The 225,925-nt window shown below is 72.2% G+C and carries 201 protein-coding genes, 5 tRNA genes, 2 pseudogenes and 4 riboswitches (2 of these 212 only partly in view); of the genes and pseudogenes, 67 read left to right on the top strand and 141 right to left on the bottom strand.

Features of this window, described 5'->3' with window-relative positions; all coding sequences use genetic code 11:
• Nucleotides 1-520, bottom strand: partial view of a hypothetical protein gene (locus tag ACF073_RS25310; protein WP_392073614.1) — the 5' portion only. Its footprint begins 14 nt before the window's first position; the window shows 520 of its 534 coding nt (coding positions 1-520); it begins with the start codon at nucleotides 518-520; its stop codon lies off the left edge, out of view.
• Between the two features lie 290 nt (nucleotides 521-810).
• Here ACF073_RS25310 and ACF073_RS25305 point away from each other — a divergent pair, with 290 nt between their 5' ends.
• The 6 genes from ACF073_RS25305 (at nucleotide 811) to ACF073_RS25280 (ending at nucleotide 8,823) form a co-directional block, all read left to right on the top strand.
• Nucleotides 811-1,614, top strand: a complete 804-nt coding sequence (locus ACF073_RS25305) for a helix-turn-helix transcriptional regulator (RefSeq protein ID WP_392073612.1) — start codon at nucleotides 811-813, stop codon at nucleotides 1,612-1,614.
• A gap of 179 nt (nucleotides 1,615-1,793) precedes the next feature.
• The gene (locus tag ACF073_RS25300; RefSeq protein WP_392073610.1) at nucleotides 1,794-3,056 is read left to right on the top strand and encodes an aminotransferase class I/II-fold pyridoxal phosphate-dependent enzyme; all 1,263 of its coding nucleotides are present in this window, start codon (nucleotides 1,794-1,796) and stop codon (nucleotides 3,054-3,056) included.
• Nucleotides 3,049-4,305 (top strand): MFS transporter, encoded by a 1,257-nt coding sequence (locus tag ACF073_RS25295; RefSeq protein WP_392073608.1) that lies wholly within the window; start codon nucleotides 3,049-3,051, stop codon nucleotides 4,303-4,305. Before ACF073_RS25300 ends, ACF073_RS25295 begins: the two co-directional genes overlap by 8 nt.
• A gap of 1 nt (nucleotide 4,306) precedes the next feature.
• Nucleotides 4,307-5,911 (top strand): carboxyl transferase domain-containing protein, encoded by a 1,605-nt coding sequence (locus ACF073_RS25290; RefSeq protein WP_392073606.1) that lies wholly within the window; start codon nucleotides 4,307-4,309, stop codon nucleotides 5,909-5,911.
• 9 nt (nucleotides 5,912-5,920) lie between these two features.
• The gene (locus ACF073_RS25285; RefSeq protein ID WP_392073604.1) at nucleotides 5,921-7,906 is read left to right on the top strand and encodes a biotin carboxylase N-terminal domain-containing protein; all 1,986 of its coding nucleotides are present in this window, start codon (nucleotides 5,921-5,923) and stop codon (nucleotides 7,904-7,906) included.
• A 56-nt stretch (nucleotides 7,907-7,962) separates the two neighbouring features.
• Nucleotides 7,963-8,823 (top strand): 3-hydroxybutyryl-CoA dehydrogenase, encoded by an 861-nt coding sequence (locus tag ACF073_RS25280; RefSeq protein WP_392073602.1) that lies wholly within the window; start codon nucleotides 7,963-7,965, stop codon nucleotides 8,821-8,823.
• Between the two features lie 101 nt (nucleotides 8,824-8,924).
• Here the strand turns inward: ACF073_RS25280 and ACF073_RS25275 are convergent, their stop codons facing one another.
• Nucleotides 8,925-9,230 (bottom strand): hypothetical protein, encoded by a 306-nt coding sequence (locus ACF073_RS25275; RefSeq protein ID WP_392073600.1) that lies wholly within the window; start codon nucleotides 9,228-9,230, stop codon nucleotides 8,925-8,927.
• 162 nt (nucleotides 9,231-9,392) lie between these two features.
• The gene (locus tag ACF073_RS25270) at nucleotides 9,393-10,820 is read right to left on the bottom strand and encodes a phytoene desaturase family protein (protein ID WP_392073598.1); all 1,428 of its coding nucleotides are present in this window, start codon (nucleotides 10,818-10,820) and stop codon (nucleotides 9,393-9,395) included.
• A gap of 70 nt (nucleotides 10,821-10,890) precedes the next feature.
• On the opposite strand from ACF073_RS25270, the gene ACF073_RS25265 reads away from it, so the two are divergent.
• Nucleotides 10,891-11,658: a LuxR C-terminal-related transcriptional regulator gene (locus tag ACF073_RS25265; RefSeq protein ID WP_392073596.1), complete on the top strand. Its 768-nt coding sequence runs from the start codon at nucleotides 10,891-10,893 to the stop codon at nucleotides 11,656-11,658.
• A 103-nt stretch (nucleotides 11,659-11,761) separates the two neighbouring features.
• Here the strand turns inward: ACF073_RS25265 and ACF073_RS25260 are convergent, their stop codons facing one another.
• Nucleotides 11,762-12,409: a superoxide dismutase gene (locus ACF073_RS25260; protein WP_392073594.1), complete on the bottom strand. Its 648-nt coding sequence runs from the start codon at nucleotides 12,407-12,409 to the stop codon at nucleotides 11,762-11,764.
• A 191-nt stretch (nucleotides 12,410-12,600) separates the two neighbouring features.
• Complete coding sequence (cobN, locus tag ACF073_RS25255; RefSeq protein WP_392073593.1) at nucleotides 12,601-16,230, bottom strand: cobaltochelatase subunit CobN; 3,630 nt, start codon at nucleotides 16,228-16,230, stop codon at nucleotides 12,601-12,603.
• 86 nt (nucleotides 16,231-16,316) lie between these two features.
• Nucleotides 16,317-16,392: riboswitch (cobalamin riboswitch) on the bottom strand.
• 113 nt (nucleotides 16,393-16,505) lie between these two features.
• Here cobN and ACF073_RS25250 point away from each other — a divergent pair.
• Genes ACF073_RS25250 through ACF073_RS25240 form a run of 3 tightly spaced genes read left to right on the top strand, consistent with a single transcriptional unit; the run spans nucleotide 16,506 to nucleotide 19,929 of the window.
• Nucleotides 16,506-17,777, top strand: coding sequence for a cobalamin biosynthesis protein CobG (locus ACF073_RS25250; RefSeq protein ID WP_392073591.1), 1,272 nt, complete (start codon nucleotides 16,506-16,508; stop codon nucleotides 17,775-17,777).
• Nucleotides 17,774-18,445: a precorrin-8X methylmutase gene (locus ACF073_RS25245; protein ID WP_392073590.1), complete on the top strand. Its 672-nt coding sequence runs from the start codon at nucleotides 17,774-17,776 to the stop codon at nucleotides 18,443-18,445. The genes ACF073_RS25250 and ACF073_RS25245 overlap by 4 nt, the downstream gene beginning before the upstream one ends.
• Entirely contained in the window at nucleotides 18,442-19,929 is a 1,488-nt protein-coding gene (locus ACF073_RS25240) for a precorrin-2 C(20)-methyltransferase (protein ID WP_392073588.1), read from the top strand. Before ACF073_RS25245 ends, ACF073_RS25240 begins: the two co-directional genes overlap by 4 nt.
• 17 nt (nucleotides 19,930-19,946) lie before the next feature.
• Here the strand turns inward: ACF073_RS25240 and ACF073_RS25235 are convergent, their stop codons facing one another.
• Complete coding sequence (locus tag ACF073_RS25235; protein ID WP_392073587.1) at nucleotides 19,947-20,708, bottom strand: cobalt-precorrin-6A reductase; 762 nt, start codon at nucleotides 20,706-20,708, stop codon at nucleotides 19,947-19,949.
• Nucleotides 20,709-20,749: 41 nt separating this feature from the next.
• Between ACF073_RS25235 and ACF073_RS25230 the strand changes: the two genes are divergently transcribed.
• A complete protein-coding gene (locus tag ACF073_RS25230) occupies nucleotides 20,750-21,901 on the top strand; it encodes a cobalt-precorrin-5B (C(1))-methyltransferase (protein WP_392073585.1) in 1,152 nt (383 codons plus the stop codon).
• Nucleotides 21,902-21,920: 19 nt separating this feature from the next.
• Here the strand turns inward: ACF073_RS25230 and ACF073_RS25225 are convergent, their stop codons facing one another.
• The 5 genes from ACF073_RS25225 to cbiE form a co-directional block, all read right to left on the bottom strand.
• Complete coding sequence (locus ACF073_RS25225; RefSeq protein ID WP_392073583.1) at nucleotides 21,921-22,910, bottom strand: ABC transporter substrate-binding protein; 990 nt, start codon at nucleotides 22,908-22,910, stop codon at nucleotides 21,921-21,923.
• Nucleotides 22,911-22,919: 9 nt separating this feature from the next.
• A complete protein-coding gene (locus ACF073_RS25220; RefSeq protein ID WP_392073581.1) occupies nucleotides 22,920-23,687 on the bottom strand; it encodes an ABC transporter ATP-binding protein in 768 nt (255 codons plus the stop codon).
• Nucleotides 23,688-23,689: 2 nt separating this feature from the next.
• Nucleotides 23,690-24,745: a FecCD family ABC transporter permease gene (locus ACF073_RS25215; RefSeq protein WP_392073579.1), complete on the bottom strand. Its 1,056-nt coding sequence runs from the start codon at nucleotides 24,743-24,745 to the stop codon at nucleotides 23,690-23,692.
• A 108-nt stretch (nucleotides 24,746-24,853) separates the two neighbouring features.
• Nucleotides 24,854-24,989, bottom strand: a riboswitch (cobalamin riboswitch).
• Nucleotides 24,990-25,005: 16 nt separating this feature from the next.
• Entirely contained in the window at nucleotides 25,006-25,755 is a 750-nt protein-coding gene (gene cobM / locus ACF073_RS25210) for a precorrin-4 C(11)-methyltransferase (protein WP_392073578.1), read from the bottom strand.
• Nucleotides 25,752-27,014 (bottom strand): precorrin-6y C5,15-methyltransferase (decarboxylating) subunit CbiE, encoded by a 1,263-nt coding sequence (gene cbiE / locus ACF073_RS25205; protein ID WP_392073576.1) that lies wholly within the window; start codon nucleotides 27,012-27,014, stop codon nucleotides 25,752-25,754. The genes cobM and cbiE overlap by 4 nt, the downstream gene beginning before the upstream one ends.
• Nucleotides 27,015-27,159: 145 nt before the next feature.
• Between cbiE and tsaD the strand changes: the two genes are divergently transcribed.
• Together tsaD and ACF073_RS25195 are read left to right on the top strand one after the other, a co-directional pair.
• Nucleotides 27,160-28,224 (top strand): tRNA (adenosine(37)-N6)-threonylcarbamoyltransferase complex transferase subunit TsaD, encoded by a 1,065-nt coding sequence (gene tsaD / locus ACF073_RS25200; protein ID WP_392073574.1) that lies wholly within the window; start codon nucleotides 27,160-27,162, stop codon nucleotides 28,222-28,224.
• A gap of 125 nt (nucleotides 28,225-28,349) precedes the next feature.
• Nucleotides 28,350-28,709 carry an antibiotic biosynthesis monooxygenase family protein gene (locus tag ACF073_RS25195; RefSeq protein WP_392073572.1) on the top strand — a complete coding sequence of 120 codons (360 nt, stop codon included), beginning with the start codon at nucleotides 28,350-28,352 and terminating at the stop codon, nucleotides 28,707-28,709.
• 16 nt (nucleotides 28,710-28,725) lie between these two features.
• Here ACF073_RS25195 and ACF073_RS25190 read toward each other — a convergent pair whose 3' ends face one another.
• Nucleotides 28,726-29,919, bottom strand: a complete 1,194-nt coding sequence (locus tag ACF073_RS25190) for an extracellular solute-binding protein (RefSeq protein ID WP_392073570.1) — start codon at nucleotides 29,917-29,919, stop codon at nucleotides 28,726-28,728.
• Between the two features lie 166 nt (nucleotides 29,920-30,085).
• Nucleotides 30,086-31,534 (bottom strand): gamma-aminobutyraldehyde dehydrogenase, encoded by a 1,449-nt coding sequence (locus ACF073_RS25185; RefSeq protein ID WP_392073568.1) that lies wholly within the window; start codon nucleotides 31,532-31,534, stop codon nucleotides 30,086-30,088.
• A gap of 171 nt (nucleotides 31,535-31,705) precedes the next feature.
• Between ACF073_RS25185 and ACF073_RS25180 the strand changes: the two genes are divergently transcribed.
• The 6 genes from ACF073_RS25180 (at nucleotide 31,706) to ACF073_RS25155 (ending at nucleotide 37,396) form a co-directional block, all read left to right on the top strand.
• Nucleotides 31,706-32,224, top strand: a complete 519-nt coding sequence (locus tag ACF073_RS25180; RefSeq protein ID WP_392073565.1) for an Lrp/AsnC family transcriptional regulator — start codon at nucleotides 31,706-31,708, stop codon at nucleotides 32,222-32,224.
• Nucleotides 32,209-33,591 (top strand): aspartate aminotransferase family protein, encoded by a 1,383-nt coding sequence (locus ACF073_RS25175; protein ID WP_392073564.1) that lies wholly within the window; start codon nucleotides 32,209-32,211, stop codon nucleotides 33,589-33,591. Before ACF073_RS25180 ends, ACF073_RS25175 begins: the two co-directional genes overlap by 16 nt.
• A 193-nt stretch (nucleotides 33,592-33,784) precedes the next feature.
• Complete coding sequence (locus tag ACF073_RS25170; RefSeq protein WP_392073562.1) at nucleotides 33,785-34,525, top strand: ABC transporter ATP-binding protein; 741 nt, start codon at nucleotides 33,785-33,787, stop codon at nucleotides 34,523-34,525.
• Entirely contained in the window at nucleotides 34,507-35,919 is a 1,413-nt protein-coding gene (locus ACF073_RS25165; RefSeq protein WP_392073560.1) for a hypothetical protein, read from the top strand. The genes ACF073_RS25170 and ACF073_RS25165 overlap by 19 nt, the downstream gene beginning before the upstream one ends.
• A gap of 122 nt (nucleotides 35,920-36,041) precedes the next feature.
• The gene (locus ACF073_RS25160; protein ID WP_392073558.1) at nucleotides 36,042-36,449 is read left to right on the top strand and encodes a VOC family protein; all 408 of its coding nucleotides are present in this window, start codon (nucleotides 36,042-36,044) and stop codon (nucleotides 36,447-36,449) included.
• A gap of 254 nt (nucleotides 36,450-36,703) precedes the next feature.
• Nucleotides 36,704-37,396, top strand: a complete 693-nt coding sequence (locus ACF073_RS25155) for an LAETG motif-containing sortase-dependent surface protein (protein ID WP_392073556.1) — start codon at nucleotides 36,704-36,706, stop codon at nucleotides 37,394-37,396.
• Between the two features lie 113 nt (nucleotides 37,397-37,509).
• On the opposite strand, the gene ACF073_RS25150 is transcribed toward ACF073_RS25155, so the two are convergent.
• From ACF073_RS25150 to rlmN, 4 genes are all read right to left on the bottom strand, one after another.
• Nucleotides 37,510-38,529 carry an ABC transporter ATP-binding protein gene (locus ACF073_RS25150; RefSeq protein WP_392073554.1) on the bottom strand — a complete coding sequence of 340 codons (1,020 nt, stop codon included), beginning with the start codon at nucleotides 38,527-38,529 and terminating at the stop codon, nucleotides 37,510-37,512.
• Nucleotides 38,529-40,130: an ABC transporter permease gene (locus tag ACF073_RS25145; protein WP_392073718.1), complete on the bottom strand. Its 1,602-nt coding sequence runs from the start codon at nucleotides 40,128-40,130 to the stop codon at nucleotides 38,529-38,531. The genes ACF073_RS25150 and ACF073_RS25145 overlap by 1 nt, the downstream gene beginning before the upstream one ends.
• Before the next feature lie 47 nt (nucleotides 40,131-40,177).
• Nucleotides 40,178-41,257 carry a thiamine ABC transporter substrate binding subunit gene (locus ACF073_RS25140; RefSeq protein WP_392073552.1) on the bottom strand — a complete coding sequence of 360 codons (1,080 nt, stop codon included), beginning with the start codon at nucleotides 41,255-41,257 and terminating at the stop codon, nucleotides 40,178-40,180.
• An 81-nt stretch (nucleotides 41,258-41,338) separates the two neighbouring features.
• A riboswitch (TPP riboswitch) is annotated at nucleotides 41,339-41,446 on the bottom strand.
• Nucleotides 41,447-41,469: 23 nt separating this feature from the next.
• Nucleotides 41,470-42,576 (bottom strand): 23S rRNA (adenine(2503)-C(2))-methyltransferase RlmN, encoded by a 1,107-nt coding sequence (rlmN, locus tag ACF073_RS25135; protein WP_392073551.1) that lies wholly within the window; start codon nucleotides 42,574-42,576, stop codon nucleotides 41,470-41,472.
• 177 nt (nucleotides 42,577-42,753) lie between these two features.
• Between rlmN and ACF073_RS25130 the strand changes: the two genes are divergently transcribed.
• Nucleotides 42,754-43,062: a hypothetical protein gene (locus ACF073_RS25130; protein WP_392073549.1), complete on the top strand. Its 309-nt coding sequence runs from the start codon at nucleotides 42,754-42,756 to the stop codon at nucleotides 43,060-43,062.
• A gap of 80 nt (nucleotides 43,063-43,142) precedes the next feature.
• On the opposite strand, the gene ACF073_RS25125 is transcribed toward ACF073_RS25130, so the two are convergent.
• The 7 genes from ACF073_RS25125 to rpsB form a co-directional block, all read right to left on the bottom strand.
• Entirely contained in the window at nucleotides 43,143-43,355 is a 213-nt protein-coding gene (locus tag ACF073_RS25125; RefSeq protein WP_392073547.1) for a hypothetical protein, read from the bottom strand.
• A 116-nt stretch (nucleotides 43,356-43,471) separates the two neighbouring features.
• Entirely contained in the window at nucleotides 43,472-44,752 is a 1,281-nt protein-coding gene (locus ACF073_RS25120; RefSeq protein WP_392073545.1) for a cytochrome P450, read from the bottom strand.
• 210 nt (nucleotides 44,753-44,962) lie between these two features.
• Nucleotides 44,963-46,096, bottom strand: coding sequence for a phosphatidate cytidylyltransferase (locus ACF073_RS25115; RefSeq protein ID WP_392073543.1), 1,134 nt, complete (start codon nucleotides 46,094-46,096; stop codon nucleotides 44,963-44,965).
• Nucleotides 46,096-46,653: a ribosome recycling factor gene (frr, locus tag ACF073_RS25110; protein ID WP_392073541.1), complete on the bottom strand. Its 558-nt coding sequence runs from the start codon at nucleotides 46,651-46,653 to the stop codon at nucleotides 46,096-46,098. Before frr ends, ACF073_RS25115 begins: the two co-directional genes overlap by 1 nt.
• Nucleotides 46,654-46,828: 175 nt before the next feature.
• Nucleotides 46,829-47,587, bottom strand: coding sequence for a UMP kinase (pyrH, locus tag ACF073_RS25105; RefSeq protein ID WP_392073539.1), 759 nt, complete (start codon nucleotides 47,585-47,587; stop codon nucleotides 46,829-46,831).
• 213 nt (nucleotides 47,588-47,800) lie between these two features.
• Nucleotides 47,801-48,637 (bottom strand): translation elongation factor Ts, encoded by an 837-nt coding sequence (tsf, locus tag ACF073_RS25100; RefSeq protein WP_392073537.1) that lies wholly within the window; start codon nucleotides 48,635-48,637, stop codon nucleotides 47,801-47,803.
• Between the two features lie 152 nt (nucleotides 48,638-48,789).
• A complete protein-coding gene (gene rpsB, locus ACF073_RS25095) occupies nucleotides 48,790-49,701 on the bottom strand; it encodes a 30S ribosomal protein S2 (RefSeq protein ID WP_392073534.1) in 912 nt (303 codons plus the stop codon).
• 271 nt (nucleotides 49,702-49,972) lie between these two features.
• Here rpsB and ACF073_RS25090 point away from each other — a divergent pair, with 271 nt between their 5' ends.
• Entirely contained in the window at nucleotides 49,973-50,554 is a 582-nt protein-coding gene (locus ACF073_RS25090) for a murein hydrolase activator EnvC family protein (protein ID WP_392073532.1), read from the top strand.
• A 143-nt stretch (nucleotides 50,555-50,697) separates the two neighbouring features.
• On the opposite strand, the gene ACF073_RS25085 is transcribed toward ACF073_RS25090, so the two are convergent.
• From ACF073_RS25085 to ACF073_RS25005, 17 genes are all read right to left on the bottom strand, one after another.
• Nucleotides 50,698-51,255, bottom strand: a complete 558-nt coding sequence (locus ACF073_RS25085; protein ID WP_392073717.1) for a TetR/AcrR family transcriptional regulator — start codon at nucleotides 51,253-51,255, stop codon at nucleotides 50,698-50,700.
• A 64-nt stretch (nucleotides 51,256-51,319) separates the two neighbouring features.
• Nucleotides 51,320-52,162: an RNA polymerase sigma factor WhiG gene (gene whiG / locus ACF073_RS25080; protein ID WP_392073530.1), complete on the bottom strand. Its 843-nt coding sequence runs from the start codon at nucleotides 52,160-52,162 to the stop codon at nucleotides 51,320-51,322.
• Between the two features lie 321 nt (nucleotides 52,163-52,483).
• On the bottom strand, nucleotides 52,484-53,644 hold the full coding sequence (gene dprA, locus ACF073_RS25075; RefSeq protein WP_392073529.1) for a DNA-processing protein DprA: 1,161 nt from the start codon (nucleotides 53,642-53,644) through the stop codon (nucleotides 52,484-52,486).
• Entirely contained in the window at nucleotides 53,641-55,266 is a 1,626-nt protein-coding gene (locus ACF073_RS25070) for a YifB family Mg chelatase-like AAA ATPase (protein ID WP_392073527.1), read from the bottom strand. Before ACF073_RS25070 ends, dprA begins: the two co-directional genes overlap by 4 nt.
• Nucleotides 55,267-55,659 carry a YraN family protein gene (locus ACF073_RS25065; protein WP_392073525.1) on the bottom strand — a complete coding sequence of 131 codons (393 nt, stop codon included), beginning with the start codon at nucleotides 55,657-55,659 and terminating at the stop codon, nucleotides 55,267-55,269.
• Nucleotides 55,660-55,755: 96 nt separating this feature from the next.
• Entirely contained in the window at nucleotides 55,756-56,064 is a 309-nt protein-coding gene (locus ACF073_RS25060) for a DUF2469 domain-containing protein (RefSeq protein ID WP_014675276.1), read from the bottom strand.
• A 56-nt stretch (nucleotides 56,065-56,120) separates the two neighbouring features.
• Nucleotides 56,121-56,651, bottom strand: a complete 531-nt coding sequence (locus tag ACF073_RS25055) for an NUDIX hydrolase (protein WP_392073523.1) — start codon at nucleotides 56,649-56,651, stop codon at nucleotides 56,121-56,123.
• On the bottom strand, nucleotides 56,641-57,423 hold the full coding sequence (gene lepB / locus ACF073_RS25050; protein ID WP_392073521.1) for a signal peptidase I: 783 nt from the start codon (nucleotides 57,421-57,423) through the stop codon (nucleotides 56,641-56,643). The genes ACF073_RS25055 and lepB (ACF073_RS25050) overlap by 11 nt, the downstream gene beginning before the upstream one ends.
• 189 nt (nucleotides 57,424-57,612) lie before the next feature.
• Nucleotides 57,613-58,623, bottom strand: a complete 1,011-nt coding sequence (gene lepB / locus ACF073_RS25045; RefSeq protein WP_392073519.1) for a signal peptidase I — start codon at nucleotides 58,621-58,623, stop codon at nucleotides 57,613-57,615.
• Nucleotides 58,511-59,602 (bottom strand): signal peptidase I, encoded by a 1,092-nt coding sequence (lepB, locus tag ACF073_RS25040; protein WP_392073517.1) that lies wholly within the window; start codon nucleotides 59,600-59,602, stop codon nucleotides 58,511-58,513. The genes lepB (ACF073_RS25045) and lepB (ACF073_RS25040) overlap by 113 nt, the downstream gene beginning before the upstream one ends.
• Nucleotides 59,595-60,293, bottom strand: a complete 699-nt coding sequence (gene lepB / locus ACF073_RS25035) for a signal peptidase I (protein ID WP_392073515.1) — start codon at nucleotides 60,291-60,293, stop codon at nucleotides 59,595-59,597. The genes lepB (ACF073_RS25040) and lepB (ACF073_RS25035) overlap by 8 nt, the downstream gene beginning before the upstream one ends.
• Before the next feature lie 45 nt (nucleotides 60,294-60,338).
• Complete coding sequence (rplS, locus tag ACF073_RS25030) at nucleotides 60,339-60,689, bottom strand: 50S ribosomal protein L19 (RefSeq protein WP_392073513.1); 351 nt, start codon at nucleotides 60,687-60,689, stop codon at nucleotides 60,339-60,341.
• Nucleotides 60,690-60,823: 134 nt separating this feature from the next.
• On the bottom strand, nucleotides 60,824-61,657 hold the full coding sequence (gene trmD, locus ACF073_RS25025) for a tRNA (guanosine(37)-N1)-methyltransferase TrmD (RefSeq protein WP_392073512.1): 834 nt from the start codon (nucleotides 61,655-61,657) through the stop codon (nucleotides 60,824-60,826).
• A complete protein-coding gene (gene rimM, locus ACF073_RS25020) occupies nucleotides 61,654-62,235 on the bottom strand; it encodes a ribosome maturation factor RimM (protein ID WP_392073510.1) in 582 nt (193 codons plus the stop codon). The genes trmD and rimM overlap by 4 nt, the downstream gene beginning before the upstream one ends.
• A gap of 82 nt (nucleotides 62,236-62,317) precedes the next feature.
• Nucleotides 62,318-62,557: an RNA-binding protein gene (locus ACF073_RS25015; RefSeq protein WP_005479813.1), complete on the bottom strand. Its 240-nt coding sequence runs from the start codon at nucleotides 62,555-62,557 to the stop codon at nucleotides 62,318-62,320.
• A 5-nt stretch (nucleotides 62,558-62,562) separates the two neighbouring features.
• Nucleotides 62,563-62,982 (bottom strand): 30S ribosomal protein S16, encoded by a 420-nt coding sequence (gene rpsP / locus ACF073_RS25010; protein ID WP_388389265.1) that lies wholly within the window; start codon nucleotides 62,980-62,982, stop codon nucleotides 62,563-62,565.
• Between the two features lie 286 nt (nucleotides 62,983-63,268).
• Nucleotides 63,269-63,871 (bottom strand): hypothetical protein, encoded by a 603-nt coding sequence (locus ACF073_RS25005; protein ID WP_392073508.1) that lies wholly within the window; start codon nucleotides 63,869-63,871, stop codon nucleotides 63,269-63,271.
• Between the two features lie 520 nt (nucleotides 63,872-64,391).
• On the opposite strand from ACF073_RS25005, the gene ACF073_RS25000 reads away from it, so the two are divergent.
• The gene (locus ACF073_RS25000) at nucleotides 64,392-65,285 is read left to right on the top strand and encodes a class I SAM-dependent methyltransferase (RefSeq protein WP_392073507.1); all 894 of its coding nucleotides are present in this window, start codon (nucleotides 64,392-64,394) and stop codon (nucleotides 65,283-65,285) included.
• Here the strand turns inward: ACF073_RS25000 and ftsH are convergent.
• The 6 genes from ftsH to ACF073_RS24970 form a co-directional block, all read right to left on the bottom strand.
• Entirely contained in the window at nucleotides 65,282-67,222 is a 1,941-nt protein-coding gene (ftsH, locus tag ACF073_RS24995; RefSeq protein ID WP_392073504.1) for an ATP-dependent zinc metalloprotease FtsH, read from the bottom strand. The two genes, ACF073_RS25000 and ftsH, sit on opposite strands and share 4 nt — an antisense overlap.
• A gap of 89 nt (nucleotides 67,223-67,311) precedes the next feature.
• On the bottom strand, nucleotides 67,312-68,865 hold the full coding sequence (gene ffh, locus ACF073_RS24990; RefSeq protein WP_392073502.1) for a signal recognition particle protein: 1,554 nt from the start codon (nucleotides 68,863-68,865) through the stop codon (nucleotides 67,312-67,314).
• 160 nt (nucleotides 68,866-69,025) lie between these two features.
• The gene (locus ACF073_RS24985; protein ID WP_392073500.1) at nucleotides 69,026-71,479 is read right to left on the bottom strand and encodes a [protein-PII] uridylyltransferase; all 2,454 of its coding nucleotides are present in this window, start codon (nucleotides 71,477-71,479) and stop codon (nucleotides 69,026-69,028) included.
• Between the two features lie 43 nt (nucleotides 71,480-71,522).
• Nucleotides 71,523-71,861, bottom strand: coding sequence for a P-II family nitrogen regulator (locus tag ACF073_RS24980; protein WP_392073498.1), 339 nt, complete (start codon nucleotides 71,859-71,861; stop codon nucleotides 71,523-71,525).
• On the bottom strand, nucleotides 71,858-73,198 hold the full coding sequence (locus tag ACF073_RS24975; RefSeq protein ID WP_392073496.1) for an ammonium transporter: 1,341 nt from the start codon (nucleotides 73,196-73,198) through the stop codon (nucleotides 71,858-71,860). The genes ACF073_RS24980 and ACF073_RS24975 overlap by 4 nt, the downstream gene beginning before the upstream one ends.
• Nucleotides 73,199-73,551: 353 nt before the next feature.
• Nucleotides 73,552-75,033, bottom strand: a complete 1,482-nt coding sequence (locus ACF073_RS24970; protein WP_392073494.1) for a hypothetical protein — start codon at nucleotides 75,031-75,033, stop codon at nucleotides 73,552-73,554.
• A 456-nt stretch (nucleotides 75,034-75,489) separates the two neighbouring features.
• Between ACF073_RS24970 and ACF073_RS24965 the strand changes: the two genes are divergently transcribed.
• Nucleotides 75,490-76,146 (top strand): bifunctional DNA primase/polymerase, encoded by a 657-nt coding sequence (locus ACF073_RS24965; RefSeq protein WP_392073492.1) that lies wholly within the window; start codon nucleotides 75,490-75,492, stop codon nucleotides 76,144-76,146.
• Between the two features lie 116 nt (nucleotides 76,147-76,262).
• Here ACF073_RS24965 and ftsY read toward each other — a convergent pair whose 3' ends face one another.
• A complete protein-coding gene (ftsY, locus tag ACF073_RS24960; protein ID WP_392073491.1) occupies nucleotides 76,263-77,474 on the bottom strand; it encodes a signal recognition particle-docking protein FtsY in 1,212 nt (403 codons plus the stop codon).
• A 179-nt stretch (nucleotides 77,475-77,653) separates the two neighbouring features.
• Here ftsY and ACF073_RS24955 point away from each other — a divergent pair, with 179 nt between their 5' ends.
• Both ACF073_RS24955 and ACF073_RS24950 read left to right on the top strand, forming a co-directional pair.
• Nucleotides 77,654-79,102, top strand: a complete 1,449-nt coding sequence (locus ACF073_RS24955; RefSeq protein ID WP_392073488.1) for a cytosine permease — start codon at nucleotides 77,654-77,656, stop codon at nucleotides 79,100-79,102.
• A 55-nt stretch (nucleotides 79,103-79,157) separates the two neighbouring features.
• Entirely contained in the window at nucleotides 79,158-80,129 is a 972-nt protein-coding gene (locus ACF073_RS24950) for an LLM class flavin-dependent oxidoreductase (RefSeq protein WP_392073486.1), read from the top strand.
• A 174-nt stretch (nucleotides 80,130-80,303) separates the two neighbouring features.
• Here the strand turns inward: ACF073_RS24950 and ACF073_RS24945 are convergent, their stop codons facing one another.
• From ACF073_RS24945 to ACF073_RS24930, 4 genes are all read right to left on the bottom strand, one after another.
• Nucleotides 80,304-81,722, bottom strand: a complete 1,419-nt coding sequence (locus tag ACF073_RS24945; protein ID WP_392073484.1) for a sugar porter family MFS transporter — start codon at nucleotides 81,720-81,722, stop codon at nucleotides 80,304-80,306.
• Between the two features lie 239 nt (nucleotides 81,723-81,961).
• On the bottom strand, nucleotides 81,962-85,558 hold the full coding sequence (gene smc / locus ACF073_RS24940) for a chromosome segregation protein SMC (RefSeq protein WP_392073482.1): 3,597 nt from the start codon (nucleotides 85,556-85,558) through the stop codon (nucleotides 81,962-81,964).
• A 261-nt stretch (nucleotides 85,559-85,819) separates the two neighbouring features.
• Nucleotides 85,820-86,023, bottom strand: a complete 204-nt coding sequence (locus tag ACF073_RS24935; RefSeq protein WP_023546484.1) for a hypothetical protein — start codon at nucleotides 86,021-86,023, stop codon at nucleotides 85,820-85,822.
• 380 nt (nucleotides 86,024-86,403) lie between these two features.
• Nucleotides 86,404-86,685: an acylphosphatase gene (locus ACF073_RS24930; RefSeq protein WP_392073480.1), complete on the bottom strand. Its 282-nt coding sequence runs from the start codon at nucleotides 86,683-86,685 to the stop codon at nucleotides 86,404-86,406.
• Nucleotides 86,686-86,882: 197 nt separating this feature from the next.
• Here ACF073_RS24930 and ACF073_RS24925 point away from each other — a divergent pair, with 197 nt between their 5' ends.
• Nucleotides 86,883-88,226, top strand: a complete 1,344-nt coding sequence (locus tag ACF073_RS24925; protein WP_392073478.1) for a CAP domain-containing protein — start codon at nucleotides 86,883-86,885, stop codon at nucleotides 88,224-88,226.
• A gap of 9 nt (nucleotides 88,227-88,235) precedes the next feature.
• Here the strand turns inward: ACF073_RS24925 and ACF073_RS24920 are convergent, their stop codons facing one another.
• Nucleotides 88,236-88,820 carry a flavodoxin family protein gene (locus ACF073_RS24920; RefSeq protein WP_392073476.1) on the bottom strand — a complete coding sequence of 195 codons (585 nt, stop codon included), beginning with the start codon at nucleotides 88,818-88,820 and terminating at the stop codon, nucleotides 88,236-88,238.
• A 146-nt stretch (nucleotides 88,821-88,966) separates the two neighbouring features.
• On the opposite strand from ACF073_RS24920, the gene ACF073_RS24915 reads away from it, so the two are divergent.
• The gene (locus ACF073_RS24915) at nucleotides 88,967-89,362 is read left to right on the top strand and encodes a winged helix-turn-helix transcriptional regulator (protein WP_392073474.1); all 396 of its coding nucleotides are present in this window, start codon (nucleotides 88,967-88,969) and stop codon (nucleotides 89,360-89,362) included.
• On the opposite strand, the gene mutM is transcribed toward ACF073_RS24915, so the two are convergent.
• The 8 genes from mutM to ACF073_RS24875 form a co-directional block, all read right to left on the bottom strand.
• The gene (gene mutM / locus ACF073_RS24910; RefSeq protein WP_392073472.1) at nucleotides 89,335-90,195 is read right to left on the bottom strand and encodes a bifunctional DNA-formamidopyrimidine glycosylase/DNA-(apurinic or apyrimidinic site) lyase; all 861 of its coding nucleotides are present in this window, start codon (nucleotides 90,193-90,195) and stop codon (nucleotides 89,335-89,337) included. The genes ACF073_RS24915 and mutM overlap by 28 nt on opposite strands.
• Nucleotides 90,196-90,277: 82 nt before the next feature.
• The gene (gene rnc, locus ACF073_RS24905) at nucleotides 90,278-91,075 is read right to left on the bottom strand and encodes a ribonuclease III (RefSeq protein WP_392073470.1); all 798 of its coding nucleotides are present in this window, start codon (nucleotides 91,073-91,075) and stop codon (nucleotides 90,278-90,280) included.
• A gap of 7 nt (nucleotides 91,076-91,082) precedes the next feature.
• Entirely contained in the window at nucleotides 91,083-91,256 is a 174-nt protein-coding gene (gene rpmF, locus ACF073_RS24900; protein ID WP_003951102.1) for a 50S ribosomal protein L32, read from the bottom strand.
• Nucleotides 91,257-91,258: 2 nt separating this feature from the next.
• Nucleotides 91,259-91,912 (bottom strand): YceD family protein, encoded by a 654-nt coding sequence (locus ACF073_RS24895; protein ID WP_392073468.1) that lies wholly within the window; start codon nucleotides 91,910-91,912, stop codon nucleotides 91,259-91,261.
• Between the two features lie 131 nt (nucleotides 91,913-92,043).
• Complete coding sequence (locus ACF073_RS24890) at nucleotides 92,044-93,156, bottom strand: cell division initiation protein (protein ID WP_392073466.1); 1,113 nt, start codon at nucleotides 93,154-93,156, stop codon at nucleotides 92,044-92,046.
• 57 nt (nucleotides 93,157-93,213) lie between these two features.
• Complete coding sequence (gene coaD, locus ACF073_RS24885) at nucleotides 93,214-93,693, bottom strand: pantetheine-phosphate adenylyltransferase (RefSeq protein WP_392073716.1); 480 nt, start codon at nucleotides 93,691-93,693, stop codon at nucleotides 93,214-93,216.
• A gap of 26 nt (nucleotides 93,694-93,719) precedes the next feature.
• A complete protein-coding gene (rsmD, locus tag ACF073_RS24880; RefSeq protein ID WP_392073464.1) occupies nucleotides 93,720-94,307 on the bottom strand; it encodes a 16S rRNA (guanine(966)-N(2))-methyltransferase RsmD in 588 nt (195 codons plus the stop codon).
• Nucleotides 94,308-94,441: 134 nt separating this feature from the next.
• A complete protein-coding gene (locus tag ACF073_RS24875) occupies nucleotides 94,442-97,684 on the bottom strand; it encodes a helicase-related protein (RefSeq protein WP_392073462.1) in 3,243 nt (1,080 codons plus the stop codon).
• 198 nt (nucleotides 97,685-97,882) lie between these two features.
• On the opposite strand from ACF073_RS24875, the gene ACF073_RS24870 reads away from it, so the two are divergent.
• Nucleotides 97,883-99,721, top strand: a complete 1,839-nt coding sequence (locus ACF073_RS24870) for an HSP90 family protein (RefSeq protein ID WP_392073460.1) — start codon at nucleotides 97,883-97,885, stop codon at nucleotides 99,719-99,721.
• Nucleotides 99,718-102,774 (top strand): tetratricopeptide repeat protein, encoded by a 3,057-nt coding sequence (locus ACF073_RS24865; protein ID WP_392073458.1) that lies wholly within the window; start codon nucleotides 99,718-99,720, stop codon nucleotides 102,772-102,774. The genes ACF073_RS24870 and ACF073_RS24865 overlap by 4 nt, the downstream gene beginning before the upstream one ends.
• Before the next feature lies 1 nt (nucleotide 102,775).
• Here the strand turns inward: ACF073_RS24865 and ACF073_RS24860 are convergent, their stop codons facing one another.
• Nucleotides 102,776-104,452, bottom strand: coding sequence for a DAK2 domain-containing protein (locus tag ACF073_RS24860; RefSeq protein ID WP_392073456.1), 1,677 nt, complete (start codon nucleotides 104,450-104,452; stop codon nucleotides 102,776-102,778).
• A gap of 258 nt (nucleotides 104,453-104,710) precedes the next feature.
• Here ACF073_RS24860 and rpmB point away from each other — a divergent pair, with 258 nt between their 5' ends.
• The gene (gene rpmB, locus ACF073_RS24855; RefSeq protein ID WP_004924906.1) at nucleotides 104,711-104,896 is read left to right on the top strand and encodes a 50S ribosomal protein L28; all 186 of its coding nucleotides are present in this window, start codon (nucleotides 104,711-104,713) and stop codon (nucleotides 104,894-104,896) included.
• Between the two features lie 155 nt (nucleotides 104,897-105,051).
• Here the strand turns inward: rpmB and thiD are convergent, their stop codons facing one another.
• Both thiD and ACF073_RS24845 read right to left on the bottom strand, forming a co-directional pair.
• Complete coding sequence (thiD, locus tag ACF073_RS24850) at nucleotides 105,052-105,870, bottom strand: bifunctional hydroxymethylpyrimidine kinase/phosphomethylpyrimidine kinase (RefSeq protein WP_392073454.1); 819 nt, start codon at nucleotides 105,868-105,870, stop codon at nucleotides 105,052-105,054.
• Nucleotides 105,867-106,832 carry a thiamine-phosphate kinase gene (locus ACF073_RS24845; RefSeq protein ID WP_392073452.1) on the bottom strand — a complete coding sequence of 322 codons (966 nt, stop codon included), beginning with the start codon at nucleotides 106,830-106,832 and terminating at the stop codon, nucleotides 105,867-105,869. Before ACF073_RS24845 ends, thiD begins: the two co-directional genes overlap by 4 nt.
• A gap of 69 nt (nucleotides 106,833-106,901) precedes the next feature.
• Here ACF073_RS24845 and ACF073_RS24840 point away from each other — a divergent pair, with 69 nt between their 5' ends.
• The 3 genes from ACF073_RS24840 to ACF073_RS24830 are packed head-to-tail and all read left to right on the top strand — an operon-like array spanning nucleotide 106,902 to nucleotide 107,894.
• The gene (locus ACF073_RS24840) at nucleotides 106,902-107,093 is read left to right on the top strand and encodes a hypothetical protein (protein ID WP_392073450.1); all 192 of its coding nucleotides are present in this window, start codon (nucleotides 106,902-106,904) and stop codon (nucleotides 107,091-107,093) included.
• Between the two features lie 25 nt (nucleotides 107,094-107,118).
• Nucleotides 107,119-107,352: an Lrp/AsnC family transcriptional regulator gene (locus ACF073_RS24835; RefSeq protein WP_030649166.1), complete on the top strand. Its 234-nt coding sequence runs from the start codon at nucleotides 107,119-107,121 to the stop codon at nucleotides 107,350-107,352.
• Nucleotides 107,353-107,372: 20 nt separating this feature from the next.
• Nucleotides 107,373-107,894, top strand: coding sequence for a DUF3515 domain-containing protein (locus ACF073_RS24830; protein WP_392073448.1), 522 nt, complete (start codon nucleotides 107,373-107,375; stop codon nucleotides 107,892-107,894).
• Nucleotides 107,895-107,906: 12 nt separating this feature from the next.
• Here the strand turns inward: ACF073_RS24830 and ACF073_RS24825 are convergent, their stop codons facing one another.
• From ACF073_RS24825 to ACF073_RS24815, 3 genes are all read right to left on the bottom strand, one after another.
• Entirely contained in the window at nucleotides 107,907-109,064 is a 1,158-nt protein-coding gene (locus tag ACF073_RS24825) for a D-alanine--D-alanine ligase family protein (protein ID WP_392073446.1), read from the bottom strand.
• 259 nt (nucleotides 109,065-109,323) lie between these two features.
• On the bottom strand, nucleotides 109,324-110,334 hold the full coding sequence (locus tag ACF073_RS24820; protein WP_392073444.1) for an NAD(P)H-dependent glycerol-3-phosphate dehydrogenase: 1,011 nt from the start codon (nucleotides 110,332-110,334) through the stop codon (nucleotides 109,324-109,326).
• A complete protein-coding gene (locus ACF073_RS24815) occupies nucleotides 110,331-111,101 on the bottom strand; it encodes a lysophospholipid acyltransferase family protein (RefSeq protein WP_392073442.1) in 771 nt (256 codons plus the stop codon). The genes ACF073_RS24820 and ACF073_RS24815 overlap by 4 nt, the downstream gene beginning before the upstream one ends.
• A 153-nt stretch (nucleotides 111,102-111,254) precedes the next feature.
• Between ACF073_RS24815 and cofC the strand changes: the two genes are divergently transcribed.
• Together cofC and ACF073_RS24805 are read left to right on the top strand one after the other, a co-directional pair.
• Entirely contained in the window at nucleotides 111,255-111,893 is a 639-nt protein-coding gene (gene cofC, locus ACF073_RS24810; protein ID WP_392073440.1) for a 2-phospho-L-lactate guanylyltransferase, read from the top strand.
• Between the two features lie 80 nt (nucleotides 111,894-111,973).
• The gene (locus ACF073_RS24805) at nucleotides 111,974-112,177 is read left to right on the top strand and encodes a hypothetical protein (protein WP_392073438.1); all 204 of its coding nucleotides are present in this window, start codon (nucleotides 111,974-111,976) and stop codon (nucleotides 112,175-112,177) included.
• Nucleotides 112,178-112,247: 70 nt separating this feature from the next.
• Here the strand turns inward: ACF073_RS24805 and ACF073_RS24800 are convergent, their stop codons facing one another.
• The 4 genes from ACF073_RS24800 to leuC all read right to left on the bottom strand — a co-directional run bounded on the left by ACF073_RS24800 (nucleotide 112,248) and on the right by leuC (nucleotide 115,566).
• Nucleotides 112,248-112,901, bottom strand: coding sequence for an HU family DNA-binding protein (locus tag ACF073_RS24800; RefSeq protein ID WP_392073436.1), 654 nt, complete (start codon nucleotides 112,899-112,901; stop codon nucleotides 112,248-112,250).
• 136 nt (nucleotides 112,902-113,037) lie between these two features.
• Nucleotides 113,038-113,268 carry a hypothetical protein gene (locus ACF073_RS24795; protein WP_392073434.1) on the bottom strand — a complete coding sequence of 77 codons (231 nt, stop codon included), beginning with the start codon at nucleotides 113,266-113,268 and terminating at the stop codon, nucleotides 113,038-113,040.
• A gap of 274 nt (nucleotides 113,269-113,542) precedes the next feature.
• Nucleotides 113,543-114,136, bottom strand: a complete 594-nt coding sequence (gene leuD / locus ACF073_RS24790) for a 3-isopropylmalate dehydratase small subunit (protein WP_392073432.1) — start codon at nucleotides 114,134-114,136, stop codon at nucleotides 113,543-113,545.
• Nucleotides 114,137-114,141: 5 nt separating this feature from the next.
• On the bottom strand, nucleotides 114,142-115,566 hold the full coding sequence (gene leuC / locus ACF073_RS24785; RefSeq protein ID WP_392073430.1) for a 3-isopropylmalate dehydratase large subunit: 1,425 nt from the start codon (nucleotides 115,564-115,566) through the stop codon (nucleotides 114,142-114,144).
• A gap of 208 nt (nucleotides 115,567-115,774) precedes the next feature.
• On the opposite strand from leuC, the gene ndgR reads away from it, so the two are divergent.
• Entirely contained in the window at nucleotides 115,775-116,491 is a 717-nt protein-coding gene (gene ndgR, locus ACF073_RS24780; RefSeq protein WP_020270051.1) for an IclR family transcriptional regulator NdgR, read from the top strand.
• A gap of 124 nt (nucleotides 116,492-116,615) precedes the next feature.
• Here ndgR and ACF073_RS24775 read toward each other — a convergent pair whose 3' ends face one another.
• Nucleotides 116,616-117,101 (bottom strand): DUF4188 domain-containing protein, encoded by a 486-nt coding sequence (locus ACF073_RS24775; RefSeq protein WP_392073427.1) that lies wholly within the window; start codon nucleotides 117,099-117,101, stop codon nucleotides 116,616-116,618.
• A 105-nt stretch (nucleotides 117,102-117,206) separates the two neighbouring features.
• Here ACF073_RS24775 and ACF073_RS24770 point away from each other — a divergent pair, with 105 nt between their 5' ends.
• Nucleotides 117,207-117,854: a MerR family transcriptional regulator gene (locus tag ACF073_RS24770; protein ID WP_392073425.1), complete on the top strand. Its 648-nt coding sequence runs from the start codon at nucleotides 117,207-117,209 to the stop codon at nucleotides 117,852-117,854.
• A gap of 64 nt (nucleotides 117,855-117,918) precedes the next feature.
• Here ACF073_RS24770 and ACF073_RS24765 read toward each other — a convergent pair.
• The 9 genes from ACF073_RS24765 to ACF073_RS24725 form a co-directional block, all read right to left on the bottom strand.
• Nucleotides 117,919-117,991: transfer RNA gene (locus ACF073_RS24765), tRNA-Glu, on the bottom strand.
• 28 nt (nucleotides 117,992-118,019) lie between these two features.
• Nucleotides 118,020-118,091, bottom strand: a tRNA-Gln gene (locus tag ACF073_RS24760).
• A gap of 20 nt (nucleotides 118,092-118,111) precedes the next feature.
• Nucleotides 118,112-118,184: transfer RNA gene (locus tag ACF073_RS24755), tRNA-Glu, on the bottom strand.
• A 29-nt stretch (nucleotides 118,185-118,213) separates the two neighbouring features.
• Nucleotides 118,214-118,286, bottom strand: a tRNA-Glu gene (locus tag ACF073_RS24750).
• 21 nt (nucleotides 118,287-118,307) lie between these two features.
• A tRNA-Gln gene (locus ACF073_RS24745) sits at nucleotides 118,308-118,379 on the bottom strand.
• Between the two features lie 90 nt (nucleotides 118,380-118,469).
• Nucleotides 118,470-119,201 carry an HAD family hydrolase gene (locus tag ACF073_RS24740; RefSeq protein WP_392073423.1) on the bottom strand — a complete coding sequence of 244 codons (732 nt, stop codon included), beginning with the start codon at nucleotides 119,199-119,201 and terminating at the stop codon, nucleotides 118,470-118,472.
• A gap of 118 nt (nucleotides 119,202-119,319) precedes the next feature.
• Nucleotides 119,320-120,804, bottom strand: coding sequence for a glutamate--tRNA ligase (gene gltX / locus ACF073_RS24735; protein WP_392073421.1), 1,485 nt, complete (start codon nucleotides 120,802-120,804; stop codon nucleotides 119,320-119,322).
• Nucleotides 120,797-121,582, bottom strand: coding sequence for a fumarylacetoacetate hydrolase family protein (locus tag ACF073_RS24730; protein ID WP_392073419.1), 786 nt, complete (start codon nucleotides 121,580-121,582; stop codon nucleotides 120,797-120,799). The genes gltX and ACF073_RS24730 overlap by 8 nt, the downstream gene beginning before the upstream one ends.
• Nucleotides 121,583-121,904: 322 nt before the next feature.
• A complete protein-coding gene (locus tag ACF073_RS24725; RefSeq protein WP_392073417.1) occupies nucleotides 121,905-122,099 on the bottom strand; it encodes a hypothetical protein in 195 nt (64 codons plus the stop codon).
• Between the two features lie 568 nt (nucleotides 122,100-122,667).
• Here ACF073_RS24725 and ACF073_RS24720 point away from each other — a divergent pair.
• The 8 genes from ACF073_RS24720 (at nucleotide 122,668) to ACF073_RS24685 (ending at nucleotide 133,296) form a co-directional block, all read left to right on the top strand.
• Nucleotides 122,668-126,519 carry a nitrate- and nitrite sensing domain-containing protein gene (locus ACF073_RS24720; protein ID WP_392073415.1) on the top strand — a complete coding sequence of 1,284 codons (3,852 nt, stop codon included), beginning with the start codon at nucleotides 122,668-122,670 and terminating at the stop codon, nucleotides 126,517-126,519.
• Between the two features lie 9 nt (nucleotides 126,520-126,528).
• Complete coding sequence (locus ACF073_RS24715; protein WP_003993189.1) at nucleotides 126,529-126,942, top strand: roadblock/LC7 domain-containing protein; 414 nt, start codon at nucleotides 126,529-126,531, stop codon at nucleotides 126,940-126,942.
• Between the two features lie 110 nt (nucleotides 126,943-127,052).
• Nucleotides 127,053-127,451, top strand: coding sequence for a DUF742 domain-containing protein (locus ACF073_RS24710; protein WP_009190816.1), 399 nt, complete (start codon nucleotides 127,053-127,055; stop codon nucleotides 127,449-127,451).
• Complete coding sequence (locus tag ACF073_RS24705; protein WP_392073412.1) at nucleotides 127,432-128,007, top strand: ATP/GTP-binding protein; 576 nt, start codon at nucleotides 127,432-127,434, stop codon at nucleotides 128,005-128,007. Before ACF073_RS24710 ends, ACF073_RS24705 begins: the two co-directional genes overlap by 20 nt.
• A 390-nt stretch (nucleotides 128,008-128,397) precedes the next feature.
• Complete coding sequence (locus tag ACF073_RS24700; protein ID WP_392073410.1) at nucleotides 128,398-131,652, top strand: nitrate- and nitrite sensing domain-containing protein; 3,255 nt, start codon at nucleotides 128,398-128,400, stop codon at nucleotides 131,650-131,652.
• Nucleotides 131,653-131,662: 10 nt separating this feature from the next.
• Entirely contained in the window at nucleotides 131,663-132,076 is a 414-nt protein-coding gene (locus tag ACF073_RS24695; protein WP_005479603.1) for a roadblock/LC7 domain-containing protein, read from the top strand.
• A gap of 94 nt (nucleotides 132,077-132,170) precedes the next feature.
• Nucleotides 132,171-132,734 carry a DUF742 domain-containing protein gene (locus tag ACF073_RS24690; protein ID WP_392073408.1) on the top strand — a complete coding sequence of 188 codons (564 nt, stop codon included), beginning with the start codon at nucleotides 132,171-132,173 and terminating at the stop codon, nucleotides 132,732-132,734.
• Nucleotides 132,715-133,296 carry an ATP/GTP-binding protein gene (locus ACF073_RS24685; protein ID WP_392073405.1) on the top strand — a complete coding sequence of 194 codons (582 nt, stop codon included), beginning with the start codon at nucleotides 132,715-132,717 and terminating at the stop codon, nucleotides 133,294-133,296. Before ACF073_RS24690 ends, ACF073_RS24685 begins: the two co-directional genes overlap by 20 nt.
• 133 nt (nucleotides 133,297-133,429) lie before the next feature.
• Here the strand turns inward: ACF073_RS24685 and ACF073_RS24680 are convergent, their stop codons facing one another.
• The 4 genes from ACF073_RS24680 to ACF073_RS24665 all read right to left on the bottom strand — a co-directional run bounded on the left by ACF073_RS24680 (nucleotide 133,430) and on the right by ACF073_RS24665 (nucleotide 138,268).
• A complete protein-coding gene (locus tag ACF073_RS24680) occupies nucleotides 133,430-133,627 on the bottom strand; it encodes an acyl-CoA carboxylase subunit epsilon (protein WP_392073403.1) in 198 nt (65 codons plus the stop codon).
• Nucleotides 133,628-133,684: 57 nt separating this feature from the next.
• Nucleotides 133,685-135,280, bottom strand: coding sequence for an acyl-CoA carboxylase subunit beta (locus tag ACF073_RS24675; protein WP_392073401.1), 1,596 nt, complete (start codon nucleotides 135,278-135,280; stop codon nucleotides 133,685-133,687).
• A gap of 154 nt (nucleotides 135,281-135,434) precedes the next feature.
• A complete protein-coding gene (locus ACF073_RS24670) occupies nucleotides 135,435-137,735 on the bottom strand; it encodes a polysaccharide lyase 8 family protein (protein ID WP_392073715.1) in 2,301 nt (766 codons plus the stop codon).
• Between the two features lie 35 nt (nucleotides 137,736-137,770).
• Nucleotides 137,771-138,268: a hypothetical protein gene (locus ACF073_RS24665; protein ID WP_392073399.1), complete on the bottom strand. Its 498-nt coding sequence runs from the start codon at nucleotides 138,266-138,268 to the stop codon at nucleotides 137,771-137,773.
• Nucleotides 138,269-138,489: 221 nt separating this feature from the next.
• Here ACF073_RS24665 and ACF073_RS24660 point away from each other — a divergent pair, with 221 nt between their 5' ends.
• Both ACF073_RS24660 and ACF073_RS24655 read left to right on the top strand, forming a co-directional pair.
• On the top strand, nucleotides 138,490-139,095 hold the full coding sequence (locus tag ACF073_RS24660) for a YceI family protein (protein WP_392073397.1): 606 nt from the start codon (nucleotides 138,490-138,492) through the stop codon (nucleotides 139,093-139,095).
• Between the two features lie 238 nt (nucleotides 139,096-139,333).
• A complete protein-coding gene (locus ACF073_RS24655) occupies nucleotides 139,334-139,555 on the top strand; it encodes a hypothetical protein (protein WP_392073395.1) in 222 nt (73 codons plus the stop codon).
• Between the two features lie 25 nt (nucleotides 139,556-139,580).
• On the opposite strand, the gene ACF073_RS24650 is transcribed toward ACF073_RS24655, so the two are convergent.
• The 3 genes and pseudogenes from ACF073_RS24650 to ACF073_RS24640 form a co-directional block, all read right to left on the bottom strand.
• Nucleotides 139,581-140,939: a hypothetical protein gene (locus ACF073_RS24650; RefSeq protein WP_392073393.1), complete on the bottom strand. Its 1,359-nt coding sequence runs from the start codon at nucleotides 140,937-140,939 to the stop codon at nucleotides 139,581-139,583.
• A 54-nt stretch (nucleotides 140,940-140,993) separates the two neighbouring features.
• Nucleotides 140,994-142,949 (bottom strand): annotated as a pseudogene (locus ACF073_RS24645) (glycoside hydrolase family 3 protein); the annotation flags it as partial.
• A 138-nt stretch (nucleotides 142,950-143,087) separates the two neighbouring features.
• Nucleotides 143,088-144,005, bottom strand: a pseudogene (locus tag ACF073_RS24640) (carbohydrate binding domain-containing protein); the annotation flags it as partial.
• 124 nt (nucleotides 144,006-144,129) lie between these two features.
• On the opposite strand from ACF073_RS24640, the gene ACF073_RS24635 reads away from it, so the two are divergent.
• Complete coding sequence (locus ACF073_RS24635; protein ID WP_392073391.1) at nucleotides 144,130-145,995, top strand: ricin-type beta-trefoil lectin domain protein; 1,866 nt, start codon at nucleotides 144,130-144,132, stop codon at nucleotides 145,993-145,995.
• A gap of 106 nt (nucleotides 145,996-146,101) precedes the next feature.
• Nucleotides 146,102-146,704 (top strand): GPP34 family phosphoprotein, encoded by a 603-nt coding sequence (locus ACF073_RS24630; RefSeq protein WP_392073389.1) that lies wholly within the window; start codon nucleotides 146,102-146,104, stop codon nucleotides 146,702-146,704.
• Between the two features lie 3 nt (nucleotides 146,705-146,707).
• Here the strand turns inward: ACF073_RS24630 and ACF073_RS24625 are convergent, their stop codons facing one another.
• From ACF073_RS24625 to ureA, 7 genes are all read right to left on the bottom strand, one after another.
• Nucleotides 146,708-147,133 carry a VOC family protein gene (locus ACF073_RS24625; protein WP_392073387.1) on the bottom strand — a complete coding sequence of 142 codons (426 nt, stop codon included), beginning with the start codon at nucleotides 147,131-147,133 and terminating at the stop codon, nucleotides 146,708-146,710.
• A gap of 13 nt (nucleotides 147,134-147,146) precedes the next feature.
• Entirely contained in the window at nucleotides 147,147-148,757 is a 1,611-nt protein-coding gene (gene cimA, locus ACF073_RS24620; RefSeq protein ID WP_392073385.1) for a citramalate synthase, read from the bottom strand.
• Nucleotides 148,758-149,044: 287 nt separating this feature from the next.
• Entirely contained in the window at nucleotides 149,045-150,355 is a 1,311-nt protein-coding gene (locus ACF073_RS24615; protein ID WP_392073383.1) for an MFS transporter, read from the bottom strand.
• A 74-nt stretch (nucleotides 150,356-150,429) separates the two neighbouring features.
• Entirely contained in the window at nucleotides 150,430-151,035 is a 606-nt protein-coding gene (locus ACF073_RS24610; protein ID WP_392073381.1) for a TetR/AcrR family transcriptional regulator, read from the bottom strand.
• An 18-nt stretch (nucleotides 151,036-151,053) separates the two neighbouring features.
• Nucleotides 151,054-152,094, bottom strand: a complete 1,041-nt coding sequence (locus ACF073_RS24605) for an agmatine/peptidylarginine deiminase (protein ID WP_392073380.1) — start codon at nucleotides 152,092-152,094, stop codon at nucleotides 151,054-151,056.
• Between the two features lie 11 nt (nucleotides 152,095-152,105).
• On the bottom strand, nucleotides 152,106-153,830 hold the full coding sequence (locus ACF073_RS24600) for an urease subunit alpha (RefSeq protein WP_392073378.1): 1,725 nt from the start codon (nucleotides 153,828-153,830) through the stop codon (nucleotides 152,106-152,108).
• Nucleotides 153,827-154,528 carry an urease subunit gamma gene (ureA, locus tag ACF073_RS24595; RefSeq protein ID WP_392073376.1) on the bottom strand — a complete coding sequence of 234 codons (702 nt, stop codon included), beginning with the start codon at nucleotides 154,526-154,528 and terminating at the stop codon, nucleotides 153,827-153,829. Before ureA ends, ACF073_RS24600 begins: the two co-directional genes overlap by 4 nt.
• Before the next feature lie 145 nt (nucleotides 154,529-154,673).
• Here ureA and ACF073_RS24590 point away from each other — a divergent pair, with 145 nt between their 5' ends.
• Nucleotides 154,674-156,104 (top strand): cytosine permease, encoded by a 1,431-nt coding sequence (locus tag ACF073_RS24590; RefSeq protein ID WP_392073375.1) that lies wholly within the window; start codon nucleotides 154,674-154,676, stop codon nucleotides 156,102-156,104.
• A 28-nt stretch (nucleotides 156,105-156,132) separates the two neighbouring features.
• On the opposite strand, the gene ACF073_RS24585 is transcribed toward ACF073_RS24590, so the two are convergent.
• Nucleotides 156,133-157,221: a branched-chain amino acid aminotransferase gene (locus tag ACF073_RS24585; RefSeq protein WP_392073373.1), complete on the bottom strand. Its 1,089-nt coding sequence runs from the start codon at nucleotides 157,219-157,221 to the stop codon at nucleotides 156,133-156,135.
• A gap of 240 nt (nucleotides 157,222-157,461) precedes the next feature.
• Nucleotides 157,462-158,505, bottom strand: a complete 1,044-nt coding sequence (locus tag ACF073_RS24580; RefSeq protein ID WP_392073371.1) for a 3-isopropylmalate dehydrogenase — start codon at nucleotides 158,503-158,505, stop codon at nucleotides 157,462-157,464.
• 143 nt (nucleotides 158,506-158,648) lie between these two features.
• Between ACF073_RS24580 and ACF073_RS24575 the strand changes: the two genes are divergently transcribed.
• Nucleotides 158,649-160,220, top strand: a complete 1,572-nt coding sequence (locus ACF073_RS24575) for a purple acid phosphatase family protein (protein WP_392073369.1) — start codon at nucleotides 158,649-158,651, stop codon at nucleotides 160,218-160,220.
• A gap of 87 nt (nucleotides 160,221-160,307) precedes the next feature.
• On the opposite strand, the gene ACF073_RS24570 is transcribed toward ACF073_RS24575, so the two are convergent.
• The 4 genes from ACF073_RS24570 to ACF073_RS24555 all read right to left on the bottom strand — a co-directional run bounded on the left by ACF073_RS24570 (nucleotide 160,308) and on the right by ACF073_RS24555 (nucleotide 164,120).
• Nucleotides 160,308-160,439, bottom strand: a complete 132-nt coding sequence (locus ACF073_RS24570) for a hypothetical protein (RefSeq protein WP_392073368.1) — start codon at nucleotides 160,437-160,439, stop codon at nucleotides 160,308-160,310.
• Between the two features lie 315 nt (nucleotides 160,440-160,754).
• Nucleotides 160,755-161,348, bottom strand: a complete 594-nt coding sequence (locus tag ACF073_RS24565; RefSeq protein ID WP_392073714.1) for a GNAT family N-acetyltransferase — start codon at nucleotides 161,346-161,348, stop codon at nucleotides 160,755-160,757.
• A gap of 98 nt (nucleotides 161,349-161,446) precedes the next feature.
• Nucleotides 161,447-163,078: an L-glutamate gamma-semialdehyde dehydrogenase gene (gene pruA, locus ACF073_RS24560; RefSeq protein WP_392073366.1), complete on the bottom strand. Its 1,632-nt coding sequence runs from the start codon at nucleotides 163,076-163,078 to the stop codon at nucleotides 161,447-161,449.
• 61 nt (nucleotides 163,079-163,139) lie between these two features.
• A complete protein-coding gene (locus ACF073_RS24555) occupies nucleotides 163,140-164,120 on the bottom strand; it encodes a proline dehydrogenase family protein (protein ID WP_392073364.1) in 981 nt (326 codons plus the stop codon).
• Nucleotides 164,121-164,285: 165 nt separating this feature from the next.
• Between ACF073_RS24555 and ACF073_RS24550 the strand changes: the two genes are divergently transcribed.
• Nucleotides 164,286-165,497, top strand: a complete 1,212-nt coding sequence (locus tag ACF073_RS24550) for a PucR family transcriptional regulator (protein WP_392073362.1) — start codon at nucleotides 164,286-164,288, stop codon at nucleotides 165,495-165,497.
• Between the two features lie 31 nt (nucleotides 165,498-165,528).
• On the opposite strand, the gene ACF073_RS24545 is transcribed toward ACF073_RS24550, so the two are convergent.
• Nucleotides 165,529-166,113 (bottom strand): TetR/AcrR family transcriptional regulator, encoded by a 585-nt coding sequence (locus ACF073_RS24545; protein WP_392073360.1) that lies wholly within the window; start codon nucleotides 166,111-166,113, stop codon nucleotides 165,529-165,531.
• A gap of 97 nt (nucleotides 166,114-166,210) precedes the next feature.
• On the opposite strand from ACF073_RS24545, the gene ACF073_RS24540 reads away from it, so the two are divergent.
• Complete coding sequence (locus tag ACF073_RS24540; RefSeq protein WP_392073358.1) at nucleotides 166,211-167,752, top strand: MFS transporter; 1,542 nt, start codon at nucleotides 166,211-166,213, stop codon at nucleotides 167,750-167,752.
• A 67-nt stretch (nucleotides 167,753-167,819) separates the two neighbouring features.
• Here ACF073_RS24540 and serA read toward each other — a convergent pair whose 3' ends face one another.
• The 6 genes from serA to ACF073_RS24510 all read right to left on the bottom strand — a co-directional run bounded on the left by serA (nucleotide 167,820) and on the right by ACF073_RS24510 (nucleotide 177,935).
• On the bottom strand, nucleotides 167,820-169,409 hold the full coding sequence (gene serA / locus ACF073_RS24535; protein ID WP_392073356.1) for a phosphoglycerate dehydrogenase: 1,590 nt from the start codon (nucleotides 169,407-169,409) through the stop codon (nucleotides 167,820-167,822).
• 250 nt (nucleotides 169,410-169,659) lie between these two features.
• On the bottom strand, nucleotides 169,660-170,658 hold the full coding sequence (gene ilvC / locus ACF073_RS24530) for a ketol-acid reductoisomerase (protein WP_392073354.1): 999 nt from the start codon (nucleotides 170,656-170,658) through the stop codon (nucleotides 169,660-169,662).
• 116 nt (nucleotides 170,659-170,774) lie between these two features.
• Nucleotides 170,775-171,299: an acetolactate synthase small subunit gene (gene ilvN, locus ACF073_RS24525; RefSeq protein ID WP_392073352.1), complete on the bottom strand. Its 525-nt coding sequence runs from the start codon at nucleotides 171,297-171,299 to the stop codon at nucleotides 170,775-170,777.
• Between the two features lie 20 nt (nucleotides 171,300-171,319).
• Nucleotides 171,320-173,167: an acetolactate synthase large subunit gene (locus ACF073_RS24520; RefSeq protein WP_392073350.1), complete on the bottom strand. Its 1,848-nt coding sequence runs from the start codon at nucleotides 173,165-173,167 to the stop codon at nucleotides 171,320-171,322.
• A gap of 353 nt (nucleotides 173,168-173,520) precedes the next feature.
• A complete protein-coding gene (locus tag ACF073_RS24515) occupies nucleotides 173,521-176,541 on the bottom strand; it encodes a putative bifunctional diguanylate cyclase/phosphodiesterase (RefSeq protein ID WP_392073349.1) in 3,021 nt (1,006 codons plus the stop codon).
• A 416-nt stretch (nucleotides 176,542-176,957) separates the two neighbouring features.
• Nucleotides 176,958-177,935, bottom strand: coding sequence for a 2-hydroxyacid dehydrogenase (locus tag ACF073_RS24510; protein ID WP_392073347.1), 978 nt, complete (start codon nucleotides 177,933-177,935; stop codon nucleotides 176,958-176,960).
• Between the two features lie 75 nt (nucleotides 177,936-178,010).
• Here ACF073_RS24510 and ACF073_RS24505 point away from each other — a divergent pair, with 75 nt between their 5' ends.
• Together ACF073_RS24505 and ACF073_RS24500 are read left to right on the top strand one after the other, a co-directional pair.
• A complete protein-coding gene (locus ACF073_RS24505) occupies nucleotides 178,011-179,009 on the top strand; it encodes an aldo/keto reductase (protein WP_392073345.1) in 999 nt (332 codons plus the stop codon).
• Between the two features lie 98 nt (nucleotides 179,010-179,107).
• Nucleotides 179,108-180,265 (top strand): PQQ-dependent sugar dehydrogenase, encoded by a 1,158-nt coding sequence (locus ACF073_RS24500; protein WP_392073343.1) that lies wholly within the window; start codon nucleotides 179,108-179,110, stop codon nucleotides 180,263-180,265.
• A gap of 27 nt (nucleotides 180,266-180,292) precedes the next feature.
• Here ACF073_RS24500 and ACF073_RS24495 read toward each other — a convergent pair whose 3' ends face one another.
• The 12 genes from ACF073_RS24495 to ACF073_RS24440 all read right to left on the bottom strand — a co-directional run bounded on the left by ACF073_RS24495 (nucleotide 180,293) and on the right by ACF073_RS24440 (nucleotide 190,660).
• Nucleotides 180,293-180,577 (bottom strand): DUF6191 domain-containing protein, encoded by a 285-nt coding sequence (locus ACF073_RS24495; RefSeq protein WP_392073341.1) that lies wholly within the window; start codon nucleotides 180,575-180,577, stop codon nucleotides 180,293-180,295.
• Between the two features lie 37 nt (nucleotides 180,578-180,614).
• Nucleotides 180,615-183,653: an AAA family ATPase gene (locus ACF073_RS24490; protein WP_392073340.1), complete on the bottom strand. Its 3,039-nt coding sequence runs from the start codon at nucleotides 183,651-183,653 to the stop codon at nucleotides 180,615-180,617.
• A 197-nt stretch (nucleotides 183,654-183,850) separates the two neighbouring features.
• Entirely contained in the window at nucleotides 183,851-184,042 is a 192-nt protein-coding gene (locus ACF073_RS24485; protein ID WP_392073338.1) for a hypothetical protein, read from the bottom strand.
• Between the two features lie 194 nt (nucleotides 184,043-184,236).
• Nucleotides 184,237-184,863 (bottom strand): hypothetical protein, encoded by a 627-nt coding sequence (locus ACF073_RS24480; protein ID WP_392073336.1) that lies wholly within the window; start codon nucleotides 184,861-184,863, stop codon nucleotides 184,237-184,239.
• 35 nt (nucleotides 184,864-184,898) lie between these two features.
• Nucleotides 184,899-185,474, bottom strand: coding sequence for a GNAT family N-acetyltransferase (locus ACF073_RS24475; RefSeq protein ID WP_392073334.1), 576 nt, complete (start codon nucleotides 185,472-185,474; stop codon nucleotides 184,899-184,901).
• A gap of 92 nt (nucleotides 185,475-185,566) precedes the next feature.
• Nucleotides 185,567-185,926 carry a hypothetical protein gene (locus tag ACF073_RS24470; RefSeq protein ID WP_392073332.1) on the bottom strand — a complete coding sequence of 120 codons (360 nt, stop codon included), beginning with the start codon at nucleotides 185,924-185,926 and terminating at the stop codon, nucleotides 185,567-185,569.
• 121 nt (nucleotides 185,927-186,047) lie between these two features.
• Entirely contained in the window at nucleotides 186,048-187,562 is a 1,515-nt protein-coding gene (gene gatB / locus ACF073_RS24465) for an Asp-tRNA(Asn)/Glu-tRNA(Gln) amidotransferase subunit GatB (RefSeq protein ID WP_392073330.1), read from the bottom strand.
• Nucleotides 187,563-187,578: 16 nt separating this feature from the next.
• Complete coding sequence (locus ACF073_RS24460) at nucleotides 187,579-187,821, bottom strand: hypothetical protein (RefSeq protein ID WP_392073328.1); 243 nt, start codon at nucleotides 187,819-187,821, stop codon at nucleotides 187,579-187,581.
• Nucleotides 187,818-189,317, bottom strand: coding sequence for an Asp-tRNA(Asn)/Glu-tRNA(Gln) amidotransferase subunit GatA (gene gatA / locus ACF073_RS24455; protein ID WP_392073325.1), 1,500 nt, complete (start codon nucleotides 189,315-189,317; stop codon nucleotides 187,818-187,820). Before gatA ends, ACF073_RS24460 begins: the two co-directional genes overlap by 4 nt.
• Before the next feature lie 5 nt (nucleotides 189,318-189,322).
• Entirely contained in the window at nucleotides 189,323-189,619 is a 297-nt protein-coding gene (gatC, locus tag ACF073_RS24450; RefSeq protein ID WP_004925108.1) for an Asp-tRNA(Asn)/Glu-tRNA(Gln) amidotransferase subunit GatC, read from the bottom strand.
• A gap of 93 nt (nucleotides 189,620-189,712) precedes the next feature.
• On the bottom strand, nucleotides 189,713-190,207 hold the full coding sequence (locus ACF073_RS24445) for a cupin domain-containing protein (protein WP_392073322.1): 495 nt from the start codon (nucleotides 190,205-190,207) through the stop codon (nucleotides 189,713-189,715).
• A gap of 81 nt (nucleotides 190,208-190,288) precedes the next feature.
• Nucleotides 190,289-190,660, bottom strand: a complete 372-nt coding sequence (locus tag ACF073_RS24440) for a DUF4267 domain-containing protein (RefSeq protein ID WP_392073320.1) — start codon at nucleotides 190,658-190,660, stop codon at nucleotides 190,289-190,291.
• An 86-nt stretch (nucleotides 190,661-190,746) separates the two neighbouring features.
• Here ACF073_RS24440 and ACF073_RS24435 point away from each other — a divergent pair, with 86 nt between their 5' ends.
• Nucleotides 190,747-191,325, top strand: coding sequence for a TetR/AcrR family transcriptional regulator (locus ACF073_RS24435; protein WP_392073318.1), 579 nt, complete (start codon nucleotides 190,747-190,749; stop codon nucleotides 191,323-191,325).
• 681 nt (nucleotides 191,326-192,006) lie between these two features.
• Here ACF073_RS24435 and ACF073_RS24430 read toward each other — a convergent pair.
• The 5 genes from ACF073_RS24430 to ACF073_RS24410 all read right to left on the bottom strand — a co-directional run bounded on the left by ACF073_RS24430 (nucleotide 192,007) and on the right by ACF073_RS24410 (nucleotide 199,265).
• Complete coding sequence (locus ACF073_RS24430) at nucleotides 192,007-194,235, bottom strand: putative bifunctional diguanylate cyclase/phosphodiesterase (RefSeq protein ID WP_392073316.1); 2,229 nt, start codon at nucleotides 194,233-194,235, stop codon at nucleotides 192,007-192,009.
• 258 nt (nucleotides 194,236-194,493) lie between these two features.
• Nucleotides 194,494-196,692 carry an NAD-dependent DNA ligase LigA gene (gene ligA / locus ACF073_RS24425; protein ID WP_392073314.1) on the bottom strand — a complete coding sequence of 733 codons (2,199 nt, stop codon included), beginning with the start codon at nucleotides 196,690-196,692 and terminating at the stop codon, nucleotides 194,494-194,496.
• A gap of 15 nt (nucleotides 196,693-196,707) precedes the next feature.
• Nucleotides 196,708-197,715: a methionine synthase gene (locus ACF073_RS24420; RefSeq protein ID WP_392073312.1), complete on the bottom strand. Its 1,008-nt coding sequence runs from the start codon at nucleotides 197,713-197,715 to the stop codon at nucleotides 196,708-196,710.
• A 304-nt stretch (nucleotides 197,716-198,019) separates the two neighbouring features.
• Nucleotides 198,020-198,718, bottom strand: coding sequence for an SDR family oxidoreductase (locus tag ACF073_RS24415; RefSeq protein ID WP_392073310.1), 699 nt, complete (start codon nucleotides 198,716-198,718; stop codon nucleotides 198,020-198,022).
• A gap of 7 nt (nucleotides 198,719-198,725) precedes the next feature.
• Nucleotides 198,726-199,265 (bottom strand): TIGR00730 family Rossman fold protein, encoded by a 540-nt coding sequence (locus ACF073_RS24410; protein ID WP_392073307.1) that lies wholly within the window; start codon nucleotides 199,263-199,265, stop codon nucleotides 198,726-198,728.
• 64 nt (nucleotides 199,266-199,329) lie between these two features.
• Between ACF073_RS24410 and ACF073_RS24405 the strand changes: the two genes are divergently transcribed.
• Nucleotides 199,330-199,653 carry a DUF427 domain-containing protein gene (locus ACF073_RS24405; RefSeq protein WP_392073305.1) on the top strand — a complete coding sequence of 108 codons (324 nt, stop codon included), beginning with the start codon at nucleotides 199,330-199,332 and terminating at the stop codon, nucleotides 199,651-199,653.
• 70 nt (nucleotides 199,654-199,723) lie between these two features.
• Nucleotides 199,724-200,506 (top strand): alpha/beta fold hydrolase, encoded by a 783-nt coding sequence (locus tag ACF073_RS24400; RefSeq protein ID WP_392073303.1) that lies wholly within the window; start codon nucleotides 199,724-199,726, stop codon nucleotides 200,504-200,506.
• A gap of 262 nt (nucleotides 200,507-200,768) precedes the next feature.
• On the opposite strand, the gene mnmA is transcribed toward ACF073_RS24400, so the two are convergent.
• A complete protein-coding gene (mnmA, locus tag ACF073_RS24395; protein WP_392073301.1) occupies nucleotides 200,769-201,899 on the bottom strand; it encodes a tRNA 2-thiouridine(34) synthase MnmA in 1,131 nt (376 codons plus the stop codon).
• 60 nt (nucleotides 201,900-201,959) lie between these two features.
• On the opposite strand from mnmA, the gene ACF073_RS24390 reads away from it, so the two are divergent.
• Entirely contained in the window at nucleotides 201,960-202,646 is a 687-nt protein-coding gene (locus ACF073_RS24390; protein WP_392073299.1) for an N-acetylmuramoyl-L-alanine amidase, read from the top strand.
• Here the strand turns inward: ACF073_RS24390 and ACF073_RS24385 are convergent.
• The 3 genes from ACF073_RS24385 to ACF073_RS24375 all read right to left on the bottom strand — a co-directional run bounded on the left by ACF073_RS24385 (nucleotide 202,643) and on the right by ACF073_RS24375 (nucleotide 204,590).
• Nucleotides 202,643-203,812 carry a cysteine desulfurase family protein gene (locus tag ACF073_RS24385; protein ID WP_392073297.1) on the bottom strand — a complete coding sequence of 390 codons (1,170 nt, stop codon included), beginning with the start codon at nucleotides 203,810-203,812 and terminating at the stop codon, nucleotides 202,643-202,645. The two genes, ACF073_RS24390 and ACF073_RS24385, sit on opposite strands and share 4 nt — an antisense overlap.
• A 300-nt stretch (nucleotides 203,813-204,112) precedes the next feature.
• Nucleotides 204,113-204,394, bottom strand: coding sequence for a DUF4190 domain-containing protein (locus ACF073_RS24380; protein WP_392073296.1), 282 nt, complete (start codon nucleotides 204,392-204,394; stop codon nucleotides 204,113-204,115).
• A 31-nt stretch (nucleotides 204,395-204,425) separates the two neighbouring features.
• Nucleotides 204,426-204,590 (bottom strand): hypothetical protein, encoded by a 165-nt coding sequence (locus ACF073_RS24375; protein WP_392073293.1) that lies wholly within the window; start codon nucleotides 204,588-204,590, stop codon nucleotides 204,426-204,428.
• Nucleotides 204,591-204,735: 145 nt separating this feature from the next.
• Between ACF073_RS24375 and ACF073_RS24370 the strand changes: the two genes are divergently transcribed.
• Nucleotides 204,736-205,362 carry a TetR family transcriptional regulator gene (locus ACF073_RS24370; protein WP_392073291.1) on the top strand — a complete coding sequence of 209 codons (627 nt, stop codon included), beginning with the start codon at nucleotides 204,736-204,738 and terminating at the stop codon, nucleotides 205,360-205,362.
• A 129-nt stretch (nucleotides 205,363-205,491) separates the two neighbouring features.
• On the opposite strand, the gene ACF073_RS24365 is transcribed toward ACF073_RS24370, so the two are convergent.
• Nucleotides 205,492-206,469 carry a helix-turn-helix transcriptional regulator gene (locus tag ACF073_RS24365; RefSeq protein WP_392073289.1) on the bottom strand — a complete coding sequence of 326 codons (978 nt, stop codon included), beginning with the start codon at nucleotides 206,467-206,469 and terminating at the stop codon, nucleotides 205,492-205,494.
• Nucleotides 206,470-206,598: 129 nt separating this feature from the next.
• Here ACF073_RS24365 and ACF073_RS24360 point away from each other — a divergent pair, with 129 nt between their 5' ends.
• Entirely contained in the window at nucleotides 206,599-207,189 is a 591-nt protein-coding gene (locus tag ACF073_RS24360) for a TIGR03086 family metal-binding protein (RefSeq protein WP_392073287.1), read from the top strand.
• Here ACF073_RS24360 and ACF073_RS24355 read toward each other — a convergent pair.
• On the bottom strand, nucleotides 207,176-208,039 hold the full coding sequence (locus ACF073_RS24355; RefSeq protein ID WP_392073285.1) for a thioesterase family protein: 864 nt from the start codon (nucleotides 208,037-208,039) through the stop codon (nucleotides 207,176-207,178). The genes ACF073_RS24360 and ACF073_RS24355 overlap by 14 nt on opposite strands.
• A 153-nt stretch (nucleotides 208,040-208,192) precedes the next feature.
• Between ACF073_RS24355 and ACF073_RS24350 the strand changes: the two genes are divergently transcribed.
• Nucleotides 208,193-209,440, top strand: coding sequence for an alpha/beta hydrolase (locus ACF073_RS24350; protein WP_392073283.1), 1,248 nt, complete (start codon nucleotides 208,193-208,195; stop codon nucleotides 209,438-209,440).
• Here ACF073_RS24350 and ACF073_RS24345 read toward each other — a convergent pair.
• The 7 genes from ACF073_RS24345 to ACF073_RS24315 all read right to left on the bottom strand — a co-directional run bounded on the left by ACF073_RS24345 (nucleotide 209,349) and on the right by ACF073_RS24315 (nucleotide 218,186).
• Nucleotides 209,349-210,008 (bottom strand): trimeric intracellular cation channel family protein, encoded by a 660-nt coding sequence (locus tag ACF073_RS24345; RefSeq protein WP_392073281.1) that lies wholly within the window; start codon nucleotides 210,006-210,008, stop codon nucleotides 209,349-209,351. The genes ACF073_RS24350 and ACF073_RS24345 overlap by 92 nt on opposite strands.
• A 47-nt stretch (nucleotides 210,009-210,055) precedes the next feature.
• Nucleotides 210,056-211,447, bottom strand: coding sequence for a M1 family metallopeptidase (locus tag ACF073_RS24340; RefSeq protein WP_392073279.1), 1,392 nt, complete (start codon nucleotides 211,445-211,447; stop codon nucleotides 210,056-210,058).
• Between the two features lie 101 nt (nucleotides 211,448-211,548).
• Nucleotides 211,549-213,102 (bottom strand): ABC transporter ATP-binding protein, encoded by a 1,554-nt coding sequence (locus ACF073_RS24335; RefSeq protein WP_392073277.1) that lies wholly within the window; start codon nucleotides 213,100-213,102, stop codon nucleotides 211,549-211,551.
• A 14-nt stretch (nucleotides 213,103-213,116) separates the two neighbouring features.
• Nucleotides 213,117-214,214, bottom strand: coding sequence for an ABC transporter ATP-binding protein (locus ACF073_RS24330; protein WP_392073275.1), 1,098 nt, complete (start codon nucleotides 214,212-214,214; stop codon nucleotides 213,117-213,119).
• Entirely contained in the window at nucleotides 214,211-215,209 is a 999-nt protein-coding gene (locus tag ACF073_RS24325) for an ABC transporter permease (protein ID WP_392073273.1), read from the bottom strand. Before ACF073_RS24325 ends, ACF073_RS24330 begins: the two co-directional genes overlap by 4 nt.
• 108 nt (nucleotides 215,210-215,317) lie before the next feature.
• The gene (locus ACF073_RS24320; RefSeq protein ID WP_392073272.1) at nucleotides 215,318-217,108 is read right to left on the bottom strand and encodes an ABC transporter substrate-binding protein; all 1,791 of its coding nucleotides are present in this window, start codon (nucleotides 217,106-217,108) and stop codon (nucleotides 215,318-215,320) included.
• Nucleotides 217,109-217,178: 70 nt separating this feature from the next.
• Complete coding sequence (locus tag ACF073_RS24315; RefSeq protein ID WP_392073270.1) at nucleotides 217,179-218,186, bottom strand: ABC transporter permease; 1,008 nt, start codon at nucleotides 218,184-218,186, stop codon at nucleotides 217,179-217,181.
• 574 nt (nucleotides 218,187-218,760) lie between these two features.
• Here ACF073_RS24315 and ACF073_RS24310 point away from each other — a divergent pair.
• Nucleotides 218,761-219,324, top strand: a complete 564-nt coding sequence (locus ACF073_RS24310) for a hypothetical protein (RefSeq protein WP_392073269.1) — start codon at nucleotides 218,761-218,763, stop codon at nucleotides 219,322-219,324.
• A 108-nt stretch (nucleotides 219,325-219,432) separates the two neighbouring features.
• On the opposite strand, the gene ACF073_RS24305 is transcribed toward ACF073_RS24310, so the two are convergent.
• From ACF073_RS24305 to ACF073_RS24295, 3 genes are all read right to left on the bottom strand, one after another.
• Entirely contained in the window at nucleotides 219,433-220,218 is a 786-nt protein-coding gene (locus ACF073_RS24305) for an enhanced serine sensitivity protein SseB C-terminal domain-containing protein (protein WP_392073267.1), read from the bottom strand.
• Between the two features lie 152 nt (nucleotides 220,219-220,370).
• Nucleotides 220,371-221,162: an enhanced serine sensitivity protein SseB gene (locus ACF073_RS24300; RefSeq protein WP_392073266.1), complete on the bottom strand. Its 792-nt coding sequence runs from the start codon at nucleotides 221,160-221,162 to the stop codon at nucleotides 220,371-220,373.
• A gap of 67 nt (nucleotides 221,163-221,229) precedes the next feature.
• Nucleotides 221,230-221,895, bottom strand: coding sequence for an AAA family ATPase (locus ACF073_RS24295; RefSeq protein WP_392073713.1), 666 nt, complete (start codon nucleotides 221,893-221,895; stop codon nucleotides 221,230-221,232).
• A 178-nt stretch (nucleotides 221,896-222,073) separates the two neighbouring features.
• A riboswitch (glycine riboswitch) is annotated at nucleotides 222,074-222,179 on the top strand.
• 190 nt (nucleotides 222,180-222,369) lie between these two features.
• Here ACF073_RS24295 and gcvT point away from each other — a divergent pair.
• From gcvT to ACF073_RS24275, 4 genes are all read left to right on the top strand, one after another.
• Entirely contained in the window at nucleotides 222,370-223,488 is a 1,119-nt protein-coding gene (gene gcvT, locus ACF073_RS24290; protein WP_392073264.1) for a glycine cleavage system aminomethyltransferase GcvT, read from the top strand.
• 139 nt (nucleotides 223,489-223,627) lie between these two features.
• Nucleotides 223,628-224,005 (top strand): glycine cleavage system protein GcvH, encoded by a 378-nt coding sequence (gcvH, locus tag ACF073_RS24285; RefSeq protein ID WP_392073262.1) that lies wholly within the window; start codon nucleotides 223,628-223,630, stop codon nucleotides 224,003-224,005.
• A 13-nt stretch (nucleotides 224,006-224,018) separates the two neighbouring features.
• Nucleotides 224,019-225,284 (top strand): serine hydroxymethyltransferase, encoded by a 1,266-nt coding sequence (gene glyA, locus ACF073_RS24280; protein ID WP_392073261.1) that lies wholly within the window; start codon nucleotides 224,019-224,021, stop codon nucleotides 225,282-225,284.
• 102 nt (nucleotides 225,285-225,386) lie between these two features.
• Nucleotides 225,387-225,925 carry the 5' end (the start) of an L-serine ammonia-lyase gene (locus tag ACF073_RS24275; RefSeq protein ID WP_392073259.1) on the top strand. The gene runs 829 nt beyond the window's last position, so only the first 539 of its 1,368 coding nucleotides appear in the window; the start codon lies at nucleotides 225,387-225,389; its stop codon lies off the right edge, out of view.

The raw sequence follows: 225,925 nt of genomic DNA, 5'->3' as shown, positions 1-225,925 counted from the left end.
GGACGGCGGCCGGGGGCGCGGGCGGCGTGCCGAGCGCCTCCAGCCGCTTGATCTTCCGGCGTACGACGTAGAGGGGGATGACACCGAAGATCCCGAACGACATGTCGATCAGGCTCCACCAGAAGGGGATCCCGCGGACGGGTCCGCAGAAGAGGGCGAGCGGGATGATCCCGGCGCAGGCGATCATGCCGAACTCGATGACCCAGATGTTGCGGACGGGGTCGCGGTACGGGCCGTAGAACGCGACCGCGATGACGAGGTGGGCGAAGGCCAGCCAGTCGGTGCCGTACAGCACGAACGGGTACTCGGCGTCGACGGTGTCCAGCCCCTGCCGTACCCGTGCGATCCAGTCCGTCAGCCCCGGCAGGTGCTCCGGCACGGACAGGGACCGCAGCACGTCCTCGGTCCAGCGCAGTTCGTGCACCAGGGGCAAGGCGGTGGCCCCGCTGAGTACGAGGCACACCACGAACAGGACCAGCCAGACGCGAATGCCCTTGAGCAGGGCGGCTCTGTCGCTCATGGCAGGAGCGTACGCCGTGAATTGAACATGTTCAAAACCGGTTCCCGGACGGAGTCCTCCGCAGGTGGGGGCGGTGCGGGGCGGGCGGCGGGCGGGCGGCTCCGCCGCCGCAGGATGGCGCAAAATCATTCCTACTCGCCGGTTACTCTTATGCGGGGGACCTGACCAGCGGTGACCGATTCGCGTCCGCACCTGACACGGTGCCGGCGATGCCGTTGCGTGGCACCCCACGCCGGCCGCTCCCGAGAGAGCCACGGCACGACGCAGAAGTCAGAGCAGAGGCCCCTTTTATGCAGCGCGACAACTCCTCGGACCGGACCGGCGGACACCTGCCGGACGAGACGGTGGGACTCGCGGTGCTGCTGCGGGCCTGGCGGGCCCGGGCGGGCCGCAACCTGGGCCTCGGCAAGCCGCTGCCGCAGACCGAGGTCGCCGCGGCGGTCGGCATGAGCGAGCGCTGGTACCGCGATCTGGAACGCGGCACCCTGCCCCGGCTGGACGCCCGCACCCTGACCGCCCTCGCGGACGCGCTGCGGCTGTGCGCCGACGAACGGGCCACCCTCTTCCTCTACGCCGCGGGCGGCGAGCCCTTCCCCGCCGTGTCACCCGGCGACGGCATCGATCTGGCCCCGCTGCACCGGCTGCTCGACCTGCAGCCCGCCCAGCCCGCCTATCTCACCGACAACGCCTGGAACGTCCTCGGCCACAACGCGGCGATGGCCGAGTGGTTCCCGTGGGTGCGGGTCCCCGGCGCCAATCTGATCCGCTGGGGGCTGACCGACCCCGAGGCGCGGGAGCAGCTGGGCGACTGGCCGCGGCACGGGCGCGCGTACCTCGCGATGCTGCGCTACGCCCTGGCCCAGTACCCGGCGCACCCCGAACTCGCCGGCATCCTGCGCACCGCACTCGCCGACCCCGAGTGCCGCCGGATCTGGGACGAGGGTCCGGTCATCATCGCCAACCGGGACGGGCACACCTTCCGCCTGGCCATCCCCCGCTTCGCTCCGCGCACCGTCGACGTCGTCGCCCAGGTGCTGCATCCCGTCGGCTATCCGGGACTCCGGCTCACTTTCCTCGGTCTCCAGGACGGCTGAGCCCCCGGTCCCGCGCCCCGGCCCTCAGTCTCGCCGACGGCGGCGGCGTTTTTCAACAGCCGCCGACCGGCAAATATTTTCCGGTCCGGTGACCGGCAATTTTCTGCCGGTTCCTTTGTGGACCGACCGGCAGAACATTGCCGGTTGCACCCGTTGACATTCGCTACGACGAGTTGCGAATGTCTGTGCTCGTCGGGCCCGTTGGGGCCATCAGCGCTTCGGGAGCGACCTTGCACGCCTTCATGAACATCAAAAAAACAATCGGGATAAGCAACGACTTCTGGAACGTGACCGCCGCTTCCGGAATGGCCGGAATCGTGGCCGGAAACCTGGGTGCCGGCCGCTACGCAACCCGCGCCGACGGTCATGAGTTCCTCAATATGTCGTCGTACTCGTACCTCGGGCTCGACTCCCACCCCGCGCTGATCCGCGCGGCGGCCGACGCCGTCACCGAGAACGCCTCGCTGAACACCTCGGTCTCCCGGATGCGCGTGCACTTCGGAATCCTCCGGGACGCCGAGGACGCGCTCTCGGACCTGTTCCGGGTGGAAGCGGTCACGCTCGCCTCCTGTGCCGCCGCGGCCTGGTCCGCGCTGCCCCTGCTGGCCTCCGGCGCCTTCACCGGCGATGTGCCGCCGCTCATGGTGTTCGACAAGCACGCGCACTTCTGCCTGAACGCGATGAAGCCCAGCGTCGCCGACGAGGCCGAGGTCAGGACCATCCCGCACAACGACATCGACGCCCTGGAAGAGCTGTGCCGCACGCATCCGAACGTCGCCTACGTGGCCGACGGCGTGTACAGCACGGGTGGTCAGGCGCCGGTGCGCGAACTCCTGCGGCTCCAGGAGAAGTACGGGCTCTTCCTGTTCTTCGACGAGGCGCACGGGGTGTCGACCCGCGGTGACCAGGGGCGCGGGGTCGTGCTCGACGCCATGGGCGAGATCAACGACCGCACGCTGATCATCACCTCGCTGAACAAGGGCTTCGGGGCGTCCGGCGGCGCGATCTTCCTGGGGCCGCAGGGCTCCCGGCACCGCCGTGACCTCGCCCTGCGCTACGGCGGCCCGCTGACCTGGTCGCAGCGGATCAACACGGCCGGGCTCGGGGCGATCACCGCCTCCGCCGAGCTGCACCGCTCGCCCGAGCTGAAGGAGCTGCAGCGGCGGCTGCAGGAGAACATCGACTGGTTCGACGCCCTGGTGCCCACCGCGCAGAGCGGCGACGGACTGCCGATCCGCTTCATCGACATCGGCTCGGAGGAGAAGACGGTCCGCATCGGCCGCACCCTCCTTTCCGAGGGGTACTACACCTCCGCGCTGTTCTTCCCGGTCATCGCCCGTGGAAAGGCAGGACTGCGCATCATGCTGCGCGCCGACATGACGAAGACCGACATCGAGCACTTCGGCCGTCTGGTCAATGATCTGCGGAGCCAGAATGACTGAGATCTCGGCCGCCCAGGAAAAGCGGACGACCGGCGACGAGAGCGCCGGGAACCAGGTGGACCGGCGCATCATGGCACTCTCCTGCCTGCTGGTCTTCATGGCCCAGATGGCGACCACCATCTATCTGCCCTCGCTGCCGGTCGTGGCGCACGATTTCGGAATGTCCCGCAGTTATGCGGCGCTTTCCATTTCGGTTTTCGTGGTCGGTGCGGCGGCTCCGGTGGTCCTGTGGGGCGTGGCGGCGGACCGGTACGGCCGCCGGGGGCCGCTGCTGGCCTCGCTGGCGCTGTTCGTGCTCACCAGCGCGGCGATCGCGCTGGTCCGCTCCCCCGAAGCGCTGCTGGTGCTGCGGGCGCTGCAGGGCATCGGCGCCGGCGGCGCGGCGATCATCGCGCGCATCATGGTGCGCGACCGGTGGAGCGGCGACGAGCTGGCCAAGCGCCTGTCGGTGCTGTCGATCGCGTTCATCACGGCGATGGGCGGCGGTCAGTTCCTCGGCGGTCTGATCGGCCGCTACGCGCACTGGGAGGCCGGCTTCGCGGTCCTCGCCGCGGTCGGCGCGGTCGCCGCGCTGCTCACCTTCACCGTGCCGTGCGAGTCGAGCCGTGCCGTGCAGCGCCCGTCCGAGGTGCTGCGGATCTGCCTCGCCATCAGCAGGCAGCCCGCGTTCCTGCTGCCGGCGCTGGCCGGCGGTGCCGGGTTCGCCACGATCGTGGTGCTCCAGGAGGTCAGCCCGTTCGTCTTCCAGCAGCACTTCGGGCTCGCCACCGACGAGTACGGCAGCCTGGGGCTGCTGCTCGGCGCCGCCTACTTCGTCGGCGCGATGACCGTCAACCGGCTGGTGGCGCGGACGGGTTCGGGCCGGCTGATGACCGCCGGATCGGTCGTGATGACCGCGGCCGGCGTGCTGATGATCGTGCTGTGGTCGGTGCCCGGACTGCCGGACACCGGCGCCCTGGTGGCCTTCGTCGCGCTGTACTGCGTGACCACCTTCGGCCAGTCCGTGCTGTTCCCGAACAGCATGGCCACCGCCGTCAGCAGCCAGCACGGGCACGGCGCGTACGCCGTCTCCCTGTGCGGCTTCATCCAGCAGTCGATGGCGGGCGTGGCCGCCTCCACCGCCGCGCTGCTCCACGCCGACCTCGCCTGGGCCACGGTCGCCGCGGCGCTGGGCGCCGCCGCCTGGGTGATGACCCGCATCGCCGTCCGCCCCGCGGCACCCACGGCCGTCGCCACGGAAGGGAAGTGACATGGCGGTTCTGCGTTCGAACATCAGCCCCTCCAGTGAGGTGTTCCGCCGGAACAGCGAGGCCTACGACGGTCTGCGCGAGCGGATCGCCGAGGCCCGCGCGGCGGCCACGGCCGGCGGCGGTGCCGCGGCGCGGGCCAAGCACGCGGCACGCGGCAAGCTGACCGCCCGCGAGCGGGTGAGCCGGCTGCTCGACCCGGGGACGCCGTTCCTGGAGCTGGGCCAGCTCGCCGCGCACGAGGTGTACGAGCAGGCGGTGCCGTCCGCCGGCATCATCACCGGTGTCGGCATCGTGGAGGGCCGGCCGACGGTGGTGTTCGCCAACGACGCGACCGTGAAGGGCGGCACCTACTACCCGCTGACCGTGCGCAAGCACCTGCGGGCCCAGCAGGTCGCCCGGGAGAACGGGCTGCCCTGCATCTACCTGGTCGACTCGGGCGGCGTCTTCCTGCCGATGCAGGAGGACATCTTCCCGGACGAGAACCACTTCGGCCGGATCTTCCGCAACATCGCGGAGATGTCCGCGATGGGCCTGCCGCAGATCGCGGCCGTGATGGGCTCGTGCACCGCCGGCGGCGCGTACATCCCGGCGATGTGCGACGAGACGGTGATCGTGCGGGGCAACGGGTCGATCTTCCTGGGCGGTCCGCAGCTGGTGCGGGCGGCGACCGGAGTGATCGTCGACACCGAGACCCTCGGCGGGGCCGATCTGCACACCGCGACCAGCGGGGTCGCCGACCATCTCGCCCTCGACGACGAGCACGCGCTCACCCTGGTCCGGGAGATCGCCGCCCGGCACGGCAGGGACGTCCCGGCCGCGCCGCCCGAGACGCCGGTGCCGCCGCTGTACGACCCGGCCGAGCTGCCCGGCATCATCAGCGCCAACCCGCGCGAGCCGATCCCGGCCCGGGAGATCCTCGCCCGGCTGCTGGACGGCAGCGAGTTCACCGAGTACCGCGCCCGGTTCGGGACGACGATCGTGTGCGGCACCGGCCGGATCGGCGGCTATCCGGTGGGCGTGCTGATCAACGACGGCGTGCTGTTCTCCGAGAGCGCGCAGAAGTCCGCGAACTTCATCGAGCTGTGCTCGCAGCGCGGCATCCCGCTGCTGTTCCTGCACAACATCAACGGCTTCATGGTCGGCGCCGAGTACGAGGCCGGCGGCATCGCCAAGCACGGCGCGAAGATGGTGAACGCCGCCTCCTGCGCCGCCGTACCGAAGTTCTCCGTGCTGATCGGCGGCAGCTACGGCGCGGGCAACCTCGCCATGTGCGGGCGTTCCATCGGCCCGCAGCTGATGGCGATGTGGCCCAACGCCAAGACGTCGGTGGTCGGCGGCGAGCAGGCCGCGACCGTCATGGCGCTGATCAAGAACGAGCAGCTGGCCAAGGAGGGCCGCGCGCTCACCCCGGACGAGGAAGAGGCGTTCAAGAAGCCGATCCGGGACAACTACGACCGCGAGGGCCAGCCCCTCTACGTCGCCGCCCGGCTGTGGGTGGACGCTCTGGTCGACCCGGTCGACACCCGTGAATGGCTGACGCTGAGCCTCGCCCTGGCCGCGGCAGCACCGCAACGAGAGACGCGCTTCGGCGTGTTCAGGATGTGATGACCCGCCATGGTGAAACGACTTCTGATCGCCAACCGGGGTGAGATCGCCCGCCGGATCGCCCGCACCTGCCGTCGCCTCGGCGTCGAGTACGTCGCCGTGCACTCCGAGGCGGACGGCGCCGCCGCCCACCTGGAGGGCGCCTTCGACCAGGTGCTGCTCGGCCCCTCCCCCGCGGCGGACAGCTATCTGCGCGTCGACGCCCTGGTCGACGCGGCCCTGCGGACCGGCTGCGACGCCGTCCACCCGGGATACGGATTCCTTTCGGAGAACGCGGAGTTCGCCGCGGCGGTCGCCGAGGCGGGCCTGGTCTTCGTCGGGCCCGGCGCCGACACCATCGCGGCCATGGGCGACAAGGCCACCGCGAAGCGGCTGATGGCCGAGGCGGGCGTGCCGGTGCTGCCGGGTTCGGCGGACGCCACCGAGTCGGCGGACGAGATCCGGACGCACGCGGCCCGCGTCGGCTACCCGGTCATCCTCAAGCCGGTCGCCGGAGGCGGCGGCAAGGGCATGCGGGTCATCGAGCGGGAGGACGAGCTGGTCCCCGCCGTCGAGGCCGCGGTCCGGCTGGCCCGCGCGAACTTCGGCGACGGCCGGCTGCTGGTCGAGCGGTATCTGCGCCGCCCGCGGCACATCGAGGTCCAGGTCTTCGGCGACACCCGCGGCCAGGTGCTGCACCTCTTCGAGCGGGAGTGCTCGCTCCAGCGCCGGCACCAGAAGATCGTGGAGGAGGCGCCGGCCGTCCAGCTCCCGGCGGACGTCCGCAAGGCCCTGCTGTCGGCGGCCGTACGGGGCGCGCGGGCCATCGGGTACGTCGGCGCGGGCACCTTCGAGTTCATCCTGGACGGCTCCGGCGAGTTCTTCTTCCTCGAGGTCAACACCCGGCTCCAGGTGGAGCATCCGGTCACCGAGGCCGTCACGGGCCTCGACCTGGTCGAGTGGCAGCTGCGGGTCGCGGCGGGCGAGGAACTCCCGCTGTCGCAGGACGAGATCACCGCGTCCGGTCACGCCGTCGAGGTCCGGGTGTACGCCGAGGACCCGGACGCCGGCTTCCGCCCCGCCCCCGGCCGGGTGCTGGACGCCCGGTGGCCCGCCGGTCTCCGGGTGGACGCGGCCTTCGACAGCGCGGGCGACGTCCCGGTCTTCTACGACCCGATGATCGCCAAGATCGTCGCGCACGGTCCGGACCGCCCCGCGGCCCTGGCCCGGCTGCGGCACGCCGTGCGCGACACCGCCGTCCTCGGCCTCACCACCAACCTGGGGTTCCTGGCCGACCTGCTGGACGACACCCGGGTGAGCGCCGGGCTGCTCGACACCCATCTGGTGGACGAGTTCACCGCCCGCGACGCCGAGCGCCCCCGCGACACGGAGGTCATCGCGGCGGCCTGCGCCGCCGCGATGACCCTGCCCGCCCGTCCCGCCGGAACGACGGCGGAGTCGCCGTGGAGCGGCTCCCTCGGCGCCCTCGACCGTCATCTGCTCGACCCGCAGGCCCCGTTGGGCCGGGTCGCGTGCCGGGTCGGCAGCCGACCGCTGGAGGCGGCGCTGCTCTCCCGGCGGGCCGGCGCGCTCACGGTCGCCGTGGCCGGCGAGCGGTTCGGCGTCACCTGCGCACCGGACGGAGCGCTGGTGCGCGGCAGGGCGGGCGAGACCCGGTGGGCGGGCCTGCGCCGGGCCGACGGCTGCGAACTGGTCGTGGACGGCCGCCGGGTCACCGTGACCCTGGCCGTCTCCGGCGAGGACGACGGCGCGTCCGGCAGCGACGCGGTCACCTCGCCGATGCCCGGCACGGTGGTCCAGCTCCCCGTCTCGGTGGGCGACCTGGTCCGGCAGGGCGACACGGTGGCGATCGTCGAGGCGATGAAGATGGAGAACCGGATCCTCGCCCCGGCCGCCGGTGTGGTGGCCGAGGTCCGCTGCGCCCTGGCCGAGATCGTCTCGGCGGACCAGGTCCTGGTCGTCATCGGCCCCGAAGAGAGCGGGCAGGACGGCTGAGCCTCCTGCCCGCACCCCCGCACGATCAACGCACACACAGAGGGAAGCACAGAACAATGACCCCCATCCGCCGTGTCGGAGTCGTCGGCTCGGGTGCCATGGGCGCCGGAATCGCCGAGGTGAGCGCTCTGGCCGGCATGGACGTGCTGGTCGCGGTCTCCCGCGAGTCCTCGCTGACCGCCGGCCGCGCCCGCGTCCTCGCCTCGCTCGACCGCGCCGTCGCCAAGGGCCGGCTCGGCGAGGCCGACCGGGACGCGGCCATGGCCCGCCTCCGCTTCACCCTGGACCTGGGCGAACTCGCCGACCGCCAGCTGGTGGTGGAGGCGGTGCGCGAGGAGGAGACGCTCAAGCTCGACCTGTTCGCCACCCTGGACAAGGTGGTCGAGGACCCGGACGCGATCCTGGCCTCCAACACCTCGTCGATCCCGGTCATGAAGCTGGCGGGTGCCACCGGCCGCCCGGCCCAGGTGATCGGCACCCACTTCTTCAACCCGGTGCCGGCCATGGCCCTGGTGGAGCTGGTCGGTTCGCTGCACACCTCCGAGGAGACCCTGGAGCGGGCCGAGACCTGGGTCGCGCAGACACTGGGCAAGCAGCCGATCCGGGCCAAGGACCGGGCCGGCTTCGTGGTCAACGCGCTGCTGGTGCCGTATCTGCTCGCGGCCGTCCGCATGCTGGAGACGGGCTTCGCCACGGCCGAGGACATCGACCGGGGCATGGTCCTCGGCTGCTCCCACCCGATGGGCCCGCTGCGGCTGACCGACATGGTGGGCCTCGACATCGTGGCGGCGGTGGCCGACGCGCTGTACGCGGAGTTCAAGGAGCCCCTGTACGCGGCTCCGCCCCTGCTCTCCCGCATGGTCGAGGGCGGTCTGCTGGGCCGCAAGACGGGCCGGGGCTTCTACTCGTACGCGTGAGCGCGCCCGGGGCCGCGGCGCCGGCGTCCGGACACGCGTGTGGCGCTGCCCGTCCCTGGAACGGGACGGACAGCGCCACTGTCACACGGCCGGCCGAAGACTCAGCCGGGGAACGGCTTGCTGGCCTCGTCCTCGGCCTTGATGCAGGCGTTGAGCCTCTTCTGGATGGCGTTCGCGTCGCTGAGCGCCTTCCTGGCGGCGGCGTCCTCGCCCAGCTGGCGCAGCTTGGCGGCCTTGTTCTTGAGGTTGGCTATCTGCTGGCGCATCTCATTCTTGTTGCACGTGACGGTGGCCTTGGAGACCACGCCGTGGCCGGCCGCCGGGGCGGCGTGCGCGGGCACCGACGTGATGAGGAAGGCACCGGCGACGGCCGCGGAGACGGCCAGGGCGGACATGCGCTTGTTCATGAGCTGGTTCCCCCAGTTAGGGCTTGAGCAGGTCGGAGTCGATCTTACAAGCCCCTGAACCGGCCAATGAACAGCCCCTGTTGGCGGATTCGCGATCCACCGGACCGAAGCGTTCTCCCGGCCGACGCGTACCCCCGGCCGACGCGTTCCCCGAGCCGCCCGTCACCGGTCCGGAGCGATGCCGAGGTGGCGCAGTGCGGCGGCGGCCGCTCCGGCGCCGCACATGCCGTGCGCCCCGGGGCCCGGCGGGGTGGCGGCGGAGCAGCCGAAGACCCCGGGCAGTGCCGTGGAGTAGGGGTCGAGGGCGAGGCGCGGGCCGAGCAGGAGCCGGCCGGCGGTCTTCGCCCCGGTCAGGATGTCGCCGCCGGCGAAGTTGGCGTTGCCGGCGGCGAAGGCGGCCGGTGAGGTGGTGCGCAGGCCGACGATCCGCTCCCGGGCGCCGGGGGCGAAGCGTTCGATCTGGCCGAGGATGGCCTCGGTGGCGTCGCCCGGGTATCCGAGGGGGACGTGGGCGTAGGTCCAGACGGGGTGGACGTCGCCGGCGGACCGGGTGGGGTCGGCCAGGTACTGCTGGCCGACGAGGACGAAGGGGCGCTCCGGCATGCGTCCCGCGTTGATGTCCCGCTCCGCACGGGCGATCTCGGTGAGCGTGCCGCCCAGGTGCACGGTGCCGGCCCGCCGGGCCTGCTCGTTCGTCCACGGCACGCCCCCTTCGACGGCCAGGTCGAGTTTGAAGGCGGCGGGGCCGCGGCGGAAGCGCCGGTAGGCGGTGCGCACGCGGGCGGGCAGCCGGTCCTGGTAGACGCGGGCGATCTGCGCGGGGTCGAGGTCGAGCAGGGTGACGTCGGCGGGCGGGATCTGCGTGTGGTGGGTGATGCGGACGCCGGTGTGGATCCGGCCTCCGTGGGCGCGCAGGGCGTGTTCGAGGCTGCGGGCGATGGCCTGCGAGCCGCCTTCGGCGACGGCCCATCCGGCGGCGTGGCCCGCGGTGAGGATGCCCAGTCCGATGGCCGAGCCGAGCGGGTCGGACAGCGGGCGGTAGGAGTGCGCCGCGACGCCGGCCCACAGGGCACGGGCCCGCGGGGTGGCGAAGCAGCGGGCGAGGAGGGCGGCCGGGAGCGCGGCGGGCAGGCCGAAGCGCGCCAGCAGCAGGGGGTGTTCGGGGACGCGCAGCAGGGGGCCCAGCACGTCGTGGCGGAGCGCGTCCCACTGCCGTACCGAGGGCTCCAGCAGGCGCCGGTAGCGGGTGCCGTCGGCGCCGAGCCCGCGGGCGGTCTCCCGGACGGAGCGCAGCAGCACGCCCGCCGTGCCGTCGTCCAGGGGATGGACGCAGTCGATGTCCGGCAGCCGCCAGCGCAGACCGTGGTGTTCGAGGTCCAGCGCCTGGTGTGCCGGGGAGGTGACGGCCAGGGGGTGGACGGCCGAGCAGTGGTCGTGCAGCAGGCCGGGCAGGATCGCCTCCTGGCTGCGGGTGCCGCCGCCGGCCTCGTCGGCGGCCTCCAGGACGGTGACGTCCAGGCCGGCGCGGGCCAGGAGGGCGGCGGCGGTGAGCCCGTTGGGTCCGGCGCCGACGACGATCGCGGTGGTCATGAGGCGGTGGGCCGGGGCCGGTCGATCAGCATGCCCGCACTGTGGCACATCCGCCTGCGGGAGCCGCGTCGTGGCCCTCGCCGCGAGTGCGCGGACCCCGCCGGCCCTCGGTCCGCAGGAGGGGCTGTCAGGGGACGAGGACGCGCCGGATCGGGTCGCCGGTCCTGTGCTCCAGCCGGTGGACCGCCTCGGCGGCCTCGGCCGGCGGGAGACGGCCGCTGATGGACGGGGACAGGTCGAGGCGGCCGGCGGAGGCCGGCCGGATCAGCTGCTCGACGTGCTCGGGTGCGCCGCGCGGTGGGGCATGCTGTCGGGGCAGCTGCGGGGCCGCAGCGTCCTCGGCCTCTTCCACCCCCGCACGCCCACGCGGCTCCATCCGATCGCGGAGGCCGTCCGGCCGCGCCGCAGGTCGCGCTGTCCGGTCGAGGTGACCAGGCGGGCCGCGTGCGGCGCCGAGCGGTACGGCGAGAGGGACGTCGACCCGGTCAGTGACACCCCGCAGGCACCGCCGGCGCTGATGCTGCCGCTGCGGGTGCTGGGCGAGCACCCGGACACCCCCGCAGGGGACGCCGCCGGGCAGCGGCGGGTGAGCGGACCCGAGGCCCGCGTCCTCGCCCTGGCGGCGGCCGGTGACACCACGGCGCGGATCGCCACGTCGGTCGGCCTGACCGCGGACGGGGTCAGCTACCACCTGGCCCGGCTGGCCGGGCGCCGGGGAGTGCGCGGCAGGACGGCCCTGGTGGCCCGGGCGTACTCCCTGGGGCGTGCTCGCCGCGGGCACCTGGCCGCCGGCGGCGGCCGGGCCCCGGGACGCCGGGCCCCAGCGGCGGGGGGGTGACGCGCAAGGGCTCCCGGCGGTGGTCGACCGCGGGAGCCCTCCGGGTGCCTGTCGTGACCGAGGTGAAGACGGTCACGAGCAGGGCGGCTGTGCGACTACGGAGTCACGGGCGGAGCAGCAGGCTGTCGCCGCGCTCCTTGGCGGCGGCGTAGCGCTTGGCCACGTCCTGCCAGTTGACGACGGCCCACATCGCGTCGATGAAGTCCACCTTCTGGTTCTTGTACTGAAGGTAGAAGGCGTGCTCCCAGGCGTCGAAGACCAGGATCGGGGTGGAGCCCTGGCCGACGTTGCCCTGGTGGTCGTAGACCTGCTCCACGATCAGCCGGCCGCTCAGCGGCTCGTAGGCGAGGACGCCCCAGCCGGAGCCCTGGGTGGTGGCCGCGGCCTTGGTCAGCTGGGCCTTGAAGCCGGCGAAGGTGCCGAAGGACTCGGTGATCGCGTCGGCCAGGTCACCGACGCCGTCGGCGGCCAGCGGCTCGCCGCCGCCGTCCTTCGGGCCGGTCATGTTCTGCCAGTAGATGGAGTGCAGGATGTGCCCGGAGAGGTGGAAGGCCAGGTTCTTCTCCAGGCCGTTGATCGAGCCCCACGACTCCTTGTCCCGCGCCTCGGCCAGCTGCTCGACCGTGTCGTTCGCACCCTTCACATATGCGGCGTGGTGCTTGTCGTGGTGCAGCTCGATGATCTCGGGGCTGATCACCGGCGCGAGCGCCGAGTAGTCGTACGGAAGCTCCGGGAGCGTGTAAAGCGCCATGTCCAACGTCCTCCGACGTTATTGCGAGTTGTATGCAGCTGCACGCTAACAGCAAGAAAGCTACCTTGCGATCAGGCGTTGGACCTAGGACCTTCCTCCCATGTCGCCCCCGCGGGCGCCCGAGGTGAGGGCCCGTCATGACAGCGGGGCGCCGCCACGGATGTGACGGCGCCCCGCGGGTACGGGAGGGGTCAGTCCTCGCCCTCCAGGTTGCCCTCGGTCTCCAGGTACACCTGCCGCAGCTCCGCAAGCACCGCCGGATCCGGCTTCTCCCACATCCCCCGCGACTCCGCCTCCAGCAGCCGCTCGGCGATGCCGTGCAGGGCCCAGGGGTTGGCCTGCTGGAGGAACTCGCGGTTGGCCGGGTCCAGGACGTAGGCCTCGGTGAGCTTGTCGTACATCCAGTCGGCGATCACCCCGGTCGTGGCGTCGTAGCCGAACAGGTAGTCGACGGTGGCGGCGAGTTCGAAGGCGCCCTTGTAGCCGTGGCGGCGCATCGCCTCGATCCACTTCGGGTTGACGACCCGGGCGCGGAAGACCCGGGAGGTCTCCTCGACGAGGGTGCGGGTGCGGACCGTCTCCGGGCGGGTGGAGTCGCCGATGTACGCCTCGGGCGCGGTGCCGCGCAGCGCGCGGACGGTGGCCACCATGCCGCCGTGGTACTGGAAGTAGTCGTCGGAGTCGGCGATGTCGTGCTCGCGGGTGTCGGTGTTCTTCGCCGCGACCGCGATCCGCTTGTACGCCGTCTCCATCTCCTCGCGGGCCGGGCGGCCGTCGAGTTCACGGCCGTAGGCGTAGCCGCCCCAGACCGTGTACACCTCGGCGAGGTCCGCGTCGGTGCGCCAGTCGCGGGAGTCGATGAGCTGGAGCAGGCCGGCGCCGTAGGTCCCGGGGCGGGAGCCGAAGATGCGGGTGGTGGCGCGGCGCTCGTCGCCGTGGGCCGCCAGGTCCGCCCGCACATGGGTGCGGACGTGGTTGGCCTCGGCCGGCTCGTCCAGCGAGGCGGCCAGGCGTACGGCGTCGTCCAGCAGCCCGATGGTGTGCGGGAAGGCGTCGCGGAAGAAGCCGGAGATGCGCAGGGTGACGTCGATGCGCGGGCGGCCCAGTTCCTCGTAGGAAATGGCTTCCAGGCCGGTGACCCGGCGGGAGGCGTCGTCCCAGACCGGGCGGACGCCGAGGAGGGCGAGGGCCTCGGCGACGTCGTCGCCCGCCGTGCGCATGGCGCTGGTGCCCCACAGGGAGAGGCCGACGGAGGTGGGCCACTCGCCGTTGTCGGTGCGGTAGCGCTCCAGCAGGGAGTCCGCGAGGGCCTGGCCCGTCTCCCAGGCCAGGCGGGAGGGCACGGCCTTGGGGTCGACGGAGTAGAAGTTGCGGCCGGTCGGCAGGACGTTGACCAGGCCGCGCAGCGGGGATCCGGAGGGTCCGGCGGGGACGAACCCGCCGGCCAGGGCGTGGACCGTGTGATCGATCTCGGCCGTGGTGGCCGCCAGCCGCGGCACCACCTCGCGGGCGGCGAACTCCAGGACGGCGGCGACCTGTTCACCGTGTCCTGCGGGTACCGCGGCCGGGTCCCAGCCGGCGTCCTCCATCGCCTGGACCAGGGCGCGGGCCTGTTCCTCGGCGGCGTCGGCCGTCGTACGGGTCGCGGCGGACTCGTCCAGGCCGAGGGCCTCGCGCAGCCCCGGCAGGGCCTGCGTGCCGCCCCAGATCTGGCGGGCGCGGAGGATGGCGAGGACGAGGTTGACGCGGTCGGCGCCGGCGGGCGGGTTGCCGAGGACGTGCAGACCGTCGCGGATCTGGGCGTCCTTGACCTCGCACAGCCAGCCGTCGACGTGCAGGAGGAAGTCGTCGAAGCCGTCGTCGTCGGGGCGGTCCGCCATGCCGAGGTCGTGGTCCAGCTTCGCCGCCTGGATCAGGGTCCAGATCTGGGCGCGGATGGCGGGCAGCTTGGCCGGGTCCATGGAGGAGATCTGCGCGTACTCGTCGAGGAGTTGCTCCAGGCGCGCGATGTCGCCGTAGGAGTCGGCGCGGGCCATGGGCGGGACGAGGTGGTCGACGAGGGTGGCGTGGACGCGGCGCTTGGCCTGGGTGCCCTCGCCGGGGTCGTTGACCAGGAAGGGGTAGACCAGCGGGAGGTCGCCGAGCGCGGCGTCGGGGCCGCAGGCGGCGGACAGTCCGGCGTTCTTGCCGGGCAGCCATTCGAGGTTGCCGTGCTTGCCGAGGTGGATCATGGCGTCGGCGCCGAAGCCGCCGTCGGACTCGGCCGCGGCGATCCAGCGGTAGGCGGCCAGGTAGTGGTGGGAGGGCGGCAGGTCCGGGTCGTGGTAGATGGCGATCGGGTTCTCGCCGAAGCCGCGCGGGGGCTGGATGAGGATCAGCAGATGGCCGAAGCGCAGGGCCGCGAGGACGATGTCGCCCTCCGGGTTCCGGCTGCGGTCGACGAACATCTCGCCCGGCGCCGGGCCCCAGTGCTCCTCCACCGAGGTGCGCAGCTCCTCGGGGAGCGTGGCGAACCAGCGGCGGTAGTCGGCCGCCGGGATGCGCACCGGGTTGCGGGCCAGCTGCTCCTCGGTGAGCCAGTCCTGGTCGTGTCCGCCCGCCTCGATGAGCGCGCGGATCAGTTCGTCGCCGTCGCCCGACACCAGCCCGGGGATGTCGGCGTCGCCGAAGTCGTAGCCCTCGGCCTTCAGCCGCCTGAGCAGCGCGACGGCGCTCGCGGGGGTGTCGAGGCCGACGGCGTTGCCGATGCGGGAGTGCTTGGTGGGGTAGGCGGACAGGACGAGGGCGACGCGCTTGTCGGCGGGCGTGATGTGGCGCAGCCGTGCGTGCCGTACGGCGATCCCGGCGACGCGGGCCGCGCGCTCGGGGTCGGCGACATAGGCGGGCAGGCCGTCGGCGTCGATCTCCTTGAAGGAGAACGGCACCGTGATCAGCCGGCCGTCGAACTCGGGGACCGCGATCTGGCTGGCCGCGTCCAGCGGGGAGACGCCCTCGTCGTTCTCGGCCCAGACGGTACGGGAGCCGGTCAGGCACAGGGCCTGGAGGATGGGGACGTCGAGGCCGGTCAGCGCGCCCGCATCCCAGGACTCGTCGTCGCCGCCCGCCGACGCGTCGGCGGGCCTGCTGCCGCCGGCCGCCAGCACGGTGGTGACGATGGCGTCCGCCGCCCGCAGTTCCTCGATCAGCTCGGGCTCGGGCGCGCGCAGCGAGGCGACGTACAGCGGCAGCGCCGTGGCCCCCGCTTCCTCGACGGCGTCGCACAGGGCGTGGACGAAGGCCGTGTTGCCGCTCATGTGGTGGGCGCGGTAGTAGAGCACGGCGACGGTCGGGCCGCCGCCGGCCGGCCGCCCGGGGCGCTCCAGCGGTCCCCAGGTCGGGGCGGACGCGGGCGCGTCGAAGCCGTGCCCGGTGAGCAGGACCGTGTCCGAGAGGAACCGGGCGAGCTGCTCCAGGTTGGCGGGGCCGCCGTGGGCGAGGTAGGCGTGGGCCTCGGCGGCGATGCCGACCGGGACCGTGGAGGCGGCCATCAGCTGGGCGTCGGGGGCCTGTTCGCCGGTCAGCACGACCAGCGGACGCCCGTCGGCCAGCAGCAGGTCGATGCCGTCCTGCCAGGCCTTCAGGCCGCCCAGGAGGCGTACGACGACCAGGCCGACCCCGTCGAGGAGGGCCGGCAGGTCGTCCAGGACCAGACGGGCGGGGTTGGCGAAACGGTAGCCGACGGGACCGCCGGCCGCGCGGGCGCTGAGCAGATCGGTGTCGGACGTCGACAGGAGCAGGATCTCTTGGACGTGCGGGGCTCGCTCCCCGGACGGAGTGGACATGCGGCGCCTGGCCTTCCTCGGGGTCCGCGCCCCGGGCAGTGGAGTTGGGGGTCTCCCCCTCGGGCGAAGCCGATCGCGGGGGAAGGGAGTTCCTGGCTCAACCGGCCTGGGGTGGCGGGTTTCACAGTGGCGGGACCGCGCCGGACTCGCACCGGCTTCCTCCCCTGTCGCCGTCGTGGCGGTTCGCGGACCAGATGATCCACTGCCGAGCATAGTAAGGGCGCTCGGCGAACGGGGAGCCTCCGGTGCTGGTGAGGGTAGGTATGCTCACGGCCATGCCCATGGCAGCCGAACCTCCGTCGCCCCAGGCCGTACCGGCCGTACGGGAGCGCGGTGACGCCTGCCCCGGTGCCCTTCGGCTGCACGCGGCGGACGACGGGGCGCTGGCCCGGGTACGGCTTCCCGGCGGCGTCCTGACCACCGGCCAGGCGCGGGCCCTCGGGCAGGCGGCCCGGCGGCTGGGCGACGGCGACATCCATCTGACGTCACGCGGCAACGCGCAGCTGCGCGGCCTCGCGGACGGGTGCGGCGCCGAGCTGGCGGCCGAGCTGGACGCCGCCGGTCTGCTGCCCTCGTGGGAGCACGAGCGGGTGCGCAACATCGTCGCCTCGCCGCTGTCCGGGCTGGACGGCGGCGGCCTGCGGGACGTGCGGCCCTGGCTGACGGCCCTGGACGCCGCGTTGTGCGCGAGCGGGGCCGCCCGGGGACTTTCGGGGCGGTTCCTGTTCGCGCTGGACGACGGGCGCGGTGACGTGGCCGGCCTCGGCGCGGACGTCGCGGTGCGCGCGGTCGGGGACGGCGGCGCGTGGCTCGCCCCCGGCTCGGTCCTGGTGGCCGCCGACGACGCGCCCCGCGCGGCGCTGCTGGCCGCCGAGACCTTCCTCGGGGCCGCGCGGTCGCACGCGGCACGGGTCTGGCGGGTGTCCGAACTCCCGCTGCCCGCAGCGGAGCTGAGCCGCCTGGTCCGCGCCCGCCTGACGGCCGAGGGCATCGGGCACGAGGAACGTCCCGGACCGGCCGGCGTGACCGGCGGCCCGCTGCCGGGAGCCGCCGGCGACGCGCTGTCCGTGCACGTGCCGCTCGGGCGGCTCTCGGCGGGCCAGTGGACGGAGCTGACCGAGGTCGCCGGCACCGAGCTGCGGCTGACCCCGTGGCGCGGCGTCGTCGTCCCCGTCGCGGGCACGGCCGCCTCCCGGACCGCCGGGTCGCTGGCGCGGCTCGCGGCGGCCGGCCTGGTCACCGACCCCGCCTCCCCGTGGCCGCGCGTGGGCGCCTGCGTCGGCCGGCCCGGCTGCGCCAAGGCGCACGCCGACGTACGGGCGGACGCGGCCCGTACGCTCGACGCGGTCGGCCGCCACGGCCCCGCCCTCTACTGGTCGGGCTGTGAACGGCGCTGCGGGCACCCGAGCGGCGACCACGTCGAGGTGGTCGCCGCACCCGGAGGCGGCTACCGTCTGTCGGCCACGACGGCCGGCACCGGCCCGCCGACCGCGTCAGCGGACGACCTCCGCCGGATACGCGCCGCCCTGGCGGACATCACCCCATGAGCCGCAAGACGACCGAGAGCGACGAGAAGAGCACCGTGACCACCCACGTCTACGAGAAGGACGGCGCGGCGATATACCGCCAGTCCTTCGCCACCATCCGCGACGAGGCGGACCTCGCGGGTCTGCCCGCCGATGTCAGCCAGGTCGCGGTGCGCATGATCCACGCCTGCGGAATGGTCGACCTGGTCCAGGACCTGGCCTACACGCCGGCGGTGGTGTCCCGGGCCCGTGCGGCGCTGCGCGCCGGCGCACCGATCCTCTGCGATGTGCAGATGGTGGCCAGCGGCGTCACCCGCAAGCGGCTGCCCGCCGGCAACGACGTGCTCTGCACCCTGTCCGACCCGGCCGTCCCCGGCCTCGCGGCCGAGCTCGGCACCACGCGCAGCGCCGCGGCGCTGGAGCTGTGGCGCGACCGGCTGGAGGGCGCCGTCGTCGCGGTGGGCAACGCCCCTACCGCTCTGTTCCGCCTGCTGGAGATGATCGAGGAGGGTGCGCCCCGGCCCGCCGCCGTCATCGGCGTGCCGGTCGGTTTCGTGGGCGCGGCCGAGTCCAAGGACGCGCTGGCCGCGCATCCCCTCGGCCTTGAGTACCTGGTGGTGCGGGGCCGCCGCGGTGGCAGCGCCATCGCCGCCGCCGCGCTCAACGCGATCGCGAGCGAGGAAGAGTGAGCGGCAAGCTGTACGGGGTGGGCCTCGGGCCCGGTGACCCCTCCCTGATGACCCTGCGCGCGGTCGAGGCCATCGCCGAGGCGGACGTCGTCGCGTACCACAGCGCCCGGCACGGGCGTTCCATCGCCCGCTCGATCGCGGCGAAGCACCTGCGCGCCGACCACATCGAGGAACCGCTGGTCTATCCGGTCACCACGGAGACCACCGACCACCCGGGCGGCTACCAGGGCGCGATGGAGGAGTTCTACACGGCGGCGGCGGCCCGGCTCGCCGCCCATCTCGACGCCGGCCGGACGGTGGCCGTGCTCGCCGAGGGCGATCCGCTCTTCTACGGCTCCTACATGCACATGCACAAGCGGCTCGCCCACCGCTACGACACCGAGGTCGTCCCCGGGGTCACCTCGGTGTCCGCCGCCGCCGCCCGGCTCGGCGCCCCGCTCGCCGAGGGCGAGGAGGTCCTGACCATCCTGCCGGGCACCCTGCCCGAGGAGGAGCTGACCGCGCGGCTGGCCGCCACGGACGCCGCGGTGGTGATGAAGCTCGGGCGCACCTTCCCGAAGGTGCGCCGTGCGCTGGAGCGCGCGGGACGGCTGGACGAGGCCCGGTACGTGGAGCGGGCCACCATGGGCGGCGAGCGCGTGGCCGAACTGGCCGACGTGGACCCGGAATCGGTGCCGTACTTCGCGGTGGCCGTGCTGCCGAGCCAGGTGGACGCCGGGCGGCCCGTGCGGGAGCGCGGCGAGGTCGTCGTGGTCGGGACCGGGCCGGCCGGTCCGCTGTGGCTGACGCCCGAGTCGCGCGGGGCGCTGGCCGCCGCCGACGACCTGGTCGGCTACACCACCTACCTCGACCGGGTTCCCCGGCGGCCGGGCCAGGAGCGGCACGGCTCGGACAACCGGGTGGAGGCCGAGCGCGCCGAGTTCGCCCTGCAACTGGCCCGGCGGGGACGCCGGGTGGCCGTGGTCTCCGGCGGCGACCCGGGGGTCTTCGCGATGGCCACGGCCGTCCTGGAGGCGGCCTCGCACGAGGAGTACCGGGACGTGCCGGTGCGGGTGCTGCCGGGGGTGACCGCCGCCAACGCCGCGGCGGCGCGGGCCGGCGCTCCGCTCGGCCACGACTACGCGACGCTCTCCCTGTCCGACCGGCTCAAGCCGTGGGAGGTCATCGCGGAGCGGCTGCGCGCGGCCGCCGCCGCCGACCTGGTGCTCGCCCTGTACAACCCCGGCTCGCACAGCCGCACCTGGCAGGTGGGCAAGGCACGGGAGCTGCTGCTCGAACACCGGGAGCCCGGGACGCCGGTGGTGGTCGCGCGGGACGTCGGCGGCCCGGGTGAGCGGGTGCGGATCGTGCGCCTCGGCGAGCTGGACCCGGCCGAGGTCGACATGCGCACGATCCTGCTGGTCGGTTCCTCGCAGACGCGGGTGGTGCGGCGGGGCGACGGCGAGGAGATCGCCTGGACGCCGCGCCGCTATCCGGAGGCGTGAGGCGGGCCCGGTTCCGGTCAGTACCCCGGGACCGGGCCCCGTCCGAGGCGTTCGCGGACCCACCGGGCCGCGCTTTCGGGATCCGCCGCTACGGGCAGGCCCTCGGGGGCGGGGGGCCTGCGGACCACGACGACGGGCAGCCCGGCCTCGCGGGCTGCGGCCAGTTTCGGCGCGGTGGCCGCCCCGCCGCTGTCCTTGGTGACGACGACGTCGACGCGGTGGCGCCGCAGCAGCGCCCGCTCCCCGTCGAGGGTGAAGGGCCCGCGGTCGAGCAGTACCTCCATGCGGGCGGGGTGCGGCGGCTCGGGCGCGTCCACGGACCGTACGAGGAACCACAGGTCGTCCAGGGCCGCGAAGGCGGCGAGGCCCATGCGGCCGGTGGTGAGGAAGACGCGCCGGCCGAGGGCGGGCAGGGCGCCGGCCGCCTCTTCGAGCGAGCCCGCCTCGTGCCAGCGGTCGCCCGCCACCGGGACCCAGCCGGGCCTGCGCAGGGCGAGCAGGGGAACATGACTGTCGGCGGCGGCCTGTGCGGCGTTGAAGCTGATCCTTCCGGCGAAGGGGTGGGTGGCGTCGACGACCGCGCCGACCCGGTGCTCGCGCAGCCATGCCGCGAGTCCCGCCGCCCCGCCGAAGCCGCCGACGCGCGTCTCGCCCGCCGGCAGCCGGGGGCTGGCGACCCGTCCGGCGAGGGAGCTGGTCAGGCGCAGCCCGGGGGTGGGGTGGAGCAGTTCGGCGAGCCGGCGGGCCTCCGTGGTGCCGCCGAGGATCAGCAGGTGCATGGGAGTCCGGTCCGTTCATGAGGGGCAGTGAGGTTCGAGGCATGGGTGAGGCGAGCGGTGCCGGCGGGGCGGGAGGCGCTGACCGGGCGAAGGGCGGTCGCGGCGCCCAGCTGGAGCACACGGGACTGCGGCACGGCTGGACCACCGGCGCCTGCGCGACCGCGGCCACGACGGCCGCGTACACCGCCCTGCTGACCGGTGAGTTCCCCGACCCGGTGACGATCAGGCTACCCAAGGGGCGGACGCCGTCGTTCGCGCTGGCCGCCGAGGAGCTGACCGGCGGGGTCGCGATGGCGGGGATCGTGAAGGACGCGGGCGACGACCCGGACGTCACGCACGGCGCGCTGGTCCGGGCCACCGTCCGGCGGCTGCCCGCGGGAAGCGGCGTCGTCTTCCGGGCGGGGCCCGGCGTGGGGACCGTGACCCGGCCGGGGCTGCCGCTGCCCGTCGGCGCGGCGGCCGTCAATCCGGTCCCCCGGCGGATGATGAGCGAGCACGTCGCCGAGGTCGCCGCACGCCACGGCGACGGCGGCGATGTGGAGATCACCGTCTCCGTCGACCACGGCGCGGAGATCGCCCGCTCCACCTGGAACCCGCGGCTCGGCATCCTCGGCGGGCTGTCGATCCTCGGCACCACCGGCATCGTGGTGCCGTACTCCTGCTCGGCCTGGATCGACTCGATCCGGCGCGGCGTGGACGTCGCCCGGGCGGCCGGCCGGACCCATGTGGCGGGGTGCACCGGTTCGACGTCGGAGAAGACGGTCGTCGCGGAGTACGGCCTGCCCGAGGACGCCCTGCTCGACATGGGCGACTTCGCGGGCGCGGTGCTGAAGTACATTCGCCGGCATCCGGTGGACCGTCTCACGATCTGCGGCGGCTTCGCCAAGCTGTCCAAGCTCGCCGCCGGCCATCTGGACCTGCACTCGGGCCGCTCCCAGGTCGACAAGGGGTTCCTCGCGGGACTGGCCCGGCAGGGCGGGGCCGACGAGGCGCTCGCCGCCGAGGTGGCCGCCGCCAACACGGGCCTGGCCGCGCTCCAGCTGTGCCAGGCCGCCGGGGTGCCGCTCGGCGACCTGGTGGCGCGGGCCGCGCGCGACGCGGCACTGGCCGTCCTGCGCGGCGCACCGGTCGCCGTGGACGTCGTCTGCGTCGACCGGGCGGGCGCGGTGGTGGGGCGCAGCGCGGTCCGGTAGGCGGGCGGTCACCGGACTCCTACCGGACCGTGCGCAGGTAGGCGCCGAGCCGGGCGATCGCCGACGGGTTGCGGGGGCTCTCGACCAGGTCGGCGTAGTCCAGGGTGACGATCCGCCGGTGCTTGACGGCGGAGACGTCGCGCAGCGGGGCGTAGGAGAGGAGGAACTTCTTCTTCTGCTCGGCGCCGACGTCTCCGTAGTCGCAGATGACGATGACGTCGGGGTCGCGTTCGACGACGGTCTCCCAGCCGGTCGTGGTCCAGGAGTCCGCCACGTCGTGCATGACGTTGACGCCGCCGGCCTCGGTGATGATCTGCTCCGGTGCGGCGTAGCGGCCGGAGGTGAAGGGCGTGTCCTGGCCGCTGTCGTAGAGGAAGACCGAGGGGCGGTCGGCGCCCCGTGGGGCCTTGGCCCGCACCTCCGCGATGCGCTTCTTGAAGCCGTCGATCAGCGCGGCGGCCCTCTTCTCGACGCCGAACAGCTTGCCGAGGTTGGTGAGATCGGCGTACAGGGCGTCCAGCGGCGGCATGATGCCGCGCGCGGACTCCGTCCGGCCGTTGCGGCAGGACTCGGTGAGGACGTACGAGGGGATGCCGAGCTTCTTCAGCGCGTCGGGGGTGAAGCCGCCGTCCTCACGGAAGCCGTAGTTCCAGCCGGCGAAGACGAGGTCGGCGTCGGCTTCGAGGACGTTCTCCTTGGTGAGCTGGTCCTTGGACAGCCACTTCACCTTGTCGTAGCCGTCCTTCCAGGGCACGGCGCCGAGGTCTCCCTTGTCGTCGGGCATGGCGAACCCGGCCATGCGGTCCTCCAGGCCGAGCGCGAACATCAGCTCGGTGATGCCGACGTCGTTGGTGACGACCCGCTCGGGGACCTTGTCGTACGTCACCTCGCGACCGCAGTTGGTGAGGGTGACCGCGGGGGAGGCGGCGTCCGGGGACGACTCCACCGTGGCACCGCAACCGGTGGCGGTCGCGGCGAGGCATACGGCGGCGGCGAGCAGCTTGCGCATGGGGGTCCTTCAGACGGTGGGCGGGAGCAGGTCGAACAGGAGCTGGAAGGCACCGGTCTCGGGGTGCCGTACGGGATGGGCGCGGATCCCGAACACCTCGGCCAGCAGCGCGGGTCCGAGGACCTCGTGGGGCGGCCCCGAGGCGACGATCCGGCCGCCGGCGATGACGTACAGGACGTCGCAGTGGGCGGCGGCGAGGTTGAGGTCGTGGAGCGCGGCCAGCACGGTCAGACCGCTGCCGCGGACCAGGGACAGGACGGTCAGCTGGTGCGCGACGTCGAGGTGGTTGGTGGGTTCGTCGAGGACCAGGACCCGGGGCCGCTGGGCCAGGGCCCGGGCGATCAGGGCCCGCTGCTTCTCGCCGCCGGACAGGCTGAGGAAGCCGCGGTCGGCGAGGTGGGTGACGCCGGTGCGGCTCATGGCCTCGGCGCAGATCTCGCGGTCGGCGGCGGCCGTGCGGTCGCGGTGCGGCAGCCGTCCCATGGCGACCACCTCGGCGACCGTGAAGTCGAACTCGGCCGCCGACTCCTGCGGCAGCGCGGCCAGGACGCGCGCGGCGGCCCGCGGGTCCATGGCGTGCAGATCGTCGCCGTCGAGGCGTACGGTTCCGCCGGCCGGCCGCAGGGCCCGGTACACGGAGCGCAGCAGGGTCGACTTGCCGCTGCCGTTGGGGCCGACGAGTCCGACGAACGCCCCGCTGTCCGCGGTGAGCCGGACGTCGTCGACGAGCCGTGCGCCGGCCGCCTCGATCGTGACGTGGTCGATGTCGAGTCGCATGCTCAGCGCCCTCCGAAGGCGTAGCCGCCGCGTCGCATCAGCAGCAGGAAGGCGGGCACCCCGACCACCGCGGTGATCACACCGACCGGCAGCTCGGCCGGGGCGAGCAGCAGCCGGGACAGCACGTCCGCCCAGACCAGCAGCACGGCTCCGGCGAGCGGGGCGACGGCCAGCACCCGCCGGTGGTCGGCGCCGACGAGCATCCGCACGACGTGCGGCACCATCAGTCCGACGAACCCGATGGCCCCGCTGACCGCGACCACGGTCCCGGTCACGGCCGCGGTGACGAGGAACAGCTCCCGGCGCAGCCGCGAGGGCCGCACCCCGAGCGCGGCCGAGGTCTCGTCGCCCATGGCGAGCGCGTTGAGGGATTCGGCCCGCCACCGCAGCCAGGCCCATCCGGCCAGCACGACGGCCGCGGCGAGCGGCACCCGGGACCAGGTCGCGCCGCCCAGGCTGCCCAGCAGCCACATCATCGCCGACCGGGCCGCCTCGCCCCGGGCCGCGCCGAACACCATGACCGTGGTGAGCGCCTCGAAGCCGTACGCCAGTGCCGTACCGGTCAGGATCAGCCGCAGCGGGGTCAGTCCGTGCGGCGAGCGTGCCACGGCGTAGACGAGCGCCATGGCCGCGAGTGCCGAGGCGAACGCCGAGGCCGACAGCGCCCACACCCCGAGTCCCGCGAACGCGCCGAGGAGGATGACGGCGTTGGCGCCCACCGCCGCGCCCGAGGAGATGCCGAGGACGAACGGGTCGGCCAGCGCGTTGCGGACCATCGCCTGCACGGCCACCCCGACGGCCGAGAGCCCGGCGCCGACGACGGCGGCGAGCAGCACCCGCGGCAGCCGGATCTCCCAGACGATGGTGTAGCCGGCCGCGTCCCGGGCGGGCAGCGTCGCGCCGGTGAGCCCCGCCCACAGGAAGCGCAGCACCTGCGCCCCGCCGATCCCGGCGGCCCCGAGCCCGACACCGCACACGAGGGAGAACAGGAGCAGCAGCCCGAGGGCCAGGCTGAGCGGCAGCACGGGTATCCGGCTGGGGGCCGTACTTCGGCGCACGGGAGGGGCCGTCCTTCACACGGGCCGCCTGCTGGACGTCGAGGAGGAGACAGCCCGTACGTCCGTGCCGGCTGCCCGGTCCCTTCTCGCAGTCCACGGCGAGCAGTCAACGGGTCGATGGACCTCCGCGGGCGATCGGGCTCGCGCGGCGACCGTCGGAGCGGTCGCCGTGCACACCGTTGCGGGTCAGCGCCGGACTCTCACCGGACTTCCCCCACGGGAGGCGAGGGGAGCCTAACAAACGGCCCCTGGCGTCCTGTTCAGCAGATGTGCCGCTCCCGCTCCGGCGAGTACAGGTGGCTGTCGCGGAACTGCTCGGCGCCGAGCGTGCGCCCGACCATGATCACCGCGGTGCGCAGCACGCCCGCCTCCTTCACCTTCTGCGCGATCTCGTCCAGCGTGCCGCGGATGATCAGCTCCTGGGGGCGGGAGGCGTAGGCGACGACAGCGGCGGGGCAGTCGGCGCCGTAGTGCGGCAGCAGTTCCTCGGCCACGCGGTCCGCGTAGCGGGCGGCCAGGTGCAGCACGAGCAGCGCGCCGCTGCGGCCGAGGGTGGCCAGGTCCTCGCCCTCGGGCATGGCGGTGGCGCGGTGGGCGACACGGGTGAGGATGACCGTCTGGCCGACGGTCGGCACCGTCAGTTCGCGCTTCAGGGCGGCGGCAGCGGCGGCGAAGGCGGGCACGCCGGGGACGACCTCGTAGGGCACCCCGGCGGCGTCGAGGCGGCGCATCTGCTCGGCGACCGCGCTGAACACGGAGGGGTCCCCGGAGTGCAGCCGGGCCACGTCGTGGCCCTCCTCGTGGGCGCGGACCAGCTCGGCGGTGATCTCGTCCAGGTCGAGCTGGGCGGTGTCCACCAGGCGGGCGTCCGGCGGGCACGAGTCGAGCAGTTCACGCGGGACGAGGCTGCCCGCGTACAGACAGACCCGGCAGGCGGCCAGCGTCCGGGCGCCGCGCACCGTGATCAGGTCGGCGGCGCCGGGGCCGGCGCCGATGAAGTACACGGTCATCTGTCTGCTCCAGGAAGGGGGGTGACGGGCTTGCGGACGGCCCACTGGGTGACCGGCATGGCCTGCCGCCAGCCGGTGAAGCCGCCCACGGGGACGGCGTGCGACACCGCGAGCCGCACCAGCTCGCCGCCGTGCCTGCGGTAGGCGCCGGCGAGCAGCGCCTCGGACTCCAGCGTGACGGTGTTGGCGACCAGCCGCCCGCCCGGGGGCAGCGCCGCCCAGCAGGTGTCGAGGAGAGCGGGGGCGGTGAGTCCGCCGCCGACGAACACGGCGTCGGGCGTGGGGAGTCCGGCCAGGGCGGCGGGGGCGGCACCGGTGACGACCCGCAGTCCGGGCACCCCGAGCCGTTCCGCGTTGCGCAGGATGCGCTCGGCCCGCACCGGGTCGCGTTCGACGGTGACGGCCCGGCACGCGGGGTGGGTGCGCAGCCACTCGACGGCGATCGAGCCGGACCCGCCGCCGATGTCCCACAGCAGTTCACCGGGTGCGGGGGCGAGCGCGCCGAGGGTGGCGGCGCGGATGTGCCTCTTGGTGAGCTGCCCGTCGTGCTCGTACGCCTCGTCCGGCAGCCCCGGTACGGCGCCCAGGCGCAGGGTGTCCGGTGCCCGGCGGCACACGACGGCGACGACGTTGAGCGGGTCGCCGGGCGGCTGCGTCCGCTCCCAGTCGTCGGCGGTGGTCTCCGTGCCCGTCCGTTCCCGGTCGCCGCCGAGCTGCTCCAGGACCCGCATCCGGCTCGGCCCGAAGCCGCGGTCCCGGAGGAGGGCGGCGATCTGTGCGGGCGTGCCGGCGTCGGCGCTGAGGACGAGCAGGCGCCGGCCTTCGTGCAGGGCGGCGGCGAGCCGGGCGGCGGGCCGGCCGACGAGCGTGACGACCTCGACGTCCTCCAGCGGCCAGCCGAGCCGGGCGGCGGCGTAGGACACGGACGACGGGTGGGGCAGGACGCGCGGCTCGGCGCCTTCCTCGGCCAGGGCGCGTCCGATGCCGTAGAACATCGGGTCGCCGCTGGCCAGCACGGCGACGCGGCGGCCGGCGTGCTCCGCGAGCAGCCGGGGGACGGCGGGGCGCAGGGGCGAGGGCCAGGCGACGCGCTCGCCGGCGCATTCGGGCGGCAGCAGGTCCAGTTGGCGCGGGCCGCCGATGAGGATCTCGGCCCGGCGCAGCGCGGCGCGGGACGGCTCGGGGAGCCCCGGCCAGCCGTCGGCCCCGATCCCGACGACGGTGACGGTGGACGGCGGGCCTGGTCGGGCGGGGGTCACTGCTGGATACCTCGGAGTGCGACGGGGACGGCAGAGGGCGCACTCTACTGGGCGCGCGCCCACCCGGCGGAGTCCGGGTTCACATCAACAGCGATCTTATTGCACACTGTTTGCAACAACATACTTCACGCAGAACGGGGCGGGCATGGGCTCTCCGATCGTGCTCGGAATCGAGTCGTCGTGCGACGAGACCGGGGCGGGGCTGGTGCGGGACGGGCGCCTGCTCGGCCACGCCGTGGCGTCGAGCATGGACGAGCACGCCCGCTACGGCGGAGTGGTGCCGGAGATCGCCTCCCGCGCCCATCTGCACGCCCTGCGCCCGGTGGTCGGGCGGGCACTGGACCAGGCGGGGCTGCGGCTCTCCGACATCGGCGCGGTCGCCGTCACCACGGGCCCCGGCCTGTCCGGCGCGCTGCAGGTGGGCCTCGCGGGCGCGAAGGGGATCGCCTACGCGCTGGGCGTTCCGCTCCACGGCGTCCACCACCTGGCCGGGCATGTCGCCGCCGACACCCTGGAGCACGGCCCGCTGCCCGATCCCTGCATGGTGCTGATCGTCTCCGGCGGCCACACCTCGCTGCTGCTCGTCCGCGACCTGGCCCGGGATCCGATCGCGCACCTCGGGGACACCCTCGACGACGCGGCCGGCGAGTGCTTCGACAAGGTCGCACGGGTCTTCGGGCTGCCCTACCCGGGCGGTCCGGCCATCGACCGGGCGGCGCGCGCGGGGGATCCGCGCGCCGTCCCCTTCCCCCGCCCGCTGCCGGGCTCGTACGACTTCTCCTTCTCGGGGCTGAAGACGGCCGCCGCCCGCTGGGCCGAAGGGCATGCCGGACGCGAGCTGCCGGTGGCCGACGGGGCGGCCTCGCTCCAGGAGGCCGTCGCCGACGTCCTGACCCGCAAGGCGGTGGCCGCCTGCGCCGAGCACGGGGTGGGCACGCTGGTCGTCGTCGGCGGAGTCGCCGCGAACTCGCGGGTGCGGTCGCTGGCCGAGGAGCGCTGCCGGGCGGCCGGCATCACCCTGCGCGTCCCGCCGCTCAGGCTGTGCACGGACAACGGCGCGATGATCGCGGCGGTCGGCGACCTTTTGGTACGGGCCGGAGCCGAGCCGGCACCGCTGAACGTGTCGATCGACCCGTCGGCCCCACTGGAGTACGCGACCCTGCACCCGGTCGCGGCCCGGGCACCGGCGACCGGAGCGGCAGCGGCCTGACCACCCGGCCGCCCCCTCCCGCTCCCCTCCGCCGGACGGGCCGCCTCCGATCGGACCGCCCCCGATCGGGCGAAAGAACGGCCTCCGGCGACAACCCCAGCCGGGGTAAGGGGAGAAATAACCCCATGACTGTTACCGTTCAGGTCGACACGACCCGCCCCGTGGTCACGCTCATCAATGTCTTCACGGTCTCCCCCGACCGCCAGGACGAGCTGATCGAGCTGCTCGTGCGCGCCACGGAGGAGACGATGAGGCACCAGCCCGGCTTCGTCCACGCCAACTTCCACGCCTCCCTCGACGGCGAACGCGTGATCAACTACGCGCAGTGGGAGACGGAGGAGCACTACCGGGCGATGCTCGCCAACCCCGAGGCCCGCGTCCACATGGTGCAGGCGGGAGAGATCGCGACGGACGTCCAGCCCCGCCTCTTCGAGGTCCGCTCGGCCCACCACCCCTCGCCCCAGGAAGCGACCACGCGCCGCTGAGCGCCGCGCCCGGAACTCACAGGCCCACGATCTTGTTCCACCGCCGGGCGAACTCCGTGCGTTCCGCGGCGGTGATGTCCCGGGCGATGGCCAGCCGGCGGCGCATGCCGGGGTCCGGGAAGATCAGGGGGTTGTCGGCGAGGGCCGCGGTCTCCCTGTCCTTGGCGTCGGCGAGGATCTCGCGGGCCGCCGGGACCGGGCAGACGTAGTTGACCCAGGTGGCGAGCTTCGCGGCGACGGCCGGGTCGTAGTAGTAGTCGATCAGCCGTTCGGCGTTCGCCTTGTGCCGGGCCCGGTCGGGGATCATCAGCGAGTCCGACCACAGCTCGGCGCCCTCCTCGGGGACGACGAAGTGGATGTCGGGATTGTCCGCCTGGAGCTGGATGACATCGCCCGAGTACGCCTGGCAGGCCAGGACATCCCCGCTGACCAGGTCCTTCGTGTAGTCGTTGCCGGTGAAGCGGCGGATCTGGCCCCGGTGCACCTGCCGCTCCACCTCGTCGCAGACCTGGTGGAAGTCGTCGGCGGTCCAGCGGGTGACGTCCACGCCGTTGCCCTGCATGAGCAGCGCGAAGGACTCGTCGAGGCCGGACAGCAGGGTCACCCGGCCCTTGAGGTCGCGCGCCCAGAGATCCTTCACATGCCGTATCTCGCGGCCGAGCTTGCGGCGGTCGTAGGCGATGCCGGTGATGCCGGACTGCCAGGGCACGGTGGACAGCCGGCCCTTGTCGAAGGCGGGCGAGCGCAGCAGCGGGTCGAGGTACTTCGCGACGTTCGGCTGCCGGGCGCGGTCCATCTTCTGCACCCAGCCGAGGCGGACGTACCGCGCGCACATCCAGTCGCTGATGACGATCAGATCGCGGCCGGTGGACTGGTGGTTCATCAGCGCCGGGCTGATCTTGCCGAAGAACTCGTCGTTGTCGTTGATCTCCTCCACGTAGTCGACGGAGATCCCGGTGCGCTTCTCGAACCCGTCCAGCGTGGGCCGCTTGTTCGGGTTGTCGTCGTCGGTGTCGATGTAGAGGGGCCAGTTCGCCCAGGTCAGCTTCTTGTCGGCAGCGGAGTCGTCGACGGCCGCCCGGTCGCCGGCCTCGACGTAGGCGGCGGGCACCCCGCAGCCGGCCAGGGCGCCGAACGCGGCGGTGCCGCCGAGGGCGCGCAGCAGAGAACGACGGGACAACGCGGTCGTACGAGAAGGTGTCTGGGCCACACCTGAAGCATGCCGCGCGGCCGGGCGCGGGGACAATCGACGCTGCGTCGAGCGGGCCGCCGCCTGCCCGACACCTTGTCGACACCGCCCCGCGGGCCGGGCGCCGCACGACGACGGCCCCGGACGGGGAGGTGTCCCGTCCGGGGCCGCTCGGGCGTCCTGGCGCTCAGCCGTCCAGCGACGTCATCACGTGCTTGATGCGGGTGTAGTCCTCGAAGCCGTACCCCGACAGGTCCTTGCCGTAGCCGGACTTCTTGAAGCCGCCGTGCGGCATCTCGGCGACCAGCGGGATGTGGGTGTTGATCCACACGCAGCCGAAGTCGAGCTTCTTGGACATGCGCATCGCGCGGGCGTGGTCCTTGGTCCACACCGAGGAGGCCAGCGCGTAGTCGACGCCGTTGGCCCACTCGACGGCCTGGGCCTCGTCCGAGAAGGACTGGACGGTGATGACCGGGCCGAAGACCTCGTTCTGGACGATCTCGTCGTCCTGCTTCAGGCCGGAGACGACGGTCGGGGCGTAGAAGTAGCCCTTGTCGCCGACCCGCTGGCCGCCCGCCTCGACCTTGGCGTGCGCCGGGAGGCGGTCGATGAAGCCGGAGACCTGCTTGAGCTGGTTCGGGTTGTTCAGCGGGCCGAACAGGACGTCCTCGTCGTCCGGCTGGCCGGTCTTGGTCTCGGCGGCGGCCTTGGCGAGCGCGGCGACGAACTCGTCGTGGATGCCCTCCTGGACGAGGACGCGGGTCGCGGCCGTACAGTCCTGGCCGGCGTTGAAGAAGCCCGCGACGGAGATGTCCTCGACGGCCTTGGCGATGTCGGTGTCCTCGAAGACGACGACCGGGGCCTTGCCGCCCAGCTCCAGGTGGACCCGCTTGAGGTCCTTGGCGGCGGACTCGGCGACGGACATGCCCGCGCGCACGGAGCCGGTGATGGAGGCCATCGCCGGGGTCTCGTGCTCGACCATCGCGCGGCCGGTGTCACGGTCGCCGCAGATGACGTTGAAGACGCCCTTGGGCAGCACCGAGCCGATGATGTCGGCGATCAGGACGGTGGAGGCGGGGGTGGTGTCCGACGGCTTCAGGACGACCGTGTTGCCCGCGGCGATGGCCGGGGCGAACTTCCATACGGCCATCATCATCGGGTAGTTCCACGGCGCGACCTGCGCGCAGACGCCGACCGGCTCACGGCGGACGATCGAGGTCATCCCGTCCATGTACTCGCCGGCCGAGCGGCCCTCCAGCATCCGGGCCGCACCCGCGAAGAAGCGGATCTGGTCGACCATCGGCGGGATCTCCTCGGAGCGGGTGAGCCCGATCGGCTTGCCCGTGTTCTCCACCTCGGCCGCGATCAGCTCCTCGGCGCGCTCCTCGAACGCGTCGGCGATCTTCAGGAGGGCCTTCTGCCGCTCGGCGGGCGTCGTGTCGCGCCAGGCCGGGAAGGCCGCCGCGGCGGCCGCCATGGCGGCGTCCACGTCCGCCTGTCCGGACAGCGGCGCGGTCGCGTACGCCTCACCCGTGGCGGGGTTGACCACCTCGGTGGTCCGTCCGTCGGCGGCGTCACGGAACTCACCGTCGATGTAGTTGCGGAGTGTGCGCAGCCCACGCAGCTCGGTGCTCACTGCCGGCCTCCTGAATCTGGTTCTGACTGTCCAATCACTGAGACACCCACCCTAGTCGCCATACCCGCGTTTTCAACACCCCCACCCCCGCCACATCTGCGAAATCCGTAGAGCCCGGTCCCTCAGACAACGAATTTCATCGCTTGGGCCTTGCGAAACTGTCGAGACGTCGTGCACAGTGAAGTCGTGGCCAGTCGAAGCGCAGACCAGAGGGACTCGTCCCGCGAGTCCAGGAACGGCACCCCCCAGCTGGATGCCGTCTCCCTCGCCATCATTCAGCAGCTGCAGGAGGACGGCCGGCGGCCGTACGCCGCGATCGGCAAGGCCGTGGGCCTGTCCGAGGCGGCCGTGCGCCAGCGCGTCCAGAAGCTGCTGGACCAGGGCGTGATGCAGATCGTCGCCGTCACGGACCCGCTCACCGTGGGCTTCCGCCGGCAGGCGATGGTCGGGATCAACGTCGAAGGCGACGTCGAGTCGATCGCGGACGTGCTGACCGACATGTCGGAAGTCGAGTACGTGGTGATGACCGCGGGCTCGTTCGACATCCTCGCGGAGATCGTCTGCGAGGACGACGACCACCTGCTGGACGTCATCAACAAACGCATCCGGGCGCTGCCCGGGGTGCGCTCCACCGAGAGCTTCGTCTACATGAAGCTGAAGAAGCAGACCTACATGTGGGGAACCCGATAACCGTGAGTTCAAAGGACCTCAGCAAGACCGCGTACGACCACCTGTGGATGCACTTCACCCGCATGTCCTCGTACGAGAACTCCCCCGTCCCGACGATCGTCCGGGGTGAGGGCACCTACATCTACGACGACAAGGGCAAGCGCTACCTGGACGGTCTCGCGGGTCTGTTCGTGGTCCAGGCCGGTCACGGCCGCACGGAGCTGGCCGAGGCCGCCTTCAAGCAGGCCCAGGAGCTGGCCTTCTTCCCGGTGTGGTCGTACGCGCACCCCAAGGCCGTCGAGCTGGCCGAGCGCCTGGCCCACCACGCCCCGGGCGACCTGAACAAGGTCTTCTTCACCACCGGCGGCGGCGAGGCCGTGGAGACCGCCTGGAAGCTCGCCAAGCAGTACTTCAAGCTCCAGGGCAAGCCGACCAAGTACAAGGTCATCTCCCGCGCGGTCGCCTACCACGGCACCCCGCAGGGCGCCCTGTCCATCACCGGCCTGCCGGCCCTGAAGGCCCCCTTCGAGCCGCTGGTCCCCGGCGCGCACAAGGTGCCGAACACCAACATCTACCGCGCGCCGCTCTTCGGCGACGACCCGGAGGCCTTCGGCCGCTGGGCCGCCGACCAGATCGAGCAGCAGATCCTCTTCGAGGGCCCGGAGACGGTCGCCGCGGTCTTCCTGGAGCCCGTGCAGAACGCCGGCGGCTGCTTCCCGCCCCCGCCCGGCTACTTCCAGCGGGTCCGCGAGATCTGCGACCAGTACGACGTGCTGCTCGTGTCGGACGAGGTCATCTGCGCCTTCGGCCGCCTCGGCACGATGTTCGCCTGCGACAAGTTCGGCTACGTCCCGGACATGATCACCTGCGCCAAGGGCATGACCTCGGGCTACTCCCCGATCGGCGCCTGCATCGTCTCCGACAAGCTCGCCGAGCCGTTCTACAAGGGCGACAACACCTTCCTGCACGGCTACACCTTCGGCGGCCACCCCGTGTCGGCCGCGGTGGGCCTCGCCAACCTCGACCTGTTCGAGCGCGAGAACATCAACCAGCACGTGCTGGACAACGAGGGCGCCTTCCTGCAGACCCTGCAGAAGCTGCACGACCTGCCGATCGTCGGCGACGTCCGCGGCAACGGCTTCTTCTACGGCATCGAGCTGGTCAAGGACAAGGCGACGAAGGAGTCCTTCAACGACGAGGAGACCGAGCGCGTCCTGTACGGCTTCCTCTCCAAGGCGCTCTTCGAGAACGGCCTGTACTGCCGTGCCGACGACCGCGGCGACCCGGTCATCCAGCTCGCCCCGCCGCTGATCTCCAACCAGGAGACCTTCGACGAGATCGAGCAGATCCTGCGCGCGACCCTGACGGAGGCGTGGACGAAGCTCTGAGCTGCGTACCTCTGATCAGCTGATCAACACCGGCCCCGGTGCCGCCCGTTCGAGTGAGAACGGCGGTCCGGGGCCGTGTGCTGTCCGGCCTCCCGGTAACGGCTGCCTAGCGTTCCAGTGACCGATCGGCCCAGCCTTCGTTCCCTCGGACGAGGGATCAGGCACGGGACAAACGGAACCGAGGTGTACGCCTATGGAGGCCCCGCCGGACAACGACGTGCTCTGGGCACGCTCCCTGCACTTCAGGCACCGCGACGGCTCCCCCGGACTCACCGGGGTCTCGCTCGGCGTACGGGAGGGCGAGATCCTCGCCGTCACCGGCCCCCGCGGCAGCGGCAAGACGACCCTGCTGCGCTGCCTGTCCGGTCTGGTGCCGGTGCGAGGCGGCGAGGTCTGGTTCAACAGCTCGCCCGTGCACACCCTGGGCCCGATGGCCCGCGAGCGGCTGCGCCGGGACCGCTTCGGCTGGATCGACCCCGAGCCGTTCCTCGTCCCCGAGCTGAACGTCTGGGAGAACGCCGCGCTCCCGCTGATGCTGCGCGGCACCGGCCGCCGCCGGGCCAAGGCGGCGGCGCTGGAGTGGCTGGAGCGCCTCGACGTCGGCGACAAGGCCCGCAGCCGGCCGCGCGAGCTGCTGCACGCCGAGCGCCAGCGCGTCGCCATCGCCCGCGCGCTCGCCCCCGGACCCTCGGTCCTCTTCGCCGACGAGCCCACCGCCCCGCTGCACCGTGCCGACCGCACCCATGTACTGCGCACCCTGGTCTCGGCCGCCCGCTCGCACGGCATCACGGTCGTCCTCGCCACGCACGACCCCGACACCGCCGCCCTCGCCGACCGCACGGTGTCCCTGCTGGACGGGCGACGCGTGCACACCGTGCAGCTGCCGGACGCCCCCGACACGGAGGGCCGGGCCGCGTGCTCAGTCTCCGTCTGACCGGCGCCGCACGGCCGGCCGTCCAGCTGCGCCGGCTGCTGGTCGCCGCGGCCTCGGCGGGCACCGGCTTCCTGCTCCTGGCCTGCCTCGGCCACGCCCTGCACCACCCGGACGACGCGCGCGGCGCCGCGCTGCGCCTGGCCTGGTGCGCCGTGCCGCTCGCCGCCACGGTGTACTTCGCGCTCGCGGTCGCCCGCACCGACCCCGGCACCCGGCCGCGCACCGGACTGTCCGCCGTGGGCCTCGGCCCGGCCCGTCTCATGGCCTTCTCGGCCCTGACGACCGCCCTGTCCTGCACCCTCGGATCGCTGCTCGCCCTGCTGGTCTTCCTGCACCTGCGCGGCGATCTGCGCGGCCTGCCGTTCGACGGCGCGGCGGCGGACTTCCTGGCGGCGGACCACTCACTCCCCGTACCGGCGGCCCTGACCCTGCTGGCCGTGCTCCCGGCGACGACGACCACGGCGGTGGCGCTGGCGCTGCGCCCCAGGGACCCCCGCCCGGCCCGCCCGGGCCCCCGCAGGTTCGGCCGCTTCGGCGCGAACGGCAGCGCGCCGGCCCGGGACTCGTTCGGCGCCTACGGCCGCTTCGGCGCCCGCGTCGGCCGCCGCCCGGCGCCGGGGGCCGACGACGGCGGGCAGCCCGCGCCCGGACCCGGAGACGCTCCCGCCGCTGAGGCCGCACAGGCCGCTCCCGCCGCGCAGGCCGCAGAGGCCGCGCAGGCCGGCCCGGACGGCGAGACGGCCGCGCCCGGTACGACGACCGGTCCCGAGCCCGCCACCACGGACGCCGAATGGACCTACGTGGACCCCGTGCCGTCCGCCGGCGCCCCCGTCGGTCTCCCCTGGGGCATCGCCCTCCTCACCGCCGGCCTGGCCGTGCAGGCGTACGCGGGCCGCCCCGCCCCCACGCCCTGGCTCGCCGTGCTCCTCGGCTGGTTCCTCACCGGCACCGGCCTGGTCCTGGCCTCCCCCGGCCTCACCCACCTCTGCGGCCGGATCATCCAGTCCAGCCGCCCCGGCGCGCTCCGGCTGCTCGCCGGTCGGGTCCTGATGACGGAGGCCGCCCGGATCGGCCGCCCCCTCGGCGTGGTCTGCGCGGTGGCCGCCGCCGGGTACGCCGTGACCGCCCTGTACGACGGGCCGTACGCCGGCCTCGGCCCGCTGTCCGCCCTCGGCGCGCTCGTCGTCGGCGGCTGCACGGTCGCGACCCTCCTCACCTCCGCCGTGGAGGCCCGCCAGTGCCGGGCCGGCACCACCGCCGCGCTGCTCCGCCTGGGCGCCCCGGCCGCCATGCTGCGGGTGGCCGCCGCCCTCCGCACCATCGCCCTGCTCGCCCTGTTCGGCCCGCTCGTCCTGGCGCTCGCCGCGCTGTCGGCCCTGTCCCTGGGCCGCTGACCGTCCGGCCGCGCGCGAGGTCGCCGGTCGCCGGCGCCCCGGTCACCGATGAGTCCGGAGCGGACCGCCGGTCTACCCCCCGAACGCGACGAACGCGCACGACCCCGACCGGGAGAGGCCCCATGTACCAGCAGATGATCTTCGTGAACCTGCCCGTGAACGACCTCGACGCCTCGAAGAAGTTCTTCACGGAGCTGGGCTACACGATCAACCCGCAGTTCAGCGACGAGAACGCGGCCTCCGTGGTGATCAGCGACACCATCGTCGCGATGCTGCTGACCAAGCCGTTCTACGCCACCTTCACCCAGAAGGAGATCGCGGACGCGACGGCCGTCAGCGAGGTGCTGATCTGTCTGAGCGCCGAGAGCCGCCAGAAGGTGGACGAGCTGGTCGACAACGCCATCGCGGCCGGCGGCACGGCGAGCGGCCGGACCCAGGACCACGGCTTCATGTACGGCCGCGCCTTCGACGACCTCGACGGCCACACCTGGGAGGTCATGTGGATGGACCCGGCGGCCGTCCAGGGCTGAACCGCCCGGCCCGCACCAAGTCCGCCCCGTATCGCCCTCGTTGACCGGAACGAGCGGCATCAGAGGCATTCAAACGTCCGGGTGGTTAATAAGCGGGCAAAGTCAACGCTCGTTGACGGCATATGCGTTGACACTGCTTATGGAGCGCTTATAAACCTGTGAGCCTCCCGGGGGTGCTGGGGCCTCACCTCATCCTCGCCCCAACTCCTCCGCAACCCCCCGCAATTGCACTCTGTAAAGGACAAACGTTGTCCATGACTCGCCGTAGCGTACGCCGTTCCGTACGCATCCTGGGTGTGGCCTCCGGGTCGACGGCGCTGGTGCTGGGCCTGGCAGGCTCCGCTCTCGCGTGCAACATCAAGGACTTCTCCGCAGAAGCCAAGTGCGACGGCGACAAGGGCGTCATCGTCGTCACCGACACCGACGCCTCCGCCGTCCAGGCCACCGTCACCGTCTTCCTCAAGGGCGTCGGCGGCATCGAGACCAAGGTCGGCGAGCAGCCGGTCACGGGGTCGAAGGAGGGCGCCCGGATCACCTTCGCCGAGGACTGGAAGCCGAACGCCACCTACCGGGTGCACGTCAAGGCCGAGCGGGCCGTCGACGAGGACATACAGCCCGATCTGGTGACCCCCTCCACCGCCTGCAAGACCGAGAGCCAGACCCCGACGCCGCCGGCCTCCACGACGCCGTCGTCCTCCCCGTCGGAATCCGCCCCGGCCGAGTCGGCGACCCCGACCCCGGCGCCGTCCGCCTCCGAGTCCAGCACCGCCCCCGCGGACACCTCGGGCAACGCGCCCTCCCCGGCCGCCGGTGACTCGAACCTCGCCGAGACCGGTGCGAACTCCAACACCGGCCTGATCGCCGGCCTGGCGGCCGCCCTGGTCGTCGTCGGCGGCGGCGCGGTCTGGTTCGGCATGCGCCGCCGCGGAGCGAGCCGCGACAGCTGACACCGGGCCGCCGCACCGCTCACGGCGCCCCACTCGCGTACCCCCCGCGGCCCGTCCCCCTATCCCCAGGGAACGGGCCGCGGTGGTGTGCCGGTGCCGCGTCCGGGCCCGGATCAGTCGAGGACGACGGTCTCGGCCGCGTCGAACTCCACGCCGGCCAGGGCACCGGGCTCCGGCGTGTCGCGCAGCGCGCAGGCCGCTTCGATCCGCGGCCCGTCCACCGGCTGAAGGTGCACGGAGACATGGGTGCCCTTGAAGGTGCGGGCGGTCACCGTGCAGGCCAGCCCCTGGTCGGCCGGCACCAGCCGCACCCCGGCGGGGCGGACGAGGACGGTACGGCCGCCCTGCGGCGAGCCGTCGGGCACCGGCAGCTTGCCCCACGGGCTGTCCGCGACCGTGCCCGCGACCGTCGCCGGCACCACGTTCTCGAAGCCGAGGAAGCGGGCCACGAACGCGTCGGCGGGCCGCTGCCACACCTCGATCGGCGTCCCGGACTGCGCGATCCGCCCGTCCCGCATCACCACCACCCGGTCGGCCAGCGCGAACGCCTCGCCCTGGTCGTGGGTCACGGCGAGCACGGTCGTGCCCAACCGGCCGAACAGCTCCCGCAGTTCGACCACGAGCCGCTCCCGCAGCGAGCGGTCGAGCTGGCCGAGCGGTTCGTCCAGCATGAGCAGCCGGGGGCGGGGCGCCAGCGCCCGGGCGAGGGCCACGCGCTGCTGCTCGCCGCCGGACAGCGCGGCGACCGCCCGCCGGGCGGCACCCGGCAACCCGACCAGCTCCAGCAACTGGCCCACCTCGGCGTCCCGTTCGCCCTTGGTGACGCCGTGCATCCGCAGCCCGAACGCCACGTTCGCGCCGACGTCCCGCTGCGGGAACAGCTGGTGGTCCTGGAACATCAGCCCGACGCCCCGCTTGTGCGCGGGCACGCCCCGCTGGTCGCGCCCGCCGAGCAGCACCCGCCCGGAGTCCAGCGGCTGCAGACCGGCGACGGCCCGCAGCAGCGTCGACTTGCCGCTGCCGCTGGGGCCGAGCACACACACCACCTCGTGCTCGGCGACATCGAGACCGACCGCGTCGAGCACGGCCCGCCCGCCGAACCGCACGGTCGCGGCATCCAGGCTCAGCAGCATCAGAACTCCCCCGTCCGGTCGGTCCGCAGCCGCTCGAGGATCAGCAGCGCGGCGGCGCACACCACCATCAGAATCGTCGAAAGGGCCATCGCCTGGCCGTAGTTGAGATCGCCGGGGCGGCTGAGCAGCCGGGCCACGGCGACCGGGAGCGTGGGGTTGTCGGGCCGGGCGATGAACACCGTCGCCCCGAACTCGCCCAGCGACACGGCGAACGCGAACCCGGCGGCGACCAGCAGCGCCCGCCGCACCATCGGCAGATCGACCTCCCGCCACACCCGCCAGGGCGAGGCCCCGAGCACGGCGGCGGCCTCCCTGAGGCGGACGTCCACCGCGCGCAGCACGGGCAGCATCGTCCGGACGACGAAGGGGGCGCCGACCAGCGCCTGGGCGAGCGGCACCAGGATCCACGACTGGCGCAGGTCCAGCGGCGGCTTGTCGAGCGCGATGAGGAAGCCGAAGCCGACGGTCACGGCGGAGACGCCGAGCGGCAGCATCAGCAGCGCGTCGAAGCCCCGTACCAGCCGTCCCGCGTCCCGGCGGGCCAGCGCGGCGGCGGCGAGAGCGCCGATCACCACGGCGATGGCGGTCGCGGCGGCAGCGTACTCCAGCGAGGTCCACACCGCCTGCACGGGCGCCACCAGGAACGTACCGCCGTCCGCGTCGGCCAGCGCCCGGTAGTAGCCGAAGCCGGGCGCGTCGAGCGAGCGCCGCACGAGCACGGCGAGCGGCAGGACCAGGAGCAGCGCGATGGTGCCGAGGACCCCGGCGAGCAGCGCCCGCTGCCCGGCCCCGCGCGGCCGGCGGGCGGTGCCGGAGGCGTCCACCAGCCGCAGGGCGCTCTCCCGGCGCCGTACCGTCCAGGCGTGCACGGCCAGGATCGCGCCGACCGCGGCGAACTGGACGAGGGTGAGGACGGCCGCCGTGGACAGGTCGAAGATCTCGGAGGTCTGCCGGTAGATCTCCACTTCGAGGGTGGAGAAGGCGGGGCCGCCGAGGATCTGCACCACACCGAAGGAGGTGAAGGTGAACAGGAACACCATCAGGGCGGCGGCGGCCACGGCGGGCCCGAGCGCGGGCAGCGTGACCTTCCGCCACGCGCCCAGCGGGGAGGCGCCCAGCATCCGGGCGGCCTCCTCCTGCCGGGGGTCGAGCTGGGCCCACAGCCCGCCGACGGTCCGTACGACGACGGCGTAGTTGAAGAAGACATGGGCGAGCAGGATCGCCCACACCGTGGTGTCGAGCCGTACCCCCCACAGCTCGTCCAGGAGGCCGTGGTGTCCGACCAGCGCCAGGAAGGCGCTGCCGGCCACCACGGTCGGCAGCACGAAGGGAACCGTGACGACGGCCCGCAGCACCTGCTTGCCCGGGAAGTCGAGGCGGGCGAAGACATAGGCGGCGGGCAGCGCGAGCAGCAGGGTGAGCGCGGTGGAGGCGAGCGCCTGCCAGGTGGTGAACCACAGCACGTGCCGGATGTCCGGCTGCGCGAGGACGTCCGCGATCCGCCCGAACCGCCAGACGCCGTCGGCCTTCAGTCCGCGGACGACGATCGCGGCCACCGGCCAGGCGAAGAACAGCGCGAAGAACGCGACCGGCAGGGCCATCAGCCCGAGCCGGGCCGCGTTCCCGCGCCGGTCCCGCTCACGGCCCGTCACTTCAGTACGAGCGACGTCCACGTCTTGACCCACTGGTCGCGGTTGGCGGCGATCTTGCCGGGCGCCATGGTCTCGGGGTGCTCGGCGGCCGGCCCGTACGCGGTGAACTCGGCGGGCACCTTCGCGCCCCCCACCACCGGGTAGACGTACATGTTCAGCGGCATGTCCTCCTGGAACTCCTTGGAGACCAGGAAGTCGACGAACGCCTTGGCGCCCTCGGGGTTGCCGGCGTTGCTCAGCACCCCGGCGAACTCGGTCTGCCGGAAGCAGGTGCCGCTCACCACACCCGTCGGGGCGGTGCTCGGCCGCTTCTTGGCGTAGATCACCTCAGCGGGCGGCGAGGAGGCGTACGACACCACGAGCGGCCGGTCGCCGCCCGCCTTCCTGCCCCCGGAGGAGCCGGAGAACTCCTGGGAGTAGGCCTGCTCCCAGCCGTCGACGACCTTGACGCCGTTGGCCTTGAGCTTCTTCCAGTACTCCGGCCAGCCCTTGTCGCCGTAGCTCGCGGCGCTGCCGAGCAGTAAGCCGAGCCCCGGCGAGGAGGTGGCCGCGTTCTCGGTGACGAGGAGGTTCTTGTACGCGGGATCGGCCAGGTCGGCGAAGGACCGCGGCGGGGCCAGCTTGTGCTCGCTGAAGTAGGCCTTGTCGTAGTTGACGCAGATGTCGCCGTAGTCGACGGGCGTGACCCGGTGCTCGGCCTTGTCGAGCTGGTAGGCGGCGCCGACCGTGTCGAGGCCCTTGGCCGTGTACGGCTGGAAGAGGCCGTTGTCGAGGGCCCGGGACAGCAGGGTGTTGTCGACGCCGAAGAAGACGTCGCCCTGCGGGTGGTCCTTGGTCAGGATCGCCTTGTTGACGGCCTGCCCGGCGTCGCCGTCCTCGAGGACCCTGACCCGGTACCCGGAGCGCTTCTCGAAGTCCTTGAGCACGTTCTTCGAGACGGCCCACGAGTTGTGGCTGACCAGCGTCACGGTCTTGGAGTCGGACGACGCCGTGCCGCCCGAGCCGCACCCGGTCAGGGCGGGCAGCGCGATCAGGCCGAGCCCGACCGCCGCGGCCGTGAGGGTCTTGTTGTGCACTGGATGTCCTCCTGGGGGTTGGCCAGGAAGAGACGCGGCCCTGCCCGGCTCCGCGGGGCGGAGCCGGGCAGGGCGCAACAGCTTGAGTGATGACCGAACTTCCTACCCAGAATGACCTGGGCGAGGTTCAGAGGGTCTGCGGCCCGGTTGCCGCACTCTCAGCGCTGTGGCGCTCCCCTGTCGGAATATGAAGTTGTGTGGACCCGGCCAGGTTACCGCTCGGTGGCCGCGAGCTGACCGCAGGCTCCGTCGATCTCCTGCCCACGGGTGTCCCGTACGGTGACGGGCACCCCGTGCGCGGCGATGGCCTCGACGAACGCCTTCTCGTCCTCGGGCCGCGACGCGGTCCACTTCGAACCCGGCGTCGGGTTCAGCGGGATCAGGTTGACGTGCACGGGCCTGCCCTTGAGCAGCCGGCCGAGCCGGTCGCCGCGCCAGGCCTGGTCGTTGATGTCCCGGATCAGGGCGTACTCGATGGACAGCCGGCGCCCGCTCTTCTCCGCGTACTCGAACCCGGCGTCCAGCACCTCACGCACCTTCCAGCGCGTGTTGACGGGGACGAGGGTGTCGCGCAGCTCGTCGTCGGGGGCGTGCAGGGAGATCGCGAGCCGGCACTTGAAGCCCTCGTCGGCGAACCGGTGGATGGCCGGCACCAGCCCGACGGTCGACACGGTGATCCCGCGCTGCGAGAGCCCGAGGCCGTCGGGGGCCGGGTCGGTGAGCGCGCGGATGGCACCGACGACCCGCTTGTAGTTGGCGAGCGGCTCGCCCATGCCCATGAACACGATGTTGGACAGCCGCGCCGGGCCGCCGGGCACCTCCCCGTCCCGGAGCGCCCGCATCCCGTCCACGATCTGGTGGACGATCTCGGCGGTGGACAGGTTGCGGTCCAGGCCCGCCTGGCCGGTGGCGCAGAACGGGCAGTTCATGCCGCATCCGGCCTGCGAGCTGATGCACATGGTGACCCGGTCCGGGTACCGCATCAGCACCGACTCGACCAGCGTCCCGTCGAACAGCCGCCACAGCGTCTTGCGCGTGGTGCCCTGGTCGGTGGACAGATGCCGGACGACGGTCATCAGCTCGGGGAACAGCGCTTCCCGGAGCTTGGCGCGCGAACCGGCGGGGATGTCGGTCCACTGCTCCGGGTCGTGCGTGTACCGCGCGAAGTAGTGCTGCGCGAGCTGCTTGGCACGGAACGGCTTCTCACCGGTCTCGGCCACAGCGTCCTTGCGCTCGGCGGGCGTGAGATCGGCGAGATGCCGCGGCGGCTTCTTGGCTCCGCGCGGGGCGACGAATGTGAGTTCTCCGGGCTTAGGCATGGCGCTACCAGTGTCGCAGATCCACTTGGGTGACCCGGGGCCGTCGGCCGCTGGGGTGACCGGCGACACCCGGAGGCCGCCCTGGCCCGTCCGAGCCCGCTCGGCCCGGCTGGCACGGGGATGCGCCGCGTAGCAGCCTGGAGACAGGGAACATCCGCCGCATGACAGCCCGAGGAGATGGCCGTGACTTCTGCTGGCTACGACACCACGTCGGACACCGCGTTCTTCGCCGAGATCACGGACGTGTTCAGGAAGCACCCTGAGGCGGCCGGGAAATACGCCCTCGCGAGTCTCGCCGTGGAGCGCGAGCTGGACGTCGACTACGCCCGGCAGTACGGAGTCTCCCGGATCGAGGGCGGCCGGGTCATCACCGAGTTCCATGACCGGGACAGCGATCGGCCGGTGATCCGGGCCCGGCTCTGCGTCAAGTACGAGCTGCGGGGACAAGAGCTGAAGTGCGTGCACTGGATGGAAGCCGAGGAGTGACCGCCACCGCCGGCGGCGACCGCGTGGACGTCCGCCAGCGGCACGGGGCGTTTGCCAGGGGCCCCTGGCGGCAGCCGTGCTCAGTCGTCCGCGGTGCCGCTCCTGCCCAGGCTCCGGCTTCGCTTCTTGCCTGAGTCGCGCACCAGCTCGCCCAGTACGAGCGTCACGGCCGCGACGACACGGGCCCAGCGCGGCCCGCCGCGGTCCGCCCAGACCACGCAGACGCATCCGCCGACGACGAGCGCCAGAACCCCGAGCAGTAGAAAGATCATGTTCCCCACCTGTGCGGTCATGCCGGAAGCCGTGGTCCCGGACGACTTGGTCGTTCCCGCAGACGTCCCACACGCGCGCATGGTTCCGGCACCACCGTCACCACGTCACCGCGTCAACACGTCACCACGTCACCACGTCACCACGTCACCGGCAGAGCCGTCGGTCCGCGGATCAGGCCCCGGCGCTGGAACTCGACCTCCTCCGGTCGCACGGCCAGCCGGATGCCGGGGAACCGGGCGAGCACGGAGCCGATCACGACCTCGGCCTCCATCCGGGCCATCACCGCGGCCAGGCAGTGGTGCGGGCCGTGGCCGAAGGCCAGGTGGGGGCCGTTGCTCCGGTCGAAGTCCAGGGCGTCGGGGTCGGGGAAGACGCCGGGGTCGCGGTTGGCGGCGACGTAGGAGTTGTAGACCACGTCCCCGGCCCGGACCAGCCGTCCGCCGACCTCGACGTCCTCGGTGGCGATCCGGGGGATGCCGACGCCGTTGCGGTGCGGGACGTAGCGGAACAGTTCCTCCACGGCCCGCGGCAGCAGCTCCGGCTCCCGGCGCAGCCGGTCCAGGTGCCCGGGATGCGTGAGCAGCGCGTACATCATCGAACCGCTGTTGTTACGGACCGCGTGGCCGCCGCTGACCTGTACGGCGATGGCGAGGGAGACCGCCTCGTCGTCGGTGATCTCTCCCGTGGCGGTGGCCCGCGCCAGCACCCCGGCCAGGTCTTCGCGGGGCTGCTCGCGACGGCTCCGCAGCAGCTCGGCGATCCGGGTACGGGTGGCACGGGCGGCCTCCCTCGCACGGTCCTCGGACGCGGCGCCCGCGGACAGCAGGGCCTCGCCCGTCGCCGCCCAGCGGTGCCAGTCCTTCTCGTCCACGCCGAGGAAGTCGCGGATCAGGGCGATCGGGAAGGGGCCGTGCAGATGCTCCATCAGGTCGGCCGGGGCACCGGCGCGTGCCATCCCGTCGAGCAGCTCGGCGGCCCTGTGCTCCGCGAGCGGACGCAGCCGCGCCATGCTGCGCCCGGTGAACGCGCGGGCGACGACCCGGCGCAGCAGGGTGTGCCGGGGCGGGTCGATGTACTGCAGGCCGGCCGTCTGCGAGGCCACCGGTACCGGGCGCATGGTGGTGACCGCGCGGCCGGCGACCCGTTCCCGGGAGAAGCGCGGATCGGAGGTGACGAAGCGGACGTCCTCGTACCGGGTGACCAGCCAGGCGTGTCCCTCGCCGTACGGCAGCCGGATCCGGGTCACCGGCTCGTCGCGCAGCAGCTCGTCCAGGAACGGGTCGGGGTCGAGCGCGGGGAGATCGTCGACGGGCCAGAACCGCACCGGCGGGGGCGGCGGGGCGGCGGCCGGACCGACGGGTGCCGGGCCGGGGGCGGGGTCGAGGGGTGCGGGGCCGGGGGCCGGGTCGAGGGGCATCGGGCACTCTCCCTGCGGGCGACGCCGGGCGGCAAGGACACCGTCCTCAGGGCGGGTCCGCCCTCACAGGGAGTCTGCCGCGCGGCGCCCCCGGCCGCCGATTCCTGCTGCGGCATCCGGGTGCGCGGGGCGTGGGGCCGGGCCCGTGCACGACGACGGGCCCCCGCCCTGTGCTCAGGACGGGGGCCCGGAAAGCCGTGACCGCGCGGCTCACGCGGAGCCGACGAACACCACCATCAGCAGCCAGACCACGGGTGCCGTGGGAAGCAGCGAGTCCAGGCGGTCCATGATGCCGCCGTGCCCGGGAAGCAAGGTGCCCATGTCCTTGATGCCCAGGTCCCGCTTGATCATGGATTCCCCGAGGTCGCCCAGCGTGGCGCTGGCCGCGACCGCGAGGCCCAGCAGCAGACCCTGCCACCAGCTGCCCTCGTCGATCAGGAACTGCATGCACAGCGCGCCCGAGACCATCGCGAACAGCACCGCGCCCAGCAGGCCCTCACGGGTCTTGCCGGGGCTGATGCGCGGAGCGAGCTTGTGCTTGCCGAACCGCCAGCCGACCGCGTAGGCGCCGGTGTCGCTGACCACCGTCAGCAGCAGGAAGGTCAGGACGCGCCAGGAGCCGTCCTCCGCGGTGAGCATCAGCGCGACGAACGTGGCCAGGAAGGGCACGTAGAACGCGGCGAAGACACCGGCCGTGACGTCCTTGAGGTAGCCCTCGGGTGGTTCCGTCATCCGCCAGACCAGGACGGCCAGCGCGGTGAGGGCCATGGCGACCCACGCGCCCTCGGCGCCGCGCACATAGCCGGCGACGACCATGGCCGCACCGCCGACCGCGAGCGGCACCAGCGGCGCCTTGATGCCCTTGCGCTCCTGGAGCCTGCTGGTCAGCTCCCACAGACCGACGACGACGGCGACCGCGATGACGCCGACGAAGACGGCCTTGACGATGAACAGGGACGCGACGATCACCACACCGAGCCCGACCCCGACGCCTATGGCCGCGCTCAGGTCACGGCCCGCGCTCTTCTTCTGCGGCGCTGGCGCCGGCTGCGGGGCGTCGGGCATGGGCTCCGGGTTCTGGGTCTCGGCCGGGAGGTGCCCGGTCTGGAACGTCTCGTCTCGGAACAAGGGGCCGCTCGGCCGGGCGGCCCCCCGATCGTCGTCCTGGTCTCCGCCGAACGCGGGTCCGTCGGGCACGATGGGCATGGGGCGAGTCTGCTGCGCCTCAGGCGCATCGTACGCGGGACCCGCCGGGGCAGCCCCCTGGACAGGCCCACCCGCGGTGGGCCCCCAGTACCCGGCCTGCCCCGCAGACGGCGGCGCCCCCCAGGAAGAGTCGCTCATCAGACTTCGAGCAGCTCCGCTTCCTTGTGCTTCAGGAGCTCGTCCACCTGGGCGACGTACTTCGACGTGAGGTCGTCCAGCTCCTTCTCGGCACGGCGGCCCTCGTCCTCACCGATCTCGCCGTCCTTGATCAGCTTGTCGATGGTGTCCTTGGCCTTGCGGCGCACGGAACGGATCGAGACCTTCGAGTCCTCGCCCTTGCCCTTGGCGACCTTGATGTACTCGCGGCGGCGCTCCTCGGTCAGCTCGGGGAACACCACACGGATGATGTTGCCGTCGTTGCTCGGGTTGACGCCCAGGTCGGAGTCGCGGATCGCCTGCTCGATGTTGCGCAGCGCGCTCTTGTCGAACGGGGTCACCACCGCCATGCGCGGTTCCGGCACGGAGAACGAGGCCAGCTGGTTGATCGGCGTCAGGGCACCGTAGTAGTCGGCCACGATCTTGTTGAACATCGCCGGGTGCGCACGGCCGGTGCGGATCGCGGCGAAGTCCTCCTTGGCGACCACGACGGCCTTCTCCATCTTCTCCTCGGCCTCGAGGAGGGTCTCTTCGATCACCACTTGCTCCTGCGTGTCTTGAGTAAGGCCCGGCTCCGGTTCCACGTCGGGGCGGCGGCCGGCTGCGTCGCGTCTTCTTCCTGCACGGTTCCCGACCGGCAGGACATTGTCCATCCCCCGGCCGGGGTCCGGCCTCCTCACGGGGCCGGGCGGCACCTGCCGGGTTGATGCCGGGTCAGTCCCGGCTGCCCTGCTCGCCCACCAGCGTGCCGATCTTCTCACCCTTGACGGCGCGGGCGATATTGCCCTCCGCGAGAAGCTCGAAGACAAGGATGGGGAGCTTGTTGTCACGGCACAGCGTGATGGCGGTGGCGTCGGCGACCTTGAGGTCACGGGTGATGACCTCGCCGTAGCCGAGCGCGTCGAACTTGACGGCGTCGGGGTTGGTCTTGGGGTCGGAGTCGTAGACCCCGTCCACGCCGTTCTTGCCCATGAGCAGCGCCTCGGCGTCGATCTCCAGGGCGCGCTGGGCGGCGGTGGTGTCGGTGGAGAAGTACGGCATGCCCATACCGGCGCCGAAGATGACCACACGGCCCTTCTCCAGGTGGCGCACGGCACGCAGCGGGATGTACGGCTCGGCGACCTGGCCCATGGTGATGGCGGTCTGCACGCGGGACTGGATGCCCTCCTTCTCCAGGAAGTCCTGGAGGGCGAGGCAGTTCATCACGGTGCCGAGCATGCCCATGTAGTCGGAGCGGGCGCGGTCCATGCCGCGCTGCTGGAGTTCGGCGCCGCGGAAGAAGTTGCCGCCGCCGATGACGACCGCGATCTGCGCGCCGTCACGCACGACGGCCGCGATCTCGCGGGCGATCTTGTGCACCACGTCGGGGTCGACGCCCAGGCCCCCGCCACCGGAGAAGGCCTCTCCGGACAGCTTCAGCAGAAACCGGCCGCGTACTTTGCCGTCGTCGCTCTTCTGGGCCTTGGTGGTCATGGGGGATCCCGCCTCTTTCACGTGTTGCACATACGAAGAAGGCCATTGCCGATGGGGTCGCTTTTCGCTCCCATACGCGGCAATGGCCTCCTCGTCAGATCTGCTGTCGTCCGCCTCACGCCGGGGTGTGGCGCTCTACCGGACGACTGCTGTCGACCCTATCGGGAATTCCCGGGGGATTTCTCCGTGGGTCGTGCGTCGATCGGTACGGACTCAGATGCCGACCTTGATGCGCGAGAAGCGCTTCAGGGTGACACCGGCCTCGTCCAGAACCTTCTGGACCGACTTCTTGTTGTCGAGCGCGTACGGCTGGCCGAGCAGCGTGGCGTCCTTGAAGAAGCCGTTCAGACGACCCTCGACGATCTTGGCGATCGCGGCCTCGGGCTTGCCCTCGGCGCGGGTGGTCTCCTCGGCGACACGGCGCTCGGTCTCGACGACCTCGGCCGGCACCTCGTCCTTGGAGAGGTACTTCGGCGCGAAGGCGGCGATGTGCTGCGCGATGCCCTTGGCGACCTCGGCGTTCGGCTTGTCCAGCTCGACGAGGACACCGATCTGCGGGGGCAGGTCGGGCATCGTGCGGTGCATGTACGCGGTGACGTAGCCGTCGGAGAACTGCGCGAAGCGGTCCAGGACGATCTTCTCACCGAGGTTGGCGTTGGCCTCGTCCACGAACGCCTGGACGGTCTTGCCGGCCTCGATCTCGGAGGCGAGCAGGGCCTCGATGTCGGCCGGGTTCGTCTTGGCGACGTGCTCGGCGATGGCCTGGGCCACGGCCTGGAACTTCTCGCCCTTGGCGACGAAGTCCGTCTCGCACTTCAGCTCGACCAGGACACCGGAGGAGTTGTCGTCGGCGATGATGGAGACCACGGCGCCGTTCTCGGCGGAGCGGCCCTCGCGCTTGGCGACGCCCTTCTGGCCCTTGATGCGCAGCGCCTCGACGGCCTTGTCGACGTTGCCCTCGGCCTCGTCCAGGGCCTTCTTGCAGTCCATCATGCCGGCGCCCGTGAGCTCACGGAGCTTCTTGACGTCGGCGGCGGTGTAGTTCGCCATGAGTCTGTGAGTCTTTCTCGAAGTCTGGAAGATCTTCAGATCCGCACGGTGTGCGCTTCCACATGTAGTCGCGGACCGCGCACTCCGTGCCGACCTACGGGTGAACAGCGGGGGCGGACTTCATGTCGCCGCCCCCGCCGTCAACGCTGACGTCAGGCCTGCTCGCCCTCGGCGGCCTTCTCGCCCTCGGCCTCGGCGGCCGGAGCGGCCTCAGCCTCGGCGGCCGGAGCAGCCTCGGCCTCGGCGGCGGCCGGAGCGGCCTCGGCCTCGGCGGCCGGAGCCTCGTCCTTCTTCTCACCCTCGAGCAGGTCGCGCTCCCACTCGGCGAGCGGCTCGGCGGCGGCCTTCTCGCCCTTGTCACCGGTGGCGACGCGCGAGCGGGAGATGAGGCCCTCGGCGACGGCGTCGGCGATCACGCGGGTGAGCAGGGTGACGGAGCGGATCGCGTCGTCGTTGCCCGGGATCTTGTAGTCGACCTCGTCGGGGTCGCAGTTGGTGTCGAGGATGGCGACGACCGGGATGTTGAGCTTCCGGGCCTCGCCGACCGCGATGTGCTCCTTCTTGGTGTCCACGATCCAGACGGCGCTGGGCACCTTCTGCATCTCGCGGATACCACCGAGGGTCTTCTCCAGCTTGGCCTTCTCGCGCGAGAGCACGAGAAGCTCCTTCTTGGTAAGACCGGAGGCGGCGACGTCCTCGAAGTCGATCTGCTCGAGCTCCTTGAGGCGCTGCAGACGCTTGTAGACGGTCGAGAAGTTGGTGAGCATGCCGCCCAGCCAGCGCTGGTTGACGTAGGGCATGCCGACGCGGGTGGCCTGCTCGGCGATGGCCTCCTGCGCCTGCTTCTTCGTGCCGACGAACATGACCGTGCCGCCGTGGGCGACGGTCTCCTTGACGAACTCGTAGGCGCGGTCGATGTACGACAGCGACTGGAGCAGGTCGATGATGTAGATGCCGTTGCGCTCGGTGAAGATGAAGCGCTTCATCTTCGGGTTCCAGCGACGGGTCTGGTGACCGAAGTGGACGCCGCTCTCCAGCAGCTCCCGCATCGTGACGACGGCCATGGCCGTTCTCCTTGGTGTTCTCGGTTGTGCCGCGTCCGCCGGACGGCGGTCGCGCCTGACGCCCACGCGCGCCGTGCCGCAAAGGACCGAGAGGCGCTTGGTACGAACCGTTGCCGGGCCTCGTACCGGGGCGTGCGAAGTCGACCCGGTGACCCAGATCGCCAGAAGAAGTGTACGGGACCGCCGAGGCAGCGGGTGACGCCACTGTCCACAACCGGTCAGTAGTCCACAGGTCCGGCCATGACCGGCGGGGGTGCGGGACGGTGTGGGCATGCGACGAGCGATGCGCTGTGCGACGGGGTGGGCGGTGTGGGCGGCGGCTGTGCCGCCGGGTCTGGCGTTGATCGCGCTCACGCCTCTGGCCTGGGCGGACACTCCGCCCCCGGCTCCCCCACCGGCCTCTCGGGCTCCGGTTCCGGCCGTCGCCCGCACCTGGCCGGTCGGGGTGCGCCCGCCGGTGCTGCGGGGCTGGGAACCACCCGCGACGGCGTACGGTCCCGGCCACCGCGGCGTGGATCTGGCGGCGTCCGCCGGCTCCCCGGTGCGCGCGGTGGCCCCGGGCCGGGTGCTGTTCGCGGGCCGGGTCGCGGGACGGGGCGTGGTGTCGGTGACCCTGACGGGCACGGACCTGCGCACCACGTACGAGCCGGTGCGCACGACCGTGCGCGAGGGCGACGAGGTGACCGCGGGCGAGGTCCTGGGAGCGGTGGAACCGGCGGTCTCCCACTGCGCCCCGGCGACCTGTTTGCACTGGGGCCTGCGGCGGGACAGGACCTATCTGAACCCCCTGTCCCTGCTCCCCCGCCGGCTCCTGCACCGCGGCCCGTCCCGCCTGCTGCCGCTGCCGGGGTAGGACACGGCGGGCCGCCACAAACTGCCCGCACCAACCTGCCGGCTACGGGCTACGGGCTACGGGCTACGGGCTACGGGCTACGGGCTACGGGCTACGGGCTACGGGCTACGGGCTACGGGAAGGCGTACCCGCCCCGGCCGGGCTCAGCCCCGCACACCGCGCAGCGCCATGGAAACAGCGGCGTCGGTGATGGCCGTCGGATCCTCCGCCGCCCCCAGCTCGATCCTCCGTACCGCCGCGTCCACGACCCCTTGCAGCAGCATGGCGGCCAGCCGGGGCTGTGCGTGCCCCATCTCCGCCAGCGCCTCGGCGATCATCGCGACCAGGCCCCCGTGCGCGGCCCGGATCTTCTCCCGCGCCCCGGCGTCCAGCTCACTCGCGGAGATGGCCACGACCGCCCGGTGCCGCCGGTCCCCCACCAGGGCCAGCTGCCGGCGCACGTAGGCCTCGACCTTGCCCTCGGCCGAGCCGGCACGCTCCATGGCCGCCTCGACCTCCGCGGCCCACACCGGGAAGTCGGCCTCGCACAGCTCCTCGACCACGGCGGCCCGGGAGCGGAAGTACTCGTAGACGGACGAGCGCGCAAGGCCCGTCCGCTCGGCCAGCGCGGGGAAGGTCAGCGCCTCCGTCCCGCCCTCGGACAGCAGGGACCGAGCCGCGTCCAGCAGGGCGGCTCGCTGCATCGACCGGTGTTCGGCCACGGAGGCCGCTCGAATCCTTGGCACGTCGTCCACTGTACGGACACGCCGCCCGCGAGGGGAGGACTCAGCGCCCGAAGCCGGCCAGCTTGGCCCGGAGCTGCAGCACCGACTTGGTGTGGATCTGGCTGACCCGGCTCTCGGTGACGCCGAGCACATTGCCGATCTCGGCGAGGGTGAGTCCCTCGTAGTAGTAGAGGGTGACGACGGTCTTCTCCCGCTCGGGCAGCGTGTTGATCGCCCGCGCCAGGAACCTCCGCAGCTCCCGGTCCTCGGCCACCTCCACCGGGTTGTCGGCGGCGGTGTCCTCCAGCGTGTCCATCAGGCTGAGCCGGTCCCCGCCCTCGCCGCCGACGTGCAGCAGCTCCTCCAGGGCTACCACGTTGGCCAGCGACAACTGGCTGAACACGGCATGGAGTTCATCGACCTCCATGCCCAGTTCGGCGGCGACCTCGCCCTCCGTCGGCGTCCGCCGCAGCCGCGCCTCCAGGGTGGCGTAGGCGCGCTCGACGTTGCGCGCCTTCTGCCGGACCGAGCGGGGGATCCAGTCCAGCGCCCGCAGCTCGTCGATCATCGCGCCGCGGATGCGGGTGATCGCGTACGTCTCGAACTTGATCTCCCGGTCGATGTCGAACTTCTCGATCGCGTCGATCAGCCCGAACACCCCCGAGGAGACGAAGTCGGCCTGCTCCACGTTGGGCGGCAGCCCGACGCTGACCCTGCCCGCCACGTACTTCACCAGCGGCGAGTAGTGCAGGATCAGCTGCTCCCGCAGCCGGTCGTCCCCCGTCGCCTTGTACGACCGCCACAGCTCGTCGAGCGTCGAGGGGGCGGGCGGTCGCACGCTGCCGCCGTCGCGGGCGGCTGGGGGGATCGCCGCCCGGTCGGACCCGGAGGTGTGCTGGGGCATTCGTCGCCTTGTGCCGTTCTGCCGTGAAGTGCTGTGAAGTGCTGTGCCGTGGGAGGGAGTGGGGTTCCTGCGCCGAAGTGGGCTGACTGGGTGAGGGGCTGGTCCGGTGTCGGGTGGGCGTGGTCTGCGTCACCACCTTTGTGAGCGTAGCGTGACTGAGGAGTCGCGGTGTGCGAACAGGACCGCTCCACCCCTGCGCGGGGCGCCCGCGCAGGGCGTGCGATCGCGTTCCGCGCCTCGCTCTGCGTGACGACGCCGAACGCCAACTCCGGGAAACGCCAAGGGCGTCGGGCGTTCCCCCGGACGGCCGAACACGGTCGGTCAACGAGGCGGGCGACCGCCCCGGACCGAGATCACCGCCTGGCGTGTCAACTTCCAGCCATCGCCGTGTCGTTCGACGTAACCAAGTGCTCGGAGTTCGTACAGTCTCGCGATCGCCTCGTCCCGGCTGGTGCGGGCGCCGCGCGCGATCTCCTCGACGGGAGCCGCGCGACCGGCGGGAAGGGCGGCGAGCACACAGCGGGCGGCCGGTTCCAGCAGGTCACGCGGGAGAACCGGACCGCGTCGCGGCGGCGCGAGGTCACCCATGTCGCCCACGAGTTCGACGACCTCCGCGGCATCGGTGACCAGGGTGGCCTCATCGCGCAGCAGTTCGTGCACACCGGCGGAGAGCGCGCTGGTGACCGGGCCGGGCACGCCCATGGTGAACCGGCCCAGGCGCTGTGCGGCCCGGGCGGTGGCCAGCGAACCGCTGCGGCGGGCGGCTTCCACGACGACGGTTCCCCTGGTCAGGGCCGCGATCACCCGGTTGCGGAGGATGAATCTGCTGGGTGTCGGGTGGTCCCCGGGCGGCAACTCGCCCACCACCAGGCCCTGTTCCGCGATCCGGCCGATCAGCGCGGCGTGCCCGCGGGGGTAGGGCTGGTCGACGCCGCAGGCCAGGACGGCGACGGTGGCGCCGCGAGCGGCGAGGGCGCCCCGGTGGGCGGCGCCGTCGATGCCGTAGGCGCCGCCCGAGACGACGACCCAGCCCCGCTCGGCGAGGCCGGCGGCGAGGGTGGCGGCCACATGGGTGCCGTACTCGGTGCAGGCGCGGGCGCCGACCACGGCCACCGACCGCAGCGCCCACATCCGCAGACCGGGCCGGCCCCGCACCCACAGCCCGAGGGGCCGGGCATCCCCGAGATCGTCGAGCTGCCGGGGCCACTCGCCGTCGCCGGGGGCGACGAACCGCGCCCCAGCGGCCCGGGCCAGCGCGAGATCCCGCTCCGGCTCGGCCCGCTCGGCGCGCGCCACGAGCCCAGCCCACCGGGTCCCGCTCACCCCCGGCAGCCTGTCCCCGCCGTCCCGCAGCCGCCACACCACCTCCCTGACCCCGAACTCCCGCACCCACCGGCCGCCGACCTCGTCCCCGGGCTCGATCACCCGCCCGAGGAAGACCCGGCCGAGCGGCCCGTCGCCGGGGACCCCCGCTCCGGTCATGTCAGCGCCCCGATGGCCATCGGGACGCCCCGGGGGACGCCGGTGCGCAGGTGCAGCGCCAGGGCGACGTCGGTCGCGTCCGGGCGGTCGTGCCCGACGAGGTCGGCGACGGTCCAGGCGACGCGCAGGACCCGGTCGATCCCGCGGGCGGTGAGCACGCCCCGCTCCAGACTGCGTTCGGCCTCGTCCATGGCCCCGGCAGCCGCCTGGTACCGGCTCCGCAGTTCCCGGCCCGGGACCTCGCTGTTGGTGCGCCACGGGGTGCCGGCGAGGCGGGCCGCCGCCCGCTCCCGGGCCTGCCGCACCCGCTGGGCCACGGTCGCCGTGGACTCGCCGCGGGCGCCGGGCTCGGTGAGCTGGGTCCGGGTGACCGGATCGACCTCGACCCGCAGGTCCACCCGGTCCAGCAGCGGACCGGACAGCCGGGACTGGTAGCGGCGGATCACCGACGGCGGGCACTCGCACAGCGAGTCGCGGAGCGAGAAGCGCCCGCAGGGGCAGGGATTGGCGGCCAGGACCATCAGGAACCGCGCCGGGAACCGGACCACGCCCGCGCTGCGCGCGATCACCACGTGCCCCGACTCCAGCGGCTGGCGCAGGGCGTCCAGGGTCTGGCTGCGGAATTCGGGGGCCTCGTCAAGGAACAGCACACCGCGATGGGCGAGGGACACCGCGCCGGGCCTGGCGACGCCGGGGCCGCCGCCGACCAGTGACTGCATCGTGGCGGAGTGGTGCGGGGCGCAGTAGGGAGCGATGTCGATGAGCGGCTTGCCGGGGGGCAGCAGCCCGGCGACCGAGTGCACCGCCGTGACTTCCAGCGACTCCTCCCGGGTGAGCCGGGGAAGGACGGCGGGAAGGCGCTCGGCGAGCATGGTCTTGCCCGCCCCGGGCGGCCCCTCCAGGAAGACGTGGTGTCCCCCGGCGGCGGCCACCTCCACGGCCGTGCGGGCGGAGGTCTGCCCCACCACGTCCGCCAGGTCGTGATCGTGGTCGTGCTGGGCGGCACCGAGGCTGTGCATGCCGGTGGCGGCACCCGTGCCCGGCACCCGCAGGCCCGCCAGGAGCGGATCGGGCCTGCCCTGCTCGTCCGGCGCCTCGTCGGGGACGGGCTCGTCGGTCAGGACGGCGATGAGCTGCCGCAGACTGCGGACACCGAGCACGGACACGCCCGGGACCAGCGAGGCCTCGGCGGCGGCGCACTCGGGAACGACCACCTGCTCGTACCCCGCGTCGGCCGCGGCGAGCACGGCCGGGAGGATGCCCCGCACCGGTCGCACCCGGCCGTCGAGGCCCAGCTCCCCGATCATGACGATGTCGGCGAGGACCCGGGGGTCGATCCGCTCGGCGGCGCCGAGCACCGCGCAGGCGACGGCCAGGTCGAAACCCGAGCCGGCCTTGGGGACCGAGGCCGGGCTGAGTCCGACGGTGAGCTTCTTCTGCGGCCATGCGCCGCCCGAGTTCACCACCGCCGCCCGCACCCGGTCCCGGCTCTCCGTCAGGCTCTTGTCCGGGAGACCGACCAGGGCGAAGGCCGCGACGCCGGGTTCGAGGTCGGCCTGGACCTCCACGACCACGCCCTCGACGCCGACCAGGGCCACCGAGCACGTACGGGCGAAGCCCATTCAGGCCACCCCCCGCGCGTGCTCGACGGACGCGGCGCCCCGGCGGGGCAGGACGACGCCGATCAGGTCGATGCGGACGCCGCCCGGCGGTGCTCCTCCATGGGCCTGGACCCAGTGTTCGGCCAGCAGGCGGAGCCTGGCCGCCTTCTCGGGTGTCACCGCGGCCATCGGGTGCTCGTAGCCGCCGCCCCGGCGGGTCTTCACCTCGCAGACGACGAGCGCGTCACCGTCGCGCGCCACGATGTCGATCTCGCCCGACCGCCCGCTGCGCCAGTTGCGCTCCAGGATCGTCATCCCGGTCTCGACGAGCCGCCGCGCGGCCAGGTCCTCGCCGTATTTGCCGATCGCTTCTCGTGCGTTCATGTCGGCACCACCTCCGGCGCCAACCGTCACGCACCCCGTCCCCGGATGGTGATCTCGGTGGACTACCGGGCGGTTGTGGAAAACTCCGTCACCCGGCAGGGGGACGCCGCACGAAGCCGCAGGTCATCAGCCCCCCGGCAGCTCCAGATCACTCTTGTTCAGCTCTTCGATGTTCACGTCCTTGAATGTCAGCACGCGAACCTGCTTGACGAAGCGAGCCGGCCGGTACATGTCCCAGACCCAGGCGTCGGCCATCGTCACCTCGAAGAACACCTCACCCTGAACCGAGTGCACCTGCATCTCGTAGTCATTGGTGAGGTAGAAACGCCGCTCGGTCTCGATCACGTATTTGAACAGACCGACGACATCTCGGTACTCCCGGTAGAGCTTCAGCTCCATCTCGGTCTCGTACTTTTCGAGGTCCTCGGCGCTCATGGCATGTTCCCCTTCAGCCGTGCGATCCCCCCATTGTGCGCCAGTCCCGGTGGCCCTCAGACGATTTCCGTGTCGAGGGTCAGGGGCGTGGCCGGGGGACCTTCGACGAGCAGCGTGCGCAGCAGCTCGGCGAGTCTGGTCGGATACACCGTCTCATGTGCCCGGGTCAGTTCCTGACACGTCCACCAGCGCGCTCCGGCGACGCTGCGCCGCTCCAGCTCGGTCAGTGCCGTCGCGGCGGTGGCCGTCTGGCTCGTACGGGCCAGGTAGTACCACTCGTCCTGGTCCCAGCGGCGCCCCGCGAACGGGAACGAGCACCGCCGCCGCCAGAGCACGGGCCCCAGCTCGACCTCGGTGATGCCGGTCTCCTCCGCGAGTTCCCGCAGCGCGGCCTCCGCGCGTGTCTCGGTGCCCTCGAGACCGCCGCCGGGCGTGAACCACCAGTCGTCGGCCGGGTCGTCCGGCTCATGGCCGTGCAGGAGCAGGATGCGGTCCTCGGGGTCGAGGAGGACCACCCGGGCCACCTTGCGCGGGCTCTCCCCGCCCGCGTACGACTCCTCGGCCGGCCTCGTGGTGTCAGCGGGCACCGGCCGCCTCCGGACGGGCCGTACGGGCGCGGGAGCGGCTCAGCCGTCCCGCGATCGGTCCGTAGGCGCCGCCGCCGAGGACCAGCACCGCGCCGGCCACGGCCAGCAGCTCGATCGTGGGCAGCGGACCCGGCCGGGACAGGCCACCGAGCGTCTCGAAGCCGGTGGGGCGCTTGAGCATGCCGCCCCAGGGCCAGACGACGGCGTCCACGCGGGCGGAGACCGCGGAGCGGGAGACGGTGCCCTGCGCCGCGTCCGTGAGGTGGGCGGTCGAGTCCAGGGAGCCCTGGCGCTCGTCGCCCAGGAGGAAGAGCCGGCCCTCGGGGACGTTCACCGTGCCGAAGTCCTTGATCTCGGCCAGGCTGCCCTTGGGCAGGTACGGCTCGTCGATCTGCTTGCCGTTGACGGTCAGTTTGCCGTCGGTGCAGCAGGAGACGGTGTCGCCGCCCACGGCGACCACGCGCTTGACCACCTTGGCGTTGGTGACCCAGGTCTTGTCCTCGAAGACGACCACGTCACCGCGCCGCACCTCGTCACCGTCGACCCGCTGGGCCAGCACCCGGTCGCCGGCGTCGATGGTGGGCGTCATGGAGCTGGTGGGCACGGTGTACGGCCGGTAGACCACCGCTCCCCACGCGAATCCGCCGAGGAACAGCACCAGACCCAGCGCCACGGCCGCACCGGACAGCCGCTGCCCGAGCCGGCCGCCGGCCTGTGCCGTACCGGTGCCGCCGCTCTGCGGGGCCGTACGCGTCATGCTCTCGCCACCCATGGACCCGCACCCTACCCGGCGGTCCGGAACGGGGGCAGCCCCTCTTTCCGGCAGGCTCGGGCAGGGCCGGCAGGCTCAGGCAGGGGCGGGCAGCGGCGTACGGCCGCCGCCGGGGCCGTCCTCGACGGACACCCGGCGGTCCGGGGAGAGCGCGTACGTCCGGCGGGCCGGGAGAGAACCGGCCGGGGACTACCTGGGTCCGGCGGTCGTGGTCCCGGCGGCCTCGGACGCCGGGCGGTCCGTGCGCCTGCGGCGCCACAGCGCCACCGGCAGCACCGCGGCGACGGCCAGGCCCTGCGGGGCCACGGTCAGGGACGCGGCGGCCGAGGACTGCTGGTCGAGGCCGGGCTGGTCGAAGGTGTCCGGGACCGGCAGGGTGCCCCAGCGGTTGATCGGCCAGGCCTTGACGATCGCGCGGCCGACGACCTTGTCCACGGGGACCATGCCGTGGTTCTTGTCGGACTGGTTGTAGCGGGAGTCACGGGAGTTCTGGCGGTGGTCGCCCATCACCCAGATGAAGCCCTCGGGGATCTTCACCTTGAACTGTCCGCCCTGGTCGTCCACGCTGCACGGCGTGTTGCCGGGGTAGACGTACGGCTCGTTCAGCGCCTTGCCGTTGACCCGGACCGGGCCGCTGTTCTTGCACTCGACGGTGTCGCCGCCGACGCCGATCACCCGCTTGATGAGGTCCTTCTCCTCCGCCGACGGCATCAGACCGATCCAGCTGAGGACCTTCTGGACCGCGTTCGGGGTCGGAGTCGGCTCGCCCGCCAGCCAGTTGTCCGGGTCATGGAAGACGACGACCTCGCCGCGCTCGGGCTCGGAGCCGAACCAGGGGGTGAGCTTGTCGACCAGGACCCGGTCACCCTGCTGCAGGGTGTTCTGCATCGAGTCGGACGGGATCGAGAACGCCTGCACCAGGAAGGTCTTGATCAGCAGCGCCAGGACCAGCGCGATGCCGATCAGGATCGGCAGCTCCTTCCAGAAGGAGCGCGGCTTCTTCGGCTGCCCCGCCGCCTCGCCCGCGCCCGCACCGGCGGTGCGGGGCCGCTGCTCGCCCTCCGGTGCGCCCTCGTCGCCCGCCGCGTCATTCCCTGAGGTCATGGCGCCGTCCGGTCCTGGAACGTCCGGCTCCACGGGGTGCCCGCGGTGCTCCTCGCCGTCGTGTCCCGACCGTGCGCCAACCGCCACATCCCCCACGCCAACTCCTCACTCTGTGCCGCCGCCCGCTCCGCACACGGCGCAGGCCCACCACTCCCATAACGAGCGGGAGTTCCGCAGGGCTCGGGAGCCGGGTGATTCCGTTCTGATTCTCGGAGGCAACCCTATGCGACCGCTGGGGAGCAGCGGTCGTCCCCGACACCGAGTCGGTGACGCTTGCAAAGGTTTTAGGTTCTTCCAGCCGGGTCCAGTGGCCGAGCGGCCAGCCGATGACCATGGCCCGGCCGACCACCGAGTCCTCGGAGACCGTGCCGCCGTAGGGCGTGTCCTGGTGGGCGCGGGAGTCCGCCGAGTTGTCCCGGTGGTCGCCCATCACCCACAGCCGGCCCTTGGGCACCGTGATGTCGAACGGGGTGGAGGAGGGATGGTTGCCGGGATAGAGGTAGTCGCCTTCGGTGAGCGGTACGCCGTTCACCGTGACCCGGCCCTGCGCGTCACAGCACCTGACGTGGTCGCCACCGACCCCGATGACCCGCTTGATCAGGTCCTTCTCGTTGTCGGACGGCAGCAGCCCGATGAAGGTCATGCCTTCCTTGAACTGCTTGACGACGACGGGGTCGTTCTTCTTGGCGGTCTGCTCGTCCTGGAGCCAGCCGCCCGGGTCGTGGAAGACGACGACGTCCCCGCGCTGCGGCTTGGAGCCGAACCACGGGGTGAACTTGTCGACCAGGACCCGGTCGCCGATCCGGATCGTCTGTTCCATGGAGCCGGACGGGATCACGAACGCCTGGACGAGGAACGTCTTCAGGACGAGCGCTATCAGGACGGCGACACCCACCAGGAGCGGGATCTCACGGACCGCGGAGCGTCTGCGCTTGCGCTTGACCTTGCGCTGGAGCTTGCGGCGTTCCGCGCGCGTGCGACCGCCGCCCGGCGCGGAGGTGCGGCGGGACCCGGTGGGCAGCAGATCGTCCGCGGGGCTGCTGGGCACCCCGCGCGGCTTGCCGCGGTTACCCATGGGCGCCTCCCGCCGGGGCGGGCACGCGCGCGTAGGCGGACGGCCGGGTCAGATGCGTCCAGTGGCGGTACGGCCACACGATCCAGTCGGCCCGGCCGATGACGTCGCCGATCGGGATCATGCCGCCGCCGGGCGAGCCGAGATGGTCGCGGGAGTCGCTGGAGTCGCCCCGGTGGTCACCGAGGACGAACAGGCGGCCGGAGGGCACGACGACGTCGAAGGGCACGCTGGAAGCACTGTCCCCGGGGTAGAGGAACGCCGTCTCGTCGACGGACCGGCCGTTCACCTCGATCCTGCCCTTCTTGTCACAGCACACCACATGGTCTCCGCCCACACCGACCACCCGTTTGATGTAGTCGGCGTCCCCGAAATACCCGGTGCCGTCGAACACAACCACGTCGCCGCGGTCCGGCCGGGCACCGAAACGGTACGCCAACTTATTTACGAGAACGCGGTCGCCGATCCTCAAACCCCGCTCCATGGATCCGCTGGGAATCTGGAACGGCTGCACCACGACCGTGTTGAGGAGCAGCAGGAAGGCAAGACCGGTGAAGAGCGCGAGGGTGATCCGGCCGCCCGGGAGCCAGTCGGCGACCCGGGCCGCCAACGCGAAACGCGACCGGCCCTCCGCACCCGGAGTTCCGGGCTGGGAGGAGCGGTCGCGTTCCGTCGACTGTGCTTCGGTGTCCATCGGGGCCAGATGCTATCCGGCCCCGCTGTGACTCCGGGAAAGCGCTCAGTTCTCGCGCTTCTCCTTGATCTTCGCGGCCTTGCCGCGCAGCTCACGGAGGTAGTACAGCTTGGCGCGGCGCACGGCACCACGGGTGACCAGCTCGATCTTCTCGACGATCGGGGTGTGCACCGGGAAGGTGCGCTCGACGCCGACGGAGAACGAGACCTTGCGGACCGTGAAGGTCTCGCGGACACCGGAGCCCTGGCGGCGGATCACGACGCCCTTGAACTGCTGCACACGGGAGCGGTTGCCCTCGATGACGCGGACGTGCACGTTGACGGTGTCACCCGGGCGGAAGGCCGGGATGTCGGTGCGCAGCGACGCGGAGTCGACGGTGTCGAGCAGGTGAGACATTTCGTCTGCTTTCCTCGCTGATGCCACAGGTCATCAACGGAAACTAGGGGTTCCAAGAGGTCTGCCGCGCGGGTCGGGCGGCGTCGTGTCCCCCTGTGGCAGGGGCGCACGCCGGACGGACGCACAACAGCGACCTATTCTTCCACGGCCCCGGCCCGGCGCCAAAATCGGCCGTACCGCTCGCCCTCCGGGTCCGGTTCCCAGCCGAGGATGGAGAGCATCTCGCGGTCCTTCTTGTCGAAGGCCCTGGGGTCGCAGTGCTCGATCAGGTCGGGCCGGTGGGCCGTGGTGCGGGTGAGGGCCTCGTCGCGGCGCCAGCGGGCGATCTTGCCGTGGTGGCCGCTGAGCAGCACCTCGGGGATGTCCCGGCCGCGCCAGACGGGCGGCTTGGTGTAGACGGGGCCTTCGAGGAGGCTGGCCATCGCGCCGGGCGCGAAGGAGTCGTCGCGGTGGGACTCCGCGTTGCCGAGGACACCGGGCAGCAGCCGGGCCACGGCCTCCGTGACGACGAGTACGGCCGCCTCGCCGCCGGCCAGGACGTAGTCGCCGATGGAGACCTCGTAGACCGGCATCCGGGTCGCGTACTCGTCCGTCACGCGCCGGTCGATGCCCTCGTAGCGGCCCGGTGTGAAGATCAGCCAGGGGCGCTCGGACAGCTCGACGGCCAGCTCCTGGGTGAAGGGGCGGCCGCTGGGCGTGGGGACGACCAGGGCGGGGGCCTGGGCGCCGCTCTCGTAGCCGTCGGCGAGGACCGTGTCCAGGGCGTCGCCCCAGGGGTCGGTCTTCATGACCATGCCGGGGCCGCCGCCGTAGGGCGTGTCGTCCACCGTGTTGTGCCGGTCGTACGTCCACGCGCGCAGGTCGTGCACCTGGACGTCGAGCTGCCCGCGCGCGCGGGCCTTGCCGACGAGGGAGACGTTCAGCGGGTCCAGGTACTCGGGGAAGATCGTGACGACGTCGAGCCTCATGCGCGGTCGTCCCCGGAGTCGTCCCCGGCCGCGTCGGCGGAGTCGTCCCTGGACGAGGCGGTCTCGGCGCGGTCGTCGATCAGGCCGGGCGGCGGGGTGATGACCGCCCGCTGCTCCTCCAGGTCGATCTCGGCGACGATCTCCTCGACGAACGGGATCATCACCTCGCTGCCGTCCGGGCGCTCCACGATGAACAGGTCCTGCGAGGGCAGATGCGAGATCTCGGTGATCCGGCCGACCTCCGTGCCGTCCGCGGTGACCACGTCGAGGTCCATCAGCTGGTGGTCGTAGTACTCGTCCTCGCCCTCGGGGAGTTCCTCGGGGTCGATCTCGGCGATCAGCAGGGTGTTGCGCAGGGCCTCGGCGCCGGTGCGGTCGACGACGCCCTCGAAGCGCAGGAGCAGGCGGCCGCTGTGGACGCGGCCGGTGGCGATGGTGAGCGGCCCGGCGGTGGCCGGCTCGGTGGCCAGGACGGCGCCCGGCGCGAGCCGCAGCTCGGGCTCGTCGGTACGTACCTCGACGGTGACCTCGCCCTTGATGCCGTGGGCGCGGCCGATCCGCGCGACTACCAGCTGCACGTGTACAGATCTCCTGTCATACGACTGCGGGCCGGGGACGGCCCAGTGGCCCTCCCCGGCCCGAGCCGGTTGCGATGAAGCGTCAGCGGACGTGGTCCACGTCGACGAGGTCGACGCGGACACCGCGACCGCCGATGGCGCCCACGACGGTACGCAGGGCACGCGCGGTGCGGCCGTTGCGGCCGATCACCTTGCCGAGGTCGTCGGGGTGGACCCGGACCTCCAGCACACGCCCGCGGCGCAGATCACGCGAGGCGACCTGCACATCGTCAGGGTTGTCGACGATGCCCTTCACGAGGTGCTCAAGCGCCTCTTCGAGCATGCTGCTCAGGCCTCGGTCGACTCGGACTCAGCCGCGGCCTCGTCCTTCTTCTCAGCCTTCTTCTTCTGGGTGATGGCCTCACCCTTGCCCTCGTCGTCACCGCCGAGAGCCTCGAACGACGGGCGGGTCGACTTCGGCTCGGCGACGAGCAGCGGCGCCGGGGCGGGCTCGCCCTTGAACTTCTGCCAGTCGCCGGTCTTCTTCAGGATGGCGAGAACGGGCTCGGTCGGCTGCGCGCCGACACCCAGCCAGTACGCCACACGCTCGGCGTCCACCTCCATGACCGACGGGTTGTAGGTCGGGTGGTACTTGCCGATCTCCTCGATGGCCCGGCCGTCACGGCGGGTACGGGAGTCGGCGACGACGATGCGGTAGTGAGGCGAACGGATCTTGCCCAGACGCTTCAGCTTGATCTTGACTGCCACGGGAGTGGATTCTCCTGGATCTGACGGTGTTGGGCACGGCGAGCTGCCGCGTGGGGTTGCGGTACCCGAGATGCCCGATGGACGCGTCAGCCGGAGGAGAGAGGGGTCCTGTGCGGCTGTCGAGTACAGCTAGCCATTCTGCCATACGCTCCGGACCGCTTCCGTACGGGCCGCCCGGGCATGCCTGCGCGGCACCCGGCGTGGAGGTGAGGTCACGTCGGGTGCGTCGCCCGGTGCGGTGGAGCGGCCGTCCGCGCCGGCCGCGGCTGCCACGAGCAGCCGCGGCCTAGCTCGCCACCGCCCCCACGACCTCCGGGATGCGGAACGGCTTGCCGCAGCCGCCGCACACGATGGGGGCCTGGGCCAGCACCGACGGCACCACCCGGACGTTGCGGCCGCAGTCGCACACCGCCTTGACCCGGACGCCGCCACCGGAGGAACCGTGCCGGGCGGCCGGACCGCGGAAGGTGCGGGAGGTGTCGGCCGAGGTGGCGGCCGTGTGCGCCTTCAGCGCGCGCTGCAGCCGTTCGATCGTCGGGCGGTAGCGCCGCTTCGCCTCGGCGTTCAGCGTGACCAGCGAGAAGCCGCTGCTCGGGTGCGGTTCGTCGGGGTGGTCGAGGCCCAGTTCCTCGGCGATCGCGAGGAAGCGGCGGTTGTGGTAGCGACCGGCCCGGGAGGTGTCCCGGATGCCGCGGGAGGCGGCGATGCCGTGGACTGCCTCATGGAGCAGTCGCTCGAAGGAGAGTTCGTGACCGCACGCGGACGACGACTCCCCGATCAGGGATTCTGGCGCGGCAAGGTCCGGCAGCTCGGGGTGGTACCGCTGAATGTCGGCCCACGCCTGCGCCAGCTCTGCGGCGAGAACAGGTGGTGTCTGTGTCGTGCTCACGTAATGACAACGAGCGGGGGTGCCGCTGTGTTCCTATTCCGGGGCATCCCAAATAATTTGCACGTACCAGTCAGTTGCCACTGATGCGTCCTGACGAGGGCGGGTGCGCAGATCTGCGGAGAAGCGTCACAGTTCTCAACAAGCTGGTGCGTAGTCCGCACTACGGCATGGCCAGGAGCCCGGACGCGACGGTGGCCGACCGCCGCGCAAGAGGGGTTTCGGCCGCTCTCGGCCCGTGGCCCTCACTCCGCTCAGCGTCGCCGGCGCTCGTGACGTTACCGCGCGTCATCCCGCCCCCTGTCACCGGCCCGTCCCCGGGAGCGGACACCGTACGGTCATCCAGATTGCCGGGATGTGAAATCTCGCCACACCCGCGTCCGGGCACCAAGCCGGGGTCCACGACCCCTGGACGGCACCGCGAGCCGGGAGTTACGTGGCATACGTGGGAAGTGCGCGCGCACGGCACGGGGGCCACAACCGGGCGCAGCGGCGAACCGTCGGCGGATTGGGGCGCATACCTATGACACCTACGCTCGTGCGACAGCACGTGTCTCACGCGGACTCCGCACCCCGCGTGGACCCGAGCGCACGCGCGCGTGACTGGTCCGAGATCCAGGAGCGGATGCTCGTACCGCTCTACGAGGCCGTGTACGACCGGCTCGAAGTGGGCCCCGCCACCCGGCTGCTCGGCCTGCGCTGCGGTTCCGGGCTCGCCCTGCTGATGGCGGCTGCCAGAGGAGCCGCGGTCACCGGTGTCGACTCGGTCCCCGAGCGGCTCGCCCTGGCCCGCGAGCGCCTGCTCCCGGGCAAGCCGTCCGGCGGCGCCCACGGCAGCGGCCGGCCCGGCACCCACGCGCGCACGGCGGCGAGACTCGTCGACGGCTCGCCGGCGGACGCGGCCGACGCGGCCGGCGCGGAGACGGACCCGTACACCCTGGTGACCGTCTTCGAGCCGATCGGCGGCCTCGCCGGTGACTCCGAGGGGCTCGGCGAACTGCTCGCCGGGGCGCTGCCGTCGGCCGCGCGCGGGGCCGCGGTGGTGCTGGCCGGCTGGGGGCCGCCGGAGCGCTGCGCCACCTCCTCGGTGCTGCGGGTGGCCGGCAAGCTCGCCGATCCGCTGCGCGGCGGGCGCGGCTGGCGGCCGGCCCGGCGCGACGACCTGGAGGAGGTCGCCGGACGGGCCGGGCTGAAACCGGACGGCTCGGGCCGGGTCGCCTGCCCGTTCGGGTACGCCGGCCCGGACAGCGCCGTACGGGGGCTGCTGTCGACCGGCCTGTTCGACGCGGCGATCGCGGCGACCGACGCCAAGCAGGTCGACAAGGAGCTGACGGAGGCCCTGCACCCGTACCGGCGGCCGGACGGCACCGTGTGGATGCCCAACGTCTTCCGCTATCTCGTGGCGCGCGTGCCCTAGACGTCGGCGTCCTTGGCCAGGCGGGTGATCCCGGCGATCCGGTAGGCGTCCGCCTCCTCCAGCGTCTCCCGCTCCAGCAGGGCCCGCGCGAGCGCGTCCAGCTGCCCCCGGTGGTCGCGGAGTTTGCGGCACGCCTCCTCGTAGCACTCGTCCACGATCCGCCGCATCTCGGCGTCGATGACATCGAGGGTCTGCGGGGCGGCGGCGAGGCCGTAGGCCTGCTGGGCGTCGTTCGGGAGCGCGGAGAGCCGGCCGACCTGCTCGCTCATGCCCCAGCGCGACACCATGCCGCGCGCGATGTTGGTGACCTGCTCCAGGTCGCTCTCGGAGCCGGTGGTGATCACGTCGTAGACCACGTGCTCGGCCGCCATCCCGCCCAGCGCGCCGATGATCCGGCCGCGCAGGTACTCCTCGGTGTACGCGTACTTGTCCGCGTCCGGCGTCGACAGGGTGACCCCCAGGGCCCGGCCGCGCGGCACGATCGTGATCTTGCGGACCGGGTCGGCGCCGGGCTGGAGCATGCCCAGCAGGGCGTGCCCGCTCTCGTGGTACGCGGTGCGCCGGCGCTCCTCCTCCGGCATCACCAGCGGGCGCTCCGCACCGAGCTGGACCTTCTCCAGCGCGTCGGACAGGTCGGAGCGGGTGACCTGCCGCTGCTGCCGCTTGACCGCCAGCAGCGCGGCCTCGTTGGCGAGGTTCGCCAGATCCGCGCCGGTCATGCCCGGGGTCGTACGGGCCACCTGCGCGAGATCGACGTCGTCGGCGAGCGGGATGTCCCGGGTGTGGATCTCCAGGATGGCCTCGCGCCCGTCGCGGTCCGGCGGCGACACCTGGACCACCCGGTCGAAGCGGCCGGGGCGGGTGAGGGCGGGGTCGAGGATGTCGGCGCGGTTGGTCGCCGCGATCACGATGACGCCCTCGGAGCCCGAGAAGCCGTCCATCTCGGTGAGGATCTGGTTCAGCGTCTGCTCGCGCTCGTCGTGCCCGCCGGCCGAGGCGCCGCCTCCGCGTGCCCGCCCGATGGTGTCGATCTCGTCGATGAAGATGATCGACGGCGCGACCTTGCGGGCCTCGGCGAACAGCTCCCGCACCCGGGAGGCGCCGACGCCCACGATCATCTCGATGAACTCGGAGGCCGAGGCGGAGAAGAACGGCACCCCCGCCTCCCCGGCCACCGCCCGCGCCAGCAGCGTCTTTCCGGTGCCGGGCGGTCCCGCGAGCAGCACACCGCGCGGCATCTTGGCGCCCATGCGGCGATAGGCGTCGGGATTCTTCAGGAAGTCGACGACATCGTTCAGCTCGCCCTCGACCTCGTCGATGCCCGCCACGTCGGCGAACGTGGTGCGCTTCTCCCCCGGCACCAGCTCCACCGGTTTCGGCGGCGCCTTGCGGCCGAGCATGCCGCCCGCGCCGCCGAGCCCCGCGCTCATCCGGCGCGCGATGAACACCCACACGGCGATCAGCAGCAGCATCGGGGCCAGTGAGATCAGCAGATTGGCGAGAAAGCTGCGGTGCTGGACGACCGGCTCGGCCGTCACGGTGACCTTGTTCTTGGTCAGGCTCGCCCACAGGTCGTCGGCGGCGAAGGACGGCCGCTCGGTGTTGAACTTGGTGTACTCGCCGCCGCCGTCCGGGTTCTTCCGCTCCTTCTTGAGCTGGCCCTGGATGGAGTCGCCCTTGGCGTAGATCTTGTCGACGTTGCCGTCGCCCACCTGCTTGCTGAACTCGGTGTACGAGATCGTCGGCTCGTTCGCCTGGTCGAAATAGGACAGCACCAGGTTCGCGATCAGGTACACGATCAGCGCGGTGAGGACCAGCCGCCACCAGCCGCCCCGCATCCCGCGCCCGCCGGACGGCTGCTGCGGCGGCTCCTCCGGGGCGCCCTCGGTCCGCCAGGGCTGGTCCGGCGACTTGCGCGGCGGCGCGGGGTTGGTCATATCGGGACGGTACGACAACGGTCCCGTCCCGGCACGCGCAGAGGCGCCCTTCCCGGCGGAAGGACGCCCCGACGACCGTACGGGCCCGGTCAGCCCATGAACTTCTTGAACTCGTCCGGCAGCTCGAAGTCCTCGCCGCCCTGCTGGCCCGGCAGGCCGAAGGCGCCGCCGTTCTGCCCGGCGGCCTCCCGGCGCTGCGCCTCCTCCAGCTCCTGCTGCTTGCGCTTCATCGGGTTGCCGGAGCGCTGCTTGCCCTTGGCCTTCTTCGGCTGCTTCTTGGTGCGGCCGGGGCCGCCGCCCATGCCCGGGATCCCCGGCATGCCCGGCATACCGCCGCCCTGGGCCATCCGGGACATCATCTTGCGGGCGTCGAAGAACCGCTCGACCAGGTTCTTCACGGCGCTGACCTCGACACCCGAACCCTTGGCGATACGGGCGCGGCGGGAGCCGTTGATGATCGTCGGGTCCTGGCGCTCGCCCGGCGTCATCGACTTGATGATCGCGGCGGTGCGGTCGACGTCCCGCTCGTCCAGGTTCTGGATCTGGTCCTTGATCTGCCCCATGCCCGGGAGCATGCCGAGCAGCTTGGAGATGGAGCCCATCTTGCGGACCTGCTCCATCTGGGACAGGAAGTCGTCGAGCGTGAAGTCCTGGCCCTTCTTGGACGCCAGCTTCGAGGCCATCTTGGCGGCCTCTTCCTGGCTGAAGGTCTTCTCCGCCTGCTCGATCAGGGTGAGCAGGTCACCCATGTCGAGGATGCGGGAGGCCATCCGGTCCGGGTGGAACGCGTCGAAGTCGTCCAGCTTCTCGCCGTTCGACGCGAACATGATCGGCTTGCCGGTGATCTGCCGGATGGAGAGCGCGGCACCACCGCGGGCGTCACCGTCGAGCTTGGACAGGACCACGCCGTCGAAGCCGACGCCGTCGCGGAAGGCCTCGGCGGTGTTGACCGCGTCCTGGCCGATCATCGCGTCGACGACGAACAGGATCTCGTCCGGCGAGACCGCGTCCCGGATGTCCGCGGCCTGCTGCATCATCTCGGCGTCGATACCGAGGCGGCCGGCGGTGTCCACGATCACGATGTCGTGGACCTTGGACTTCGCGAACTCGATGGAGTCCTTGGCGACCTTCACCGGGTCGCCGACGCCGTTGCCCGGCTCCGGGGCGTACACGGCGACGCCGGCGCGGTCGGCGACGACGCTCAGCTGGTTCACCGCGTTCGGGCGCTGGAGGTCGCAGGCGACCAGCAGCGGGGAGTGGCCCTGCTCCCGCAGCCAGTGGCCGAGCTTGCCCGCGAGGGTGGTCTTACCGGCACCCTGGAGACCGGCCAGCATGATCACGGTGGGCGGCTGCTTGGCGAACCGCAGGCGCCGGGTCTCGCCGCCGAGGATGGTGACCAGTTCCTCGTTGACGATCTTGAGGACCTGCTGGGCGGGGTTCAGCGCCTTGGAGACCTCGGCACCGAGGGCGCGCTCCTTGAGGTTCTTGATGAAGGCGCGGACCACCGGCAGGGCCACGTCGGCTTCGAGGAGCGCGATGCGGATCTCGCGCGCCGTGGCGTCGATGTCCGCTTCACTCAGCCGGCCCTTCCCGCGGAGGTTTTTGAAAGTCGCGCTGAGGCGGTCGGAGAGAGTATCGAACACGGCGGCTTCGGTCCTCGGAGTCGGGGGCGGTCTGAGCGTCTTCCAGGGTATCTGGCCCGACAAGGGGACGGCCCCCGCCCGCCGTATTCGGCGAGCGGGGGCCTTCCCCGGCCGCTGCGGGGAGCCCGCCCGCACGACCGACGGACACCTGCGCGAGAGGTCACGCCCGCAGCGCTTCCTCCAGCGCCCCCGCCAACGACGCCGCGTCCTCGCCCGGCAGGGGCGCCCCCGCACCCGTCGTGACGTAGAACGCGTCCACCGCGTTGGAGCCGAGCGTGCTCACATGCATGCTCCGCACCCGTACGGCCGCCTTCTCCAGGGCCATCCCGATCCGGTACAGCAGCCCGGGCGCGTCCTGGGCCCGGACCTCGATGACCGTGGCGTGCCGGGAGGCGGCCGGGGCGACCGTCACCCGGGGCGGCGGGGCGGTCCAGCCGCGGCGACGGGGGTAGGCCGCGTCGCGTTCGGCGAGCCGTCCGGCGATGTCCAGGGAGCCGTCCAGGGCGCGCACGAGGTCGGCGCGCAGCCGGGTCGCCTGCGGCAGGGAGCCGTACTCGGCCGCGACCCGCCAGTTGAGCAGGAGGACCGTGCCGTCGCCGCCCACGCCGTCCGGCAGCCGCAGGGCGCGCAGTTCCGCCGTGCGGACGGTGAGGCGGTGCACGGCGAGGACCCCGGCGACCGCGGGGAGCACGGTGGGCTGGTCGGGCACGGCGATGAGCAGCTCGACGCCCAGGGGTTCCGGGTCGCCTGAGCGGTCCTCGTCCGGCACCGGTTCGGTCTGGGCGCGCAGGGCGAGGACCGGGCCGCCGGTGCGGACGGCCTCGACGGAGAGGCGCTCCTGCTCGGCGGTGGGCGCGGCGGGCTCGGGTTCGTCGGGGACGTCTCCGGCGAGGACCGCGGAGACCCGGCGTACCAGGTCGGCGACGAGGGAGCCGCGCCAGGAGGACCAGGCGGCCGGGCCGGTCGCGAGGGCGTCCGCCTCCGTGAGGGCGTGCAGCAGTTCCAGGGTGCCCTGGGTGCCGACCGCGTCGGCGACCGAGCGGACGGTGGCGGGGTCGTCCAGGTCGCGGCGGGTGGCCGTCTCGACGAGCAGCAGGTGGTGGCGGACCAGCAGGGACAGGACGGCGACGTCGGCCCGGTCGAAGCCGATCCGGGCCGCGACGTCCCTCGCGATGATCTCGCCGGCCACCGAGTGGTCGCCCGGCCAGCCCTTGCCGATGTCGTGCAGCAGGGCGCCGACCAGGAGCAGATCGGGGCGGCTGACGCGGCGGGTCAGCTCGGAGGCGCGTACGGCGGTCTCGATCAGATGCCGGTCGACCGTCCAGATGTGGACCGCGTTGCGCTGCGGGCGGCAGCGGACCCGTTCCCAGTCGGGGAGCAGCCGGGTGATCAGGCGCTCGGCCTCCAGGGCCTCCCAGACCTCGACCGTCGGGCGGCCGGAGCCGAGCAGTGTGACCAGTTGCTCGCGGGCCTCGGCGGGCCAGGGGGTGGGCAGGGGGCGCGCGGTGGCGGCCATGCGCCGGACGGCGTGCAGGGAGAGCGGGAGGCCGGCCTGTGCGGCGGCGGCCGCGGCGCGCAGCGGGAGCACGGGGTCGCGTTCGGGGCGTGCGGCGCGGGCCAGCACCACCTCGCCGTCCTGCTCGACCACGCCCTCGGCGAGCGGGGAGCGCTCGGCGCCGGGCTTGCCGCCACCGATCATGGCGCGCAGCCGGGTGCGCACGGCCCGCGAGCGCAGCACGCGCCCCACTTCCCGCCAGGTGACATCGCTGGCGTAGGCGATCACCCGCGCCGCTTCGTACACCTGCCGCAGCAGGGCGTCGGCGTCGAGCAGCCCCAGTTCGGCGGCCACCTGGTCCTGCTCCTGCAGGGCGAGCCGGTCGGTGGCGCGGCCGGTGGACAGGTGGAGGGCGTCGCGTACGTCGAGGAGCCGGCGGCGGGCGTCGTCCAGGCCCTCGCGCGGGGCGTCGGCGAGCCAGGAGGCGGCGACGGCGCGCAGGGCGGTGGCGTCCCGGAGGCCGCCCCGGGCCTCCTTGAGGTCGGGCTCCAGGAGGTACTGCAGCTCGCCCTGGCGGGCGCCGCGCTCGGCGCACAGCTCGCGGAGTTCCGGCAGGCGGGCGGGGGCCTGGTTGCGCCAGTCGGCGAGGGCGGCGGTGCGCAGGCCGGCGCTGAGGCCGGCGTCGCCGGCGAGATGGCGGGCGTCCAGCAGGCCGAGGTGCACCTTCAGGTCGTCGCCGGCCGTCTTGCGGGCCTCCGCGGGGGTGCGGACGGAGTGGTCGAGGGAGAGGCCGAGGTCCCAGACGGGGTACCAGAGCCGGTCGGCGAGGGCGGCGACCGCAGCGGGGTCCAGGCCGTCGTGCAGCAGGACGAGGTCGAGGTCGCTGCGCGGGGAGAGTTCCCCGCGGCCGTAGCCGCCGACGGCGACGAGCGAGACGCCGGGCAGCGTGCCGGCCGCCGCGGTGAAGAGCCGGGCGAGCCAGTCGTCGGTCAGTCCGGCCAGCGCGGAACGGCGCGGCGGCCCGGACCGCGCCCCCTCGGTGAGGAGGCGCAGCCGGGCCGCCGCGTAGCCGCCGGACCCCGGGTCTTCCGTCTCTTCGCGCACATCCGTACCCGTCACCCAGCGACTCCTGTTCTCGTTCCCCCGACCGGATTCCCCCGTGTCAGAGCGCGTCGGGCCCGCGTTCGCCGGTGCGCACCCGTACCGCCGCCTCGACCGGCAGCGACCAGACCTTGCCGTCCCCGATCTTGCCGGTGCGGGCGGCCTTGACGATGACCTCGATCAGCGCCTCGGCGTCCTCGTCCTCCGCCAGCACCTCGATGCGGATCTTGGGGACGAGGTCGACGGTGTACTCGGCACCGCGGTAGACCTCGGTGTGGCCCCGCTGCCTGCCGTAGCCGCTGGCCTCGGTGACCGTGAGCCCGTGGACGCCGAAGGCCTGGAGGGCCTCCTTGATCTCGTCGAGCCGGTGGGGCTTCACGACGGCGGTGATGAGCTTCATGCGTCCACCTTCTTGTTCTGCGCTGCGGCCAGGGCCGAGGCGGCCACGGACCCGGTGACCCCGCCGCCGGCACCGCTGAAGTCGTACGCGGTCTCGGCGTGCTCGGCCTGGTCGATGCCGGAGACCTCCTCGTCCTCGGTGACCCGCATGCCCAGGGTCTTGTCGAGCAGGAAGGCGAGGACGGCGGAGACGACCAGGGAGTAGGCGAGGACCGCGAAGACTCCGGCGCACTGCTTCCACAGCTGGTCGAAGGAGTGGTCGCCGTAGAAGACGCCGGTGGCGGCGGACTGGCCCTTGCCGGTGGCGAAGAAGCCGATGAGCAGGGAGCCGATGATGCCGCCGACCATGTGGACGCCGACGACGTCGAGGGAGTCGTCGAAGCCGAACCTGAACTTCAGGCCGACGGCCGCGGCGCAGGCGACACCGGCGACGGCGCCGACGGCGATCGCGCCGAGCGGGGAGACCGCGCCGCCGGACGGGGTGATGGCGACGAGACCGGCGACCGCGCCGGAGGCGGCGCCGAGGGTGGTGAACGCGCCGTGCCTGATCTTCTCGTAGGCGAGCCAGGCCAGCATGGCGGCGGCGGTGGCGACCTGCGTGTTGACGAACATCAGCGCGCCCACGCCGTCGTCGTTGCCGAGCCAGGAGCCGGCGTTGAAGCCGAACCAGCCGAACCAGAGCAGACCGGCGCCGAGCATGACCAGCGGGAGGCTGTGCGGGCGCATCGGGTCCCGCTTGAAGCCGACGCGCTTGCCGATGACGAGGATGACACCGAGCGCTGCCGCACCGGCGTTGATGTGGACCGCCGTACCGCCCGCGAAGTCGATCACGCCGAGCTTGTAGGCCCACCCGTCGGCGCCCCAGACCCAGTGCGCGACCGGTACGTAGACGATCGTGACCCACAGGGCGACGAAGAGCGCCCAAGCCGAGAACTTGACCCGGTCCGCGAGCGCGCCGCTTATCAGGGCCGGGGTGATGATCGCGAACATCAGCTGGAAGACCATGAAGACGAAGACCGGGATGGTGTAGCCGTCCCAGAGTTCCGTCAGGCCGATGTTGCTGAGGCCGATCCAGTCGGCGTTCCAGCCGAGCAGGCTGTTGCCCGTGCCGAAGGCGAGGGAGAAGCCGTAGATCACCCACAGGATGGTGACGATCCCGAGGCTGATGAAGCTCATCATCAGCATGTTCAGGGTGCTCTTGACGCGGACCATGCCTCCGTAGAAGAAGGCCAGGCCCGGGGTCATGAGCATCACCAGGGCAGAACAGATCAGCATGAAGCCTGTATTGGCGGACGACAGCTTGGGTGCGTCCGCCGCAAGCATGATGGCTGGTGCCATCGGCGTCTCCTCGTCGGTTGGTACGGCCCCGTGCGGGCGGTGCCTGAGCGATCCGGTCGATGTGAGGGGTGGGCCGGTTATGCGCCATGAGACTGGCGCAGCGCGGTTTCGGCGGAAGCCCCTCGTTGTTTCGCCGGGGTGACGAAGGCGCCCTGTGTGTTACGCGTCGATGAAGTGCGAGATGTCCGGCCGCGCGATCGTTATCGTGGCGCAACCTTCTCCTGCGCGTCCCCGTAGGGACACCGCGCGGACACGGACCGGCCGCGACCGGCCTTCCGATGACCTGGCATGGGGGAGCCGAGTCGGGCAGTTCGGGAGGACCGGCCGCGGCCGGGGCATGGGGTGCTCGCGGGTCAGACCGCCTCGGCGGCCTCCGGCAGGTCGATGGCGAGCTGGTCGCTGAGGTCGATCACGGCGGCGAGGTCGCCGAAGTCGCGCACGGCCGTGTCGACCGTCTTTCGGATACGAGTGTTCACACGTTCGGAGCGGACCTTCTTGGCGATCCCCATGGCCTGAGTGGCGTACTCGGTGCTGTGCTCGGGCTCGCGCTGGAGCAGATGCACGGTGGCCATGCCGATCAGATTGAGCGCGTACGACCGCTGGTGCTCGGAGTCCTTGGCGAACAGTTCCACCGCCCGCTGCATGAGCGGCTCGGCGAGGGAGGCGTAGGTGGGGCTGCGCCCGGCGACGTAGGCGAGGTCCCGGAAGGAGTGGGAGTTCTCGCCGTACAGCTCGGCCTCGGAGAAGAAGCGGATCCAGTCCGGGTCCGGCTCGTCCCACTCGTCGGCGTCGGCGAAGGTGTCCTCGGCCATGCGGACCGCGCGCTTGGTCTTGCCCGGCTGGCCCATGTTGGCGTAGGCCCTGGCCTCCATCGCATACAGCATGGCCTGGGTGCGCGGGCTCGCGCAGTCGCGGCTGCCGTACTGGGCGAGGTGGATCAGCTCCAGGGCGTCCTCGGGCCGGCCGAGGTGGATCATCTGGCGGCTCATGCTGGAGAGGATGTAGGAGCCGAGCGGCTTGTCCCCGGCCTCCTTGGCCGCGTGCAGGGCGAGCACGAAGTACTTCTGCGCGGTGGGCTGGAGGCCGACGTCGTACGACATCCAGCCGGCCAGCTCGGCCAGCTCGGCGGCGACCTGGAAGAGCTTGCGGGTGGTGGCCGCCGGCTGGGGTTCCTGGAGCAGGTCGGTGACCTCGTGCAGCTGCCCGACGACCGCCTTGCGGCGCAGGCCGCCGCCGCACTGGGCGTCCCACTGGCGGAACATCTGCGTGGTGGACTCCAGCAGGTCGAGCTCGGGCTTGGAGAGCCGGCCCGGCCTGCGCGGGTCGAGGAGCGCGGGTTCGGGCTCGGGCGGGACCGGGGCGGTGGGCGTGGGCACGAGCCAGCGCTGCATGGGCTCGATGAGGGAGGGACCGGCGGACAGGGCGAGCGAGGTGCCGAGGAAGCCGCGCCGGGCGAGCATCAGATCGCTGCGGGAGAACTCGCCGAGCAGGGCGACGGTCTGCGGGCCCGTCCACGGCAGGTCGACACCGGAGGCGGCCGGCGACTGGCGGGCGGCGCGCAGGCCGAGATCCTCGATGGAGACCACACAGCCGAAGCGCTCGGAGAACAGCTCCGAGAGGATCCGCGGGATCGGCTCGCGCGGGTTCTCCCCGTCCAGCCAGCGGCGCACCCGCGAGGTGTCGGTGGAGATGTGGTTGGTGCCTAACTGGCGTGCCCGGCGGTTCACCTGGCGGGCCAGCTCGCCCTTGGACCAGCCGCTGCGCACGAACCATGAACCGAGCAGCTCGTTGGGGCGCTTGTCAGCGTTCGCCCCGCCACCGCCGTTGCCGCTCACTGGAACGCCCCCATCCCTGAGACCACTTGCCGCCTGATGCGCCAAGCCCTATCAGAATGCCGGTAAATACGGGCTCCCGTCCTCTGGTTCTCACCCTTCGAACGAGTTGACGACTTGCCTCCGGCATACCCACGAGTGCTGTGCCCCCGGGACTCGCACACTCACAGTAATCCTACGATCACCCGTCCAGCCACGGGGATCCCTGAAACGCCACCATTCGCCACCCCTTCGAATGAACTCACGTTCAGCCCCACGCGATTCACTTGACATAGGACGAACGGGAGTGGGCGGAGTGGTGCACGCGGGGGCGCACAGCCCCCGATACGCCACCCGGTGCGCTACAAGGCGCTGCCTTGACCCTTCGGCGGATCGGGCAGTCGGAGCCGTAGCGTTACGTTCCGCTTCCGTCTCGTTCCGTGTCGTAACCACCGGCGCGCAGGACCCGTTGGAGGGGGCATGGGCTTCACGATCGGCGGCATCCGCGAGATCCGCACCGGCACACGTCGGCGCGGACGTTCCGCGGAGTGCACCGCCGTCGCCGAGTTCACCGGCCTGTGGGGCTGGGACGTGGTGCCGGGGGCGCGGGCCGCCGCGGGCGTCTGCTCGTGCGGACGGTCCGACTGTACGGCGCCGGGCGCGCATCCGCTGGGCTTCGCGCCGCCGGTGCCGGCCGGGGCCACGCTGGACGAGGCGACCAAGGCGTGGTCGGAGTTCCCCGGCGCCTCGGTGATGCTGCCGGTCGGCCAGGCGTTCGACGTCATCGAGGTCTCGGAGCCGGCCGGCCGCCGCGCCCTGGTCCGCCTGGAGCGCATGGGCCTGCCCCTCGGTCCCGTCACCGCCACCCCGGACGGCCGTGCGCACTTCTTCGTCGCGCCCGGCGCCGCCGCCGCTCTCCCCCGGCTGCTGTACCGCCTGGGCTGGGACGATCCGGCCGCGCTCGACCTGCGCGGCCTCGGCCCCGGCACGCACATCACCGCGCCGCCCTCCGACCGGGGCGGCCTCGGCCCGGTGCGCTGGCTGCGTCCGCCCGCGCTGGACTCCGCGACCCGCCCCCCGGCGGCCCGGCTGCTGCTGGGCACGCTGGCGTACGTCGCCCATCGCTCGCGCACCTGAGCGCCGCCGGAAAAAGGCGAAGCGCCCGTCCCCGACTGCACCTCGGGGGCGGGCGCTTCTCGCGCGGAGCCGGGGACGTTCCCCGGTCCGTGCCGCCTGCGGAGTTCCGCGGGCGGTCAGTCGCCGATCAGGGCGTCCACGAACGCCTCCGGCTCGAACGGGGCGAGATCGTCCGCGCCCTCGCCGAGCCCGACCAGCTTGACCGGCACGCCCAGCTCGCGCTGGACCGCGACCACGATGCCGCCCTTGGCCGTGCCGTCCAGCTTGGTCAGCACGATGCCGGTGATGTCCACGACCTCGGCGAAGACCCGGGCCTGCACCAGACCGTTCTGGCCGGTGGTGGCGTCCAGCACGAGCAGCACCTCGTCCAGCGGCGCGTGCTTCTCCACGACCCGCTTGACCTTGCCCAGCTCGTCCATGAGGCCGGTCTTGGTGTGCAGACGCCCCGCGGTGTCGATGAGGACCACGTCGACCCCCATCTCCTTGCCCTCCTTGACCGCGTCGAAGGCGACGGAGGCGGGGTCGCCGGCCTCGGGGCCGCGCACGGTGTAGGCGCCGACGCGCTCGCCCCAGGTCTGGAGCTGGTCGGCGGCGGCGGCCCGGAAGGTGTCGGCGGCGCCGAGGACGACCGTACGGCCGTCGGCCACCAGGACGCGGGCGAGCTTGCCGGTCGTGGTGGTCTTGCCGGTGCCGTTGACGCCGACGACCATCACGATGCCGGGCTTGCGGTCCTCGGGCTCGGTCCGGACCGTGCGGTCCACATCGGTGCCGATCAGCTTGAGGAGTTCCTCGCGGAGCAGGCCGCGCAGTTCCTCGGGGGTGCGGGTGCCGAGGACCCTGACGCGCTCGCGCAGGCTGTCGACCAGCTCCTGGGTGGGCTGGACGCCGACGTCGGCGGTGAGCAGCGTGTCCTCGATCTCCTCCCAGGTGTCCTCGTCGAGGTGCTCGCGGGAGAGCAGCGTGAGCAGGCCCTTGCCCAGGGCGTTCTGCGAGCGGGACAGGCGGGCGCGCAGGCGGATGAGGCGGCCTGCGGTGGGCTCCGGGATCTCGAGTTCGGGAGCCTCGGTCTCAGGGACGGTGGGGGGCTCCTCCACGGCGGCCGGTGCCGAGCCGCCGGGGAGGTCCACCTCCTCGATCGTCCGGCGCGGTTCGTCGCGTGGCGTCTCCGCCTCGTCGCCGACGTGCGGCTCGGCGGGGGGCGCGGTGATGTCGGGCGTCTTCGGGGGCGGCGGGGGCAGCGGCTTCCGGCGCCGGCTGCCCACGATCAGCCCGCCGAGCGCGCCGAGCACGACCACGGCGATGACTACAGCAAGGATGACGGTTTCCATAACTCGACCAGTATCGGCCATGGGTCACGCCGGGCCAGGGTTGCCGAGGCTTGTGGCTTTCTCCAAGAGACAAACACCCTGTAAGGTACGGAGTCGGATCAAAGTACAATAGTTGAGATCCAGTTGACGCGCGTAGAGTCGCTACGTTCCCTTCCCCCCACCCCTAGGCACCCTTTCCCATGAGCAAAACCGTCGAGACCGAAGGCGCTCTCGAGACCCGCGGCATCGAGCAGGTGCCCGACCACGAGCGCACCGCGAAGACCCGCGAGCTGTTCCCCACCTGGGTCGGCGCCAACATCAGCGTGCTGCTGCTGACCATGGGCGCGAGCCTGGTCGTGGCGTACCACCTGAACATCTGGCAGGCGCTGATCGTCGCGGTGTCCGCGCCCATCGTGTCGTACGGCCTCGTCGGCCTGATCGGCATCGCGGGCAAGCGGGGCGGCGCCCCCGGCATGGCGCTGTCGCGGGCGGTCTTCGGACAGCGCGGCAACCTGCTGCCCGGTTCGCTGATCTGGGTCGCCCGCTGGGGCTGGGAGACGATCAACGCGGTCACCGGCGCGTACGCGATGCTCACCATCCTGGACATCCTGTTCGGCCTCAAGGCCAACAGCGTGCTGGACATGGTGATGCTGCTGCTGTTCGTCGTCGCGACCTTCGCGATCTCCGGGCTCGGCATCAACGCCGTGCAGAAGTGCAACAAGTACGCGGCCTACCTCTTCGGCGTCTTCTCGGTGCTGGTCCTCGGCTACCTGGTGGCCAACACCGACTGGTCGAAGGTGATGGACCACAGCGCCGGCTCCACGGCCGCGGTGATCACCGGTGTCGGCATGATCGCGGCCGGCGGCGTCAGCTGGATCCCGTCGGCGCCGGACTTCACCCGCTACCTGCCGCGCACGGCGTCCTCGAAGGCGATCGTGGGCACGGCGGTGGGCGGCGCCGGTGTGGTCGTCCTGCCCATGGTGCTGATGGGCGCGGTGATGGCGGTCTCCACGCCGGACCTGGCCTCGGCGACCGACCCGGTCTCCTTCCTCGGCGAGATCCTGCCGACCTGGATCGCGGTGCCCTACCTGTTCATCGCGCTGATCGGCATGCTGCTGATCAACTCGATGTCGATGTACTCGGCGGGCTTCACCGCGCAGACCCTGGGCTTCAAGGTGCCGCGGCACTGGGCGGTCTCGGTCAACGCCGTGATCTCGCTGATCTTCGGCGGCGTGCTGATGCTGGTGGCGACGAGCTTCCTCGGCTCCTTCATCGCCTTCCTCTCGCTGCTGGCGGTCGCCTTCTCCGCATGGGTCGGCGTGTTCGGCGCGGACATGCTGCGCCGCACGGAGTACGACGGGCGGGCGATGGCCGACACCACCCGCACCAGCGCCTACTGGTACCGGGGCGGCTTCGCCCCCGCGGCCGTGGCGTCCTGGGCGGTCGGCCTGGTGTCGGGCCTGATGTTCACCACCTCCGACTGGTTCACGGGACCGCTCGCGAAGAACAACGTGATCGGCGAGTACGGCCTCGGCTGGGTCGCGACCATCGTGATCTCGGGTGCGCTGTACCTGGTGCTGCCGAAGCCGGCGGTGGAGCGCCCGGCGGCCGGGCAGGCCGCGGAAGAGCGCGACACCCTGGCTGTCTGACGCATCGTCAGCTAACGTCCCCCTCCACCGAGTCCTACCGGAGGGGGACGTTCGCATGCCCGTCACCGTCGTACGCTTCAACCTCGTGGCGCCCGGCGCCGCCCCCGCCGCCCTCTCCGCCCGCTACCGGGCCGCGCTGGAGATGGCCAGGTACGCGGACGAGCACGGGATCAGCACCGTGCAGACCGAGGAGCACCACGGCGCCGAGAACAACTGGCTGCCGTCGCCGTTCGCCTTCGCGGGCGCGGTCTTCGGCGCGACCCGGGACATCGCGGTGACGGTGTCGGCCGTGATCGGCCCGCTGCACGACCCGCTGCGCCTGGCCGAGGAGATCGCGGTGCTCGACCTGCTGAGCGCCGGACGGCTGGTCACCGTGGCCGGGATCGGGTACCGGCCCGAGGAGTACGCCCTGTTCGGCGTGGACTGGAAGCGGCGGGGCCGGCTCCAGGACGAGCTGCTGGAGACCCTGCTGAACGCGTGGACCGGCGAGGAGTTCGACTACCGGGGCCGCACGGTACGGCTCACCCCGCGCCCGTACACCGATCCGCATCCCCTGCTGCTGGTGGGCGGCTCCTCCCGGGCCGCCGCCCGCCGGGCCGCCCGGCTCGGGCTGCCGTTCTTCCCGAGCGCGCATCTGCCGGAGCTCGAGGCGTACTACAAGGAGAAGCTCACCGAGTACGGCACCGAGGGCTGGACGATGATGCCGGCCGCCGAGACCCCGCTGCTCCACGTCGCCGAGGACCCGGACCGGGCGTGGGCCGTCTACGGCGAGCACTTCCTGCACGAGGCGCGGACGTACGCCTCCTGGCAGTCCGGGGACATCACCTCGGCGGTGCGGTCGGCGGCGACGACCGTGGACGGGCTGCGCGCGGAGGGCGTCTACCGGATCCTCACCCCGGAGCAGTGCGTGGCGCTGGGTCTCGACTCGCTCGTCCTGCACCCGCTGGCGGGCGGGATGCCGGTGGAGGAGGGGTGGCGGAGCCTCAGGCTGTTCGCGGAGCGGGTGGTGCCGGAGCTGGCGGGCTGAGCGGGAGGCCGTCGCCCCCGCCGGAGCGCGGCTTCCGGTCCGGCGCCGGCGCGCACAGGACCGCCGCCCCCCGGTCCGGGCAGTGGCCGGGCCGGGGGGCGGCGGACGGTACGAGGAGAGGGGCAGCGGGGACTTGGCCCTTCTCCCCGGGTCCGGGGAACCGCGGTGTGCGGGTCAGCCCATCTCCTCCAGGGACTTGCCCTTCGTCTCCTTGACGAACTTCAGGACGAACGGGATGGAGAGTGCGGCGAAGACCGTGTAGATCACATAGGTGCCGGAGAGGTTCCAGTCGGCCAGCGACGGGAAGCTCGCGGTGATGGCCCAGTTGGCGATCCACTGCGCGGCGGCGGCCACGCCCAGGGCGGCGGCACGGATCTTGTTCGGGAACATCTCGCCGAGCATGACCCAGACGACCACACCCCAGGACAGGGCGAAGAAGAGGACGAAGACGTGGGCGGCGACCAGGGCGACCCAGCCCTGGGTGCTCGGCAGCTTGCCGTCGACCAGGTGGTAGCTGAACGCCCAGGCCTCCAGGGCCAGGCCGACGGCCATACCGACCGAGCCGATCAGCGCGAGCGGCCTGCGGCCGATGCGGTCCACGAAGATCATCGCGATCACGGTGCCGACGATGTTGATGATCGACGTCGTGAAGGAGTAGAAGAACGAGTCGGACGGGTCGACACCGACGGACTGCCACAGGGTCGAGGAGTAGTAGAACGCGACGTTGATGCCGACGAACTGCTGGAAGACCGAGAGGCCGATACCGACCCAGACGATGGGGCGGAAGAAGAAGGAGCCGCCGAGCAGGTCCTTGAAGGAGGACTTGTGCTCGCTCTTCATCGCGTGCTCGATCTCGGTCACGCGGGCGTCCAGGTCGACGCCGGTGCCCTCGACCTCGGCGAGGATCTCCTTGGCACGCTCACGCTTGCCGACGGAGAGCAGGAAGCGCGGGGACTCGGGGATCGCGAGGGAGAGCAGACCGTAGAGGACGGCCGGGACGACCATCACGCCGAGCATGACCTGCCAGGCCTCGATGCCCATCAGCTTGCCGCGCTGGTCGCCGCCCGCGGCGTTGAGCAGGCCCCAGTTGACCAGCTGGGAGATGGCGATGCCGACGACGATCGCGGCCTGCTGGAAGGAACCGAGCCGGCCTCGGTAGGCGGGCGGGGCGACCTCGGCGATGTAGGCGGGGCCGATGACGGAGGCCATGCCGATGGCGAAGCCGCCGACGATGCGCCAGAAGGCGAGGTCCCACAGCGCGAAGGGCAGCGCCGAACCGACGGCGCTGATGGTGAACAGCACGGCGGCGATCTGCATACAGCGGATGCGGCCGATGCGGTCGGCTATGCGGCCCGCGGTCGCGGCGCCGACGGCGCAGCCGATCAGCGCGATCGCGATCACCTGGGCGAGGGCCGCGGAGCCGATGTCATAGCGGTCCCGGATGGCCTCGACGGCGCCGTTGATGACGGAGCTGTCGTAGCCGAAGAGGAAGCCGCCCATGGCGGCAGCCGCCGCGATGAAGATGACATGCCCGAGATGCTCGGGATGAGCCGACCTGGCTCCTGACTGAGGTGCCTGCGCAGTGCTGGTCACGAAAAACTCCTCGGGCCGCGGCAACGCTGCCGGGGTGGGGGTGATCCCTTCCGGGTATCCAGTGGGGCACAGGTTCACACCACTTACACCTGAAGGTAAAAGCAACGTTGCAGAGACTATGCCTTCAAGTTTCGAAGTCAATACTTCAACGGCTGTGAGTTTTTAGATACAAGGACCCCGCCCATGCGTTCAGTTCTTGAACATGAAGCGGGTGATCTTCTAGTGGATCTTGAAAGGTCCTAACGCAGTCGCTGCGAGATGACCTTGGACACCCCGTCGCCCTGCATGGAGACGCCGTAGAGCGCGTCGGCCACCTCCATCGTGCGCTTCTGGTGCGTGATCACGATGAGCTGCGAGGCCTCCTGCAGCTCCTGCATGATCCGGATCAGCCGCTGGAGGTTGGTGTCGTCCAGCGCCGCCTCGACCTCGTCCATGACGTAGAAGGGGCTCGGCCGGGCCTTGAAGATCGACACCAGCAGCGCGACGGCCGTCAGCGAGCGTTCGCCGCCCGAGAGCAGGGAGAGCCGCTTGACCTTCTTGCCCGGCGGGCGCGCTTCGACGTCCACGCCCGTGGCCAGCATGTTGTCGGGATCGGTCAGTACCAGGCGGCCCTCGCCGCCCGGGAAGAGGCGGCTGAAGACGCCCTCGAACTCGCGGGCCGTGTCCCGGTAGGCCTCGGTGAAGACCTGTTCGACGCGCTCGTCGACCTCCTTCACCACCTGCAGCAGGTCGGCGCGGGTCTTCTTCAGGTCCTCCAGCTGCTCGCTGAGGAACTTGTGCCGCTCCTCCAGCGCCGCGAACTCCTCGAGCGCGAGCGGGTTGACCTTGCCCAGCTGCTGGTAGGCCCGCTCGGCGGCCTTGAGCCGCTTCTCCTGCTCGGCTCGGGCGAAGGGGCGGGGCTGGTTGCGCGGGTGCTCCGGGTCCTCCGGCAGCCGCTCGCCGTCGGCCGGGGGCGAGGGCGGCACGAGCTGGTGCGGACCGTACTCCGCCACCAGCCCCTCCGGTTCGACGCCCAGCTCCTCCAGCGCCTTGGTCTCCAGCTGCTCGATGCGCAGCCGCTTCTCGGCGCCGAGCACCTCGCCGCGGTGCACCGAGTCGGTGAGCTTGTCGAGTTCGCCCTTCAGCTCCCGGCCGGCCGTGCGGGCGGCGGCCAGCTCCTGCTCGCCCCGCGCCTTGGCGGCCTCGGCGGCGGAACGCTCCTGCTCGGCGCGGGCCAAGGACACCTCGACGTGCGCCAGCAGCTGCCGGGCGCCGGAGGCGACGGCCTCGGCCACGGCCGCCTCGTGCCGCAGCCGGGCCCGGCGCTGCTCGGCACGCACGCGTGCCTCGCGTTCGGCGCGGGCCGCCCGGTCGAGCGAGTCGGCCCGCCCCGCGAGCCCCTTGACCCGCTCCTCGTGCGTACGGACCTGGAGACGGGCCTCCATCTCGGTCTGCCGGGCGTTGGCCCCGTCGGCGGCGAGCCGGTCCCGCACGGAGGTGTCCGGCTCCTCCTCCACCGGCATCTCCTCGGCCACGGCGAGCCGCTCGGCCAGTTCCCCGGCCTCCTGTACGGCCTTGTCCAGCGCCTCCTGCGCACGGGCCGCCGCCGCGGCCGACCGCTCGGCCTCGCCCGCGGCACCCCGCGCCTGCCCGGCCAGCCGGCCGAGCTGCTGGGCCACTCCCGACTTCTCCCGGTCGGCGGCCCGCCGCCGCTCCCCCAACTCCTCGACGAGGGCCGCCGCCTCGGTACGGCGCTCGGCCGCGGCCCGCTGCTCCTCGGCCAGCTCCGTGCAGCGCACCGCCAGCTCGGCCAGCTCGGCGGCGGCCTCGTCCACGGAGGCCTGCACCTCCAGCAGGCTGGGCGCCCCGGCCGAGCCGCCGTGCGCGAAGTGGGCGCCGAGCAGATCGCCCTCGGCGGTCACGGCGGTCAGCTCCGGGTGGGCGTAGACGAGGTCCTCGGCCTCCTCCAGGGTGCCGACGACGACGATGCCCCGCAGGAGGCGGCGCACCGCGGGCATGAGGTCGGTGGGGCCGCGCACCAGGTCGGCGGCGAGGAGGTGCCCGGCAGCGGGGCGGCCCGCGTCCTCGCCGGCGCCGCCCGCGCGGTGGCGCACGTCAGGCCGGGGCGCGTCCTCCGGGGCCCCCGCCAGCAGCAGCGACGCCCGGCCGCCGTCCTGTTTGCGCAGGAGTCTGATCGCTTCCGCCGCCGACGCCGGGCTCGTCACGGCGATCGCGTCCGCCGCCGCGCCGAAGGCCGCGGCCAGGGGGATCTCGTAGCCCGCCGTGATGGTCAGCAGCCCGGCCGCCGGGCCGAGGATCCCGGTGAGGCGGTCTCGTGCGCCCAGCAGTATGCCGGTGCCGTCCTTGCGCCTGAGGCCCAGCGCCAGCGCCTCGTGGCGGGCCTGGGTCGCGGCGCGGCGCCGTTCGGCCGCGGTGGCCGCCTCACGGGCCGCGCTCAGGGCGGCCTCCGCGTCGGCGAGCCGGCGCCGGGCGGCGTCGTGCCGGGCGGCGAGGTCGGCGTCGCCGGCGTCCAGGCCGTCGACCTCGGCCTGGAGCGCCTCGTACTCCTCCTGGGCGCGCACCGCGCGGTCCCGTGCCTCGTCGCGGGCCGCGGCCAGCCGGTCGATCTCGGCCTGGGCGGAGGCGGCGCGCGAGCGGGCCGCGTTGACCTGCCCGCTCAGCCGGGCCAGGCCCTCACGGCGGTCGGCGATGGCACGGGCGACGTCCTTGAGCCTGCGCTCCTCCACGGCCAGCTCGCGCTCCAGTTCGGCGCGGTGGGCGACGGTGTCGTCCAGTGCGTGCTGGGCCGCTTCAAGGGCGGCCTCCAGCTCGGCCTCCTGTTCGCGGACGCGAGCGGCCTCGCGCTCCAGGTCCTCCGGGTCCCGGCCGCGCCGCTCCTCGGGGGAGGCGGAGGCGGCGCTCTTGACCCGGGCGTCGGCCAGCGAGACGGTGCCGCGCACGCGCTCGGCCAGCTGGGACAGCTCGTACCAGGTCTGCTGGGCGCGCTGGAGACGCGGGGTGAGGCGGCGCACCTCGTCCTCCAGCAGGGCCTCGCGCTGCAGGGCCTTCCTCAGCTCCCGCTCGGCCGTCTCCTTGCGCTCCTTCAGGGCCGCCTCGTCGGCGATCTCGGTCCGCAGGGCTTCGCGCAGGCGAACGAGATCGTCGGCGAGGAGCCGCAGCCGGGCATCGCGGAGGTCGGCCTGGATGACGGCGGCCCGGCGGGCCACCGCCGCCTGGCGGCCGAGGGGCTTGAGCTGGCGGCGCAGTTCGTCGGTGAGGTCCTGCACCCGCGCGAGGTTGGCCTGCATCGCGTCCAGCTTGCGGAGCGCCTTCTCCTTGCGCTTGCGGTGCTTGAGGACCCCGGCCGCCTCCTCGATGAAGGCGCGGCGGCCCATGGGGTCGGCGTGCAGGACGGAGTCGAGCTGGCCCTGGCCGACGATGACGTGCATCTCGCGGCCGATGCCGGAGTCGGAGAGGAGTTCCTGGATGTCCAGGAGGCGGCAGGTGTCGCCGTTGATCTGGTACTCGCTGCCGCCGTTGCGGAACATGATCCGCGTGATGGTGACCTCGGCGTACTCGATGGGCAGGGCCCCGTCGGAGTTGTCGATGGTCAGGGACACCTCGGCGCGGCCCAGCGGCGGACGGCCGGTCGTGCCGGCGAAGATGACGTCCTCCATCTTGCCGCCGCGCAGCGACTTGGCGCCCTGCTCGCCCATGACCCAGCTGAGCGCGTCCACGACGTTGGACTTGCCCGAGCCGTTCGGGCCGACGACACAGGTGATGCCCGGTTCGAACCGGAGCGTGGTCGCGGAGGCGAACGATTTGAAGCCACGGAGGGTCAGGGCCTTGAGGTGCACGCCGCCGGACTCTACCCGCCGCCGCTATCTCACTCCATGAACCCTCGCAACCCCGCGGTTTCGCCGTTGAACATGCAGGGCACACCAGACGTTAAAGAGGTTGAAAGGATGCGCGGGGAAGCAACCGCCGGGGGGAAAGAACGAAGGGACGCCGAAGCGTCCCTTGCAACTCTGACGACTGGGTCACAGCCGTTCGTCCAACTCAGCGGTTGATACGGGCAGCCCGATCGCCGCGACTGCTGCCGTGGAGCGATGCAACGATCAGGTGAGCGCAGGCTCCGCCTGGTGTGCGTCGATGCTCTCCATGATCCTGTCCTGAGAGGCGGCAGCCGTCAGCGCGTCGTTCTCGGCCTGGATCCGTACCAATTCGGATTCGAGGTCCTGCACACGCTGCTGGAGCCGTCGCATCTCGGCGAGGAGTCGCGGGTCGGAGCCGCCGACGTAACCGAGAAGCGCCTTTGCCATGATGGATGGTCCTCCACAATGAGTGACCGACCGATGCGGTGTGGGTCGTGAGGGATTCGCACCCGCGGTGCTTGGCACATCCGGGTGTTGCTCTGCTGCTGCTTCATGCCAAACAGCTAAGGTGCGCGGGGCTTTCAGCGTCTCACCAAAAAGTTTGACGGTCAACACGATCACGCCCCGTATTGGCGGGCGAACCGGGGCACGCGGCCGGAAGAACGGCGGCGCTGCGACTCCCCCGGGCCCTCAGGGCGTGGTGACCAGCAGTACCGGAGGAGCCTGCCATGCCACGCCCGTCTTGGCAACCACCAGGGCGTTTCCGTTCCGCGCACATGCCCCCGGCAGGTCTCGGCGCCCCAGCGGCGGGGTTGGGCGGGATCGGCTCAGCGGATCGCGAAGCCGTCGTAGCCGCCGCGCGGTGTGTCCCAGATCTCGGTGACGCCGTCGACACGGCCGGGCGTGTCGCTGCCCTCGAGCCAGTCCAGCAGTCCCTCGCAGCCCGCGCGTGACCCCTCCGCGACCACCTGGACCCGGCCGTCGGCCAAATTGAGAGCAAAACCACTCAGCCCGCCGATCTCCAGCGCCTTGGCACGCGTGAACCAGCGGAAACCCACGCCCTGCACGCGTCCGCGCACCCAGGCGACCAGCCGTACATCCTCACTCATGGGTGCAACCTAACCGGCCGGTGTCATCCGGGACACATCGCCGCCCAGCGGCATGGGGTACCGTCCGGACCCACGGAATCGCTGATGAAACTCACTCGATCGAGTGGGTCGGGTCGGCCAGAAGGAGTCCCTCGCCGGCGAGTCGCTCGTCCCGCAGGCACCGGGCCGACCGCGCGTACGAGGAAGAGGGCAAGGACATGGGACGCCACCGACGCTCCGCCGCCGGCCGCGCCGCGGACGGCACCCACGGCTCCGGCGCCGGACCCCAGGACCCGTCGGCGGGGGACCGTCCGATACCCATGGGCATAGCGCCCTATCTGAACCCGGAAGCCTATGCCGAGGCCGACGCGAGGGCCCAGGCCTATCTGTTCGCGACGAGCGAGCCCTCGGGACCGGCCTCGCCGGGGACGCCGGGGTCCGGCTCCGCAGGCTCCGGCCCGGGCTCCTCGAACTCCGGCTCCGGCTCCGGCTCCTCGGGCGGCCCCGGCTCCTCGGGCGGCGGATTCCCCGGCGGTGGCTTCACCCCCGGCGGCGGTCCGTCCGACGACGACCGGCGCCGGACCAAGGCCGTACGACCGGTCCGCGCGACCCTGCTCGGAGTATCGGCCGCCGTCGCCCTCGTCGGCACGGCAGCGGTGGCCACGGGCGTGGTGCCGGGCCTGGAGAACTACCAGCTCGGCGGCAGTACGCACACCACCGGCGGCGACCGGACGCGGGCCGCGGACTCCCCCGGCAACACGGCGAGCGCGCAGGGCGGTACCTCGGGCGGCGCCGGGACGGGCTCCGGCAGCGGCGGTACGGGCGGCACCGGGCGGGATGGCTCCTCCCGCTCGTCGGCCTCCGCTTCTTCCTCCGCCTCCGCCTCCGCTTCGGGATCCCCCCCGAAGTCGGCGTCCCCTTCTAAGCCGGCGTCCCCGTCGAAGTCGGCCTCTCCCTCGAAGCCGGCGTCCCGCACACCGGCCCCGTCGAGGACGGCCGCCGAGAAGCCGGCGCCGCGGACCACGCCGTCCACGCCCGCCGCCTCGCCCACGCGGCAGAGCCCCCCGCCCCGCACACCCGCCGAGTCGCCGACCGCATCGCCGACCAAGTCGCCCACCGCGTCTCCGACCAAGTCGCCCAGCACGTCGCCCACGCCCTCCGCCCCGCCGGCGACGGTGCCGAAGGAGACCGCGGCCGAGGCCGAGGTGCTGAAGCTCGTCAACGAGGAGCGGGCGAAGGCCGGGTGCAGCCCGCTGGCGGCGAACTCCTCGCTGACCGGGCTGGCCGAGGCATTCAGCGACGACATGGCCGCGCGCGGCTTCTTCGACCACACCGACCCGGACGGCAGGACGCCGTGGGACCGGGCCGCGAAGGCCGGGATCACCGATCTCGGCGGCGAGAACATAGCCCGCGGCCAGGCCGACGCGGCGGCGGTGGTCGCGGCCTGGATGAACAGCCCCGGCCACCGCGCCAACATCCTGAACCCCGACTTCAAGACCCTCGGCGTCGGCGTCCACTTCGGCCCGGGCGGGCCGTGGTGGACACAGGACTTCGGCTACTGAGCGGCGGCCCTACGCGGCGGCACGCCCGCGCGTGAAGACCCGCGCGGTCTCCGTCACCCGGCGGCCCAGGTGCTCGGCGGTGGCTATGTCCGCCTTGTGGACGGCCTCGGGGCCCTCGTCGCTGTTGCTCTGGGCGGCCGCGCCGGCGAAGACACCGAGGCGGTTGAGGTCGTTCTCGGAGCCGGTGCTGCTGTTCCAGCCGGGGAGCAGACCGAGGTTGACCCAGTGCATGCCGTGCTGGGCGGCGAGGATCTGGAAGAACTGCAGGGTGTGCAGCTTGTCGCCGCTCTTGGAGCCGGAGTTGGTGAAGCCGGCCGCCAGCTTGTCCTGCCAGTCCTGGCCGAACCAGCGCTTGGAGGTCGCCTCAGCGAAGACGTGGAAGGCGCCGGAGGCGGTGCCCATGTAGGTGGGCGAGCCGAAGACGATCGCGTCGGAGCGGTCCAGCGTCTCCCACTGCTCGTCGGTGATCTCGTCCACCTTGATCAGGTGCACCTCGGCACCCGCCCCGGCGGCACCGGCGCGGACGGCCTCGGCGAGCACGGCGGTGTGGCCGTAGCCGGAGTGGTAGGCGATGGAAACGACGGGGGTGGTCATGCGGACTCCTCGACAGGCAGCGGAAAGCGGCGATCCGAAGCAACGGCTCGTGAAAGCCGCAGCTCGAAAGCGATGACCAAAGGAAAGCACTAACCGATGGTTAGTGCAAGCGGGTGGAAAGCGCTGTGCGGGCGTACCCTTGCGTCATGAACGCCAGCACCCAGGACCACGACGACCTCGCGTACAACGTCTTCGCCAAGGCCTGCCCGTCGCGCGGCACGCTGGAGCACGTCACGGGCCGCTGGGGCGGACTGACGCTCGGCGCGCTGTACGAGGGTTCGCTGCGCTTCAACGAGCTGCGCCGCCGGGTCGACGGGGTGAGCGAGAAGATGCTGTCCCAGACGCTGCACGCGCTGGAGCGCGACGGCCTGGTGCACCGCGAGGCGCAGCCGACGAATCCGCCCCGGGTGGACTACGAGCTGACGCCGCTGGGCCGCCGGGTCGCCGAGCGGCTGCTGGCGCTCATCCACTGTGTGGAGGACGCGATGGACGACGTCCTCACGGCCCGCGCGCGTTACGACGAGACGCGCGGCGCCCTCTGACACTTCGGGCAGAAGTAGCTGGACCGGTTCATCCAGGGGCGGCGGCGCATGGGGGTGCCGCAGCGTTTGCACGGCAGGCCCTCGCGGCCGTAGGCGTCCAGTGACCGGTCGAAGTAGCCGGACTCGCCGTTGACGTTGACGTACAGGCTGTCGAAGCTGGTGCCGCCGACGGCGAGGGCCGCGTTCATCACGTCCCGGACGTGGCCGAGGAGCTCCGCGGTGACCGGACGCGTGAAGCCCGCCGTCGGGCGCTCGTAGTGCAGGCGGGACCGCCACAGGGCCTCGTCCGCGTAGATGTTGCCGACCCCGCTGATCAGCGACTGGTCCAGCAGGGCCCGCTTGATGGTGGTCCGCTTGCGGCGCAGCGCCTGGTGGAAGGCCTCGTCGTCGAAGAGCGGGTCCAGCGGGTCGCGGGCGATGTGCGCGATGACGTCGGGCAGGCCGTCGGGGGTGTTGTCGTGCAGCGAAAGACCGCCGAAGGTGCGCTGGTCGACGAAGCGGAGTTCGGTGCCGAGGGCGTCGGCGAACCGGACCCGGATGCGCAGATGCTTCTCGTCCGCCGTGTCGTGCGGCTGGACCAGCAGCTGGCCGCTCATGCCGAGGTGGGCGAGGACCGACTGGTTCGTCTCCTCCAGCGGCAGCCACAGGTACTTGCCGCGCCGCCGGGCCGTGCCGATGTGGTGTCCCTTGAGCCGGTGCGCGAAGTCCTCGGCGCCCGCGACGTGCCGGCGCACGGCGCGCGGGTGCAGCACCTCGACCTCGGCGACGGTCCGGTGGGCGACCCACCGTTCCAGACCGCGCCGGACGACCTCGACCTCGGGCAACTCGGGCATCGGGACCCTCCGTACGGAGCGTGGGACGAGCCGAGCGCCCGCCCCGTCGAAACGGCGGGGCGGGCGCTGGGTCCTGCTGTGTTCAGGCGGTGGCGGACGACGGATCGCCGTCCTTGGCGGCGGTCTCCTTGGCCGCCTCGGCTCGCTCGTCCGCGGCGGCCCGGATGGACCGCCAGGCGGACTCGGCGGCCTGCTGCTCCGCCTCTTTCTTGCTGCGGCCGGTGCCGGTGCCGTACGAGACGCCTCCGACGCGGGCGGCAGCAGTGAAGGTCTTCTCGTGGTCGGGGCCGGTCTCCGTGACCAGGTACTCGGGCACGCCGAGTCCCTCGATCGCGGTCAGCTCCTGGAGGGATGTCTTCCAGTCCAGGCCGGCGCCGAGATTGGAGGACTTCTCGATCAGCGGGTCGAACAGGCGGTGCACCAGTTCGGAGGCCGCGTCGAGGCCCTGGTCGAGATAGACAGCGCCGATCACCGCTTCAAGGGTGTCGGCAAGAATGGACGCCTTGTCCCGGCCGCCCGTGCCCTCTTCACCCCGGCCGAGCCGGATGAAGGCGCCCAGGTCGAGCCCACGGCCGACCTCCGCCAACGCACGAGAGTTGACCACCGCGGCCCGCAACTTGGCCAGCTGGCCTTCGGGCAGGTCGGGGTGGGTGCGATACAGCGTGTCCGTGACGACGAGGCCGAGCACGGAGTCCCCGAGGAACTCCAGTCGCTCGTTCGTCGGCAGACCGCCGTTCTCGTACGCGTAGGAACGGTGGGTCAGCGCTCGCACCAGAAGGGCGGACTCGACCTGATAGCCGAGCCGCCCTTCCAGAAGCGTGTGGGACGAGGCAGTGTTGTCCGCTGAATGCTTTTTTGGCGTGGACACGGTGCCTCTCACCAGCCGCTCAGACTTCGAGGACCTGGCGCTTGTTGTAGGTGCCGCAAGACGGGCACGCGATGTGCTGCTGCTTCGGCTCGTGGCAGCGCTCGCACGCAACCAGGGTGGGGACCGCAGCCTTCCACTGCGACCGGCGGTGGCGCGTGTTGCTGCGCGACATCTTCCGCTTCGGAACAGCCACGGCTACTTCTCCTGCTTCTCGTCGGCGCGTGCTGAAGGAAGCGCGCCGCCGCTCATCTCGTCCTTCTCGCCGTCCGTCGTCGAACCGGCGAGTCCCTGCAAAGCCGCCCAACGGATGTCGACGGCGTCATGGTGGTGGTCCGGGTCGTCCGCGAGCCGCACTCCGCACTCGGAGCACAGGCCCGGACAGTCGTCCTGGCACACCGGCTGCATCGGCAGTGCGAGCACCACCGCATCACGCAGCACGGGTTCGAGGTCGATCAAACCGTCCTCGACGAAGAGCCTGTCCTCGTCGTCCTCGGCGTCGTCGCCCGGTTCCGCGATCACGCGGCCCCGGCCGTCGGCGTCAGGGTACGAGAACATCTCCTGGAAATCTGCGTCGAGCGCGAGCTCGACCAGCTCCAGACACCTTACGCACTCCCCCTCGGCCGTTGCACGGGCGGTGCCTGTGACAAGCACCCCGTCCATGACCGACTCGAGGCGGAGTTCGAGTTCCATCGGTGCGCCTTCCGGCACTCCGATGACACCCTCGATGCCGAGATCCCTGGGAGCCTCGATCTCGCGGGTCAGGCGCTGCAGCGCACCAGGACGCCGACCCAACTCGTGTGTATCGATCACGAGGGGGTTGCGGTGGTCTAGGCGGGCGTTGGAAGCCATTCCTGCTTTCGATCTGCGAACTCGGAGGGACGCCGCCCGCAGGTGTTCCAGGCAGCGGTGATCGCGGGCATAGGCGCGACCGAAGAGCCAGGATACTGGACCTTTCGCTCAGCGCCCAATCCGGTACGCGGCTAGAGGCCCCGGCCCTGCTCGTACGCCCGCAGCTGCTCCGCGCTGATCATGCCCGTGTCGAAGAGGCTGGTCTCGTCGAGGGCGTAGCCCTGCTGGGCCTGCTGCTGGGGCTGGTGGGGCTGCTGAGGGTCGTAGCCGCCGCCCTGCCGGGTGTCGTATCCGGCCTGCTGGGGGTCGTAGCCCTGGTAGGCGTAGGGGTCGGCCTGCTGGTAGCCGTACGGGTCCTGCTGCGGCGCGTACTCCGGCTGCTGCGGGAAGCCCCCGTACGGGTCCGGCTGCTGCTGGTAGCCGTAGGCCGGCTGGGGCTCGTACGACGGCTGGGGCGGCTGGGCGGGCTCAGCGGGCTGCGACGGCTGTGCCGGCTCCGGGCGGCGCTGGGGCGCGCGGTCGCTGTCCGCGAGGGCGGCGAGATCGGCGAGGTAGTCGGCGTCACTGGAGTGCTGGAACGTCGTGGTGTCGTCGGCGAGGGCGCCGAGGTCGTCCGTGGCGATCCGGCCGTGCAGCTTCTGCCGGCCGCGGCCGACCGCCTCCAGGGTCTTGGCCAGCACCGCCTCGAAGGCGCCCAGCTTGGCGTCCACGTAGGCGTCGGCGTTGTGGCGCAGGGTCTCCGGGTCCTGGCTGCGCTCGGGGGCGTCCTCGTCCTCGTAGCCGTTCTCGTCCACGCCGGGGCCGGTGCCGAGCAGCTTCTCGCGGCCCCGGCCGACCGAACCGAGGGTCTTGGTGAGGACGACCTCGAAGTTGGCGAGCTTGGAGTCGACGTAGTCGTCGGCCTCGGCACGGACCTCCTCGGCCTCCTTGCGGGCCTCGGCGACGATCCGGTCGGACTCGGCCTGGGAGCGGCGGGCGATCTCGGTGTCGGAGATCAGCGAGCCGCGCTCGGCGTGCGCGCTCTCGATGATCCGCTCGGCCTCCTGGCGGGCCTGCTCGACCATCTGCTCACGGCCGCCGATCAGCTCCTGCGCCTGGGCGAGGGAGCCGGGCAGCGCCTGGCGCACCTCTTCGAGCATCGCGAGCAGCTCGGCCCGGTTGATCACGCATGACGCCGACATGGGCATGCCCCGGGCACCGGAGACCGAGGAGACGATCTCGTCGAGCTTCTTCTGCACGTCCACCTGTGCTCGCCACTCTCTACAGCCGGGTTGGAGACGGACGGGACGACTGTAGCCCCATCAGCCCTTGCCGAGGCGCTTGTTCAGTGCCTCCAGGACCTGGGCCGGCACCAGGTGGGAGACGTCTCCGCCCCAGGCCGCGACCTCCTTGACGAGGGAGGAGGAGAGGAAGCTGTAGGTGGGGTTGGTGGGCACGAAGAGGGTTTCGACGCCGGTGAGGCCCATGTTCATCTGGGCCATCTGGAGTTCGTAGTCGAAGTCGCTGACGGCGCGCAGGCCCTTCACGATGGCCGGGATGTCGCGCTGCTTGCAGAAGTCGACGAGGAGGCCGTGGAACGCCTCCACGCGGACGTTGGCGTACTCGGAACTGACCTCGCGGATCAGCTCGATCCGCTCCTCGATCTCGAACAGGCCCTTCTTGGACTTGTTGATCATCACCGCGACGTAGACCTCGTCGTAGAGACGCGAGGCTCGGGAAATGATGTCGAGGTGTCCGTTGGTGATCGGGTCGAACGACCCGGGACAGACGGCGCGGCGCACTTGTGATCCCTCGCTCTCCGGTCCGGTCATCGTGCGTCTTCGCACGTAGAGGCGGCGCGACCGTACCAAAACGTTCCCTCGCCGTAACGACGGGAGCGGATCGCCTCGAAGCCGTCCGGCCAATGGAATTCGCCGCCTCTGGTGCTGCGCTCCACGGTGACGAGGGCTTCAGCGGTGAGCCAGCCTTCCGTACGGAGTGTGAGCAGAATCTCGCGAAGATCGTCATCGGAGACGGCGTACGGGGGGTCGAGGAAGACCAGGTCGTACGGCTCGGCCGGGGCGGCGGCCCGGATGATCTGTTCCGCTTTGCCCGCCTTCACCTCGGCGCCCGGCAGGCCCAGGCTCCGCACGTTCTCGCGGACGGTCCGGGCGGCGCGCGCGTCCGCCTCGACCAGGAGGGTGTGGCCGGCGCCGCGGGACAGGGCCTCCAGGCCGACGGCGCCCGACCCCGCGTAGAGGTCGAGGACGCGTTCGCCGTCCAGGGGGCCGCCGAGGAGGGACTGCCAGGTGGAGAAGAGGGCCTCGCGCGCGCGGTCGGACGTGGGCCGGGTTCCGGTGCCGGGCGGTACGGAGAGGCGCCGTCCGCCTGCCCTGCCGGCGATCACGCGGGTCATCTCTGGGTCCTTCTTCGTGGTCGGCTGTACGCAGTCAGTCTGGCAGGCCGGACGGGGCGGGCGCCCTGGCGCGGCAGGCGGGTGCCGTCCGCCATGGCTCCTCGCGCGGTGCCCGCGCCCCGGGCCGGTCCGTCTCAGCCCTTCTCCAGGTACTGCTCCCTCTCCTCGTCCAGCAGGGCGTCCAGGGCCGTGCGCAGAGCGGGCAGCCGCTCCAGCTCGGGGTCGGCCGCCACCACCGCCACCGCCTCCTCACGGGCCTCGGCGATGACCTCCTCGTCCTCGATGACCGCCAGGACCCGCAGGCTGGAGCGGGCGCCGGACTGGGCCTGGCCGAGGACGTCGCCCTCCCGGCGCTGCTCGAGGTCGATGCGGGAGAGTTCGAAGCCGTCGAGGGTGGAGGCGACCGCGTTCAGCCGCTGGCGGGCCGCGCTGGCCTCGGGCATCTCGGTGACCAGCAGGCACAGGCCGGGGGCCGAGCCGCGGCCGACCCGGCCGCGCAGCTGGTGCAGTTGGGAGACGCCGAAGCGGTCGGCGTCCATGATGACCATGGCCGTGGCGTTGGGGACGTTGACACCGACCTCGATGACGGTGGTGGCGACCAGGACGTCCGTCTCGCCGGCCGCGAAGCGGCGCATCACGGCGTCCTTGTCGTCCGGGTGCATCCGGCCGTGCAGGACCTCGACCCTGAGGCCGCGCAGCGGGCCCTTGGCCAGCTGGTCGGCCGTGTCGAGGACCGCGAGCGGGGGGCGCTTCTCGGCCTCGTCCTCGGGGGACTTCCGCTTGGCCGCCTTCTTCGGGTCGGCCGCCTCGTCGGCGTCGTCGCCGATACGCGGGCAGACGACGTACGCCTGATGGCCGCCCGTCACCTCCTCGCGCACCCGCTCCCAGGCGCGGGCCAGGAAATGGGGCTTGTCGGCGGCCGGGACGACATGGGTGGCGATCGGTGAGCGGCCGGCGGGGAGCTGGTCGAGGACCGAGGTCTCCAGGTCGCCGAAGACCGTCATGGCGACCGTGCGCGGGATGGGCGTCGCCGTCATGACGAGGAGGTGCGGGGGCTGCTTGCCCTTGCCGCGCAGGGCGTCGCGCTGCTCCACGCCGAAGCGGTGCTGTTCGTCGACCACCACCAGGCCGAGGTCGTGGAACTGGACCTTGTCCTCGATCAGGGCGTGGGTGCCGATGACGATGCCGGCCTCGCCGGTGGCCAGGTCGAGCAGGGCCTGACGGCGGGCCGCCATGCCCATCGAACCGGTGAGCAGCACCACCTTGGTGCCGTGCTCGGCACCGCCCAGCATGCCGCCCTCGGCCAGTTCGCCCATCATCTCGCCGATCGAGCGGTGGTGCTGCTGGGCGAGGACCTCGGTCGGCGCGAGCATGGCCGCCTGGCCGCCCGCGTCGACGACGGCGAGCATGGCGCGCAGGGCCACCATGGTGTTGTGGGTCACCGTGAAGTGGTCGGTGACGTACGCGTGGCTCGGGTGGGCGACGCTGATGCACTGCACGGGTTTGCGTCCCACGTACTCGACGGCCCGGATCGCGCGCCGGAACGTGCCGGGGTCCGGTGGCGGTGCCGTCCGGCCCGCCTTCCGCGCCAGCCGGAAGGGGGCGTATCCCTCGGGCAGGGACACCGAGACGGCGGCCTGCGCCCGTTCGGTCAGGAGCCGCGCCCGCCCCCCGAGCGACCGCACCAGCCACGCGAGGTCCTCGGCGAGCTTCGGTGACGCCGAGGACCACGACGCGTCGCCGCCGTCCGCACGGACGCTGCCGCCGGTGTCCATCAGGCCCTGCAGCAGGGCGAGACGGTTCTTGGCCGACGTGTTCTTGAACAGGGCGGGGACGAAGGCGTCCGGGGAGGCCACCCCCCACAGGCCCAGGTCCCGCAGGGCCTGGACGATCGGACGGCGAGGGTCCGCCCCGGGGCGGGCCGGCTCGATCGTGCGGTCGGCGGGGGATCCCGGCACCGGGACCAGCCGGCAGTCGGGCGCCACGGCGGCGGTGACGGCGTCCCGGATCCCGGCGTCGGCCGTGGACAGTCGCAGGCCGTCCCGGAACGAGCCGGCGCCCAGGAGCAGGCCGAGCAGATACGGATCGAGCGGCAGGCTCCGGTCGCCGCCGAGATCGACGGGAACGGCCGCCGGGAGAAGCCACTTCGGGGATCCGTCCGCCGCGACCGGGTCCCGGCGGATCTCTCGCGTCGTCATGACCTGCGGAGCCTCGCCGCGGTGCCACGCGTCACGCGTGCCGACGATCCAGAGGTGCTCGTCGTCGCACTCGACGGAGCTTCCGTCGCAGAGGACCAGTCGCCAGACATCGCGCTCGCCCTGCGGGAAGACCCCGTCGATCAGCGCGGTCCCCCCGTCCGGCACGACCACCTCGTCGCCCGTCCGCAGATCGCCCATGCGGCGGAAACCGGCGGGTGCGAGCACCAGCGCGTCGAGCGGCTGGGCCTTGCCGGAGCCGACCTCGCCCTGGAGCAGGCGGTGCATCGGGTGGGCGGTGGCCAGGTCGGCGAAGATCTCCCGGGAGACCTTCTGCTGGCCCTCGGTGAGGGTGAAGGGGAGGCGGTCGTCGAAGGCCGTGAGGATGCCGTCCGGCTCGGGGACGCGGGGCACGGCGGGCAGCTGGGAGTCGGCGTGCCGGCGGCGGGCCAGGGCGACCTGGAGGACGAAGGCCTCGTCCCACTTCAGGCGGGAGCGGGCGTCGGCGATGTCCGCCTTGGTGTGCGGGCGGTGGATCTTGAGCAGGGCCTCGGGGAGCGGGAGCAGACCGCGGCCGGCGCGCAGCGAGTCCGGGAGCGGGTCGAGGGCCTCCTGGGCGCTGGGGAGGACGGTCTGGACCGCCTTGCCGATCTTCCAGGACTCCAGTTTGGCGGTGGCGGGGTAGAGGGGGATCAGGGCGCCGGCCCAGGTCTCGACGGCTTCCTCGCCGTCACTGCGGAGCAACTCGTAGGCCGGGTGGGCGAGTTGGAGCCGGCGGTTGAACACGGAGACCTTGCCGGCGAACATCGCGCGGGTGCCCGGCAGCAGCTCCTTGTGGGGTTTGTGGACGCCGCTGCCGAAGAACACCAGCTGGAGCCGGCCGCTGCCGTCGGTGATGGTGACCTCCAGGCGCTGGCCCTTGCCGCGGGGCGCCTTGGCCGACGCGAAGGAGTGCAGGCGGGCGTCGGCGACCTGCGCGACCACCGTCACATGCTCGTCCATGGGGAGGTCGGCGAGGTGGGTGAGCTGGCCGCGCTCCTCGTATCTGCGGGGGTAGTGGTGCAGGAGGTCGCCGACGGTGTGCAGGCCGAGGTGCTCGGCCATCACCTTCGCGGTGGCGGGGCCGAGCACTGACTTCAGGGGCTGCTTCAGTGGTTCTTCCAGTGCGGGCACGAGATCCATTGCACACCACCGCACTGACAATGCCGTAGACGCCGCCCTGCGCCGTCCCGGCGCCGTGCCGTAAACATCAGGGAAACTCCTGGTCAGGCGGGCTGCTCCGGCTCTAGGATGGCGCGCTCCGGCCATCCTTCGCGGTCACCGCCCCGCCGGGACCGCCCGACCCCGCGCCGCACGCACTCCCTCCCCGGCGCAGTGACGATGGACTCCCAGACCTCACAGCCTTCCCAGGCATCCCAGTCGCCTCACACTCCGCACACGTTCCAGGTCGACCTCCGCGGTCTGGTGGACCTGCTCTCCCATCACCTCTATTCCAGTCCGAAGGTCTACCTGCGCGAGCTGCTGCAGAACGCCGTGGACGCCATCACCGCCCGGCGGGCCGCCGAGCCGGACGCCCCGGCCCGGGTGCGGCTGTACGCGGCGGACGGCGGCCTGCGGGTGGAGGACACCGGCGTCGGCCTCACCGAACCGGACGTGCACGCCCTGCTGGCGACCATCGGCCGCAGCTCCAAGCGGGCCGAGGGCCTGGCCGAGGCCCGCTCGGACTTCCTCGGCCAGTTCGGCATCGGGCTGCTGGCCTGCTTCGTGGTCGCCGAGCGGATCCGCGTCGTCAGCCGCAGCGCCCGTACGCCCGAGGCCCCGCCGGTGGAGTGGACGGCCCGTGACGACGGGTCGTACACCGTGCGGACGCTGCCCGCCGCCGAGCGGCCCGAGCCGGGTACGACCGTGTACCTGACGGCGCGGGCCGGGGCCGCCGAGTGGCTGGCGCCCGAGCGGGTGCGCGCCCTGGCCCGGGACGTCGGCGCGCTGCTGCCGTACGACGTCCGGGTCGGCGACGAACCGGTCACGGATCTGCCGGCGCCCTGGGACCGCGCCCACCCGAGCCCGGCCGGCCGAAGGGCCGCGCTGGCCCGGCACTGCCGTGAGCTGTTCGGGTTCAGCCCGCTGGACTCGATCGACCTGGACGTGCCGCTGGCCGGGATCCGCGGGGTGGCGTACGTGCTGCCGTCGGCGGTCGGTCCGGCCCGGCGTGCGGGCCACCGTGTGCACCTGAAGGGCATGCTGCTCACCGAGCGGGCCGAACAGCTCCTGCCGGACTGGGCGTTCTTCGTGCGCTGCGTCCTGGACACCGACAGTCTGCGCCCCACGGCCTCGCGCGAGTCGCTGTACGAGGACGAGACCCTGGCCGCCGTACGGGACGCGCTCGGCGAGCGGATCCGGTCCTGGCTCACCGGGCTCGCGGCCGGTGACCCGGAGCGCCTCGCCGCCTTCCTCGCCGTGCACCACCTGGGCGTGAAGTCGCTCGCCCGGCACGACCGGGAGATGCTGCGCACGATGCTGCCGTGGCTGCCGTTCGAGACGACCGACGGACAGCTGTCCCTCGAGGAGTTCGCGCGGCGGCACCTGGTGGTGCACTTCACGCGGACGGTCGAGGAGTACCGGCAGGTCGCGCCGATCGCCGCGGCGCAGGGCGTCGGGGTGGTCAACGGCGGCTACACGTACGACGGCGAGCTGGTCGAGGCGCTGCCGTCGGTGCGCCCGCACACCGTGGTCGCCGAGCTGGACGCGGACACCGTGACCGCGCACCTGGACCCGGTGGACCCCGCCGAGGAGCTGGCCCTGTCCGGGTTCCTGGCGGCCGCGCGGGCCAGGCTCGACCCGCTGGGCTGCGACGTCGTCCTGCGCGCCTTCCACCCGCTGTCCGTGCCCGCGCTGCACCTGGACGACCGGGCCGCCCGGCACGAGCAGGCCCGCGCGGAGGCCGAGGAGCGGGCGGACGACCTGTGGGCGGGCATCCTCGGCTCGCTGCGCGGCAGCGCCCCGCGCGCGCGTCTGGTGCTGAACCATCTCAACCCGCTCGTCCGGCGGATCGGCGCGCTCGGCGACCCGGAGCTGATCGGCACCGCGACCGAGTCGCTGTACGGGCAGGCGCTGCTGATGGCGCAGCGCCCGCTGCGGCCGGCCGACACGGCGCTGCTCAACCGGGCGTTCATCGGGCTGCTCGCATGGGCGACCCACGGGGAGGGTGACGGACGATGAGTGAGATCACGGACTTCGACGCGCTGCGCCGAGCGCTGGCGGAGAACTCCGAGCAGCCGGAGGGGCCGGCCCGCAACGCGCGCGCGGAGCGGCTGCTCGCCGACGCCGAGCGGCTGGACATCCCGCTCGCCGTGATCGAGGCGCTCGGGCACCAGCTGAAGGTCTACAACTACAGCTCCGAGAAGGACAAGATGTTCGTCCCGTTCGCGCGGCTGCTGCGGCTGTGGGACGAACGGCCGGCGGACTTCGACGAGGACGAGGCGCACTCGCTGCACTGGGTCTTCAAGTGGGTGTCGGCGGGCATGCTGGACCAGCCGCACGTCCCGCTCGCCTCGATCGAGAAGTGGCTCGGCGAGATGGAGCACCGCTACCGGCTCGCGGGGCACTCCGAACGCGCGGTGCGCAGTGCCGAGTTCAGCGTGGCCGCGCACATCGGGGACCTCGCGCGCGCGGAGCGGGCGTACGGCGCGTGGCTGGCCGCCGACCGGGACCGGATGGCCGACTGCCACGCCTGCGAGCTGCACGGGCAGGGCACCTGGCAGGTGCGCCGCGGCCGGGACGCCGAGGCGCTGGAGCTGTGGGGGCCGGTGCTGGAGGGCGAGTTCGCCTGTGCGCACGAGCCGCACACCGTGCTCGCCTCCTCGCTGGCCCCGCTGCTGCGCCTCGGCCGCGTGGACGAGGCCCGGACCCACCATCTGCGCGGCTTCCGCCTGGTCAGGCCGATGGAGAGCATGCGGGGCGCGTACGCCGACCATGTGGAGTTCTGCGCGCTGACCGGGAACGAGGCGCGCGGTCTTGAACTGCTGGCCGAGCGGCCGGCCTACTTCACCGACACCGGGCATCCGCGCAGCCGGCTCGACTTCCTGGCCGCGGTGGCGCTGCTGATGGACCGGCTGACCGGGCTGGGCCTGGGCGCGCAGCCGGTGCCGGGGCCCGCCGGACGGACCTGGACCGCGCGGGAACTCGGCGCGCACGCGCGCGCGGAGGCGACGGACCTGGCAGGCCGGTTCGACCACCGCAACGGCACCTCCTCGGTCGGCGACCGGATCCGCGCGCGGATGGACCAGCGCCCGCTGGTGGAGCGGCTGCCGCTGGGCGTACGCGCGGCACGCCCGGCGGGGGCACCGCCGACCGCCCCTCCCCCGCCCGCCGAGCACGTCTTCGAGCCCGCCCCGGAGGCGGCCCTGCCCGCCCTGCTCGCCGAGGCGCGGCGGCTGTCGGACACCCTGCGACCGCACGCGCTGGAGGCGTGGGCCGCGGTCGCGCGGGCCGCGCCCGGCGGCGCCGGCCTGACACCGCGCGACCGCGCGGAGGTCGCCGACCACGAGGCCATGGCCGGCGGCCCCGAGGGGCTCGCCCTGTTCGAACGGGCGGCGGAGCTGTACGCGGAGGCGGGCGACCCCGGTGAGGCGCTGGCGGCACGCGCGCGCGGGGCCTACGTCCGCGCGCTGACGGGCGAGGTGGCCGCGGCCCTGACCGCGGTCACCGGCCTGTACGACGAGGTGCTCGCGCTGTACGCCGACGAGGCCACCGGCGTGCGGCAGACCGCGTCGGTGGTGATGAGCCGGGCCCGCGTGCTGATGCGCCGGGTGCACGAGGCCGCCGAACGGGGCGCCAGGAACACCGAACCGGCCGCGGCGGGCGCCGGACAGGCCGCCGTCGTGGACGTCCGGCAGGCCGTCGTGGACGCCGAGGCGGCCGTGCGGGAGGTGCTCGCGCTCGTCGAGGGGCGGGCCGGGGACGACGTGCGGCTGGCGGCGCGGGTCGCCGAGGCGCGGGCGATGCTCGCCGAGCTGGCCGGGCTCACCGGGGACGCGGCACGGGCGGCGGAGCTGTTCGCGCGGGCCGCCGGCGCGTACGTGGCCGCCGGGCTCCCCTGGTTCGCCGTGGAGTACGAGGTGCAGGTGGCCGCCCTCGCCCACCAGGCCGGTGACCGGGCCGGGGCCGAGGCGGCGCTGCGGTCGGCCCTGGAGCACGGCGGGCCGTACGTGGAGCCGGTCGGGCGGGCCCAGCTGCACCTCCAGCTCGCCGAGGTGCTCGGCGGCCGGGACGCGGCCGAGGAGGCGGCCGAGCACGCGCTCCAGGCCGCCCACTGGGCCGACGAGGCCGGCGAGGGCGGCACCCTCGGGGCCTGGGCGCGGCAGCAGCTGGGCGGCTTCCTGCTGCGCCGGGGGCGGTACGCGGAGGCCGCCGAGGTGCTGGAGTCCGCGTTGGCCGACCTGGGCACCGACACGCACGGCGACGGGGCCGTCGTCCAGGCCCGCTGGTGGCTCGGGGACTGCCTGGGCGAGCTGGGCGAGCACCGGGCCGCCGCCGAGCAGCGCCTGCAGGCCGCCGAGCTGGCCCGGCACTGGCCCGAGCAGCAGGACCACGCCACGCTCGCCCACCTCGCCGCCGAGTCGCTGGCCGGCGCGGGCCTGGCCGACGAGGCGGACCGGGCCTACGCGCGCGCGGGCGAGCTGTGGCGCTCGCTGGGCAACGCGCTGTTCCTGGTCCGCTCGCTGCGCGCCCGGGCCTGGCTGGCGCTGGGCCGGGAGTCCGGTTCGGGCCAGGCGCGCGAGCTGATGGCCGAGGCGCTGCGGGAGTGCGAGAGGGCACTGGCCGCGGCGGACCCGGCGGACCGGGAACAGGCGGCGGACGAACTCGGCGGCACCCACCGGCAGTTCGCCGAGCTGCTGGCCCGCTCGGCGTCCGAGGAGGCCGAAGACGCGGCGATCCGGGCGGTGTTCGAGGCGGCGCTCGAGCAGATGACCAGGGCCGTGGCGGTGTTCGCCGCGCTCGGCGCGGCCGGGCTGCACAGCCGTACCGGCGCCGAACTGGCCGCGGGCTGGCTGGAGGCGGACCTGTACCGTCCGGTGCCGGCCGCGGCACGCGCGCGTGCCGTGCTCGCCGCCTACGCGGACGCGGACGGCGCGGACGGCGCGGACGGCGACGCGGAGACCGTCCGGGCGCGGCGGGCGGAGGCGGCCCAGCTGCTGGAGGCGGCGCGGGAGGCGCGGGACGCGGAGGGCGGCGAGGACGCGCGGGACCGGGCGGGCGCGGCGGAGGGCTGAGTCACTCCACGCCGATGAGCAGCAGCGCGCCCTGCCGGCCGCCGCGGTACACGACCGTGTCGACGGCCAGGTAGGTGTCCCGTACGCGGGACTCCAGGTGCGTGGCGACCTCGCCGGGCGCCTCGTCCCCGACGACGAGCGTGACCAGTTCGCCGCCGGCCTGGAGCATGCGGTCGAGGACGGTCCGGGCGGTGGCGGTGACGTCCGCGCCGATCACCGCCACATCGCCGTCGATCAGCCCGAGCACGTCCCCGGCCTGGCAGATGCCGGCCGTCGTCCAGGACTGGTGCTCGGCCACGACGACCTCGGCGTACCGGGTGGCGCCCGCGGCCGAGGTCATCTGGACGACGTCCTCGTCGAACCGGCGCTCCGGTTCGTGCACCGCGAGCGCGGCGATGCCCTGGACCGCCGAGCGGGTCGGGATCAGGGCCACCCGGATGCCCTCGGTGCGGGCCTGCTCGGCCGCCGCCGCGGCCGTGTGGCGCAGCTCGGCGTCGTTGGGCAGCAGGACGACCTCGCGCGCGTGGGCCCGCCGTACCGCCTGCACCAGCTCTCCGCTGGCGGGCGGCTCTCCGGGCCGGGCCAGGACCGTGGTCGCGCCGGCCCCCGCGTACAGCCCGGCCAGGCCTTCGCCGGGTACGACGGCGACGACCGCCCGCTGGGCGCGCTCGCGCGGCGGACGCTCCCGGCCGCTGCGCGCGTCGCCCGCGCCGAAGTGGGTGATCCGGATCCGGTACGGCCGCCCGGCGTCCACGCCCGCCTCCACGGCGGCGCCGGCGTCGTCGACGTGCACATGGACGTTCCACAGGCCGTCTCCGCCGACCACGACCAGGCAGTCCCCGAGGGCGTCCAGGCGCGTGCGCAGCCGGGCCACGGCCGCGTCGTCGGCCTCCAGGAGGTAGATCACCTCGAACGCCGGGCCGCCGGTCTCGGCCTCGGCCTCGGCGGGGCAGCGGCCGGCCGCGGTCCCGCCGTCCGTGGCGGTGCCACGGGACGGGACCTCGCGGATCGGCGCGTCACGTACCGCCTCCCCCGTGAACGCCTCGACCAGCGCCCCCAGCACCGCCACCAGCCCCCGGCCGCCCGCGTCCACCACGCCGGCCCGCTCCAGCACGGCCAGCTGGCCCGGGGTCGCCGCGAGCGCCGCCCGCGCGCCCTCGTAGGCGGCCCGCGCGACCGTCCCGCAGTCGCCCCCGGCCCCCTCGGCGGCGTCGGCGGCGGCCGAGGCGACCGTCAGCACCGTGCCCTCCACCGGGTGGGCCACGGCCTGGCGTGCGGAGTCGGCGGCCCGGCGAAGGGCCCGCCGCAGCCCCGGTCCGTCGACGTGAGACGCGTCACCGTCCCCCGCGAGCACCTGTGCCATTCCCCGCAGCAGCTGGGCGAGGATCGTCCCGGAGTTGCCGCGGGCCCCGATGAGCGCCCCGTGCGCCATGGCCCGTACCGCGTCCGCGAGGGACGGCTCGGCGCAGCCGGTCCCGTACCCGGCGAAGACCGCCTCCACGGCCGTCGCCGCCGACTCCAGGGTCAGATAGAGATTGGTCCCGGTGTCGCCGTCCGCCACGGGATAGACGTTGATCGCGTCGATCTCCTCACGGGCCCGTCCCAGCGCCCCGAGCGCCAGGCCGCACCAGGTGCGCACCGCGAGAGCATCGAAGAACGTCTGCGGCTCCTGCGCCACCTGCGCCTCCCTGAGCTGGCTGGACGTGGGACGCAGCGTAGACCCCGGACGGGTGCCCTCCGGAAGAGGGCCGGGAGCAGGGGCCCGATCTGTCATGGTAGTTTCGTTGCACCGAAGCAGCCGTTGTATGCTGCTCCGGTTGCCCGATCTGATCGGGCCGTTCCCCTGGCACCGCCACTCAAGATCTCGGTTTTTAGGATCTCGATCCCGGCATGCCGGGATTATCCGTAAGTGCATCTGAAGTCTTTGGAGTGACCCGTGGCTGCCAACTGCGACGTCTGCGGCAAGGGGCCGGGCTTCGGCAACAACATCTCGCACTCGCACCGCCGTACGCCCCGCCGCTGGAACCCGAACATCCAGCGCGTACGTACCGTGGTCGGCGGGACGCCGAAGCGCGTGAACGCTTGCACCTCGTGCATCAAGGCCGGCAAGGTCTCGCGCTGACGCGTCTGCTGAGCGCGCGGCCACTGCCTGGTCCGCTGCACTGAGCCGGTCCACCTCACGGTGGACCGGCTTTTTGCCGTACCCGAACGCCGTACCCGAACCCGTGCCCGAAGGCCGGGGAGAGGGCGGGACCGCCGGCGAGAGCGCCGACGGCCTCAGACGGCGTCCCGTGTGTCCCGCCCGAGCGCCCAGCCGTGGTCCACGGGCCCGATCCCGGCGCCCAGGGAGAACCCGGCGGCGATCGCGCCGGTGACGTACTCCTTGGCCGCCGTGACCGCCTCCGGCACGCTCCGGCCCTTCGCCAGGCCGCAGGCGATCGCGGAGGCGAGGGTGCAGCCGGTGCCGTGGGTGTGCCGGTTGTCCTGGCGGGGAGCCCGCAGCCAGAACTCCGCCGAGCCGTCGGTGAGCAGGTCCAGGGCGTCCCCCGCGAGGTGACCGCCCTTGATCAGCACCCAGCGCGGCCCGTACGCCAGCACGGCCGCGGCAGCGCGCCGCAGATCGTCCTCGGAGTCGACCCGCACCCCGGTGAGTTGCGCCACCTCGTCGAGGTTCGGCGTGGCCACCGTCGCCACCGGGAGCAGCTTGGTGCGCACCGAGTCCAGCGCGGAGGCGGCCAGCAGCGGGTCGCCGTGCTTGGAGACGCCCACCGGGTCCACCACGGCCGGCGCGTCCGTGCCGGAGATCAACTCGGCAACCGCCTCGACCAGTTCCGCGGAGGCCAGCATGCCGGTCTTCACGGCCTGCACGCCGATGTCGTCGACCACACTGCGGTACTGCGCCCGCACCGCCTCCACCGGCAGCTCCCAGGCGCCCTGCACGCCCACGGAGTTCTGCGCGGTCACGGCCGTGATCACACTCATCCCGTGCACGCCGAGCGCCAGCATCGTCTTCAGGTCGGCCTGGACGCCCGCTCCGCCGCCGGAGTCGGAGCCCGCCACCGTGAGCACCCTCGGCGGTGTCCGCGCGGCGCTCATGACTCGATGTCCCCGAAGTGGTCCCAGCCGCCCTTGCTGGTCCAGGGCGCCCCGTCGACCGTCACCTGGGGCAGCGCGGAGGGGTTGAGGACCTCGCCGATGACCTTCCAGCGGGCCGGGAGCTTGGTGTCCGACGGGAAGGTGGCCACGATCGCGTGGTCCTCTCCGCCGGTCAGCACCCACTGCAGCGGGTCCACGCCGACGGCCTGCCCGATGTCGTTCATCTGCGTCGGGATGTCGATCGCGCCGGAGCGGATGTCGATCCGGACCTTGCTGGCCTCGGCGATGTGCCCGAGGTCGGCGATCAGGCCGTCGCTCACGTCGCACATCGCGGTGGCGCCGAGCGCGGCCGCCGCCGGACCCGCGTGGTACGGCGGCTCGGGACGCCGGTGGGCCTCCACGAAGGCGCGCGGCGAGCGGAAGCCGCGGGCGAGCACCGCGTACCCGGCGGCGGACCAGCCCAGCCAGCCCGTGACGGCCACGAGGTCGCCGGGCTGGGCGCCCGCGCGCGTGACGGGCTCCTGGTTGCGCAGATCGCCGAGCGCGGTGATCGACACCATGATCGTGTCGCCGCGCACGACGTCCCCGCCGACCACGGAGGCGCCCGCGACCTGGCACTCGTCGCGCAGGCCGTCCATCATCTCGGTCGGCCAGGTGACCGGCAGTTCGGCCGGGACGACCAGGCCGAGCAGCAGCGCGGTCGGTACGGCGCCCATCGCGGCGATGTCCGCGAGGTTCTGTGCGGCGGCCTTGCGGCCGACGTCGTAGGCCGTGGACCAGTCACGGCGGAAGTGCCGGCCCTCCAGCAGGATGTCGGTGCTCGCCACCACCCTGCGGTCGGGGGCGGCGACCACCGCGGCGTCGTCGCCGGGGCCGACCCGGACCGCCGGCGTGGCGGTGAGACGGGAGGTGAGCTCCCTGATGAGCCCGAACTCCCCGAGCTCACCAACAGTGCCCTTCATGTCCCTAGCTCCCCTTTTCTCCCTTGCCGTGCCCAGTCGCGCGTCATCAGTGTCCCCGATACCGTCGAAATGACCGTCGTCGCGGTCCTGGAGGCCGCCGACCCGGTCGTGGCGACCGTCGACACGGTCCGGGTGGTCGATACGGTCCATGTGACCGTCAACTTCCGTCGTGCCCGCACCCTGGCGCGCAAGCCCGGTCCCCGCAGGTCTCCCCGCGGGGAGCGGCGACGCGATACCGTGGCGTTCCTTTTCCCCACATGATCCTCGTGGCCGCTCTGGAGGTTCCGTGGTACAGGCGTACATCCTGATCCAGACCGAGGTCGGCAAGGCGTCGACCGTCGCCGAGACGATCAGCAAGATCCCTGGAGTGCTCCAGGCCGAGGACGTGACGGGTCCCTACGATGTCATCGTGCGCGCCCAGGCCGAGACCGTCGACGAACTCGGTCGCATGGTGGTCGCCAAGGTCCAGCAAGTGGACGGCATCACGCGCACCCTGACCTGTCCGGTCGTGCATCTGTAGCCCCCGTCTACGCTTGGCCGGTGAACTTCTTCCGTCACCGGCCTCTCGCCCTGCTCGCACCGGTCCTGCTCGTCGCGGTGGCCGGCTGCTCCACGGCGGACGACGACGGCACCGTCGCCGTTCCCACCCCGGACGCGAAGACCGCCCCGATCTGCCGGGACCTGGACAAGGTGCTGCCGCGGAAGGTGAACGGACAGCCCCGCAAGGACCCCGGACCCCGGTCCGCCTACACGGCGGGCTGGGGAAACCCGGCGATCATACTGCGCTGCGGCATCGTCCGGCCGCCGAAGATGATCGATGCCAAGGTGGCTCTGGGCGACGACCCGAACGCGATCGGTGGCGGGGTCAACGGCGTCGACTGGCTGATGGAGAAGGAGAGCGACGGGACGTGGCGGTTCACCACGTCAGGTCGCCGCGCGTACGTGCAGGTGACCCTGCCGAAGAAGCTGTCGGGCCCGGACGACAGCGCCCAGGTCATGATGGATCTGGCAGCGGCCGTGAAGAAGGCGAACCCGAAAGGGCTCGCCTCCATGCGGGGATGACCCGGTACGGGCTCAGCGCAGCCCGGTCGGGCGGCGCAGCGCCGCCTGCACCAGGCGGTCCACCAGCTCGGGGTAGCTGATCCCGGTCGCCTGCCACATCTGCGGGTACATGGAGATCGGCGTGAAGCCGGGCATGGTGTTGATCTCGTTGATCACGAACTCGCCGTCCTCGTCGAGGAAGAAGTCCGCGCGGACCAGGCCCTCGCAGGAGGCCGCCTCGAACGCCTCGACGGCGAGCCGGCGCACCTCGGCGGTCTGCTCCTCGGTGAGCGGGGCCGGGACGACACCGGGCGTGGAGTCGATGTACTTGGCCTCGAAGTCGTAGTACGCGTGGGCGTCCGGCGGCGGGATCTCGGCCGGGACGGAGGCGCGCGGGCCGTCCTCGAACTCCAGGACGCCGCACTCGATCTCGCGGCCCCGCACGGCCGCCTCGATGAGGATCTTCGGGTCGTGCGACTGGGCCTCGGCGATCGCCTCGTCCAGGCCGGACAGGTCGTCGACCTTGGTGATGCCGATGGACGAACCCGCGCGCGCGGGCTTCACGAACAGCGGCCAGCCGTGCTCGCCGGCGAAGTCGACGATCTTCTTGCGGGCGGCGGACTCGTCCTGCGCCCACTCGCGGGGGCGGATCACCACGTACGGGCCCACCTTCAGCCCGAAGGAGGTGAACACCCGCTTCATGTACTCCTTGTCCTGGCCGACGGCCGAGGCGAGCACGCCCGAGCCCACGTAGGGCACCCCGGACAGCTCCAGCAGGCCCTGCAGGGTGCCGTCCTCGCCGTAGGGGCCGTGCAGCACCGGGAAGACCACGTCGACCTCGCCGAGCGCCTTGGGCACGGAGCCGGGCTCGCTGTAGACGACCTCGCGGTTGGCCGGGTCGACGGGGAGCACCACGCCGCCCTCGTGCGACTCCGCCAGCTCGTCCACGCTGGGGGTGCGCCGGTCGGTGATGGCCATCCGCTCCGGCTCGTCGGCCGTCAGCGCCCAGCGGCCGTCCGCGGTGATGCCGATCGGCAGGACGTCGTACTTGGTCCGGTCGATGGCCTTGAGGACGGCGCCCGCGGTGACCACGGAGATCCCGTGTTCGGAGCTGCGCCCGCCGAACACGACGGCCACGCGGGGCTTGCGCGACGGCTGCTCAGGGCTCTGGGGAAGGTTCTCGGTGCTCATATCGCGATGAGAGTACCTGGAGGCAGCGCCCAAGTCAGCGCGCGCTCCCGGGCCGTCGCTCAGCGTCGCGCGGACGGTCGCTCAGCGTCGCGCGGGACGGTCGCTCAGCGGCACGCGGAGGGCCGCTCAGCGGCGCGGGGACGGTCGCGAGCGCGCCGCCGGACGGCCCGGGGCGGCGGCCGGACCGGACCCGGGGGGCCGCTCCCGGCTCGGTGCGGCCCGGGATCCGGCGCCGCTCGGGGTCAGCGGCGCTCCGGGCTCAGCGGCGCTCCGGCTTGGCGCTGCGCGCCATCAGCTCCTTGAGCGCGACGACCGGCGACTTGCCCTCGTGCACGATGCTGACGACCGTCTCGGTGATGGGCATGTCGACGTCGTGCCGGCGGGCCAGATCCAGCACGGACTCGCAGGACTTGACGCCCTCGGCGGTCTGCCGGGTGACCGCGATGGTCTCCTCCAGCGTCATGCCCTTGCCGAGGTTGGTGCCGAAGGTGTGGTTGCGGGACAGCGGCGAGGAGCAGGTGGCCACCAGGTCGCCCAGGCCCGCGAGTCCGGAGAAGGTCAGCGGGTCGGCGCCCATCGCGAGGCCGAGGCGGGTGGTCTCGGCGAGGCCGCGCGTGATGAGCGAGCCCTTGGCGTTGTCGCCGAGCCCCATGCCGTCGGCGATGCCGACCGCGAGCCCGATGACGTTCTTGACCGCGCCGGCCAGTTCGCAGCCGACCACGTCGGTGTTGGTGTACGGCCGGAAGTACGGCGTGTGGCAGGCGGCCTGGAGCCGCTGCGCGACCCGCTCGTCGGTGCAGGCCACGACGGCGAGGGCGGGCATGCGGGCGGCGATCTCACGGGCCAGGTTGGGCCCGGTGACGACCGCGACCCGGTCGGCGCCGACCTTGGCGACGTCCTCGATGACCTCGCTCATCCGCATGGTGGAACCGAGTTCGACGCCCTTCATCAGGGAGACGAGGACGGTGTCCGGCGCGAGCAGCGGGGCCCATTCGCCGAGGTTGGCGCGGAGGGTCTGGGAGGGGATGGCGAGGACGGTGAAGTCCGCGTCCCGCAGGGCCTCGGCCGCGTCTGCGGTGGCCCGCAGGTTCTCCGGGAGTACCACCCCGGGCAGATAGTCGGGGTTGGTCCGGGTGGAGTTGACCGCCTCGGCCAGCTCCGGGCGGCGGGCCCACAGGGTCACGTCACAGCCGGCGTCGGCGAGCACCATGCCGAAGGCGGTGCCCCAGGAACCGGTGCCCATGACGGCCGCCCGCACAGGCTTGCTCACTTGCTCTGCCCTTCCGCTGTCGTGCTCCGCGCCTGCGCCTGGGAGCGGCGCCGCTGCTCGATCCGCTCACGGCGCGGGTCGTAGGGCGTCGCGGGCGCCTTCTCGCCGCGGATCTCCTCCAGCTGGCGGGTGATGGCGGCCATGATGACCTCGGTGGCCTCCTTCAGCACGTCCGGGGTCATCTCCTTGCCGTAGAAGCGGGAGAGGTCCACGGGCGGGCCCGCCAGCACGCGGTGGGTCTTGCGCGGGAACAGGCGGGGCTTCTTGGCGTACGGCGGCAGCAGTTCGTTGGCGCCCCACTGGGCGACCGGGACGACCGGGCACCGGGTCTGCAGGGCGACCCGGGCGGCGCCGGTCTTGCCGGTCATGGGCCAGCCGTCGGGGTCGCGGGTGAGGGTGCCCTCGGGGTAGAAGGCGACGCACTCGCCGCGCTCCACGGCGTCGATGGCGGCCCGGAAGGCGCTGAGCGCGTCCGTGGACTCGCGGTAGACGGGGATCTGCCCGGTGCCGCGCATGGCGGCGCCGACGAATCCCTTCTTGAAAAGCCCGCTCTTCGCCAGGAATCGCGGAACCCGCCCGGTGTTGTACTGGTAGTGCGCGTACGCGAAGGGGTCCACGTGGGAATTGTGGTTCACCACGGTGATAAAGCCGCCCTCGGCCGGAATGTGCTCCATTCCACGCCAGTCCCGCTTGATCAGAACCACCAGCGGCGGTTTGCAGATCACCGCGGCGAAGCGATACCAGAAGCCGATTCTGCGGCGGGGCACAAGAACACCTTCCTCTAGGACTGCCACCCCGGCGGGGGCCGCACAAGTCTGGCCCCGGCCCGCCGGTCTGTCGAGAACACCGTACGCCCCGCCTCCCCCGGCACCGGAGGGCGCGGGGGACAATGAGCGGGACAAGAGAGGGGCGGTACGCCGGTGCAGTGGACCTTGGTGATCCCCTTGAAGCCCCTGCCGCAGGCCAAGAGCAGGCTTGCGGACACCGCCGGCGACGGGGTGCGCCCGGGGCTGGCACTGGCGTTCGCGCAGGACACCGTGGCGGCGGCGCTGGCCTGCCCCGCGGTGGCGGATGTGGCGGTCGTCACGGACGACGAGCTGGCCGCACGGGAGCTGGCGGCGCTGGGCGCGCGGATCGTCCCGGACGTGCCCCGAAGCGGCCTGAACGCCGCTCTGGCGTACGGCACCGCCGTCGTACGGGAAATCCGTCCCGGCACTCCGGTCGCGGCCCTGAACGCCGATCTGCCGGCCCTGCGCCCCGCCGAACTGTCCCGGGTGCTCGCGGCGGCATCGGAATTCCCGCGCGCCTTTCTAGCGGACGCCGCCGCGCTGGGCACGACTTTGCTGGCGGCGGCCGGTGATCACGCATTGCGGCCCGCGTTCGGCCTCGATTCCCGTGTGCGGCACCGGGCCTCTGGAGCGCGGGAACTCGGGCTCACGGGGGTCGATTCGGTACGGCAGGACGTGGACACCGGCGCGGATCTGCGCGCCGCGCTGGCCCTCGGGGTGGGGCGCCGTACGGCGGCGGTCTCGGCGGGGTTGCTGATCCCGGGCAACTGAGCGGCCGGCCCCTGCCCGTGGCGGCCGGCGACGGACCGCGGGCCGGGCGGCGCACGGCCGGAGACACTACGCTGACGGCCATGCAAGCCACCGCATACACCTACGACCCGGAAACCCGCAGCGGACAGGTACTGCTGGACGACGGCACCCCCGTGCCCTTCGGCACCGCCGCGTTCGACGCGGGCGGCCTGCGGCTGCTGCGCCCCGGCCAGCGGGTGCGGATCGAGACGGAGGGCGAGGGCGACGCCGTGCGCATCACCCTGGTAACCCTTCAGACCCTGTAATTGCCCTTACACACGCCGCGGGCCGGGCTCCCCTGGGGAGTCCGGCCCGGCGCGTGGATGCTGTTGCGGCTTACGACGTCGCCTTGCGGGCGGTGGCCTTCTTCGCGGTGGTCTTGCGCGCGGTCGACTTCTTGGCCGGGGCCTTCTTCGCGGTGACCTTCTTGGCCGGGGCCTTCTTGGCCGTCGTCTTCTTGGCCGTGGTCTTCTTCGCCGCGGCGGTCTTGGCCGTCGCCGTGGTCTTCTTGGCGGTGGTCTTCTTCGCCGTGGTCTTCTTCGCTGCGGCCGTGGTGGTCTTCTTCGCCGGCGTCGCCTTCTTCGCCGTGGTCTTCTTCGCCGCGGCCTTGGTGGCCTTCTTCGCCGCGGCCTTCTTGACCGTCGCGGCGGCACCGCCGGTCAGGCTGCCCTTGGGCGCCTTCTTGACGGAGACCTCGCCGCCCCGGGGAAGCTTCTTCGAGCCGCTCACCAGGTCCTTGAAGCCCTGACCGGCGCGGAAGCGCGGCACGGAGGTCTTCTTGACCCGAACCCGCTCGCCCGTCTGCGGATTGCGGGCGTAACGGGCGGGACGGTCCACCTTCTCGAACGACCCGAAGCCGGTGACCGAGACCCGGTCGCCCCCGACGACCGCGCGGACGATGGCGTCCAGGACCGCGTCGACAGCATCGGCGGCCTGCTGGCGGCCACCCATCTTGTCGGCAATCGCTTCTACGAGCTGCGCCTTGTTCACGTCTTCCCCTTCGGAGACATCGCCAGAACGAAAGTGTTCAAGCTTTTTCGCACGTTAGGCAGATATATACCGCAAATCAAACACGAAACGGGCTTATCACCCTTGTGCCGCAACGGACTCGGCCGCCCCGGACGGTTCAGCGGTCCTCTTCGGGCACCCGGCCCGCGTCGAGATCCGCCATGAACCGATCGAGCCGGCTTGCCGCGTCGGCGAGATCGTGCTTGGCCGCGGCCGTAATGACCAGCAGCTTCCGGGTCAGCGCCATCCGTACGCCCTCCGGGACTTGCAGTGCGCGCACTCTTGCGTGCGCTTCCTTGAGCTGGTTCGCGACCGCCGCATAGAGCTGGAGTTGGCCGTCGTGTTCCATGCACAGATTGTGCCATCTGGGGCGAGTTGTCGCCTGCGCAGGGTGCAACTGCCGCCTCAAATGGCCTTCCAGGCACTTGCGGCGGGTGCGAACACAGCACTCACGTACCCGAACAACAGCCGCCGTAACGTGGGAAGTTGAGCGATCCGGCAGAGGGCCGCAGGTCCGTTCGGGTGCAGACATGGCTGTACCCCCGATCGTGGCGATCGGGGGTACAGGAGAGGCGTTGGGGTGGCCGAAACCCGACCCGCTCGGGGCTTCGGGCCCGGCCGGGTCAGACCTGGAGCGTCCGGGGCTTGTGAGCGGGCCGCCCGGTCTCGTAGGCGGCGATGTCGGCCTCGCTCTGGAGCGTGATGGAGATGTCGTCCAGGCCGTTCAGCAGCCGCCAGCGGGAGTTCTCGTCCAGCTCGAAGGGGGCGGTGATGCCCCCGGCGCGCACCTCACGCGCGTTGAGGTCCACCGTGATCTCGGCGGTGGGGTCCTGCTCGGTCAGCTCGGAGAGCGCGTCCACGATCTTCTGGTCGAGAACCACCGTGAGCAGGCCGTTCTTCAGCGAGTTGCCCCGGAAGATATCGGCGAAGCGGGAGGAGATCACGGCCTTGAAGCCGTAGTTCTGCAGCGCCCAGACGGCGTGCTCGCGGGAGGAGCCGGTGCCGAAGTCGGGGCCGGCGACCAGCACCGTGGCCCCCTGCCGCTCGGGGCGGTTGAGGATGAACTCGGGGTCCTTGCGCCAGGCCTCGAACAGACCGTCCTCGAAGCCGTCCCGCGTGACCTTCTTGAGCCAGTGAGCAGGGATGATCTGGTCGGTGTCGACGTTGCTGCGGCGCAGCGGGACGGCCCGGCCGGTGTGGGTGGTGAAGGCTTCCATGGTTCTCAGACTCCAGCGGGCACGGGGACGTCGGTCAGGTCGGCCGGGGAGGCCAGGTGGCCCAGGACGGCGGTGGCCGCCGCGACCTGCGGCGACACCAGGTGCGTACGCCCGCCCTTGCCCTGCCGGCCCTCGAAGTTGCGGTTGGAGGTGGAGGCGGAGCGCTCGCCGGGGGCCAGCTGGTCGGGGTTCATGCCGAGGCACATCGAGCAGCCCGCGTGCCGCCACTCGGCGCCGGCCTCCTTGAAGACCACGTCCAGGCCCTCGGAGACGGCCTGCAGACCCACCCGCGCGGAACCCGGGACGACCAGCATCCGTACGCCGTCGGCGACTTTGCGGTCCTTGAGGATCTCGGCGGCGGCGCGCAGGTCCTCGATGCGGCCGTTGGTGCAGGAGCCTACGAAGACGGTGTCCACATTGATGGAGCGCAGCGGCTGTCCGGCCGCCAACCCCATGTACTCCAGGGCCTTTTCGGCGGCCAGGCGCTCCGAAGCGTCTTCGTACGAAGCCGGGTCGGGGACGCTCGCCGAAAGCGGCGCACCCTGGCCGGGGTTGGTGCCCCAGGTGACGAACGGCGACAGCGCGGCGGCGTCGATGACGACCTCGGCGTCGAAGACGGCGTCGTCGTCGGTGCGCAGCGTCTGCCAGTACGCGACGGCCGCGTCCCAGTCGGCGCCCTCGGGGGCGTGCGGCCGGTCCTTCAGGTACGCGAAGGTGGTCTCGTCGGGGGCGATCATGCCCGCGCGGGCGCCGGCCTCGATCGACATGTTGCAGATGGTCATCCGGGCCTCCATCGAGAGCTTCTCGATGGCGGAGCCGCGGTACTCCAGGATGTAGCCCTGGCCGCCGCCGGTGCCGATCCGCGCGATGATCGCCAGGATCAGGTCCTTGGCGGTGACGCCCTCGGGCAGCTCGCCGTCGACGGTGATGGCCATGGTCCGGGGGCGGGCCAGCGGCAGCGTCTGGGTGGCCAGCACATGCTCGACCTGCGAGGTGCCGATACCGAACGCCAGCGCGCCGAAGGCGCCGTGCGTGGAGGTGTGCGAGTCGCCGCAGACCACGGTCGTGCCGGGCTGGGTCAGGCCCAGCTGCGGGCCGACGACGTGCACGACACCCTGCTCGACGTCGCCCAGCGGGTGCAGCCGCACACCGAACTCGGCGCAGTTCCTGCGCAGGGTCTCCAGCTGGGCGCGGGAGACCGGGTCGGCGATGGGCTTGTCGATGTCGAGGGTCGGGGTGTTGTGGTCCTCGGTCGCGATGGTGAGGTCGAGGCGGCGGACCTTGCGGCCGTTCTTGCGCAGCCCGTCGAAGGCCTGGGGGCTGGTCACCTCGTGCAGCAGGTGCAGATCGATGTAGAGGAGGTCGGGCTCGCCCTCGGCGTGCCGGACGACGTGGTCGTCCCAGACCTTCTCCGCGAGTGTCCTACCCATCGCGTTCCCTCCGGCCGGCAAACGTCCGCCGACCCAACTAGAGATTCTGAGAAGCGGTGGCTGCCCTTCTCGGGGGCCCCTGAAAGTCGTGACTCCGGGCGTCCACCGCCAGGCCCGTTGGTCTGCGGGCCGCTGTGTGATTCCAGGGTGGCGCGTTCCACGGAAAATTGAACTTGCGTTTCACAGAGTGAGACGTGAGTATCGTTGCATGGACAACAGTAGCGGCGTCGGCGTTCTGGACAAGGCGGCCCTCGTCCTGAGCGCTCTGGAGTCCGGTCCGGCCACCCTCGCGGGTCTGGTCGGTGCCACCGGACTGGCACGACCCACGGCCCACCGCCTGGCCGTGGCTTTGGAACACCACCGCATGGTGGCACGCGACATGCAGGGCCGCTTCATCCTCGGCCCGCGCCTCGCGGAGCTGGCCGCGGCGGCGGGCGAGGACCGCCTGCTCGCGACGGCGGGCCCCGTGCTCACCCACCTCCGTGATGTCACCGGCGAGAGCGCGCAGCTCTACCGCCGCCAGGGTGACATGCGGATCTGTGTGGCCGCGGCGGAACGCCTGTCCGGCCTTCGGGACACGGTCCCGGTCGGCTCCACCCTGACCATGAAGGCCGGCTCCTCGGCGCAGATCCTGATGGCCTGGGAGGAGCCCGAGCGTCTGCACCGCGGTCTGCAGGGCGCCCGCTTCACGGCGACTGCCCTGTCCGGCGTCCGGCGGCGCGGGTGGGCCCAGTCCATCGGCGAGCGCGAGCCGGGCGTGGCGTCCGTCTCCGCGCCGGTCCGCGGCCCGTCCAACCGCGTGGTGGCCGCCGTCTCCGTCTCCGGCCCCATCGAGCGCCTGACCCGCCACCCGGGCCGTATGCACGCCCAGGCGGTCATCGACGCGGCAGGCCGCCTCTCCGAGGCCCTGCGCCGCACCGGCTGAGGCCGGCACCCGGAACGCCGAGGAGGGCCTGCCCCAGCGCCGCGGCAGGCCCTCCTCGGCGTTCCGGCACCCGGACGCGGTGCGGGGCGCGGCCCGACGGCCGCGCCCCGCCCCCGCCCGTGGCTCAGGAGGCGCGCAGCCGGTCGGCGGCCCGGTCGCCCCGGCGGCCGACCGGGAGGACCCCGGTCGCCTCTCCCAGCCCGTGGGCGGGCATGTTCATGTAGATCGACTCATGGGCCCCCGCCGGCACGACGTACGTCTCGTGCCAGAAGCCCACCCTGCCCCTTCCCTCCCGCAGGCGCCGGTTGAAGGCCGCCCAGGCCGGGCGGTGGTGGCGGTCCTGAGCCGAGGCGTAGGCGAGCAGCTTCTCCTTCGACTCCCAGTACTGCACGAGGTGGATCTCGCGCGGCCCGCCGCACAGCGCCTTGTAGCCGAGCAGCCCCTCGGACCGGTCCCGGCGCAGCTCCGCGATCATGGGCCCCATGGCCCGTGCGACCGGCCACCAACTGCGGACGGCCGCATAGCTGTTGATCCGCATCCCGATGAGGAAGACGACGACGCCGCCCTCGTGCGCGGCGGTCATACGCCCCTCGACCACTGCATCTCCCATGAGCTCCCCCACTCCTCCAGGCTGGTCGGATAGCTCTGCTATCCATGGTTGGATAGTGACACTCTCCACCATGGGAGCGCAAGCAGGAAGGGACACGACACGACCATGCGACTTGCGGAGCTGAGCGCGCGCAGCGGGGTCTCGACGGCGACGATCAAGTACTACCTGCGCGAGGGGCTGCTGCACCCGGGGCAGCGGATCACGGCCACCCAGGCCGAGTACGACGAGGAGCACGTACGTCGTCTGCGGCTGGTCCGGGCGCTCATCCAGGTGGGCCGGATTCCGGTGAATTCGGCCCGCGAGGTGCTCGCCGCCCTGCAGGAGGAGGGACTCGGCCGCACCCGGCGCCTGGGCACGGCGGTGTGGGCCCTGCCGCACGGCCCCGCGCCCGACGACGCCGACCCGGCCACGGCGTCCGCCCGCCGCACCGCCGACGAACTGCTCGAAAGCCTCGGCTGGCGCCCCGGCCACCTGCCGCCGAACGCCCCGGCCGCACCTCCGTACGAGATGCTGGTGACCGCGATCACCACGCTCGCCCGGCTCGGATACCCGTGCACGAGGGCCGATTTGGAGCCGTACGCCCACGCCATGGAGCAGATCGCCGTCGACGATCTGGACATGGTGGAGCGGTACGCGCCGGAGGAGCAGGTGGAGGCCGCCGTGGCGCTGACCGTCCTGTACGAGCCGGTGCTGCTGAGCCTGCGCCGGCTGGCACAGGCTCACGAGTCGTACCACCGGTTCGAGGGCGACTGAGCCCGGTACGGGCCTTCGGACACGAAGAAGGCCCTCCACCGAAGTGGAGGGCCTTCCCTGTGCGTACCCCCGACCGGATTCGAACCGGCGCTACCGCCTTGAGAGGGCGGCGTGCTAGGCCGCTACACAACGGGGGCGTGGATCTTACGTTTCCGCAGATCCGAGCTGGTCTACCTGGACTCGAACCAAGACTAACTGAACCAGAATCAGTCGTGCTGCCAATTACACCATAGACCAATGTGGTTTAGACCAGTTCGTACCCCCGACCGGATTCGAACCGGCGCTACCGCCTTGAGAGGGCGGCGTGCTAGGCCGCTACACAACGGGGGCCCTAGCGATCCCGACAAGATCGAGATCAGTACCCCCGACCGGATTCGAACCGGCGCTACTGCCTTGAGAGGGCAGCGTGCTAGGCCGCTACACAACGGGGGCTTTGCAGATAAGCTCTGCGAGCTGGCCTACCTGGACTCGAACCAAGACTAACTGAACCAGAATCAGTCGTGCTGCCAATTACACCATAGGCCACTGGAACTCAAGCCCCTGCGGGGGTTCTCGTTCTAGTTTGCTCCTCGGGGCCCGGCCTTTCGGCCCGCTTCCCTCGGCGCAGGAAGAACATTACCCGAAGGTGGACGGGGCTCCAAAACGGGTATCCGCGCGGACGAGCGCCGGGAGTTCGGCGAGGGTCGAGATCCGGTGCGCGGCGACCTCCCCCGCCGTCCACGCGCGCACCCCCGCGCGGTCGATCCACACGGACAGCAGCCCGGCCTCGGCGGCGCCCCGCCCGTCGATCTCGGGGTGGTCGCCGACGTACGCCACCTCGTGCGGGGGCAGCCGCAGCGCCTCGCAGGCCGCCAGGAAGGCCCCCGCCTGCGGCTTGGACACGCCCAGCTCGGCGGCGCACAGCACGGACTCGAAGCGGTCGAGGAGGCCGAGGGTGCGCAGCTTGTGCTCCTGGACCCTGATGCTGGAGTTGGACAGCACCGCGTGCCGGTGGCTGGCGGCGAGGGCCTCCAGGACGGGCAGGACGTCGGGGAAGACGCTCCAGGCGGCCTCGTAGCGGACCAGGTAGCGCGCGAACCAGGCGTCGGCCTCGCCGTCGGTCAGCTCCCGCTGCAGGAAGACCCGGGTGCGGTCGCGGCGCTGCGTGAGGAAGTCCACCTCGCCGGCGGAGAACCGGGCCCACTGGGCGTCCGTGATCTCCCGCCAGCGCAGCAGGGCCTGTTCCACGCCGTCGTACGCGTGGAGCAGGCCCTCGGCCAGGAGATGGGCCCGCATGCCCTCCCGGTCCGCGGTCGTGTAGTCGAAGAGGGTGTCGTCGACGTCCCAGACCACGGCTCTGATGCTCATGGCGCGACGGTACTCCGGCCCCGGAACCGTGTCCCCGGAACACATCGGCCGTGCGCGCCCCACCCGGCTCGGGGCGGTCGCCGTCCGCCGGGGCGGACTCCCGCGTCGTGCGGGCGGGTCAGGCCGCCAGCTTGGCCAGGGCCGCGTCGATGCGGGCCAGCGTCGTCTCCTTGCCCAGCACCTCCAGCGACTCGAAGAGCGGCAGGCCGACCGTGCGGCCGGTGACCGCCACGCGGACCGGCGCCTGGGCCTTGCCGAGCTTGAGGCCGTGCGCCTCGCCCGCGGCCAGGACGGCCTCCTTGAGGGACTCCGGCGAGGTCCAGTCCGCGGACTCCAGCTTCTCGCGGGCCGTACGGAGCAGGGCGTCGGAGCCCTCCTTCATCGCCTTGGCCCACGAAGCCTCGTCGAAGACCGGCTCGGCGAGGAACAGGAAGTCGACGTTGTCGGTGATCTCCGACAGGACCTTCAGCCGGGTCTGCGCGTGCGGGGCGATCGCCTCCCACTTCGCCGCGTCGAACTGCTCCGGCGCCCAGGGGGCGAACGGTGCCTGGAGCCACGGGCGGCAGCGCTCGGCGAACTCCTTCACATCCAGCATGCGGATGTGGTCGGCGTTGATCGCCTCGCACTTCTTCAGGTCGAAGCGCGCCGGGTTGGGGTTCACGTCGGAGATGTCGAAGGCGGCGACCATCTCGTCGATCGTGAAGATGTCCTTGTCGGCGGAGAGCGACCAGCCGAGCAGCGACAGGTAGTTGAGCAGGCCCTCGGGCAGGAAGCCCTTCTCGCGGTAGAGGTTGAGGGACGCCTGCGGGTCGCGCTTGGAGAGCTTCTTGTTGCCCTCGCCCATCACGTACGGCAGGTGGCCGAAGGCCGGGGTCCGCTTGGCGATGCCCAGCTCGGTCAGCGCCTTGTACAGGGCGACCTGGCGCGGGGTGGAGGAGAGCAGGTCCTCGCCGCGCAGGACGTGGGTGATCTCCATCAGGGCGTCGTCGACCGGGTTGACCAGCGTGTACAGCGGGGCCCCGTTGGCGCGGACGATGCCGTAGTCCGGGACGTTCTCCGGGGTGAAGGTCAGCTCGCCGCGGACCAGGTCCGTGAAGGTGATCGTCTCGTCGGGCATCCGGAAGCGGACGATCGGGGTGCGGCCCTGGGCCTGGTACTCCGCGACCTGCCCGGCGCTCAGGTCGCGGCAGTGGCCGTCGTAGCCGGAGGGCTTGCCGGCGGCGCGGGCGGCCTCCCTGCGGGAGTCCAGCTCCTCCTGGGAGCAGTAGCAGTGGTAGGCGTAGCCGCCGTCGAGGAGCTTGCGCGCGACGTCGGCGTAGATGTCCATGCGCTGCGACTGGCGGTACGGCTCGTGCGGGCCGCCGACCTCGGGGCCCTCGTCCCAGTCGAAGCCCAGCCAGCGCATCGCGTCGAGCAGCTGGTTGTACGACTCCTCGGAGTCGCGGGCCGCGTCGGTGTCCTCGATGCGGAAGACCAGGGTGCCCTGGTTGTGCCGGGCGAACGCCCAGTTGAACAGGGCGGTGCGGACCAGGCCCACGTGGGGGTTACCGGTGGGCGAGGGGCAGAAACGGACGCGTACGGGAGAGCCGGATGCGCTAGCCACGCTTGACAACCTTGTTGGTGAGAGTGCCGATGCCTTCGATGGTGACGGCGACCTCGTCGCCGACGTGGAGGGGGCCGACCCCTGCCGGGGTGCCGGTGAGGATGACGTCGCCGGGCAGCAGCGTCATGGCCTCGGAGATGTTGACGATCAGGTCCTCGATGGGGTGGATCATCTCGCTCGTCCGGCCCAGCTGGCGTTGTTCGCCGTTGACCGTGAGCTGGATGGTCAGGTCGCCCGCGCGGGCGAGGTCCAGGTCCGTCTCCACCCAGGGGCCGAGCGGGCAGGAGGTGTCGAAGCCCTTGGCCCGGGCCCACTGCTTCTCCCGCTTCTGCACGTCACGGGCGGTGACGTCGTTGGCGCAGGTGTAGCCGAGGATCACGTCCTTGACGCGGTCGCGCGGCACCTCGCGGCACATGCGGCCGATGACGACGGCCAGCTCGGCCTCGTGATGCAGCTCCTCGGAGAACGACGGGTACTGGATGTCGTCGCCGGGGCCGATCACGGAGGTGGACGGCTTGAAGAAGGCGAACGGCGCCTCGGGGACCTCGTTGCCCAGCTCGCGCGCGTGGTCGGCGTAGTTGCGGCCGAACGCGACGACCTTGTTGGGCAGCACCGGGGGGAGCAGCCTGACCTTGTTCAGCGGCACCTTCGTCCCGGACAGTTCGTAGTCCGCGAACGGGATGCCCTTGATGATGTCGAGGACGAGTTCGTCCTGCTTGTCGCCCTCGACCGCGCCGAAGGCGACGTTCCCGTCGATGGAGAACCTGGCGATGCGCACGGGATCCTTGCGCCCCTCACTGAGAACCGGCGTACTGACGCCCCAGGCTATCGGAGCCGTGCGAAGTAATGCGCTTCTGGGTGCATCTGCGCAGGTCAGAGGCGGGTCAACGGGGGCCGTCACGCAGGGGTCGCGCGGGGGACGGCGACGGGGCGCCGCGGCGGGCGGGGGGCCACGGCGGGGAAGCCGGCGGCGAGACGGGGCGGGGAAAGCCGGCGAGGAAGGCCGTCAGGGAAGGCCGGCGGGCAAGCGGGCCGGAAAAGGCGAACGCGGCCGTGCGGACCGTCGCCCGGTCCCCGGCCGCGCCCGGTGCGGCCGTCGGCTACTCGCCGGCCGGGGCCCCCGCGCCGACCGGGATCTCCATGAGGACGGTGCGCCGGGGGTTCGCCGTCTGGGCGGGAAGATCGAGGGAGTGCTCCGGCAGCTCGGGCGTGTGCAGCTCGCCGGCGTCGTCGAGGTGCGCCAGGGTCGTGCGTCGCGGGTTGGCTATCTTGCGGAACATCGTCGTCGTCTTCACCGTTGTCGTCCTGTGCCCTCTGGTCGAGTGGGTTGGCAGAGTCGTCCCCGTTGTAAAGCGTCAGGCTAAACATCCGATTCCCCGGCGAAGCCGCCAACTGCTCACGATGTGCATGTGAGTTTGCTCACGAGTCTGCGGGCAAAGCGGTCAATTCCGGCCGCTCGCCCGGCTCAACGAAACGGACATTGACCACCTGAAGCCATCATTCCGCTCCTGATCATGGCGACTGGGACACCGGGCGCCGGGCGGCGACTAGCAGCAATACGCCCGTAATTGACCGAATCAGGGTCCACGGCTGGTAACTCACCCCTCACAACCCGTCACGGAGGTCACAGCTCGGCCCACTGCCCTTGTTGGAGATCCTGCACTGTGCTGGAATTCCACGGACCGCCGCGGGATCGAGCCGGCGCGCAGGGGCGCAGCACAGCGCCGAGCGGCGGCGAGACAGGGGGAACCTGCGCGGTCACTCAAGACCACCGGGGGGCGTTTTCAGGGCGCTCTCCAGAACGCCGACACCGTGTCCCTCCGTTCGCGCGGAGGGGTGCCTGGTCCAGAGGTTGCGACGCTAGTGCAGGGACGTTTCAAGAGGGATGGCAGCGCTTCGGCGGAGCCGGAGCCGCACGACGGGACTGGCCCCGTGAAGGGCAGCGCCTCGCCCCAGCACGCCCAGAACCCGGGCCCGGCGGGAGACGGCGGTGAGCGCGGCGGACGCCCCGGCGCCGCGTCCTCGTCGACGTCCACGACGGCGGCGCCCGCCGGCACCCCCACGCCGAAGGCGAAGTCCGCGCAGGGCGCGACGGGCCCCGGCTCGCGGCTGGCCCTGCGCAACTGGCGCATCTCGACCCGTCTGGTGTCGCTGCTCGCCCTGCCGGTGGTCGCGGCCACCTCGCTCGGTGCGCTGCGTATCAACCAGTCCATGGACGACATCCAGCAGCTCGACAACATGAAGCTGCTGACGGAGATGACCAAGCAGGCCACCGAGCTGGCCGCCGCGCTCCAGGAGGAGCGCGACCAGTCCGCGGGACCGCTGGCGCACGGCGGCCTGAAGGCGAACGACTACCAGATCAAGGCCTACCAGCAGAAGTCCGACCGGGCCCGCGAGAACTTCCTCGACGCCTCCGAGCAGATCGACGCGGCGAGCAAGGACGGCAACCTCCAGGGCGTCCGTGACGCGCTGGTCGGCCTCGCCAACCAGCTGGACGACCTGGCCAAGATCCGCAAGTCCGCCTACACGTCCAAGGCCAACGCCTCCCAGACGGTCGAGTCCTACCACCGGCTCATCAACCAGCTGATCGGCCTCTCCCAGGACATGGCCGAGGCGTCCAGCAACCCGGAGATGATCTCGCGCACCCGCGCCCTGGCGGCGTTCTCCACCGCCAAGGAGTACGCGTCGGTGCAGCGCGCCATGATCGCCGCGGCGCTGCCCGCGACCACCACCACCAAGGGCGACCTCTCCGAGAACGACCGCCTCTACGGCCAGTCGGCGTACGAGAGCGAGAACTCCGAGCTGGCGATCTTCCGGAAGATCTACGCCAGCCAGAACGCCGAGGAACTCCTCAAGCCGATCGACGAGGGCAACCCGACGATCGAGTCCGCCGACACCTACGCCAAGCGCTCCTTCGAGTCCCCCGACGGCCTGCAGCAGCTGCCGGCGCGGTCCTACCGCGACTGGGTGGACGACAGCTCGACCAAGATCGAGCAGATGAAGAAGATCGAGCACACGCTGCTGGAGGAGATGGAGCAGAAGGCGCGTGAGCTGAAGAGCGCCACCCAGCAGGACGCGATCATCTCCGGTGCGCTGATCCTGCTCGTGCTCGGCGTCTCGCTGGTCGGCGCGTTCGTCGTGGCCCGGTCCATGATCCGCTCGCTGCGCCGGCTCCAGGAGACCGCGACCAGGGTCGCCCAGGACCGTCTGCCCGAGCTGGTCAAGCAGCTGTCGGAGTCGGACCCGCAGGACGTCGACACCTCCGTGGAGTCGGTCGGTGTGCACTCCCGGGACGAGATCGGCCAGGTGGCCACGGCCTTCGACGACGTGCACCGCGAGGCGGTCCGCCTCGCCGCCGAGCAGGCCCTTCTGCGGGGCAACGTCAACGCGATGTTCACCAACCTCTCGCGCCGCTCGCAGGGCCTCATCCAGCGTCAGCTGTCGCTGATCTCCGAACTGGAGTCCCGCGAGGCCGACCCGGACCAGCTGTCCTCGCTCTTCAAGCTCGACCACCTCGCGACGCGTATGCGCCGTAACGGTGAGAACCTCCTCGTGCTCGCCGGTGAAGAGCCCGGCCGGCGCTGGACCCGCCCGGTCCCGCTGGTCGACGTGCTCCGCGCCGCCGCCTCCGAGGTGGAGCAGTACGAGCGCATCGAGCTGGCCTCGGTCCCGACGACCGAGGTCGCCGGCCGGGTCGTCAACGACCTCGTGCACCTGCTCGCCGAGCTGCTGGAGAACGCCACCTCGTTCTCCTCGCCGCAGACCAAGGTCAAGGTCACCGGTCACGCGCTGCCCGACGGCCGTGTGCTGATCGAGATCCACGACACCGGTATCGGCCTCTCCCCCGAGGACCTCGCGGCGATCAACGAGCGGCTCGCCTCGCCGCCCACCGTGGACGTCTCGGTCTCCCGCCGCATGGGTCTGTTCGTGGTCGGCCGGCTGTCCCAGCGGCACGGCATCCGCATCCAGCTGCGCCCCTCCGACTCCGGTGGCACGACCGCGCTGGTCATGCTCCCCGTCGACGTCGCCCAGGGCGGCAAGAAGCCCGCTCCGGGCAAGTCCGGTGCGCCCTCGACCGGCGGTCCGGCCGCGGCGCAGGCCGCCGCGGGCGCGGCGGCCGCCCGGCGGGCGACCGGCAGCAACAACGGCGGTGCCCTCGGCGGCGCCCCGGCCGGCGGCGGACTGCTCGGCGCCGGACCGGCCCCGCGCGGCCAGGTCGGCTCCGGGCAGGGCCCCCGGGCCGCGCTGCCCGGCAACGGCCAGGGCGGACGTCCCGGTGCGCCGGGCGGAGCGCGCGGCCAGCAGCAGGGCGGGCGGCCGGCACCGGCCGGTCCCGGCGCGGGCGGCTTCGGCGGCCAGACGCCGGGCGCCCCGCAGGGCACGCAGGCCGGGGGCCAGGGCGGGCCGCAGCAGGACCTCTTCGCCGGCCGCGGCCGCAAGCGCTCCGGCGGCCCGGCGGACCAGGGCCGTCAGCCCCAGCTGCCGCCGCGCGGCGGCCCGCGGGCCGAGCTGCCCGGCGGTGACCCGCAGTCCCGTACCCCGGAGTGGGGCGACACCCAGGCCCCGCTCTCCCGGGCCTCGCTCGACACGCCGCGCGGCCACGACGAGCAGGACCCGTCGCAGACCGCGCGCATGCCGCGCGTGGACGACCGGCAGGGTCCGGGCTCCACCGCCGAGATACCGGCGATTCCCCGCAACGACGCGCAGGGCCCGGCGGCCACGGGCCAGTTCCCGCGCGCCGAGCTGCCCGGCGGCAACGCTTCGCACACGGGCCAGTTCGCGCGTCCGGACGGCCCCGGCCACACCGGCCAGTACGCCCGCCCCGACGACGTCCAGCAGACCGGCCAGTTCGCGCGGCCCGACAACGGCCAGAACACCGGCCAGTTCGCGCGGCCCGAGGCCGACCGGCAGCAGGGCCACTACGACGCGCCCGGCGCCCAGCAGGGCACCGACCCGTTCCTCCGCCCCGATGTGTTCGGCACGTCGGCCGGGCAGCGGGACAACGGCGCGCAGCAGCACACGGGCCAGTTCCCGGCGCAGCAGGCCCCGCAGGCCCCGCAGCAGGGGTACAACGGCGGCTACGACGGCGGCTCCACCGGGCAGCACTCCCTGCCCGGCCGCCAGAACCCCGGCCACACCGGGCAGTTCGAGCGCCCGCAGCAGGCCGGCCCCGACGACTTCGGCGCCCCGCGCCCGCCGGCCCCGCAGCAGCGTCCGGTCCGCTCCGAGCCGGAGGCGCTGCCGCCGGCCAGCGGCCCGGGTGACGGCCGCACCCCGCTGTTCGACACGCTGGAGACCAACTGGTTCCACGGCAGTCAGCAGCAGGAGAGCGCGCCCGCGCCGCAGCAGCCGCAGCAGACGCCTCAGCAGCAGGCGCCGCAGCAGCAGGCGCCCGCTCCGCAGCGCTCCGCATCCACCACCGGCTCCTGGCGCACCTCACCGAACGACGATCTCGTCCGGCAGGCGGAGCGCGTCCGGCAGCCCGCGGCGGGCGGGGTCACCACCTCAGGCCTGCCGCGCCGCGTACCCCGGGCGAACCTCGTGCCCGGTACGGCGCAGCAGCAACAGCACCAAGCCGGTCCGCAGGTCTCGCGTGCGCCTGACGACGTACGCGGACGGCTGACCAATCTTCGTCGGGGCATCGCTCAGGGCCGTCAGGCCGGCAGCGGCCAGACCGGCAGCTTCCCGAGCCCCACTCACCAGCAGGAGCGTTAGTTGAGTCCGATGAGCCAGGCGGCACAGAACCTGAACTGGTTGATCACCAACTTCGTGGACAACACCCCTGGGGTGTCGCACACGGTGGTGGTCTCCGCCGACGGCCTTCTGCTGGCGATGTCCGAAGGGTTCCCGCGGGACCGCGCCGACCAGCTCGCCGCCGTCGCGTCCGGGCTGACCTCCCTCACGGCCGGGGCGTCCCGGATCTTCGAGGGTGGCAGCGTGGCGCAGACGGTCGTCGAGATGGAGCGCGGTTTCCTCTTCCTGATGTCCGTCTCGGACGGGTCGTCCCTTGCGGTTCTGGCCCACCCGGAGTGCGACATCGGCCTCGTCGGCTACGAGATGGCACTGCTCGTCGACCGCGCGGGTGCGGTTCTCACCCCGGACCTGCGCGCCGAACTCCAGGGCAGTCTGCTTCACTGACCGCCCCCGGCACCACCCACCTCACGAAAACACCGTCCGGCCGCCACAATCCCCCCACGGCCCCGTCAGACGGCTTGACTGACCGACTTGCTGTCACGCCCGGAGGATTCATGACCCCGCCCACCGCCCATCATGATCCGTACGCGGAGCCGTACGGGGACGAGGGCGACCAGCCGCTGGTGAGGCCGTACGCCATGACCGGCGGCCGGACCAGGCCGCGCTACCAGCTCGCCATCGAGGCGCTGATCAGCACCACGGCCGACCCGGCAGCGCTCATGGGGCTGCTCCCTGAGCACCAGCGGATCTGCCACCTGTGCCGCGAGGTCAAGTCGGTCGCGGAGGTCTCCGCGCTGCTGGCCATGCCGCTCGGAGTGGCCCGGATCCTGGTGGCCGACCTCGCCGAGGCCGGCCTGGTCGCCATCCATCAGCCGGGTGGCGACGAGAACAACGGCGGCGCTCCGGACGTGACGCTGCTCGAAAGGGTGCTCAGTGGACTTCGCAAGCTCTGACGCGGGCCGGGCCACCACCTCCGCGAAGATCGTGGTGGCGGGCGGCTTCGGCGTGGGCAAGACCACGTTCGTCGGCGCCGTCTCGGAGATCAACCCGCTGCGCACAGAGGCCGTGATGACGTCCGCTTCGGCCGGCATCGACGACCTCACCCACACCGGAGACAAGACCACCACCACGGTGGCCATGGACTTCGGCCGCATCACCCTGGACCAGGACCTCATCCTGTACCTGTTCGGCACCCCCGGCCAGGACCGCTTCTGGTTCATGTGGGACGACCTGGTACGCGGCGCGATCGGCGCCGTCGTCCTGGTGGACACCCGGCGCCTCGCCGACTGCTTCCCCGCCGTCGACTACTTCGAGAACTCGGGCCTGCCCTTCGTCATCGCCCTCAACGGCTTCGACGGCCAGCAGCCCTACACCCCCGACGAGGTGCGGGAGGCGCTCCAGATCGGTTCGGACGCCCCGATCATCACGACGGACGCCCGGCACCGCGCGGACGCCAAGAGTGCCCTGATCACGCTGGTGGAACACGCTCTGATGGCCCGCTTGAAGTAGCGCGCAAGTACGACGGACCCTACGGCACTTGTCGTAATCGGATCGAAGCCGGCTGTGGCCTTTGACACGGTCGGCTTCGGTGTTCATAACAGTTCGGCAGAGGAATCGCCCGGTCTCACCACGCGACGCGGTCGTGCGGTGCCGCTGTGCGCACAAACGCCCCGCCTTTTGGCGGGGCTCGCTCTTTATGACCGTTTTATCTCGCACTTACAACGGCTCTGCCACAGGGTTTCCGCTGTTTGGAATCGCGCTGGTCCACGTGCTGGAATGCCTGAACTGCCCCATGGTCAAAGACGTAACTGAGTGCGTACTGAGTGGTCGATGGCGAACCGGGCTCTGAGAGACTGCGGCACGACGAAGGTGCCGACCCGCCGAGAGGTTGTTGGTCGAGTGAGGCGAAGCAAGAACGGTCCCGAGCCGTCGGCGCGGGGCAACTTCACCCCGCCGCCGCGCGCTGCGGCGCCCACCCCCGTTCCCGGTGCGGAGCCGGCGGCCACACCCGCGTCCAGCGGCGGCCGTTTCTCCCCCCGGAACTGGCGGGTGCCGACCCGGCTGAACGCCATCCTGCTCATACCCGTGGCGGTCGGTCTCGTCATGGGTGGTTTCCAGGTGAAGAGCTCCATCGACACCTGGCAGCAGGCCCGTGACGCCGAGAACACCGCCCGTCTGGTGCGTGCCGCCCTGACCTACGCCGACGCTCTGGAGAGCGAACGCGACGTCACCGCCGCACCGCTGCTGCTGAAGAAGAAGGACGCGGCGAGCAAGCAGATCGTCGACGGGGCCCGCAAGGCCACGGACCAGGCGGGTGTCGCCTTCGAAGCGGCCGCGAAGAACGCGCCGGACGACTCCGGCCTGGTGCGCCGGCTGCGCCTCTTCCACGAGGTCGAGCCGAAGCTGGCCCAGCTGCGGCAGGTGGCCTACACCTCCAAGAAGACCGGCGTCGAGACCGAAGAGGGCTACGTCGCGATCAGCCACCCCCTGATGGAGTTCGCCAACGAACTCGGTCTGGGCACCGGCAACATCACCTCCTACGGCCGTACCGTCTACGCCATCTCGCTGACCAAGGCGGCGCTGTCGCTGGAGCGGTCGATCGGCACGCATCTGCTGGTCAAGCCCGGTCCGGACGCCCCGAACCTGGCGACCCAGCGGGTCTCCCTGTCCTCGTACGCCTACCTCGAGCGCATCGCCGTGGAGGAGTACACGGGCGGTGGCACCGAGGCCGACGCGCAGAAGCTGGACGACGCCAAGGCCAAGATCGGGGCGGACGCCGCCGCGCTGGCCAAGAAGGCCGCCGCGAGCGACCCGGAGTTCGTCCCCCCGCCGGCCGACCCCACCGACATGGTGACGGCACTCGCCACCATGAAGGACACCAGCACGCTCACCCGTGACGAGCTGGCGGCCAAGGGCATCACCGCCGACAACTGGTGGGCGGTCAACACGCTGAAGTACAAGGCGTACCGCCAGATCGAGTCGGACCTGGCCGACAAGGCGGTGAGCGAGGCCTCGTCCATCGCCGACGACGCCAAGACCTCGGCGTTCATCACCGGTGCCGTCGTCGTCATCGCCCTGCTGGCCGCGTTCATCCTGGCCGGCCTCGTGGCCCGCCAGATGAGCCGCTCGATGCGCCAGCTGCGCAACGCCGCCTTCGGCATCGCCGAGCAGCGGCTGCCGATGCTGGTCGACCAGCTGTCCCGTACCGACCCCGGCCGGGTCGACACCCGGGTCGCGCCGATCCCGATCACCACCAAGGACGAGATCGGCGAGGTCGCCCGCGCCTTCGACCAGGTCCACCGCGAAGCGGTCCGGCTCGCCTCCGAGCAGGCCCTGCTGCGGGGCAACATCAACGCGATCTTCACCAACCTGTCGCGCCGCAACCAGTCGCTGATCGAGGGCCAGCTGACCCTGATCACCGACCTGGAGAACAACGAGGCCGACCCGGACCAGCTGGAGAACCTCTTCCGGCTGGACCACCTGGCCACCCGTATGCGCCGCAACGGCGAGAACCTCCTGGTCCTCGCCGGCGAGGAGCCCGGCCGCCGCTGGGACCAGCCGGTCCCGCTGGTCGACGTGCTGCGCGCCGCCTCCTCCGAGGTGGAGCAGTACGAGCGCATCGAGCTGTCCGGCGTCCCGGAGGCCGAGATCCACGGCCGCGCGGTCACCGACCTCGTGCACCTGCTGGCCGAGCTGCTGGAGAACGCCACCACGTTCTCCTCGCCGCAGACCAAGGTGCGCGTCACCGCGACCCGTCTCCCCGACGGCCGCGTCATGATCGAGATCCACGACAAGGGCATCGGCCTCACCGCCGAGGACTTCGCGGACATCAACCACAAGCTGGCCAACCCGCCGACCGTGGACGCCGCGATCTCCCAGCGCATGGGTCTGTTCGTGGTCGGCCGGCTGTCCGACCGGCACGGCATCCGGGTCCAGCTGCGCCCCTCGGGCGAGCAGGCCGGCACGACCTCGCTGGTCATGCTGCCCGACGCGATCACGCACGGTGGCGGCGGCGAGATTCCGCTGGACCGCGAGGAGTTCACCGTCTCGCAGATCATCCCGGAGCAGCAGTTCCAGGGTGAGAGCTTCAGCCAGCCGCAGCAGCCCATGCGCACCGCGGCGGAACTCGGCTTCGACGACAGCCGGTACTCGGAGGTCCCCGACGACCTGCGCGGCCTCAACCCCGTCGGCCGCTCCCTGAAGCGCGAGGAGCGCCGCGCCGCTCTGGAGTCCCACGGCCAGCACCCCGGTGACCCCCAGCAGGAGGCCGCCGAGGCCCCCGCCGGCTACCCGGACCCGTTCACCGGCCGCCCGGCGTACCAGGAGCAGCCGCAGCAGGGCTACGACGAGCAGTCCCAGCAGGCGTACGACGAGCAGCCTCAGCAGGCCTACGAGGCGCCGGCGTACGAGGAGCGGCACGCGTCGTACGAGCAGCCCTACGAGGAGCAGTACTACGCGCCGAACGGCGAGGTGCCGCAGCACGACGGCTTCTCCTCGGGCGGCGGCTACCCGGAGCAGTCGGCGCCGTATGCGGAATCCGCACCGACGCCGTCCTACCAGGACGACTGGCCGCAGCAGAACGGCTACCAGAACGGCTACCCGGGCCAGTACGCTCCGGAAGCGGAATCCCCGCAGGCCGCTGACGCGGAGGAGCGGAACCGCGTAGGCTTCGACCGTCCGGCAACGGGCTCCCCCACCGCGCACGGGCTGACCGACGCCGGGCTGCCCCGCCGCGGCGGCGCCGCGAACGGATCCCACGGCGCGAGCTCCCCGAACGGCACCGCGCGTCCCCGGCAGGACGCGCAGGCTCCGGCCCCGGGCAGCGCACCGGCGGCGGGCGGCAACGGCGACTGGCGTTCGGCCAACGACGAGCGCTGGCAGCAGGCCTCGCAGCTGCGGAAGCCCAAGGCGGGCGGGGTCACCTCCTCGGGTCTGCCGCGGCGGGTACCCAAGGCCAACCTGGTCGAGGGCACCGCCGAGAGCACCCCTCAGGGCGGCCCACAGGTCTCCCGCGCCCCGGAGGACGTCCGGGGCAGGCTGAGCAACCTGCGTCAGGGCGTCCAGCGCGGACGCAACGCAGGCACTGAAACGAACGGCCAGGCCACTAGGAATCAGCACAGTGGTCCTGACAGCACCTACAACCAGGAGCGTTAGTGTGAGCCCGATGAGCCAGGCGGCACAGAACCTGAACTGGTTGATCACCAACTTCGTGGACAACACCCCGGGGGTGTCCCACACGGTGGTGGTCTCCGCCGACGGACTCCTTCTGGCGATGTCCGAAGGGTTTCCCCGCGACCGTGCCGACCAGCTCGCGGCCGTCGCCTCCGGTCTGACCTCGCTGACCGCCGGTGCCTCGCGCATCTTCGAGGGCGGCAGCGTGAACCAGACGGTTGTGGAGATGGAGCGGGGATTCCTCTTCATCATGTCCGTATCCGACGGTTCTTCCCTCGCGGTGCTGGCGCACCCGGAGGCGGACATCGGCCTCATCGGGTACGAGATGGCCCTTCTGGTGGACCGCGCGGGCACGGTCCTGACCCCGGATCTCCGTGCGGAGCTCCAGGGAAGCCTTCTCAACTAATAAGCGGACGGTGCGTATTCGCGTCCCGGGGCCGTAAGGTTTCGGGACGCGGCTCCACAGCGTTGGGTGCCCGGCACAGTCGGAGGAGGAGAAAGTGGCAACACCCCCAGGCGGTTCGCCTTCAGGCAACTGGTCGTACGGCCCTGCCCAGGGCCAGGGCGACGGTTCGGCGAACCGGTACAACTTCCCCTCCGCCCCCAGCCACCGGCAGCCGTACGCACCGCAGGGCCCCGGCCCTTCGCCGTACGACCAGCCGCCGGCCCCGCGCATCCAGCCGGTCCAGCCGCAGCGCCGGCCCGAGCCGGCACCGGCGGCCAACAACCCCTTGGTGCGGCCGTACGCCATGACCGGCGGCCGGACGCGCCCGCGCTACCAGCTCGCCATCGAGGCACTGGTGCACACCACCGCCGCTCCGCACCAGATGCAGGGCCAGCTGCCCGAACATCAGCGGATCTGCAACCTGTGCCGGGAGATCAAGTCGGTGGCCGAGGTCTCGGCCCTCCTGACGATCCCCCTCGGCGTGGCCAGGATTCTCGTCGCCGACTTGGCGGAGGCGGGCCTGGTCGCCATCCATCAGCCCGGCGGCGACGAGAACGCCGGTGGCCAGCCAGACGTGACACTGCTCGAAAGGGTGCTCAGTGGACTTCGCAAGCTCTAGCGGCGGTCCTTCCCGCTCCACCACCTCAGCGAAGATCGTGGTGGCGGGCGGCTTCGGCGTGGGCAAGACCACGTTCGTCGGCGCCGTCTCGGAGATCAACCCGCTGCGCACAGAGGCCGTGATGACGTCCGCTTCGGCCGGCATCGACGACCTCACCCACACCGGAGACAAGACCACCACCACGGTGGCCATGGACTTCGGCCGCATCACCCTGGACCAGGACCTCATCCTGTACCTGTTCGGCACCCCCGGCCAGGACCGCTTCTGGTTCATGTGGGACGACCTGGTACGCGGCGCGATCGGCGCCGTCGTCCTGGTGGACACCCGGCGCCTCGCCGACTGCTTCCCCGCCGTCGACTACTTCGAGAACTCGGGCCTGCCCTTCGTCATCGCCCTCAACGGCTTCGACGGCAACCAGCCCTACAACCCGGAAGAGGTCCGCGAGGCGCTCCAGATCGGCCCCGACACGCCGATCATCACGACCGACGCCCGGCACCGCGCGGACGCCAAGTCGGCGCTCATCACGCTCGTGGAGCACGCCCTGATGGCTCGGCTTCGCTAGGCACGGCCGCAGCGGTACCCCGCGTCCCCTATGGGGCGCGGGGTTTCTTTGTGTCCGGGGCGGCACCCGGGCGCAGCACGAAGGGCCCCTCCATGGCGGAGGGGCCCTTCGGGTGCTGGTGGGGCGGCGCGGTCTAGCCGTGCCAGCTGTGCGGGGCGCGGAAGCCGGGCTCGCGCTCCAGGCGGCGCCAGCCGGCCTTCGCGCGGCCCCGGTGGGTCTGGGCCGAGGGCTCCGTGCGGGCGGCGGCGCGGGCCATCAGGACGGCCGTGATGGCGGCGACCTCCTCGGGCTCGGCGTGGCCCTTCTCGACGCGGATGTCAGGAGTGCTCATGGGTGTCAGTCTCCGGGGGAGAGGGGTCCGCGGGGTTACCGCGGACGATCCGCTGGGTTACTGCGGGGGGTTGCCGTGCTTGCGCGAGGGCAGGTCGGCGTGCTTGGAGTGCAGCATCGCCAGGGACTTGATCAGTACCTCGCGGGTCTGGGCGGGGTCGATGACGTCGTCGACCAGGCCCCGCTCGGCCGCGTAGTACGGGTGCATCAGCTCGGCCTTGTACTCCTTGACCATCTTCTGACGCATGGCCTCGGGGTCCTCCGCACCGGCGATCTGCCGGCGGAAGATGACGTTGGCCGCGCCTTCCGCGCCCATCACGGCGATCTCGTTCGTCGGCCAGGCGTAGGTGAGGTCGGCGCCGATCGACTGGGAGTCCATGACGATGTAGGCACCTCCGTACGCCTTGCGCATGATGAGCGAGATCCTCGGCACGGTCGCGTTGCAGTAGGCGTACAGCAGCTTCGCGCCGTGGCGGATGATTCCGCCGTGTTCCTGGTCGACACCGGGGAGGAACCCCGGCACGTCCAGGAAGGTGACGATCGGGATATTGAAAGCGTCACACATCTGGACAAAGCGCGCAGCTTTTTCGCTCGCCTCGATGTCCAGCACGCCGGCGAGGACCTGCGGCTGGTTGGCGATGATGCCGACCACCTGGCCGTCCATCCGGGCCAGGGCGCAGATGATGTTGCGCGCCCAGCGCTCGTGGACCTCCAGGTACTCGCCGTCGTCGACGATCTCCTCGATGACCTTGGCCATGTCGTACGGCCGGTTGCCGTCGGCCGGGACCAGGTCGAGCAGCGCGTCGCCGCGGCGGTCCGCCGGATCCGTCGAGTCCACCCGAGGGGGGTTCTCGCGGTTGTTCTGCGGGAGCAGCGAGAGGAGGTAGCGCACCTCCGAGATGCAGGTCTCCTCGTCGTCGTACGCGAAGTGGCAGACGCCGGAGGTCTCGGCGTGCACGTCGGCACCGCCCAGGCCGTTCTGGGTGATCTCCTCGCCGGTGACGGCCTTGACCACGTCCGGTCCGGTGATGAACATCTGGGACGTCTCGCGGACCATGAAGACGAAGTCCGTCAGGGCCGGGGAGTACGCCGCGCCGCCCGCGCACGGGCCGAGCATCACGCTGATCTGCGGAATGACACCCGAGGCCTTGGTGTTGCGCTGGAAGATGCCGCCGTAGCCGGCGAGCGCCGAGACGCCCTCCTGGATACGGGCGCCGGCGCCGTCGTTCAGGGAGACCAGCGGGGCACCGGCCGCGATGGCCATGTCCATGATCTTGTGGATCTTGGTGGCGTGGGCCTCGCCCAGCGCACCGCCGAAGATCCGGAAGTCGTGGGCGTAGACGAAGACCGTACGGCCCTCCACCGTGCCCCAGCCGGTGATGACACCGTCGGAGTACGGCTTCTTGGCTTCGAGGCCGAAGCCGACCGCACGGTGCCGGCGCAGCTGCTCGACCTCCTGGAAGGACCCGGGGTCGAGGAGCAGCTCGATCCGCTCCCGCGCGGTCAGCTTGCCCTTGGCGTGCTGCGCCTCGGTCGCCTTCTCGCTCGGGCCCGCGACGGCCCGGGCACGGATCTCGTGCAGTTCGGCGACCCGTCCGCGCGCGTCCGTCGGCTCGCCGGTCGGCTCACCCGTCGTCTCTTCCAAAACGGTCATGTAGCGACCTTACGAAGGACACGAAGAAAAGCGAGCCGTCGACTCTGTACAGTCTCCGGCCCGTTTTCCTGGTACCAGTGAACAGAACCATCGCCTCATGCAGCCGTTCCGACTGCTCAGGAGGCTGAGGGCTTGTAGGTAGGCGACAAAGCCATCAGCTGAGAGCCACCTCACATTCGTGGGTGGCGCATGCCATCCCCGGAGTGACACGGAGCCTCAGACGGCGGTCCGCCGAGAGCACCTCGACGCTGTCGTCGGCCCGGGTCACCGCGCGCACCGGACGGTCCCAGACCAGCTCCAGCGGGGCTCCGGTGCGGGGCGGCTCGCTCACCCGGAGAGTGACCCTACGGCCCCGGCGGACGAGGAGCACGCTCGCGCCCGCCGAGACGGTCAGCTCCCCCACCGTACCGGCTCGCCAGAAGGTGGCGCCGGTCAGGCCCAGCCGGGGTACGGCGACGGCCTGGCGGCCGGTGTCGTTGGCGAGGACGGTCAGCCAGTGCGGATCGGCCGCCCGGGTGACGGTCTCGGCGCGGGAGGCGCCCGGCAGCAGGACGTACACGTACCGTGCGGCGACCGGATCGGTGCCGTGGTCGAGCCAGAGGGTCTGCCAGCGCCGGGTGCGCCGTTCGGTGTCGCCGGCGGTGTTGATGTCGCACCAGGCGCCGGTGCGGTCCTCGCGCAGGGTGTGCAGCGCGCCGCCGCACGGCAGGATCCAGCCGCCGTGCCCGGCCAGGTGTGCCCAGTTCCGGCCGCGTACGAGGCGCTGGGTGCCCTGCTCGCCCAGATTGCGGTTGTCCACGACGGTCTCCACCGGGACGCCGTCGGCGCAGGAGATCCCGGCGCCGAGGCAGACGACGGCGTCGTCGAGGAAGAACCAGGACTTGTGGGCCTCCAGGGTGGAACCGAGCCCTTCGAGGTGCTGGCCGACGGCCGCCCAGGTGCCGTCCGTGGTGCCGCCGACCCAGCGGACGCCGGGCCTGGGGGCGCCCCACTCGCCGCCGGCGCCGTCGGCGAGCCGCTTGGTCGAGACGGTGGTGCCGGGCAGCCGGTACCAGTCGACGGTGGGCCAGTACCAGTCGGTGTACTGGTCGCCGCTGCCCCGCGGCCACCAGGAGAGCATGCCGGACCCGGTGTGCCAGCCGCGCGGGTTCTCGCCGCCTCCGCACTCGTAGTGCGCGATGCGGTCGCTCGCCATGGCCAGGGCGGCGGTGAAGCGGGGGGTGCGGTGCACGGCCCGGTCCATGGCCGGGAAGAGCCGGTGGCCGAGGGGTTCCGGGGTCGCGGGTCCGGGCGCCTCGGCGATGGCGTGCAGCCGCGCGAGGTCGGCCACGCCGAACTGATCGGCCGTCAGCACCGGTACGGTGGTGTCCCGTTGGATCCAGCCCTTGATCCGGCCGTGCCATCGCCGCCGCTCCGGCTCGCTCGCGCCGGCCGCGAGCAGCGCCATGGCGGCGATCAGGGCCTGCCCGTGGACGTGGTCGCTGCGCAGGACGTGCAGGTCGTCGTCGAGCAGCCGACCCCTGCTGATGGCCCGGCCGTTGACGCAGTCCATCACCAGACCGTCGTGGATCAGCGGCGCGTAGGCCCGCTCGACGCTGTCCAGGACGTGCTGCCGTGCGGGGTCGGTCACCTCCCACGCCGATCCGGCGAGCAGCGCGAACAGCCGCCCGAGCCCGTCGAGCAGGACCTGGCCGTAGGTGCCCGAGTAGGCGACCCAGGTGTGCTGGACGAAGGAGCCGTCGGCGTAGAGGCCGTCGCCGCGGGTGACGTACGGGAAGACCGGTGAGAGGGCGTCGCGGGCGAGGGCGATCCGGCCGGGGTCGCGGCCGAGGACGCCGCGCAGGGCGACCGAGCGGCACAGGTCGACACGGTTGGCCCCGGTGGAGGTGCCCGAGTAGTCGGTGAGCAGGGTGTCCGGGATGAAGTGGTCGACGGCCGCGCAGACCGCCGCGATCCGGGCCGGCCCGAGTCGCCCGTACAGGGCGGCGGTGATGTCCGTCAGCAGCCGGGGGCTGCCGATCTGCCACTCCCACCAGTTGCCGTAGCGGGTGGTGCCGGGGTGGTAGACGGTGTCGGAGAGGTGGTCGAGGCCGCGGAGGAGGCCGGCGAGGAGGCCGGCGTCGCCGGTGACGCCCGTGCCGCTCTGGGTGTACGCCTGGGCCATGGTCCACAGGCGGCCGTAGCTGAAGGTGATGCCGGACGGCGGGTCGAAGGGGTGACCCGGCCAGAGGGAGCCGGGTGCGGGGGCCATGGCGGCCAGGAACTCCCGCGCCCGCGCGCCGAGTCGGGCGAGCCGGGAGGCGTACGGCTCGGCGTCCGGGTCGTACCCGGTGCCCAGCGCGATGCCGAGCCAGCGCCGGCGCAGCACGTCGTAGGGGTCGTCGTCGGCCGCCCGCGCGCCCGGCGCGGGGGCGGCGGCGAGGGCGGCGGCCAGCAGCAGTGCGCGCCGGGTCATGCCGAGGGGACCGGTCACCGCCCTCTCCCGCCCGCTCAGCAGCCGCCGCAGTTGTAGAAGAGGACGTCCCAGTGGTTGCCCTCGTCGGCGTAGATGTTCCCGGAGCCGGCCTGCCACTGCGGGTATCCGTCACCACGCAGGCCGATGTAGGTGAAGGTGTTCTTGACGTACGACGTGACGCAGGTGTTCTTGCCGAAGTCGAGCTTGTAGCCGTTCCAGTGCGAGTAGGTGCCGGAGGCGTGGCCGGTCTCGGTGCCGCCGGTGATGTTGAGCGCGCAGCCGCTGGCCCCCTTGAGGGTCTGGGCGCCCTGCGCGGTGGCGAGGTTCAGCTGGTCGAACGAGGTGCAGGTGGAGTTGTTCCGGTCGGAGCAGTTGCCCGAGGACGACCAGGTGATGCCGGAGCCGCGGAACATCTGGGTGGCGGTGGCGTGGCTGATCTTGGTGGCGGCGGCGGCGTCGGTCGCGGTGCCGAGGACGGCGATGCCGGGGGCGGTGACCAGGGCGAGCGCGGTGAGGAGCGCGCGGATCTTCATGGGGGGACCTTCCTGCGGTGGGCCGTGGGGGCTACGGGTCGGCTGTGCAGGTGGTGCAGGCAGATGGTGCCCGAGCGGCCGGTGCGTCCGCCAGAGGGCGAACACGGTGACTCTGTGCAACCATATGGACACGGTGCGGATGAGGGTGAAAACCGAACGGAATGGGTCTACCGTCGGAGACGTTCGTTTGGTTTAACGTTCAACCGTTCAAGGAGCTCGCCATGGGAATCTTCAGCCGCAAGGACACCGCCCCCGCCCCCGCCGCGCAGGCCACCGCAGGCCCCGACCTGACCGCGCTGTCCGGCGACTACACCATCGACCCGGCCCACACCACGATCGGCTTCGTCGCCCGGCACGCCATGGTCACCAACGTCAATGGCGGCTTCCACGACTTCGCCGGCACGCTGCACCTGGACGGCGCCGACCCCGCCCGGTCCACCGCCACGCTCGACGTCCAGATGGCCAGCATCGAGACCGGCAACGCCGACCGCGACGGCCACCTGAAGTCCGCCGACTTCTTCAAGATCGACGAGTTTCCGGCCATGACGTTCCGCTCGACCAAGGCGGAGGCCCTGGGCGGCGACGACTACCGCATCACCGGCGACCTGTCCCTGCTCGGCGTGACCCGGCCGATCACCATCGACCTGGAGTTCAACGGCGCCGCCACCGACCCGTTCGGCAACCAGCGCGTCGGCTTCGAGGGCAAGACCGAGATCCTGCGCTCCGAGTGGGGCCTGACCTGGAACGCGGCGCTGGAGACCGGTGGCGTCCTGGTCTCCGACAAGATCAAGCTGGTCTTCGACATCTCGGCGATCAAGAACGCGTGAGCCGCCGGCGGTCCGGCCCGGCCCCGGACCTCCCGCCCCCCGCGCGCCCGCCCTCCGCTCCCCCTAAATGGGCGGGCGGGCGGGCGCGGGCGCGTGCCACGATGGCCCGATGGAAGCACCCCGCGCCCACAGCGAACCGACCGACTGGGTCCATCTCGTCTCGTACGAGAACCTGCCGGGATGCCCGCGTCCCGGCGCCGTCCTGCTGGGTTGACTGCGGGACCGCGGCATCGACTGGATGCCGTTCGACGAGCGGGAGATCCGGATCGACCTGATGTGCGGCAGGCGCGGGGACGGCCACTGGCACGGCACCCTCGGCCTGACCGTGGACGCCCGCGCGCTCAGGCGGCTCGGACTCCATCCCGACCAGCCGGCCTCGGTGGTCGACGGACCCTCGCCCCCCGCCTGGTGGCACGCCGCCGGAGAGCGCTACGCCGCCCGGTACGGGCGAACCCGCTGAGCGCCCGCGCGGCCCCGCCCGCGGTTCAGAAGCCGCCGCCGAAGTCCCCTCCCCCGCCGCCCCCGTCGAAGCCGCCGCCGTCACCGAAGCCTCCCCCGAAGTCCCCGGGGTCGAAGTCGGTGCCGGAGACGTCGCCGCCCTGGTAGCCGCCCTGGGCGCCGAAGTCGCCGTACCCGGCGCCGTAGTCGGCCGCGTAGGCGGGCGTCGCCATCGCGCTGCCGAGCAGGGTGCCGACCAGGAGGCCGGGCAGCAGGCCGCCGCCGAAGTAGCCGCCGGCCCAGGGGCCGTAGGCCGGGCCAGCGTCCCAGTAGGGGCGGCGGCCGTACGCGGTGTCCACCTCGCGGATCACGGGGTCGCGGCCGTCGGCGAGCCGGGTGGCGTCCGCCGCGCAGACCGGGACCTGGCGCTGGGCGCCGCCGGGCGGGGTCCAGCTGGCGTCGACGACCGAGGGGCCGTGCCGGGGGTCGAAGAAGCAGGGCGGCCGGCGCTCCGGGAGCGGGCGGCGCTCCCGCCGCGCGGCCAGCTGGGCGAGACAGAAGCGGCCGTCCTCCAGCGCCTCGGTGACCGGGCGGACGTCGTCCGGTCTGGCCGCCGCGGCCATGCGCTGCTTGGCGGTCTCGTAGGCGTCGAGGGCGCGTTCGTAGTCGGCGCGCATGGCGTCGTCGGCGCCCGCTTCCGAGGGGTGGAAGTCGAGGCGGTCCAGCTCCTCGCCGAACGCGGTGATGTCCTCGTCCACGACCACCCGCAGCCGGTCGAGGGCGGCGCGCTGCTCCTGCTCGCGGCGCCGGCGGCTCAGGCGGACCAGGGCGTAGGCGCCCGCGCCGCCGGCCACCAGGACCGCGGCCGTGGTGATCAGCGCCGCGCCGGACACCCCGCCGCCGTCGCCCGCCGAGCCGCCCCAGCTCTTCGGCGCGTGCCCGCCCAGGTTGGCGAGGGCGCGGTCGGTGAAGTCGGTGAGCTGGGCCTTGGTGTCCTCCCCCTGGACGCTGGTGACGAGGTTCCGCCGGGCCGTGGCCGACAGGACGGAGGAGTCGGCGCGGGCGTCGAAGCGGTCGCCGAGGCGGATGCCGTAGAGGCCGGTGATCCCGGTCGCCGAGCGGAGGTCGGTGAAGAGGTCCGCCGTCGGATAGCCGGCCGGGAGGACCGCGATGAACAGGGGTTTGTTCGCGTCCTTGATCCGCCGGGCGAGCGTGTCGGCGTCCGCGGCCGAGAGCTGGCCCCGGGCCGCCGGGTCGACGTAGACCGGGCCCTCGCGCAGGGCCCTGGCGATCGTGGAGACGCTGGTGTCCGCGCTCGCCCCGGGCGCGAACACGGTGGCCAGCACCAGGGCCAGGGCAGCCAGCAGCAGGGCGGGGAGGCTTCGGGCCCGCGGGACGGCCTTCATACTTCGAAACTACCCGAAGCCTCCCCAAAGCGGTCATTCGTCCAGCCGCACAGGTCAGGCCGCGCGGTAGGCCTCCGCCAGCTTCTCCACCGCCTTCCCGTACTTCCCGGTGAGCAGCAGGTGGTCGGCGTCGGCGAAGGGCCGCGCCACCGCCTGGCCGAGGTGGCCGTCCGCCTTCTGCTGGACGAGCAGCCGGGCCTTGTCCACCAGCGCGCGTCCGGTCCGGTCGTCGCCGTGCCGCTCGGCCGCCGCCGCCCGCGCGCCGAGGTCGCGCAGGGTGGCCGTGCCGCCCTTCGGGACCTGGGTGAGCGTGGTCAGGCCCCAGCCGTAGGGGAACTGCGGGTCGTACGAGGCGTCGCCGACGTTGATCGGCAGCTGCGACTCCGACCTGGGCCAGGTGACGGGCAGCCGGCCGGTGAAGGGCCGCTTGCCGTAGAGGACGTCGGCGACGCCCGCGCCCTCGGTGCCGGGCAGCCAGGAGGCCACCAGGGCGTCGATCTCGCCGAGCCGGTCGCCGATCAGCTGCGGGCGTCCGGAGACGATCAGCACCGCGCACTTCATGGCCGCGCACACCCGGTCCACCGCGGCCTTGTCGGCGGCGGACAGCTGGAGGTCGTGGCCGTTGCCGACGTCACCGACGCCCTCGGCGTACGGGGTCTCGCCGACGACGACCACACCGACGTCGTAGCCGTCGGTCGGGGCGGAGGCGTCCTTGGAGTAGGTGACGTTCCCGCCCGCCTGCCGCAGGCCGGCGAGGACGGTCGTGCCGGGGACGGTGCTGCCGGAGGCGCCCTGCCAGGTGAGGGTCCAGCCGCCGGTCTGGTTGCCGATGTCGTCCGCGTTGGACCCGGCGACGTACACCTTCTCGCGCTTCTTCAGCGGCAGCACGCCGCCCGCGTTCTTCAGCAGCACCTGCGACTCGGCCGCCGCCCGGCGGGCGACCTGCCGGTGCTCCGGCGAGCCGATGGCGGCGGCGCCGCGGGTGTCGGCGTACGGGTGCTCGAAGAGGCCCAGCTCGAACTTCCGGGTGAGGATGCGCGCGACGGCGTCGTCGACGCGCGCCTCGCTGATCCGGCCGGCCCGCACCTCCTCGGCGAGCGTGGTGGCGAAGTCCTTGTAGCCGTACGGGACCATCATCATGTCCAGGCCCGCGTTGACGGCCGTGCGGACGTGCGCGGCGTAGTCGCCGGGCAGCTGGTCGATGCCGTTCCAGTCGCTGATCACGAAGCCGTCGAAGCCCAGGCGGTCCTTGAGCACGCCGTTGATCATGTCGCCGCGGCCGTGCATCTTCACCGCGCCCTTGCCGTCACCCACGATGTCCAGGGAGGAGTACGACGGCATGACCGTGCCGACACCCCGGTCGACGGCCTCCTTGAACGGCGCCAGGTGGATGTCCTCCAGCTGCTCGCGGGTGACCTTGGTGACGCCCTGGTCGAGGGTGTACGTCCCCGTGGTCGAGGAGCCGTAGGCGGTGCCGCCGTCGCCGACGAAGTGCTTGGCGGTGGCCAGCACCTTGTCGTGGCGGTCCAGGTCCTTGCCGTTCGCGCGGCCCTGGAGGCCCTGGATCACGGTCTCCATGGACTCGACCAGGGCCGGGTCCTCGCCGAAGGACTCGTAGGAGCGGCCCCAGCGCTCGTCGCGGCTCACGCACAGACAGGGCGCGAAGTCCCAGGGCACGCCGGTCGCGCGGACCTCGGCCGCGGTCACCGCGCCGGTCTCCTGGGCGAGCCGGGGGTCCCGGGTCGCGCCGATGCCGATGTTGTGCGGCATGACCGTGGCGCCGGAGAGGTTGTTGTGGCCGTGGACCGCGTCGACGCCGTAGACCAGCGGGATCTGGAAGCGGGTCGCCTGGGCGCGCAGCTGGAAGGCGTCGATCATCTTCGCCCACGCCTCGGGGGTGTTGGGCGTGGGGGTCGAGCCGCCGCCGGACAGCAGGGAGCCGAGGCCGTAGGCGGCGATGTCGCCGGGCTGGTTCATCGCGGCGCGCTCGGCCTGGGTCATCTGGCCGGCCTTCTCCGCGAGGGACATCCGGCCGAGCAGGTCCGCGACCCGCTTGCGGACCGGCAACGCCTTGTCCAGGTAGGGCAGTCCGTGCGCGTCGACGACGATCTGGGGGGTCTCCGCCGGGGCCTTCGCGCCGTCGACCGTGAGCTTCAGCGGGATGGTCTCGGCGGGCTCGGCGGCCCGGTCCCGGCGGGTGGACACCTTGATGGTCCGGGTGGCGCCGGACGCGGTGCCGGCCGGGAAGGTGAGGGTGCCGGTGACGGGGGTGTAGTCCGTGCCGGCGGCGGCGGTGCCGTCACCCGTGGCGTAGCCGACGGTCACCGGGGCGGCGAGGGGGCCGGCGCCGGTGGTGGAGACGGTGACCTTCACCTCGGCCGTGGCGCCCTCCTTGACCGGGTGGACGGCCGCGTCGGTGCTGACGGAGGCGCTGAGCGCCTGGTCCGCCGTCCCGTACAGCTCCACGCCGTCCAGGGCGAAGTCGCCCTTGGCGCCGGCCGGGAGGGTGAGGGCGTAGCCCCACATCTCCTTGAGGCCGAGGACGTGGTCGATGCCGCCGACGGGCTGGTAGTCGGTGCGGTAGGTGAACCCGGTGAAGGGGAGCTCGATCTGCTTCCAGCCGGTGAAGTCGTCGGTGAAGGAGGTGGTCCAGAGCTCGGACGCCTCCCCGTTCGCGCCGCCGTCCTTGATCTCGAAGGGGATCTTCCTGCCGTTGTTCCGGCCGTCCCACCAGAAGCGGATGCCCCGGTGGGCGGACCAGTCGTGGGCGGGCGCGGCGGCGGCGAAGTCATGAGTGAAGCCGCCGTAGCCGCTGATGTCGTAGGTGCCGGCGAGGACCTTGCCGCCCTCGGGGGCGTCGGCCCGGTCGGCGAGGCGGAGGGCGGGCGGGTCGTCGGTGTCGCCGCCCCAGGCGAAGAGGCCCTCGGCGGGCTGGGCGGCGAAGGGCACCTCGCCCTCGAAGCGGTCGACGGGGACAGGGGCCGGCTCGTCGGCGGCTCGCGCGGTCGCCCAGGGCAGCAGACCGGCAAGGAGTGCGGCGGAGGCGAACAGGGCGGTTCTTCGCATGGACCTTCCCTCGGCTCTCATGGTTCACTCATGGCTTAGATCACGGCGTGAGTTAACTAAGGGCGCTTCCGCACGTCAAGACGCCCCGTCAGCTTTGTCGACCCGAGAGGAAGGGCGACGCACCATGAGGAGAACCCCCCGCACGGTCCGGCTGCTGCTCGCCGGGCTGCTCTCCGCCGCCGGTGTCAGCGTGGCCGTGCCCCCCGCGCACGCGGCCGGTGAGCAGGTCACCGCCTGGCTCACCACCACCGATGACGCGGGCGGCCGGCACGTCGTACGCGGCCTCCAGGCACAGACGCCGTTCGCCTTCCAGCCCGGGGCGGGCGGCGGCGGCGAGAACATCACCGTGGACGAGAACACCCGGTACCAGACCTTCACCGGCGGCGGCGCCTCGTTCACGGACACCGCCGCCTGGCTGATGAACAGCAGCGGGGCGCTGTCCCAGGCGACCCGGGACGCGACCATGCGCAAGCTGTTCTCCCCCGCGGACGGCATCGGCCTGTCGTTCCTGCGCAATCCGATGGGCGCCTCCGACCTCGCGCGCTACGGCTACACCTACGACGACGTGCCGGCCGGCCAGACCGACCCGTCGCTGTCGAAGTTCTCGATCGCGCACGACCTCGCGGACGTCGCCCCGCTGACCAGGCAGGCGCTCCAGCTGAACCCGTCCCTGACGGTGATGGCCTCGCCGTGGACGGCGCCGGCCTGGATGAAGGACAGCGGCTCCCTCAACGGCGGCTGGCTCAAGGCGGAGGACTACGGGGCGTACGCCGCCTACTTCGTGAAGTACCTCCAGGCGTACAAGGACCAGGGGATCAACGTCTCCTACGTCACCGCGCAGAACGAGCCGACCTGCTGTTCCGGCTACCCGTCGATGAGCTGGAACGCCGGCGGGCTCGCGTACTTCACCAAGAGCGAGCTGCTGCCGAGGCTCCAGTCGGCCGGCCTGGGCACCAAGGTGCTGGCGCACGACTGGAACTGGGACGTGTACGACTCCTACGCCGCCCAGACCGTGGACGACGCGGCCGTGCGCAACCACCCGAACTTCGGCGGCATCGCCTGGCACGGCTACGGCGGCGACATCGCCAAGCAGACGTCCGTGCACAACCAGTACCCGGGGCTGGACGCGTTCGGCACCGAGCACTCCGGCGGCACCTGGATCGCCAACCAGCAGCGCGAGGACATGTCCAACATCATCGACTACACCCGCAACTGGGCGAAGTCGGTGACCAAGTGGTCGCTGGCCGTGGACCAGAACATGGGCCCGCACAACGGCGGCTGCGGCACCTGCACCGGGCTGGTCACCGTGCACAACGGGGACGGCGCGAGCGGGACGGTCGACTACACGGTCGAGTACTACACGATGGGCCACCTGACCAAGTTCGTGCGGCCCGGCGCGCAGCGCATCGCCTCCACCGCGTCCGCCGCCGTACCCAACGTCGCCTGGCGCAACCCGGACGGCAGCAAGGCGCTGATCGCCTACAACGACGCGTCGACGGCGAAGACGGTCACCGTCAACTGGGGCTCGCAGCACGCCACTTACTCACTGCCCGGAAAGACCTCGGCCACCTTCACCTGGTCCGGCACCCAGTCCGGCGGCGGCGGCAGCACCGGCGCCTTCGTGGGTCTGGCGGGCAAGTGCCTCGACGTGGCGGGCGGTTCGAACGCCAACGGTACGGCGGTGCAGCTCTACGACTGCAACGGCTCGACCGCGCAGCAGTGGACCGTCCAGGCCGACGGCTCGGTCCGGGCGCTCGGCAAGTGCCTGGACGTGACCTCCGCCTCGACGGCGAACGGGGCCAAGGCGCAGCTCTACGACTGCAACGGCAGCGGTGCCCAGCGGTGGTCGTACAACGCGGCCACGGGCGATGTGGTGAACACGGCGGCCGACAAGTGCCTCGACGTCACGGACAACTCCTCGGCGAACGGGGCCCGGGCGCAGATCTGGTCGTGCACCGGGGCCGCCAACCAGAAGTGGACCCTGCGGTAGCGCGGAGCGGACGGGCCGCACCGGAGGGGACGCCGCGTCCGGCGTTCCGTCCGGTGCGGCGGCGTGCCGTGCTGCGGATCGGCCGCCCGCGGACCATGGTGGGGGTATGACCACACCGCAGGACCTCTTTCTCGTCAGCCTGGACATCCCCCGCGAGGAGCCCGTCGAGCAGGGCGATCTCTCGCTGGCCCTCGCCGGGGCCGAGCTGGTCGACCTCCTCGGCGTACGGGCGCTCACCGTGGCGGACGGCCGGATCGTGCCGGGGCCGGTGCTGGCCACCGGTGACCGGCTGCTGGACGAGGCGGAAGCCGCGCTGGTCAGGACGGAGCCGTACGAGACGGTCGAGGACTGGCTGTGGCGGCGCGGGCAGGGGCTGGCCACCGCCTACCGGGACGCCCTGGAGGCCGACGGGCAGCTCACCGGGAAGCGGCGGCGCCGGCTGGCGCTGCGCGACAAGGACGACCCCACGGCCGACACCCCCGCCCGCCGGCACGCGGCCGACCGCTGGTGGTCCCACGAGCCCGTCCTCGCGGGCCTCGCCTCCACCCTGGGCATCCCGGACGACCGGCCCGCCGCGGCCGAGCCCGGCGACGAGCCGGTCGTCACCGTCCTGCTGGCGGTCGGCGACGCGGTGACGGAGCTGGAGGCGGTACGCGAGCGGCGCCGCATCGAGAACATCGCCTTCGACAACATCTGGCGGGCGCCCTGAGCCTCACAGGATGAGTTCGCCGATCCCCAGCAGGTTCCCCTCGCTGTCCCGGAACCACGCGCCCCACTCCCCGCGCGCGCCCTTGCTCGGATAGTTGCCCTCGACCTCGGCGATGCCGTCCCGGGTGCGCAGGCCGGGCGCGTCGACCTCCTCGAAGACCACGCCCCGGCGGCGCAGCTCCGCCACGGCGGCCCGGATGTCGTCCACCTCGAAGGCCATCTGGGTGAAGGTGCCGGGCGAGGACCCCGTCGAGCGGTACACGACGAAGTCCGCGCCCGCGCACCGGTACAGCAGCCCGCCGGGCCGTTCGTCCACCGGGCGCAGACCGAGCTTGTCGGCGTAGAAGCGCCGGGCCCGGTCCAGGTCGCTCGCGGGCAGCCGGGTCGCGACGCGGGCCCGGGACAGCACATCACTCGTGTGTGAGGTCATGCCTCCACTGTGGCTACTGAGCCGGCTCCACGCCCGCGCGGAGCAGACCGTACGTGTACGCGTCCTCCAGGGCCTGCCAGGAGGCGGCGATGACGTTCTCCGCGACGCCGACCGTGGACCACTCGCCCGCGCCGTCGGAGGTGGAGATCAGCACACGGGTGGTGGACGACGTGCCGTGCTTGCCCTCCAGGATGCGGACCTTGTAGTCCACCAGCTCCAGCTTGGCGAGCTGCGGGTAGATCTTCTCCAGCGCCACGCGCAGCGCCCGGTCCAGCGCGTTGACCGGGCCGTTGCCCTCCGCGGTGGCGACGATCCGCTCGCTCTTGGCCCACAGCTTGACCGTGGCCTCGTTGGCGTGGGTGCCGTCGGGCCGGTCCTCCACGATCGCCCGCCAGGACTCGACGTCGAAGTACTTCAGCGGCCTGCCCTCGACCTCGGCCCGCAGCAGCAGCTCGAAGGAGGCGTCGGCGGCCTCGTAGGTGTAGCCCCTGAGCTCCCGCTCCTTGACGCGCTCGACGACCCGGCCGACCAGTTCCCGGTCACCGCCCAGGTCGATGCCCAGCTCCTTGCCCTTCAGCTCGACCGAGGCGCGGCCCGCCATGTCGGAGACGAGCATGCGCATGGTGTTGCCGACCCGCTCGGGGTCGATGTGCTGGTACAGGTCCGGGTCGACCTTGATGGCGGAGGCGTGCAGGCCGGCCTTGTGCGCGAAGGCCGATACGCCCACGTACGGCTGGTGGGTGGACGGCGTCAGGTTGACGACCTCGGCGATGGCGTGCGAGATCCGGGTCATCTCGCGCAGCCGGCCCTCGGGCAGCACCTGCTTGCCGTACTTCAGCTGCAGGGCGGCGACCACCGGGAACAGGTTGGCGTTGCCCACCCGCTCGCCGTAGCCGTTGGCCGTGCACTGCACATGGGTGGCGCCCGCGTCCACGGCGGCCAGGGTGTTGGCGACCGCGCAGCCGGTGTCGTCCTGGGCGTGGATGCCGAGCCGGGCGCCGGTGTCGGCGAGGACGGTGGCGACGACCGCGTGGACCTGGGCGGGGAGCATGCCGCCGTTGGTGTCGCAGAGGACGACGACGTCGGCGCCGGCCTCGGCCGCCGCGCGGACGACGGCCTTGGCGTACTCGGGGTTGGCGCGGTAGCCGTCGAAGAAGTGCTCGCAGTCCACGAAGACCCGGCGGCCCTGGTCCTTCAGGTACGACACGGTGTCGCGGACCATCGCCAGGTTCTCGTCCAGGGTGGTGCGCAGCGCCAGCTCCACATGCCGGTCGTGTGCCTTGGCGACCAGCGTGATCACCGGGGCGCCGGACTGGAGCAGGGCCTTGACCTGGGGGTCCTCGGCGGCCTTCGCACCGGCGCGGCGGGTGGCGCCGAAGGCGACCAGCCGGGCGTGCCGGAAGTCGATCTCATCCTTGGCGCGGGCGAAGAACTCGGTGTCGCGGGGGTTCGCGCCGGGCCAGCCGCCCTCGATGAAGCCCACGCCGAAGTCGTCCAGGTGCCGTGCGATGGCGAGCTTGTCCGCGACGGTGAGGTTGATGCCCTCGCGCTGCGCGCCGTCGCGCAGCGTGGTGTCGAAGACGTGGAACGAGTCGTCGAGCTCGCTGTGTGCCGTCTCGGTCATGGTCTCAAGGCTCCTGTAGTGGATCTTCGGTCTTACCGGAATGACCGGCTCCACCGTCCTCCCCATACTCCCTCGCGCTCCGCTCCCGGCTGCAGGTGGGCCGGAAAACGAAAAAACCCCTCGCGGGTGCGAGAGGTCTGCGCGCGGGTCGAGGACGATGGTGGCCACCCGTACCTGGTCATACGAGATGGTCACTGCGGACCGGCGCGCGCCTGCTGCCGATAATCGTGGCGTACGAGGGCACGGAGGCAGTCTGGCACAGCACCGCCCCCGGCTCACCGCCTGTCTCAGGATGCGGGCGTCAGGCTGGACTCCCCCGATCCCTCGGCGGCCTTCACCCGGGTCAGGTCCAGGTCCTTGGTCTCCCGCATGGTGAGGTACACGACCAGGGAGACGGCGGCGCAGCCCGCCACGTACCAGTAGAAGCCCGATTCGACGCCGGCGTCCTTGAACCACAGGGCGATGTACTCGGCCGTGCCGCCGAAGAGGGCGTTGCCGATGGCGTACGGCAGGGCCACGCCGAGCGCGCGGATGCCGGTCGGGAACAGCTCCGCCTTCACACAGGCGTTGATGGAGGTGTAGCCGGTGACCACGACCAGTGCCAGCAGGGCGAGCCCGAGGGCGGGCCAGTAGCCGTCGGCGTGCTTGAGCAGGGTCATGATCGGGACGGTGAGGAAGGTGGAGCCGACCGCGAAGGTGATGAGCAGCGGGCGGCGGCCGATCCGGTCGGAGAGCCGGCCGGCGAAGGGCTGCAGGCAGGCGAAGACGATCAGCGCGGTGAAGGAGACCAGGGTCGCCGTCTGCTTGGACAGCCCCGCAGAGTTGGAGAGGTACTTCGTCAGATAGGTGGTGTACGTGTAGTAGGCCACCGTGCCGCCCATGGTGAGGGCGACGACCAGGAACGCCTCCCGCCTGTGCTGCCACAGCGCGCGCAGGGTGCCGCGGTCCTCGGCGTGCGAGCCGTCCTCCGCGTACACCTCGGTCTCCAGCATGGTGCGGCGCAGATAGAAGATGACGGCCGCGCCCAGGGCGCCGACGACGAACGGGATGCGCCAGCCGTAGCTGTGCAGGGCGTCGTCGGACATGGTGCGCTGGAGGACGATCTGCAGGCCGAGGCCGATGATCTGGCCGGCGGTCATGGAGACGTACTGGAAGCTGGAGGCGAAGCCACGCCGGGCCGGGTCGGACGCCTCGGTCAGATAGGTCGCGCTGGCCGCGTACTCGCCGCCCACCGACAGGCCCTGGAGCAGCCGGGCCACGAGCAGGACGAGCGCGCCGCCGTAGCCGGCGACGGCGTAGGTGGGGGCGACGGCGATGAGGACGGCCGAGGCCGACATGAGCGTGACGGTCAGGGTGAGCGCCGCCTTGCGGCCCTTGCGGTCGCCGACCCTGCCCAGCAGCCAGCCGCCCACGGGGCGCATGAAGAAGCCGACGGCGAAGATGCCGGCGGTGTTCATCAGCTGGGCGGTGGAGTCGCCCTTGGGGAAGAACGCGCCGGCGAAGTAGGTGGCGAAACTCGCGTACACGAACCAGTCGAACCACTCGACCATGTTCCCCGCCGAGCCGACCCAGATCTTCTTCCACTGTTCTCGTCCCATGGGCCGTTACCTGCCCGGTGACGGAGGGAACGATTCCTCGGGCGCGCGGCCGGGTGCGCGCCGGCGCCCCGCGGCTACGGCATGAGAAGCACGTCCCGGAGGAACTCCCGTACGTGCGCGAGCACTTGGTCCCGGTCGGTGCCGCGCAGCCCGATGGCGACGTGGATGGAGAAACCGTCGAGCAGCGCACGCAGCCGCGCCGCGAAACGGTCCGCGTCGACCGTCCGGAACTCCCCCCGCGAGATGCCCTCGGCGACCAGGGCGACCAGATCGCGGTGCCACGCGCCCTCGATCGCGGCCTGCCGGACCCGGGCCTCCTCGTCGGCGTTCTGCGACCGGTTCCAGACCTCCAGCCAGAGCGTCCAGTGCGGATCGCGGTGGCCCGCGGGGACGTACAGGTCGACGTACGCCTCCAGGCGCTCCCGGGCCGACCCCGGGCGGGTGAGCAGCCGGCCGCGCTCGGCGCCCAGCCTGCCCTCGCTCCACTCCAGGGTCTGCAGCAGCAGCTCGTCCTTGGAGCGGAAGTAGTACAGCAGATGGCCGCTGCTCATCCCGACCTCACGGCCGAGCCCCGCCATGGTGAGCTTCTCCAGACCGCGCTCGGCGATCATGTCCATGGCCGCGACGAGAAGCTCCTCGCGCGGCGGCGCGTTCCTGCGCGCACGGGCCGCACCGGCCATCTGCTGCTCCTGTGTGTGTCAGACCTTCGGCTGCTGCTGGGTGATGCAGTGGATGCCACCGCCCCCGGAGAAGATCGTACGGGCGTCCACCAGCGTCACCGTCCGCTCCGGGAAGAGACGGCGGAAGATCCCGGCGGCGATCTCGTCGCGCGGGTCGTCGAAGCCGCACAGGACGACCCCGCCGTTGCAGATGTAGTGGTTGATGTAGGAGTAGTCGGCCCAGTGGCCGTCGGCCTCCAGGACGGTCGGCGCGGGCACCTCGACGACCTCGAGGCGGCGGCCCCGGGCGTCGGTCGCCGACTTCAGCAGGCCGATGACCTCCTTGGTGACCTCGTGGTCGGGGTGGGCCGGGTCCGGCTGGTGGTGGGCGACCACCACACCGGGGCGGGCGAAGGCGGCGACGATGTCGACATGGCCGAGGGTGCCGAAGCCGTAGGGCGGGTAGTCGCCGGTCAGACCGCGCGGCAGCCAGATCGCCTTGCTGGTGCCGAGGTGGGCGTGGATCTCGGCCTCGACCTCCACCCTGGACCAGTGCGGGTTGCGCTCGGGGCCGAGCTGCACGGTCTCGGTGAGCAGCACGGTGCCCTCGCCGTCGACGTGGATCGCGCCGCCCTCGTTGACCAGCCTGGAGGCGTACGTCCGCGCGCCGGCGAGGTCGGAGACGTACGCGCCGATCTTCGCGTCGTGCTCCCAGCGGGCCCAGTCCTGGGCGCCCCAGCCGTTGAAGGTCCAGTCGACGGCGGCGAGGCCGCCCTTGTCGTCGGTCAGGAAGGTGGGGCCGATGTCCCGCATCCAGGCGTCGTCCAGCTCGCGCTCGACGGTGTCGACACCGGGGCCGAGCAGTTCCCGGGCCTCGGCCGACTGGCCGGGGCCGCACACGACCGTCACGGGCTCGAAGCGCAGCACGGCGCGGGCCACCGAGGCCCAGGCGGCGCGGGAGCGGCGCAGGTCGTCCGGATCGTCGAAGGTGGGGTTGGGGCTGGGCCAGGCCATCCAGGTGCGCTCGTGCGGGGCCCACTCGGCTGGCATGCGGAAGCCGTCGGCGGCGGGGGTGGTCATGTCGCGGGTCCTTAGAGGAAGTAGAGGCGGTTGAGGGAGACGGAGTCGGCGGGCTCCGAGCGCAGCGGGTCGCCGTCGAGGGAGACCAGGCCGGTGCGCTGGTCGACGTCGACCGCTCCGATACGGGCGTTGAGCCGGAGGTCGGCGGGGCCGATCCCGCGGGTGCCGCGCACCGCGACCCTCCTGCGCCGCGTGGGCAGGGTGTCGTTGCCCTGGTCGACAGCGGCCCGGGCGACGAACGCGACCGAGATGTCCGCGGCGGTGGCGCCGTACGAACCGAACTGCGGCCCCAGGACCAGGGGTTCGCAGGTGTCGGTGGCCGCGTTGGGGTCGCCGACCACGCCGTACGCCGGGAAGCCGGACTTGAGGACCAGCTGCGGCTTGGCGCCGAAGTACTCGGGGCGCCACAGCACGATGTCGGCGAGCTTGCCGGTCTCGATCGAGCCGACCTCGTGGGCGAGGCCGTGGGCGATCGCCGGGTTGATGGTCAGCTTGGCCATGTAGCGCAGCACGCGGGCGTTGTCGTCGCCCTCGCCGTCGCCCTCCATCGGGCCCAGCTCGGCCTTCATCTTGCCGGCCATGGCGAAGGTGCGGCGGACCGTCTCACCGGCCCGGCCCATGCCCTGCGCGTCGGAGGAGGTGATGCCGATCGCGCCCAGGTCGTGCAGCACGTCCTCGGCGCCCATCGTGCCCGCCCGGATCCGGTCCCGGGCCATGGCCGCGTCACCCGGCAGGTCGGTCTTCAGGTCGTGGACGGAGACGATCATGCCGTAGTGCTCGGCGACCGCGTCCCGGCCGAAGGGCAGGGTGGGGTTGGTGGAGGAGCCGATGACGTTCGGGACGCCGGCCATCTTCAGCACGTTGGGCACATGTCCGCCGCCGCAGCCCTCGATGTGGAAGGCGTGGATCGTGCGGCCCTCCAGCACCCTGAGGGTGTCCTCGACCGACAGGCACTCGTTCAGGCCGTCGCTGTGCAGGGCGACCTGGACGTCGTGCTCCTCGGCCACCCGCAGCGCGGTGTCCAGCGCCCGCGTGTGGGCGCCCATGTCCTCGTGCACCTTGAATCCGGACGCACCGCCCTCGGCCAGGGCCTCGACCAGCGGGGCCGCGTGGGAGGACGAACCCCGGCCGAGGAAGCCGATGTTGACCGGCCAGGCGTCGAACGCGTTGAAGGCGTGCCGCAGCGCCCAGGGCGAGTTGACGCCGACGCCCCACACCGGGCCGAACTCCTGCCCGATGATCGTGGTGACGCCGGAGGCGAGGGAAGCCTCCATGATGCGCGGCGACAGCAGGTGGACATGGGTGTCGACGGCGCCGGCGGTGGCGATCATGCCCTCGCCGGAGACGATCGAGGTGCCGGTGCCGACGACGACGTCCACCCCGTCCAGGGTGTCCGGGTTGCCGGCCCGTCCGATCCCGCAGATGCGCCCCTCGCGGATGCCGATGGACACCTTGCGGATGCCTTGCGCGGCGTCGATCACCACGACGTTGCTGATCACGACGTCGCAGGTGTCGCGGACGGCGGCGGCCTTCAGGTGCAGTCCGTCGCGCGCGGTCTTGCCGAAGCCGGCCAGGAACTCGTCGCCGTACTTCTGGGCGTCGGACTCCACGCGGACGGTCAGCCCGGAGTCACCGAGCCTGATGCGGTCGCCGGCCCGGGGGCCGTGGGTGGCGGCGTAGGCGTGCGGGTCGACATGGATCGACCGGCTCACCTCGCGTCCTTTCGAGCGGCTCATCGCTCCTCGCCTCCTTCCGGCGTCACTCCGAGATATCCGCAGGCGGCGGCCCTGCGCAGGGCCTCTTCCCTGGCGCCGGGCGCGTCCAGCGGCCCGTCCACCAGACCGGCGAAGCCGATCGCGATCCGCTCGCCGCCGATCGGGACGAGCCCGACCTCCTCGCTCTCCCCCGGCCCGAAGCGGACCGAGGAGCCCGCGGGTACGGCGAGCCGCATGCCGTAGGCACCGCGGCGGTCGAAGTCGAGGCGCGGATTGGCCTCGAAGAAGTGGAAGTGGGAGGTGACGGAGACCGGCACGGTCGCGGTGTTGGTGACGCGCAGCCGGACGACCGGCTCCGGGTCGCTGTGCTCGGGGGCGGGCAGCAGCGCGCCCGGCGCCGCCCCGCCCAGGTGACCGCCGCCGATGGGATCGGAGACGACCGCGAGCCGGGAGCCGTCGTCGAAGACGGCCTCGACCATCACCTCGGTGACGACGTCGGCGACGCCCGGCAGTACGTCCTCGGGGCCGAGCACCGACCGGGCCGCCTCGATGGCCTCGGCGAGCCGCCGGCCGTCCCGGGCCGCCTCGCAGACGGTGTCCGCGATCAGCGCGGTGGCCTCCGGCACGTTCAGCCTGAGTCCGCGCGCGCGGCGGGCCCGGGCCAGCTCGGCGGCTCCGAAGAGCAGCAGCCGGTCACGTTCCGTGGGGGTCAGTCTCACGACGCGGCACCTCCTTGCCTTCCATAAGTTAGAACAACACTCTAAACAGAGAATTCATGAAACAGAAGCATTGACCAGGGGACGGCCCGCACGTCACATTGAACGTCGCTCTAACCCAGTGGCGGCCGTCGAAGGAGACCCAGCCATGCCGATAGAACAGCGCGGAGTCGACACCATCCCGGACGCGGAACGCACCAGCGGTCCGCGGGACCTCGTATCGATCCTGCTCGGCTCCAACCTCTGCCTCGGAGTGATCATCTTCGGCTGGCTGCCGCCGTCCTTCGGGCTCGGCTGGTGGGGGTCGGTCAGCTCCGTCGTGGCGGGCACGGTGATCGGCACCCTGTTCACCGCCCCGCTCGCCCTGGTCTCGCTGCGCACCGCGACCAACCTGTCCACCTCCTCCGGCGCCCAGTTCGGTGTGCGCGGCCGGCTGGTCGGCTCGGTCGTCGGACTGCTGCTCGCGCTCGGCTACACCGCGCTGACGGTGTGGATCGGCGGCGACGTGATGCTGATGGTCCTCGGCCGGCTCTTCGGCGTGCCGGCGGACGGGGTGGCGTACGCCCTCGTCTACGCGGTCCTCGCCGCGGCGACCGTCGCGGGCGCCGTCTTCGGCTACCGCGTCCTGCTCGCCATGTCCCGGGTGCTGGCCCTCGGCATGACGGCCCTGCTCGCCCTCGGCGTCCTCGCCTACGCCCCGCACTTCACCACCTCGGCGCTGCCGGACGCGGGCGGCTATCTGCTGGGCTCCTTCTGGCCCACCTGGTTCCTCGCGGCGGTAGCGGCGGGCCTGTCCGGGCCCATCGCCTTCATCACCCTGCTCGGCGACTACACCCGCTACATCTCCCCCGCCCGCCACACCAGCCGGCGCGTCCTGCACGCCACCTGGCTGGGGCTGGTCCTCGGCCTGCTGGTGCCGCAGCTGTTCGGCACCTTCACGGCGTACGCGGCCCGCGCGGCCACCGACTACGCGGGCCCGCTGGTCGCGGCCTCTCCCGGCTGGTACCTGGTCCCGCTGCTGCTGGCCGCCTCGGCCGGCTCGGTCGGCAACGCGGGCCTGATGCTGTACTCGATGGGCCTGGACCTGGACGCGATCCTGCCCCGCGCCTCCCGCGCCCGCGCCACCTGTGCCGTGGCCGTGGTGGCCACCGCCTGCGTCTTCGCCGGCCACTACGCCTGGAACGCGCAGTCGGCGATGACCTCCTTCGTCCTGCTGCTCACCGCCATCGGCACCCCGTGGGCGGTCATCACCCTCATCGGCTTCGCCCGCTGCCGGGGGGTCTACGACGCCGACGCCCTCCAGGTCTTCAACCGCCGTTCGCTGGGCGGGATCTACTGGTACCGGGCGGGCTGGAACGTGCGGGCCGTCGTCTCCTGGGCGGCCGGCGCGGCGGTCGGCCTGCTGGCGGTGTCCCTGCCGTCGTACGAGGGCCCGCTGCTCTCCCTGACCGGCGGGGTGGACTGCAGCTTCCTGCTGTCGGGGCTGGCCGGCGGCGCCGTGTACCTGCTGCTGACCTCCGGCCGGGAACGGCCGAGGGCCGCCGCGGACGTCGAGGAGTCCGAGGCGGCCCTGGCATAGCCGGCCCCGCGCACGCGCGGGGACCCGGTCAGCCGATCGTGTGCATCCAGCCGTGCTTGTCCTCGGTCATGCCGCGCTGGACGCCGAGCAGGGCCTCGCGCATCCGCAGGGTGACCGGGCCGGGCGTGCCGTCGCCGTGCGTCCACTGGCCCGTCTTGGTCTTGACGTGCCCGATCGGGGTGACCACAGCCGCGGTGCCGCAGGCGAAGACCTCGGTGAGCGCGCCGGACGCGGCGTCCCGGCGCCACTGCTCGAGGGTGACCGTGCTCTCCTCGGCGGTGTAGCCGAGGTCGCGGGCGACCTGGAGGAGCGAGTCGCGGGTGATGCCCTCCAGGATCGAGCCGGTGAGCGACGGGGTGACGATCCGGTCGCCGTAGACGAAGACGACGTTCATGCTGCCGCTCTCCTCGACCTTGGTGCGGGTGACCGCGTCGAGGTAGACGACCTGGTCGCAGCCGTGCGCGGCGGCCTCGGCCTGCGGGAGCAGGGAGGCGGCGTAGTTGCCGCCGGTCTTGGCGTCGCCGGTGCCGCCCGGGACGGCGCGGACGTGGTCCTCGGAGACCCAGATGGTGACCGGCCGCACCCCGCCGGCGAAGTAGGCGCCGGACGGCGAGGCGATCAGCATGAACAGGTACTCGTTCGCCGGGTGCACGCCGAGCGCGGCCTCCGTGGCGAACATGAACGGCCGCAGGTACAGGGCCTCCTCGCCGCCGTGCGGCGGAACCCAGTCGGCGTCCTGGGTGAGCAGCGCGTCCAGCGCGGCGATGAACAGCTCCTCGGGCAGCTCGGCCATGGCCATGCGGCGGGCGGAGGTGCGGAACCGGCGGGCGTTGGCCTCGGGGCGGAACAGCGCGATCGAGCCGTCGGGCTGGCGGTAGGCCTTCAGCCCCTCGAAGATCTCCTGGCCGTAGTGCAGGACGTGGGTGGAGGGGTCCAGGGAGATCGGGCCGTACGGAACGAGCTGGGCGTCGTGCCAGCCGCGCCCCTCCGTCCACTTGATCGTCACCATGTGGTCGGTGAAGTGGCGGCCGAACCCCGGGTCGGCCAGGATCGCCTCGCGCTGGGCGGCGGCGAGCGGGCTGGCGGAGGGCTTGAGCTCGATCGTGGGCGTCGTCATCAGTGGTTGTCCTTCACCGGTTGTAGTGACGGGCCGCGTTCACTCCTGTACTGGCGGTCGTCAGTGCTAGGACGTCCGAGCATTCCCTCATATCGCGGCTCCGCGTCCGATTATCGCGCGGGCGCCGAGCCGGAAGGAATGGGGGTGAAGCGGCCCAGGGTTGATGGTGGCACCCGGCGAGGCACAGGAAAAGCCGCCGGGTGCGGTCGCGACCCGGCGGCTTGGGTGGAGCGCGGCGGGTCAGCCGGCTACGCGTACGGCGAGCGCGTCGCCGATCCGGGAGGTCGAGCGGGCCGGCTGCCCGGAGCGCTCGGTGAGGTCGGCGGCGACCGCGGCGTCGATGCGGTCGGCCTCGTCGTCGTAGCCGAGGTGGCGCAGCAGCAGGGCGACGGACAGGACGGTGGCGGTGGGGTCCGCCTTGCCCTGGCCCGCGATGTCCGGGGCCGAACCGTGCACCGGCTCGAACATGGACGGGAACGCGCCGCTCGGGTTGATGTTGCCGGAGGCGGCCACGCCGATGCCGCCGGAGACGGCCGCGGCGAGGTCGGTGATGATGTCGCCGAAGAGGTTGTCGGTGACGATGACGTCGAAACGGCCGGGGTCGGTGACCAGGTAGATGGTGGCCGCGTCGACGTGGACGTAGTCCGTGGTGACGTCGGGGAACTCCTGGGCCACCCGCTGGAAGACGTTCGTCCACAGGTGCCCGGCGAAGGTCAGCACGTTGTTCTTGTGGACCAGCGTGAGCTTCTTGCGGGGGCGGGCCTGGGCCCGGGCGAAGGCGTCGCGGACGACCCGCTCGACGCCGTAGGCCGTGTTGACGGAGACCTCGGTGGCGACCTCGTGCGCGGTGCCCTTGCGGATGGTGCCGCCGTTGCCGGTGTACGGGCCCTCGGTGCCCTCGCGGACGACGACGAAGTCGATCTCCGGCTGGCCGGCGAGCGGGGTGGCGACCCCCGGCAGCAGCTTCGACGGGCGCAGGTTGACGTGGTGGTCGAAGGCGAAGCGGAGCTTGAGCAGGAAGCCGCGCTCCAGGACGCCGGACGGCACCGACGGGTCGCCGATGGCGCCGAGCAGGATGGCGTCGTGCCCCTTGAGAGCGTCGAGGTCGGCGTCGGTGAGGGTCTCACCGGTGGCGTGGTAGCGCTGCGCGCCGAAGTCGTACTCCTTGGTCTCCAGCTTCACATCCTGCGGCAGGACGGCGGAGAGGACCTTGAGACCCTCGGCCACGACCTCCTGGCCGATGCCGTCACCGGGGATCACTGCGAGATTGATGCTGCGAGACATGCGGGCACCCTACTCCTCGTCCCATGGGATGACACGCGATGTCCGCCATCCGGACACCCGGACGGATCGCCGGTGTCCTCCCGTCGGCCGGCGTTCACCCGTACGTGGCAGGGCGGTTGGCCCATGGTGGAAGGTTCCGGGACATGGACACCCCTGACGTCGGTATTCCGCCGCGGCTCGCCGGACGGCTGAGCATGGCCGAGCAGTACGAGTACCTGCGCACCCGTGTGCTGCCCCGCCGCACCCTGGTGTCGGCCGGCGCGGTGGCGGGCGGTCTGCTGACCGGCTGCGCGACCGCGTCCGGCGCGAAGCCCGGCGCGAGCGGCTCGCGGGCGCCCGCCTCGGCCACCTCGCGGGCGCCTGGCTCGGTGGTCCGCCCGTTCGGCCGCCATCTGGCCTTCGGCGCCGACCCCCGGACGCAGCTGCGGATCTCCTGGCAGGTGCCGTTCGCCGTCAAGCGGCCGTACGTCCGGGTCGGCCTGCGCCCGGACGATCTCGGGCGCCGGGTCGCGGCCGAGCTGCGCCCGCTGCACACGCCCGGGGTGCCGGGGGTGCGGCAGGCCCTCGAGCAGTACTACGTGCACGCGGCCGTGGACGGCCTGACGCCCGGCACGACGTACTACTACGGCGTCGGCCACGACGGCTGGGAGCCCACCGCCGCCGGCCACCGCGCGGCCATCGCCTCCTTCCGCACGGCACCCGCGCGCGGGGAGCGGTTCGTGTTCACGGCCTTCGGCGACCAGGGCGTGAGCCGGGCCGCGCACGCCAACGACGATCTGGTGCTGCGCCAGAAGCCCGCCTTCCATCTGCACGCCGGCGACATCTGCTACGCGGACGTCAACGGCACCGGCCACCCGACGGACGGCTACGACCCCGCCTTCTGGGACCTGTTCCTGAAGCAGAACGAGCCGGTCGCGCGGTCCGTGCCGTGGATGGTGACGACCGGCAACCACGACATGGAGGCCTGGTACTCGCCGGACGGCTACGGCGGCCAGCTGGCCCGGTTCTCGCTGCCGGAGACCGGCTTCGACCCGCACGGCACACCGGGCGCGTACGCGTTCACCTACGGCAACACCGCCTTCGTCGCACTGGACGCCAACGACGTCTCGTACGAGATCCCCGCCAACCTCGGGCGCAGCGGCGGCCGGCAGACGGCCTGGCTGGACCGGAAGCTGCGGCAGCTGCGCGCCGCCGAGCACATCGACTTCGTGGTCGTCTTCTTCCACCACTGCGCCTACTCCACCTCGCAGCACGCCTCGGACGGGGGCGTGCGCCGGGAGTGGCTGCCGCTGTTCGCCGAGCACCAGGTGGACCTGGTGATCAACGGGCACAACCATGTGTACGAGCGCACGGACGCGATCAGGGCGGGGAAGGTCGGCCGTGCGGTGCCCGTCGGCGGCTCCACCGACCCCGCCCGGGACGGCACCGTGTACGTGACGGCGGGCGGCGGCGGCCGGGATCTGTACGGCTTCCCCTCGGGGGTGAGGGACAGCTACGAGGGGCACCTCACCCGGCACGAGGAGGTCCGGACCTTCGCCTGGACGAAGGGCGGGGAGCGCGCGCCGGAGACGGCGGAGTGGTCCCGGGTGCGCTACACCGGCTTCTCGCTGCTCTCGGTGGAGGTGCGGGCGGGCACGTCGCCGCGGCTCGCCGTGTCGGCCCTGGGGCAGGACGGGCGGCGGATCGACCACTTCGAGGTGCGGCGCGGCCGGTGAGGGCCGCGCCGCACCCCACGGGTCCCCCCCCCGCTCGAACGACGTCGAGCGGCGGGGGACGGTGCGGCTCCCGGCTGGTGGTCCGGCTCAGTGGCCGGTCTCGCCGCCGTTGTCCCGGCGGTCGAGGGCGCGCTGGAGGGCGGCGGCGGCGTTCTTGCGCTCGGGCTCGCTCGTGCGGGGCACGTGGCGGACTCGGCGGCGGGCGGTCGTCTCGGCCATGGGAATCGACTCCTTCGGCAAACGCGGAGCACGGCAATGAGGGGGAGACGCCGGAAGAGGCGGGGAGCACGGCCGCAGGGGTTGCCTGCACGGGCCCGGCTCACGACCGCCATTCGCTGGATCGAGCGAGACGTTCGGCTCCTTTCAAACTAAGGGAGCGGCCCGCATCTGTCTGCCCAATTACTCGGACTTCCTACTATCTGAGACGGCGAGCTGGATCACACCGCTCTGAGCTGCGGCTTCGCGCGTTCGGGGGGGTACTCCGACCGGGCGGCCGGCGGGCGAGGCCGGGCCGCGGCACAGCCCGACGGCTCGTCAGGTGACATCCCCGTCCCGCCAGTCGAAGACCAGTTCCCCGGCCGGGTCGAGCGGTCCGGCGAGTCCGGGCCGCACGTACACGTCCCCCTCCTCGTCCGGCAGCCGGACGATCCCGTCGGGCGAGAGGGCGTGCACCCGCCCGGGCCAGCGCTGCCAGCCCCGGGCGGTGTACAGACGGGCCCCGTCCGCGCTGGCCGAGAGCGCGCCGAGGTCGTAGGCCCGCTCGGTCAGCCGCTCCAGCTCGGCCATCACCCGGCCGCCGAGACCGGTGCGCCGCGCGTCGGCCCGTACGGCGACGGCCTCCACATATCCGGTGCGCAGCCAGCGCCCGCGGTGCCGCAGCCGGCGCAGCACGACCGAACCGTGCGCGGCGAGCCCGGCCCCGTCCCGGACGAGCACATGCATGCCGCCCAGCCCGTGGTCCCAGTCGTCGTCGGAGAATCCTCCGTCGAAGGCGGCGTCCAACAGGGCGCGCACCGCGCGGAGTTCGGACGGTTCCAGCTCGGCGGTGTGGGCGAGGCGCAGGGTCATGGCGCCAGTATCGCGCGTGGTCCCCGAGGGCCGCGCGCGCCCTGAAGCAGGCAGTGGCATGCCCATGCCTGAAGTGACCCGAGGGTCCGCAGAACGTGGAAACGGCCCGGGAAGCCCGCTCTGTCGTCGGGTTTCCCGGGCCGGGATCGCGGGGCTGGTCAGCCCATGTGCGGGTAGGTGTAGTCGGTCGGCGCGACCAGGGTCTCCTTGATGGCGCGGGTCAGCGTCCAGCGCATCAGGTTCTGCGGGGCACCGGCCTTGTCGTTGGTGCCGGAGGCACGGCCGCCGCCGAAGGGCTGCTGGCCGACGACGGCGCCGGTCGACTTGTCGTTGATGTAGAAGTTGCCCGCCGCGTAGCGGAGCTTCTCCATCGTGTACGCCGCCGCGGCGCGGTCGTTGGAGATGACGGCGCCGGTCAGGGCGTAGTCGGAGACCGACTCCATCTGCTCCAGCATCTCGTCGTACTTGTCGTCCTCGTAGACGTAGACGCCGAGGACCGGGCCGAAGTACTCCGTCCGGAAGATCTCGTTCTCCGGGTCGGTGGACTCGATGACGGTCGGGCGGACGAAGTAGCCGACCGAGTCGTCGTAGCTGCCGCCCGCGACGATCGTGCAGGTCGGGTCCTGCTTGGCGCGGTCGATGGCGGCCTTGTTCTTGGCGAAGGCGCGCTCGTCGATCACGGCGCCGAGGAAGTTCGACAGGTCGGTGACGTCACCCATGGTCAGGTAGTCGACCTCGGCCGCGAACTCCTCCTTGAAGCCCGAGTTCCAGATGGAGGCCGGGATGTAGGCCCGGGAGGTGGCGCTGCACTTCTGGCCCTGGTACTCGAAGGCACCGCGGGTCAGCGCGGTCTTCAGGACGGCGCGGTCGGCGCTCGGGTGGGCGACCAGGAAGTCCTTGCCGCCGGTCTCGCCGACCAGGCGCGGGTAGGAGCGGTACTTCTCGATGTTGTTGCCGACCGTCTTCCACAGGTACTGGAAGGTCTTGGTCGAGCCGGTGAAGTGGATGCCGGCCAGGTCGCGGTGGTTCAGGGCCACCTCGGAGACCTCGATGCCGTCACCGGTGACCAGGTTGATGACGCCCTTGGGCAGACCGGCCTCCTCCAGCAGCCGCATGAGGAGCACGGCGGCGTGGGTCTGCGTCGGGGACGGCTTCCACACCACGACGTTGCCCATCAGCGCGGGCGCGGTGGGCAGGTTGCCCGCGATGGCGCTGAAGTTGAACGGCGTGATCGCGTAGACGAAGCCCTCCAGCGGGCGGTGGTCCATGCGGTTCCACACGCCCGGGGAGTTCGCCGGGGGCTGCTCGGCCAGGATCTGGCGGGCGTAGTGGACGTTGAAGCGCCAGAAGTCGACCAGCTCGCAGGGCGTGTCGATCTCGGCCTGCTGGGCGGTCTTCGACTGGCCCAGCATGGTGGAGGCGGCGATGGTCTCGCGCCAGGGGCCGGACAGCAGCTCGGCCGCGCGCAGGATGATCGCGGCGCGGTCGTCGAAGGACATCGCACGCCAGGCCGGCGCGGCGGCCAGGGCCGCGTCGACGGCGTCCTGCGCGTCCTGCCGGGTGGCGTTGCGCAGGGTGCCGATGACGGCCTTGTGGTTGTGCGGCTGCACGACCTGGATGGTCTCGCCGCCGCCCATGCGCTGCTCGCCGCCGATGGTCATCGGCAGGTCGATCGGGTTCTCGGCCAGCTCCTTGAGCTTGACCTCGAGCCGGGCGCGCTCGGGCGAGCCGGGGGCGTAGCCGTGCACCGGCTCGTTGACGGGGGTGGGGACCTGGGTCACAGCGTCCATGAGATCCGTAACTCCTTGTACGTGAGCGGGTGTTGCCGGGCGGCGGGCGGGAGGGTGCGCCTCAGCCCTTGCTGACCATGGAACGGAGGAAGAAGCGCAGGTTGGCAGGCTTCTCCGCGAGACGGCGCATGAAGTAGCCGTACCAGTCCGTGCCGTAGGCGGTGTAGACGCGCATGCGGTGGCCCTCGGCGGCCAGTCGCAGGTGCTCGTCGCTGCGGATGCCGTAGAGCATCTGGAACTCGTACTCGTCGAGCTTACGGCCGGCCTGGTGCGCGAGTTCCTGGGCGATGGAGATCAGGCGCGGGTCGTGGGACCCGATCATCGGGTAGCCCTCGCCCTCCATCAGCGTCTTCAGGATGCGCACATAGGCCTTGTCTATCTCGTGCTTCTGCTGGTACGCGACCTCGGCGGGCTCCTTGTAGGCGCCCTTGACCAGGCGGACGCGGCTGCCGGACTCGGCCAGGCGGCGGGCGTCGGCCTCGGTGCGGAAGAGGTAGGCCTGGATGACGCAGCCGGTCTGCGGGAAGTCCTTCCGCAGCTCCTCGTGGATGGCGAACATCGAGTCGAGGGTGGTGTGGTCCTCGGCGTCGAGCGTCACCGTCGTACCGATGGCGGCGGCGGCCTCGACGACCGGGCGGACGTTCGCGAGGGCCAGCTCGTGGCCGCCGTGGAATGCGGGGGCGGCCCCGGAGGACCCTTCGGGCAGGGTGGTGGCGGGTGACGCGAGGGCCTGCCCGAACATGGAGAGCTTGACGCTCATCTCGACCCGCTCCCCCAGCTCCAGCAGCTTGAGCTGCTCGATCAGGGCCAGGTAGGCGTCGCGGGCCGCGGTGGCCTGCTCGGGGGTGGTGATGTCCTCGCCGACGACGTCCATCGTCAGCTCCAGGCCCTTGGCCGTCAGCTCCTCGATGATCGGGACGATGTCGCTCACCGTCTCACCGGGGATGAAGCGGTCGACGACCTGCTTGGTCACCGGGGCCGCCGAGATCAGGCGACGCATCCGGTCGCTGCGCGACGCGGCGAGAATCACGGGACCCAGCACGGGGCACCTCCACAACAAGGCCAAGAAGTAGGCCGAAACCCGACGCTTCGGGTACGGCACGGAGAACCACCGTGAAACCTAAGGATCTCTCCGATCTTCGGCCATCGACAGCTGTCACGCATCCGTGCCCGGGATCTCAGACATATGTATGAAGAGGGTCGGAGAATGCGGGAGAATGCCCGGGTGGAGGCCGATTACAAGCGCGACTACCAGGAGCTCGTCGACGAGATCTCGGAGCTGCTGGGAGTCCCCGCGACCCTGGAGAACCGCGACTTCGAGCTGATCGCCTTCGGTGTGTACGACAGCGAGGGCGAGCTGGACCCCTCCGCGCTGGATCCGGTGCGCACCCGCTCGATCCTGACCCGCCGCTCCACGGCGCCCGTCCGGACCTGGTTCGAGGGCTTCGGCATCACGCGCGCGACCGAACCGGTGCGCATCCCGCCGAGCCCCGAGGCCGGTGTCTACCGCGGCCGCATCTGCCTGCCCGTACGGCATCGGAATGTCGTCCTCGGCTACGTCTGGCTGCTGGACGGCGACCCGGGGCCGACCGGCGCCCAGCTGGCCGCCGCCATGCGCGTGGCGGGCCGGATCGGCGCGCTGCTGGCGGACGAGGCGGAGGCCGGGGCCGGGCTGAGCCGCGAGCTGCGGGCGGTGCTCACCGCGGAGCGGGGCTGGCAGCGGGACATGGCGGTGGCCGATCTGCGCACCGCGCTCGGGCCCCGCGCGGACGGCCCGCACACCCTGGTCTGTGTCGCGCCCTGGCCGTCGGCCGACCCGGACGACGCCCCGGCCCCGCGTACGGTCCCGCACGCCACCGCGCTGTGCACACTGCCCTGGGGGCCGACCGGACTGAGCCTCGCGGTGCTGGTCCGGCTGCGCACCACGGACCTGCCGACCCCGGCGCTGACGGCCGCCACCCGGCTGCTGAAGGAGTCGGAAGGGGCGCGCGGACGCCTGGCCGAGGAGCGGACGGCCGCCGGGGTGGGCGAACCCCGCACGGGCCTCGCCGAGCTGGGCGCGGTCTGGCAGGAGGCCTCGGCCGCCGCGCGCGCCGCACTGGCCGAGCCGCGGTTCGGGCCGGTCGCCCAGTGGGCGCGGATCGGGGCGTACCGGCTGCTGACCGCGCTGCCGCCGGAGGCCGCGCACGACCGTGTGGTCGGCCCGCTCCTCTCCCCCGCCCACCGGGAGCTGGCCCGCACCGCGGAGGTCTATCTGGACTGCGCGGGCCAGGCCGGCCGCACCGCGTCCGAGCTGGGCGTCCACCGCCAGACGCTCTACTACCGGCTGTCCCGTGTGGAGCAGCTGACCGGCCTTGACCTGGACGACGGCGAGGACCGGCTGCTGCTGCACATGGCGCTGAAGCGGGCCCGGTTGTGACCGTCCGCCCGCTCGCGGCCCCCGCCCGGGGTCAGTCCCGCGCCGTCCCCCGGATCACCCGCCGCAGCCCCTCCGTGAGCTGCTCCGCGGTGGTCGCCGTCTCCGGGTCGAAGAGCCACTGGACCATGAGGCCGTTGAGCAGGGTCTGGTAGAGACGGCCCTCGGTGTCGGTGGTGTCCTGGTCCACCTCGGCCTCCGGGACCCCCAGGAACATGGCGGCGAGCCCCGAGCGGCCCTCTTCCTGCGCCTCGGCCAGCAGCTTGCGCACCTCGGCGAGCCGCTCGTCCTGGAACATCAGCTCGAAGCTCAGCAGCCAGGTCGCCCGCGCCTCGGGGACGGCACGGATGACGGCGCCCCAGATCTCCTGGAAGCGCTCCAGCGAGCCGGGGGGCTGCGTCACCTCACCGCCGAGGCCGGGATCCCACCGCTCGCCCACGCTCTCGATCAGCGAGATGTACGCCTGCACCAGCAGCGCGTCCTTCGAGCCGTAGTGGTAGCCGATCGAGGCCAGATTGGTGCCCGACGCCTTGACCACGTCCCGCGCGGTCGTGCGCAGGAAGCCCTTCTCCAGCAGGCAGCGCCTGGCGCCTGCGAGCAGATCCTCACGGTGTCCCATGCGGCCACCCTACCCCCGGATCCATACACCTGTCCTAGACGCATGAATTATACAATCGTTCTAGACAAGCGTTTAATACGTCCGTACAGTCCTCGGCATGACGAACTCGACGAGCACCACCGCCCCTGCCTGCGCCCCCGTCGGCGCCCCCGCCCGTGCCGGGCGCCGCGAGTGGACCGCGCTCGGTGTGCTGATGCTGCCGCTGCTGCTGGTCTCGATGGACGTGTCGGTCCTCTACTTCGCGACCCCCGCGATCAGCGCCGACCTGCGGCCGAGCGGCACCCAGCAGCTGTGGATCTTCGACATCTACGGATTCGTCCTGGCCGGCCTGCTGATGACGATGGGCGCCCTCGGCGACCGCGTCGGCCGCCGCAAGCTCCTGATCGCGGGCGCCGCGGCCTTCGGCGCCGCCTCGCTCCTCGCGGCCTACGCGACCAGCGCCGAGACCCTGATCGCGGCCCGCGCGCTCCTCGGCGTCGGCGGCGCGACGCTGATGCCGTCCACGATGGCGCTGGTGCGCACGATGTTCACCGACCCGTCCCAGCGGGCGAAGGCGATCGGACTGTGGTCCGGCGTGATGACCGGCGGTATCGCGCTCGGCTCCGTGCTGAGCGGCATCCTGGTCGAGCACTTCTGGTGGGGCTCGGTCTTCCTGGTCAACCTGCCCGCCATGGCACTGCTGCTGCTCCTCGGCCCGGTGCTGCTGCCCGAGTCGAAGAACCCCGCGCCCGGCCGCTTCGACTGGGTGAGCGTCCCGCTGTCGCTGGCCGCCGTGCTCCCCGTGATCTACGGCCTGAAGGAGATCCCCGCCGAGGGCTGGCACCCGCGCTACGTCGTCTCGGTCGCCGTCGGCCTGCTCTTCGCGGCCCTCTTCGTCCGCCGGCAGCGCACCGCGGCCTCCCCGCTGGTCCCGCTGTCCCTGCTGAAGGGCCGCGGCTTCGCCCCGGCACTCGTCCTGAACCTCGTCGCCTCGCTCGGCATGATGGGCTCGGCCGTCTTCACCACGCAGTACCTGCAGTCGGTCCTCGGCAAGAGCCCGCTGGACGCGGCCCTGTGGAGCCTGCTGCCGTCGGTGTTCATCGGGGTCGCCGGTCCGGTCGCCGCGCAGCTCGTCGAGCGGGGCGTCCACCGCGGGTACGTCATCGCCGGCGGCTTCGCGGCCATGGCGGCCGGCTATGTGCTGCTCGCCCTCGTCGGCACCGACTCGCTGTGGCTCGCGCTGGCCGCGTCCGGCGTCCTGGCCTGCGGGATGGTCGCGATCATGTCCCAGCTGACCGACCTCGCGATGAGCGGCGCCCCGGTGGAGCGGGCGGGCACGGCCTCCTCGCTGCTGGAGACCGGCGCCGAGTTCGGCGGCGCGCTCGGCATGGCGGTCCTGGGCTCCATCGGTACCGCGCTCTACCGCCACGAGATGCCGGGCACGGCCCCGGACCAGGCCCGCGAGACCCTGGGCGGCGCGCTCGCCACGGCCGCCGCTCTGCCCGGCCGGGCCGGCGAGACCCTGCTCGCCACGGCCCGCGAGGCGTTCATCAGCGGGATGCGGGGCGCCGCGCTGGCCGGCGCGGTACTGCTGGCGGTGGCGGCGGTGGGCGCGGCGATGACACTGCGCCAGATCGCGCCCGGCCGGGGCGGAAAGTAGGACGACGCATGGACGCCGGACGGGCCGAGGTCTCCCTCGGCCCGTCCGGCGTCCATGCGTGAGCGGGTCAGACCAGGTTCACCGAGCGGGCGGACGTCGCCCCGATCTCGGCGGCCACCTCGGAGAGCACACCGGCGCCCACCGTGTCGTCCACGGTCAGGACGGCCAGCGCCTCGCCGCCCACCGTCGCACGCGCGACCTGCATGCCCGCGATGTTGATACCCGCCTCGCCGAGGATGCGGCCGACGGTGCCGACGACACCCGGACGGTCCTCGTAACGCAGCACGAGCATGTGGTCGGCGAGGGCGAGGTCGACGTCGTAGTCGCCGACCGCGACGATCTTCTGCACATGCTTCGGGCCGGCCAGCGTGCCGGAGACCGACACCTCCTCGCCGGTGCCCAGCGTGCCGCGCACGGTCACCACGTTGCGGTGCTCGGCCGACTCGGAGCTGGTGGTCAGGCGCACCTCGACACCGCGCTCCTGCGCGAACAGCGGGGCGTTGACGTACGAGACGGTCTCGTCGACGACGTCCTCGAAGACACCCTTGAGCGCGGACAGCTCCAGCACCTTCACATCGTGCTGGGTGATCTCGCCGTAGACCTCGACGTCCAGCCGCACGGCCACCTCGCCGGCGAGCGCGGTGAAGATGCGGCCGAGGCGCTCGGCGAGCGGCAGACCCGGCTTGACGTCCTCGGCGATGACACCGCCCTGGACGTTGACGGCGTCCGGCACCAGCTCGCCGGCGAGCGCGAGGCGCACCGACCTGGCCACGGCGATGCCCGCCTTCTCCTGCGCCTCGTCGGTGGAGGCACCGAGGTGCGGGGTGCAGACCACCTGGTCGAGCTCGAAGAGCGGGGAGTCCGTGCAGGGCTCCTTGGCGTACACGTCGAGGCCGGCGCCGGCGACCCGGCCCTCCTTCAGCGCCGCGTACAGCGCCGCCTCGTCCACGATGCCGCCGCGCGCGGCGTTGACGACGCGCACGCTCGGCTTGACCTTGCGCAGCGCCTCGTCGCCGATGAGGCCGAGGGTCTCGGGGGTCTTGGGCAGGTGGACGGTGATGAAGTCGGAGACCTCGAGCAGCTCGTCGAGGGAGAGCACCTTGACGCCCATCTGCGCGGCCCGCGCGGGCTGCACATAGGGGTCGTAGGCGACGACCTTCATCCCGAAGGCGGACATGCGCTGCGCGACGAGGGCGCCGATGCGGCCCAGGCCGACGACGCCGAGCGTCTTCTCGGCCAGCTCGACACCCGTGTACTTGCTGCGCTTCCACTCGCCGTTCTTCAGAGCGGCGTTGGCCTGCGGGATGTTGCGGGCGGTGGAGAGGAGGAGACCGCAGGCCAGCTCGGCGGCGGTCACGATGTTGGAGGTGGGGGCGTTGACGACCATCACGCCGGCCTTGGTGGCGGCGGAGACGTCGACGTTGTCGAGGCCGACGCCGGCCCGCGCGACGACCTTGAGCTTCTTCGCCGCGGCGATGGCCTCGGCGTCGACCTTGGTGGCCGAACGGATCAGGATCGCGTCGACCTCGGCGATGGCCGGAAGCAGCTCGGCGCGGTCCGCGCCGTTGCAGTGCCGGATCTCGAAGTCCGGACCGAGTGCGTCGACGGTGGCAGGCGACAGCTCTTCAGCGATGAGTACGACAGGTTTCGAGCTCACGTGAGTCCTCACATGTGCGATGCGGACGGCCGTCCCGACGGCCGCAGGCGGAGGAGGGGGGCTAGCCGCGGAAGACGCACGACGCTGTGGGCCTGACGCGTGTTGTGCAGAAGTGTAGTGGCGCGGCGGCGAGCGTATTACGCCTCCGCGGAAGGATCACCCGGACGGGAGACTCCATCTTGTACGGGGTCCGGGTGAAGCCCCGCGGCGGTGCCCCCGGCCGAGGGGGCACCGCCGCGGGACCGGGAGGTCACGCCTCCTCGTCGACCCACGACATGAGCTTGCGCAGCTCCTTGCCGGTGGTCTCCAGCAGGTGCTCGGAGTCCTGCTGCTTGTACTCGTTGTACTTCTTCAGACCGCCGTGGTACTCGTCCATCCAGTTCTTGGCGAAGGTGCCGTCCTGGATCTCGGCGAGGACCTTCTTCATCTCGGCCTTGGTGGCGTCGGTGATGATCCGCGGACCGGTGACGTAGTCGCCCCACTCGGCGGTCTCGGAGATCGACCAGCGCATCTTCTCCAGGCCGCCCTCGTACATGAGGTCCACGATCAGCTTCAGCTCGTGCAGGCACTCGAAGTAGGCGATCTCCGGCTGGTAACCGGCCTCGGTCAGCGTCTCGAAGCCCGCCTTGACCAGCGCCGCCGTACCACCGCAGAGCACCGCCTGCTCACCGAACAGGTCGGTCTCGGTCTCCTCGGTGAACGTCGTCTTGATCACGCCCGCGCGGGTGCCGCCGATGCCCTTCGCGTACGACAGGGCCAGCGCGAAGGCGTCACCGGAGGCGTCCTGCTCCACCGCCGCGATGCACGGGACACCACGGCCCTCCTCGTACTGCCGGCGCACCAGGTGGCCCGGGCCCTTCGGCGCGACCATGCAGACGTCCACACCGGCCGGCGCCTTGATGAAACCGAACCGGATGTTGAAGCCGTGACCGAAGAACAGCGCGTCGCCGTCCTTCAGGTGCGGGGCGATGGACTCCTCGTAGACCTGGGCCTGGATCGGGTCCGGGACCAGGATCATGATGACGTCCGCCTCGGCGGCCGCCTCGGCCGGGGTCACCACGCGCAGACCCTGCTCCTCGGCCTTGGCCTTGGACTTCGAGCCCTCGTGCAGACCGACCCGCACGTCCACACCCGAGTCACGCAGCGACAGGGCGTGGGCATGGCCCTGGCTGCCGTAGCCGATGACCGCGACCTTGCGGCCCTGGATGATGGACAGGTCGGCGTCGGCGTCGTAGAACAGCTCGGCCACTTTGGGTTCTCCTTGTGTGCAGGTGGTGCGTCCCACCGTATGACGGGGGGCGGGAGGGAAGTTCGGGGGTCTCGGCATACGGGCGACCGGCGATCACCGACCGCCCGTTTCCAGTCTTACGCCGTCCGGTCGAGGGCGCGCAGCGAGCGGTCCGTGATCGAACGGGCGCCGCGGCCGATCGCGATCGTGCCGGACTGGACCAGCTCCTTGATGCCGTACGGCTCCAGCATCTTGAGCATGGCGGACAGCTTGTCGCTCGAACCGGTGGCCTCGATGGTCACGGCCTCCGGGGAGACGTCCACGGTCTTGGCGCGGAACAGCTGGACGATCTCCACGATCTGGGAGCGGGTCTCGTTGTCGGCGCGGACCTTCACCAGGACGAGTTCGCGCTGGACCGCCTGGCCGGGTTCCAGCTCCACGATCTTCAGCACGTTGACGAGCTTGTTGAGCTGCTTGGTCACCTGTTCGAGCGGCAGTTCCTCGACACCCACCACGATCGTGATGCGGGAGATGTCGGGGTGCTCGGTGACACCGACCGCGAGCGAGTCGATGTTGAAGCCGCGCCGCGAGAACAGGGCGGCGATCCGGGCGAGGATGCCGGGCGTGTTCTCCACCAGGACGGAGAGCGTGTGCTTGGACATGTCTCTGTGGTCTCTCTCGCTCAGTCGTCTTCGTTGTCGCCGAAGTCGGGGCGGACGTCCCGGGCGGCCATGATCTCGTCGTTGGAGGTGCCGGCGGCGACCATCGGCCAGACCATCGCGTCCTCGTGGACGATGAAGTCGACGACGACCGGCCGGTCGTTGATGGAGTTGGCCTCCTCGATGACCTTGTCCAGGTCCTCGGGGCGTTCGCAGCGCAGGCCCACGCAGCCCATCGCCTCGGACAGCTTCACGAAGTCCGGCACCCGCGTGCCCTTGGCCTGCGGGTTGACGTCGTCCGGGCCGCTGTGCAGGACGGTGTTGGAGTAGCGCTGGTTGTAGAAGAGGGTCTGCCACTGGCGGACCATCCCGAGCGCGCCGTTGTTGATGATCGCGACCTTGATCGGGATGTTGTTCAGCGCGCAGGTGGTCAGCTCCTGATTGGTCATCTGGAAGCAGCCGTCACCGTCGATCGCCCACACGGTCTGACCGGGCCGGCCGGCCTTCGCGCCCATCGCCGCCGGCACCGCGTAGCCCATCGTCCCCGCGCCACCGGAGTTCAGCCAGGTGGCCGGCTTGTCGTACTGGATGAAGTGCGCCGCCCACATCTGGTGCTGGCCCACACCCGCCGCGAAGACCGTGCCCTCCGGCGCCAGCCGCCCGATCCGCTCGATGACCTGCTGCGGGGAGAGCGAGCCGTCCTCCGGCTGGTCGTAACCCAGCGGGTACGTCTCCCGCCAGCGGTTCAGATCGTTCCACCAGGCGCTGTAGTCACCCTGGTGGCCCTCGCTGTGCTCCCGCTGCACCGCCTGCACCAGATCCGCGATCACCTCACGCGCGTCACCGACGATCGGCACGTCCGCCGCGCGGTTCTTGCCGATCTCCGCCGGATCGATGTCCGCGTGGACGATCTTGGCGTACGGGGCGAAGCTGTCCAGCTTGCCGGTCACCCGGTCGTCGAACCGGGCTCCGAGCGCGACGATCAGGTCGGCCTTCTGCAGCGCGGTGACGGCCGAGACCGCGCCGTGCATGCCCGGCATGCCCACGTGCAGCGGGTGGCTGTCCGGGAACGCGCCCAGCGCCATCAGGGTGGTGGTGACGGGCGCACCGGTGAGCTCCGCGAGGACCTTCAGCTCCGCGGTCGCCTGCCCCTTGAGGACGCCGCCTCCGACGTAGAGGACGGGCCGCTTGGCGGAGGTGATCAGCTTCGCCGCCTCACGGATCTGCTTGGCGTGCGGCTTCGTCACCGGCCGGTAGCCCGGCAGGTCCATGGTGGGCGGCCAGGAGAAGGTGGTCTTCGCCTGGAGGGCGTCCTTCGCGATGTCGACCAGCACCGGGCCCGGCCGGCCCGTGGAGGCGATGTGGAACGCCTGCGCGATGACCCGCGGGATGTCCTCCGCCTTGGTGACGAGGAAGTTGTGCTTCGTGATCGGCATGGTGATGCCGACGATGTCCGCCTCCTGGAAGGCGTCCGTACCGATCGACTTGGAGGCGACCTGGCCGGTGATCGCGACCAGCGGCACGGAGTCCATGTGCGCGTCGGCGATCGGCGTGACCAGGTTGGTGGCGCCCGGCCCCGAGGTGGCCATGCAGACACCGACCCGGCCGGTGGCCTGCGCGTAGCCGGTGGCGGCGTGGCCGGCCCCCTGCTCGTGCCGGACCAGGACGTGCCGGACCCGGGTGGAGTCCATCAACGGGTCGTACGCCGGGAGGATCGCACCGCCGGGAATACCAAATACCGTGTCCGCGCCGACCTCCTCGAGGGAGCGGATCAGGGACTGCGCACCCGTGACGTGCTCGACGGGGGCGGACTGCTGTCCTCCGGATCGGGGCCGCGGCTGCGGATGGGCCCCGGTGGCCTGCTCGGTCATCGGCATTCTCTTCTCGATGCTGAGGGTTTTTGCGAGGTTCGGGCGGGTTTGGTGCACTGCACGAAAGGCACTCGTGCAACAAAAAACCCCTCGTGCCGCAAGGCAAGCGAGGGGAGCGCGTCGGTGAGGTCGCTGGGCATTCCGGATCGGTCCTCCGGTGGTTCCCAGCTCAGCCGACGCGCTGGCCAAGTACGAGAATTCGGGTGCGCATGGCACTGACCCTCCCTCCGGCACGCACCACGTGTCAAGTGGGTGGGACGGGCGTCTCAGAATGTGAACGAGGGGCACGGCCGCCTCCGAAGACAGCGGGAACACACCCTGTGTACACCCCCGCGCCCCTCCCCACGAGTCCTTCACCTCCCCGGTGCGACAGAGGGGGTCGACGCCGCGATCGCGCTCAGCCCCTCGGGCCTGCGAGCGGTGCCGGTCTCGACGCCGACCAGCCCCTGCGGCTCTCTCGCACTGCCCGCGAACGCCGGCTCGGCCGGTCCGTGCGGCACCGGATAATGGCCGGATCCGAGCGCCCGGCGCAGCCGGTACTCGTCCAGCGGACCGGCGAACGCCATGCCCTGCCCATGGGTGCAGCCCATCGCGCGCAGCGCGACCACCTGCTCGGGCAGGTCCACGCCCTCGGCCACCGACTGCAGCCCGAGATCGCCGGCGATCCGCAGCAGACCGCTGGTGATCTTGTGCAGCCGCGCGGACTCGACCACGCCCTCGACCAGACCGCGGTCGAGCCTGAGGATGTCGACGGGCAGCCGCCGCAGGGCCGTGATGGCCGCGAAGCCGCTCCCGAAGCCGTCCAGCGCGATCCGTACCCCGAGTCTGCTGAGCGCGGTCAGCCGCCGCTCCAGCTCGTCGAGGCAGACCCGCGGATCGGTGTCGGACAGCTCGACGACCAGTGCCCCGGGCGGCAGCCCGTACCGGGTCAGCAGCGCCTCCACCGAGCCCAGGGGCGTCGACTTGTCCAGCAGCCGCCGGGCGCTCGTCCGCACCGCCACCGGTACCGCACACCCGGTCGCGGCCCGCTCGGCCGCCTGCTCCACGGCCTCCTGGAAGATCCAGCGGTCCAGCTCGGCGGTCTTGTCACCGTCCTCGGCCACCCGCAGGAACTCGGCCGGCGTGAACAGCACGCCCTGGGAGGAGCGCCAGCGCGCCTGCGCGGAGACCGCCGTGATCCGCCCGCTCTGCAGGGACACCACCGGCTGGTGCAGCAGGGCGAACTCGCCGTCGTGCAGGGCGGCACGCAGGCGCGTGGCCAGCTCGGCCTTGCGGACGACGTCCTGCTGCATCTGCGGCTTGTACAGCTCGACCCGGCCCTTTCCGGCCGACTTCGCGCGGTACATCGCCAGGTCGGCGTTGCGGAGCAACTCGCCCGCTCCCAGGCCCGGTTCGGCGAAGGCGACGCCGATGGACGCGTTGACCCGGACATCGTTGCCGTCGATGGCGTACGGCTGGGAGAGGGTGACCCTGAGGCGGTCGGCGAGCTCCAGGATGTTCCGCTCCCGGGCGGCACGGTCCCGGGTGCCGTCCCCGACGATCAGGGCCGCGAACTCGTCGCCGCCCAGCCGGGACGCGGTGTCCCCCTGCCGGACCGCGTCCTGGAGTCTGCGGGCGGCCTGGACCAGCAGCTCGTCCCCGGCCTGGTGCCCGATGGTGTCGTTGACCGCCTTGAAGCCGTCGAGGTCGATGAAGAGCACCGCCGTACCGCGCAGGGCGGCACCCCGGTCGGTGGCCCGGCGGCCGGACAGGGCCTGCTGCACGCGCCGGGTGAACAGGGCGCGGTTGGGCAGGTCGGTCAGCGGGTCGTGCTCGGCGTTGTGCTGCAACTGCGCCTGGAGGCGCACTCTTTCGGTCACGTCCCGGCTGTTGAAGATCAGCCCGCCGTGGTGGCGGTTGACGGTGGACTCGACGTTGAGCCAGCCGCCGTCGCCGGAGCGGAACCGGCACTCGATGCGCGTGGTGGCCTCCTCGAGCGGGTTGGCGGCGAGGAAGCGGCGCACCTCGTGCACCACGCAGCCCAGGTCCTCCGGGTGGATGAGGCCGGCCAGCTCGCTGCCGACCAGTTCCTCGGCGGGCCGGCCGTACACCCCGGCGGCGGCCGGGGAGACGTACCGGAGCATGCCGTTCGGCGCGGCGATCATGATGACGTCGCTCGACCCCTGCACCAGGGAGCGGAAGTGGTTCTCCTTCTGGGCCAGTTCCTGGGTGAGGGTGATGTTGTCCAGCAGCATGATCCCCTGCCGGATGACGAGCGCCAGCACCACGGCGCCCGCCGTGATCAGCACCACGTGATCCGGTCGGCGGCCGTTGAGGACGTTGTACAGGATGCCCAGGGTGCACACGGCGGCGGCGAGATACGGGGTGAGCGCGGCGAGGGAGCCGGTGAGCGGCCGGCCTGCCGGGTAGCGGCTGTGCTCGCCGGCGCCGGGCGCGGGCAGCGGCAGCTGGTGGCCCGTGCCGCGCTGGCCCGGCACATGCTCGTGGACCACGCGCGTGTGCCCGTCGCCCGCGCGTGCCTCCTGCGCGCCGCGCCGCCGGGGCGCGGCCCAGGGGGCGTAGGCGAGCAGCAGCGAGCCGGCGAACCAGCCCGCGTCCAGCAGCTGCCCGGAGCGGTAGCCGCTGTGCAGCAGCGGCGAGGTGAACAGGGCGTCGCACATCACGGTCAGCGCGAGCGCGCCGATCGCGGTGTTCACCGCCGTACGGTTGCCCGGGGCGCGGCGGAAGTGCAGCGCGAGGACCATGCTGACGAGCGCGATGTCCAGCAGCGGGTACGCCAGCGACAGCGCGGCGTGCGCCACGCTCGACCCGTCGAACCGGGCCGCCTGGGCGAGCGCGAGACTCCACGACAGGGTCAGCAGCGAGCCGCCGATCAGCCAGGCGTCGAGACCCAGGCAGATCCAGCCCGCGCGGGTCACCGGCCGCTTGGCGAGCACCAGCAGGCCCACGATGGCGGGCGGCGCGAAGCACAGGAAGAACACGTCGGCGTAGCTCGGGCTGGGCACGGTGCTGCCCAGCACCACCTCGTACCAGCCCCAGACCGCGTTGCCCAGGGCGGCCATGGCCGAGGACAGGGAGAACAGCAGCCAGGCCGACCGGAAGCGCACGCGCCGGCTGCGGGCGTACAGGAAGCAGGAGACGGCGGCGGTGCCCGCCGCCGCGCTCAGACCGAAGTCGCCCATGATCAGCGCGACGGCGTCCGTGCCCCAGTCGAACGCGGCCCCGACGGCGTAGGCCGCGCAGACCAGGGCGATGGCGAGCTGCTCCAGCAGCCGGGTGCCGTCAGCGGCGGCCGGCCTGCGGGGCGGCGGTGCCTCGTGCGGGTGCGGTGCGCGCACCGCTCCGTCGAGGGTGGTCGCGGGCGGGGCGCTCACCGGGGCCTCCCGGTGACCGCCGCTCCCGGGTCCCGACGGTCCCGCTGCGCCGGATGCGCATGCCTGCGACGGGCGCTGTGCCTGCGCTGGTGGTGACTGTGATGGCTGGTGTGCTGGCCGCGCCTGCGCGCTGCCGTGCGCCAGGGTCGCCGTCGGCGGCTCCGCCGCGTCGGATCGTTCGTCCATAGGCCGTGCATCGCCCGTCGCCCCCCTCACAAATCTGAAATGTCCATCCCCGGCGCCGAAGTCAGCGGCGCAGCCCCTGTCGGGACGATACACCAGGATCGTCACTCAGGGACATAGCGTCTCTACGCTCCGTGACGACCAGGGGGTATGCGGGTACGGGCCGCGTCCGGAGGGTTGCGGAGGGTGCCGAACGGGGGTCTCGTAGGGACGGTATCGGGTGCGCGGAAGGGTTAACGCCCGATTGCTCCCGGCGTTTCGGGACCGGTCGTAAGGATCACGTTCCGCAGGGGTTCCTGGCGGACGAAACGGGTCAACTGGTCGACCAGCAGTCGCTTGGCGCGCGGCAGGAAGGCCGAGGAAGGGCCGCCCACATGCGGGCTGATCAGCACGCCCGGCGCCCGCCACAGGGGGTGGCCGGGGGGCAGCGGCTCCGGGTCCGTCACGTCGAGGGCGGCGGTGATCCGGCCGCGCTCCAGCTCGGCGAGGAGCGCCTCGGTGTCGACGACGGGGCCGCGCGCGACGTTCACGAGCAGCGCGCCGTCCTTCATGCGGCCGAGGAACCCGGCGTCCACGAGTCCCTGGGTGGCCTCCGTGAGGGGCGTGCAGAGGATCACGACATCCGCGTGCGGAAGCAGGGAGAGCACATCGGTGATCGGATGCACGGGACCGCGCGCCGTGGTGCGCGAGGAGCGCGCAACGCGCGCCACCCGCGCGAGCTCGAACGGTGCGAGCCGGTCCTCGATGGCGGCGCCGATCGCCCCGTACCCGACGATCAGGACGCTCTTGTCGGCGAGGGCCGGGTGGAATCCGCTCCCCCAGCGCTCCTCCTGCTGGGCGCGGACGAATCCGGGGATGCCGCGCAGCGCCGCCAGGGTCAGGGCGAGCGCCAGCTCGGCCGTGCTCGTCTCGTGCACCCCGCGCGCATTGCACAGCCGCACGCCGGGCGCGATCACCGACAGGTGGGCGGTGATGTCGTCGACGCCGGCGGTGAGCGTCTGGATGAGCCGGACGTTCGTCAGGTGCTCCAGCGGCGCCACCCGGACCGACATCCGCTTCATGTACGGCACCACGTAGACGGCGCAGTCCGCGGGGTCGCCGGGAAACGGCTGGTCACCTTCCTCGCCCCCGTCCCAGAACAGGTACCGGGGGCCCGCGGGCAGCCCCTCGATCTCCTCGGGCGCAATGGGCAGCCACACCTGTGAAGTCATGCGAGGAGGCTATGTCAGGCGCGTCCGGGCGCAGAGGTTAGGTTGGGGGCCGGGCAGAGGGAGGTTCACGAGCAGGTGGAGCGCAGGACGATCGGCGCGGGGGGACTCGCGGTGGGGGCCGTCGGACTCGGATGCATGCCGATGAGCTGGGCGTACAGCGGATCCCGGCAGCGCGGGGAGGAGTCCATCAGAACCGTGCGCCGGGCGCTGGACCTGGGCTGCGACCTCCTGGACACCGCCGACATGTACGGCCCGTTCACCAATGAGCTGCTGCTGGGCCGGGTGCTCAGGGAGCGGCGCCGGGATGCCTTCGTCTCCACCAAGGTGGGGCTGCTGGTGGGCGAGCAGCACATCGTGGCCAACGGCCGCCCCGGCTATGTGCGGCGGGCCTGCGACGCCTCGCTGCGCCGGCTGCAGACGGACGTGATCGACCTGTACCAACTGCACCGCGCCGATCCCGAGGTCCCGGTCGAGGAGACCTGGGGCGCGATGGCGGACCTGGTGCGGGCCGGGAAGGTACGGGCGCTCGGCCTGTGCGCGGTCGGGGCGCGCGGCGGGCGCCGCACGGGCACCGGGCTGCACGACATGACGCTGCGCCAGTTGCGGCGGGTGCAGCAGGTGTTCCCGGTGAGCGCGGTGCAGGCGGAGCTTTCGGTGTGGTCGCCGGAGGCGCTCCAGGCGCTGCTGCCGTGGTGCGAGGCGCGGGGTGTGGGTTTCCTGGCGGCGATGCCGCTGGGCAACGGCTTCCTGAGCGGCACGCTGACGCCGGGCGAGGGTTTCGAACGGGACGACGTGCGCGCCCGGCACCCCCGGTTCACGGCGGAGATGATGGCGGCCAACCAGCCGATCGTGGCGGGCCTGCGGCGCATCGCCGGCCGGCACGGCGAGGACGTCACCCCGGCCCAGGTGGCGCTGGCCTGGGTGCTGGCGCAGGGCCGCCATGTGATCGCGGTGCCGGGCAGCAAGCAGGAGCGCTGGGCGGCCGAGAACGCGGCGGCCACCGGGCTGCGGCTGACCGCGCAGGACCTGGCGGAGGTGTCCCGGCTGCCGGCGGCGCTGGGGTCCTGGGACTGAGGCCGCTGCCTTCGGTCGCACCGGACCGGGAACCCGGGAGGCGCCCGGGGTGTATGAGAAGGAGAGAGCCTGCCGCTGACCGCCGCCTCGAAGGGACCGTGATCGTGCGACATCGCGTTGTACCGGCCGTGCTGGCCGCGACCGCCCTGCTGCTGACAGCCGGCTGCTCCGCCGGGGGCGGGGACTCCCCGCGACCGGCGCCGGGCACGTCGACGCCCGGTGCCACCGCTTCCGCCCGGGGCAGCGCGCCGGCGGCTCCGGCGAAGGGCTCGGTGCGGGTGCTGCGCACGGTGGCCGAGGGGCTGAAGACGCCGTGGGGGCTGGCTCCGCTGCCGGACGGCGGTCTGCTGGTCTCCTCCCGGGACGAGGGCACGATCAGCCGGATCGACGAGAAGACCGGCCGCCGTACCGAACTGGGCACGGTCTCCGGGGTCTCACCGGCCGGCGAGGGCGGTCTGCTGGGCATCGCCCTCTCCCCCGCCTACGCCTCGGACCACATGGTCTACGCCTACTTCACCTCGGCATCGGACAACCGCGTCGTCCGGATGCTGTACGACGAGCGGAAGCCGGCCGGTGAGCAGCTGGGCGCTCCGGACACGGTGTTCAAGGGGATCCCCAAGGGCTTCATCCACAACGGCGGCCGGATCGCGTTCGGCCCGGACGGCATGCTGTACGCGGGCACCGGCGAGAGCGGGCAGCGCGGGCTGGCGCAGGACAGGAAGTCGCTGGGCGGCAAGATCCTGCGGCTGACCCCGGACGGCGAGCCGGCCCCCGGCAACCCCTTCCCGGGCTCCCCCGTGTACTCGTACGGCCACCGGAACGTCCAGGGGCTGGCCTGGGACGACCGGCAGCGGCTGTTCGCGGCGGAGTTCGGGCAGGACACCTGGGACGAGCTGAACGCGATCAAGCCCGGCGGCGACTACGGCTGGCCCGAGGCCGAGGGCAGGTCCTCCGGCGCCGGCTTCGAGAACCCGGTCGCCCAGTGGCACACCGACGACGCCTCCCCCAGCGGCATCGCCTGCGTGGGCGGTGTGATCTGGATGGCGGGGCTCAAGGGCGAGCGCCTGTGGCGGGTCCCGCTGAACGGCACCTCGGCGGCGGCCGACCCGCAGGCGTTCCTCACCGGTCGCTACGGGCGGCTGCGTACGGTCGTCCCGGCGGGCGGCGACAGGCTCTGGCTGGTCACGAGCAACACGGACGGACGGGGCACCCCGGAGAAGGGGGACGACCGGGTGCTTGAGGTGCGGGTGCGATAGCCCGGAGCCCCCGGCACCGCGCTCCCCTCACCTCCGGTCCGGCGCCGCCCCGTCCGCGCTCGCCCCGCCCGGGGCCCGCTCGTCCGGAGCCTCCTCGTCCGGAGCCCGCCCGGCGGGCGGGGTGTCGGCGGGCCGGTCCGCGTCGGCCGTTTCTCCGGGCAGGCGTATCACCGCCTTGCCGGAGGCGAGGTCTATGGGACCGCGCCCCGGGTCGTTGTCCCCGACGTCCTCACGGGTGAGTTCGAGCCGGTTCTGCTCGTCCCGGGTGTGCTTGCGGCCGGGCGAGAACAGGTCCTCGAAGGCGTTGAACACGGCTCCCCCTCACTGCCGGTTTTCTTCAGCGTATGTCTCAGGCCGGCGTTTCGGCAGCGAGCGTCCCGGCGTCGAACAGACCCAGCCGGTGCGCCACCGCCGCCGCCTCGCCCCGGCCCGAGACACCCAGCTTGCCCAGGATGTGGGAGACGTGGACACTCGCGGTCTTCGGTGAGATGAACAGCTCCTCGGCTATCTGGCGGTTGGTACGGCCGGCCGCGACCAGGCCGAGGACGTCCCGCTCCCGGCTGGTGAGGCCGAGCGCCTCGGCGGGATCGGCCGGGCCCTGCCGCCCGGCACGGGTCAGGGTGAGGCGGGCCCGCTGGGCCAGCCTGGCGACCTCGTCCGCGAGGGGCCGGGCGTCCAGATGGGCGGCGACCGCAGCGGCCAGCCGGAGCAGCTCCACCGCGCGGTCGCGCTGGTCGTCGCCGCCCTCGGCCAGCAGCGCCCCGGCGAGGCGGTGGCGGACCCGGGCGAGGTCGTAGGGACGGTCCAGGCACTCGAAGGCGGTGACGACCGGGGACCAGGTGTCGGCGGTGTCCCGGCCCTCCGCGCGGAGCAGCTCGGCCCGGGTCCACCGGCCGTACGCCTGCCAGAGCGGGGCGCCCGTGGCCAGGGTCCGTACGGCCGCCGAGACACGGTCGAGGATCTCGGCGCGGCCGGCCCTCGCGGCGGGCCCCGGGCGGGCGTCGGCCTCGGCGCTCGCGGCGGCCAGCAGCAGCGGCCAGGCGTAGCGGTGGGTGCCGGGCGGGAATCCGCAGTCCAGGGCCGGGAGCAGGGCCGCGCGGGCGTCGGCGATGCTGTCCTGTGCCGCCGCGATGCCCACGGCGATCCGGGCCAGGGGCAGGGACCGCTGGGGTATCGGGTCATGCGTGCCGTACAGGGCGCGGGCGGCGGCGAGCTGCCTGCCGGCCTCGGCGAGGTCGCCACGGGCCAGGGCGAGGTGGGCCAGGCGCAGGGCGCCGGCGCCCCGGGGCTTGGCGCTGTGGCCGACCCGGGTCGCGTGTGCCGCGGCCTCGGCGGCCTCCTCCCACTGGCCCAGCGAGTAGAGCGCGTCGGACAGGTTGCCCCAGGCCCAGGCCCCGGAGTCCAGCAGTCCGTACCGGCGGCAGAAGTCGATGCCCTCGCGCAGCAGGGGGACGGCCTCCCGGTCCCGGCCGATGCTCTGCAGCGCGGACGGCAGGTTCACATAGGCGCGGCCCGCGACCGGGTGCGCGCCCTCCGCCAGGGTGTCCCGCAGGACCTGCCGCAGCTGGGCGAGACCGGCCTCCGGGGCGCCGGACTCCACCGTCAGGCCGCCGAGGGTGAGCAGGGCGTGCAGTTCGGTCTCGCGGGCGCCCACCATGCGCGCGTACTCCACGGCCCGCTCGGCGGCGGCGAAGGCCTCGGGGCCCGGCCGGTGCTGCATGGACCAGCTGGCGGCGGTCGCCAGCACCTCGGCGTGCACCTCGGAGGGCGGCAGGCCGCGCACCAGGTCCTGGGCGGTGGCCAGCTCCTGCCGGCCGTCGCCGCGGGCCATGGCCTGCACCAGCCGGGAGCGCTGCACCCAGAACCAGGCGGCGCGCAGCGGGTCCTGGTCCTCCTCCAGCAGGCGCAGGGCCCGCTTGGTGATCTTCAGGGCGCGTTCGCGTTCGCCGCCGAAGCGGCCCGCCACCGCCGCCTCGGCCATCAGGTCGAGGTAGCGCAGCGGGGTGCTGGCCGGGTCGCAGCCGCACGGCGGGTAGACCTCGGCGTAGTCGACCGGGCGCAGGGCGCCGCGCACCTCCTCCGGGGCGCTGTCCCACAGCTCCATCGCCCGCTCCAGCAGCCCGAGTTGCTCGGTGTAGGCGTGCCGTCTGCGGGCGGCGACGGCGGCGGCGAGGACGGCGGGCAGCGCCTTCGCCGCGTCGTGCGCGTGGTACCAGTAGCTGGCCAGGCGCGTGACCCGGGCGTCGGCGGGGACGAGGGCCGGGTCGGCCTCCAGGGCCTCGGCGTAGCGGCGGTTGAGCCGGGAGCGTTCGCCGGGCAGCAGGTCGTCGGCGACGGCCTCGCGGACCAGGGAGTGGCGGAAGCGGTAGCCGTCGCCGGTGCGGGTGACGGTGAGGATGTTGGCGCCGACGGCGGCCCGCAGCGCCTCGATGAGGTCGTCCTCGGTGAGCCGGGTCACGGCGGCGAGCAGGGGGTACTCCACCGTGGAGCCGCCCTCGGCGGCGATCCGGGCGACCCGCTGGGCGCTCTCGGGCAGTGCCTCGACCCGGACCAGGAGCAGGTCGCGCAGGGAGTCGGTGAGGCCGGCGCAGGAGCCCGCGCGGACGGCGGCGGCGAGTTCCTCGATGAAGAAGGCGTTGCCGTCGGAGCGTGCGTAGATCTCGTCCACCTGGGCGGGGTCGGGTTCGGCGGCGAGGATGCCGGCGATCTGGCGGCCGGCCTCCTCGCGGGTGAAGCGGGCCAGCTCGATGCGGCGGACGGTGCGCAGCCGGTCCAGCTCGGCGAGCAGGGGGCGCAGCGGGTGCCGGCGGTGGATGTCGTCGGAGCGGTAGCTGGCCAGGACGAGGAGGCGGCCGGCGCGCAGGGTGCGGAAGAGATAGGCGAGCAGATGGCGGGTGGAGGCGTCGGCCCAGTGCAGGTCCTCCAGGACGAGGACCACGGTGTGGTCGGCGGCGACCCGCTCCAGCAGCCGGGCGGTGAGTTCGAACAGGCGGGCCATGCCCTGCTCGTCGTGGCGGCCCGCCGCGGCCTCACCGAGGTCGGGCAGCAGCCGGGCCAGTTCCTCCTCCTGGCCGGCCGCCGCGGCGGCGAACTCCTCGGGCAGGGCGTCGCGCAGGGCGCGCAGCGCGGTGGAGAACGGGGCGAAGGGCAGCCCGTCGGCGCCGATCTCCACGCAGCCGCCGACGGCGACGACGGCGGCGCGGCCAGCCGCGGCGGCGCCGAACTCCTCCACGAGACGGGTCTTGCCGACGCCTGCCTCGCCGCCGAGCAGCAGCGCCTGCGGCTCGGCCGCCGCGGCGCGGGCGAGCGCGTCGTTCAGCGTGGCCAACTCGTCGGCGCGGCCTACGAACACGGGACTGACGGACCTGGTCTCCACGGGCCCGAGCATCGCACGGGGCCCGGACGGTCCGGCAGCGGTTTTCCACAGGCCCTGTGTGAGGGTCGTACCCGTACCCGGTGTGGCCGGCGGGACCGCCGGGAGTGCCGTACCCGACGACGGGAGGGCCGTACGGCTCCGCGGTGGAGTCGTACGGCCCTCCGGGCGGGAGCGGCCGACCCCCGTCCGGCCGCTCCCCGCCCCCGTGTTCACGCGGTGCGCGGCAGCCGCTGCCTGCGGGGGCGGTCGGTATGCGACTCGGCCTCCGAGGCGCCGTCGCCGGCGGCCCTCGCGCGGCGGGCGGCTCGGCGGTACCGGACGGCTTCCCGGGCCAGGCGCTCCCGCTGGGCCGCGTGGCGCAGTTCGGCGGACCGGAGCCGGTGGATCTCGAGCTCGTACATGGCGTTCCTTCGGGAGAGTCGGTGTCGTGCGTCGCTTTCCGCGATGCCTCTACCTTCGTCTCCCAGGGGGGTGTGCCACATCGGGAGAGTTCCGCATCTTCGGACGGCCGGCGGGCCCCGTGCGCGCGTAAGGGGCCTCAGGGCGTCCGTAAGGTGCTCACGGATTCCCTAAGGCCCCTGGGACCTGCGGGTTCTCAGCCGGCCGAGGGCAGTCCGAGCAGGGCGTCGGAGTACTTCAGGACGGCCAGGAGCAGTCCGATGACGCCGAGGGAGACGCCCGCCCACGCGACCGACCTGATCCAGGCGGCCTGCGGGCGGCCGGGGGCGCCGAACGCGGGCCTGGCCAGGACGACCACGCCGGTGATCAGCGCGGTCAGCGCGAACAGGCCGGCCCACAGCGCGGTGGTGTGCCAGGCGTCGCCGTAGACCTCCTTGAGCTGCTGGGAGACGCCCGCGGAGGAGGACGTCCGGAGCTGGCCGACGAGCTGCTCGCGGGCGGAGGCGACGGTGCCGATCCAGCCACCGCTGAGCGAGACCAGGCCGAGCGCGGCGGAGACGACGGCGCCGGCGCCCTGGCCGACCCCGGAGGGCGCCCTGCCCGCCGCGGCTTCCGCCGCGTCATCCTCCCCGGCCTCCCCGGCCTCCTCGCCGTGCTCCGCCGAGCGGGCTTCCTCCACCGCCCCCGGCCGCGCGTGTGCCGCGTCCGCACCGGTCCTCTCGGCGGCGGTCTCCTCGGGTGTCCGGTTCTCCTCGCCGGTGCCGGCCGCCGCCAGCTCTTCGTCCTTGCGCGCCGCGGCGCCTTCCGCTGTCTTCGTTGCCATGCCCGGCACCGTACGGACGCTGTCTGAGAGGTCTCTTAATGATCGTCCGGCGCGGTACGCGCGCGTGCCGCGCGCCACTCGGGCGCGAGCACCGACCAGATCTCGGTGCTGGCCCGCACCCCCCGGTACAGGTAGTTCTCGCGGAGCACTCCCTCGCGGGTCATGCCGAGCCGCCGGGCCACGTTGATGCTCGGCTCGTTGGCCGAGGACGCGTACCACTCCACCCGGTGCATGCCGCGCTCGTCGAAGGCCCAGTCCAGCAGCACCCGCATCCCGCGGGTGACGAGGCCGTGCCCGGCCGCCGCCGGCTCCAGCCAGCAGCCGGCCTCGCAGGTCCCGCCCGCGGTGTCCCAGACCCGGAACAGCAGCCCGCCGACGAGCTTCCCGTCCAGCCAGAGCCCGTGCACGCTCCCGGCGTCGGCACCGCGCTTGTCGGCGTACGACTTCAGCCAGGCATGGGCACCGCCGAGGTCGGACACCGCGTCCGGCAGGCCGATGTGCCGGCCGATGAACTCCCGTCCCCGGTCTATGTTGGCGAGGAGTTCGCCGGCGTGCCAGACCTCCAGAGGCCGCAGTTCGGCGCCGTCGTCACCGAGCGATGTCGCGTACATCGTGCCGCTCTTCCTTCCGTAGTCGGTCGATCGCGTCGGGCCGAGCCTCTCATGCGCGACGCCCCGCCCGAATGGCCGGATACCGCCGTCCGTCAGTCGAACTGGTCCCCGAGGGCCATGATCATCGTCCCGGCGATCAGCAGCCACAGGGCCCTGCGGGTGCGGCCCCGGAAGCCGAGCAGCGCCGCGAGGGCACAGACGGCGGCTCCGAGGGCGTAGGCGGCGGGGACCCGGGCGGGGGCGGAGCCGGTGAGCCGCATCAGGGCGGCGGCGAGCCCCGCGAGACAGAGGAGCGCGCCGGTGCCGGCCGCGATCCAGCGGGCCTGCCGGGCGTCCCCGGCGTACTCCTCGTCGTCCTCGTCGCCCACGAGGCCCTCGCCGTCCCCGGTGATCACGGGTGCGCTGTCCTCGGCTATCGCGGGCTCGGTGTCGGAATCGGTGCGTCCACTCATGGCGCGCGAGCGTACCCTCCCCGGTCGCGGGGCCCCGGTGCGGGGCGGCGCCCGCGTCCCCCGGACATGCGTACGGCCCCGGAGGCGGGTGCCTCCGGGGCCGTACGGCGCCGTGCGGGCCTCAGCCCTCGCTGACGCCGAGCTTCTCCAGGATCAGCTCCTTGACCCGGGCCGCGTCGGCCTGGCCGCGGGTGGCCTTCATGACCGCGCCGACCAGGGCGCCGGCCGCGGCCACCTTGCCGCTGCGGATCTTGTCCGCGATGCCCGGGTTGCCGGCGATGGCCTCGTCGACCGCCGTACCGAGCGCCGAGTCGTCGGAGACGACCTTCAGACCGCGCTTGTCGACGACCTCGTCCGGGGTGCCCTCGCCCGCGAGGACGCCCTCGATGACCTGACGGGCCAGCTTGTCGTTCAGGTCGCCGGAGTTCACCAGCTCGGTGACCCGCGCGACCTGCTGCGGCGTGATCGCCAGCCCGTCGAGGGACGTGCCCGACTCGTTGGCGCTGCGGGCCAGTTCGCCCATCCACCACTTGCGGGCGGAGGCCGCGTCGGCACCGGCGTCGATGGTGGCGACGATCAGGTCCAGCGCGCCGGCGTTCAGGATCGCCTGCATGTCGGTGGCCGAGATGCCCCACTCCGCGAGCAGCCGGGTGCGGCGGGCCAGCGGCATCTCCGGCAGCGCGGCGCGGATCTCCTCGACCCACGCGCGCGAGGGCGCCACCGGGACGAGGTCGGGCTCCGGGAAGTACCGGTAGTCCTCGGCCTCCTCCTTCACCCGGCCCGAGGTCGTGGAACCGGTGTCCTCGTGGAAGTGGCGGGTCTCCTGGACGATCGTGCCGCCGGACGAGAGCACGGCCGCGTGGCGCATGATCTCGAAGCGCGCCGCACGCTCCACGGAGCGCAGCGAGTTGACGTTCTTCGTCTCCGAGCGCGTGCCGAACTTCTCCCGGCCGTGCGGGCGCAGCGACAGGTTCACGTCGCAGCGCATCTGGCCCATCTCCATGCGGGCCTCGGACACGCCGAGGGCACGGATCAGCTCGCGCAGCTCACGGACGTACGCCTTCGCCACCTCGGGGGCACGCTCCCCGGCGCCGACGATCGGCTTGGTGACGATCTCGATCAGCGGGATGCCCGCGCGGTTGTAGTCCAGCAGCGAGTGGGACGCGCCGTGGATACGGCCGGTCGCGCCACCCACGTGGGTGGACTTGCCGGTGTCCTCCTCCATGTGGGCGCGCTCGATCTCCACACGGAAGCTCTCGCCGTCCTCCAGCTGTACGTCGAGGTAGCCGTCGAAGGCGATCGGCTCGTCGTACTGGGAGGTCTGGAAGTTCTTCGGCATGTCCGGATAGAAGTAGTTCTTCCGGGCGAAGCGGCACCACTCGGCGATCTCGCAGTTCAGCGCGAGACCGATCTTGATCGCGGACTCGACGCCGGTCGCGTTGACGACCGGGAGCGCGCCGGGCAGGCCGAGGCAGGTCGGGCAGGTCTGCGAGTTGGGGTCGGCGCCCAGCTCGGTGGAGCACCCGCAGAACATCTTGGTGTTGGTGCCGAGTTCGACATGGACTTCGAGGCCCATGACAGGGTCGTACGACGCCAGCGCGTCCTCGTACGACACCAGGTCGGTCGTGGTGGTCACGGTGAAAAGTTCCCTCTCAGCCCAGCAGGACGTCGTCGTCGCCCAGCCGCTTCAGCTCGCGGTAGAGGATCGCGAGGCCGGTCACGATCGCCACGGCGGACACGGTGGCGTCGATCAGCCGCAGCGTGTCGTGGTCGGCGCGGGCCTTCTTGATCTGCTTGGCGACGTTGATCGCGCCGAACGCGGTCGTGCCCATGGACAGGTAGGTGCCGGACTTCGACTTCTTGAAGCCCTTGGCCTTCGACAGTGCGTTGCTCACAGCGACGGAGCCTCCTCAAGCAGCGGGTGTCCCCACTTTTCCACGAAGGCGGCCTCCACGGCGGCGCCGACCTTGTAAAGACGGTCGTCCTTGAGCGCCGGAGCGATGATCTGCAGGCCCACCGGGAGGTTGTCCTCCGGGGCGAGACCGCAGGGCAGCGACATGGCCGCGTTGCCCGCCAGGTTGGTCGGAATGGTGCACAGGTCCGCGAGGTACATCGCCATCGGGTCGTCGGCGCGCTCGCCGATCGCGAAGGCGGTGGTCGGGGTCGTCGGGGAGACGATCACGTCGACCTGCTCGAACGCCTTCTCGAAGTCCCGCGTGATGAGCGTGCGGACCTTCTGCGCCGAGCCGTAGTACGCGTCGTAGTAGCCGCTCGACAGGGCGTACGTGCCGAGCATGATGCGGCGCTTCACCTCGGGGCCGAAGCCGGCCTCGCGGGTCAGGGAGGTGACCTCCTCGGCCGAGTGCGTGCCGTCGTCGCCGGTCCGCCGGCCGTAGCGCAGGCCGTCGAAGCGGGCGAGGTTGGAGGAGCACTCGGACGGCGCGATCAGGTAGTACGCCGACAGGGCGAGGTCGAAGGACGGGCAGTCCAGCTCGACGATCTCGGCGCCCAGCTCCTTCAGCAGCTCGACCGACTCGTCGAAGCGCTGGATGACGCCGGCCTGGTAGCCCTCGCCGCGGAACTGCTTGACCACGCCGACGCGCATGCCGGCGACGCTGCCGTTGCGGGCCGCCTCGACGACCGGCGGGACCGGGGCGTCGATGGAGGTCGAGTCGAGCGGGTCGTGCCCGGCGATGACCTCGTGCAGCAGGGCCGCGTCCAGGACCGTACGGGCACAGGGGCCGCCCTGGTCCAGGGAGGAGGAGAACGCCACCATGCCGAAGCGGGAGACCGCGCCGTAGGTGGGCTTCACGCCGACCGTGCCGGTGACGGACGCCGGCTGGCGGATGGAGCCGCCGGTGTCGGTGCCGATGGCGAGCGGGGCCTCGTAGGCGGCGAGCGCGGCGGAGGAACCGCCGCCGGAGCCGCCGGGGATCTTGGTGAGGTCCCAGGGGTTGCCGGTCGGGCCGTAGGCGCTGTTCTCGGTGGAGGACCCCATGGCGAACTCGTCCATGTTGGTCTTGCCGAGGATGACGACGTCGGCGGCCTTCAGCCGCTTGGTGAGCGTCGCGTCGTACGGCGGGATCCAGCCTTCCAGGATCTTCGAACCGACGGTCGTCGGGACGCCCTCGGTGGTGAAGATGTCCTTGAGCGCGAGCGGGACGCCGGCCAGCGGACCGAGCTTCTCGCCCCTGGCGCGCTTGGCGTCCACGGCGCGGGCCTGGGCGAGGGCGCCCTCGCGGTCGACGTGGAGGAAGGCGTGCACCTTCTCGTCGACCGCTTCGATCCGGGCCAGGTGGGCCTCGGTGACCTCGACCGCGGTGAGCTCGCCGGAGGCGATCCTCTCGGCGATCTGTGCGGCCGTGAGCTTGATGATGTTGCTGTCCGTCATGGTGGTCACTCCTCCCCCAGGATCTGCGGCACCTTGAAACGCTGCTGCTCCTGGGCGGGGGCGCCGGAGAGCGCCTGCTCGGGGGTGAGCGAGGGACGGACCTCGTCCGGCCGCATGACGTTCGTCAGCGGGAGCGGGTGCGAGGTCGGCGGTACGTCTTGGTCGGCGACCTCGCTGACGCGGGCGACCGCGCCGATGATGTCGTCGAGCTGTCCCGCGAAGTGGTCGAGTTCTTCGGGCTTCAGCTCCAGACGCGCCAGCCGGGCGAGGTGGGCGACCTCCTCGCGCGTGATGCCAGGCATGCAGCGATCCTCTGGGGTGAGTGTGTGTGGTTGGGGACCAATCCTATGGGGCGGGCCGCGGTGCACGTGAAACGGTTTGCCGGGGCCCCCTCCTCAGGAGCGTCGCGCGTCCCATGCCGCGCTCTTCAGGAAGTGGTTGTCGTACAGGTCCTGGACCTCCAGCAGGCTCTCCGGGGTGACCTCGCCGAGGGCGACGCGCCGCAGATGGCGGAAGTACTCGAAGCGCTCGACGCCCGGCGTGATGACGATGAGCAGGTCGGCGTCCGCGCCGGGTACGGCGGCGAAGGCGTGCGGCCTGCCGGGCGGGACGACGACCAGGTCGCCGGGGCCCGCGGTGACGACGTCCTCGCCGGAGAGGATCTCGGCGGCGCCGCCGAGCAGGAAGAACATCTCGGCCGAGTTGTCGTGCCGGTGCGGCCTGGCGCCGTCGGCGCCCGCCGTGAGGGTGACGCGCTGGGTGGACAGGGCGCCGCCGGTCCGGCTGCTGTCGGCCAGCAGGCGCACGGCGACGGGGGCGCCGCCGACGACCTCGGCCTCGGCCTCGCGGACGATCACGGACTCGTCGAACTCCGGAACGAACAGCGACATCTCGAAACCCCCTGGTGACGGCTGGTGCCGTGGCCGGATTCGGACTCGGACTCGGACTCGGACACGGACACGGACACGGACTCAGACGAGGAAGAGCAGCACGGCACTGATCAGCACCACGACCGCGGTGGCGAAGTGGATCCCGAAGGCGACCGCCTTCGTACCGCCGTTGCGCAGGACTATCACCGTGTCCCCCAGGGGTACGAGTGCCACGCAGACCATGAACCACGCCTCGGCCCGGGCTCCGGCGAAGGCGAGCAGGGCGAGGCCGAGCAGCCCGAAGGTGCCGTCCCTGAGCCCCTTGACGGACAGATAGGCGCGGGCGTCGCCCCGCGGGTCGGCCGGGACTCCGTAGCCGGCCGCCGCGGGGCCGGGCCGGAACCAGAACCGGTACCCGAGGAATACGCAGAACAGGTCGAGCAGGACGGCCAGGGTGTACGCGGTGACGGTCACGTCTCTCTCCTTGCTAGCAGCGCTAGGAACATGAGCGAAGCTAGCAGAGCGTCGACAGATTGGCTAGCGCTGCTAGACTCATGGTCATGTCGATCCAGACGCGCCGGGAGCGCGAACGAGCGGAACGCGAGCGGCTGATCGTCACGGCCGCGCGGGAGCTGGCCGAGGCCGAGGGCTGGGACGCGGTGACCACCCGTCGGCTGGCCGCCGAGATCGAGTACAGCCAGCCCGTCCTCTACAGCCACTTCAAGGGCAAGGACGCGATCATGGCCGCGGTCGCGGTGCAGGGCTGCGCCGATCTGGCGGTCGAGCTGCGGCAGGCGCGCACGGCGGCGCACGGCACGCGGGAGGCGCTGACGGCGGTGGCGGAGGCGTACACGTCCTTCGCGCGGCGCCGGCCCGCCCTGTACGACGCGATGTTCACGCATCTGGTGGACCTGCCGTTCGCCACCGAGGAGGCGCCGGCCCCCCTGTGGGAGGCGTTCGGCGAGCTGTTCAGCGCGGTGGAGCCGATCGCGGCGGAGGGCGACGACCCCGGCCTGCTGACCGAGACGTTCTGGGCGGCCCTGCACGGCCTGGCGACGCTGACCCGCAGCGGACGGCTCCCGGAACACGCACACGAGCGCAGACTCGACCTGCTGGTCGGCCACTTCGCGAGGACCTGATCCGCCCGACGGCACGACCGTGCCGTACGGCGGGGGCACCGACGGTCCGGCCCGGGGAAGCGGGGGGCGAGCCTGCCGGAGAGCTGTGCGGCGGGCCCGCCCGAGGTCCGCTCGGCGGCCGGGACACGCGCCCGGGCGCGGGCGCGGATGCGGGTGCGGGCTCGGGTGCGGGTGCGGGCTCCGGTGCGGGCTCGGGTGCGGGCTCGGGTGCGGGTGCGGGCTCGGGTGCGGGTGCGGGTGCGGGCTCGGGTGCGGGCTCCGGTGCGGGTGCGGGCTCCGGTGCGGGCGCGGGCTCCGGTGCGGGCTCCGGTGCGGGTGCGGGCTCCGGTGCGGGCTCGGGTGCGGGCGCGGGCTCCGGTGCGGGTGCGGGCTCCGGTGCGGGTGCGGGCTCCGGTGCGGGTGCGGGTGCGGGCTCGGGTGCGGGTGCGGGCGCGGGCTCCGGTGCGGGCGCGGGCTCCGTTGCGGGCGCGGGCTCCGTTGCGGGCGCGGGCTCGGGCTCGGGCGCGGGCTCGGGTGCGGGCTCGGGCTCCGTTGCGGGCGCGGGCTCGGGCTCGGGCGCGGGCTCGGGTGCGGGCTCGGGCTCGGCCTGCCGGTCGGGCGTTTCGCGACGAGCGCGGACGGCCGTCGCGGCCCTGCCCCGCGGGGAGACGGCGGCAGGCGGGTACGTAGGTGTGCCGGGGCCTACTCGGCGGCCGGCAGGGCCGCGCGCGGGCGCTGCCAGCCGCGGGAGCCCCGCGCCAGCAGCCACGCGGTGGTCTCCTCCGGCGGCATCGCGGCGGCCACCAGCCAGCCCTGGACCGCGTCACAGCCCAGGTCGCGCAGCCGCTCCCAGGTCTCGTCGTCCTCCACGCCCTCGGCCACGACGAGGAGGCCCAGCGAATGCGCCAGGTCGACCGTGCAGCGCACGATCTCCGCGTCCTCGGTGTCGACGGCGAGCCTGGCCACGAAGGAGCGGTCGATCTTCAGCTCGCTGACCGGCAGCCGCCGCAGATGCACCAGGGAGGAGTACCCGGTGCCGAAGTCGTCCAGGGACATCTTGACGCCGTGCCCGGTGAGCCCGGCGAGGGTGTCGGCGGCCCGCTGCGGGTCCTCCAGCAGGACGTGTTCCGTTATCTCCAGCTGGAGCGCCCCGGCCGGGACCCCGTGCCGGGCCAGCCGGGCGGCGACGGAGCCCGCGAAGCCGGGGGTGTGCACATCGCGCGGCGAGACGTTGACGGCGACCGGCACCCGCAGGCCCTGCGCACGCCACCGGGCGACCTGGGCGAGCGCGGTGTCCAGCACGTACTCGGTGAGGTGGGGCATCAGCCCGGAGGACTCCGCTATCGCTATGAACTCGTCCGGCGGAACCTTCCCGCGCTCGGGATGCACCCAGCGGACCAGCGCCTCCAGGCCCGCGACCTGTCCGTCGAAGCGGACCTTGGGCTGGTAGTGGAGCTGCACCTCGTGCGCGTCCAGCGCCCGGCGCAGGTCGCCCAGCAGGCCGAGGCGGTCCGGGGTGTTGGAGTCCCGCTTGGACTCGTAGACCTCGACGCCCGTACGGTCCCGCTTCGCCTGGTACATCGCGACGTCGGCACGGCGCAGCAGCCCTTCGGCGTCGAGCGCGTGATCGGGGAAGACGGCGACGCCGGCACTTGCCTCCAGGACGAGCGTGAGCCCGTCCAGGTCGAGCGGGGAACTGAGGGCGGCGACGAGGCCGCGGGCGACGCGCGTTGCCGACGTGGTGGAGTCGGCGACGGGAAGTAAGACGGCGAACTCGTCACCGCCGAGCCGGGCGGCCTCGGCCCCGCGGGGCAGGGCGAGCCGGAGCCGGTCGGCTATCTGGAGCAGCAGCCGGTCGCCGGCCAGATGACCGAGCGTGTCGTTCACCGACCGGAAGCGGTCGAGGTCGATCAGCATGAGCGCGGAGCGGGCACCGATGCGCTCGGCGTCGTCCAGGGCGGTCCAGATCCGCTCCAGCAGCCACTGCCGGTTGGGCAGCCCGGTCAGCGGGTCGCGCAGCTGCTCCTCGGCGCGGGCGCGGGCCATCCACAGCGTGGAGTCCAGGGCGACGAGCGGGATGGCGAACAGCGGGAGCAGGATCGGCTGGGCGTCGGCGACGACGCACACCAGGGGCGCGATGCCGAGCAGCGCGATGGCGACCAGTCCCTGTCTGACCAGGGCGGTACGGGCGACGGTGGGCACCCCGCCGCCGCGCGGGGCGTGCAGGTACCACAACAGGCCGCGGCTGACGGCGAGGTAGGCGACGGCGACCAGGACGATCTCGGGGGCCGTGGCGATGCTCCAGGTCACCGGCCGCCAGGGCACCTCCACGCTCGGGACCCGGCCGAACGCGCCGAGCAGCAGCGCGCCGGCGGCGATGCCGAGGATGTCCACCGCGCCGTGCAGCACGCCCTGCCGCCAGCGGTGCCGGCGGGCGATGCCGACCAGGACGACCACGGTGAGGCTGACCAGGCCCGCGGGCACCCAGCCGTACAGCAGCAGGACGGCGAGGGTGAGGGCGGCGCCCGATCCGGTGCCGCCCGACCAGCGGGCGCGGCCCAGCATGACCAGGTGGCCGACGATGACGCCGGTGAGCAGGGCCAGCGCCCAGCCGACCGTGCCCCCGGGGAAGAGGGCGTGGTGGCCGGTGTAGGCGCGGTAGAAGCCGGCGCCCAGGACGAAGCCGGCGGCGGTGACGACGGCCGCGGGCAGGGCCGGCCAGGACGGGTGCCGTTCGGCGTCGGCGCCGGGCAGGCCCGGGGCGGGGGCGAGGGCGAGCGGGGCGTGGGCCTCGGCGGCGATGCCCGCTCCGGCCGGGCGCATCCGGACGCCCGTACGCCCGTCGGGCCGCCCGCTCCACCGGATCCCCCGCCACGCGCCCGCGCGGCGGCGCAGGCGTGAGTCCGGGGCGACGCTCTCGGTCGGTTCCATTCCGTCCCTCTCACAGCCGGCGGTGCCCACGCCACGCGGCCCGATGCCCGACAACCATCAGCGGCTCCGCGTCGAAGAAACCCTCCCCGCGGCCCTGGAGAGCACGGGGATGCGCCAGCCGCAGCTGGGCACGGCAGGCGCACACCTCAACAGTAGGCCGCAGAAGGCTTCCACGGGCAGCGGTCTCCGACGGTTGCCCGAATGCGCCCGGGCCACCCGTATGCAACTGATATGCGCCGATCGGGTGGCCTTCAACCGCTACTCCTCGGTCGGAAGCGCGACTTCGGCCGCCGCCTCGGGGCCCTGCTCCAAAAGGACGTTGAAACCGTCCTCGTTCAGCACGGGAACCTTCAGCTGCATCGCCTTGTCGTACTTCGATCCCGGGTTGTCACCCACAACGACGAACGCGGTCTTCTTCGAGACGGAACCGGTCACCTTCGCGCCCTGGCGCTGGAGCGCCTCCTTGGCGCCGTCCCGGGTGAAGTTCTCCAGCGTGCCCGTGACGACGACCGTGAGGCCCTCCAGCGGGCGCGGTCCCTCGTCCTCGCCGGAGGACTCGTCCTCCAGCGGGACTCCGGCCGCCTTCCACTTGCGGACGATCTCGCGGTGCCAGTCCTCGGCGAACCACTCCTTGAGCGCGGCGGCGATGATCGGGCCGACGCCGTCGGTGGCCGCCAGCTCCTCCTCGGTCGCCTGCTCGATGCGCTCGACGGAGCGGAACTCGCGCGCGAGGGCCTGCGCGGCCACCGGGCCCACATGCCGGATCGACAGCCCGTTCAGGAAGCGGGCGAGCGGACGGGACTTGGCCGCCTCGATGTTCTCCAGCAGTGCGAGGGTGTTCTTCTTCGGCTCGCCCTTCTGGTTGGCGAAGACCGTGACGACCTTCTCCTCGCCGGTCTTGGGGTCGTGCTTGGGCAGGCCGCTGTCGGGGTCGAGGACATAGGCCTTGATGGGCAGCAGCTTCTCCACCGTGAGGTCGAACAGGTCGCCCTCGTCCACCAGCGGCGGGTCGGCCGGCTCCAGCGGGCGGGTGAGCGCGGCGGCGGCCACCGCGCCGAAGTGCTCGATGTCCAGGCACTCCCGGCCGGCCAGGTACGAGACGCGCTCGCGCAACTGGGCCGGGCAGGTCCGGGCGTTCGGGCAGCGGAGGTCGATGTCGCCCTCCTTCATGGGCCGCAGCCCCGTCCCGCACTCGGGGCACTCGCCCGGCATCACGAACTCCCGCTCGGTGCCGTCCCGCAGGTCGACCACCGGGCCGAGGATCTCCGGGATGACGTCACCGGCCTTGCGGATGACGACGGTGTCGCCGATGAGCACGCCCTTGGCCTTGACGACCTCCTGGTTGTGCAGGGTGGCGAACTCCACCTCGCTGCCCGCGACCGTGACCGGCTCGACCTGGGCGTACGGCGTCACGCGGCCGGTGCGGCCCACGCCCACCTTGATGTCGATGAGCTTGGTGTTGACCTCTTCCGGCGCGTACTTGTAGGCGATCGCCCAGCGGGGCGCGCGTGCGGTGGAGCCGAGGCGGCCCTGGAGCCGGATCTCGTCCAGCTTGATGACGGCGCCGTCGATCTCGTGCTCCACGGAGTGCCGGTTCTCGCCGTCGTAGTGGGCGATGAACCGCCGTACGCCGTCGAGGTCGTCGACCACGCGGTTGTGCGGGGAGGTGGGCAGGCCCCAGGTCTTCAGCAGGTCGTAGGCCTGGGAGAGGCGGGTCATGCCCGTGTAGCCCTCCAGGGCGCCGATGCCGTGGACGACCATGTGCAGCGGGCGGGTGGCGGTGACCCGCGGGTCCTTCTGGCGCAGTGAACCGGCGGCGGCGTTGCGGGGGTTGGCGAAGGGCTTGTCGCCGGCCGCGACCAGCCGTTCGTTCAGTTCGAGGAACTTCTCCATCGGGAAGTAGACCTCGCCGCGGATCTCCACGAGGTCCGGGACCTCGTCGCCGTGCAGGCGGTCCGGGATCTCCGCGATCGTGCGGACGTTCGGTGTGATGTCCTCGCCGGTGCGGCCGTCGCCGCGGGTGGCCGCGCGCGTGAGGCGGCCGTGCTCGTAGGTGAGGTTGACCGCTAGGCCGTCCACCTTCAGCTCGCACAGGAAGTGGTACTCCTGCTCGCCCAGCTCGCGCGCGATGCGGTCGGCCCAGGCGGCCAGTTCCTCGTCGTTGAAGGTGTTGTCGAGCGACAGCATCCGCTGGCGGTGCTCGACCGCCGTGAACTCCGTCGCGTAGGACCCCGCGACCTTCTGGGTGGGCGAGTCCGGCGTCCGCAGCTCCGGATACTGCGCCTCCAGCGCCTCCAGGGACTTCAGCAGCTTGTCGAACTCCGCGTCGCTGATGACGGGAGCGTCCTTCACGTAGTACCGGAAGCGGTGCTCCTCGACCTGCTCCGCCAGCTGGGCGTGCTGGTCACGGGCCTCGGCGGGCACCGCCGTCGTCTCCGCTTGCTTGTCGCCGGCCACCGTGGTGTCCTCCCGTTACTCTGGGTTGTCCGCGAGGGATCTCGCCGCCCGGACGCAGTGGGCGAGCGCCTGGCGTGCGTAGGCGGGGGAAGCACCCGCGAGACCGCACGCCGGGGTCACCGTGACCGCCTCCGCGAGCAACCCCGGAGGCAGCCCCAGCCTGCGCCACAGCGTCCTGACACCCCTGACGCTACCGGCAGGGTCTGACAACGGGCCGTCCGTGCCCGGGACGACACCGGTGAACAGCCGCGTACCGGCCTCGACGGCCTCGCCGATCGCCTCGTCGTCACGCTCGGTGAGAAGCGCGAAGTCGAAGGAGACGGCTGCCGCGCCGGCCCGCCGCAGCAGTGCGAACGGCACGTCAGGGGCGCAGGAGTGGACCGCCACGGGACCGCCCGCGTGCGCCCCGACGACGTCGCGCAGCGTCGCCTCCACGACTTGCCGGTCCACGGCGCGGTGGGTGCGGTAGCCGCTGGCGGTGCGGACATGGCCGCGCAGCACGGCGGTGAGGGAGGGCTCGTCGAGCTGGAGGACGAGCCGGGCGCCGGGGACGCGGCGGCGCACCTCGCCGAGGTGCAGCCGCAGCCCCTCGGCGAGCGAGGCGGCGAGGTCCCGGCAGGCGCCGGGGTCCGACAGGACGGCCTCGCCGTTCCTCAGCTCCAGCGCGGCGGCCAGCGTCCAGGGCCCGACGGCCTGCACCTTCAGGTCGCCCGTGTAGTCCTGGGTGAACTCCTCCAGGGCGTCCAGGTCCTCGGCCAGCCAGGACCGCGCCCGCTTGGTGTCCCGGCCCGGCCGGTCCCCGAGGCGCCACCCGCTGGGCTCCACGCGCGCGTACAGCTCGACCAGCATCCCCGCGGTGCGGCCGATCATGTCGGCGCCGGGGCCGCGCGCGGGCAGCTCCGGGAGGAAGGGGAAGTCCTCGAAGGACCCGGTCGCGGTCTTCGCCGCCTCGCGGGCGTCGCCACCGGGCAGGGACCCGATCCCGGTGGCTCCCGCAAACCTGAACTGGCTGTTTTCGCTCACTGAGGCAGAGTACGGAACACCGGCGGGTGCTCTCACAACCAGTCGGCGCCGTACCCGCGCACCAGGGCGCGCGGACCCTCCGGACCGGCCGCCGCGAGCGCGGGCAGCCGCGCCGGGCCTGCCGGGCCGGACAGTCCGCCCGCGCCGGGCCGGCCGGGCCGGACAGTCCGCCGGGGCCGGGCGGGAGGCGAGCGGGCCGTCCGCCTTCCCGCCGGCCAGGGTCAGCGCCGCATCGTCCGGGACCGGGCCGCGTCGCGCCAGGCCCGGTTGCCGTCGCCGCCCGCCGCGCGTCCGGCGGCCCGCGTCACCGCCCCGGCCGCACCGTCAGGTCGTTGACCTCCGCGTCCGCCGGCAGGTCGAGGGCCATCAGGATCGTCGTGGCGACCGACTCGGGGTCGATCCAGCGGGCGGCGTCATAGTCCTTGCCCTCCTGCCGGTGCACCTTGGCCTGCATGGGACTGGCCGTGCGGCCGGGGTAGACGGAGGTGACGCGGACGCCGTTGCCGTGCTCCTCGTGGCGCAGGGAGTCGGCGAGGGCCTTCAGGCCGTGCTTGGAGGCGGCGTACGCGGACCAGCCGGCGTGCGCGCTGAGCCCGGCGCCGGAGTTGACGAAGATCACATGGCCGCGGGCGGCCCGCAGCTGCGGCAGGAAGTGCCGGGTCAGCTCGGCGGGGGCGATCAGGTTGACGTTGAGCTGGTGGTGCCAGGACTTCGGGGTGAGGTCGCCGATGTCGCCGAGGTCGACGACGCCCGCGATGTGCAGCAGGGAGTCCACCCGGTCCGGGAGCGTCTGGTGGGAGAACGCCCAGGACAGCCTGTCCGGGTCCGCGAGGTCGCCGACCAGGGTGCGCGCGCCGGGGAACTCGGCCGCCAGCTCCTTCGCGCGGCCCGCGTCGCGCGCGTGCAGCACGAGTTCGTCCCCGCGCGCGTGCAGCCGGCGGGCCACGGCCGCGCCGATGCCGGAACCGGCCCCGGTGATCAGATGAGTAGCCATGCCCGCCATGCTCGCATCAGCGGCCGGCGGCCTGCTCCTCCAGGTAGGCCAGCGCACCGGCCGGATCGTCCGCGAAGAAGGCCAGCTCGGACAGCGGGCGGGGCAGGAAGCCCTCGGCCTCCATCCGGCGGAACTGCTCGCGCAGGCCGTCGTAGAAGCCGGCCGTGTTCAGCAGCACGACCGGCTTCTCGGTGCGGCCGTGCTTCTTCAGCTCCAGGATCTCGGTGGCCTCGTCCAGCGTGCCGGTGCCGCCCACCATGACCACCACGGCGTCGGCCTTCTCCAGCAGCAGCTTCTTGCGTTCGGCGAGGTCGGCCGCGATGATCATTTCGTCGGCGCCGGGCCGCGCCTTGTTGGCGAGGAACTCCACGGAGACGCCCAGCAGCCTGCCGCCCGCCTGCTGCACGCCGTCGGCGACCACCTTCATCAGCCCGACGTCGGAGCCGCCCCAGACCAGGGTGTGGCCGGCCTTGCCGAGCCGTTCCGCGAAGTCGCGCGCGGGGCGCGTGTAGCGCTCGTCGAGGTCGGCGGCGGACAGGAAGACGCAGATGTTCATGACCTCTACCGTACGGTCCCGCGCCCGGCGGGAAGAAGCACGGCCCGGCCGGCGCTGAACAGGCATGAGCCAAGGACACACGATCACGATCCGGAAGAGCGAGCGGCACGTGCGCGCGGTGCGCGGCGACCAGGTGCTCGCGGAGAGCGACCGCCCCCTGGAGCTGCACGAGACGGGCTCTCCGGTGCGGTACTACATCCCCGCCGAGGACGTCCGCCTCGATCTGCTCACGCCCTCAGGCACGCACACCGTCTGCCCCTTCAAGGGCACGGCGTCCTACTGGTCGCTGCCGGACGCGCCCGACCTCGTGTGGGCGTACCCGGACCCCAAGTCCGGGGTGGCGGAGATCAAGGACCACTACTGCTTCTACGACACCGAGGTCTCCTGACGCGCAGTCACCCCCGGCACCGCCGTGTCGTGACCGATGAGCGCCGTGCCGTGCGGCAGTCTGCACGGGCATGGACAAGAAGACGACTTCACGCGACGGCACCTCGCTCGCGTACGGAGTGACCGGCCAGGGCCCCACGGTGATCCTCGTGAGCGGCGCGATGTCCACCGGGGGCACCATGGCGCCCTTGGCGCAGCGCCTCGCGGACCGCTGCACGGCCGTCGTCTACGACCGCCGGGGGCGCGGCCGGAGCGGCGACACGGCGCCCTACGCGGTCGCCCGCGAGGTGGAGGACCTGGCCGCGGTGGCGGACGCGGTGGGCGGTGACGCGGCGCTCTTCGGGGTCTCCTCGGGCGGCGCGCTGGTCCTGCACGCGGCGGCGAGCGGGCTGCCGGTCCGCCGGGCGGCGGTGTACGAGGTGCCCTACGCCGACCATCTGGCCGGCGGTGCCGCGCGGGAGGCCGCCTACAAGGAGCAGCTGGACGACGCGCTCGCCGAGGGCAGGCACGGGGACGCGGTGGAGCTGTTCCTGCGCCTCGCGGGCCTGGGCGAGGAGATGATCGAGGGCGCCCGGCAGTCCCCGATGTGGGCCGGCATGGAGGCCGTCGCCCCCAGCCTCGCCCACGACGACACGGTCATGGGTGACGGCCTGCTCCCCCGGGACCTGGTCGCCGCGGTCCCCGTGCCCGTGCTCTCGGTCGCGGGCGGCGCGAGCCCGGAGTGGATGCGCACGGCGTCCCGCGAGATCGCCGAGACCGCACCCCGGGGCACCCACCGGGTGCTGCCGGACCAGACCCACATGGTGGAGCCCGAGGTGCTGGGGCCGGTGCTGGCGGAGTTCTTCACGGGATAGCCGCGGCTCGCTGCGGCGGCAGTCCCGGCCTCCTCGCGCCCCCGGCCCCGGCTCTTCACGACCCCGGCCGCCGTTACCGCGGGACGGCCGCCCCGGCCGGGATCGGAGCGGCGCGGCCGGGATCGGAGCGGCGCGGCCGGGGGCGAAGCGGCGCGGACCGTGTCGGAGTGCCGCGGACCGTATCGGAGTGCCGCGGACCGTGTCGGAGTGCCGCGGACCGGGCCAGGGGGCCGCGGACCGGGTCAGAGGGCCGCGGACCGAGTCAGAGGGCCGCGGCCGTCGCGCGGGTGGTCGACGCGATCGTCGCCGAGCCCACCACGCGCGTGCCGTCGTACAGCACGATCGCCTGGCCGGGCGCGACGCCGCGGACCGGCTCGGCGAACGTCACGCGCAGCTCGCCGTCGACCGCTTCCGCCGTCACCTCGGTCTCGCCGCCGTGGGCGCGCAGCTGGGCGGTGTAGGTGCCGGGGCCGGTGGGGGCGGCGCCGCACCAGCGGGGCTTGATCGCGGTGAGGGCGGTGACGTCCAGGGCGGCGGCGGGGCCGACGGTGACCGTGTTGGTGACCGGGGAGATGTCCAGGACGTAGCGCGGCTTGCCGTCGGCGGCCGGGGTACCGATGCGCAGGCCCTTGCGCTGGCCGATGGTGAAGCCGTACGCGCCCTCGTGGGTGCCCAGCCTGGCGCCGGACTCGTCCACGATGTCGCCCTCGGCCTTGCCGAGCCGCTGGGCGAGGAAGCCCTGGGTGTCGCCGTCGGCGATGAAGCAGATGTCGTGCGAGTCGGGCTTCTTGGCCACCGCGAGGCCCCGGCGCTCGGCCTCCGCGCGGATCTCCTCCTTGGTGGTGACCGTGTCGCCGAGCGGGAACATCGCGTGCGCGAGCTGCCGGTCGTCCAGCACGCCGAGGACGTACGACTGGTCCTTGGCCATGTCGGAGGCGCGGTGCAGCTCGCGCGAGCCGTCCTCGCCGACGATCACCTTGGCGTAGTGGCCGGTGCAGACGGCGTCGAAGCCGAGGGCCAGCGCCTTGTCCAGCAGCGCGGCGAACTTGATCTTCTCGTTGCAGCGCAGGCACGGGTTCGGGGTGCGGCCGGCCTCGTACTCCGCGACGAAGTCCTCGACGACGTCCTCGCGGAACCGGTCGGCGAGGTCCCAGACGTAGAACGGGATGCCGATGACATCGGCCGCGCGGCGGGCGTCGCGCGAGTCCTCGATGGTGCAACAGCCCCGCGCGCCGGTGCGGAACGACTGGGGGTTCGCGGAGAGCGCGAGATGGACTCCGGTGACGTCGTGGCCCGCTTGAGCGGCACGCGCGGCGGCGACGGCGGAGTCGACCCCGCCGGACATGGCGGCGAGGACGCGGAGGGGGCTGGTGCGCTGCGGGGTGTCAGTCATAGCCCTTCCAGGGTAAGGGGGCGTGGGAACCTGGTCCGCCGGATATCCGTTGACGATCACATGGGGGCGACAGTGGGGGCGGCGGACGGCGCGGCGGCGAAGGACGGGGACCGGCGGCCCGGGCGGCGTGCCCTGCTCATCGGCGGGGCCGTGGCCGCGGTGGGCACGGCCGCGCTGGCCCGCGAGACGCTGTCCCGGCTGTGGTGGCGGCTGCCGGGTGTGGACAGACCGCGGGTGGCGGGGGCGGTCGACTTCCGGGGCGCCCGCTGGGTGGCGGCCTCGCCCGCGAACTACCGGCGGGCGGACCGGCCGGACGACTACCGGGTGGACCGGATCGTCATCCATGTCACGCAGGGCGGCTACGACTCGGCGGTGAAGGTCTTCCAGGACCCGGCGCACGGCGCGGCGGCGCACTACATCGTGCGCGAGGACGGGCGGATCACCCAGCTGATCCGCGAGCTGGACGTGGCGTTCCACGCGGGCAACCGGGAGTACAACGAACGCAGTGTCGGCATCGAGCACGAGGGCTTCGTGGAGGACGCCGCGTCCTTCACGGACGCCATGTACGCGGCCTCGGCCCGGCTGACGGCCGCGATATGCCGGCGCTACGGCATACCCGCCGACCGGGAGCACATCATCGGGCACGTGCAGGTGCCGGGGACGGACCACACGGACCCGGGGCGGTTCTGGGACTGGGAGAAGTACCTGCGGCTGGTCCGCGCCGCGCGCCCGGGCGTGAGCGGCTAGGTCAGTCCGGCGGCCCGGGCCCGTTCCACCGCCGGTCCGATGGCCTTGGCCACGGCGTCCACGTCCGCCTCCGTGGAGGTGTGGCCGAGCGAGAAGCGCAGGGTGCCGCGGGCCAGGTCCGGGTCGGTGCCGGTGGCGAGGAGGACATGGCTGGGCTGGGCGACGCCGGCGGTGCAGGCGGAGCCGGTGGAGCACTCGATGCCCTGGGCGTCCAGCAGGAGCAGCAGCGAGTCGCCCTCGCAGCCGGGGAAGGTGAAGTGGGCGTTGGCCGGGAGCCGGCCCCCGGGCGCCGGGTCGCCGCCGAGGATCGCGTCCGGTACGGCGCCGCGCACGGCGTCCACGAGCTGGTCGCGCAGGGCGCCGATCTCCCGCGCGAACCACTCGCGCTGCTCGGCGGCGAGCCGCCCGGCGACGGCGAAGGAGGCCACGGCCGGCACGTCGAGCGTGCCGGAGCGGACATGCCGTTCCTGGCCGCCGCCGTGCAGGACGGGTACGGGGGTGTGCTCCCGGCCGAGGATTAGCGCGCCGATTCCGTACGGGCCGCCGATCTTGTGGCCCGACACCGTCATCGCGGCGAGGCCGGAGTCCTCGAAGCCGACCGGCACCTGGCCGAAGGCCTGGACCGCGTCGGCGTGCAGGGGGACACCGAACTCGGCCGCGGTGTCGGCGAGTTCGCGGACCGGCATGACCGTGCCGATCTCGTTGTTGGCCCACATCACGGTGGCCAGGGCGACGTCGTCGGGGTTGCGGGCGATGGCCTCGCGCAGCGCCTCGGGGTGGACGCGGCCGCAGGAGTCGACCGGGAGGTACTCGACGGTGGCGCCCTCCTGCTCGCCGAGCCAGTGCACCGCGTCCAGCACGGCGTGGTGCTCGACGGGGCTGGCCAGGACGCGGGTGCGGGCCGGGTCGGCGGCGCGGCGGGACCAGTACAGGCCCTTGACGGCCAGGTTGTCGGCCTCGGTGCCGCCCGAGGTGAAGACGACCTCGCTGGGGCGGGCGCCCAGGGCTTCGGCGAGGGTCTCGCGGGATTCCTCGACCGTGCGGCGGGCCCGGCGGCCGGAGGCGTGCAGGGAGGACGCGTTGCCGGTGATGCTCAGCTGGGTGGTCAGCGCCTCCGCCGCCTCCGGGAGCATCGGGGTCGTGGCGGCGTGGTCGAGGTAAGCCATGGTGAGGTGATTCTACGGCGCGGGGTCCCCGCGCTCGGTTCGGGCCGGGGGTAGGCGCGGGCGGGCTCCGGGTGCCCCGGTCCGGCCGCGTGCGGGCCCGCCGGCGGGACGCCCGGAAGGGCCCGCCGCGCCCCGCCGGCGCCTCACGGTCCCCAGGAGGCCGTCGCCTCGCGGGCGCCGGGAGGCCGTCGCCGCGCAGGCGCCGGGAGACCGGTGCCGCGCAGGGGCCGGGAGACCGGTGCCGCGCAGGGGCCGCAGGGGCCGGGCGGTCGCCGTCCCGCAAGGACGCCGGCGGCTGCCTCACAGGCTCCAGGAGACCGTGCCCGACACCGCCATCGCCGTCGCCAGGACCGCCAGGTCCGCGACGCCCAGGGCCAGGCCGAGGTAGGCGCGGCCGCGGCGGGCCGTGCCGCGCCACAGGGCGACCGCGGCGAGGGCGATGGCGATCGGACCGAGGAACAGGTTGAGGACGAGCAGGCCGAGGAGGCCGAGGATGAAGGACGCGACGGCCATGCCGTCGGCGTCGCGGGTGCGCGAACGGGTGTCGGTGCGGCCGGTGGTGACCGGTGCGGTGAGGTGCATGGTGCTCAGCTCCTGAAGTCCATGGCGGCGGTCAGTTGGCCGAGGGGCGGCGGCGCGCGTGCCGCTCGCGGAGCGCGAAGACGCCGAGCCAGACGGCGATGACGGCGGCGAGGCCGACGGTGACGGTCAGCGGTGCGTGGGCGACGGTGCCCAGCACGACGCCGAGCAGCATGAGTGCGGCGACGAGGAACAGCATGGGATGAGATCCCCCCTCCGAGATGCCTCGTGTTCAGCCGGTGTGAAGTCTCGGTGAACAGTTGTAGTAACAGTTGTTCACTGACTTCGAGTCTAGCGCGCCCGACGGCTTTTCAATTCCAGAGAACAGTTGTTAACTGGATGACATGAGTCACACCCTCGGCATCCGGCAGGCCCAGAAGCAGAAGACCCGGCAGGCGTTCCTCGACGCGGCGCTCGCCCTGCTGGAGGAGCAGAGCCTGAGCAGCCTGGGGCTGCGCGAGGTCACCCGGGCCGTCGGTGTCGCCCCGACCGCCTTCTACCGGCACTTCCGCTCCACCGCCGACCTCGGCGTGGCCCTGGTCGACGAGGCGCTGGGCAGCCTGCACCCGACGGTGCGGCTGACGGTCTCCACCACGGGCGACAGCGAGGAGCGCATCACACGCGCCATCGAGCTGGTCGCCGACCACGTCGCCGCGCACCCGGCGCACGTCCGGTTCATCGCGCGCGAGCGGCACGGCGGGGTGCAGCCGGTGCGCGAGGCCATCCGGGAGCAACTCGCCCGGTTCGCCGAGGAGGTGCGGGCCGAGCTGGCCAAGGACCCGGGGGCGCGGGGCTGGAGCGAGGACGATCTGCTGATGCTCGCGCACCTCTACGTCGACCAGATGCTGATGACCGCCTCCCTGTTCCTGGAGGCGCTGGAGGCCCCGGAGGACGAGCGGGAGCGGGTGACACAGCTCGCCACCCGCCAGCTGCGGCTCATCACCATCGGCCGCGGCCACTGGCTCGACTGAGCCGCAGCGGTACGCGCGGACCCCGCTCAGCCCTCCCGCGCGCCGCCCCCGGCCGCTCCCCCGCTCCGCCCCGGCCGCCGGACGGGAAGGAGTCGCCCGCGCCGCGGACCGCCCTCCCCGCGCGGGATATCAGCCGTCGTCCCGGTCCCGGCCCTGGTACCGGTCCAGGACGGCACGGGCCCCGGCCACCAGCTCCTCGCGCGCCTCGGGCGGGTCCAGGATCTCCACCCGGTCGGAGAACGCGAGGAGTTGGCGCACGGCGCGGAGCACCGGGTAGGACAGCCGGGCGACGACCCACTCGCTCGCGCCGTCGTCCTCGGGCAGGGCCGTCAGCTGGGCCGCGGCCATCCGCTGGAACATGTCGAGCGCCTCGCGCCGTACCCGCACGGTGACCTGGACGCCGTCCTCCCGCTCCTCCACCTCCCGGCGCACCACCTCCCAGGCGTCGGCGAGTTCCACCCGGGCCCGGCGCCGCACGGGCTCCTCCAGCACCCGGGCCGAGCGCACCCGGTCGGCGCGGAACAGCCGCGGCCTGCCGCGCCGGTCGGCGACCAGGTACCAGACCCCGGCCTTGGCGACGAGACCGTACGGATCCACGGTGTACGTCCGCGGTTCCCGCTCCCCGCTGTGCCGGTAGCGCAGCTTGAGGCGCCGGTCGGCGAAGACCGCGTCCTGGAGCACCGCCAGGTCCACGGCCTGCTGCGGACCGGGCCGCCAGCGCGCGGCGTCGACCAGGACGCGCCGGCTCGCCACCTCGGCGGCGGACCGGTGCGGCGCCGGGAGCGCGGCCATGACCTTGCGCAGGGCCGAGCCGAGGGCCGCGTCGAGGCCGAGCGCGGCATGGGCGCCCTGCGCGGCCAGGATGAACAGGGCGCGGGACTCGTCGGCGGTCAACCCCGTGACGTCGGTGCGGAATCCGGCGAGGAGTTCGATCCCGCCGTGCCGGCCGCGCTCGGCGTACACCGGGACCCCGGCGGCGGACAGCGCCTCGACGTCCCGGTAGACGGTACGGACCGACACTTCGAGGCGGTCGGCGAGTTCGGGGGCCGGAACGCGGCCCCGGGTCTGCAGGAGCAGCAGGATCGACAGCAGCCGGTCGGACTTCACCGCGCCAGGATCCCGCCGTGCGGGTGGCCCGGGCAATAGCTGACAGCAGTTGTCAGGTTTTCCCGGGCATCCTCACCCGAGCACGTGCCCCGCATCCCGAGAACCGTGAAGACGTGAAGAGAGGCCCCCATGTCCACTCCGTCCACCGACCCCCGCCCCCTGTACGCCCGCGCCACGGCCCAGGCGGCCGAGGTGATCCGCGCGGTGCGCCCCGGAGACCTGGCCGGACCCACCCCCTGCGCCGAGTTCGACGTACGGGCGCTGCTGGGCCATATCGTCGACGGCACCCGCCGGGTCGCCCTCATCGGCGAGGGCGCGGACGGGCAGGACCTGCCGCGCTCCGTCCCCGACGTGGACGCCGACCGCTGGGCGGAGGCGTACGAAGAGGTCCGGGAGCAGGCCCTGAAGGCGTGGTCGGGCGACGACCGGCTGGCGTGGACGGTGCGGCTGCCCTGGGGCGAGATCCCCGGACACGCCGCCCTGTCGGCGTGGGTGATGGAGACCGTGGCGCACACCTGGGATCTGTCCGAGGCGATCGGCCGCCCGCTCCCGCTCGACCCGGAGCTGGCCGAGTTCGCGCTCGCCACCGCGCGGCAGGCCCTGCCCGACGAGCCGCGCGAGGGCCGCCCCTTCGACGCGCCGCGGCCGGCCCCCGAAGGGGCCGGCGCCTACGAGCGGCTGGCGGCCTGGCTGGGCCGCGAACCGCTCAGCCGAGCCTGACCCGGGCCAGCTGCCGGGACTGGGCGACCAGCCGGTCCTCGCTGTCCCACACCTCGGCGTCCTCCTCCAGGAAGCCGCCGGCGAGGTTGCGGGTGGTGATCGACACCCGCAGCGGGCCCGGCGCCGGGCGGTGGCGGACGTGGACGGTGAGCTCCACCGTCGGCACCCAGCCCTTCAGGCCCATCTCGAAGGCGGTGGGCGGGAGGGCGTCCACGGCGAGGAGCAGCGAGAGCGGGTCGGCGTCGCGGCCGTCGGCGAGGCCGAACCAGGCACGCATCTCGCCCTTGCCGGTGGGGGCGCCGAGCGCCCAGCCGATGGTGGCGGGGTCCAGCCTGAGCCGCAGCCGGTCGGTGATGGCGGAGCTGCCGTCGATCGGCGAGGGGCCGTCCTCGGGGCCGAGGCACTGCTCCAGCGGCGGTATCGCCGGCGGGGTGGCCGTCGTACGGACGTCGTCGGGGAGGGCGGCGAGGTCGCCGTAGGAGGCGAGGACGCGGATGCGTTCGACCTCGTTGCCCTCGGCGTCGTACTGGAAGAGGGACGCCTGCCCGGTGGAGAGGGACCGGCCGGTGCGCACGGTCTCGGTGCGGATCACCGCCGGGCCGGGCTGGGAGGCGGTCAGGTAGTGCGCGGAGACCGCGAACGGGTCCGGGTGCGCAAGCGCGTCCGCGAGGGCCCGCCCGAGCACGGAGAGCAGGTAGCCGCCGTTGACGGCGCTGATGATGGTCCAGCCGGCGGAGAGGTCGATGTCGTAGACGCCGGGCTCGCGCCGGGTGACCGCGGTGTCGCGGTCGAACTCGCTGTCACCGATCACGGCCCGCGGCAGGGAGGGAGCGGAAGCTGCTTCTGGCATGGCCGAACCGTACAACAGAAAATTACTAAGCGGTAGCTTTTTATGTGACCGGCGGATGACATGATCCGGCCTCCGGGTGAGGTTCCGGCAATTTCTCGGTAAGTGTCAGGACACGTCCACAACCCCGGGGCCCTGATCTCCCTCTATGGGGACATGAGCCTCACCGGGACTCCGTTCCTCTATCTGACCGTCGTGCTGTCCGTGATCGCCCTCATACTGCCGCTCGTGCTGTGGTCGCGGATGGGCGGGCCCAAGGCGCTGCGCGCCGCCGCCCGGGTGCTGATGCTGCTGTTCGCCCAGGGCACGGCCGTCACACTGGTCTTCGTCCTGGTCAACAACCAGAACAACCTGTACGACAACTGGGCCGACCTGATGGGCACCGGCAACCACGTCCAGCAGGCGGTCGACCTCGGCCAGGACGGCACCGGCGGCATAGCGGTGAAACGGCTGCCCAAGGTAAGACAGACCTTCACGGCCGCCCAGGGGCCCGGCATGCGGGTGGCGGGCGATGTGCGCGTCACCCAGCTCAAGGGCCGGGTCTCCGGTGTGAACGCCGAGGTCTACGTCTGGCTGCCGCCGCAGTACGACGACCCGGCCTACCGGCACAAGAAGTTCCCGGTGGTGGAGGTGCTGCCGGGATACCCCGGGTCCGCGAAGGCCTGGTTCGGCTCGATGAACGGCCCCGAGCAGCTGCTGCCCCGGATGCGCAGCGGTGAGGTGGCGCCGTTCATCCTGGTCGCCCCGCGCACCAACCTGCTGGCCGGTGTGGACACCGGCTGCGCCAACATCCCGGGGCAGGTCAACGCCGACAGCTGGCTCAGCATCGACGTGCCGAAGATGGTCATGGACAACTTCCGGGCCCAGCCGGCCCCCCGGGGCTGGGCGGTGGCCGGGTACTCGGCCGGCGCGCACTGCGCGGTCAAGCTCGCGGTGGCCCACCCCGACCGGTACCGGGCCGCGGTGAGCATGTCCGGCTACAACGACCCGATCGGCGAACGCAACTCCCTCGCCGCCCAGACCCCGGCCCTTCGCGCCGCGAACAACCCGTATCTGCTGCTGCGGAAGGCGGCGGCACCGCCCCGCATCGCGCTGTACCTCTCCGGCGAGTCCGGCGACGGCTACCAGGCGGGCCTGGCCCTGCAGTCGGCCGCCAAGGCGCCGACCACGGTGCGCGTGGTGTTCCTGCCGCGCAGCGCGGGCGGTCACACCATGGCGCTGTGGCGCCCGCAGGTCGTCCCCGCCTTCCGCTGGCTGACCCTGCAGATGGGCCAGAACCACGCCAAGGGGCACGACACCTCCGTGGCCGGGGCTACTCCTCGGTCACCGTCGACCGGCGGTTCCACGCACGCGGCGCTCGCCAGTGGAACCGCATCGCGAGCAGGCGCAGCACGAACGCCGTGACGACCGCGAGCCCGCTGGTGAACGGCGTCAGCACGTCGTAGCGGATGCACAGGACGACCATCGTGGCGCCGACGATCGCCGGGACCGCGTACAGATCGCGGTCCCAGCGCAGCAGCGAGGGCACCTCGTTGGCCAGCACGTCCCGCAGGACGCCGCCGCCCACGGCGGTGGCGAGGCCCAGCGTCGCCGACGCGGTCAGGCCGAGGCCGTAGCTGTACGCCTTCGTCGTACCGCTGACACAGAACAGGCCGAGGCCGGCCGCGTCGAAGACGAGCACCGCCGCCTGGATGCGCTCCACGTGCGGGTGCAGGAAGAAGACGACGAGCGTGGCGAACAGCGGGGTGACGAAGTACCCGAGGTCCGTGAAGGCGGCCGGGGGTACGGCTCCGATGACCAGGTCACGGAACAGTCCGCCGCCCAGCGCGGTGACCTCGGCGAGCACGGCGATACCGAAGACGTCGAAGTTCTTCCGGACGGCGAGCAGCGCGCCGGAGATCGCGAAGACGAAGATACCGATCACGTCGAGCGCGTGCTGGACGGACGGACTGAAGAGTTGCTGGAGCTGCACCCTGACATTCTCTCCTGTCAGGGGATGGAAACCTTACAAAGCCAGGCTCACAGCGCGGGCTTCCCTGTGGTGAACAGCCAGGCGTCGAAGAGGTCGTCCAGCTGCCGCCCGCTGATCCGCTCGGCGAGCCGGATGAAGTCCGCGGTGTCGGCGTTGCCGTACCGGTGGAGCTTCGTCCAGGCGGGCAGGAGCTTGAAGAAGGCGGTGTCGCCGATCCGTTCGCGCAGCGCCTGGAGCGTCATCGCGCCGCGCTGGTAGACGGCGGAGGCGAACATGGTGTCCCGCTGCGGGTCGGCCACCTCGATCTGCCAGAAGGAGGAGTCGGCGGGCCGGGAGGTGTAGGCGGCGAGGAAGGAGTCGTGGGCGGAGCGGGTGCCCTGGTGCTCGGCCCACAGCCACTGGGCGTAGGTGGCGAAGCCCTCGTTGAGCCAGATGTCCTTCCACTGCGCCACGCTGACCGAGTCGCCGAACCACTGGTGGGCCAGTTCGTGCACGATCGTCGACTCGCTGCGCACGGCGGAGTAGGCGGGCTTGCTCTGCACCTCCAGGGAGAACCCGGCCTCGGGCATGTCGTCGACGATGGCACCGGTCTCCTCGAACGGGTACGGCCCGAAGAGCCGCGACCAGTAGTCGGTGGCGGCTGCCGTGACGGCGTACACGTCGACGCTGCTGCCGTCCTTCAGCACAGGGTCCACGGCGACATAGACGGGGATCCCGCCGGGGGTCCGTCCGGTGCGCACGTCGAACTTCCCGATGGTGGCGGTGGCGAGGTAGGTGGCCATCGGCCGGCTCTCCCGCCAGTGGGTGTACGTCGAGCCGTGCCGGTCGCGGGTCGACACCAGCCGGCCGTTGGACACGGCGGTCAGGCCCTCGGGCGCCTTGATCCGGATGTCGTAGGTGGCCTTGTCGGACGGGTGGTCGCTGGACGGGAACCAGGTGGAGGCGGCATTGGGCTCACAGGCGACGAAGACGCCGTCGGCCGTCTTCATCCAGCCGTACTGGGAGCCGAAGACGATGGGGCCGCCGAGGGCCTGGGGTATGCCGCCGTAGGTGACGGTCACGGTGAAGTCCCGTCCGGCGCGCAGGTCGCGGCGCGGGGTGACGGTGATCTCGTCGCCGTCACGGGTGAACCGGGCGGGTCTGCCGTCGACTTCGACACGGGTGACCTCCAGCTGCTGGAGGTCGAGATCGAAGGAGGAGAGGTTCCGGGTGGCGCGGGCGGTGAGGGTGGTACGGCCGTCCAGGCGCCCGGTGCCGGGCGCGTAGGCGACGTCGAGGTCGTAGTGGCGGGCGTCGTAGCCGCCGTTGCCGAGCCGGGGGAAGTAGGGATCGCCGATGCCGGGAGCGCCCGGGGTGGGGGCGGCGGAGGCGGCGATGACGAGGAAGGAGGCCGCCGCGGTGCCGAGGGCCCCCAGACGTGCCGAACGGGAGAGTGCCATGAGTCGTCCCTTTCGAGCATGTGCCGGTCAGTGGACTGACACGGACGACTCTGCGCTCTCCCGTCCGGGCATGTACATGACTTTGCCCAGTCGTCATGCGGTTACTTGTCGGTCGACTCCGGGGACTTGGCGCCGGGGACCTCGGGGGCCTTGGCGGATCCGGCCTCGGGGGCGTCGGGGACCTCGGGGGAGGTCTCCTCGGCAGCGGCCTCGGTGGCGCCGTCTCCGGCGGCCGTCTCCTCGGCAGCGGCCTCGGTCACTTCGTCTCCGGCGGCCGTCTCCTCGGTGGCCGCCTCTTCGGCAGGGGTCGCCTCGGTGGACGCCTCTTCGGCGGTCGCCTCTTCGGCAGTCGCCTTCCCAGCAGGGGTCGCCTCGGTGGACGCCTCCTCGGCAGGGGTCGCCTCGGCGGTCGCCTTCCCAGCGGGGGTGTCCGCACCCGTGACGGCGTCCTCGGCGACGGCCTCCTCGGCAGCGGCCTCGACGGCAGTCTCCTCGACGGCGGTCTCCCCGGCCGCGGCCTCGGTCGCCTCCGGTGCCTCCTCGGCCGTACCCTTCGCGACCACCGCGTCCGGCACCAGCTCCGAAGCCGCCTTCGCCACCGACAGCAGGACCGTGTCCTGCGGCGCCTGGTCCGCGAAGTTCTCCGGGTGGTGGCAGGCGACCCGCTGACCGGTCCTCAGCTCCACGAGCTGCGGCTCGGTCGTCTTGCAGATCTCCGTCGCCTTCCAGCACCGGGTGTGGAACCGGCAGCCCGAGGGCGGCGCGATCGGCGACGGGACGTCGCCCTTCAGCAGGATGCGCTCGCTCTTGGCGTGCCTGCGCCGGGGGTCCGGGATCGGCACCGCCGACATGAGCGCCTTGGTGTACGGGTGCATCGGCGCTTTGTACAGCGACTCACGGTCGGCGAGTTCGACGATCTTGCCGAGATACATCACCGCGATCCGGTCCGACACGTGCCGGACCACCGAGAGGTCGTGCGCGATGATCACGTACGTCAGGCCGAGCTCCTCCTGGAGGTCGTCCATCAGGTTCACGACCTGGGCCTGGATCGACACGTCCAGGGCGGAGACCGGCTCGTCGGCCACCACCATCTTCGGCTTCAGAGCAAGCGCCCGTGCGATGCCGATGCGCTGACGCTGGCCGCCGGAGAACTCGTGCGGATAGCGGTTGTAGTGCTCGGGGTTGAGACCGACCACCGACAGCAGCCGCTGCACTTCCTTCTTGATGCCGCCTTCGGGCTCGACGCCCTGCAGCCGGAAGGGGGCGCCGACGATGGTGCCGATGGTGTGGCGCGGGTTCAACGACGAGTACGGGTCCTGGAAGATCATCTGCACATCACGGCGCAGCGGGCGCATGCCCGCGACCCCGAGGTGGGTGATGTCCTTGCCCTCGAACTCGATCTTGCCTGCGGTCGGTTCCAGCAGACGGGTGATCAGGCGGCCCATGGTGGACTTGCCGCAACCCGATTCGCCCACGACACCGAGGGTCTCGCCGGCCCGGACCTCGAAGTCGATGCCGTCGACCGCGTGCACCGCACCGACCTGCCGCTGCAGGAGCCCCTTCTTGATCGGGAAGTGCTTCTGCAGGCCGGTGACCTTCAGCAGGACCTCGCCGTCGCCTCTGCCGGTTGCCTTGGCCTGCGCAGGAATCGTCACTGCCTTCTCGTCGCTCACAGCTTCGGCGCAATCTCTTCGGTCCAGATACGCTCCCGCTGCTCCGTGCTCAGGTGGCAGGCGGCCCAGTGCCGGCTCTCGATCTGGGTCAGCTCGGGCCGGACGGTGCGGGTGACGTCGTCCTTCGGGACATCGGCGTAGGGGCAGCGCGGATTGAAGGCGCAGCCGGACGGGATGTTGATCAATGAGGGCGGCGAGCCCTTGACCGGGATGAGGCGCTCCTGCTGGTCGCGGTCGAGCCGCGGCATCGAGCCGAGCAGCCCCCAGGTGTAGGGGTGCCGGGGCTCGTAGAACACCTTCTCCGCGGGCCCGCGCTCCACACAGCGACCGCCGTACATCACCAGGATGTCGTCGGCCAGTTCGGCGACGACACCCAGGTCGTGGGTGATGATGATGACCGCAGAGCCGAACTCCTTCTGCAGGTCCCGCATCAGGTCGAGGATCTGCGCCTGGACCGTCACGTCGAGGGCCGTGGTGGGTTCGTCCGCGATGAGGAGCTCGGGGTTGTTGACCAGCGACATGGCGATCATCGCCCGCTGGCGCATACCGCCGGAGAACTCGTGGGGGTAGCTGTCCACCCGCTTGTCCGGCTGCGGGATGCCCACCCGGTCGAGCATCTCGACGGCACGCTTGCGCGCGGTCTTCTTGTCGACGTCGTGGTGGATCCGGTAGGCCTCCACGATCTGCGCGCCGATCGTGTAGTACGGGTGCAGCGCGGACAGCGGGTCCTGGAAGATCATCGCCATCTGGCGGCCGCGCAGCCTGCGCACGTGGTCCGGGTCGGCGGACAGCAGCTCGGTGCCGTCCAGCCAGATCTCCCCGGAGATCTGCGCCTTGCGCCGCCCGTACTGGCCGGCGGTGTGCAGGCCCATGATGCCGAGCGAGGTCACCGACTTGCCGGAGCCCGACTCGCCGACGATCCCGAGGGTCTTGCCCTTCTCCAGCTGGAAGCTGAGCCCGTCCACGGACTTGACCAAGCCGTCGTCGGTCGGGAAGTGCACCTTCAGGTCGCGCACCTCCAGGAAGGAGGCCGGCGCGGACGCGGTGCTCGTGGGCTCGCCCACGGATGCTCCCGTCTTGCTGACTTCGGTCATGTGAGCCTCACTCGGGGGTCGATCACGGCGTAAAGGACGTCCACCACGAGGTTGGCGACAAGCACAGCAACAGAGGTGATCAGCGTGACGCCCAGGATGATGGGCAGGTCCTGGTTCTTGATGGCGTTGAGCACCGCCTGGCCCAGCCCGGGAAGGCTGAACGTGGTCTCGGTGAGGATCGCTCCGCCGATCAGGGCACCGAGGTCCATGCCCAGCATGGTCAGGATGGGCGTCATCGTGGAGCGCATGGCGTGCTTGCCGATGACGACCTGCTCGGTCAGCCCCTTGGCGCGGGCCGTACGGATGTAGTCCTCCCCGAGGATCTCCAGCATGGTGGCGCGGGTGATCCGGGCGTACATCGCCGCGTAGAGGAAGGCGAGGGTGATCCACGGCAGGATCATGCCGCCGAGCCAGCCGCCGAAGCTCTCGCTGAGAGGCACGTACTGGCCGTCGATCCATTTCAGTCCGTAGCTGAAGATCGCCAGTGCGAGCAGGCCGGTGAAGTAGATGGGGAGGGAGACGCCGCTGAGGGCGACGACCATGGCACCTCGGTCCCAGAGGGTGCCCCGCTTGAGCGCGGACAGCACGCCGGCCGCGACACCGAAGATGAGCCACAGGACAGCCGCACCGAGCGCGAGACCCAGGGTCACCGGGAACCGGTCGGTGAGCACCGGCCAGACGGCCTGCTCGCTGCGGAAGGAGTAGCCGAAACAGGGAGCGGCGCAGTGGGTGACGTCACCGCCCGCCGCGTAGGTGCGACCGGCGAAGATGCCCTTGAAGAACTCCCAGACCTGGACGTACACCGGGTCGCTCAGGCCCAGCTTCTCCCGCACCGCCTGAACGGCGGCGGGGTCGGCCTGCTTGCCCACGAAGCTCGAGGCGATGTCGACGCCCGCCCACTTGGGGACGAGGAAGAAGATGCTGAAGACCACCATGACGATGACGACCAGCATCACTGCGGCGGCGAACAGCCGCCTGATGAGGTAAGCGAGCACAGCTAACGGCCCGCCGCGGGGCCGCGGACTCCGGAGGTCTTCCGGGCCCGCGGCCCCGCCGCGCCGGCCTTCACCTGCCTTTCGTGCCGTGCGGCGGGTGTGCCGGAACTACTTCGAGGACTTCAGACCGAGGTTGACGAAGTCGTACATACCGCTGTACGCGTCAGTGGTGTACACGTTCGCCAGCCGGTTCGAGCGCCAGTTGATGAACTTCTCGAAGGTGAAGGGCAGGTAGTAGCCGCCCTCCATGACCTTGTGGTTGATCTCCGTGGCGATCTGCGTCTTCTTGCTCGCGTCGAGGGTGTTGACGTACTGGTCGAACAGGCCGTCGATCGCCTTGTCCTTGATCAGCGCGTAGTTGTTGTTGCCGCTCTGCAGGATGTACTTGCTGTCCCACAGCGGCAGGCCGAAGCCCTGGACGGTCGGGAAGTCAGGGCCCCAGCCCATGACGATGATGCCGTAGCCCTTCTTCTTCACGTTCGAGGGGCTGCCGATGATGCCAGGGGTCTGCGAGCCGTCGTACTGGTCGATCTCGGCCTTGATGCCGACCTTCGCCAGGGACGCCTGCAGGGACTGGGCGGTGGCGACCTCGACCGGCTTGTTGTTGCGGACCGCGATCGTGGTCGAGAAGCCGTCCGGCTTACCGCAGGCCTTCAGCTCTTCCTTCGCCTTGGCGGCGTTGCCGTTCTTGTTCACGCCGGAGATGTGGAACGGGTCGTACTTCTGGCCCTCGGCGCCCGGGACGGACGGCGGCAGCATGTTGGTGCCGATGTCACCGCCGGCGATCGGACCGCCTCGCGCGGTCTGGAGGGACACGTGGTCCGCACCGTAGATCGCCGCGTTGCGGCAGTGGATGTTGTCGAACGGCTTCACGCTCTGCGGGAAGACCGCGTAGCGGATGTAGCCGGAGACAGGGTTGTCCAGGTTGGCCTTGTGCTGCTTCAGGGCGACGGTGCGGCCCTGCGGCGACATGCCGGTCTGGTTGAGGTCCAGGTCGATGTCGCCGTTGATCAGGCGCTGGTCGAGGTCGTTGGCGTTCGAGAAGAACTTGACCGTGATCTTGTCCGGGTATGCCTTGCGCACCGGGTCCGAGGACTGGTTCCACTTGGGGTTGCGGACCAGGGTCAGGTCCTTGCCCGGGTTGTACGAATCGAACTTGTACGGACCGGAGGAGAACGGGTGCAGGCCGTACTTGGACTTGGTGTCCTGGTCCTGGCGGACGGGGGACGCCGAGGTGAGGGCGAGCACCTCTTCGAAGTCGGCGTTCGCCTTCGGCAGGTGGAAGACGATCGTCTTGTCGTCGGGCGTGTCGATCGCCTTCAGACCGAGGTGGTCGGCCGACTTGTCCTTGTACGGACCCTGGTACTTGCCAGCCGGGTCCAGGAAGTCCTTGAGGTAGGTGGGGCCGCCGGACAGCACGTCCTGCGCCCACACGCGCTCGATGCCGTACTTGAGGTCCTTGGAGGTGATCGGCTTGCCGTCCTCCCAGGTGATCCCGTCCCGCAGCGTGTAGGTGTACGTCTTGCCGTCGTCGGAGATCTTGGCGAGACCGGTGGCGAGGTCCGGGGTGACCTTGGCGCCGTCCTTGCCGGGCTCCGTCTTGTTCGTGACGAGCTGACGGCTGTAGTAGCGCATGAAGTTCCACGCGAACCCGTAGTAGCCGCGTGTGGTGTCCCACGAATCGGCGTCCTGGGCCCCACCGAACTTCAGCGTGCCGCCCTTCTTCGCCAGCGAGGCCTGCGCAGCCTTGTTGTTCGCCGCGTCGAAGCCGGCCGCACCGTTCTTCGAACCGCCGCTGTCGCCGCCGCCGCCGCACGCCGCCGTGGTCAGCAGGCCGGCGACCACGACCGCAGCGGCCAAAGCCTGCTTGCGCCGCCCTGAGGTGCGTTGGGTAGTCACGATCTCGGATCCTCCGGAATTGATGAGAGACCCCGTGTGCAGAGCCACGGGACGCTTGGGGTGGGGCAGTTCAGCGAGAGCCCTTGGGGTCCAGCGCGTCACGCACACCGTCGCCGAAGAGGTTGAAGGCGAGAACGGTGATGAAGATCGCCACACCCGGGACCACCATGTACATGGGGTCGGAGTCGTAGTAGTCGATCGCGTTCGACAGCATCTGGCCCCAGGATGCCGTGGGGGGCTTGACGCCCACGCCCAGGAAGCTGAGTGCCGCCTCGGTGAGGATGTTGGTGGGGATCATCATCGTGGTGTACACGATGATCGGCGCGACGAGGTTGGGCAGCAGTTCCTTGAAGAGGATGTACAGGCGTCCCGCGCCCAGCGAGCGGGCCGCCTCGACGTACTCGCGCTCCCGCAGCGAGAGCGTCTGGCCACGCACCACACGTCCGATGTAGGGCCAGCCGAAGAACCCGATGACCAGGATCATCACGAACACCCGGACGCCCGTGCCGGTGAGGCCCAGCATCTGGTTCGGCATGACGGAGACCAGCGCGATGATGAACAGCAACTGCGGGAAGGCCAGCAGGCCGTCCATGACACGGCTGATGACGGAGTCGACCCAGCCGCCGAAGAAGCCGGCCAGGATGCCGAGTACCGTGCCGAGGATGATGGCGACGACCGCCGAGAGGAACCCGACCAGCAGCGAGATCTGGGCGCCGAAGACGATGCGCGCGAAGATGTCGCGGCCGCTGACCGGCTCGACACCGAGCAGGTGGTCACCGCTCATGCCGCCCAACGACCCCTTGGGAGTGCCGAAGAGCGGGTCGATGAGGCTCTCGTGGTAGGCGTTGGGATCCTGCCCGACCAGTTTCGTGATGACGGGCGCGAGCAACGCGACCACGATCAGGAGGAGCACGACGATGCCGCCCGTCAGGGCGAGCTTGTCCCGCTTCAGGCGCTCCCAGGCGATCCGGCCCAGGGAACGCCCCTGAACGGCCTTGGCGCCGGCGGCGGCCGCGGCCGCTTCGTCGGCCGCGCCCGGGGCCGCTTCCGCGGTCGGCTCGTGCAATGGTGCCGTCATTAGGCAGGGACCCCTCTCAACCGGCGGTAGCCGGGGTGCACTTGCCGCTGGTAGCGGCATCAATCAGACCGTCGTACACAGGGGCCGCGGGCCCCTTGGAGTGGGAGTCTTCAACGGTTGTGCGACAAGCCGCCAGCCTTGGCGCTGAATGGATGCGCAACCGTGATGCAAGCTGCGGTTTCACGTTATGCGGACACCTGGTTGCGAGGAGCGGACGCCGCACCGGATGCCGATGACCGTGTCCACCCACCCCATCCGCATGACGCGACACCGTCAACCCCACTGTGGCGCTCATCACACAGGCCGTTCACCTTGCCATCCTTGGGGCGTTCTGAGCAGTTCTTCCGCACGCGTGGGACAGGCAATAGGGACATCATGCCGAGTCGAACTATTGTGAAATAAACAGTGGTTGAGGATTCCTTGAGGAAAGAGCCAGATAACTTAAGAAGTTCCCTTGTACCCGCCCGACCCCCCGAGTAACTTCCCTATCCGCAGGAGGAGTTCGGCCACCAAAACGGGCCCGGATACCACCGGCAGTGGCAGACCCAAAAACAGAAGAACGCGGGGAGCAGAGATGAAGTTCATCGGACTGAGCGGCCGAGCCGTGGCCACCACCGCTTTCATGATCGGAGCGTCCGTCGCCCTGCCGACGGCGGCCTCCGCAGCGGACGTGACCCCGAAGAGTTGCGGGGCCGGGTCCTTCTGGATCGTGGACAAGGTCGGCGGCCGCTACTACAAGACTTCGGGCGACCCGGCGGGCAAGTACAACGCCAGCCCGTCGAGTTCGACCCTCAAGTACGCCATCAAGATCACCAAGTCCCGCTCGTCGGGCTGGTCGGCCGGCGGCGGCCTGAGCGTCAAGGCCGCGGTCGTCACCATCAATGGCAGCGGAAATTACCACGTCACCAAGACGAACACGACGGGTGTCACCGTCACCGACACCCTCAAGGTTCCGGGAAAGCATTACGGCTACGTGACGCCCAAGGTGGAGTTCCAGAAGTTCCACATCCAGAAGGGCCATTACGGCCCGCATTGCTCGACCAAGATCGACAAGGATTACGGGGTGTTCGGCGGCATCACGGCGGCGCTTTTCTGGTCCGAGTGCGTGGGCAAGAACCCGTGCACGCCCAAGCCGTGACCTCCGGCACGCGCGGCAGCGTCTGACAAATACACTGTGCCCGCCCCGCCCTCTGCCGGAGCGGGCACAGTGCTGTGCGGACACGGCCCAGGGCGTCGACGGCGTCGGTCAGTACCCGGTGGCCGGGGCCTGGAGCCGGTGCGGGGGCGGCGCCGCGTGGGCCTCGCGGTCGTAGAAGGGGCGCGCGTTGGCCCGCATCCACATCACCACCGGGTCGAAGTCGTCGGTCATCGCCACCGTCGACACCGGCAGTCCCTCCGGGACCGCGCCGACGGACTGCTGCATCATCGCGCGCACCGAGTCGACCGCGGCCGGCGAGGCGTCGTACACGTCGAGGCCGATGGCGAGGTACGGCGCCCCGAGCGTGGGCTGCACCCAGGCGCGGCGCAGCGAGCGGAGCGCGGGGGTGCGGTGGGCGTTCTGCGCGAGCAGGGCGTAGAACTGCGGGATCTCGATGCCGGGTTCCGAGAGCCTGAGCGGGCCCGCGGGCTGGCGGTCCAGGCCGGTGGCGATACGGCGCAGGTCCAGCCAGGGGATGCCGACACCGCCGCCCGGCGCGTGCGGGTTGACCCACACTCCGTAGTGGTCGGGATAGAGCGTGCGGGCCACGTCCAGGCCGTCGACCACCTCGTAGGAGCGGTTCCAGCCGCTGGCCGACAGCTCCTGGGCGGAGGTCACGCAGGGGGCGTAGTGGAAGCCGTCCACCTCCATCGTCCCGTACTGGGCGTCCGGGGAGCCGGCCTGGCCGTGCCACAGGAACATCCAGATCTGGCCGGAGGACGGGGTGGCGAGGGCACGCAGCAGGGCCTCGTAGGCGTCGTAGCGTCCGGGCGTGACCTGGCGCAGCATGTGCTCGACGCTGCCGGTCACGCTGCCGCTGTGACTCGCGCTCACCTGTCGTGCCCTTCTATTCAGTGCCCCGCGTTCGGAAACAGCTTAAGCGCCTGGCAGCCCGGGGCCTTCTGTTCGTGCGCGGGCGCGGGGTGCGCGCGGCCGGTCGCGCGCGTCCCCGCGCCCCCGAGGTCCGCCGGCGCCGGGGCCGCTGATCAGTGACCGTGCTGATAGAAGGGGCGGACGTTCGACTTCAGCCAGCCGGAGACCGGGTCGTCGGTCACGTCCAGCAGCACCAGGTTCACCGGCCACTTGACCGGGACCGCGCCGAGCGCCCTGCCCAGCGCCTCCAGGGGGCGGGCGCGCAGATCGCCCTCCCACTGGGAGAGCTCCACGCCCACGAACATCACCGGGTCGGCCGTCTCCACGGCGGCCAGGCAGCGGCGGGCGGTGAGGACCACGCCGGCCGCGGCGAACTCGGCGGAGGCGGCGGCGAGGAAGTCGACCGGGTCGTCCTGCCAGTCGGGCTCGAAGAGCCGGACCCGGCCGCCGGTGCCGGGGCCGTCGAGCGGGGTGCGGCCCACACGGCACAGCTCGGCCACGGCGGCGGGCGGCAGCGGGATGCCGACCACGCCGTCCGGGTTGACGGCGATGCCGACCTGCGCGGGCAGGCCGCGGGCGAACTCCACCGCCGGGGCGACCGTGTACGACATCTGGACTCCGGCCACCTGGCGCAGCTGCTCCTCGGAGCTGAACACCGGGACGTACGCCTGGCCGTCGATGTCCAGCGTCGGGAGGTCGAGCGTGCCGCTGTCCGGGCCGCCGCCGCTCGGCAGCGGGATCCACAGGAAGCTGCGGCCGAGGACCTCGACGATCCTGCCGCCTGCCGCGGGGATGCCGAGGGAGGCCGAGAGCACCTCCTCCAGCTCGTTGCCGGGCCAACCGCCGTGCGGGTGGGGGTGCGCCTGTGCCGGGAAGTCCGCGGGAAAGTCCGCCGGGAAGTCCATCTGCCTACCGCCTGCTGGAAAACCGCTGCTGTGACCTAGAAGGCTAGCGGGTGGCTGTGACAACGCCTCACCGAGTGAAGCCGATGCGGCTCAGCACGTCCGCCGCTTCCCGGTCCAGCAGCACGGCGCCGCCGCAGCCGGCGGGCAGCGCGCCCTTCTCCACCGCGCGCAGCAGGCGGGCCGCCGTACGGCAGTGCCGGCGGAAGGCGTAGCGGGAGACGCCCCGGCCGCGCTCGTGCTGGCCCTGCCTCGCCGTCTCGGGGGTGACGTCGAGGAGGAGCAGGTGCAGGGTGGCGCCGCGGCGGCGGGCCGCGCGGGCCAGCCAGCCGCGCACCCAGGGCTGGGTGCCGCAGTCGTGCACGACGACTCCCTCGCCGGTGCGCAGGGCCCGGCGCAGTGCGGCGTAGTGGGCGAGCCTGACCAGCGGGCGGTACAGCGCGTAGGGCAGGGCGCGGGGGAGGCGGGCCTCCCAGCGGTCGCGGGTGTCCTGGGAGTCGACGCGGTGGCCGCTGACCGCGCGCCGCATGAGGGTGGACTTGCCGCTGCCGGGCAGGCCGGTGATCACCACCAGGTCGCGGGGGCCGAAGAGCAGGGCGTGCGGGCCGCGGCCCGCGCGGTCGCGCAGATCGCGGACGACCGGCGCGGGGCGGTCGGCGCAGCGCTCGCGAGCGGGGGCGGAGGGCTGCTTCGGCACCGCGGTGCCGGCGGCGGCGTAGGCCGAGGTCCTGTTCACCGTGATCGTCCTCCCCTTGGGCTTGGTCATCCCCATGCCCGTTGTATGTAAAGAGAAGGTAATGGGCAACGGTCGGCGCTTCATGCGCGTACGGCCACAGGTCGGTCACAAGGAGCACGCTCTGGCTGGGCGGGGTGCGGCGTGCAATGATGTGCGCGCCAACTGCATACCGGCCGTTTGAATCCGCGCGGGAGAGTCCCCAGGTCCCTTCCCGGACCGTCTGGGGCGCCGAAGGAGCAAGTCCCTCCCTTGAATCTCTCAGGCCCCGTTACCGCGCGGGCGAGGCACATCTGAAAAGCGGGCCGCTGCGACAGCGGCCCCACCCAAGGTGCAAGCCTTGACCGTCCCGGTGGCGGTCATGGCGAACCTCTCAGGTTCCGATGACAGATGGGGAGGAACGTTCCTCGCCCTCCCCCACGCTCGGCTTCGCTCGCGCGGGGGGACCCCATGCCTGCCCTGGGAGACGACCGACCGATGAGCAGTACCGAACTCCGTCACACCGCCCTCGACGCCGTGCACCGCTCGCTGGGCGCGACGATGACCGACTTCGCCGGCTGGGACATGCCCCTGCGCTACGGCTCGGAGCGCGACGAGCACCTCGCCGTGCGGACCAGGGCCGGTCTCTTCGACCTCTCCCACATGGGCGAGATCACCGTCACCGGTGCCGAGGCCGCCGCCCTGCTGAACCACGCCCTGGTCGGCAACATCGCCTCCGTCGGTGTCGGCCGCGCCCGCTACACCATGATCTGCCGGGCCGACGGCGGCATCCTGGACGACCTGATCGTCTACCGGCTCGCCGAGACCGAGTACATGGTGGTGGCCAACGCCTCCAACGCCCAGGTGGTGCTGGACGCGCTGACCGAGCGCGCCGCCGGCTTCGCCGCCGAGGTCCGCGACGACCGGGACGCGTACGCGCTGATCGCCGTGCAGGGCCCGCAGTCCCCCGGGATCCTGAAGTCCCTCACCGACGCCGACCTGGACGGCCTGAAGTACTACGCCGGCCTGCCCGGCACGGTCGCCGGTGTCCCGGCGCTGATCGCCCGCACCGGCTACACCGGCGAGGACGGCTTCGAGCTGTTCGTGAAGCCGGAGCACGCCGTCGAGCTGTGGCAGGCGCTGACCGAGGCGGGCGAGGGCGCCGGCCTCGTCCCGTGCGGCCTGTCCTGCCGTGACACGCTGCGCCTCGAAGCGGGCATGCCGCTGTACGGGCACGAGCTGACCACGGACCTGACGCCGTTCGACGCCGGGCTCGGCCGGGTGGTGAAGTTCGAGAAGGAGGGCGACTTCGTGGGGCGCGAGGCGCTCACCGGGGCCGCCGCCCGCGCCGAGCAGAACCCGCCGCGGATCCTGGTCGGCCTGATCGCCGAGGGGCGCCGCGTCCCGCGCGCGGGGTACCCGGTCGTCGCGGGCGGTGCGGTGATCGGCGAGGTCACCTCCGGTGCCCCCTCCCCCACCCTGGGCAAGCCGATCGCCATGGCCTACGTCGACCCGGCCCACGCGGCGCCGGGCACCACGGGCGTCGGCGTGGACATCCGGGGCAGCCACGAGCCGTACGAGGTCGTGGCGCTGCCGTTCTACAAGCGCCAGAAGTAGAGACCGAGCGCGGTCGCGCGGCCCCGGGGCCCCCGGTCCCGCCGCCGGTGCGTGACCCTGCGCACATTCGCCCGCTCACCAGCGGTTTCCGCAGTCCCCCCGTCACCAGCACTCACGCGTGTACAGGAGAATTCAGGCCATGAGCAACCCCCAGCAGCTGCGCTACAGCAAGGAGCACGAGTGGCTGTCGGTCGCCGAGGACGGCGTCTCGACGGTCGGCATCACGGAGCACGCGGCCAACGCGCTCGGCGATGTCGTCTTCGTCCAGCTCCCCGACGTGGACTCCACGGTGGCCGCGGGCGAGACCTGCGGTGAGCTGGAGTCGACCAAGTCGGTCTCCGACCTCTACTCGCCGGTCACCGGTGTGGTCACCGAGGTCAACGAGGACGTCGTCAACGACCCGTCGCTGGTGAACTCCGCCCCCTTCGAGGGCGGCTGGCTGTTCAAGGTGCGCGTCTCGGACGAGCCGGGCGACCTGCTCACCGCCGACGAGTACACCGCGTTTTCCGCCGGCTGAGGAGGCACAGACGATGACTGTTCTGAACACCCCCCTGCACGAGCTGGACCCGGAGATAGCCGCCGCGGTCGACGCCGAGCTGCACCGCCAGCAGTCCACGCTGGAGATGATCGCCTCCGAGAACTTCGCGCCGCTCGCGGTGATGGAGGCGCAGGGTTCGGTCCTCACCAACAAGTACGCCGAGGGCTACCCGGGCCGCCGCTACTACGGCGGCTGCGAGCACGTCGACGTCGCCGAGCAGATCGCCATCGACCGGGTCAAGGAGCTGTTCGGCGCCGAGTACGCCAATGTGCAGCCCCACTCCGGCGCCTCCGCCAACCAGGCGGCCCTGTTCGCGCTGGCCCAGCCCGGGGACACCATCCTCGGTCTCGACCTGGCGCACGGCGGCCACCTGACCCACGGGATGCGGCTGAACTTCTCCGGCAAGCAGTTCGACGTGGTCGCCTACCACGTGGACCTGGAGACCGGCCTGGTCGACATGGCCGAGGTCGAGCGGCTCGCCAAGGAGCACCGCCCCAAGGTGATCATCGCCGGCTGGTCGGCGTACCCGCGTGAGCTGGACTTCGCCGAGTTCCGCCGGATCGCCGACGAGGTCGAGGCGTACCTGTGGGTCGACATGGCGCACTTCGCGGGTCTGGTCGCCGCCGGCCTCCACCCGAACCCGGTGGAGCACGCGCACGTGGTCACCTCGACCACCCACAAGACCCTCGGCGGTCCGCGCGGCGGCGTCATCCTCGCGAAGAAGGAGTTCGCGAAGAAGCTGAACTCCTCGGTCTTCCCGGGCTTCCAGGGCGGTCCCCTTGAGCACGTGATCGCGGCCAAGGCGGTCTCCTTCAAGGTCGCCGCCTCGGAGGACTTCAAGGAGCGCCAGCGCCGTACGGTCGAGGGCGCCCGGATCCTGGCCGAGCGCCTGACCGCGGCCGATGCCCGCGAGGCCGGCGTGAACGTGCTGTCCGGCGGCACGGACGTGCACCTGATCCTGGTCGACCTGCGCGCGTCCGAGCTGGACGGGCAGCAGGCCGAGGACCGGCTCCACGAGGTCGGCATCACGGTCAACCGCAACGCCGTCCCGAACGACCCGCGTCCCCCGATGGTGACGTCGGGCCTGCGCATCGGCACGCCCGCCCTCGCCACCCGCGGCTTCACGGCCGAGGACTTCGCCGAGGTCGCGGACGTGATCGCCAAGACGCTGAAGCCGTCGTACGACGCCGAGGCCCTGAAGGCACGGGTGACGGCGCTCGCCGCCAAGCACCCGCTGTACCCGGGGCTGAACAAGTAGGTCACCTTTCGCGGGGCACCGCGCACACTGGAAGAAGCGGCGTGTGCGGTGCCCGCCCCCCTGTACCACCCTTTGCACCACCCCCGTATTGAGGAGTCACCCGTGGCCATCTCGGTCTTCGACCTGTTCTCGATCGGCATCGGCCCGTCCAGCTCCCACACGGTCGGTCCGATGCGCGCGGCGCGCATGTTCGCGCGGCGCCTGCACAACGAGGGCCACCTGGAGAAGGCGGCCTCCGTCCGTGCGGAGCTGTACGGTTCGCTCGGCGCGACCGGCCACGGCCACGGCACGCCCAAGGCGGTGCTGCTCGGTCTCGAGGGCGCCTCGCCGCGCACGGTGGACGTGGAGACGGCGGACCAGCGGGTGGACGACATCAAGTCGTCCGGGCGGCTGAACCTGCTCGGCGAGCACGAGATCGCGTTCGACTTCGACGCGGACCTGAAGCTGCACCGCCGCAAGGCGCTCCCGTACCACGCCAACGGCATGACGCTGTGGGCGTACGACGAGGCGGGCGCGGAACTGCTCACCAAGACCTACTACTCGGTGGGCGGCGGCTTCGTGGTGGACGAGGACGCGGTGGGCGCGGACCGCATCGTGCTGGACGACACGGTCCTGAAGTACCCGTTCCGCACCGGCGACGA

Source organism: Streptomyces sp. NPDC015171, assembly GCF_043079545.1.
Taxonomy (GTDB): domain Bacteria; phylum Actinomycetota; class Actinomycetes; order Streptomycetales; family Streptomycetaceae; genus Streptomyces.
This window is presented reverse-complemented; position numbering and strand designations above follow the sequence as displayed.

Excerpts from the sequence above, each read along its gene's own strand:
- ACF073_RS25305 (WP_392073612.1), top strand. The coding sequence starts at position 811 with ATGCAGCGCGACAACTCCTCGGACCGGACCGGCGGACACCTGCCGGAC.
- ACF073_RS25300 (WP_392073610.1), top strand. The coding sequence starts at position 1,794 with ATGTCTGTGCTCGTCGGGCCCGTTGGGGCCATCAGCGCTTCGGGAGCG.
- ACF073_RS25295 (WP_392073608.1), top strand. The coding sequence starts at position 3,049 with ATGACTGAGATCTCGGCCGCCCAGGAAAAGCGGACGACCGGCGACGAG.
- ACF073_RS25290 (WP_392073606.1), top strand. The coding sequence starts at position 4,307 with ATGGCGGTTCTGCGTTCGAACATCAGCCCCTCCAGTGAGGTGTTCCGC.
- ACF073_RS25285 (WP_392073604.1), top strand. The coding sequence starts at position 5,921 with ATGGTGAAACGACTTCTGATCGCCAACCGGGGTGAGATCGCCCGCCGG.
- ACF073_RS25280 (WP_392073602.1), top strand. The coding sequence starts at position 7,963 with ATGACCCCCATCCGCCGTGTCGGAGTCGTCGGCTCGGGTGCCATGGGC.
- ACF073_RS25275 (WP_392073600.1), bottom strand. The coding sequence starts at position 9,230 with ATGAACAAGCGCATGTCCGCCCTGGCCGTCTCCGCGGCCGTCGCCGGT.
- ACF073_RS25270 (WP_392073598.1), bottom strand. The coding sequence starts at position 10,820 with ATGACCACCGCGATCGTCGTCGGCGCCGGACCCAACGGGCTCACCGCC.
- ACF073_RS25260 (WP_392073594.1), bottom strand. The coding sequence starts at position 12,409 with ATGGCGCTTTACACGCTCCCGGAGCTTCCGTACGACTACTCGGCGCTC.
- cobN (WP_392073593.1), bottom strand. The coding sequence starts at position 16,230 with ATGTCCACTCCGTCCGGGGAGCGAGCCCCGCACGTCCAAGAGATCCTG.
- ACF073_RS25250 (WP_392073591.1), top strand. The coding sequence starts at position 16,506 with ATGCCCATGGCAGCCGAACCTCCGTCGCCCCAGGCCGTACCGGCCGTA.
- ACF073_RS25245 (WP_392073590.1), top strand. The coding sequence starts at position 17,774 with ATGAGCCGCAAGACGACCGAGAGCGACGAGAAGAGCACCGTGACCACC.
- ACF073_RS25235 (WP_392073587.1), bottom strand. The coding sequence starts at position 20,708 with ATGCACCTGCTGATCCTCGGCGGCACCACGGAGGCCCGCCGGCTCGCC.
- ACF073_RS25230 (WP_392073585.1), top strand. The coding sequence starts at position 20,750 with ATGGGTGAGGCGAGCGGTGCCGGCGGGGCGGGAGGCGCTGACCGGGCG.
- ACF073_RS25225 (WP_392073583.1), bottom strand. The coding sequence starts at position 22,910 with ATGCGCAAGCTGCTCGCCGCCGCCGTATGCCTCGCCGCGACCGCCACC.
- ACF073_RS25220 (WP_392073581.1), bottom strand. The coding sequence starts at position 23,687 with ATGCGACTCGACATCGACCACGTCACGATCGAGGCGGCCGGCGCACGG.
- cobM (WP_392073578.1), bottom strand. The coding sequence starts at position 25,755 with ATGACCGTGTACTTCATCGGCGCCGGCCCCGGCGCCGCCGACCTGATC.
- tsaD (WP_392073574.1), top strand. The coding sequence starts at position 27,160 with ATGGGCTCTCCGATCGTGCTCGGAATCGAGTCGTCGTGCGACGAGACC.
- ACF073_RS25195 (WP_392073572.1), top strand. The coding sequence starts at position 28,350 with ATGACTGTTACCGTTCAGGTCGACACGACCCGCCCCGTGGTCACGCTC.
- ACF073_RS25170 (WP_392073562.1), top strand. The coding sequence starts at position 33,785 with ATGGAGGCCCCGCCGGACAACGACGTGCTCTGGGCACGCTCCCTGCAC.
- ACF073_RS25160 (WP_392073558.1), top strand. The coding sequence starts at position 36,042 with ATGTACCAGCAGATGATCTTCGTGAACCTGCCCGTGAACGACCTCGAC.
- ACF073_RS25155 (WP_392073556.1), top strand. The coding sequence starts at position 36,704 with ATGACTCGCCGTAGCGTACGCCGTTCCGTACGCATCCTGGGTGTGGCC.
- ACF073_RS25150 (WP_392073554.1), bottom strand. The coding sequence starts at position 38,529 with ATGCTGCTGAGCCTGGATGCCGCGACCGTGCGGTTCGGCGGGCGGGCC.
- ACF073_RS25145 (WP_392073718.1), bottom strand. The coding sequence starts at position 40,130 with ATGGCCCTGCCGGTCGCGTTCTTCGCGCTGTTCTTCGCCTGGCCGGTG.
- rlmN (WP_392073551.1), bottom strand. The coding sequence starts at position 42,576 with ATGCCTAAGCCCGGAGAACTCACATTCGTCGCCCCGCGCGGAGCCAAG.
- ACF073_RS25130 (WP_392073549.1), top strand. The coding sequence starts at position 42,754 with ATGGCCGTGACTTCTGCTGGCTACGACACCACGTCGGACACCGCGTTC.
- ACF073_RS25125 (WP_392073547.1), bottom strand. The coding sequence starts at position 43,355 with ATGACCGCACAGGTGGGGAACATGATCTTTCTACTGCTCGGGGTTCTG.
- ACF073_RS25120 (WP_392073545.1), bottom strand. The coding sequence starts at position 44,752 with ATGCCCCTCGACCCGGCCCCCGGCCCCGCACCCCTCGACCCCGCCCCC.
- ACF073_RS25115 (WP_392073543.1), bottom strand. The coding sequence starts at position 46,096 with ATGAGCGACTCTTCCTGGGGGGCGCCGCCGTCTGCGGGGCAGGCCGGG.
- pyrH (WP_392073539.1), bottom strand. The coding sequence starts at position 47,587 with ATGACCACCAAGGCCCAGAAGAGCGACGACGGCAAAGTACGCGGCCGG.
- tsf (WP_392073537.1), bottom strand. The coding sequence starts at position 48,637 with ATGGCGAACTACACCGCCGCCGACGTCAAGAAGCTCCGTGAGCTCACG.
- rpsB (WP_392073534.1), bottom strand. The coding sequence starts at position 49,701 with ATGGCCGTCGTCACGATGCGGGAGCTGCTGGAGAGCGGCGTCCACTTC.
- ACF073_RS25090 (WP_392073532.1), top strand. The coding sequence starts at position 49,973 with ATGCGACGAGCGATGCGCTGTGCGACGGGGTGGGCGGTGTGGGCGGCG.
- whiG (WP_392073530.1), bottom strand. The coding sequence starts at position 52,162 with ATGCCCCAGCACACCTCCGGGTCCGACCGGGCGGCGATCCCCCCAGCC.
- dprA (WP_392073529.1), bottom strand. The coding sequence starts at position 53,644 with ATGACCGGAGCGGGGGTCCCCGGCGACGGGCCGCTCGGCCGGGTCTTC.
- ACF073_RS25070 (WP_392073527.1), bottom strand. The coding sequence starts at position 55,266 with ATGGGCTTCGCCCGTACGTGCTCGGTGGCCCTGGTCGGCGTCGAGGGC.
- ACF073_RS25060 (WP_014675276.1), bottom strand. The coding sequence starts at position 56,064 with ATGAGCGCCGAGGACCTCGAAAAGTACGAGACCGAGATGGAGCTGAAG.
- lepB (WP_392073521.1), bottom strand. The coding sequence starts at position 57,423 with ATGGGTGGCGAGAGCATGACGCGTACGGCCCCGCAGAGCGGCGGCACC.
- lepB (WP_392073517.1), bottom strand. The coding sequence starts at position 59,602 with ATGGGTAACCGCGGCAAGCCGCGCGGGGTGCCCAGCAGCCCCGCGGAC.
- lepB (WP_392073515.1), bottom strand. The coding sequence starts at position 60,293 with ATGGACACCGAAGCACAGTCGACGGAACGCGACCGCTCCTCCCAGCCC.
- rplS (WP_392073513.1), bottom strand. The coding sequence starts at position 60,689 with ATGTCTCACCTGCTCGACACCGTCGACTCCGCGTCGCTGCGCACCGAC.
- trmD (WP_392073512.1), bottom strand. The coding sequence starts at position 61,657 with ATGAGGCTCGACGTCGTCACGATCTTCCCCGAGTACCTGGACCCGCTG.
- ACF073_RS25015 (WP_005479813.1), bottom strand. The coding sequence starts at position 62,557 with ATGCTCGAAGAGGCGCTTGAGCACCTCGTGAAGGGCATCGTCGACAAC.
- ACF073_RS25000 (WP_392073507.1), top strand. The coding sequence starts at position 64,392 with ATGACACCTACGCTCGTGCGACAGCACGTGTCTCACGCGGACTCCGCA.
- ftsH (WP_392073504.1), bottom strand. The coding sequence starts at position 67,222 with ATGACCAACCCCGCGCCGCCGCGCAAGTCGCCGGACCAGCCCTGGCGG.
- ACF073_RS24980 (WP_392073498.1), bottom strand. The coding sequence starts at position 71,861 with ATGAAGCTCATCACCGCCGTCGTGAAGCCCCACCGGCTCGACGAGATC.
- ACF073_RS24975 (WP_392073496.1), bottom strand. The coding sequence starts at position 73,198 with ATGGCACCAGCCATCATGCTTGCGGCGGACGCACCCAAGCTGTCGTCC.
- ACF073_RS24965 (WP_392073492.1), top strand. The coding sequence starts at position 75,490 with ATGGGCTTCACGATCGGCGGCATCCGCGAGATCCGCACCGGCACACGT.
- ftsY (WP_392073491.1), bottom strand. The coding sequence starts at position 77,474 with ATGGAAACCGTCATCCTTGCTGTAGTCATCGCCGTGGTCGTGCTCGGC.
- ACF073_RS24955 (WP_392073488.1), top strand. The coding sequence starts at position 77,654 with ATGAGCAAAACCGTCGAGACCGAAGGCGCTCTCGAGACCCGCGGCATC.
- ACF073_RS24950 (WP_392073486.1), top strand. The coding sequence starts at position 79,158 with ATGCCCGTCACCGTCGTACGCTTCAACCTCGTGGCGCCCGGCGCCGCC.
- ACF073_RS24935 (WP_023546484.1), bottom strand. The coding sequence starts at position 86,023 with ATGGCAAAGGCGCTTCTCGGTTACGTCGGCGGCTCCGACCCGCGACTC.
- ACF073_RS24930 (WP_392073480.1), bottom strand. The coding sequence starts at position 86,685 with ATGAGTGAGGATGTACGGCTGGTCGCCTGGGTGCGCGGACGCGTGCAG.
- ACF073_RS24925 (WP_392073478.1), top strand. The coding sequence starts at position 86,883 with ATGGGACGCCACCGACGCTCCGCCGCCGGCCGCGCCGCGGACGGCACC.
- ACF073_RS24920 (WP_392073476.1), bottom strand. The coding sequence starts at position 88,820 with ATGACCACCCCCGTCGTTTCCATCGCCTACCACTCCGGCTACGGCCAC.
- ACF073_RS24915 (WP_392073474.1), top strand. The coding sequence starts at position 88,967 with ATGAACGCCAGCACCCAGGACCACGACGACCTCGCGTACAACGTCTTC.
- mutM (WP_392073472.1), bottom strand. The coding sequence starts at position 90,195 with ATGCCCGAGTTGCCCGAGGTCGAGGTCGTCCGGCGCGGTCTGGAACGG.
- ACF073_RS24895 (WP_392073468.1), bottom strand. The coding sequence starts at position 91,912 with ATGGCTTCCAACGCCCGCCTAGACCACCGCAACCCCCTCGTGATCGAT.
- rsmD (WP_392073464.1), bottom strand. The coding sequence starts at position 94,307 with ATGACCCGCGTGATCGCCGGCAGGGCAGGCGGACGGCGCCTCTCCGTA.
- ACF073_RS24875 (WP_392073462.1), bottom strand. The coding sequence starts at position 97,684 with ATGGATCTCGTGCCCGCACTGGAAGAACCACTGAAGCAGCCCCTGAAG.
- ACF073_RS24870 (WP_392073460.1), top strand. The coding sequence starts at position 97,883 with ATGGACTCCCAGACCTCACAGCCTTCCCAGGCATCCCAGTCGCCTCAC.
- ACF073_RS24865 (WP_392073458.1), top strand. The coding sequence starts at position 99,718 with ATGAGTGAGATCACGGACTTCGACGCGCTGCGCCGAGCGCTGGCGGAG.
- thiD (WP_392073454.1), bottom strand. The coding sequence starts at position 105,870 with ATGAGCGCCGCGCGGACACCGCCGAGGGTGCTCACGGTGGCGGGCTCC.
- ACF073_RS24845 (WP_392073452.1), bottom strand. The coding sequence starts at position 106,832 with ATGAAGGGCACTGTTGGTGAGCTCGGGGAGTTCGGGCTCATCAGGGAG.
- ACF073_RS24840 (WP_392073450.1), top strand. The coding sequence starts at position 106,902 with ATGACCGTCGTCGCGGTCCTGGAGGCCGCCGACCCGGTCGTGGCGACC.
- ACF073_RS24825 (WP_392073446.1), bottom strand. The coding sequence starts at position 109,064 with ATGAGCACCGAGAACCTTCCCCAGAGCCCTGAGCAGCCGTCGCGCAAG.
- ACF073_RS24805 (WP_392073438.1), top strand. The coding sequence starts at position 111,974 with ATGCAAGCCACCGCATACACCTACGACCCGGAAACCCGCAGCGGACAG.
- ACF073_RS24795 (WP_392073434.1), bottom strand. The coding sequence starts at position 113,268 with ATGGAACACGACGGCCAACTCCAGCTCTATGCGGCGGTCGCGAACCAG.
- leuD (WP_392073432.1), bottom strand. The coding sequence starts at position 114,136 with ATGGAAGCCTTCACCACCCACACCGGCCGGGCCGTCCCGCTGCGCCGC.
- leuC (WP_392073430.1), bottom strand. The coding sequence starts at position 115,566 with ATGGGTAGGACACTCGCGGAGAAGGTCTGGGACGACCACGTCGTCCGG.
- ndgR (WP_020270051.1), top strand. The coding sequence starts at position 115,775 with ATGGACAACAGTAGCGGCGTCGGCGTTCTGGACAAGGCGGCCCTCGTC.
- ACF073_RS24775 (WP_392073427.1), bottom strand. The coding sequence starts at position 117,101 with ATGGGAGATGCAGTGGTCGAGGGGCGTATGACCGCCGCGCACGAGGGC.
- ACF073_RS24770 (WP_392073425.1), top strand. The coding sequence starts at position 117,207 with ATGCGACTTGCGGAGCTGAGCGCGCGCAGCGGGGTCTCGACGGCGACG.
- ACF073_RS24740 (WP_392073423.1), bottom strand. The coding sequence starts at position 119,201 with ATGAGCATCAGAGCCGTGGTCTGGGACGTCGACGACACCCTCTTCGAC.
- ACF073_RS24715 (WP_003993189.1), top strand. The coding sequence starts at position 126,529 with ATGAGCCAGGCGGCACAGAACCTGAACTGGTTGATCACCAACTTCGTG.
- ACF073_RS24710 (WP_009190816.1), top strand. The coding sequence starts at position 127,053 with ATGACCCCGCCCACCGCCCATCATGATCCGTACGCGGAGCCGTACGGG.
- ACF073_RS24695 (WP_005479603.1), top strand. The coding sequence starts at position 131,663 with ATGAGCCAGGCGGCACAGAACCTGAACTGGTTGATCACCAACTTCGTG.
- ACF073_RS24680 (WP_392073403.1), bottom strand. The coding sequence starts at position 133,627 with ATGAGCACTCCTGACATCCGCGTCGAGAAGGGCCACGCCGAGCCCGAG.
- ACF073_RS24675 (WP_392073401.1), bottom strand. The coding sequence starts at position 135,280 with ATGACCGTTTTGGAAGAGACGACGGGTGAGCCGACCGGCGAGCCGACG.
- ACF073_RS24670 (WP_392073715.1), bottom strand. The coding sequence starts at position 137,735 with ATGACCCGGCGCGCACTGCTGCTGGCCGCCGCCCTCGCCGCCGCCCCC.
- ACF073_RS24665 (WP_392073399.1), bottom strand. The coding sequence starts at position 138,268 with ATGAAGATCCGCGCGCTCCTCACCGCGCTCGCCCTGGTCACCGCCCCC.
- ACF073_RS24660 (WP_392073397.1), top strand. The coding sequence starts at position 138,490 with ATGGGAATCTTCAGCCGCAAGGACACCGCCCCCGCCCCCGCCGCGCAG.
- ACF073_RS24655 (WP_392073395.1), top strand. The coding sequence starts at position 139,334 with ATGCCGTTCGACGAGCGGGAGATCCGGATCGACCTGATGTGCGGCAGG.
- ACF073_RS24650 (WP_392073393.1), bottom strand. The coding sequence starts at position 140,939 with ATGAAGGCCGTCCCGCGGGCCCGAAGCCTCCCCGCCCTGCTGCTGGCT.
- ACF073_RS24635 (WP_392073391.1), top strand. The coding sequence starts at position 144,130 with ATGAGGAGAACCCCCCGCACGGTCCGGCTGCTGCTCGCCGGGCTGCTC.
- ACF073_RS24630 (WP_392073389.1), top strand. The coding sequence starts at position 146,102 with ATGACCACACCGCAGGACCTCTTTCTCGTCAGCCTGGACATCCCCCGC.
- ACF073_RS24625 (WP_392073387.1), bottom strand. The coding sequence starts at position 147,133 with ATGACCTCACACACGAGTGATGTGCTGTCCCGGGCCCGCGTCGCGACC.
- cimA (WP_392073385.1), bottom strand. The coding sequence starts at position 148,757 with ATGACCGAGACGGCACACAGCGAGCTCGACGACTCGTTCCACGTCTTC.
- ACF073_RS24615 (WP_392073383.1), bottom strand. The coding sequence starts at position 150,355 with ATGGGACGAGAACAGTGGAAGAAGATCTGGGTCGGCTCGGCGGGGAAC.
- ACF073_RS24610 (WP_392073381.1), bottom strand. The coding sequence starts at position 151,035 with ATGGCCGGTGCGGCCCGTGCGCGCAGGAACGCGCCGCCGCGCGAGGAG.
- ACF073_RS24605 (WP_392073380.1), bottom strand. The coding sequence starts at position 152,094 with ATGACCACCCCCGCCGCCGACGGCTTCCGCATGCCAGCCGAGTGGGCC.
- ACF073_RS24600 (WP_392073378.1), bottom strand. The coding sequence starts at position 153,830 with ATGAGCCGCTCGAAAGGACGCGAGGTGAGCCGGTCGATCCATGTCGAC.
- ACF073_RS24590 (WP_392073375.1), top strand. The coding sequence starts at position 154,674 with ATGCCGATAGAACAGCGCGGAGTCGACACCATCCCGGACGCGGAACGC.
- ACF073_RS24585 (WP_392073373.1), bottom strand. The coding sequence starts at position 157,221 with ATGACGACGCCCACGATCGAGCTCAAGCCCTCCGCCAGCCCGCTCGCC.
- ACF073_RS24580 (WP_392073371.1), bottom strand. The coding sequence starts at position 158,505 with ATGTCTCGCAGCATCAATCTCGCAGTGATCCCCGGTGACGGCATCGGC.
- ACF073_RS24575 (WP_392073369.1), top strand. The coding sequence starts at position 158,649 with ATGGACACCCCTGACGTCGGTATTCCGCCGCGGCTCGCCGGACGGCTG.
- ACF073_RS24570 (WP_392073368.1), bottom strand. The coding sequence starts at position 160,439 with ATGGCCGAGACGACCGCCCGCCGCCGAGTCCGCCACGTGCCCCGCACG.
- ACF073_RS24565 (WP_392073714.1), bottom strand. The coding sequence starts at position 161,348 with ATGCCACTGCCTGCTTCAGGGCGCGCGCGGCCCTCGGGGACCACGCGC.
- pruA (WP_392073366.1), bottom strand. The coding sequence starts at position 163,078 with ATGGACGCTGTGACCCAGGTCCCCACCCCCGTCAACGAGCCGGTGCAC.
- ACF073_RS24550 (WP_392073362.1), top strand. The coding sequence starts at position 164,286 with ATGCGGGAGAATGCCCGGGTGGAGGCCGATTACAAGCGCGACTACCAG.
- ACF073_RS24545 (WP_392073360.1), bottom strand. The coding sequence starts at position 166,113 with ATGGGACACCGTGAGGATCTGCTCGCAGGCGCCAGGCGCTGCCTGCTG.
- ACF073_RS24540 (WP_392073358.1), top strand. The coding sequence starts at position 166,211 with ATGACGAACTCGACGAGCACCACCGCCCCTGCCTGCGCCCCCGTCGGC.
- ilvN (WP_392073352.1), bottom strand. The coding sequence starts at position 171,299 with ATGTCCAAGCACACGCTCTCCGTCCTGGTGGAGAACACGCCCGGCATC.
- ACF073_RS24520 (WP_392073350.1), bottom strand. The coding sequence starts at position 173,167 with ATGACCGAGCAGGCCACCGGGGCCCATCCGCAGCCGCGGCCCCGATCC.
- ACF073_RS24510 (WP_392073347.1), bottom strand. The coding sequence starts at position 177,935 with ATGACTTCACAGGTGTGGCTGCCCATTGCGCCCGAGGAGATCGAGGGG.
- ACF073_RS24490 (WP_392073340.1), bottom strand. The coding sequence starts at position 183,653 with ATGCTCGGGCCCGTGGAGACCAGGTCCGTCAGTCCCGTGTTCGTAGGC.
- ACF073_RS24485 (WP_392073338.1), bottom strand. The coding sequence starts at position 184,042 with ATGTACGAGCTCGAGATCCACCGGCTCCGGTCCGCCGAACTGCGCCAC.
- ACF073_RS24480 (WP_392073336.1), bottom strand. The coding sequence starts at position 184,863 with ATGGCAACGAAGACAGCGGAAGGCGCCGCGGCGCGCAAGGACGAAGAG.
- ACF073_RS24475 (WP_392073334.1), bottom strand. The coding sequence starts at position 185,474 with ATGTACGCGACATCGCTCGGTGACGACGGCGCCGAACTGCGGCCTCTG.
- ACF073_RS24470 (WP_392073332.1), bottom strand. The coding sequence starts at position 185,926 with ATGAGTGGACGCACCGATTCCGACACCGAGCCCGCGATAGCCGAGGAC.
- gatA (WP_392073325.1), bottom strand. The coding sequence starts at position 189,317 with ATGACGGACAGCAACATCATCAAGCTCACGGCCGCACAGATCGCCGAG.
- gatC (WP_004925108.1), bottom strand. The coding sequence starts at position 189,619 with ATGCCTGGCATCACGCGCGAGGAGGTCGCCCACCTCGCCCGGCTGGCG.
- ACF073_RS24445 (WP_392073322.1), bottom strand. The coding sequence starts at position 190,207 with ATGTCGCTGTTCGTTCCGGAGTTCGACGAGTCCGTGATCGTCCGCGAG.
- ACF073_RS24435 (WP_392073318.1), top strand. The coding sequence starts at position 190,747 with ATGTCGATCCAGACGCGCCGGGAGCGCGAACGAGCGGAACGCGAGCGG.
- ACF073_RS24430 (WP_392073316.1), bottom strand. The coding sequence starts at position 194,235 with ATGGAACCGACCGAGAGCGTCGCCCCGGACTCACGCCTGCGCCGCCGC.
- ACF073_RS24415 (WP_392073310.1), bottom strand. The coding sequence starts at position 198,718 with ATGGCGGGCATGGCTACTCATCTGATCACCGGGGCCGGTTCCGGCATC.
- ACF073_RS24410 (WP_392073307.1), bottom strand. The coding sequence starts at position 199,265 with ATGAACATCTGCGTCTTCCTGTCCGCCGCCGACCTCGACGAGCGCTAC.
- ACF073_RS24405 (WP_392073305.1), top strand. The coding sequence starts at position 199,330 with ATGAGCCAAGGACACACGATCACGATCCGGAAGAGCGAGCGGCACGTG.
- ACF073_RS24400 (WP_392073303.1), top strand. The coding sequence starts at position 199,724 with ATGGACAAGAAGACGACTTCACGCGACGGCACCTCGCTCGCGTACGGA.
- mnmA (WP_392073301.1), bottom strand. The coding sequence starts at position 201,899 with ATGACTGACACCCCGCAGCGCACCAGCCCCCTCCGCGTCCTCGCCGCC.
- ACF073_RS24390 (WP_392073299.1), top strand. The coding sequence starts at position 201,960 with ATGGGGGCGACAGTGGGGGCGGCGGACGGCGCGGCGGCGAAGGACGGG.
- ACF073_RS24385 (WP_392073297.1), bottom strand. The coding sequence starts at position 203,812 with ATGGCTTACCTCGACCACGCCGCCACGACCCCGATGCTCCCGGAGGCG.
- ACF073_RS24380 (WP_392073296.1), bottom strand. The coding sequence starts at position 204,394 with ATGCACCTCACCGCACCGGTCACCACCGGCCGCACCGACACCCGTTCG.
- ACF073_RS24375 (WP_392073293.1), bottom strand. The coding sequence starts at position 204,590 with ATGCTGTTCCTCGTCGCCGCACTCATGCTGCTCGGCGTCGTGCTGGGC.
- ACF073_RS24370 (WP_392073291.1), top strand. The coding sequence starts at position 204,736 with ATGAGTCACACCCTCGGCATCCGGCAGGCCCAGAAGCAGAAGACCCGG.
- ACF073_RS24360 (WP_392073287.1), top strand. The coding sequence starts at position 206,599 with ATGTCCACTCCGTCCACCGACCCCCGCCCCCTGTACGCCCGCGCCACG.
- ACF073_RS24355 (WP_392073285.1), bottom strand. The coding sequence starts at position 208,039 with ATGCCAGAAGCAGCTTCCGCTCCCTCCCTGCCGCGGGCCGTGATCGGT.
- ACF073_RS24350 (WP_392073283.1), top strand. The coding sequence starts at position 208,193 with ATGAGCCTCACCGGGACTCCGTTCCTCTATCTGACCGTCGTGCTGTCC.
- ACF073_RS24340 (WP_392073279.1), bottom strand. The coding sequence starts at position 211,447 with ATGGCACTCTCCCGTTCGGCACGTCTGGGGGCCCTCGGCACCGCGGCG.
- ACF073_RS24330 (WP_392073275.1), bottom strand. The coding sequence starts at position 214,214 with ATGACCGAAGTCAGCAAGACGGGAGCATCCGTGGGCGAGCCCACGAGC.
- ACF073_RS24315 (WP_392073270.1), bottom strand. The coding sequence starts at position 218,186 with ATGACGGCACCATTGCACGAGCCGACCGCGGAAGCGGCCCCGGGCGCG.
- ACF073_RS24310 (WP_392073269.1), top strand. The coding sequence starts at position 218,761 with ATGAAGTTCATCGGACTGAGCGGCCGAGCCGTGGCCACCACCGCTTTC.
- ACF073_RS24300 (WP_392073266.1), bottom strand. The coding sequence starts at position 221,162 with ATGGACTTCCCGGCGGACTTTCCCGCGGACTTCCCGGCACAGGCGCAC.
- gcvT (WP_392073264.1), top strand. The coding sequence starts at position 222,370 with ATGAGCAGTACCGAACTCCGTCACACCGCCCTCGACGCCGTGCACCGC.
- gcvH (WP_392073262.1), top strand. The coding sequence starts at position 223,628 with ATGAGCAACCCCCAGCAGCTGCGCTACAGCAAGGAGCACGAGTGGCTG.
- glyA (WP_392073261.1), top strand. The coding sequence starts at position 224,019 with ATGACTGTTCTGAACACCCCCCTGCACGAGCTGGACCCGGAGATAGCC.